The sequence below is a fragment of the Mycobacterium sp. NGS34 genome, assembly GCF_059812845.1.
Genome location: NZ_JCALDM010000009.1, coordinates 1 through 215,240, shown reverse-complemented (window position 1 = coordinate 215,240; position 215,240 = coordinate 1). Strand labels below are relative to the sequence as shown.

Genomic DNA, 215,240 nt, shown 5'->3' with positions numbered 1-215,240 from the left:
GCCCGCTTCGGCGCAACAAGTCGACGCTCGGCCGGGTTAAGTCAGTCGCACTGACCATTCCGCGTGCGGGACGGCGCGAACGGCGGTGATGTCGTTCTGTTGGCCGTCGTCGACCACCAACGTCAGCAATTGCACGACTATCCCGGTCAGCTTGCCGCGCTGCGGGTCCACCGCCGGAATGGTGACCGCGAGGCGCGAGCCCGGTCGAAACATGGTCGCGGTCGTGTTGGCAGGATCCTCATAGACCTGCAGTAGCCGCCACGGCGCCCGTGCGATGGCGTCGGGAACCGAAAGTTGCACCGGGTAATGCTCGTTGAGCGGTAGCTCGCCTTGGGTCTGCGGCGTCTGGCAGTCGTTGAGGTTGAGCACGTCGCAGTACAGGTAGGGCCCCACCCGGGTCAGGTGCCCGTGCGAGTAGGCGCTGATCTCGGGCTGCTGCGGGCCGGTGCGGCGCACCAGCAGCCACGTACCGAACCCAGCCCCGGCGCACGCCAGTACCACCACGGCCGCGACGAGCGCGACCACGCCGCGTCTCACTCCGGCACCGCCGCCGGCCTGCCCCGGCGTGTCCCCTCCTGCTCGACCATGACGGGCCGATTGCCGCCCAGGCCGGGGATCAGCGAGTCGCCGCGGAAGCTGACGAGGGTCTGGGCCAGCCCGAGGATGAGCAGGGCGCTGACCGCGGTGAAGCCGACCCACAGTTCGGTGTACACCAGGACCCCGAGCGCCCCACCCAGCACCCAGGCCAGCTGCAGGGTCGATTCCGATCGCCCGAATCCCGACGCCCGCGACTCCTCGGGCAGATCGTGCTGCAGGGAGGCGTCGAGCGAGGCCTTCGCGATGGCGCTGGAGCCGGACGTGATCAGGGTGGCGATCACCGTCACCATCAGGGTTCCCGCCACGGCGGCCGCCAGTGCGACGGCGCACACCGCCACCGCGCAGCGCACCACCAGCACGGCGGGCCGGCCCAGCTGCAGGCGCGCGCTGGCGAAGTTTCCGGCGAAGTTGCCGATCGCGGCCGCGGCCCCGATCATGCCGAGCATCGCCAACTGGGCCCATCCGTTGGCCTGATGCGCCTTGGCGACGAACGCCGGGTACAAGAACAGGAAGCCGACCATCACCTTGATGGTGCAATTGCCCCACAGCGAGGTGATGATGTTGCGGCCCAACGGTTGTCGAAGCGTTCCTCCGACCCTTTTGACCTCGTCGGGCCATCGGCGCGGTTGGTCGCTGTCGCGCCGGTAGCTCAGGGTGGCCGGGACTTCACCCGCGGTCACCTCGACCCAGCGCGGGATCCGCATCGACAGGAAAGCGCCCGCGATCGTGACCGCGACAACGACGAACAGCGCGCCGGGCAGCTTGAAGAGGTGGGTGCAGACGAACTCGACGCCGCCCGCGATGGCGCCGCCGGCGATGGTGCCGCCGAGCAGTCCGAACACGGTCAGCCGGGAATTGACCCGCACCAGGTCGATCGACGGCGGCATCACCCTGGGTGTCACCGCGCTGCGCAGCACGCTGAACGACTTCGACAGCACCATCATCGCCAGCGCGCACGGATAGAGCACCATCGACGGGAAGCTGCCGGAGGCGCCGTCGTAGTTCATGATCAACAGCACGGCCAGCAGGGTGCGCAGCGCGAACGACAGCGCCAGCGCGACGCGCCGGCCGTGCTGCAGGCGGTCCAGCGCCGGGCCGATCAGCGGCGCGATCACCGCGAACGGGGCGATCGTAATCAACAGGTACAGAGCCACTTTGGACTTGCTCTCCCCGCTGGCCGCGGCGAAGAACAGGGTGTTGGCCAGCGCGACCGCCATCGCCGAGTCGACCGCGAAGTTGGCGACCACCGGCCACGTCAGCGCGGTCAGGCCCGATTTGTCGGCGCCGTCGGCTGTGGCGGCCCGCTGCACCATCCAGTACATGCGGGACCCCATTTCGCGGCTGCGCATCGCGGCCGCGCGGGTGACGGTGATGCGTTCGCTGGCGGCGGCACCCCGTGGGGGCGGACCGCCGGTGCGGTCCGGCTCGGACTGCTCGCCCAGCGGCGGGAGGTAGCGGTTCGCGCTCGGCATCGGCGGCGGCCGACGCGACCGGCGATCGTCGGAGCCGTCGGCCGGGTAGTTGGCCATGCCGGGATGCTGGTTGGCCGACCCCTTGGCGGCGGGGCGGGGCCGGCGGCCCGGGTTAGAGGCCACCCGGCCCCGGGGTTCACGCCGCCGTCCAGACACAGGTCAATTCTGTCCTATGCCGGCAGGCAACAGGGCGTGGCTCGCCAACCTAGTATGGAGACGCACTGCAGTCCGACCGACACCAGAGAGGGGGCAGCGTGACCGGACCCACCGAAGAGTCAGTGGAGCCCGCCGCGACGACGGTGGCCGAGTGGCCCGACGAGTTGGCGGCGCTGCTCTCGGGCGCGGCTGACCAGGCCAGGGCCGCCGTCGAGGAGTTCGCCGGTCCCGAGGCCGTCGGGGACTACCTGGGCGTCAGCTTCGAGGACCCGAACGCCGCGACCCACCGCTTCCTGGCGCATTTGCCCGGCTACCAGGGCTGGCAGTGGGCGGCCGTGGTCGCCGGCTACCGGGGCGCGGACCACGCCACGATCAGCGAAGTCGCGCTGATCCCGGGTCCGACGGCGTTGCTGGCCCCGGAATGGGTGCCCTGGGAGGAGCGGGTGCGGCCGGGGGATCTGGGGCCCGGCGACCTGCTGGCGCCCGCGGCCGACGACCCCCGGTTGGTCCCGGGCTACGCCGCCAGCGGTGATCCGCAGGTCGACGAGACCGCCGCCGAGGTCGGGTTGGGCCGGCGCTGGGTGATGGGTCCCGTGGGCCGCGCCGAGGCGGCCGAGCGATGGCACACCGGCGACTACGGTCCCGATTCGGCGATGGCGCGTTCGACCAAGCGGGTGTGCCGCGACTGCGGCTTTTTCCTGCCGCTGTCCGGAGCGCTGGGTGCGATGTTCGGGGTGTGCGGCAACGAGCTGTCCGCCGACGGGCACATTGTCGACAAGCAGTACGGCTGCGGCGCCCATTCGGACACCCCGGCCCCGGCCGGTGCCGGCTCGCCGATGTACGACCCCTACGACGACGGCGTGCTCGACGTTGCGGAGAACCCGCCGCCGGCTCAGGCCGAGGCGGTGGAGTCGGTTCAGGCCGAAGCGCCGGAGTCGCCACCGGAAGCGCTGGAGTCGCCACCGGAAGCGCCGGAGTCCCCGCCCGAGCCCGCCGAACCGGAGGCCTAGCCTTTCTCGGCGGCGGCCTTGATCCTCGCCAGCGAGGTGTTCATTCCTTCGAGCAACTCGCGTTCGAAGTTCGTGGTCCCGCCCAACATCGCGTTGACCGAGAGGTTCGAGATGGCGGTGACGCCGTTCTCGGCGTGGCGGCTCTCCACCACCCGGGTGCCCTCACCGTGGGGCTCGAGTTCGTAGCTCCAGACGGTGTGGTTGGTGTTGACCCGGAACGCCAGCTTCTTCTCGGGAACCACCTCGACCACCGTGCTCGTGGTGGGCCAGAACACGCGGTTGCGGCGGTTGAGGTTGACCGTGCGGGTGCCGGGGCGAACCGGGCCGATGGGCCGCATCCAGCGACACTGCGGGCTCCACTGCGGCATCCGCCGGAAATCGGAGATCAGGGCCCAGACCTTCGAGGCCGGAGCGTCGATGTCGATTTGCGCTTGCAGTAGCGGGGCGACCATTGCTTCTCCCGTTCGGCGAATTTAATTGCGGTCCAAGTAGGTTTCGAGGCCGGTCTGCGCGCCGCGTGCGCCGCGGCGCGCGGCGGCGAGCTGCAACACGAAGATGCTGGTGCCGATCAGCCCGACGCCCAACCCGCCCAGCGTCACCGGGCGCCAACTCTGCAGGGCGGGCACGACGAACGCGAGGAAGGCGCCGATCAGCCAACCCGCGAAGCCGACCGCCACGACCGGCCACACCTCGAGCAGCGAGGCCGGCAGCGGCGGCGCCTCGCGGCCTTGGCCGGGTTCGACAGTCATTGCGATCAACATAGCCCGCGCGAGCAAAGGACCAAAGTCCGTGGTTGGCCGTTTCGTGTCCCGTGTTTCTTGCGTTGCGTGTACCCTCGCGCCATGCCTGACAGCGATGCGCGGCTGGCCAGCGACCTGTCGCTGGCGGTCATGCGGCTGGCCCGCCAACTGCGGTTCCGCAATCCGTCGTCGCCGGTGTCGCTGTCTCAGTTGTCGGCGCTGGCCACGCTGGCCAACGAGGGCGCGATGACCCCCGGCGCGTTGGCGATTCGCGAGCGCGTCCGGCCGCCGTCGATGACGCGGGTGATCGCTTCGCTGGCCGAGATGGGTCTGGTCGATCGCACCCCGCACCCCGTCGACGGCCGCCAGGTGCTGGTCTCGGTGTCCGAGGCCGGCGCCGAGCTGGTCAAGGCGAACCGTCGGGCCCGCCAGGAGTGGCTGGCAAAGCGGCTGGCGACGCTGGACGTCGAGCAACGCGACACCCTGCGCGAGGCCGCCGACATGATGTTGGCGCTTGTCGACGAAGGCCCGTGACCGACGGCCCGGACGTTCAGGACGTCACCGATCCCGACGACCCCCGGCTCGACGATTTCCGCGACCTGAACAGCGTCGATCGCCGTCCCGATCTACCGACCGGCAAGGGGCTGGTGATCGCCGAAGGCGTGCTGGTGGTGCAGCGCATGCTGGCGTCGCGATTCACCCCGCACGCCCTGCTGGGCACCGAACGCAGGCTGGCTGAACTCGAGGACGATCTGGTCGACACAGCGGCGCCGTACTACCGGGCCTCGGCCGAGGTGATGGCGAAAGTGGTCGGCTTCCACCTGAATCGCGGCGTGCTGGCGGCCGCGCGCCGGGTGCCGGAACCCAGCGTCGTGGAGGTGGTGGAGAGCGCCCGCACCGTCGCGGTGCTCGAGGGCGTCAACGACCACGAGAACCTGGGCTCGATCTTTCGCAACGCGGCGGGGCTGGGTGTGGACGCGGTGGTGTTCGGCGCCGGGTGCGCGGACCCGTTGTACCGCCGCGCCGTGCGGGTGTCCATGGGCCACGCCCTGCTGGTGCCGTATGCGCGAGCCTCCGAGTGGCCCAATGACCTTATGTTGTTGAAGGAGAGCGGATTTCGGCTGCTGGCCATGACCCCGCAGCGCGAGGCCTCCGCGCTGGCCGAGGCGATGGCCGCGATGGTCGACCAACGCGTCGCGGTGGTGGTGGGCGCCGAGGGCCCGGGCCTGACGAGAGCCGCCCTGCGGCTCAGCGACGTGTGGGTTCGCATCCCGATGTCGCGGGGTACCGACTCGCTCAACGTCGCCACGGCGGCGGCCCTGGCCTTCTACGAGCGGGCTAGGCTCACGTGGTGAGCGACGAGTCCGTCCCCTGGGCAACGGGTTTGACGGTGTCCGCGTTCGTGGCCGCGGTCACCGGGATCGCCATCGTCGTGCTGAGTCTGGGGCTGATCCGGGTGCATCCGCTGTTGGCGGTCGGCCTCAACGTCGTGGCGGCGGGGGGGTTGGCGCCGACGCTGTGGGGTTGGCGGCGCACCTTGGTGCTGCGCTGGTTTGTGCTCGGCGCGGCGATGGGTGTCGCGGGCGCCTGGGTGACGCTGCTGGCGCTGACGATTTCGGGCTAGCGGTGATCGCGAGCGCGGCGTAGCCGGGCGGAGCGGGTCACCGCCATCGGGCGCCTAGCGCTGCCCGCCTGAGCGCACACCGAGCAGCACGTCTTCCCACGCCGGGATGACCGGCTTGCCACGTCGGGTGTGCACCGGCTGTTCGGGCGGGGCGGGCGGCGCAGGCTTCGGCTCTTCTTCGCGTTCGATGGGGGCCACCCGCGCGAGCGGTCGCAGCGGACGCTCGAAGTCCGGGTCGATCAGCTCGCTGGCCGAGTCGTCGGTCGCCGTGACCGTGCCGCCGTGGGCGCCGGGGGTGAAGCAGAAGTGCGCGATGTTGTCGGTGCGGCCGGCCTTCCAGGCGAGCTGCACGGTCCAGCGGCTGTCCTCGTTGCGCCAGGCGTCCCAGCTGAGCCGGTCGGGTTCGAGGCCGCGCGCCACCAGCGCGGTGCTGATGGTCTCCAGCAGCGTCAGCACCGACGGTCCGTCGGCGAGCATCGGGTGCGCGGCCGTTGCCAGCTCCGCGGCGCGGGCGCGTTCCAGCAACACCGGGTGCGCGAACCGGCGCACGCGCACGATATCCGAGCCCGAGGTGGCGGCCACCTGCTCGACGGACGCGCCGGCGCGAATCCGGGCCTGAATTTCCTTGGGGCTCAGCATGTTGGTGAATTGCATGTCGAGCGGCGGCTGCTCGAGCGGTGGCGCCTCGCCTCGCAGGGCGGCCCGGAGTCTGTCGTCGGCCGCCAGCTTGAACCGGTCTGCGGGGTCATCACCCTCACAGATGATGTATTTGCCGTCGTCGTCGAGACCAACCACTTTGAGTACCCGCATGGCTTCTCCTCGCAGGCTCCGTCCCGTTGCGCAACGGACCCGTCAGGTGCGCACTCTAATGCAGCTAACGCCGGTAACCCGCTCTGACACGCTGGCGGGTTGCCGGCCGATGACAGTCCGGTTACAGCCGCTCGACCACCCAGTCGACGCACCGGGTCAGGGCGCTGACGTCCTCGGGGTCGACCGCGGGGAACATCGCGACCCGCAACTGGTTGCGGCCCAGCTTGCGGTACGGCTCGGTGTCGACGATGCCGTTCGCCCGCAAAGTCTTGGCGACGGCCGCGGCGTCGACGTCGTCGGCGAGGTCGATCGTGCCCACCACCTGGGAGCGCAACGCGGGATCGGCGACGAACGGCGTGGTGTAGGGCCGCTCCTCGGCCCAGGAGTACAACCGCTGCGACGAGTCCGCGGTCCGCTTGACCGCCCAGTCGAGCCCGCCGCTGCCCAGCATCCAGTCCAGCTGTTCGGCCATCAGCGCCAGGGTGCCGATTGCCGGGGTGTTGTAGGTCTGGTTCTTCAGGCTGTTCTCCACCGCGATGGGCAGCGACAAGAAGTCCGGCACCCAGCGCCCGGACGCGGCGATCGACTCGACGCGCGCCAGCGCGGCGGGGCTCATGATGGCCAGCCACAGGCCGCCGTCGCTGGCGAAGTTCTTCTGCGGCGAGAAGTAGTAGACGTCGGCCTGGGTGATGTCGACGGGCAGACCGCCGGCCCCCGAGGTCGCGTCGATGAGGACCAGCGCGTCGTCCGCGCCGGCGGGGCGGCGGACCGCAACCGCAACACCGGTCGAGGTCTCGTTGTGCGCCCACCCGATCGCGTCGACCGACGGGTCGCTCTGCGGCTCGGGGGCGCTGCCGGCGTCCGACTTGATGATGATGGGGTCGCCGACGAACGGGTTCTTGGCGACGCAGGAGGCGAACTTCGAGCTGAACTCGCCGAAGGACAGATGCAGCGAGCGCTTGTCGATCAGCCCGAACGCGGCGGCGTCCCAGAACGCCGTCGCGCCGCCGTTGCCCAGGATGACCTCGTAGCCGTCCGGCACCGAGAACAGCTCCCTGACTCCCGACCGGACCCGGCCCACCAGATCCTTGACGGGGGCCTGCCGGTGCGACGTGCCGAACAGCGGCGCGGCGGTGGTGGTCAGCGCCTTGAGTTGCTCGGGCCGGACCTTCGACGGGCCGGACCCGAAGCGGCCGTCGCGGGGTTTGATGTCAGAAGGGATCTCGAGCTGGTCAGCCATGTCAGCCAGCCTAGTGAGCCGCCGGGGGCGCCGACGTCGTGGGCCGAGCTGGCCCGGGTGGGGCTACGCGAGATGTGAGCCACGCCACACCACTCGCGTGACCACCGGTCAGGCCACAGCCGGTCGGAGCGGTCTAGAAAATACCCGGTACCTGCGGTACTGTCTGGACATTGCACGTCCGAATGTAAACCTCGTTGGGGAGGCTTGGAATGGACAGGACGCGAACGGTCCGGCGTTGGCGGCGCAACATGGAAGTCCGCGATGACGCCGAGTACGTGAACATGCTTGCCACACTGTCCGAGGGGTCGGTGCGGCGAAACTTCAACCCGTATACCGACATCGACTGGGACTCACCGGAATTCGCGGTCACCGAGAACGACCCGCGGTGGATTCTGCCGACGACCGACCCGATGGGCCGGCACCCGTGGTATCTGGCCCAGTCGGACGAACGCAAGATCGAAATCGGCATGTGGCGGCAGGCCAACGTGGCCAAGGTGGGACTGCACTTCGAGTCGATCCTGATCCGCGGGCTGATGAACTACACGTTCTGGGTGCCCAACGGTTCGCCGGAATACCGGTACTGCCTGCACGAATCGGTCGAAGAGTGCAACCACACCATGATGTTCCAGGAGATGGTCAACCGCATCGGCGCCGACGTTCCGGGCATGCCACGCAAGCTGCGTTGGATTTCACCCGTGGTGCCACTGGTGGCGGGCCCGCTGCCCATTGCGTTCTTCATCGGGGTGCTCGCGGGCGAGGAGCCCATCGACCACACGCAGAAGAATGTTCTGCGCGAAGGCAAGTCGCTGCATCCGATCATGGAGCGGGTGATGGCCATTCACGTGGCCGAGGAGGCCCGGCACATCTCGTTCGCGCACGAATTTCTGCGTAAGCGGTTGCCGCAGTTGAGCCCGATGAAGCGATTTGTGGTGTCGATTTATCTTCCGTTGACCATGTGGCGGCTGTGCCGGGCAATCGTGGTGCCGCCCAAGGAGTTCTGGGTGAAGTTCGACATCCCGCGCGAGGTCAAAAAGGAGCTGTTCTTCGGGTCCGCGGATTCGCGAAAGTGGTTGCGCGACATGTTCGGTGATGTCCGGATGCTGGCCTACGACACCGGACTGATGAACCCGATCGCCAAGCTGGTGTGGCGGATGTTCAAGATGTACGGCAAGCCGTCGCGCTACCGCAGCGAGCCGCAGCGCCAGCACCTGGCCGCCTGACCGACCGCGAGTTCAGCTATGCCGCATGTCATTACCCAGTCGTGCTGCAACGACGGGTCCTGTGTCTTCGCGTGTCCGGTGAACTGCATTCACCCCACGCCGGACGAGCCTGGTTTCGCGACCGCGGAGATGCTTTACATCGATCCGGTGGCCTGTGTGGACTGCGGTGCGTGCGTGAGCGCGTGCCCGGTCGGCGCGATCGCGCCCGACACTCGGCTGGAGCCCAAGCAGCTGCCCTTCGTCGAGATCAACGCCTCCTTTTATCCCGAGCGGCCCGCCGGGGTGAAGCTGCCGCCGACGTCGAAGCTGGCCCCGGTGATCCCGGCCGCCGAGGTGCGGGCGCGCCGCCAGCCGTTGACCGTGGCCATCGTGGGATCCGGTCCGGCGGCGATGTATGCCGCTGACGAACTGCTTACTCAGCGCGGGGTGCGGGTCAACGTCTTTGAGAAGCTGCCCACGCCATACGGATTGGTGCGCGCCGGGGTGGCGCCGGATCACCAGAACACCAAAAGAGTCACGCGGCTGTTCGACCGCGTGTCCGGCCACCGCCACTTCCGGTTCTACCTCAACATCGAGGTCGGCGAGCACCTCAGCCACGCCGATCTGTTGGCCCACCATCACGCCGTGCTGTACGCGGTGGGCGCGCCCGACGATCGCAGGCTGGACATCGACGGCATGGGCCTGCCGGGGACGGGTACCGCCACCGAGTTGGTCGCGTGGATCAACGGGCATCCCGACTTCACCGATCTGCCAGTCGATCTCGGTCACGAACGCGCGGTGATCATCGGCAACGGCAACGTCGCCCTCGATGTGGCCCGAATGCTGACGGCGGACCCCGAGGACCTCGCCCGCACCGACCTCTCCGACCATGCGCTCGCGGCGCTTCGCCGCTCGGCGGCGCGGGAGGTGGTGATCGCCGCCCGCCGCGGGCCCGCCCATTCGGCGTTCACCCTGCCCGAATTGATCGGGCTGACCGGCGCCTCCGAGGTCGTGCTCGACGCCGCGGACCACGAGCGCGTGGCGAGCGATCTGGCGAGCGCTTCGGATCCGCTGACCAAGGCCAAGCTGGAGATCCTGAGCAAGCTGGGCGACGCTTCGGCGCCGCTGACGCGGCCGCGAATCCGGCTGGCCTATCAGCTCACTCCCGAGCGGGTGCTGGGCGAGCGGCGCGCGACCGGCGTGGAGTTCTCCGTCACCGGCACCGACGAGGCGCGCCGGCTCGAGGCGGGCCTGGTGCTGACGTCGATCGGCTACCGCGGCAAGGCGATTCGCGATCTTCCGTTCGACGAGTCGGCGGCCGTGGTGCCCAATGAGGACGGCCGCGTCGTCGACCCCGGCTCCGGCCGGCCGGTGCCCGGCGCGTACGTGGCGGGCTGGATCAAGCGTGGCCCGACGGGGTTTATCGGCACCAACAAGTCGTGCTCGGTGCAAACCGTCCACGCCCTGGTGGCCGACTTCAACGCCGGCCGGCTCACCGATCCCGTCGCCAAGCCGGAGGCGCTGGGCAGGCTCGTGCGGGCGCGGCGACCCGACGTCGTCGACTCGGCCGGATGGCGCGCGATCGACGCCGCGGAGATCGAGCGCGGCGGCCACGACGGGCGGCCACGCAACAAGTTCACCGCCGTCGCCGACATGCTTGCCGCGGCGGCCACCGCACCGCCGGCGCCGCCGCTGCGACGCCGGCTGGTGGAGCGGCTGCGCGGTTAGCCGGCGCCCTGCCCGGCCATCGCGGCTGCGATCTCGTCGGGGCTGACCTCGCGCACCGGCTGCCCCAGCGACCAGTGGTGGCCGAACGGGTCGGCGACCACGCCGTAGCGGTCCCCCCAGAACTGGTCGTCCAACGGGGCCACCACGGTGGCGCCCGCGTCGAGCGCCCGCTGGAACTTGGCGTCGACGTCGGTGACCGTCAGGTGAATGGTGACCGGGGTTCCGCCCAGCGACTTGGGTGTCATCGACTTGCCGCCACAGGTTTCCGGGAAGTCGTCGTTGAGCATCACCGCGAAGCCGTTGATGCGCAGCGCGGCGTGGACCAGCCTGCCGTCGGGACCGGGCACGCGGCCCAGTTCCTCGGCGCCAAACGCCTTGACGTAGAAGTCGATCGCCGCGGCGGCGTTGTCGACGACGAGGTGCGGGATAACTGCTGGTTCGACGTTGATCGCCATGGTGTTCTCCTTGTTGTCGGTCTCGGATGCCGGCCCAGGCGGGGGCCGGCTCACGGTTACTGACTCGGCGCGCGACCCAAACTCATCGCGGCCGGGACCATTCAACCGCCGGGCACCGACAACAAACCGACCGCGCGGAATCAGGCGTGGGTGAGAACCCGGTCCCAGCCCTCGACTTCTCCCGGGCTGCGCGGGCCCGGTCCCACATAGATGGCCGACGGGCGGACCAGCTTGCCGAGCCGCTTCTGCTCGAGGATGTGGGCGCACCACCCCGCGGTGCGTCCACAGGTGAACATCGCCGGCATCATGTTGGCCGGAACGCGGGCGAAGTCCAGGATGACGGCGGCCCAGAACTCGACGTTGGTCTCGATGGCCCGGTCCGGACGCCGCTCCCGCAGTTCGGCCAGCGCGGCCTGCTCCAGCGCAACCGCGACCTCATGGCGCGGGGCGCCGAGCCGCTCCGCCGCCGCGCGCAGCACGCGGGCCCGGGGGTCCTCGGCGCGGTAAACCCGGTGGCCGAAGCCCATCAGCTTGTCGCCGCGGTCCAGGATCGACTTGACCAGGCCGCGGGCGTCGCCCGTGCGCTCGACCTCCTCGAGCATCGGCAGCACCCGAGCTGGTGCGCCACCGTGCAGCGGGCCGCTCATCGCCCCGATCGCGCCCGACAGCGACGCCGCAACGTCGGCGCCGGTCGAGGCGATCACCCGCGCGGTGAACGTCGAGGCGTTCATGCCGTGCTCGGCGGCCGACACCCAGTAGGCGTCGATGGCCTCGACGTGCCGCGGATCCGGCTCGCCCTGCCATCGGGTCATGAATCGGGCTGTGACGGTTGGGCATTCGTCGATGACCCGCTGCGGGACGGCCGGTTGGTAGATGCCGCGCGCCGACTGTGCGACGTAGGACAGGGCCATCACCGAGGCCCGGGCCAGCTGGTCGCGGGCGGTGGCTTCGTCGGTGTCGAGCAAGGGCTTGTAGCCCCAGATGGGGGCCAGCATCGCCAGGCCGGCCTGCACGTCGACCCGCACGTCGCCGGTGTGGATGGGCAGCGGGAAGGGCTCGGCGGGCGGCAGCCCGTGGCCGAACTTCCCGTCGACCAGCAACGCCCAGACGTCGCCGAAGGTGACCTGCTGAGTGACCAGATCTTCGATGTCGACGCCGCGGTAGCGCAGCGCGCCGCCGTCTTTATCCGGTTCGGCAATTTCGGTGGTGAAGGCCACCACGCCTTCCAGGCCGGGGACAAAGTTTTCGGGGACAACAGTCATGGGAGAAATTCTCGCACCCCCTGTCCCGGCGGACGCTACCGGCCGGTAGCAACCGCCGGTAGCGTGGGCGCAATGGCTGGACCAGCAGAGGAACACCTGCAGAGGATGCGCGTGGAGTACGGGTCGGTCGAGAAAGACGGCAGCCCGGACCTGGATGCGGATTGGCTGGCCGACGGCTGGCTTGCCTTGTTCCGCAAGTGGATTGAGGACGCCGAGCGCGCCGGGGTGGCCGAGCCCAACGCGTTCGTGTTGGCCACCGTCGCCGAAGGCAGGCCGGTCAGCCGATCGGTGTTGTGCAAGAGCGCCGACGAGACCGGAATCACTTTTTTCACCAACTACGACTCGGCCAAGGGCTTCGAGCTGGCGGCCACGCCCCACGCGTCGGCCACTTTCCCCTGGTACCTGCTGGGCCGGCAGGTGCACATCCGCGGCGCGGTGAGCAAGGTCGACCCGCAGGTCACGCAGGACTACTGGGCCCAGCGGCCGCGCGGTTCGCAACTGGGCGCGTGGGCGTCGCACCAATCGCGCCCGATCGCCTCGCGCGCGGCGCTGCTCGAGCAGCTGAACGAGGTCACGGAGCGCTTCGCCGACTCGGAGTCCGTCCCGGTTCCGCCCAACTGGGGTGGCTACCTCCTCGCGCCCGAGGTGGTCGAATTCTGGCAGGGCCGGGAAAACCGGGTGCACAACCGGATTCGCGTCGCCGGCGCGCGGGTCGAGCGCCTACAGCCCTGAACGCCGACGCGGGCTATGAGGCCCGTCACACCCCGAATTCACCGGCGTTTAACCGCCGGACGGGCGCACGACCAGCGGACTCGACCCCGGGCAGGCGCGCCGCCGCCGCAACGACTACCTTCAGCAGTAAGCACCTAGTCAGGGCAGCCATACCAGCCAGAGCGCAAAGGGGTTCTCGTGGCCGACACCGACGACACCGCAACTCTGAAGTACCCGGGGGGCGAGATCGACCTGGAGGTCGTTCACGCCACCGAAGGAGCTGACGGCATCGCGCTTGGCCCGCTGTTGGCCAAGACCGGCTACACGACATTCGACAACGGCTTCGTCAACACTGCCTCTTGCAAGAGCTCCATCACCTACATCGACGGCGACGCCGGGATCCTGCGGTATCGCGGCTACCCGATCGAGCAGCTCGCGGAGAAGTCGACCTTCATCGAGGTCAGCTACCTGCTCATCTACGGCGAGCTGCCGAACAAGCAGCAGCTGGACGAATTCACCAACCGGATCCAGCGGCACACCATGCTGCACGAGGACCTGAAGCGCTTCTTCGACGGCTTCCCGCCCAACGCCCACCCGATGCCGGTGCTGTCGAGCGTGGTGAACGCCCTGAGCTCGTACTACCCGGATGCGCTGGACCCGGTGGACAACGGCCAGGTCGAGCTGTCGACCACCCGCCTGCTGGCGAAGCTGCCCACGATCGCCGCCTACGCCTACAAGAAGTCGATCGGACAACCGTTCCTCTACCCGGACAACTCGCTTTCCCTGGTGGAGAACTTCCTGCGGATGACGTTCGGGCTGCCGGCGGAGCCCTACCACGCCGATCCGGAAATCGTCCGGGCGCTGGACATGCTGTTCATCCTGCACGCCGACCACGAGCAGAACTGCTCGACGTCGACGGTTCGGCTGGTCGGCTCGTCGCGGGCCAACCTGTTCACCTCGATCTCCGGCGGCATCAACGCGCTGTGGGGGCCGCTGCACGGCGGCGCCAACCAGGCGGTGCTCGAGATGCTCGAAGAGATCCGCCAGAGCGACGACGACGTCACCGAATTCGTCCGCAAGGTGAAGAACCGCGAGGCCGGTGTCAAGCTGATGGGCTTCGGGCACCGCGTCTACAAGAACTACGACCCGCGGGCGCGCATCGTCAAGGAACAGGCCGACAAGATCCTGTCCAAGCTCGGCGGCGACGACGACCTGCTCAGCATCGCCAAGGAACTCGAAGAGGCGGCGCTGACCGACGACTACTTCGTCGAGCGCAAGCTCTACCCCAACGTCGACTTCTACACCGGGCTGATCTACCGGGCCCTCGGGTTCCCGACGCGGATGTTCACCGTGCTCTTCGCGTTGGGCCGGCTGCCCGGCTGGATCGCGCACTGGCGCGAGATGCACGACGAGGGCGACAGCAAGATCGGGCGTCCGCGCCAGATCTACACCGGGTACACCGAGCGCGACTACGCGACCATCAACGACCGGTAGTTTTCGGCCACCAGACGCAAAAGCCCCCTTTTTGGCACGGAATTAGGTGCTTTTGCGTCTGCTCGCGAGGGAAGCCAGCACGGCCATCGCGGCGTTGTGGCCGCCGATGCCCGACACCGCCCCGCCGCGGCGGGCGCCCGAGCCGCACAACATGATTCGTTCGTGGTCCGTCGCCACGCCCCATTGGCACGCGGGGGTGTCCAGCGGGTCGTCGTCGTCGGCGAACGGCCACGACAGCCCGCCGTGAAAGATGTTGCCCGCGGTCATGCCCAGCGTGCGGTGCAGGTCCAGGGTGGTGGTGGTCTCGATGCAGGCGCGGCCGTGCGCGTCCCTCATCAGGACGTCCTGAATCGGTTCGGCCAGAACGGTATTCAGCGACTCCAGCACCGCGTCGGTCAGCCGGTCGCGCAGGGCGCCGTCGTAAGCGCCGTCGAACAGTGAGTGCGGGGTGTGCAGGCCGAAGACTGTCATGGTGTGCGCGCCGGAGTCCCGCAGGGCGTCCGACAGGATGCTGGGGTCCGTCAGCGAATGGCAATAGGCCTCGCACGGCAGCGGATTCGGGATCTGCCCCCCGGCCGCGCGCTCATAGGCGGCGTCCAGCTGGGTCCAGGTCTCGTTGACGTGGAACGTCCCGGCGAAGGCCTGCTCGGGTGTGACGGCGGCGTCGCGCAACCGGGGCAGGCGGCGTAGCACCATGTTGACCTTGACCTGCGCCCCCTGGCCCGGGGCCGCCGGCCGCTCGCCGAGCAGTTCGGCCAGGATCGTCGGTGTGACGCCGGCCAGAACGAACCGGCCCCGCACCGAGCGCTCGTCGTCGCCGCGGCGGTAGCGCACCAGGCCGTCCGGTTCGACGCCGAAAACTTCGGCGCCCGTGATGATTTCGGCGCCGTGACCGGTGGCCGCCGCCGCCAGTGCCGCTGTCAGTGAGCCCATCCCGCCGACTGGGACGTTCCAGTCGCCGGTGCCCCCGCCCAGCACGTGATACAGGAAGCAGACGTTTTGGCGCAGCGACGGGTCGTCGAGGCGGGCGAAGGTGCCGATGAGCGCGTCGGTCGCGATCACGCCGCGCACCAGGTCGCTGCCGACCGCCTCGGCGATTGCGTGGCCGATCGGCTCGTCGACCATGGCGTGCCACGCGGCCGCCGCGCTGGGATCGCCGGCGTCGGTGACGTGCCGACGGGCCTGCTCGCGGGTGCGCAACGGCTCGAGCAGCGTCGGCCAGAGCCGCTGGGTGACCAGCCGGCAGCGTTGGTAGAACGCGGCGAAACGGGGCTCGTCCTCGGCGGCGCCGACGGCGGCGAACTGCCCGGGGCGCCCGATCAGCAGCCCGCTGCGGCCGTCGGTGGCGGGGTCGGGGGTGTACGACGAGAATCGCCGGCCGGCCAACCGCACGCCGATCCCCAGGTCCTCGACGATGCGGGACGGCAGCAGGCTGACCAGATAGGAGTAGCGCGACAGTCGAACGTCGACGCCGTCGAAGGCCCGCACGGACACCGCGGCGCCGCCGACCTGCGCCAGCCGTTCCAGCAACCGCACCCGAAGGCCGGCCCGGGCCAGGTAGCCGGCCGCGACCAGCCCGTTGTGGCCCCCGCCGACGATGACGACGTCGACCTCCGAAGGGGGCACGCTCAGCCCAGGTAGCCCTCGACCTCGTCCGGCGGGCGCACCTGCGCCTCGCGCGGGTCGCCCCCGGTCTCGCGTAGCGCCCGGCGTTGCCGCAGCAGGTCCCAGCACTGGTCGAGTTCGACCTCGAGCCGGCGCAGGCGTTCGTGCTCGTCGTCCGTGCTGATCTCGCCGTGCTGCAGCTGCGCCCGCAGGGTCTTCTCCTCGGCGACCAGCCCGCGGATGTGTGCCAGGGTTTCGCTGTCGGTCGGTTTGTTGCCGTTGGCCATGGGTCTAGTGTGCCCGACTTGCCAGGCGTTGCCGCGCGGACTGGGTAGGCTGCATATCGCCTGGAATATGCAAACGTCGGGGGAGCGAACCGAGGGGAGACGCAAAAGTGGGGGTAGGCACGGGTTTGCGGCATCCGTCCGCAAGCACCGACTCGGCGCCGGCGCCGGAGGTTCACCGGCCTTCGGCCGGCCTTCCCTGGCTGATCGCGGCGGCGTTAATTCCGTTGCTGATAGCTGCGATCGGCTACGGCGGGTTCGATCGACCGCGGCCCGCCCACGGGCCGGGCGGCCCGGTGCCGACGAGCACGACCGCAGCCCCCAAGGTGTCCCTGGCGCCGCTGTCAATCACCCGCAGCGGCAACGACATCACGCTCGTCGGCGACTTTCCCGACGACTCCGCCAAGGCGGCCCTGCTGAAGGCGGTCGGCGCCGCCCTGCCGCCGGGCGGCAACATCGTCGACCAGACCCGCATCAACCCCAACATCGACGCGCTCGACTTCTCCAAGGCCGCACCGATATTCAAAGCCGGCGCGGAAATTCCCGATTTCAGCCTCGTGGTCGGCGGGGACACGATCACCCTGGCGGGCACCGCGGCATCCCAAGACCAAAAGAACGCCATCAGTCAGCAGGCGATGCGCACGTGGTCCACCCTGAACGTCGTTGACAAACTCGCCGTCAACGCGCCGGTCCCGCCGCCCGCTGCGGCGCAATGCGCCGACCTGCAGTCGGCGATCAATGCCCTGACGGGCGGGCCGATTGTGTTCGCGAACGACGGGTTCAGCCTGACCCCGGCCGACAACCAGATCCTGATCCAGGTGTCGGGCAGGCTCAAGGCGTGCCCGGCAGCGCACGCCACGATCAACGGCTTCAGCGACAATTCCGGCGTCGAGGCGATCAACGTCGCTTTGAGCAGCCAGCGGGCCCAACGGGTGGCCGACTTTCTGATTGCCAACGGCGTCACGGGCGCTGTGCTGGTCGTCAAGGGTCTCGGTTCGGTCAACCCCGTCGCCTCCAACGACACGGTCGACGGTCGCGCCAAGAACCGCCGAGTCGAAATCGTTGTGAGCTAAGGAGATCGCGCATGGACTTCGTGATCCAGTGGGTGTGGTACCTGCTCGCTTTCCTGGCGGGTTCGGCCGTCGCCCGCGTGATCTCCAACATCTTGAACAAGCGCGTCGTCGTCGAGGAAGTCCCCGTGGCCGCGAACCGGCATGAGACGGGCGACGAGGGATGACGCACGTGCACTGGTGGATGTTCGCCCTGGCATTCGTGATGGGGTTGGTGTTGACGCTCGCGTTGACGGTGCGCCCCGTCAAACGCCAGGTGCCAGTGGTGATGCCGATTGACCACGGGCCGGCGCCGGAGACCGAACCCGAGCGGCCCACGAGCGTGATCCCCGTCGAGCATGAGGCGATTTCGGTTGCCCAAGAGCGGCCGACGACGACGATCTCCGTCCCGCATGACCTGTTGATGACGAAGCCCCCCGCCGCGGAAGTGCCTGAGACGACGAAGGTTCCGGACGCCGAAGAGCGGCCGACGATAACGATCCATGACCTGTTGATGTCGCATCCGCCGGCCGCGAAAGAGCCTGAGAAGCCGCAGGTTCCGGCCACGGACGAGCGGCCGACCGAGATGGTTCCCGTCGAGCAGGAGGCGCCGCCGAGTCCGCCCGCGGACGAGCCGCCGACCACGGCCCCGGCCGCGGAAGAATCGCCCAAGCCCGCCCGATCGTTCCGACGGTTCATGCCGAAGCGGTCGCGGACCGCCGAAGACCCGGCGACGGAAATCATCCCGATCGATCGCCTGGCCGAGCTCGCGGAGCTTCCCGTCGAGCCGGAGTCCACGCCGACGGAGACTCCCACCGACCAAGAGCCGACCGCCATGATCCCGGTCGAGCCGGAGCCCGAGACGACGCAGATTCCCGTCGACCAAGAACCGCCGACGGCCATGATCCCCGTCGAGCCGGAACCCGAGACCACCGAGATTCCCGTCGTCCCGGAGCCGCCGGCCGCCGCGGCGGAAAAGGCACCCAAGACCGGATTTTCGTTCCTTCGCCGATTTTTTCCAAAGCGTGAACCGGCCGCTGGAAAACCGGCGGGCAAGCGACCGGCCGCGAAAAAGGCGCCGGCGAAGAAGGCCCGCCCAGCCGCCAAGGGATCGCCGACGAAGAAGATTCCGCCCGGCAAGAGGCCGCCGCCGCGCAAGGTTGCGCCGGGCAAGCGGCCACCGGGCGCCAAGCCACGCCCGGCGAAGCAGGCCCCTGTCGCCAAACACCACGAGTCGCCCACCAAGTGGATCCCGGTGCTGCCGTACGAGCCCTACGGCCCCGGATCCGCGCGCGCCACGCCGGATGGCGGCGGGCCGGCGGGCTGGCTGGTGAAGGGCCGCTCGGATACCCGGCTCTACTACACGCCCGACGACCCGGCCTACGACCCGACCGTCGCGCAGGTCTGGTTCAAGGACGAGGCGGCCGCGGCGCGGGCGTGTTTCACGCCGTGGTGCAAGAGCTCGAGGAAGTAGCCCGCGGCCGAACGTCGACTAGTTGCGCCAAAACGCGCGATTCCCCGCCACAACTCGACGTTCGACGTGAAAAGGTTAGGTCGGGGCGGGGATGCGCAGCAATAGCCGCGCGCCGCCCAGCGGGCTGTCTTCCAGCGAGGCCGTCCCACCGTGCAGGTGCGCCTGCTGGGCCACCAACGCCAGCCCCAGGCCCGACCCCGAATGCGAGGCCGTCGACCCGCGCGAGAACCGCTCGAACACCACCTGGCGCTCGGACTCCGGGACCCCGCCGCCGTTGTCGTCGACGGCGATCTCGACCCCGGCGCGCGAGCTGACCGCCGACAGTTGGACCTGGGTGGCGCCGCCGTGTTTGACGGCGTTGGCGATCGCGTTGTCGACGGCGAGGCGCAACCCGGCGGGCAGGCCCACGATGATGCAGGTCGGCGAGGGCACCAGGGAGACATCGAGGTCGGGGTAGACGCGCATGGCGTCGTGCGCCGCGCGGTCGAGCAACTCGGTGATGTCGACCGGCACCTGATCGTCCGACGTGGACAGCTCGCCCTGGGCCAACCGCTCCAGCGCGCTCAGCGTGGCCTCGATGCGCGCCTGGGTGCGGATGACGTCGCTGACCACCTCTTTGCGTTGGTCGTCGGACAGGTCGAGGGTGGTGAGCACCTCGAGGTTGGTGCGCATCGCCGTCAGGGGGGTGCGCAGCTCGTGGGAGGACACCGCCGCGAAGTCGCGGGCCGACTCGAGCGCCTCCTTGGTCCGGTTCTGCTCGTCCCAGATGCGCTGCAGCATCCCGCGCATCGCCTCGGCGATCTCGACGGCCTCGCTGGCGCCGTGCACTTCGACCCGCGGCGCCTCGTCGCCCGCGTCGATCGATCGGGTCTGCTGGGCCAGCTGTTTGAACGGCCGCACCGCGAATACCGCCAGCAGCCAGGCGAATACGGCCGCCGCGCCGATCGCGAATCCGCAGATCAGCATGACCCGCCGGTGCAGGTTGTTGGTCTCGGCGATGGTGGCGTCGTAGGTGGCGCCGACGGCGAGCGAACTCGGTCCCGGCCCGGGTATCTCCACCGTCCGGACCCGGTAGCGCACACCGTTGACGTAGGCATCGCCGTAGTCGCCGTCGAGCTTGGGCAGCGTGACGTCGGAATTCGACTTGACCAGGTTGCCGCGGCGGATCGTCATGATCGCGTCGCGGTCGTTCGGTGAGCGCGGGATTTCGTCGAGACCGCGCGGCAGGAAGGGGATCGCGAAACCGGCGGCCTCGTCGAGGCGGCGGTCCAGCCGTTCCTTGCGGTCGTTGGTGATCCCGACCCAGACGACGGCGCCGACGATCAGCACGGGAATCGCCGCGCCGATGGCCGTCGCGAGCACCACCCGGGTCCGCAGCGAGGGCGTACGGGCAAAGATCCGGGACAGGAGGTTCATGACTGTGACATCTGGCTACTGCATGGCTACTGCATTCGCAGCACGAACCCGACTCCGCGGACGGTGTGCAGCAGCCGGGGACCGCCGTTGGCTTCCAGCTTGCGACGCAGGTACCCGATGAACACGTCGACGACGTTGGTGTCGGCGGCGAAGTCGTAGCCCCACACCAGCTCCAGCAGCTGCGCGCGGGACAGCACCGCGGTCTTGTGCTCGGCCAGCACCGCGAGCAGGTCGAACTCGCGCTTGGTCAGGTCGACGTCGACGCCGTTGACCCGCGCGCGCCGCCCGGGGATGTCCACCTCCAGCGGGCCGACCGTGATGGTTTCGGAGGACGAGGTGGCGGTGGAGCCGCGGCGGCGCAGCAGCGCCTTCACCCGCGCGACCAGCTCGGCCAGCACGAACGGCTTGACCAGGTAATCGTCGGCGCCGGCCTCCAGCCCCGCCACCCGGTCGTCGACCGAGCTGCGGGCGGACAGCACGCAGACCGGCACGTCGTTGTCCATGGCCCGCAGCGCCGTGACGACGCTGACGCCGTCCAGCACCGGCATGTTGATGTCGAGCACGATCGCGTCCGGCCGCGTCTCGGTGGCGCTGCGCAACGCCTCGGCACCGTCGACCGCCGTCGATACCTCGAATCCGGACAGGCGCAGGCCACGCTCCAGCGAGGCGAGTACGTCGGAGTCGTCGTCGACGACCAATACCCGGGGCGAGGTGGGACCAGTGTCCATGCCGCCCATCTTGCCTGATTGTCGGCGGTGGCGGTGGGAGGCGCGGCTCAACAGCGGGCGGCCGCGATCAGCGGCGACTCAGGCCGCTGAGCTGGACCGCGAGCTGCCGCCGCACGGCGGGGACCTGCGCGGCCAGGCGTATCCCCGAGTTGCGGATCGGGCGCAACGGGCGCGGCAGGGTGGACATCCGGGTCAGGCGTCCGGTCAGCGTGAGCACCTGCTCGGCCCATCGCCGCTGGGTGGCGGCGTAGGTGTCCAGGGCCGTATCGGGGCCGCCGCCCAGCACTTCGGTGAGCGCGCCGGCCAGTGCGATCGCGTCGGTGATGCCGAGGTTCATGCCCTGGCCCCCGGCGGGGCTGTGCACGTGGGCGGCGTCTCCGGCCAGCAGCAGCCGGCCGGCCCGGTAGGTGTCGGCGACCCGGTGGTGGATGTGGAACCGCGTGCCCCACAGCAGTTCGGTGACCGCCAACTCGCCGCGTCCGAAGGTGCGGGAATCCAGCAGCGCCTGCACGAACTCGACCGTCGGCGTCTTCGGTGCGTCCGCGGTCGGCGCGACTATGCGGAAGATGTCGCCGGGCAGCGGGGCCACCACGGTCAGGCCTTCCTTGGCGTAGAACAGGATCACCTCGTCGCGGGGCGCCCCGCCCGCCAGGCGGACGTCGGCGAGTACGAAGGACTCGGCGAATTCGCTTCCCGTGAAACCGATTCCGGCCTGTTCGCGCACCGTGCTGTGCATGCCGTCGGCGCCGACGACGTAGCCGGCCCGAATGGTGTCGCCGTCGTCGAAGGCGGCGGTGACGCCGTTTTCGTCCGGGGTGAGCCGGCGCAGGGTCTTGGGCCTCAGGACTGCGCCGCCCAGCTCGTGCAGTCGCCCCAGCAGCAGCCGTTCGGTGTCGGCCTGGGAGAGCATCAGGCTGTACGGATACTTCGTCGGGAGCTCGCTGAAGTCGACGGGGATCAGGATTTGCCGGCCCGCGCGCATGGTGAACCGCCGCGCGATCAGCCCTTCTTTGACCATCCGCCGGGCCACGTCCAGCCCCTCGAGCACCTCGAGCGTGCGGGCGTTCACCACGGCCGCGCGGGTGGTGTTCTGGCCCTCGGCCAGCGCGTCCACCACGACCGCGTGGACCCCCTTGGCGATCAGGGAAGCGCCCAGTGCGAGGCCGGTGGGGCCCGCGCCTACCACCAGGACGTCGGTGTCGTTCATGGTTGGCTCCTCTCTTGACATAAGTCAACGCTTGTTGACCTGATTCCATGCTGGCGCGTCGGACGCCGGATGTCAACAGTTGTTGGCCTACAATCGTTGACATGAAGAGGTCTTCGGAGCGGACCAAGGCCGCGATCCTGGCGGCGGCCCGCGAGCGGTTCGGCGCGTCGGGTTTCCAGGCCGCCACCATTCGGGCGATCGCCGCGGACGCCGGGGTGGATCCCGCGATGGTGATGCGCTACTACGGCAGCAAGGACAAGCTGTTCGCGGCCGCGGCGGACTTCGACCTCCGATTCCCCGAACTCGCCGCGGGTGACCGCGCGCAGGTCGGGCGGGCGGTGGTCCGGCACTTTCTGGAACGCTGGGAGGGCGACGAGGCGCTGGTCATCCTGCTGCGATCCAGCGCCACCAATGGTGAAGCCGCGCAACGGATGCAGGAAATTTTCGGGACCCAACTGGAGCCGCTGGTCGCCACGCTGGTGCCGGCCGGGGAGTCCGGGGTGCGGGCGGGATTGATCGCCACGCAGATCTTGGGCATGGCGTTGTGCCGCTTCGTGTTACGGCTGCCGCCGGTCGTCGCGATGAGCCGCGACGAGATCGTCGACTGGCTGGGGCCGACGATCCAGCGTTACCTCGGGGTGGCGGCGGACGCCGAGACTTAAACGGCTGCGACGCGCGCCGGCGTGTCGTGTGCGCGAGTTAAGTGTCGCGTTGGCGGGCGGTGCGGGGCAGGCCGATGCGCCGGTAGCGCCCCAGCCGCGCGGCCAGCCGCTCGGCGGGCGGGACCTCGCGCAGCGCCCGCACCTCGGCCGCGATGGCGCGGGACAGCCGTTGGGAAAACTCGGTCGGTTCGTCGGCGGCGTCGGGATGCTCTGGGACGATGGCGTCGACGATTCCGGAGTCCAAGAGATCGGCCGACCGAATGCCTTGGGCCCCAGCGAGTTCCGGGGCATGGACAGTGTCGCGGTACACGATCGCGCTGGCGCCCTCCGGCGGCAGCGGCGCCAGCCAGCCGTGCAGCGCGGCCAGCACCCGGTCGGCGGGCACCATCGCCAGCGCCGGCCCCCCGCTGCCCTGGCCCAACAGCACCGACACCGTCGGCGTCTCCAGCGTGACAAGCTCGGCCAAGCACTGCGCGATCTGGCCGGCCAGCCCGCCCTCCTCGGCCTCGGTCGACAGCGCGGGTCCGGCGGCGTCGATGAGCAGCACCAGCGGCAGCCGCAGCTCGGCGGCCAACGCCATGCCGCGCCGGGCCTCACGCAGCGAGGCGGGCCCGACGAGCCCCCCGCTGACCCGCTGCTGACCCAGGACCACCGCGGGCTGGCCGTTGAAGCGGGCCAGCGCCAGCAGCGTGGTCGCCGCTTCACCGCGACCCGTGCCGGACAGCAGCACGCAGTCGGTGGCGCCGTGCCGCAGCAGGTGCCCGACGCCCGGCCGGTCCGGCCGTCGTGACGCCACGACGGAGTCCCACGCCGACACGTCGGGCGTCGGCTCGGGTGGCGACGCCTCGGGCAGCGCGCCGGGCGGATCGGCGATCACCCTCAGCGCGCGATCCAGCATCGGGCGCAGCTCGTCGAGCGCAACCACGCCGTCGATCACCCCGTGCCGCTGCAGGTTCTCCGCGGTCTGGACGCCGGCCGGGAACGGTTCGCCATAGAGCAGCTGGTAGACGCGGGGCCCGAGGAACCCGATCAGGGCGCCCGGCTCGGCGATCGTGATGTGGCCCAGCGAGCCCCACGACGCGAACACCCCGCCGGTGGTCGGGTGGCGCAGGTAGACCAAGTAGGGCAGGTGTTCTCGCTTGTGCAGCGTGACAGCAGCGGCGATCTTCACCATTTGCAGGAACGCGACCGTGCCCTCCTGCATGCGGGTGCCGCCGGAACTCGGCGAGGCCAGCAGCGGCAGCCGCTCGGCGGTCGCGCGTTCCACGGCGGCGGTGATCCGTTCGGCCGCGGCCACGCCGATCGAGCCGCCGAGGAAGTCGAACTCGCACACCACGACCGCGACGCGGCGCCCGAATATGCGGCCCTCGCCGGTCAGCACGGCTTCGTCCCGGCCGGTTGCGGCCCGGGCGTCGGCGAGCTCGCGCGCATAGGACTCGGACACCGGCACGGCCATCGGATCGCTGTCCCAGCTCACGAAGGAGCCCTCGTCTAGCACGGCATCCCGGAGTTGATCGGTCGTGATACGAGTCACCATAAGAGGCTATATAGGCTGGGTGAATGATCGGCGTCACCCAGACCGAAGCCGTTATGACCATCGAGCTGCAGCGGCCCGAGCGCCGCAATGCGCTGAATTCCCAGCTCGTCGACGAGTTGCGCGAGTCGATCCAGAAGGCCGGCGACGACGGGTCGACGCGGGTGATCGTGCTGACCGGCCAGGGCACCGTGTTCTGTGCCGGCGCGGACCTGTCCGGAGACGTATTCGCCGCCGACTATCCCGACCGGCTCATCGAGCTGCACAGGGTCATGGACGCGGTTCCCGTACCCGTGATCGGTGCCATCAACGGGCCCGCAATCGGCGCCGGCCTGCAGCTGGCCATGCGATGCGATCTGCGGGTCGCCGCACCGGACGCGTTCTTCCAGTTTCCAACCTCGAAATACGGCCTGGCCCTTGATAACTGGAGCATTCGCCGATTGTCTTCGCTGGTCGGACACGGACGGGCCCGCGCGATGCTGCTGACCGCGGAGAAGCTCAGCGCGGAGGAGGCGCTGCAGACCGGAATGGCGAACCGCATCGGGACGCTGGCCGACGCGCAGGCCTGGGCCGCCGAGGTATCGCACCTGGCGCCGCTGGCGATACAGCACGCCAAGCGGGTGCTCAACGACGACGGCGCCTACGAGGAGCAGTGGCCCGAGCACAAGGAGCTCTTCGACCGAGCCTGGGCGAGTCAGGACGTCGTCGAGGCGCAGGTTGCGCGGATCGAGAAGCGGCCACCGAAGTTCCAGGGAGCCTGACAGGTATGCCGCGGGGGGCGCTGCGACTGGCCGCCGGCACGGCCTCGCTGGCGGTCGGCAGTTGGTTGGTGCGCGCGCTGCACGGCGCCCCGGCCGCCCTGGGTGCGTCGCCCGCGTCGATCCGCGCGGTGGCCCAGGGGTCGCCGCACTATTCCGACGGCGAGTTCGTCAACCTCGACCCCGCGTCGGTCTACCAGATGGATCGCGAGGAGCTACGGCTCATCGTCTGGGAGTTCCTGGGTAACCGCGGCGGCAGCCGTCCGAAGGCGCCGATCCCGCTCGCCGCCCCGCAAATCTTCGACGGGGACGCCGCCCGGCTGGCCGTCAGCTGGTTCGGTCACTCGACGGCGCTGCTGGAAATCGACGGCTACCGCGTGCTCACCGACCCGGTGTGGAGCAATCGATGCTCGCCGTCGGACACCGTCGGGCCGCAGCGGCTGCACCCCCCGCCGGTGCAACTGGAGGGGCTGCCCGCGGTCGACGCGGTGGTGATCAGCCACGACCACTACGACCACCTCGACATCGACACCGTCATGGCGCTGGCGCACACGCAGCGCGCCCCGTTCTTCGTGCCGCTCGGGGTGGGGGCCCACCTGCGCGCGTGGGGGATTCCCGAGCACCGCATCGTCGAACTCGACTGGCATCAGGGCGCCAAGCTCGACGAGCTCACGGTGATTTGCAAGCCGGCGCGGCACTTTTCGGGCCGCTTCTTCGACCGCAACACCACGCTGTGGGCGTCCTGGGTCTTTCTCGGTCCCCGCCACCGCGCCTATTTCGGGGGCGACACCGGCTACACCAAGAGCTTCACGCAGATCGGCGCCGACCACGGCCCGTTTGACCTCACCCTGCTGCCGATCGGCGCCTACAACACCGCGTGGCCGGACATCCACATGAACCCCGAGGAGGCGGTTCGCGCGCACCTGGACGTCACCGACTCGGGTTCGGGGCTGCTGGTGCCCGTCCACTGGGGGACCTTCCGGCTGGCGCCCCACCCGTGGGCGGAGCCCGTCGAGCGCCTGCTGGCGGCGGCAACCCCCGCGAAGGTCGACGTGGCCGTGCCGCTGCCCGGCCAGCGCATCGATCCCGCCGAACCGCGCAGGTTCAACCCGTGGTGGCGGCTCTGACCCGCTCGTAGACCGTCACCCGATCGTGTTGGCCCCACCATTGGACCGGCTGGCGGGAATCGACCTCGGTCCAGTGGGTATCGAGTATCCGGTGCATGCGATCGTCTCCCGTGGGGCCGCCGTGGCCGGCGCCGACGTAAATGACACGATTTCCCTTGTAGGCCAGCAGGATTCGCGCGCCGACATCCTGGCCGTAGGGCGGCCACGAGAGGAACAGCGTCCTGTCGGGGTGCAGCGCCGCCGCTTCCGCGCAGTCCTTCGCACCGACCTCGGCGTACAGGTGTTCGTCGTGCCATCCGTTGGTGATCAGGTCGGCACCCGGGTTTAGGTCGTAGCAGACGACGCCGACGCCCGCCTGTGCGAGCAGGTAGGCCCAATAGCCCGTCCCCGCGATCGGATCCACCAGGCCGCCGTGCGCGTGGTCCACGACGAAGCTCACGGTGTCGGGATCGGGGATGGTCCAGCAGTATTTCCGGACAAGCAGCTGCCGGTTCGGCGCGCGCGCCATGCTTTCTTCCACGCTTCGGTCCAAACGAAATTCGCCGACCACGGGGTTGCCCCGGAAACTGTCGGCCTCGACGCAATCCCTGACGGACTCCCAGTAGGGATTGTCAATGTCCAAATGGTCCGTGTCGAAGACCTTTCCTAGCGCTGTCTTGGAAATAAATGTGCGGCCGCGTCGTGTCCGCGGGGGGTCCGGAATGTTAAATCGATTGTCGTTCCGGCGGGCATTGTTGTCGCGCTAAAGTGTGCGGCCATGACGAAACGCGCGGCAACTGCGGCGACGGTGGCTTTGCTCGCGTTGACGGGATGCGGCCCCGCGCAGCCGGTCTCTGGGCCGCCGCCCGCGCTGTCCGACGCGCCACCCAACGAGGTGTCGGGCCTGGCCATCCCCGCCGGCCGCGTCGACGAGGCCGTGGCAAAGGTCGACGGCCTCGTCGGCGACTTGATGAAAAGCACCGGCATCCCCGGAATGGCCGTCGCCATCGTGCACGGTGGAAAGACCATATACGCCAAGGGATTCGGTGTCAGGGACGCGAGCAAGGGCGATGCGCAGGACAACAAGGTGGGCGCGGACACCGTCTTCCAATTGGCGTCGGTGTCCAAATCCGTCGGTGCGACGGTGGTGGCGCGCGAAGTGGGCGACAACGTGGTCACCTGGGACACGCCCGTGGTGTCGAAGCTGCCGTGGTTCGCGCTGGGCGACCCCTACGTCACCGGCCACGTGACCGTCGCCGACCTGTACTCGCACCGATCCGGGCTGCCCGACCACGCCGGTGACAAGCTGGAGGACCTGGGCTACGACCGCCGGCAGGTTCTCGAACGCCTCAAGTACCTGCCCCTGGCCGCCTTCCGAAACAGCTATGCCTACACCAACTTCGGGGTGACCGCGGCCGCCGAGGCGGTCGCGGCGGCGGCGGGCAAGCCGTGGGAGGAGCTGTCCGCCGACGTGCTGTACCGCCCGCTGGGGATGACGGCCACGAGTTCGCGGTTCGCCGACTTTCTCGCGCGGCCCGACCGCGCGGTCACCCACGTCAAGGTCGGCGACAAGTGGGAGCCGCGCTTCCAGCGCGATCCGGATCCGCAGTCGGCCGCGGGCGGGGTGAGCTCATCGGTCAACGACATGGCGCACTGGCTGATCATGTTGCTGGGCAACGGTACTTACCAGGGTCAGCGCATCGCGCCCCCGGAAGCCCTGCTGCCCGCCACCACCGCGCAGGCCGTCTCGGTTCCCGCGACGACGCCGAAGGCGCGGTCCGGCTTCTACGGTTACGGCTTCAACGTGTCGGTGACCTCGTCGGGCCGCACCGAGTACAGCCATTCCGGCGCTTTCTCGCTGGGGGCGGCGACGAATTTCGTGGTTCTGCCGTCCGAGGATCTGGGCATCATCGCGCTGACGAACGCGGCGCCCATCGGCGTGCCGGAGACGCTGACCGCCGAATTCATGGATCTGGTGCAATACGGACAGATTCGCGAAAACTGGGCCGAGAAGTACAAGCAGGCGATCGGCTGGATGAACAACCCCGAAGGGTTGCTGGTCGGCAAGCAGCCCCCGGCCAACCCCGCGCCCGCCCGGCCGGCGCACGACTACGCCGGCGTCTACGCCAGCGACTACTGGGGCCCGGCCGTCGTCACCGAGCGCGACGGCGCGCTGCAGCTGTCGCTGGGACCGAAAAATCGGACCTTCCCGCTGACGCACTGGGACGGCGACACCTTCACGTTCACCGTGACCGACGAAAACGCCCCGCCCGGAACGGTTTCCAAAGCTATGTTCACCGGCAACACGCTGAACCTGGAGTACTTCGACTCCGACAAGCTGGGGACCTTCACCCGATGATCGCGGGCCTCACCGATGCCGAAGTGGCCCAGCGGGTGGCCGAGGGCAAGACCAACGCCGTCCCCGAACGCGCCACCCGCAGCGTCGCCGCCATCGTCCGCGCCAACGTCTTCACCCGGATCAACGCGATCCTCGGCGTTCTGCTGCTGATCGTGCTGGCGACGGGCTCGGTGATCAACGGGCTGTTCGGCCTGCTCATCATCGCCAACAGCGTCATCGGCATGGTGCAGGAGATCCGGGCCAAGCAGACGCTGGACAAGCTGGCGATCGTCGGGCAGGCGAAACCGTTGGTGCGCAGGCAGTCCGGGACCACCAACCTGATGCCGAGCGAGGTCGTGCTCGACGACATCATCGAGCTCGGCCCCGGCGACCAGGTGGTCGTCGACGGCGAGGTCGTCGAGGAGGAGAACCTCGAGGTCGACGAATCGCTGTTGACCGGCGAGGCCGACCCGATCACCAAGGTCCCGGGTGCGGCGGTGATGTCCGGCAGCTTCGTCGTCGCCGGCGTCGGTGCCTACCGCGCCACGAAGGTCGGGCCCGAGGCCTATGCCGTCAAGCTCGCCGAGGAGGCCAGCAAGTTCAGCCTGGTGAAATCCGAACTGCGCAACGGCATCAACCGGATCCTGCAGTTCGTCACCTACCTGCTGGTGCCGGCCGGTCTGCTGACGATCTACACGCAGTTCTTCACCACGCACGCCGGCTGGCGGCAATCGGTGCTGCGGACGGTCGGCGCGCTGGTGCCGATGGTGCCCGAGGGGCTGGTCCTGCTGACGTCGGTCGCGTTCGCGGTCGGGGTGATTCGGCTCGGCCAGCGCCAGTGCCTGGTGCAGGAACTGCCCGCCATCGAGGGATTGGCGCGCGTCGACGTGGTGTGCGCCGACAAGACCGGCACCCTGACCGAAAGCGGGATGCGGGTCGCCGAGGTAGTCGAGCTCGCGCAGTCCCAGCCGGTCGCCGACGCGCTGGCCTCCCTGGCCGCGGCCGACGCGCGCCCCAACGCCAGCATTCGCGCGATCGCCGAAACCTACGACGGGCCGCCGGGCTGGATCCCTACCGCCACCGCGCCTTTCAAATCGGCCACCAAGTGGAGCGGCGTGTCCTTCGGTGACCGCGGCGACTGGGTGATCGGCGCGCCCGACGTGCTGCTGGATCCGGAGTCGGAGGCCGCCGAACGGGCGGAGGGCATCGGAGCCCAGGGGCTGCGGGTCCTGCTGCTGGGCCGCGGCGACGTGGCCGTGGACCACCCGGACGCGCCGGGCCGGGTCACCCCCGTCGCGCTGGTGGTGCTCGAACAGAGGGTGCGACCTGACGCCCGCGAGACTCTGGCTTATTTTGCCGCCCAAGATGTTTCGGTCAAGGTGATCTCGGGCGACAACGCGGTGTCGGTCAGGGCCGTCGCCGGCAAGCTCGGGCTGCGCGGCGACACCATGGATGCCCGCCAACTTCCCACGGACCCGGCCGCGCTGGCCGACACGCTGGACAGCCACACCACCTTCGGGCGGGTGCGGCCCGACCAGAAGCGGGCCATCGTGCGGGCGCTGCAATCGCACGGCCACAGCGTCGCGATGACCGGCGACGGCGTCAACGACGTGCTGGCACTCAAGGACGCCGACATCGGCGTGGCGATGGGCGCCGGCAGTCCCGCCTCGCGGGCGGTGGCGCAGATCGTCCTGCTGGACAACAGATTTGCCACGCTGCCGTACGTCGTCGGCGAGGGCCGGCGGGTAATCGGCAACATCGAGCGGGTCGCCAGCCTGTTCTTGACCAAGACGGTGTACTCGGTGCTGCTGGCGCTGTTCGTGGGCATCGAATGCCTGCTCGCCAAGCCGCTGCACGCCGACCCGCTGCTGTACCCGTTCCAGCCGATCCACGTCACCATCGCGGCGTGGTTCACCATCGGGATCCCGTCGTTCATCCTGTCGCTGGCACCCAACAACGAACGCGCGTACCCGGGCTTCGTGCGCCGGGTGGTGTCGTCGGCGCTGCCGTCCGGGCTTGTCGTCGGCGCAGCGACGTTCGCCTCCTACCTGGTGGCCTACCACGGGCGACACGCCACGTTCCGGCAACAGGAGCAGGCGTCGACGGCGGCGCTGATCACGTTGCTGGTGACCGCGCTGTGGGTGCTCGCGGTGGCCGCGCGGCCCTACCAATGGTGGCGGGTGGCCCTGGTCGTGTTCTCCGGCCTGGCCTACGTCGTGATCTTCAGCCTCCCGCTGGCGCAGGAGAAGTTCCTGCTCGACCCGTCCAATGTGGCATTGACGTCGACCGCGCTGGGGATCGGCGTGGTGGGCGCCGCCGCGATCGAGGCGACGTGGTGGATCCGGGCCCGGCTGCTGGGGGTGCGGCCGCGGCTGTGGCGGGAGCCGGCGACGGCCGGCAAGTAAAATTCCAGGCGAATCCTCGGGGAAGGACGCGCAGATGGGATTCCTGGACAAGGCGAAGGGCCTGTTGGCGCAGAACGCCGACAAGGTCGGGACGGCGATCGACAAGGCCGGCGAAATCGTCGACGACAAGACGCAGGGCAAGTACACCGACACCATCCACAAGGTGGCCGAAGAGGCGAAGAAAGCTGCAGACGGCGCCGCTCACGGGGATCAGTAGAGCTGAACCATGGCGAAACTTTCCGGATCGATCGACGTCCCACTGCCGCCCGAGGTCGCCTGGAAGCACGCCTCCGACCTGTCCCGGTATAGGGAATGGCTGACCATCCATAAGGTGTGGCGCAGCACATTGCCCGACGACATCGATAAGGGGACGGTCGTCGAATCGATCGTCGAGGTCAAGGGCATGTACAACCGGATCAAGTGGACGGTCGTGCGGTACAAGCCGCCGGAGGGTATGACACTGAACGGCGACGGTGTCGGCGGGGTGAAGGTCAAGCTGATGGCCAAGGTGCGGCCCGCGGACGAGGGCTCGACCGTTGGCTTCGATGTGCACCTCGGTGGTCCCGCGCTGTTCGGGCCGATCGGCATGATCGTGGCCGCCGCGCTGCGCAGCGACATCAACCAATCGCTGCGGAACTTCGTTCGGGTGTTCACCGCCGCCGATCCGCACACGAACGGAGACGGTGGCGTCCGTCGCTGATCGCGCGGCCGATGAGTTTTCGGGTCGGCGGTAGTCGATAGGTGTGAACCCCGATCACGGGGCCAAGACACCTCAGGAGGAGATCATCGTGCCCATCCGTGACGGCGCGCCGCTGGGCGCTCCCTGCTGGATCGATTTGGCGACGTCGGACCTGGACCGCGCCCAGGACTTCTACGGCACGCTCTTCGGCTGGACGTTCGAATCCGCCGGGCCCGAATACGGCGGATACGTCAACGCCGCGAAGGACGGCCACCGGGTCGCCGGCCTGATGGCCAACCACCCCGAGTCTCAGCTGCCCGACGGCTGGACCACTTACTTCGACACCGCCGACATCAACGCGACGGTGTCGGCCGTGACGGCGGCGGGTGGCTCGGTGTTCATGGGACCCCACGAGGTGCCGGCCAAGGGCGTCATGGCCTTGGCGGCCGACCCGACCGGAGCGCACTTCGGTTTATGGCAGCCGCTGGAGCACCGCGGCTTCGAGGTGATCGGTGAGGCCGGCTCGCCCGTGTGGCACCAGCTGACCACGCGCGACTTCCGCGCCGCCGTGGACTTTTACCAGCAGGTTTTCGGCTGGCGCACCGACGTGGTGTCCGACACCGACGAATTCCGTTACGTCACAGCATCCTTCGATGGAGAACAGTTGCTCGGCGTGATGGACGGCGTCGGCTGCCTGCCCGAGGGCGTCCCGTCGAATTGGACGATCTTCTTCGGCGCCGAGGACGTCGACAAGACGCTGCGGGTGATCGCCGACAACGGCGGCGCCGTGGTGCAGGCCGCCGAGGACACCCCGTACGGACGGTTGGCCGCGGCGAGCGACCCGACCGGCGTCATCTTCAACCTGTCTTCGTTGCAGGGCTAGCGGGAGTTGGTCGCACCAGCGCGGCGGCGAGTCAGCTAATCTCCCAACCATGACTCGCCGCCTGCGCCCTGGTTGGCTGGTGGCATTTTTCGCCCTGCTCATCTCGGCCAGCACCTGGATGCCGTGGCTGACCACGGCGGCGGGCGGCGGGGGCTGGGCCAACGCCATCGGGGGCACCCACGGCAACCTGATACTACCGAGGGGCTTCGGCGCGGGACAGCTCATCGTGTTGCTGTCCTCGACGCTGCTGGTGGCCGGGGCGATGGTGGGCCGCGGGCTGTCGGCAAAGGCCGCTTCCGTTGCGGCGCTGGTCATTTCGCTGCTGATAGCCGCTCTCACTGTGTGGTACTACAAGCTCAACGTCAACCCGCCGGTGTCGGCGGAATACGGCCTCTACGTCGGCGCCGTGGGCGCGGCCTTCGCCGTGGCGTGCTCCCTCGTGGCGGTGATCACCGCGCTGGCCTCGGGGCGCTGAGGCGTCAGCCCGACGGGAACTCGTGCTTACCCGACGTGCCGCTGTCCTCGGGCTCGTTGACGCCGAACACGAAGGGCGCGAACACGATTTCACGCCCGTCGGGGTCGCGATACGTGACTGCGCCCGTGGCCTCCCAGTACGGGTGCTGCTGCACGGGCACCAGGCCCGCCGCCCGCAGCCGCGCGATCGCGGCCTGCTGCGCCTCGGCGTCCGGGAAGTACAGGCACAGCTGTTCGTGGGGGTCCACGGCGACGGGCTCGACCGACTCGACGATCTCCAACGTCAGGTTCCAGCTGGGCAGGCCGAAGATCGCGCCGTTGCTGCCGTAGCTGGCTTCGAACGTTTCGTAGAGCGGCAGCCCCACCAGCTCGCGGTAAAACCGCACGGTCTCTTCGAAGTTCGACGAGCGCCGGGCAAAGCGGAGGCCGCCGAGCGGCGCCAGCTGCGGGGGCCAATGCGTGTGCCGACGGCGGTGCGGCATCGTCACAGCCCGACCGCGCTTGCCGCCGAGTCCGCGGTATGCCAGCGCCGCAGCTGATCGCCCGGCGCCCACGTCGAATGCGTGCCGCTGGAAATGCGTTCGGGGAGTTGGATTTTGCACACCGGTCCGTCGCCGATGCGGGCGGCGTCGAAGACCACGCAGTAGGAGGCGTCGGCATTCATGTCGGTGGTCAGGGTGACCAGGTAGCCGTCGTCCTCACCGGTCGAGCCGACCCGCGGCGCCATCGCGGTCTCGCTTCCGTACACGCCGTCGCCGAAGGAGATACCCTCCTGGTTGCCGGTGCGCACGTCGTGCTTGACCAGGCCGTCGAACAGGAACCAGCCCGGCTTGCCGGTGGCGGCGTAGGTGTACCGGTAGCCGGTCGTGGCGTAGTCGGGGTTGATCGTCCCGAACTCGGTGATCGATTCCGACAGCGGCTCTTCGGTCACCGCGCCGGTCACCAGGTTGAACCGCCACCGGTGCAGCCGGGCCTGCAGCCGATCCAGCGCCAGGAACCGAAAGAGCTTCTCCCACTTGGTTCCCCCGGTGTCGAGCGGCTGGGGATCGCCCTCGAAGAAGCCGTCGAGCACGATCTCGTCGCCGTCCTCGTAGGCGTTGACGAAGTGCAGGACGAAGGTCGGGTCCGCCTCGAACCATCGGATGTCGCTCGTCGAGCCCCGGCGGGGGAGCACGGCGAAGCGCGACGGGATGTCGGGATAGAACCGCGGCAGGTGCACGTCGTGCTCGAGCAGCCGCGGATCCCAGAACAACGGGAAATCGTTGAGTATCACGTAGTTTTCGGTGAACGCCATGTCGTGTGGCAGCCGCGGCCCGGGCAGCGGGATGTCGACGTAGTGGACCAGTTCGTCGCTCTCGTCGACGACGCCGTAGCGCATGTACGGCTCCTGCTTGCTGTAGTTGAAGAACAGCAGCTCGCCGGTTTTGCCGTCGACCTTGGGATGCGCCGACACGCCCCAGTCGCTGGGGAAGCGCCCGTTCCAGCTCTCCTTGCCGATCGTGTTCGCCGAGTACGGGTCGACCCGGTACAGATCGCCGCACTGGTAGAAACTGGTCAGCGCGACTCCCCGGTGGACGATCACGTCGGTACTCGACGCGTCCTTCATTCGGGTGCGAGCGCCCCAGCCGTCCTCCCGCTTGGTCAGTTGCACCGCTTCGGCCAGACCGGGCCACAGCGGTTCGCCGGCCTCGTTCTCGGCCAGGAAACCGTCCGTGCGGATAAAGCGGTTGCGGTAGAAGGCTTTTCCGTCACGGAAGCCGACGACGTGCAGCATGCCGTCGCCGTCGAACGGGTGATAGGTCTTCAGCGCCGGGTGCAGCGGGTTCTCGGTGTTGCGCAGGTAGACGCCGTCCAGGTCGCGGGGGATCTCACCCGTGACGGCCGTGAGGTCGTCGGCGTCCCACTCCGTTGTCTGCGGCCGCCAGGGACCGGTCCGGTAGGGGTGGTCGTCGTCTTCGGGCAGGGTGGACAGGTACTTGCCGACGATCTCGACATCCATGATCAAATCCCTTTGCTGACAACGAAACTGACCGTGGTGGCGGTGCTGCCGCCGAAGTTGAGGGTGCCGAAGGTCTCGGCGCCCTCGACCTGGTAGTCGCCTGCCGTGCCGCTGACCTGTTTGGCGGCGTCGAGCAGCATTCGGACGCCGGACGCCCCGACGGGGTGGCCGCCGCCGATCAGCCCGCCGCTGGGGTTGATGGGCAGCCGGCCGCCGATCTCGACCTCGCCGTTTTCGATGGCCTTCCACGACTCGCCCGGCCCGGTCAGCCCGATGTGGTCGATGGCGAGGTACTCGCTGGGCGTGAAGCAGTCGTGCACCTCGTACCCGTCGACGTCGTCGAGCGTCACCCGCGCCCGGCGCAGGGCGTCGAGGACCGCCGCCCGCACGTGGGGCACGACGTAGGGGTCGTCGACCGCGCGGTCGAGCTTCTGCCGCAGACCCAGCCCGACGGTGCGGTGTCCCCAGCCGTCGATGCGGCCGATCGGGCGCGCGTCGGGGTGGTCGCGCAGGTAGGCGTCGTTGACCAGAACCACGCCGGCGCCGCCGTCGGTCATCTGGCTGCAGTCGAATCGGCGCAGCCGGCCCTCGGTGATCGGGTTGGTCGCGTCGTCGTCGGTGATCGGGTCGGGGACCGTCCACCCGCGCGTTTGGGCGTTGGGGTTGCGCCGCGCGTTGGCGAAGTTCAGCTGCGCGACCGCGCGCAGGTGCGCGTCGTCCAGGCCGTAGCGCCGGTCGTACTCGTCGGCGACCTCGGCGAACATCGACGGCCACAGGTATCGGGCGCCGGCGCCTTCGTGCCCGGTCCATGCGGCGGCGCCGAGGTGCTGGGCGGCGGTGTCACCCGGCACCGTCTTCTCCAGCTCGATGCCCAGCACCAGCGCGGTGTCGTAGGCGCCCGACCGCAAGTCCGCCATCGCCGCGAGCGCCGCCACGCTGCCCGACGCGCACGCGGCCTCGTGCCGCGAGGCCGGGGTGTCCCAGAGTTGGTCGCAAACCGTGGCCGGCATCGCCCCGAGGTGACCCTGGGCGGCGAACATCTCGCCGAAGGCGTTGCCGACGTGCACGACGCCGATATCGACGGCGTCCACTTTCGCTGCGGTGAGCGTTGCCTCGACGACCTCGGCGGTCAAGGACGCGAAGTCGCGGCCTTCCCTGGTGAGGTTGCGCGCGAAATCGCTTTGGTAGCCGCCCAGTATCCACACGCCAGTCGAGCCGTCCATATGCGGCACGCTACTCCGCCAAGCGCGTGAAAAAAGGCGGCCCCGTCGGCTCTCGGGCTGAACCGACGGGACCTAGACGAACGCGAAGGCCGGCCGACGCGCTCGCCTCTTTTGGAACATTGCCGCCAAGCGTGATCGACAAACAAATTGGCTCAACCTGACAGCCGATCGGTAGCGATCGGTTCTGACCTGGGCAGTTCGGCTTCGCGCTGCTCAGGGCGCCGCGCGGTCCCGTGCGGCCACCGTCGGTTGCGTCTGGATTGCCTGCGCGTCGGCGCGGTCGACGGCCGCCAAGTCGATGCCCTTGGTCTCGCGGGCGGCCAGCGCGGCCACGGCGCTCACCGCCGCGGTGGCCGCCAAGTACCAGGCAATGGGCACCGAGGATTTGTAGGTCTCGAGCAGGCGAACGGCGATGATCGGGGCCAGCGACCCGGCGACGATCGACGTGACCTGGTAGCCGAGCGACACCCCCGAGTAGCGCATCCGGGTCGGGAACATTTCCGCCATGGCCGCCGGCTGGACGGCGTACATGACGCCGTGGAACACCAGCCCGATGATGACGGCCGCCAGGATGATCGCGTTGCGGCGGGTGTCCATCATCGGGAAGGCGAAGAATCCCCAGGTGCACGCGCAGACCGCGCCCACGAAATAGATTGGGCGCCTGCCGAATCGGTCGCTGAGGCGTCCGGCCAGCGGGATGACCAGGAAGTGCACGGCGTGCGCGATGAGCAACCACGACAGGATGGCCTTGGTGTTGGTGTGCACGTGGACCTTGAGGTAGGTGATGGTGAAGGTGACGACGAGGTAGTACATCGTGTTCTCGCCGAAGCGCAGGCCCATGGCGGTGAAAACGCCGCGCGGGTAACGCTTCAGGACCTCGATGGCGCCCAACTGCCTGGCCTTTGTGCGGTCGACCTCCCGTTGCGCCTCGAGGAAGATGGGCGCGTCGGTCACCTTCGTGCGGATGTAGTAGCCGATCAGCACGACAACTGCGGACAGCCAGAAGGCGACGCGCCAGCCCCAGCTCAGAAACGCCGCGTCCGAGAGCGTCCATGTCAGGCACAGCAGCACGACGGTGGCGAGCATGTTGCCGCCTGGCACCGCCGCCTGGGGCCAGCTCGCCCAGAAGCCCCGGCTGTCCTTGGGGCTGTGCTCGGCGACGAGCAGAACGGCGCCGCCCCACTCGCCACCGACGGCGAAGCCCTGGATGAAGCGCAGCACCACCAACAGCGCCGGCGCCCAGTACCCGACCTGCGCGAAGGTGGGCAGGCAGCCCATCAGCACGGTCGCGGCGCCCACCAGCAGCAGGCTGAACTGCAGCAGCTTCTTGCGGCCGTACCGATCGCCCAGTTGCCCGAAGACGAGGCCGCCGAGCGGGCGGGCGGCGAAGCCCACGGCGTAGGTCACGAAGGAGGCGAGGATCGCGTCGAGCTCGTTTCCGCCGGGTGGAAAGAACACCTTGCTGAACACCAGCGTGGCCGCGGTCCCGTAGAGGAAGAATTCGTACCATTCGACGACCGTGCCGGCCATGGACGCGGCGACCACTCGGCGCAGAAACGTCCGGTCTTGGAATGGGTCTGGCTGCAACTGATTAGGGACACTCACCGGATGTCCTCCTAGGACTGCCCGCCGGGGCGCCGACCGGGTGTGCTGGCGGATGGGAGCGTACCTGGCCCGGGTTACGGATCCCATAGACCGAGAAGACGCAGAATCGCACGCACGAGGCTCGTACGGTGCGATTCTGCGTCTGCTCGGCAGAAAGCACGGTGCGCCGGCGAGAACCGATGAGTTGCGACACGGTCACGGATGCATACCTATCCGCTGCTCACTGGTCACATTGGCCCCGTGAATCACTATCGTCACATGAGCCAGCTGCGGACGTCAATTGCGACGGCCCGCTCCCGGGAAAGGTGTGACATTGACGGCGATTCCCCGGATCCTGTCGTTATCGATGGCGTCGGCGACCGCCCTCGGTTTCTTCGTCGTGGTCGGCCCCGCGCCGACGGCCAACGCCACACCTTGCGGCGCGCCCGAAGCGAACGCCGACCCCCCGGCCGCGCCCCCGCCGATGCCGGCCCCACAGCCGGTCGTCCAACCGCCGACCGGTCGTCGGCCTTCGCACACGAACGACCAGGCGCCGCTGCCCAAGTTGGGCCCGCTGATCTCCTCGTTGCTTAAGCCGGGAACCGGCGGCCAGCGCTACTCCGCGCCGATACAGCCCCAGGCCGGCGTCGTTCCGCCGCCCGGGCCCAATCCGCCCGCGCCGGGGGTCCCGCAAGTGCCCAACGCGGCCCCTGTCCAGCCGCAGCCGGCCCCCCAGCCGGCGGCGCAGCCGGCGCCCCCGCCGCCCGCCAACATCGCGGGGGCCCCGACATCGTTGGTCGACTGGGTGACCGGACCGAACGGCCCGAACAAGACCCTCGAACGATTCAGCATCTCGGGGACCGACCTCGGGATCGCCTGGGACAACGGCGATCCCACCAACCGCCAGGTCCTCATGGCCTTCGGTGACACGTTCGGCTACTGCAAGGTCCGCGGCCAGCAATGGCGTTACAACACGCTTTTCCGCAGTTCGGACCGCGATCTGTCGCACGGCATCCACATCGCCGATGGGGTCCCCAACAACCAGTACTCCGGCTCGCCGGTGTGGGCGTCCAACCTGTCCAAGCAGGTCGTCAATACGATCCACAAGGCGCCGCACGAGACGGGCATCATCCCGACCACCGCCATGTCCCTCGGGCGAACCCAGTACATGAGCTACATGTCCATCCGGCAGTGGGGCCGCGACGGGGAATGGCAGACGAACTACTCGGCCATCGCGAGATCCGTTGACAATGGCCAGAACTGGGGGATCTTCCCCAGCAGCATTCGCACGGCATCGGCGGACGCCATCCCCGGGGTCCCGTTCACGCCGGGCAATGAGAACTTCCAGATGGGCGCGTTCATGAAGGGGAACGACGGCTACATCTACCAGTTCGGTACCCCGTCGGGGCGCGGCGGCGCGGCCTTCCTGTCGCGGGTTCCGCCTAACTACCTGCCGGACCTGAGCAAGTACCAGTACTGGAACGGCGACAACGGCGGACATTGGGTCGCGGCCAATCCCGGGGCGGCGACGCCGCTGTGGCCCGGCCCGGTCGGCGAGATGTCGGCCCAGTACAACAGCTACCTCAAGCAGTACCTGGTGCTCTATACCAACGGTGGGAGCAACGACGTCGTGGCGCGCACCGCGCCGACGCCGACGGGACCGTGGAGCGGGGAGCAACCGCTGGTGTCGTCGTTCCAGATGCCCGGTGGCATTTACGCGCCGATGATCCACCCGTGGTCGTCGGGGCGGGACCTGTACTTCAACCTGTCGCTGTGGTCGGCGTACGACGTGATGCTGATGCACACCGTTCTGCCATAGTGGCGATCGCAAGCGCGGCGTAGCCGGGCGCAGCGGGTCGCCACCATGATCAAGGTGGCGATCGCAAGCGCGGCGTAGCCGGGCGCAGCGGGTCGCCACCGTCGGACCAAGCGCACGCGCGTTGTCAGCGGTCACCGGGGCTTGCCGCAACCTCGTGACACCCTCAGACTGGTTGATATGCGCGATCGGGAGGCGATCGACCAAGAGCTGAGGCTCATCGCTCTTGGGCGCCAATCCAGCCATGCGCAGGGTGGTCGCCCGTCGATCCGGGACATCGACGCCCTGCTCGACGAGCGCCTAGGCCATCCCGTCGAGGTCGTCGAAGCCGAGGCGGTTGACGAGGTACCGGTCCTCACCGAAACCCCATCGCCGCGCAACGCGCCCCACGGCCGCAAGCGTCGGCGTCGCCGCCTCGTACCCCTCGCGGCGTTGCCGCTGTCCCTGCTGGCCGTGGCAGCCGCCGCGGTGGCGGTCATGTTCGCGGCACACAGATCCGACCCGGCGCTGCCGTCGGCCGACCCGGCGCCGGCGGCCGTCCCGACGCCGCCGGCCGCTGCACCCAGCCCGGCCGCGCCGGTCGTGCACGCTCCGTCGCTGGAGATCGTCGACCGGGCGTTCATCGGTGCGCTGAAACAGGATGGCGTGCCGGTTCCGAGCAACGAATACGTGACGGCCCATGGGCACGCCGTCTGCGAGTTCTTGGCGAACCAATCCGACTTCGCCGAGGCCGTCCGCGTCCTGCAGCAATCGTCGATCTGGGATGCCAATCAAAGCGCCAGCGTCGCGGCCGGTGCCGTCGTCGCCTATTGCCCTCAGTACCAACCTTCCGGCCAGGAGCACCTCCAGACCGGGTTCCAAAATGCCTTGTCCGGACTGCAAGCCATCGAACGCGATCTGCAGGGAATCCAAGGCAATTTGCAAGATATTCGGGATGGCCTGCCACCCCTTCCGGGACAGCAGTAATCACGGACACCTCGCGTGGCGCCTGGGCGCAGCGAGGTCATACATGCAAAAAGTGCCCCCGGCAGGATTCGAACCTGCGACACCGGCTTTAGGAGAGCCTGCAAGCCCGTATGGTCGAGGCACCGAAAGGGCATTTGAAGTGGCCATTTAGTGCCAGTAAACGCTAAGCGAAACCACGGCGTGTCGCGGCTCCACCGACCAAGCACCGACCATAGGAAAGTGTTGGCGATCTCGCTTTGAGCCGCTTGGTAGCAGGTCTCTGTTAACCCGAAGGTGCCGCGCGGGCGGGCACGGTGTGAGGCGCGCCACGAATGGATGCTGCGCGCCAAGCCACGAAACATCCAACTATATCGATAATTCATTGACTCGGGCGCAATCGGGAAGCGTCGGCTCCGCGAGAAGTCAACGCGGAGTGAAGCGTTGTGCGCCGTCAAGGCGCATCACTTCACCGTTGACGTACCCGTTGGTCAGCAGGAAGACCGCAGCGTCGGCGAACTCACCAGGAGCCCCGAGGCGTTTGGGGAAGGGCACGTTCGCGGCGAACTTCGCGATTGCCTCTTCTCCGACCGACTCCATGATCGGCGTCTTCATCGTCCCCGGAGCGATTGTGTTCACCCGAATGGCGGCGGAGCTGAGGTCGCGCGCAGCGGCGATCGTCAATCCGATCACACCGGCTTTCGCTGCTGCGTAAGCGGTTTGACCGATCTGTCCCTCGTAACCAGCGATGGACGCCGTGAGCACCAACGCGCCTCGCTCGCCGTCGGCCTGCGGTTCCGCGGCCGCTATGGCCGCGGCGACGAGCCGAGCGACGTTGTAGGTCCCGTTGAGATAAAGATCGATGGTTTTAGTAAAGCCGGCCATATCGGCCGGGCTGCCGTCGCGTTGCACGATGCGTTGTGCAACGCCGAATCCACCATGCGCGACCACGGCATACCGCAGCTGGCCGAGTTGGTTGGCCTGTTCGATCGCTTCCTTGACGGAGTCTTCGCTCGTCACGTCCGTACTGACGAAGGTCGCACGGCTGCCCAACTCGTCAGCTAGCGCCTTGCCCTTGTCTGTGGCCAGGTCGGCGATCACTACGCCGAGGCCTTCGGCGTGCAATCGCCGCACCGTGGCCTCACCGAGGCCGCCCGCGCCTCCACTGACGATCGCGGACGCACCGTTGAATTTCTCGACTGTCACTGCTCTCCTTCCGAGTTGCACCGGTCAAAAATTGCCGATTACCAGGTCTCACGGCTCGGCGGCATTCAGGGCCATCCGTCCGAGCCGACGCGCGTAGCCGACGGTCGTTCCATAATCGTTGCTCCAGCCCTGTGCGCGCAGTGCCGCGGATTACAACAGATGTTTTGGCGGTGACGCCGATCGCGCCGTGAAGTTGGTGGGCGATCGTCGTGACCGGCGTGACGGCCCGTCCAACGGCTACGCGCGCGACGGCAACCGCGAACTCGGTTTCGGGACAACTGAACCCATGTTCGGCCCGCACCGGCACCGCCCGACCAATGCCTCGGCTTGCACCGGTCACCACCAGCGCGCGGTCCTGAGGATGCGAGAACCCGGCCTGTCCACCGTTTTGAGCTCCTCTCGCCCCGCGGGCCCCGAACGTTCCTTAAATGCTATAACTATATATCCCATTTAGCGGACGACCGCGGCGGTTTCGTCGCACAGGAGCGAGGCAACCATGACCGACGTCATCTCGATCGGCACGGACGCGCCGCCGTGGTGCACGGGGCGATCGGACAAGTCCGGTGCGGTGGTATTGCGACGAATGGCCACGCGGGCATCTTCGACTACGCCTGCGCGTTCTTGCCTGGCCTTAGCGAGAAGGAGTTCGGGCATGAGAAACGTCGCCATCGTAGGTGGCATGATCCCGTTCGCCGAGCATCTCGAACTCGGCATCACGGACGTGGTGCCGATGGCCTACTCCGAAGTCAAGAGGTAGCCGTCAGCGGCCTGATCTGGCGGAGGCTGTCGCATGACACGACGTCGGCTAGAACCGCAGCAGCGGCGTGAAGAGCTGCTCGACACCGCTGCCGCGATGTTCGCGGAAATGCCGTACGAAGCCGTCTTAATGGAGGACATCGCCGCGCGCGCGGGTGTCTCTAGAGCGCTGATGTATCACCATTTTCCGAGCAAGCGAGAGTTGTACGTAGAAATATTAAAGCGCGCCAGCAACCGGTTCCTGGCACGCGTGAGCCCCGATCCAAAGCTGCCGCTGATGGAACAGCTTGCGATCGGACTCGAGGCCCACATCCAATCAATTCTCGATCATCCCTTTGAGGCAGTCGCGATCAACCGCGGCGTACTTTCATATGACCCGGCAATTCAGGCGATCATCTCCGAAGAGCTCAATGTTGTGGGCCAGCGCTTGATCGATCAACTAGTCGCGCAGGGACATGCGCGCGATGCCACCGAGATTGCGGTGGAGGGTTGGTTGGCGTTTGTTCGGGCAGCCAGTGTGAAATGGGCTCAGTCGCGGCGTATCTCGCGGGCTGAGCTCACCGAGATGTGTTTGCGCGCGTTCGGCTGCGCACTCGGGTGCCCCACCACGGCGCATATCCGACCGAAGGAGTTCACTAGCAGACGCCTGCGCTGGAGTGCCTTCGGCAGCGTTGCCAAGCTCACCGCGCCGATCACCGTTGGGAGTCAGCATCGGAACCGCGACGCCTCGCCATTCGGGTGGAAGGCCACCGCCGACGACATCATCACCAAAGTTCAACGCGGCCGCGACGCCCTCAGCAAGGTCAAAGGGCAGAAGTAGCCGCTAGCGCAGGCGGTGATGCGCGCCGTCAGCGCAGGTTTGCCGTCGTCCCCGACCGCTTGTGCTCAGGGGGCGTCCGGATGCGACCACGGGGGAAGCGCCGATCGCGGTCTGCACATTCCGCTGACCGCATCGATGAGCACGCCGAGCGGGGCAATCGTCCGCGGTTGGGTGAAGGAGTTGCGCATGCCCGCGAGCGGCATCGACGTCTCAACAACGGCGGAGTCCTGATCGGCGATCAATACCTCGATCCCGAACCGACGAAGCAGGTGGACCGGGATCGCGATGTCGTTAGTCGGCGTCCCGGCTCACCTCCGTCATTCGAGAAGGTCGACCGCACTGGAAAGTTCGGAACCCGACAACGCGAATTCCCCGGCCTTCTGCAGGTGCTTTTTCCACAGCTCGCCGGCTTTCTCAGCCTCCCCAGCCTTGATCAGGTCGAGAACCATCCGATGCGTCTTGGCCGATCGACGGACCGCCTGCTCTGCGCGAGAACCTTCGGTTGCCTGCAACGAGCGATTCGCCTTCACTACGATGTGATGAAGCATGTCGCTAACGATCTGCAAGGTCTTGTTGCCCGATAGCCGTGCGATCGCGGCGTGGAACTCTGTCAGTCGGACCGCGGCATCGCTGCCTGGTGTCAACTGCTCCTCGGCTTCGACGATCTGCTCTAACTCCGCGATCACTTTCGCGTTGCGGCCTTTGGCCAGCTGCACGACCATCGGCGCCTCGAGAGCCATTCGCGCGTCGTAGACATCTTTGAGCGTCACGCCTTCGTACTCGAGGATCAGCCCCGCATAACGGGCAAGCGTCTCGCGTCGCGGTCGGGTAACCCGGGCGCCGCCACGTACCCCACGCTGGACGACGATAAGCGATTCCGATTCGAGCACACGGAACGCCTCGCGCAACGTCGGCCGGGACACACCGAACCGCTCCATGAGTTCTGATTCCGGGGGGAGCATCGTTCCTTCTGCGATTTCGCCGCGGATGAACATCCTGCGCAGCACGGTGGCCACACGATCAGCCATCTTCGGCTCGCGAAGGTTGGTAACCTCCATATCGATCCTCCACCGATAGTAGTAATCAACTAATTGTTTGTAGGATAGCTGAACGGTGGTGCGCGAAGCCGCTGCGCCCCGTACACAGTGAGCAAGCTCATCGTCGATAGCCCATTGGCCCGACCGCCAGGTCCTTCATGATTTCGGTGGTACTCGCGCAGGGCCGCCGCACACGAAAGTCGCGCCACAGCCTCGCTACCTCGCATTCGTTGATGTAGCCGTAGCCGCCATGAATCTGGGGCACCGGCCCATGATCTCCCTCTGTACTTCGGAGGTCCGCCACTTCAGGTACGAGGTGCGCTAGCTCGCGGCTACAGTCCGTCGAGTGGCTGCCGCAATCGCTGGAGACGGAGCGCCAATGACGCCTTCGCCGGTCGATGCGGCAAATGGTCGAAACCGGCGGCCGAGACCCGGTATCCATGCGGCGGCGTTACCACGCACCCTTGACCGGTGGCCGGTTGGACTCTGGCGGCTCCTAAGTATATAACTATATATCTAATTTGCGAAGGGTCGAAGCATTTGAGCATTGCACTGCTACTCGAGATGGCCGTGTCCGGCGATCCCGATCGCCTTGCCGTGGTCGACCGTCACACACGGCTGACCACGTCGGAACTGAGCCGGCTCGCGAGTGGCGGAGCCGGAGCCATCGGCGCCACCGGCGTTCAGCACGTGGCCTATGTCGGCACCGGCGGGCTCATGCTGCCATTGCTGATGTTCTCGTCCGCGCGGGCCGCGATCCCGTTCACGCCGCTGAATTACCGTCTGAGCGCTGGGGGTTTGCAGCAGTTGATCGGGCGTCTGCCGGCGCCGCTTGTGGTCGCGGACCCAGAATACGTGGAGCTGGTCGCCGGCGCGGTCACTCAAGTGATGACGTCCGAGGAGTTCATCGAAGCCGCTCGGGCGAGGGAACCGGTCGAGGAGTTCGCCGATCCTGATGACGTGGCGATCGTCTTGTTCACCTCAGGCACCACATCTGCGCCCAAGGCCGTCGAGCTGACGCACAACAATCTGACCGGTTACGTCACGGGCACGGTCGAATTTGGTTCCGCCGACGCCGAGGATGCGGCGTTGGTGTGTGTGCCGCCCTATCACATCGCCGGCGTCGGTGCGGCGCTGTCGAATCTCTACGCGGGCCGACGGACTGTCTACTTGCGCAAGTTTGACCCGCGAGAGTGGGCGCAGTTGGTGCGCGACGAGCGGGTGACTAATGCGACGGTGGTACCGACGATGCTCGACCGCATCATTACCGAACTGAAGGCCCGGCCCACGGATCTCCCGACGTTGCGCACTCTCGCGTACGGAGGATCGAAAGTGGGCCTGCCGCTGGTCCGCAGGACCATCGCGATGCTGCCTCACGTAGGCCTCGTGAACGCTTATGGACTCACCGAAACAAGCTCTACCATCGCTGTTCTCACGCCGGAGGACCACCGTACGGCACACGGCGCGGCCGAGGAGGCCGTGGCGCGCCGGCTCGGGTCGGTTGGCAGGCCGGTGCCGGGGATCGAAATTCAGATCCGTGACGAGAACGGCACAGTTCTGGCGCCCGGCCAGACTGGGGAGTTGTTCGTAAGGGGACCACAGGTGTCCGCGCGGTACACAGGATTAGGTTCGGTTCTCGACGCCGACGGGTGGTTCCCAACCAGGGACACCGCGATGCTCGACGACGACGGCTACCTATTCATCGGTGGTCGATCTGACGACACAATCATCCGTGGTGGTGAGAACATCGCCCCTGCGGAGGTGGAGGATGTGCTCGTCGAGCATCCCGACGTCCACGAGGTCGTGGTGGTCGGCTCGGACGACCCGCAGTGGGGGCAGATCATAGTCGCGGTCGTCGTACCCGAGCGGGGCGCCGAACCGGATGTCGAAGAACTGCGCGAGTTCGTACGTAAAACGCTACGGGGCTCACGCACCCCGGACCGCATCGAGATCATCGACCAACTGCCCACGACGGACACTGGCAAGGTACTGCGCCGCGAGATCATCCGACAATTGTCCGAAAACGCCAGGAGCGCAACATGATCAAGAACGGAACCCGCCTGCAGAGCCAGGTCTGCGACACCCAGGTGATCGTCGTGCGGGCCACGGACAGCATCGACGACCTGCGCTGCGGCGGTGCGCCGATGGTGCTACTCGACACCGAGAAGTCATCGCACGCGGAGCTCGATCCCGCGCTGGCCGGCGGCAGCACGATGGGTAAGCGCTATGTCGATGAGGGTGGCGCCGAGGTGTTGGTCACCAAGGCTGGGGTGGGCACGCTCAGCATCGGCGGAACCCCGCTGTCGCTCAAGGCGGCCAAACCGTTGCCGGCCAGCGACTGAGTGCGCGTCACGATGAGTGCTCGGTGTGAGCTAGTCGCACCTTGGCGCCAGCGCGACTTGCGTTGCGGTCAAGCTCCTGCCTCGATGAGCTCCCGCGTTCTTGCGCCGCGTCGGGCCATAATCAAATTTGCCGATGCCGTGCAGCCTGCCCGCCGCCCGAGCGCGGGTGAGTTCTCGCCGCTGCCAGCCATTAGTTCGGTTCATCGCCGGCGCACGTATTCCGCCGCGCCTTACCCGGGTAGCCGAAGAATTTCTCGAAGTTCGCGTCGTTGATGGGTTGCGCGGAGTTGCGTTGAGCGGCTGCGCGTAACGCATCCAGACGCGTCTGCGCCGAATCAACCTCTTGCGGAGTGCCGAGCCGCCGGCATTGTTCAAGGTGGCGTTGGGCGGAGGCAATTTCGATTCGTAGCCGTTCACCGACCTCCACGAACGTCAGCAGGTCGTGATCGTCCTCATCCAACCTGTCGCGGTCCGTCGGCATTTGCGCCGTTCTCTTGAAGGGGTCTGTCATCGTCATCTCCGTCCCTGTACGCGCGTGTAGGGCTCATCTTATAAGCGACAGGATGGGGCTACCTCCCTCTATATAACTAAATGATTATCTGGTTTGTGGAGGTGATCGATGCCTACGGTGCAATCCGCCTTGGCCGCACACAGCGGATCCTTGGACAGTTTCCACGAATCTTGTTTGTGCGGGGCCAATCCGACGGCCCGCCACACCAGCGACACCATCGCCTGTGACAGGACCAGGTGATCGGTCATCAACCGTGTCGACCAATGCGTGGCATCCGGTGGAGTGGGTGCCAGCTTCGCGGTGATCAATGCCTCGATCTGTTCATCGCCTACCAAGCGGGCCGCCCGGCCGCGGGTCGTCGAGCAGCCCTTCGCAGCGCTTGGTGGCGAAACGGTTGCGCGACTTGGAACAATTTTCGATCCAACTCCAAGCGATCGGCGACCTCGACATTGCTGCCACCGTCGGCGCACGCCGGCACGATCCTGGCCCGCAGAGCGGGCCCGGCCGCGCTGTTGCGACGCCGGACCCGACCTTCCAACTCGGTACGTTCATCATCGGTCCACGGACCCCTCGAGACAGTTGGCGGAGAGGCACGAGCATCGCATGCCGCACGTCGGCGTGGTTTGTGATCGCGGGATGCCGAATAAGAGGGAAGAGGGACGTAGGCAAATTCGACTCTCTAGTCTAATCTGTTTAGAAACCAAAAATCTGGCCGGCGGCCATGCCGACGAACTACGCGACAGCCGCATGACGGACCGCTGACGAAGCGCAGAGGATATCGGATGAGACGTCTCATTTTCAGTGCCGAGCACGAGCAACTCCGTGCGACGACTAAGAACTTCATCGAACGTGAGGTCGCCCCTTACGCCGACGAATGGGAGATGCGGCGCATCGTTGACCGATCAGCGTTCATCGCCGCAGGCAAATACGGTCTGATCGGCTTCAATATGCCTGAGGAGTATGGCGGTGGCGGCAGCGACGACTTCCGCTTCAACGCGGTGATCAACGAGGAGCTGTCGAAGTTCGGAACCCGCGTCCCCGCTCTCACGCTTCAAAACGACGTTGTTGGCCCGTATTTCAAGTCGTTGGCGACTGATGAGCAGAAGCGCCGTTGGCTGCCGGGTATCATTAGCGGACAAACCATCGTCGCGATTGCGATGACCGAGCCGGGTGCGGGTAGCGACCTTGCCGGGATCCGCACCACCGCGGTGCGGGAGGGCGACGAATGGGTCCTGAACGGGTCGAAGACCTTCATCTCCTCGGGAATCAACGCAGATCTCGTCGTCGTCGTGACGCGAACCGATCCCTCTGCCGGCCACCGGGGGTTCTCGCTCCTTGTGGTGGAGCGTGACATGCCGGGCTTCATCCGCGGTCGCAAGCTCGACAAGCTCGGTCTGCAAACACACGACACTGCCGAATTGCATTTTGAGAACGTTCGGGTGCCGGTGGCGAATGTCTTGGGCGAAGAAGGCCGCGGGTTCTACCATCTGATGCACAACCTTCCCTCTGAGCGACTGTCGATTGCTATCTCCGCGATCGCCGGCGCCCGCGAGACCTGGCGTCAGACGCTGCAATATGCGAAGGATCGCAAAGCGTTCGGTCAGTCGATCGGCAGCTTCCAGCACAACAGATTCTTGCTGGCCGAGATGGATACCGAACTCGAAGTCTCCGAGCAGTACATCGACCGATGCCTGGCTGCCGTCGTCGAGGGCGACCTATCGGCGGTCGAGGCGGCGAAGGCCAAGTGGTGGTGCACGGAAGTTGCGAAGAAGGTCGTCGACGGCTGCGTGCAGCTTCACGGCGGCTACGGCTACATGAGGGAGTATCGGGTGACCAACGACTACGCGGACATACGCATCCAGACCATCCTCGGGGGGACGACCGAGATCATGAAGGACCTGATCGGGCGTGACCTCGGGCTTTGACTTCGCAGCAGACGACATGACGTCGCTAAACATCTGCGACCAATTGATCGAGATCAAGAGGGTGTCGATATGGATAAACCACTGGCGGGCGTACGAGTCCTGGAAATAGCGCAGTTCACCTTCGTGCCGTCGGCAGGTGCCATACTCGCCGACTGGGGTGCTGACGTCATCAAGGTGGAGAATCCGCTGACGGGCGATGCTCAGCGTCAGCTTTTCATGGCGTCGCACGGCGAGTCGTCAGAGCAATCGAGCCAGTTCACACCCCACATCGAGGCACCCAATCGAGGTAAGCGGAGTATCGGGCTGGGTCTGACATCCCCGTTGGCGCGGCCAATCTTGGAGGCGCTGCTCCGGCGCAGCGACGTCGTCCTCACCAACCACCTGCCTGTTGTCCGGTCCAAGTTGCGTATCGATGTCGATGATGTTCGGAGCATCAATCCCGACATCATCTACGTGGTGGGTAGTGGATTCGGCGGTCGTGGTCCTGGCAGGGACCGGCCGGGTTATGACTCCACCGCATTTTGGGCGAGGGGAGGAAGTGCAGACGGGGCGACGCCGTGCCTCGCCGATCGGCCGACCTATATGCCGTGCGGTGCGTATGGCGACAACATCGGCGGGCTGGCTATCGCGGGCGGCGTGGCCGCCGCGCTCTACCGGCGTCGCATGTCCGGACAACCGTCGGTGATCGATGTGTCACTGCTGGGCGTCGGGGCATGGGCGACGCAGTTCGATGTCAACATGGCGCTGATGAGCGGCGGGCACCTGCCAAAGGTGGAACTCGACACGCCCATGGCAGGCAATCCGCTGGTCGCGAGCTACCGCACGCGCGACGGCCGGTTCATTCAGTTGACAATGCTCGACCCGTTGTCTTATTGGTCGGAGTTCTGCATGTGCATGGGCAGCCCGGAAGCCGCCGCGGACAAGCGCTTTGCGACAATCGACGGTATCGCCGAGAATATCCACTCCGCATGTCGGATCGTCGCGGAGTTGATCGGCCGGTATCCCCTCGACGAATGCGAGCGACGGCTCAACGGATGTAGTGGCGCGTGGACGGTGTGGCAGGACAGCTGGGACCTCGCCAACGACGAGGACCTGGTCGCCAACGGTGGGATCATCGAAGTCGTTGACGCGCAGGGTGTTCGGCGCAAGCTGGTGGCGAATCCGGTTCAGTTCGACGTTGCGACCGTTCCGTCGAAGCGGGCGCCGCAATTCGCCGAACACACCGACGCCATCCTGCGCGAGATCGGGGTTGACGATGTCACGTTCGGCGAGCTCAAGATGGAAGGCGTCATCGCTTAAGGTGGCCGCTCGCCTCTGAGAGTTCGTTGTCGCGCTGTACTAGCCTGAGTTGGAATCTACTGATACCGCGGTCACCCCGTCACGCCCAGCATCTAGATCATCCAACTATATATCTGTCTTATGGGCAACGCGCCGACCTCGTGAAAGTATTCACTCGATCTCTGGATGCGCATGGAGGCCCGCGTACGCTTGGCGGCGACAGGCTGGGTACCACCTTTGACGCTCAAACATGTTGCCGCCATCGCGAACTGCGCTATCGGCCGCTGCAGGCGATCAGTCCCGGGTGACGCGAATTCGGAAGGGTTGGATTATCTCGTCTGCGCCGGTATACCGTAATTTTCTGCTCTGTAGTAGATTCGGGCTCCGTGAAAAGGTTGCAAGGCAAGCGGGCGGACATCTCGGAGGCGTGTTGTGACTTGTACACGCGCAGCGGGCATCGCGCACGCCACTCGGAAATCCGAGCTGCGAGAGGGCAGTTAAGTGGTCGCCACTGTCGCCTCCTTGATCGACCTGCTTGACGTCCGACTCGTCGCAAGCGATTCCTACGTAGGGATCACGCCCGACATTGGTATGCCTCGGGTCTTCGGCGGACAGGCGGCAGGTCAGGCGCTATTGGCAGCGGCCAAGACCGTCGAGGAAAAACGTGTCCCGCACTCTGTTCAGACCCACTTCCTCTTCACGGGGCTAATCGGGCCGCCGATTGAATTTCACGTCGAGCGGTTGCGCGACTCCGGCTCGCTGTCCAACCGGCGGGTTGTAGCCGAGCAGCAGGGTCGACAGCTGCTTTCCCTGCAGGCCGCGTTCCACGCTCCAGAAAATGGACCAGAGCATCAACTGGCTGCCGAGGCTGTCGACGGTCCTCCGTCGGCCGGCGCGGGCCTGCGTCCATTTCCCGAGGACTGGCCGGAATTCTATCGACGATGGTCATCTCTGGAAGTCGACTGGTACCCGGATTCGCACGTGCGCGGACCTCTCACGACAACCGGCCGGGGCACGCTGTCGCGCCAATGGGTGCGGACATCGGCACCCTTCGACGCTCCCCAAGCGGTCCACAGTGCCATCGCCACATGTGTCGCTGACCTGACATTGTTGATGAGCGCCTTTACGCCCCACCAAATCAAGCCCCATCGCGATATCAAGACGTTCACCCTCGATCATTGTCTATGGTTTCATCGCCCCTTCCGCATTGATGAGTGGCTGCTCCTCGAGCAGGTGTCGCCCAGTGCCTCGGAAGGCAGGGCGTTCTGTATGGGCCGGCTCTTCGGTGGGCGGCAATCACGTGGCCTCTGTGACCCAGGTGGGTCTGGTTCGAGAGTGGTAACTCATGACTTTTAGTTCTTGCCAAGATAATTGGAGGAGCCACAGATAATAGTCGACGCAGCCGAAACAGCGAATGCAAAGACCTCCGAAGACGCCGACGGGACCGGCTACGGCGCATCCGACGCGGCGATCGACGACGCTCCTATCCGAGGATGCTCGTGCTTGAGGGATCGCTCCTAGATCCGGACGCACCCGCCATCGTCGCAGTCGGCCCGACGGACGCCGTACCACGGGCAAGGCCGAACTGCTCGATATGGCGGGCGCGGCGTGCGATTCCTCGATGCGCAAGAAGGTCCCGCGGGAGGACTCTGTTTGTATCCGCGCTTTCTTCCAGCAGCACACTTACGTCGGCCGGCGGTCGGCGGCATGAGCAGATCGTCAAGTCACCGTCGGAACCCACGCGGCGATGCGATCCCACAGCTCGTAACGGTGGCTGGCGAAGTTGTGGCAGTGACCTGACTTCGGCACGAGGTGCAGTGTCACGTCAGCAGAGCCCGTATAGTTGGCAGGTTCGGCGTACGAATTGGGCGACACGTCAATCGCTGCGCCGAATCCTAGGAACACTGGAACATTCACCTGTGGCGCGTAGCGCTCGACGAATCCCGGCGTGGCGACCTCGGCGCCCGCGCGCACCGGCACCCGACTTTGCGCGGCGGTGTCGGCGTCGATCACCTGCTGTGGTACCTCTCCGGCATAGAACAGGCCCTCAAGATATGACCGCGGAACGGTCATGTGGCTGTCCTGCGGACTGGCACCCGAGAGCTGGCAAGCCAGCGACATTGATTGCTGGACCCGGCTTTCGAGATCGGCGGCATCTGTTGTTTCTTGGTAAATGTTGGTGACTTGTACCCCGTACCCGAGCAACACCACCGCGTCGTAGATACCGGTGTTGGCCTGCACCATCGTGGTCAGGCATGCGCCCATTGAGTGGCCTACACCGACCAGAGGGCCGGCCAGCGGCGAAACGCCGTCGATGAGATCGCCATTGCGCAGGCCTTCACGGACCTGCCGGGCCACCTCCGCGTCGCCGGCAGCCAGCAACTCCAGCCCTAGCTGGCCGGATGCGATTGGGTCAGTGCTCTCGCCGACGGCGAGGTGGTCCAGGGCGAGGACGATATAGCCAGCGGCGGCCAGGTGCTCTCCGAAGCTGTAGCCGGGGTGCCCGTCAATCTGCATGTGCCAATAGCGCTTGTCGTAGAGCCCGCCGGCCAGACACAAGAGCGCCGCGACCGCACCAGCCGGCCGCGGCGGCAGGAAGGCCCATGCCGTCTGGGTCAGCCGCTCACCGGTCTCGATACTGGCCGTCACTTCGAACGTCAATGGCGTTGGCATGGCACAAATTGTTCAAACCGCAGCCACCGATGTCCAGTGCGTTTTGTGCATCCCAACGTTGCGTAAACCGCAGCGCGCGACGAGTGTCGAGTGTCAAACTGGCGCCATGGAACTGCGCCACCTGCGTTGTTTTGTCGCGGTCGCTGAAGAGCGGCACTTCGGCCGGGCAGCCCAGCGTTTGCATCTGACCCCGGCACCGGTCAGCCGCGCCGTGCGGGCGCTGGAGACCGAACTCGGGGTGGACTTGTTCATTCGCGAACACCATGACGTGCGCCTGACGGCCGCGGGTTTAGCGCTTTGCGAACGAGCTGCTGAAGTCGTGCGTCATGCTGACTCGCTGGGCGACTACGCGCGATCGTTAGGGTATGAAGCGCTCGCGATAACGGTTGGCGCATTTCATCTTTCGCCACCGACGGTCTTAGACCGCACGGTGGATGCGCTGCGCGACCTAACAACGTCGAATGTCGAGGTTCAACTCGTTGAACCGGACCAGCTGCCGCGCCGGCTTGCGGCCGGCACGCTGGATTTCGCATTGGTGAACCCGACGTCCGACTGCGCCGGGCTGCCGTACCAGCAGGTGGCCGTTTTCGACTACGTGCTCGTCATGCGCGGCGACGACCCGCTCGCCGCGCGTGACCACATCGACTGGGGGGACCTCGCCCGACGTGAAGTGACACTGCCGCCCGATACGCCGTTCCCCTCGGTGCTCAACAACCTGCACGACTTCATGGTCTGCCACAGCGTGACACGGTTCGACCGCATTGACAGCCTCGACGTGGCCGCGATGGCAAGCCGGATCCGCACTCATCGCACCGTGATTCCGTCGCTGAGCCTAGAGGCCGGCGGGCCGTGGCGGGTATTCGACGACCCAGCGTTCGCGGTGCGCCCGTTCGGCGAACCACCGCCGCCCTACGTCCTTTCGCTGGCGTGGAGCCCCCGCGCCCCGCAGCGGTGGGGCATCGATCCAGGGGACATCCTTGCCGCGATCGCCGGCCGCAATCCCGCATATAACCACGCAGACAGGTAGGCGGGTCTCTCGCCTTCCGAACCAGACTGTGAGTGCGCCGCTCCCAGACCCCGGAAGGACCCGACGAGCTAATCCCGGATCAGGACTCGACATACCTAGGCCTTCGCCCTGACATGAGCCGCTTCGCTCCTTCGTTGCACTGACCATTACGGTGCTGCACCCGAACGGATTCACCACCGAACTGATCGAACCCTGCGAACAATTCTGCTGCCACGCCTTATCCCGCACCGCGCGGGCGTTCGCTTGTCCATGTGCGGTTTCAGGACTTGCTTGACACTTGTGCTTCAGGACATTCTTGACGGATTCGGTCTGCGTATCTGTCTGTAGCGGCTAGATGCTATGGCGGCGAGGGTAAGCCTTGAAGATGGCGATGTCGGTGTCGGGATTTCTTGCGTGGGTGCAGATCTCGTTGCCGTCGATGAAGACGCGAAAGACGGTGTCCTCAATGGCGATAGCGACCGTTTGCCCTTGGTAGCTGCGTCCGACGCGTAGCCGTTGGCCGGCGACGGTGACCGTCCCATTGGCTGCCACGCGTCGCATGGCACGGTGCGGGGGCGCTGGCGGCGGCAAGGGCTCAGAGGTGGGCCGTGCTCCACGGAGAGCCGCACGCTGATCCGCCGGCAGCGGCGCGGGCAGCGTCTTGACCAATCTGCCGTTGGCCACCACGTGCATCAGAGTGCCCTCAAAGCGCACGGTGACGCGCTGGCCGACCAACATCGACTCCAACAGCACTTTGTGGCCGCCGAGCCCGATGCAGCCGTCGCGGGAGACGGTGCGCGAGACTTCGATCACCGCGCTGGTCGTCAGCATGTCGACGGTGACGGCGCCGCGCGCTGGCTCTGGTCCCGCTATGCGTGCACCGCGCCGTAGTAGATCCCGCAGGTCGTGTTCGGACAGCCGTGACGGTCGCGTGCGTATCACCGCACTGTCGAGCACGATGTGGATGCTGCGGTCACTGGCCCACACCGTGACCTCGCGTCGGGCCAGCGCAGCGGTGAACTTGAACTGCTGATCACCCGGCAGCAGGAGGCGCGCTCGTGGCGTCAGTACGGTCTCCCACTCGACGGCGTGAATGGAGCCGCCAAGCGAGAGTTCTGCCGCCGGCACGAGGGGTTGCTTGGGACGCGGCGGAACGATGACTTCGACGACGTCGGGAACCAGCGGGTCGGTAACCACCGGCATCGGAGGGACCACGTCGATGGGCGCTGGGCGAAACACCGTCGCCGGCATCGCCATCCCCAACGACTGGTGCGGGCGACTGTAGTTGTAGCCGTGCACCCAGGCATCGATCGCCTCCTGGGCCGCCTCGATGCTCGCAAACGGGCCAGCGGCATCCAGCAGCTCGCGGCGCAGCGTCTTATGGAAACGTTCGATCTTGCCAGTCGTCGTCGGCGAGCGGGGTTTGGTCAACCGCGTGGTGATGCCGTTCTCCCGGCAAATCCGTTCGAACAGCACCTCGGCCGGATACGGCTTGGTGAACCGTCCCGTGAACTGTTTACCGTTGTCTGTCAACACTTCTGACGGCACACCGTAGGCGGCCATGGCTGCGGTGAAGGCTGCGCACACTGCGCGTGCTCCAGGTTCAGCGACGACGGTAGTCATCACGACAAACCGGGCATGGTCGTCGATGCCGGTGACCAACTTGCACTCACGGCCATCGGCCAAAAACACCCCGCCCATTATGTCGATCTGCCACAGCTGCATCGGGGCATCCCGCTGCCAGCGCCGGTACTTGCGTTTGTGGTTCTGCTGCTGGGCGGCCACCAGGCAATGTCGAACCAGAATCCGATACACGCTCGACCGCGACGGTGGCGCTTCCACACCGCGCAGTGTCAGTTCGTGGGCGATGCGTTGAGCGCCCCAGCGTGGATAGGTTCGCCGCAATTCGCAAACCATCGCCACCACCGTCGGCGGAAGCTCGTTCGGCGACGTCAACGGCCGACGCGATCGATCGGCCAGGCCCGGCAAGCCCAGGGCCTCGTAGCGGACGACCCATGAGTGCACGGACTGCCGCGATGCACCAAACTCCCGTGCCACCTGGCTCTTGGAAACGCCGTCGAGTACCTGAAGGACCGCGCGATACCTGTGCTCCGTCACCCAATCGGCCGAACCGCCGGCAGTCTCATCACTCACAGAACGAGCATCAAACCAGACCGTCAACCATCTGCTGAACCCGTCAAGGATGTCTAGAACCCTTGTCGTCCAACATGTCTTGAACCTTTACATTGACATTCGCTAGTCAGTAGGACTCGGTGCCGGTCTCAATGATGTTGCTGGCGAACGTCAAACGGTCCACGATCGCCGCGCACAGCCGCAGATCGGCGAAGGTCTTGGTCCAGCTCGAGAAGGAGTTGTGCTCGCGATGGCGACGTTGGCGGTTTACTCGCGCTCGGTGAGAACCTGGAAAGGCATCTCCGTAGCGCGACGACCGTGGCGGCCCACCTCCAGGGCCGCCCGCGTGTCGGTTCCGGTCGAAAATTGAGCAGGTAGTTCCGGTCGAAAAGTGAGCACCCTTCAACGATTGGAGACTCAACCCCGTAAACCTGCTCACTTTTCCACCGGAAGAAACTGCGCAGGATTCGACCGGAGCCGACACCGCGCCAAGCCACGGTCAACTCGTCGGCGACCCGGTCAGGTCGACAGCTTCGAGCGCCGCATGATCGCGGAAGTGGTCGGCCGCTTAGTCAGCCCAGGTAACCGGGACGCCAGGCGCCGAGCACTGCCTCGAGCTCGTCTCCGGCAGGATGTTTATCAACCGACGACGTAGGAGCCGTTGACCGATTCGTTGTTGTTTGCATAGAAGCAATCCTGGACTCGTCCGCGAGGTCCTATTCCCCTTCGATGACTGCCCAAGGGCTGGAGTAGCCCTCTACCCGATGGCGCTATCGGCCTAGGTAGAGATCGACCCACGTGCTGCCGTCGCCAGGAATGTCGTTCGGCGAACCTGGCTGACCGCCGGTCGGTATCGGCCGCCCATGCGCCGGGTCCGGGCAGAGATAAGGCGTTCCCTGACCGCACATCCCATTTCTCAGATGGGAGGGGTACATCTCCCAGTTGTCGTTATCGTTTTGCAGGCCAATCCAAATGAACACGATGTTGTAGGCGAAGTACCCGATGTTGGTCACGGCGGCGACGGCCAGGATCTGCAGGGCGGCCTTGGTCTTGCTGGATACATTGAGCCGCTCCACGCCCCGCTCGACCACCGACTGACCGCGATCATCGCGGTAGAACCGCAGCACCATCAACGGCGCCCAGCCAAGGGCGCCCCACACGATCGGTTCGTAAAGAGGGAACTGATGGGTCGTGCCCTTCAACAGCGTCAACCAGCCGACGGTGTCTGGATATGCAATGACGTGCAAACTGGTGAGGGCCACCTCGTTGAGATCCATGACTGCCATGAAGGCAATCGACCACGCAATAACGCCCAGCTTGCCTGTCTGTGGCCACCGCCTCATCACAAATTTGCGCAGGAACGCGCACCCGATCATGCACAGCGCAGCGCTCCAGATGAAGCCGACCCCGATGAGGATGGTGGGCTCGGGCATGAGGTTGCCACGCGGGGACACCCACCCGGGCATGTCGGTTGTCCACGAGCCAAAGTTCACCATCAACGACGAGTATGAGAACTGCGGCAGGATGTAGTTGAGGATCGGATCCCATTGGATTAGCAGCAGATAGGCGATGATAAGGATGGCGTCAAACGTCAAGCGCCTTTCGCGAATACACTGACGTCCTACGTAAACCAGGGTGCCGACGACCGTGATCACCGTGAACACCTGGAACGCAATGCAGAATCTAAGGTCCTTACCCAGGTCGGGGTTGTGGTCACCGATCGGTGTCGGCGTCGCGCGCCCCCCCAGGATCCAGCTCGCCGCGACATAGATGGCCAGGCCGACAAACGCCGCACCGACTGTCGCCCACACAATGATCGGGGGGATGGTGCGGACCTGCGGCGCCCTCTTCGTCTTGGCGGCAACAGACCACCCACGCGACGGTTCAACTTCGACCGCAGCCATGCAACGCCTCCTTGCGTTATCGCGCATAAACGTCCGAGAGTTAGAATCTACCATTTACTAGAAACTTATCAATAGCGCCGGTGAGCGCGCGTACCGTCGGCGCGGCGCCGAGTCTGTCTGTCGTCCTTGTCTCAGGCGAGCCAAAATCGAGTGCGCGAGAGCTGCTGCCCTAGGCGAGATTTGAGGTGCCTAATACGCGTTCAGGGTGGTCTTGTTCGAGAAGTACTGCTGCAGAGCACGATTGGCGTCTTCGTTGCTGCGCTAGCTCTAAAACTGACTGAGGTTGTTGACAGTCTGAGCTCCTGATGGAAGGAGCTGCATGGCTGACCGTGTTTGGAGTGAGAGGGATCTGATCAGACGGGCGAACCGGCGCCTGGCGGTAATACAGCACGCTGACGAGGTCAGCGGGAACGTGGCGGCTACTTGCCGCTATTACGGCATCAGCCGCAATGTCTTTTACCGGTGGAAGCGTCGGTACGAGGACGAAGGTCTCGATGGACTCAAGGATCGATCTAGTGCGCCGCTGTTGTGTCCGACGATCACTCATCCCGACGTTGTCGAGAAGATCATCCACTTGCGTCAGCACTACCACTTCGGGCCAATGAAGATCCGCATGTACCTCAAGCGCTACCACGACGTGGATATCAGCGCGTCTGGGGTGTGGCGAATCCTCAAGCGGCTCGGGATGAATCGACTGCCAGCCTCACAGCGCTATAAGCGCCACACCGGGCGGTGGAAGCGCTACGAGAAGCAGCGTCCAGGCCATTATGTGCAAATCGATGTCAAGTTCATCGAGCCGATCACCACCGGAGCGGGCCGCCGCAAGCGTTACTACCAATACACCGCAATCGACGACTGCACCCGGCTGCGCCTACTTCGCGCCTACCCCCGATCAGACCAGAAGACTGCGATCCAGTTCCTCGACTACGTCCTCTCACGACTGCCTTTCCAGGTCGAGAAGATCCAGACTGACAACGGCGCCGAATTCCAATCCAGCTTCCATTGGCACGTGCTTGACCAGGGCATCGGCCATATCTACATCCGCCCGGGCACACCCCGGCTGAATGGCAAGGTGGAGCGTTCACACCGCATCGACGCCGAGGAGTTCTACCGACTACTCGACGGTGTCGTCGAGGACGACGCCGGCCTGTTTAACCAAAAACTCAAAGAGTGGGAGGACTACTACAACTACCACCGACCCCACGGAGGGCTTGGAGGCCAAACCCCGTACGAAAGACTGCTACAAAAGACCAAGGCTCAGCCTGTCACCGGCCACCGTCAGTCACACAGCTAGCCGAGCGTGAGCAACTATCATGGCCGATGTCGCCGGCTTAGCGCCTCACGCGGCAACGCAGCAAGCCCGTCGACACCTTTAACCGCATGCGATGATGCCTCGTGACCGCAGATCAGCGATCTGGTTGTCGTCGATGCCGATCTCGCTCAGAATTGCGGCCGTGTGCTGACCCACGGTGCAGCCTCCGCTGGCCTTTGTCAACGACCGGGAGAACCGGTAAAGCGGTGCCAGCCGAAGATGTTTGTCGAAGATGGGACTGTCAGCTTCCACCGAGTACCCAGCATCGCGGCACGTGTCGCTTTGCAGGACGATGCCCGAATTGCGGTCGGCGACTTCGACGCATCCGACGTCCTGTGCGGTCAGCTCGTACTCCCACTCGAGTTTGGTCTTCGTCAGGAAGACCTGTTCCAAGACGCGTGCCAAGACATCGTCGTTGCGTGCCCGTGATGCGGTATCGACGAAGCGCTCGTCGCCCAGCAGGTCGACGTAGGCCTGCATAGCCTTCGCGAAAGGTTCCCATTCTCGCGCCAGGGGAGCGGCGAGAAACACCCAACCGTCGGCGGCGCGGTACAGCCGGTAGAGGGCCGTGAGGCCGAGGAACTCCGCGTCGGCTGTCGGCACCGGCGGCTGGTCGCGATAGCTGACGTTCGACCAGATGAGGGCGTTCTGAACCGTGCCCAGCATGGTGGTTTCGGTGTGGTGCATATCGATGCCGCGCCGCTTCGCGTAAAGGCACACGAGCAACGCGGAGGCGACACCCAGCGCGGCGATACCGTCGGCCTGCACCGCAGAAATCGTTCCGCCGGAGAACAGCGTGGCGGCCGTGCGGTGCAGGTCATCCAAGTCGGTCGGCGGGTGCATTGCGTCGCCGCTGTCGAGAACGGCCAGACCGGACGCCGCGGCGATGGACGGTGCGTACGCGGGTCGATGTCCGAATGGCCCATCGAGGCCGTAGCCGGAGGTGCTCAGGACTACCAAATCGGGGTTTATCGCCTTGAGCGTAGCTTCGTCGATCTTGGCTCGTTCAGCTGCTTGCCCGCGGAAGCACTGAACGACGATGTCGCAACGCTTTACCAGCTCGTATATCAGGCTGAGCCCCTCTGGTTTGGTGAAGTCGACCGCGCAGCTTTCCTTGCCTTGCAGCACCTTTGCACCACCAGCCTCCGGGAACGGAAGCATGTTTCGGATGTTGTCGCCGTCGAGCGGTTCGACTTTGATTACCCGCGCACCGAGGTCGGTGAGCAGCGTGGCGCCGTAGGGCCCGGCGAACATCGAACCGAATTCGAGGATCGTCGTCCCATGTAGAGGAAGTCCCGCAGCGACCTCACCGGCCGCAGGGAGGTTGGGCGGCTCCCGGCGCAACCCCCACACCGACGCATTGTGCTGTCCTACGCCCGGAGCTGGATGCAACGCCGTGAGTGGCTGGCCATCGGAGTGGATCAACGTCGACGGCTGGTGCACCGGGCCAAGCTCGGGGTCGTCCACAGTCACAGCTCGGCCTTGATGAAGAGTCTGGGGATGGTTCAGTGACTCGCTGGGTGTGCGGAAAATCTCGGCACTTAGATTTTCGTTTGCATCGAATGCCTGCTGCCATTCCGCGAGAGTGCGCGCCCTGACCCGCTCGATCATCAGGTCCCAGAATTCCGTGCGCAGTTCTTGCGTGGGTAGCGTGGGAAAACCCTCCCATTTTGGGTTCGCAAGTTCGGTCAACAAGTCGAGCTCTGTTAGCCAGGCATGCATCAATCGCGGCGATACCTGGGCGAACTGCAACCAGCGACCGTCTTTGGTGGGGGCCGCCAAGACCGAATACACCAGGGGGATCAGCGGGCGGCTCTGTTCGTCGTACACCGCGCCCGCTGGTTCGAAGGCGCCCGGATACCGGTCGAGCACTAATTCGTGGAACCAGTTCCAGGTATCGTTCGCCCCCACGCCCGTTACGAGATTGGATTCGACGACTTGACCGCGACCGCTCGAATCCCGCTCGATCAATGCTGCCAGGATTCCTTGCACGGCGGCGTGGGCCGCGCCCCAAGACGCATAGGGGGCCGAGACGTAGGCAGGCCCGCTTCGTGGGGTGACGCCACGCTTCTCGTGCATGATGCCGATCTTGGCCAGGACCAACGCTTCCCAGCCCTTGTAGTTTCGCCACGGGCCTTTCGACCCCCACCCGGTAATCGACGCGTGCACAAGTCTGGGGCAGCGCTGTGTCACCAATTCGGGCGTGAGTCCGAGGCGGCTCCCGTCCGCCGGCCGCGCGGTCGTCACGAGCACATCGGCGTTTTCTAGCAGCTGCCAGAGTCGTTGACGGTCGTCAGGTTCGTGGACATCGAGGGTGACCGAACGTCTGCCGCGTAGCAGCGCGGGCCATCCCGGGAGCTGTCGGAGGGAGCTGCCGTCGGGCGGTTCAACCAGGATCACGTTGGCGCCGCAATCGGCGAGGAACTGCGAGGTGTATGCGCCCGCCAGGGTGGTGGACATATCGACAACCAGCAAATCAGCGAGGGGCGGCCGGCCCGGTGCCGGAGTTACTGCTGCCATAAACGCTCCTCATGGGGAAAGACGCATGGTGTGACGTGTGTAACGCCAGGATGACACCCGAAACGGTTAAATGTCAAAACATTTGATGAACTGTCAAGACATTACTAGCGAGCCTCTCCGGCGCCCGAGGCAGCGCCATCGACCCAACCCAGATGCGCGGCGAGGGTGCGCACGTCGAAGACATCGCTGTCGGGGACCTGTTGGCGGACCGTCTTCGACTTATCTTGTGGTGCAACCACTATCGGGCACGAGGACGCCTGGCGACAATCTAATGGATCAGTGGCTGCTCGGTGAGTTCGGCGACGACCCGAACCGCTACACGGACGCCAAGTCTCGCAGAAACTACACCGGCACTTCACCATTGGACGTCGGGTGTGACCGGGAATCTCCATGTGTCAGTAGTGCTTGTCGTACAACCCTCCCGCCAGACGTGCCCGGATCGCCGGTGCCTCCAGTGGTTGGGCCGGGAGGAAGGCTCACGCCGCTTGTGTGAGCCGTTCGCTGCCGATGACGTCGGAGACGTCGAAATTCAAGGTAGGGGCATTGATGGTCCATTCGCCGGTTGTTCTCAGGGGGTGCTCAGCAGCGGGATCAGCGCCGCGGTATCGGCGACGCTGCGCAGCAGATCGTTCAGGTGCGTGCACGTCGACGTGCCGGCCAGCTCCTGGCGGACCCGGAAGTGCAGCTCGTCCAGCCTCATTCCGGTGATGCGAGTTGCGCTCGCAACGGCGCCTGGACATTCCTGCCAAGGCAGAACTCTGGGTATCGCCTGCGAGTGCAGTATGACCCCCGTGTCTGCATCTACCGATGCATCGAGCGTGTATTCGTGGATGATGGTCTCGGTGCTGTCGGCGCGGACATAGCTGTCGCGAAACATCGCACTGATCGACACCTTTGAACTATCCGAGCAGGGTTGAACGTCAAGTCGGCGCCGTCGTCGCATGCCGTGAACAGGCAGCGGGGCCATGGCGTGCCAGGCGAGTGGATCGGCCGGGTCCTCGAGCGCAGGGGCCGGCGGGCCGGTCACGACGGCGGGGTCACCGCCCTCGAACGAGGTCATCAGCAGACCGCCGGTGACGAAGCCGGCGCACCGGTCGGCGATCGGCAGATAACCTGACTTCGCTGCGACTCCGAGCACTCCCGACGCCGACAGCGCATGACCGGAGATGAGTGTGGCGACGGGGACATCATCGAGCAACGTATAGCGCAAGTCGCGGCGTCGCCGCAGATCGGGCGCGGCCTTGTCAACCGCAGCGCGAAAGCCGCTCATCGCCGGCGCCCCACTGAGATTCATGTTGGCAACGATCGGTTCGACCTCGAGGTGCTGAACGACCCGAGCGAAAGTCTCGACCGTCGCTTCCAGGCGGGCGTGGCCCACCTCCGTCGTGGTGCCGTCGCACGCCGTCTTGACGTCGCGTGCTCGGCCCGACAAGTAGACCGGATCTATGGAGCCGGTTTTGCGCGTCATATCGATGGAGCTGGTTCGCCGCACTGAGCCAGGCAGTAGTCGCGGCGTCCCTTGGGTCGGCTCGTGAATTCCATGCAACGGGTGCAGGCCGAAACGTGGCGTGCCTAAGTCGTCTCCGCTCATACTTGGGCTAGTTAAGTTAGGCGATACTCACGCTCTTGGTCCACAGGAACTCGTCCAGCCCTTGCCGACCGCCTTCCTTGCCCATACCGCTGATGCCGATACCCCCGAAGGGTCGGTGCACCCCCAGGTTAATGGCGCCGTTGATCAGGACTTCTCCAGTCTCGAGCGCTTCAACGACACGGTGGGCGCGTTTGAGATTGTTCGTGAACAGGCACCCGGACAGCCCGTAGGGGGTGCTGTTCGCGATCTCGATGGCTTCGTCTTCGGTGTCGAACTGCATGATCGACAGCACCGGTCCGAAGACCTCTTTTTGCGCCAGTTCGGAATTGGGGTCGACGTCTGCGAACACCGTGGGCTGCAGGAAGTATCCGTCCGCGAGGTCACCGCCGATGCGCTCACCGCCCGTGATCAATCGTGCGCCGTCCTGTTTGGCGCGGTCGATCATGCCCACGATCCGCTCCAGTGCTGCTTCATTCACGACAGGACCGCTCAGGGTGTCCAGATCGAACGGGTCACCCACTTTGATCATCGACGCGATCGCCGAGACTCGCGCGATGACGTCGTCATAGAGCGGTCTTGCCACGATCATTCGGGTCGGAAGGGCGCAGCCCTGGCCGCTCATCAAGCCCACCGACATCATCGTTCCGTAGCCGCAGGCGAGGTCAAGATCAGCGTCCTCGAAGATGATGTTGCCGGATTTGCCGCCGAGCTCCATGACCGCCGGCTTGATCTGCTCGGCACAGGTCGAGAGGATCTTGCGCGCCGTATCCGGGCCGCCGGTAAAGGTGACTTTTTTGACGAGCGGATGGGCGACCAGCCTCGCCCCGGCTTCAGCGGATCCGGGAACCACGTTGATGACGCCGGCGGGAATACCGGCCTCTGCAGCGAGATCGGCGTACAGATTGGCGCTGAAAGGGGTGAGCTCGGACGGCTTGATCACCACGGTGTTGCCCGCGGCAAGTGCCGCAGGCACTTTCATCGCCAAGGAGATGAGGGGGCCGTTCCAGGTGATGATCACGCCGATCACCCCGTAAGGCTGACTGAGTGTATAGCTGAACTCACCGTGGGTTCGGAACGAGGACGCGATGTCACTGCTGATCTTGTCGGCCCAACCCGCGTAGTAACGCGTCCACTCGACCGACATCGCGACGAGCCCGCCCACCAACCCCGACGGCGTGCCGTTGTCAAAGGTACCGAGGCGGGTGAAGTCGTCGGTGTTTTGCTCGATCAGGTCTGCAAAGCGCATCAGAATACGCCTGCGCTCGGCCGGATTGGTCTGCCGCCAACCAAGAAACGCGCCGTGGGCGGCCTCGACAGCCTCGTCGATCTCGGCGGCGCCTGCCATGGGGATCTCGGCGTCGGGTGTCCCATCGCACGGGTTGATGTGTTGGTGGGTGCCTCCAGAGGCGGTATACCGTTTGTCGCCGCCGATCCTCAGCGAGACTTCCGGGCGCTGCGTTGCAAGTGTCGACGTAATCATTGGCTCTCCCGTTGTGTGTTATCGAACCGCGAAGCCGGCGTCGAGGGGCCAAGCGGTGCCTGTGATGAATTTGGCCGCGTCGGAAACCAGCCATGCGACAGCTTCCGCGATGTCCTCCGGTTGCAGGATCTGTATCGGAAGGACGTTCTGCATGGCTGCCAGCGCCGCGTCGTTGCCTTCGAATAGCTTGGCCATCGTCTCGTTCATCACCATGCCGGTCGCCACCCCAGTTGGGTGGATGGTGTTGACCCGGATCGAATGCGGGCCAAGATGATTAGCCCACACCTGCATCAAACCTACGAGACCGCGTTTGGCGGCGGCGTAGGCCTGGCCACCGGCACGGTCGGTGCCGGTAGCCTTCAAACCAGCGCTCGAACTGGTGATCACGATCGACCCGCCGCGGCCGCCGTCGATCAGAGCGGGGATGGCCGCCTCGACGGTGTTCCACACACCGACCAAGTTCACGTCGATGATGTCCCGGAAGATCTCGCGTCGCTTCGAGCCTTCACTGAGTCGCACGATTCCGGCGTTGGCCACCACGATGTCCAGGCGGCCGAATTCGGCGACACCTTCGCGGACAACAGCGTTGACGGCGTCGGCGTCGCGAACGTCGGCTTGGCGGGCCACAATTCGTCGGCCACGATCCTCCACGAGCTTGACCGTCTCTTCGAGGTCGGCGGGGGTCGCGTTGGGATAGTCCATCGAGTCGATGTCGGCACATATGTCCAGGCCGACGATGTCGGTGCCTTCACTAGCCAGGCGGACGGCGTGCGCGCGACCTTGCCCTCGAGCTGCGCCGGTGATGAAAGCGACTCTGCCTTCGAGGTTTCCCATGAATTGTCTCTCCTGTCAGTCCGACGGGCTGCCGGTGTGGATGCGTGCCAATCTCAAACCCTCTTGGGAGTCGTCGACCTCGACGCTCCAGTTGCCGCACGAGCACCAGGCTCGGAAGTGTCCGTTCTCGGGCAGGATCGCCTGCCCGTCACAGTCACCGCCGGTGTTGGCGATACTGGCGAAAAATTCGAGCGGTTTCTCGTGCAGGGCGTTCTCGTCGTCAGCCATCACTGGCTCCGGTGTACGGCCGGAAAATTGGAAGCATCCAGCCATCGGCAATGGGCGAAAAGTCCACGCGCAGCGCCATTCCGATCGTCACGTCGGTCGGCGCGATGTCGACGACGTTGCTCACCAGTCGCGCACCCGGTGCGTCGGGCAGGTCGATGACCGCTGGTACCAACGTCAATTCGGGCATGCCGGGAATGCCGTGCACGACCGCGAAGCTGTAGACGGTCGCATCGCCACTCAGTTGAACCCAGTTGACGGACGTGGACTGGCATCCCGGGCAGAACGGTGTGGGTGGCAGCCGGAAGGTTCCGCAGTCGGCGCACTGCGGCGCGACAAGCCGCCCTGCTTTGGCTGCTTGCCAGAACGGTTCGGTGTGTTTGTTGACCGCGATCCGGACGTGCTCGCCGGGAAGGGTTGTCGCCAGCGTGGCGGGGGGCGCGCTCATGCGGCGCGCCCCAGGATCAGCCCGCTGACCGGCAGACTGGCCGGCCCCCCGGTGATCAACGCGAGTTCGGCGTCGGTCACCTGGTTGATGGCGGTGCCGCGCATCTGCTCGACTCCTTCCATGATCTGGGTCATGCCGACGATGTAGGCCTCCGATAGTTGACCGCCGTGCGGGTTGAGCGGGATCGAGCCGCCGTCATAGCGAATCGCCCCGCTCTCCACGAACTCGCCACCCTCACCCTTCTCGCAGAATCCGTAGTCCTCGAGTTGCATCAGCACCATCGGGGTGAAGTGGTCGTAGAGCAGCGCCACATCGATGTCGTCGGCGGTGATCCCGGCTTGGCGGTAGAGCCGCTCGGCGATCGGCTTGTTACCCGAGGAAGCGAAGTACTCGTCGGGCATACCCATCCACGCGAACGCGCGACCCCACTCCTTGACTCCACCATGGGCGGCGGCGACCACCGGGACCGGTGGCTGGCGCAGATCGCGGGCACGGTCGGCGCTCGTCGTGATCACCGCGACGGCACCGTCAGTCTCCTGACAGAAGTCGTAGAGGCACAACGGTTCTGCGATCATCCGCGCGTTGAAATAGTCGTCGAGCGTCAGTGGCTCCCGGTGAATCGCCTTGGGCCGGTTCAGCGCATTGGCCCGCGTCGAGATCGCGATCTCGGCGAAAGCCTCGCGCCGCGTGCCGTACAGATGCATATGCCGACGCGCCAACACCGACATCAGCTGACCCGGACCGAACAGCCCCGACGGCTGCAGGAACGAGTTGATCGCGTCGGGCTCCATCGCCGAGAACACCGCTCCCAGACGCTGTTTGGACTGCTGCAACGCCATCACAGTGACGACCACGGAAGCATCGCCGGCGACAATCGCCGCACGCGCCAGCCCGATCGCCCCGGCCGAACCACCGCCGCCCGAGGTCAGCGCCGCGGTGAACCGGACCTCCGGTATGCCGAGAGTTTCCACGAAATCGCCGGTGTCCATCTTCTCGGCGTACCCGGCACTGGCACCTGAGTAATAGGCGAAACCGTCGATGTCGCGCACCGACAATCCGGCGTCGGCGCACGCGGCGAGGATCGCCTCACCGGCGAGTTCGGTGACGGTCTTCGGCAACGACCCGCCCCGCTTGTAGTAGGGCGTCGCACCGATTCCGACGATGGCGACGTCACGCAGGCCGTCCGAATTGCCCACCAGCTCAGATGCTTTCGGCTGGTACGGGCGGGACGTCGGGGAACAGCTCGAAGAACGCGCCCTGGGTGATGCGCAGCCGTGTCTCGTCGCTGATCCCGTCGAACAGCGTCTTAAGCGTGTCCTGGGTGTGGCCGAACGTGCCCTCCATGTGCGGATAGTCGCTACCGAACATCACGTTGCGATATCCCATGTGGTCGAAGGCCGCCACCGCGGTCTCGTCGTGCTGGAACGACGCGTAAACCTGGCTGTAGAGGATCTCCTTCGGGCTGCGGCTCAGCTTGGGCCGCACCGCCATATGATGCTGGCGATACCCCTCCAGCAGCCGGTCACCCAAAAACGGAACCCACGTCGCGCCGCCCTCAGAGATCAACACCTTCAAGTTCGGATGCCGGTCCAGTGCACCGCAAGCCACCAGCTTCATGGTGGCCCGCTGCCCGGAGAACGTCGTCTCGGCGTAGTTCATGATGGCCCCACCCGGGCCGCGATATACCTGACCCGCGCCGCCGGTCACACTGTTGCCGGCCTCCACGGGCACCGGATCGGTGCCGATATGGAACGCGAGCACCATCCCGGCCTCCTCCGCAGCCGCCCACAAGGGCTCCCAGTCGTCGCGGTGCCAGTCCGGGGCACTCGGGTGCGGCGACGTCGGCAGGAACACCGCCTTGAACCCCTTGCCGGCCGCCCACTGCAGTTCCTCCACCGCATCGTTGACCACGAGCGTGGAGACCTGCGCGGTGACCACATAGCGCGGTGACACCGCACAGATCTCCGCAAGCGCCCACTCGTTGCTCGCGCGCATGCACGCCTTCAGTAGCTCCGGCGTCCGGAACGATGAGGCCCACATACCCAGCGACGGAAAGATCACCTCACCCCACACGCCCTCCTGATCCAAGTCGCCGAGCCGCGCCCGGGCATCTCGCACACCCTGGGGCCTCGAGGCCAACTCAACGAAGGCCACCATCGCCGACGACGGCAACTTCCGCCGAAAGATCTGACCGTCGACGTAAACCGTCTCGTACTCACCGTCGGGATCCTTCTCCGAACGCGGACACAACTCGGCCAACCGCTTCGGCAGCCGGGATTGCCACAGATCGTCGGGTTCCAGAAAGTGTGAATCACCAGAATTCGTCCAGATCTTGGTCATGCCTGCCTCCAACCGGGTACTGGCTTTGAAAAAGCATTTTTCACTAGGCTAGGAGGCTGGGTACCACATGTCAACGGCGATTCCACCGATCGATGGATTGAATCCCCAGCTCGGGCAAGTTAGTGTGCGACACAAGCCACATGCGTTGTGCAGAATGCGATGCAGGGTTGAAAAACGACATTTCAAAGGAGTCGCGTCAAATGCCCTCTCCCTCCGACGCCCTTGCCGCCCCCGAACCGACGACAACGCTGGCTGGCATCCGCGTCGTCGACCTGTCCACCACGCCGCCCGGCGCGTTCTGCACGCAGTTCCTGGCGGACCGCGGGGCAGAGGTTTTGACGCTCGAGGCGCCCCCGCGGTTTTCGTCGCGGGTCGGGCCGGGTCGGTCGGAGATCAGGGCGCCCGGCGGATGTCTGGCCGGGCAGACACTGCCTCGGTACTGCGGGAGTTCGGCTACGATGACGCGACCATCGCGAAATGGCAGGACGCCGGTGTAATCCATTGTGGCTGAGACTCGGACGATCAATCGCTCATCGGAGCGACAGCACATCATCGACGCTGCCTACCGGTGCTTGGATCGCGGTGGCGAGTCGCTGACTTCCATCACCGAGATACTCGATGAAGCCGGTCTCGGCACGCGGGCCTTCTACCGGAACTTCAGCACCAAACACGATCTTCTGTTGGAGATGTTTCGGAGGGATCGCAAGGCGGTGCAGGAGCAACTGCGCGAGGTAGTGGCGCGCGCGGAAACCCCGGTGGAGGCCCTGCGGTCGTGGATGACGCACATGTTCGAGCTGGTGTCGAATCCGCGCAAGCGCAAGAGGGTGGCGATTTTCTACTCCGAGGAACTGCGGCGCACTCCAGGTTATGCGCGCGAACTCGAAATCGGGATGGCGGCCGATCAGGCATCGATCGCCGCCATACTTCACCGAGGCAAAGCAGAAGGAATCTTCACCGCGTGCAGTCCGGAGGTGGATGCTCGGTCGATTCGGGCGGCTTTCGAGGCCGCACTTCTCGACCGGTTTCACCAGAAGTCGACGACAGACGTCACCGACGAGGTCGACTATCTGCTGGGTTTCGTGCTGCGCGGTCTGGGCGCCGCTTAGTCTTTCAGCAAGGAAGCGAGCTTTGTGCCGATCGTCTGAACATGTCTCAGCGCCCACTCTTTCGGCATCCCACCCAGCGACGCCCAGAAGAACACGGTCTCGGTAGTGTCGCTCGCCTGAGAGTTCGTTGTCGCTACGCACCAGCCTAAGCTAGAATCTACTGATATATAGAAAGTATGGTCACGACCGATCTCTCCGATGCGTGTCTCGCGATACCGATCGCCCAGCGTTCACGCACGGTGCCAGCAAAGGACGGTGTCAGCACATGGGCTCGAGTGAATCATTGAGGGGCAAAGTCGCCGTCATCACCGGCGGCGCCAGCGGGATCGGTGTGGCTACGGCACGAAGTCTGGCGGATCGGGGTTGCAAGCTCGTGCTGGCCGACATCGAACAGGCGGCTTTGAACTCAGCTGCAGCGGAACTGCCTGCCGGCACCGAGGTGTTGCCAGTCCGTACTGACGTCTCCAAGCGTGCGGACGTCGAGAGCCTTGCAGCGCGCACAAGTCAGCACTTCGGCCCCGTCGACATCTTGTTCCTCAACGCCGGCGTGGGAGCCACGGGGCCGCTGGTCGACGCAACGCACGAGGACTGGGAGTGGATGATCGGCGTCAATCTCTGGGGTCCCATTCATGGTGTCGAGGTGTTTCTCCCATCGATCGTGCGGGCCGCCCGGAGTGCGCACATCATCTTCACGGCATCGTTCGCGGGCCTCGTCGCCAATGCAGGACTGGGTCCCTACTCGGTCACCAAGTACGGTGTTGTGGCGCTCGCCGAGACGCTGCATCGTGAACTGCGCGAATCGCTGGTAAAGGTCAGCGTGCTCTGCCCGATGAAGGTCGGGACGAACATCGAGCACTCGCATCGCAATCGCCCGGCTCACCTCGGCGGTCCGAATGCCGCCTCCGATGTTGACTTCGACGACCCTGGATTTGCGGGCCGCATCGTGTCGCCCCACGACGCCGCGAAGATCGTCGTCGACGCAATCGGTTCCAACGAGCTGTACTTGTTCACTCACCAGGAGTGCCGCGAGCCGATCGCGCGCCGATTCCGAAAGATCGACGCCGCGTTCGAGACGTCCCCGAGTCGAGCGTGATGGCCGACGGCACGCATGCGCGTTCTGCCCTCATCACCGGCGCCTCTCGCGGGATCGGATTGGCTATCGCACGGCGCCTGGCCGAGCGGAACATGGCGCTTACCATCACCGCTCGCAACGAAGAAGCCCTGGTGGCGGTGCGCGACGAACTCCGCGAATTAGGCGCGCCTGCAGTACTTTCCGTCGCCGCGGACATCGCTGATCCGGATGCCCCGGTCGGTCTGATCCGGCGGCACCGTGACGAATACGGCGACATGTCGGCATTGATACTCAATGCCGGCGTCGGTACGGCAGGGTTGATCGCCGACTACCCGCTGAAGCGACTCGACAAGACCATGGCGGTCAACTTCCGGAACCCCTTCGTCCTGATCCAGGAAGCCTTGCCGATGCTCCGCGCGGCGGTCGCTCGGCATTCGTCTGAGGGGGCCAAGATCATCGTGCTTTCCTCGATCACCGCCATCTACGCCGAGGCCCAACTGGCTGCGTACGGCGCCTCGAAGGCCGCGATTGCCTCGCTGGTGGACACGCTGAACGCCGAAGAGTCGGGCACCGGCATATCTGCTACCGCGATCGCGCCTGCCTACGTCGACACCGACATGTCGGAGTGGGTACGTGGCCGCATCGCGCCCGAGGAAATGATCCCGGCCGAAGACGTGGCGACCTTGGTCGAGTTCCTGCTGAGGATGTCGGCGCGCTCGGTCATCGGTCGGGTCGTGATAGCGCGGGCAGGCACCGACGGCTACGAGGCGTAACGCCCGAGAGGGCCGCCGCGTCGGACCCGTGGTGGCCCTCTCGGGCGTCCAGCTAGAGCGCGTCGACGTCGAAGGTGGCCAGCTTGGCGGCTGAGACGTCAGTGATCTCGTCCCACTTCGCCGCAACATCGTCGATGCTCGGCGCCGCCCCGGAGAAGGTCACGCCGTCGGTCTGGAACAACACGGCGCGCTGCACCTTGCCGCCGCCAACGATGAATACCGAAGCGCTGTCGGAGTTCTCCTCCGTCATCAGGTAGCCCACCACGGGCGCGACATACTCGGGCGTCAAGCGCTCGAAGATCTCCGGTGTCATGATGTCCTGCGTCATGCGCGTCGCGGCGATGGGCGCCACCGCGTTGGCCATGATGTCGTATTTTGCGCCCTCCTGCGCAAGCGTATTGATCAGTCCGACAAGTCCGAGTTTGGCCGCGCCGTAGTTGGCCTGGCCGAAGTTGCCGAACAGCCCGCTGGTCGAGGTGGCGACGACGACGCGGCCGAAGTGCTGCCCGCGAAAGTGCGGCCACGCGGCGCGGATGACGTTGTACCCGCCGTAGAGATGCACCTTCTGCACCGCGTCCCAGTTCTCGAACGTCATCTTGTGGAAAGTGCCGTCACGCAGAATGCCCGCGTTGCTGACGACGCCGTCGATCTTGCCGAATTCATCGAGCGCGGTCTTGATGATGTTTTCGGCACCCGCTGGCTCGGCCACGCTGTCGTAGTTGGCCACTGCGCGGCCGCCGGCGTCCAGGATCTCCTTGACCACATCGTCGGCCATGTTCTGCCCGGCGCCCGTGCCGTCGCGCGCCCCGCCGAGATCATTGACCACCACGCTGGCACCCTCTCGCGCAAGCGTCAATGCATACTCGCGTCCCAAGCCGCCCCCGGCTCCGGTGACGACGATGACCCGGTCCTGCACTCCTGACATGAATGTTCCTTCCTGCTGATGCCGAACGGCGGATTTGATGGTGGTTCACACTTCGACGACGGCCAGCGCATGGCACCGGCTGCGATAGAAAACGACTGGTTGTACATCGGCATGTCGAGTGATGTCGGTGATTTGCAATATGACGATGCTGTGATCCCCGGCTTCGACGACCTGGAAAAGGCCGGCCTCGATCCACACACTGCATCCGCCAAGGAAAACGGCGCCACTCGGAGAGGAGACGGCCGTGACGCCGGAAAAGCGGTTGCCGGTCTTCGCTGACAGCGACGGGACGGCGCCGCTGTGACCGTAGCTCAGCACGCTGATGCCAAGGTGGCCGCACGTGTGAAGGCGAGGCCAGGTCGACGAACTGTTCTGCACGCACACCGAAACCAAGGGTGGGGCAAGCGATACGGGCACAAACGTACTGAGAGCCATTCCGCACGGAGCGGAATCGACCATGGCGCCGACGAACACGATTCCCGTGGGATGACAGGCGAATACGTCTCGCAGCAGTGTGTGGTCGAACGACGGAGCAGTCACGGCAGCCTTCGGCAATATTCGGTACGGCAACAGAATCTAGCACAGGGTAGAATAGTGAGGCTGGCGTGTTCGGTCGTGATGGGTCGCTTACCGGGCTCCGGCAGCCGCTCGAATGCATGCGGCGGCAGTAGGCCGCGACCCACGGCCAAGGACCCTGAAGCGAGGCTGCTCGGCCGGGATCGACGGCAGCGTCGGATGCTTGTTGCGCTTGGTCTTCTCAAAATGCTACTTTCGACTAGATAGTAGAAAGTCGTCTGGCTGCTGCAGTTGGCCTTGCCTGAAGAGGAGGTTGCTCAATTGAGCGCCCCAGTGGTCCCGATCATCGATACCGATACACATCTGAGCGAACCGCCCGATCTGTGGACATCGCGGCTGCCCTCGAAGTGGAGCGAGCTTGCTCCCAAGGTGGTCTTCGACGAGCGTCGGGGGGAAGATATCTGGATCATCGGAGGGCGCCGACTGTCCGGGGTGTCCGGCTATGCGATGGCGGGGTGGCATGAGTATCCGCCCAAGCACCCGCCGTCCGCGGAGACGGCGGACCCCGCCGCGTTCGATGCCAAAGAGCGGGTGAAGCGGATGGACTCACTCAAGATCGCTGCCGAGATCCCATACCCCAACCTGCTGGCGTTTTCCATGGACGCCTTCATGGGTTACAACGAGCCCGAACTCGTCTTGGATTGCATCCGCGCCTACAACGACTTCCTGACCGAGTTCGCTTCCATTGCTCCGGAGCGGTTCGTTTGCCTTACGACGCTGCCCTTCTGGGACCTGGACGAGGCGGTCAAGGAGATGAACCGGTGCCACGACAATGGGCACCGCGGAATCAACTTCATAGCCAAGCCCTACAAGTTGGGCCTGCCGCGCCTGCGGGAAGACCACTGGGCCCCGATCCTGAAGGCGGCCGAGGAACGTCAGCTCTCCGTTAACTTCCATGTCGGATACCAGTCTCAGACCGAAGAGGACTGGGTTCGCATGATCAAGGACGTGCAGGGCCCGGCCGACTACGCGCAGGAGACCACGATGTCCTTGATGGGACTGTGCGAGAACGTGTCCGAGCTGTTGCTGTCCGGAGTGTGTCACAAATACCCCGGCCTGAACTTTGTCAATGTCGAAAGCGGCTTCGGGTGGATCCCCTATCTGGTCGAGAGTGCCGACTGGAACTGGAAGAACTCCGGTGCTGCGAAGGCTTATCCGGACCGCGAACTTCCCAGCCACTACTTCCGCAACCAGATCTACACCACTTACTGGTTCGAACGCGAAACCGTGCGCTACATGGGGGCGGCGTACGCCGACAACCTGATGTTCGAGACGGACTTCCCCCATCCGACGAGCCTGTCTCCCGGGCCGGCCTCGACCGCGATGTCTCCGCGGGAAGTGGTCGACGAGACGCTCAACGAATTACCCATGGACGCGTGCCGCAAGATCTTCTACGAAAATGCCGCCCGCCTGTATCACATCGACGTAGAAGCCTGTCTTCAGAATTAGCGACTTGCCTCGGTCTGGTCCGAAATGGGCCAGACCGAGGTTCCAAGGGAGTGATTAGGTGGCCGTCGCAACAAATCACGACATCGAGCCCGCCGCTCCGGGCGCCAAGGAGGTGTGTGACGCGCTATTCGCCTTCATCGACAGAGAAGTCGCGAAAATTCAGCAACCCATCGAGGCGGCTCTGCATGATCCGCGACTGTACTGGCGCGAGGACGGGCGCATCGCCGACGAGGTAGTTCAGGCCCGTAGGGCTGCACGGATGGCTTCGGCCGAGGCCGGCTTCTACACGATGTTCTGCCCTACCGAACTCGGCGGCGGCGGGCTGAGTGCCGAACTGTACTTCGAAGTATTCGAGGCTCTCTGTCACCGGTATGGCTCACCCCAGACGCAGCTGGCCTTCCAGGTCCTCGCACACGCGAGCACAGGTCCGACGGCGTTGTGGACCTACGCATCCGACGCTCTTAAGGCTGATCTGGTGCCCAAGCTCCTGCGCGGCGAGGTACAGGGATCATTTGCGATGTCGGAGCCCGACGCAGGCTCCGACGCCTGGATGATGACCACCACCGCTGTCCGTGACGGAGGCCACTGGGTGCTCAACGGCACCAAGCAATGGGCCTCGTGGGCGCCGACCGCTGACTTCTTGATCACGTTCGCCATCACCGACCGCGAGCGCTTTGCGGCGCGAAAGGGAGGGTTGACGGGCTTCTACGTGCCCACCGATGTTCCGGGATACGACCTGTACTCGATCGTCAAGGTGTTCGACGAAATCGGCGGCGAAGAAGCAATTCTCACCTTCAACGACGTCCGTATCCCGGATGAGTACAGGCTCGGTGAAGTTGGCGAGGGCTTCCGTGTCGCGATGGAGGGCTCTGGCCTGCTGAAGATGACGAAGCTCGCGCGGCTGATCGGTTTGGGCCGGTGGGCGAACGATAAGGCGGTCGACTATGCGAAGGTACGCAAGACATTCGGCAAGACCCTGAGTGAGCATCAGTCGATCCAAAACATGCTTGCCGACAACTGCATTGACATTTACACCTCGCGTTTGGCGTCGCTCGACGTGGCGCGCAAGCACGACGCCGGGGATCAGGCACGATTTGAGTCCGCGATGAGCCACGCGCTCGTCGCCGAGGCGATGTACCGCGTGTACGACCGGTCAATGCAGATCCTGGGCGGGATCGGCCTGAGCAACGAAGCGGCGATGATCCATGGCTGGCACACGACACGCGTGTCGAGAATCAGCGAGGGTCCGCCAGAAGTTCAGCGGCGCACCATCGCCAAGTATCTCCTGTCGGGCGCCTATAAGTTCTGACTCCCTGTCACGTCGAGTTGCCAGTGCTCTCGGGCACTGGCCTCACTCAAAGCAACTGTGACGCAATGGCGTTCGCAGAAACATCGAATCGGCGCGTCCTCAACGCAAAGCAAGAAGGGAACACATTCCATGGTCGACGCATACATCGTAGAGGCTGTTCGATCGCCCGTCGGTAAGCGCAACGGCGGGCTGGCCGACGTCCACCCCGCGGAGCTATCCGCCCAAGTACTCGCCGCGCTGGTGGACCGAGCCGGCGTCGATCCCGCCGTCGTCGACGACGTGATCTGGGGTTGTGTTGGCCAGATCGGCGAACAGTCCAGTGACATCGCACGCACCGCGGCGCTGACTGCCGGATGGCCGGACACGGTCACCGGCGTGACGGTCGATCGGCAATGCGGATCGAGTCAGCAGAGTTTGCACTTCGCCGCCGCCGGCGTGATCGCCGGGCAGTACGACGTCGTGGTCGCCGGGGGAGTGGAGTCGATGTCCCAGGTGACCATCGGTTCTGCGGCCGAATTCGGCGCCGGCCCTTTCCCCGAGCGGTTTCAAGCACGCTACGGAATCCCAAATCAAGGTGTGGGAGCGGAGCTGGTCGCCGAGCGTTGGGGACTGAGCCGAACACAACTCGACGAGTTCTCCGCCCAATCCCACCAGAAGGCCGCGGCCGCACAGGATTCGCACGTTTTCGATGACCAGATTGTGCCCATTCGACGCGCCGACGGTTCCGTCGTGACAGCCGATGAAGGTATTCGGCGCGGAACTTCGGTAGAAACGCTCGCTGGTCTCAAGCCGGCCTTCAAGGAGGACGGCGTCATTCACGCGGGCAACGCCTCACAAATCTCGGATGGCTCGGCGGCGCTGCTGATCATGTCGGGGGAGAAGGCCCGGGAGCTCGGCTGCACGCCGATCGCTCGCGTGCACACCGCCGTGCTCGCGGGCGCCGATCCGGTCCTGATGCTCACCGCACCTATTCCTGCCACCCAGAAGGCGCTGCGCAAGTCTGGACTTAACGTCGGCGACATCGGGGTGTTCGAGATCAACGAGGCGTTTGCACCGGTGCCGATGGCATGGCAGCTCGAGATCGGCGCGGACGAGAAGCTGTTGAACCCGAACGGCGGCGCGATCGCGCTCGGCCATCCCCTCGGGGGCTCAGGTGCCCGACTGCTGACGACCATGATCCATCACATGAGGGCGAACAACATCAGGTATGGGCTGCAATCGATGTGCGAAGGTGGCGGGCAGGCCAACGCGACCATCGTGGAGCTGGTGTGACAACGTCGGAGGCCGTGACCACGAATGCGGCACTCATCCGGAGGTCCGGACGGGTCCTCGTCATCACCATCAACAGACCCGACGCCCGCAATGCGGTGAACCAAGCGGTTAGTACGGCCGTCGGTGATGCGCTCGAGGCGGCGCAGCAGGATCCGACAGTCTGGGCGGTCGTGGTGACCGGTGCCGGTGACAAGTCGTTCTGCGCAGGGGCCGACCTCAAGGCGTTGTCGCGCGGCGAGAGCGTGTTGCATCCGGACCATCCAGAATGGGGGTTCGCCGGACTCGTCCATCACTTCATCGACAAGCCGGTCATCGCCGCCGTCAACGGGTCAGCGCTCGGCGGCGGCACAGAGCTGGCGCTTGCGAGCGACCTGGTCGTGGCGGAGGAGCGGGCCGTATTCGGCCTGCCGGAGGTGAAGCGCGGTTTGATTGCCGGTGCGGGTGGCGTCTTCCGTATCGTCGAGCAGCTGCCGCGCAAGGTCGCACTCGAACTGCTGTATACGGGCAACCCGATTTCGGCTGCCGAGGCGGCACGTTGGGGATTGGTGAACAGGGTCGTGCCCGACGGCACGGTGGTGGAGTATGCGCTGCAGCTCGCCGAGCAGATCGCCGTGAATGCACCGCTATCCGTACAGGCGAGCAAGCGCGTGGCCTACGGAGCCGATGACCGCATCATCGAAGCCGAGGAACCAAAGTGGGCGAGAGTCGCACGGGAGGGCGAGGCACTACTTGCCAGCGAGGACGCGAAGGAGGGGCCGCGCGCGTTCGCCGAGAAGCGTGCACCCGTATGGGAAGCACGCTAAGCGATGAGGATCCGCGCTGATGTCGCGCATGTCATGGTGCGCGCGATCGACGTGGCCGGCATTGTCCTCGCCGATGTCTGCCGCTACACCGTTATGAGGGATCGGAAGTCTCCCGATCGGCAGGTCCGCGCCTTCTTCGCCGCGCTTCGGCACCGTGCTGTTTTAGAACTAGCTACTAAGACCTGAAAAAGTCGGCGCGTTGATCCGACGTCGCATCCTGCTGAGCAGGGAAGATGGCCTCGAACCCTTGGGAAGAAGGGATCGAGGCCATCGTGTTCAGAACTGTAAATGATCAGCCGACGTTGTGGGATGCGATATTGCCGCCGGAGCTGCTTGTGTTGCCCGCCGAGTTGGCCCGGGTGGATGCGCTGCTTGATGATGCGGTGTTCTTTGCGCCGTTCGCGGCGTATTTCGATGCTCGGATCGGTCGCCCGTCGATCCCGATGGAGACCTATCTGCGGTTGATGTTTTTGAAGTTCCGCTACCGGCTGGGCTATGAGCCGCTGTGTCGTGAAGTGGCCGATTCGATTTCCTGGCAGCGTTTTTGCCGCATCCCGTTGGGCATGCGGGTGCCGCATCCGACCACGTTAATGAAGATCACCAGTCGGTGCGGGGAGGCTGCGGTGGCCGGGCTCAACGAGGCGCTTTTGCTCAAGGCGGGGGCCGGCAAGCTGTTGCGCACCGATCGGGTGCGCGCTGACACGACGGTGGTGTGCGCTGATGTTGGGTATCCGACCGATTCGGGTCTGCTGGCTAAAGGTATTGGCGCCATAACGCGTACGGTGACGCGGATCAAAGCCGCTGGCGGGGCTACTCGCACCCGGGTGCGTGATCGGCGACGTTCGGCGGGTCGGCGCGCACGCTCTATTGCCTCCAAGCTGCGGCTGCGTGGCGCCCAGCAGGGCGATGACGCCCAGAACGCAGTGCGCCGCATTACCGGGGAACTGGCTGACATCGCTGAAGCTGCGATCCGCGAGACTGACGTGGTGCTGCGTAATGCTCGCCGCGCCCTGCGCAGCGCCACGGGGATGCGCAGAGGCCAACTGGCTCAGGCGATCAACCACCTAGCCACGGTAGTGGGCCGCACCCGACAGGTGATGACCCAGACCCGCAGTCGGCTGGCCGGGGTGATGCCCGAATCAGCGCACCGGGTGGTCAGCCTGCATGATGCCGACGCGCGACCCATCCGCAAGGGACGGCTGGGCAAGCCGGTGGAGTTCGGTTACAAAGCTCAAATCGTCGACAACGCCGACGGCGTCATCCTCGACCACACCGTCGAAATCGGAAACCCTGCCGACGCACCGCAATTGGCGCCGGCGATCGAGCGGATCACCCGCCGCGTTGGCCGCCCACCACGAGCGGTGACCGCTGACCGCGGCTACGGCTATGCCTCAGTCGAACATGACCTCCACGAACTTGGCGTACGCAACGTCGCGATCCCACGTGCAGCCAAACCCGGCGCGGCCCGCCGCGAGTTTGAGCACCGGCGCGCCTTCCGCGACAAGATCAAATGGCGAACCGGATCCGAAGGACGGATCAACAACCTCAAGCGAAGCTACGGCTGGACCGGACCGAACTGACCGGCATCGCGGGCGCCCGGACCTGGTGTGGACACGGGGTCTTCGCCCACAACCTGGTCAAGATCAGCACCCTGGCCGCATGAAATCGACACCACAGCCAACCGAGCATCCCGAAATCAGGACGTGACCAACCACCACTACCCCGGCAAACCGTTTTTCAGGTCTTAGTAGCTAGGCCCCGACTACAACGCTGCGCATCACGAACACCTGCACGTCGACGCAGATATCTGCCGCGAGGTGGCGGCAGGCTTAACGGCGAACCGGCAGCCGACTGCCGGGGTTCAGTTCATCAGTAGCTCGCGCAGGTTGTCACGCATGATCCGGTGCACGCAACCCGGGTCCAGGTCGGTGAGCCCCTCCGCGAATTCGGCTGGCTGGGCCAGCCCCTCCGCGTGGGGATAATCCGAGCCCATCAACACGCGGTTCGCGCCGATGCGCTTGACCAGTTCGGGCGTGTTGTCCTCGTGAAAGGGAACGACATAGACATTGCGCTTGAACATCTCCGATGGGCGATCAGGGAGCGTGCCGCCCGGCCAATCGCCAAAACGTCCCCACCACGCTGCCTTGTTGAGCGTCTTCAACAGATAGGGGACCCATCCACAGCCATGCTCGACGCTGATGACCCGCAGTCCCGGGAAGCGGCCGAACAGATTGTGCAGGACCATCGCCGCGAGCGTGGTCATGATGGGAATCTCGACGTGGAACATCGCGAACTGCAACGCCGAGGTGTCGCGCGTTCCCGGCCGGGGCTTCTCGCCCCACACGGTCGACGCGTCGAAGAAACCGGCTGACACGTGGAACCCAACCGGCACTTTCGCCTCCTCGAGGCGCGCCCAGAACGGGTCGAACTTGGGATCGGCAATCGAACAGGGCTGTGCTCCGCCACCCGGGGCCGGTCGCAGATAGACGACTTTCACGCCCGCCTTGAGCAGGCGGTCCAGTTCTTCCACGGCCAGGTCCGCGTCGGCCAGCGACAGACACCCCGTGCCGAAAATGCGGCCATTGCTGCCGAAGCCCCAGTCTTCCTCGACCCAGCGGTTATACGACCTCAGGTTGGCATACAGCACCTCGGGGTTGTCGAGCAGATCCTGCTCGATCCCATTCGCCATCGACGGGAATAGGATCGTGCCCTCGACGTTCTGGCTGTCCATCAGCTCAAGCCGCGCCTGCTGGTCATGGAAAGCCGGCAACATCGACGATTCGTCCCGCGCATCGTCGAAACCGCCCAGCTCGGGATTATTCAGGATTTCCTTGAACGAACCCGGAGCCTCGGTCTTGTCGAACTTGACGTTGCAGAAGGTCAGAACCTTGTCACCGCAATGCCAGTATTCCTTGCCATCGGGGTGCATCCGGGCCTGGATCGCGACATCCTTGTACTTGGACTCGATATGACGGCTGAAGCAGTCCCGGACCTCATAGAAGTGATTGTCTGCATCCCACAGACCATAAGGCTCGCTGGTCACGTCACACACTCTCCATTCCATTTCGTTTGATCTTGTTCCCAGCGCTCGCGCCGACGGGCGAGAGGGCCAGAGCACGTCGAGTATTCATATAGTTAGCCTATAGAACATCATATCGGTAGCCTATGGAACGATCAGGCGCGCGTCAATGGCTTTCTAGCGAGGCACAGATTCTTGTACTAAGTAGATTACTCCGCCGGTGGGGCGCACAGATGACCCTCGACAGGGTCGTCGAACAGCTTGAATCTGGTGCGCCGAGAAGCGTTCACCCGTATGGAAAGCGCTTAAGGGGTGGATGGATTGACAAATAAATTCTACTATATGGTAGAATCTAGCCGTCAATCGGACTTCAGATAGGTCAAGCACATGCATGTTGGCAAGAGTGTCTTCTTTCAGAATCCCGACGAGGATCGTTCCGACTCGGCGCTTTACAAGCATGAGATAGCGCTGGCAGAACAGGCCGAGCCGCTGGGCTTCGAGTCTTTGTGGATCGCCGAGCACCACTTCGGTGGCTACGACGTGTCGCCAAACACGTTGCAGCTGTTGACTTATCTGGCGGCCAAGACTAAGCACGTCCGGCTGGGACCTTCGGTGGTGGTGCTTCCGTGGCATGAGCCGCTGCGGGTCGCTGAGGAGCTCTCGGTGCTTGACCACCTGTCGAACGGTCGTCTGTTGCTCGGCATCGGCCGCGGCCTGGGCCGTCACGAATTCGAGGGCTTCCGGCTGAACATGGGGGAGTCGCGCCAGCGCTTCCAGGAGTATGCACAGGGCATCCTCAACGCCTTCGACACGGGAGTCATCGAGTCGGACGGTGAACTCTGGAAGCAGCCGCCCGTGCAACTTCGACCCCAGCCGCTGGCTCCGCTGCGCAACCGCACATACGCATCTTCGGTGTCGCCTGAATCGATGGACATCGTCGCTGAACTCGGTGCGGGTATCATGGTGATCGCCCAAAAGCCGTGGGATGTAACGGTTGCCGACGTCAAGAAGTACAACGAGCGGTTCGTCGAGTTGAATGGTTACGAGCCGCCTAAACCGCTGCTGATGTCCTTTGTGATCGTGCACGAGTCCTCGTCCGCGGCACAGGAGCTGCACGAGCAATATCACTATCGGTACGCGAAATCGACGTTCGATTGGTACGAGTTCAGCAATCCCGGCCTAGCGAAGGTTCCCGGTTACGAGTATTACGGCAAGTTCGCCGCCAACATCGAAAAGCACGGGGCGGATAGCTTCGTGAAATTCCTCGCCGAATTGCAGGTCTATGGCACTCCGGACGAGGTGGTGGAACAGTTGACCGACCATGTTCGTCGCATCGACGGCGTCGGGATGACTTCGGTACTGTCCTTCGCGGGAATGAGCCCCGAAATCGGTGCGGCCAATCAGAAATTGTTTGCAGAGCAGGTGCTGCCGCGCCTGAAGGGCATCGACACGGAGCGTGCGTTCCCACCCGTTGCCGTCTCGGCGCATGCCTGAGGGCGTGGCGTCGGCCGGAGAGGTCCACTCCGAACTGCGCATCGCGCCGCTCCCGATCGAAGAGCGCGATAACGTGACTAACGAGCTGCTCGATAAAGTCGGGCCGGGTCGTGACCTCAATCTGTTCACAACCCTTGTGCGACACCAGCGGCTGTTTCGGCGCTGGCTGCCGCTGTGCGGTGGCCTGCTCAGCGGGAAGTTGTCGGCCCGTGACCGGGAATTGCTCATCCTGCGGACCGCCGATCGCTGCGGGGCCGCCTACGAATGGGCGCATCACCTGGTGTTTGCCGCGGACGCCGGGTTGACCTCCGAGGAGGTCAACCGGGTCCACGCCGGTGCCGGCGCCGAGGGCTGGACGGAACTGGAGTCGGCGCTGGTGAGAAGCGCCGACGAACTCCATGATGAGTGCGAGATCTCAGCGTCGACGTGGTCGGTTCTGGCGGCGCACTACGACCAGGAGCAGCTGATCGAGGTGCCGATGGTGGTTGGGCACTACCACATGCTGGCCTTCGCGGCGCGCTCGTTCGGCGTGGCGATCGAGCCCGCCTACCGGCCCGTCTCAGCGTCGCGCGCCGTCGAATGACCCAGGAGCGAGTGCCCTCATACCGGTGACGCGCGCCCAGGCCAGCTTTCGCCGGCGAAATGTCGACCGGACGCGTTTTAAAACCATTCCGCCTTCATGTCGACGGTCGTGCTGTCGAGGGTTTCGAGCAGATTGAGCTGGGGATCGACGCGGGGCAGTTCGTAACGGAAGAAGAACCTGCCGGCCTGCACCTTGCCAGCGTGAAAGTCAGTGTTCTTCGGCGCGCTGGTGATCAACAGCTCGAGCCACATCCACGCAATCACCAAGTGGCCGAACGCCTCGAGATAGATCGCGCTGTTTGCCAGCGCCAGTTCCCGATCGGATTCGCCGACCAGTTTCGTCGTTATTCCGACGAGACGGACCCACCGTTGAGCCAGCTGATCGGCGAGGTGCCCGAGTTCCCCATCCAGGGCGGTCGCACCGTCAATCGCCTTGCCGATGCGGTCGGACACCAAGGCCAGGCTTGCGCCGTCGTGCTGAGTCACTTTGCGGCCGAGCAGGTCGAGGCTCTGAATGCCGTGTGTACCTTCATGTATTGGATTCAAGCGGTTATCGCGGTAGTGCTGCTCCACGTCGTAGTCGCGGGTATATCCGTAACCTCCGTGTACCTGGATCGCAAGATCGTTGGCCGCTACGCACCATTGCGAGGGCCAGCTCTTGGCAATCGGGGTCAGCACGTCCAGCAGCAGCGCCGCTTCTTCAGCCTCTTTGCTGTCCTCACTGCTGGCACGGGTGTCGATCAAGTATCCGCAATACAGCGCGAAGGCCAAAGCGCCTTCGACATAGGCTTTTTGAGCTAGCAGCATTCGCCGGACGTCGGCATGCTCGATGATCGGCACGGGCTTGTCTGGCGCGGATTTGCGGCCCGGAACGCGGCCCTGCAACCGCTCATTCGCGTATCGCACGGACTTGAGGTAGCCGGTGTACCCCAGTGCAACGGCGCCGATGCCGACGCCAAGCCGAGCCTCGTTCATCATGTGGAACATGTAAGAGATACCGGCGTTGGGTCGGCCAACCAGGTACCCCACCGCACCTGCTGAACCCAACGGGCGATGGGCACCCTCACCGAAGTTCAGGACGGTGTTCGTTGTGCCGCGGTATCCCATCTTGTGATTGAGTCCACCAAGGGAGACGTCGTTTCGTTCTCCGATCGCGGCGTCGTCGTCGACCAGGAACTTGGGCACGATGAACAAGGAAAGCCCTTTGACCCCCGCCGGCGACCCGGCGATGCGCGCGAGGACCAGATGCACGATGTTCTCGGTCATCTCGTGCTCACCGCCCGAAATCCACATTTTGCTGCCGAAAAGTCGGTAGTGGCCATCATCGGTGGGTTCGGCGCGGGTGCTGACGTCGGCGAGCGACGACCCGGCTTGCGGCTCGGAGAGACACATGGTGCCCGAAAACCGGCCGGCGAGCATAGGTTTGACGAAGAGCTCGTGGTCGCGCGTGCTCCCATATGTGGCCAGCAAGTTCGCATTGGCCATGGTGAGCATTAGATAGGCTGCGGTACTGACATTGGCGGCGTGAAACCAGGCGAAGCCGGCGCTTGCCACGGTGACGGGTAGCTGCGCGCCGCCGAGTTCGTAATCCATGCTCATCCCGATGAGGTCGGCGGCCGCGAATGCATCGAGCGCTCGCTTCACCTCGGGGTTGACGTGGACGTGACGTCCATCAAAGGTCGGTTCCCTGGTGTCGTTGAGCTTGTTGTGCGGCGCGAAGTACTTCTCGGCGAGTTGCTCGCAGAGGTCGAGGACCCCGTCGAATGTCTCCCTGCTGTGGTCGGAGTAGCGCTCACGCTTCGGCAGCTCGTCCACACCCAGCCACTCGTAGAGCAGGAAATCGACGTCGCGCCGTGAGATGAGGTCGTTGGGCATGGACGCTCCCTACTTTTCGATCGTGGCGGCACAGCACATGGCGCCGGTGACGAGCCCGACGGTGCCGGTAGCCAATTAGACTGTTAAATCGGGCGACTGCAGCTTCTGACGCCACTGTTCTCGCAGTGCGAATTTCTGCACCTTGCCGGTGCCAGTCTTCGGCAGCGCCTCGAACACTATTCGCTTGGGCACCTTGAACCCACCGAGTTGCTCCCGGACGTGTCTTTCGATGTCGGCCTGGTCGGCGGTTGCTCCCGGATGCAGGGTGATGTGTGCAACCGGAACCTCGCCCCAACGATCGTCGGGCACGGCGACGACGGCAACCTCGAGCACCGACTCGTGCGAGGCGATAGCGTTTTCCACTTCGATCGAGGAGATGTTCTCGCCGCCGGAAATGATGATGTCCTTGCTGCGATCGCGGAGTTCGAGATAACCGTCTTCGTGGAGTACGCCGAGATCACCGGTGCGGAACCACCCGTCGGGCACGGCAGCTTCAGTTGCCTCAGGGTCTTTGAAATAGCCGGCCATCACATTGTTTCCGCGGATCGCGACCTCGCCCATGGTTCGCCCGTCCCTCGGTACGTCATCACCATTCGCATCAAGGACCCGGACGGGTTGCGAGACGATGTTGCACACCCCCTGCCGGGCTTTGAGTCGCGCGCGCCGCGGTGCGTCGTATGAATCCCACGATCGCTGCCACTCGCAGATAACCACCGGCCCATAGGTTTCAGTGAGACCGTAAAGGTGTACGACGTCTATGTTGAGCTCGGCGAGACGCGCCAGGATGGTGGGCGTCGGGGGTGCTCCACCGGTACCGATGAGTAGATTGCGCGGAGGGACGAGCCCATGGGCCGCATCGCCGTACGCGATTGAGTTCAGGACCACGGGCGCGCCATTGAGATGAGTGACCCCCTCGTCGTCGATCAGGCGCCAAATCTCCGTGTGATCGACCGATCGCAAGCAGATGTGGGCCCCGCCCGCAGCGGTGACGGCCCATGTGAAGCACCACCCATGGCAGTGGAACATCGGCAATGTCCACAACATCTTCGAGTTGTTCTCCAGGTGCATCTGCGTGGCCATCGCGACAGACTGCAGGTATGCCCCGCGGTGGTGATACATGACGCCCTTGGGCTTGCCAGTTGTGCCACTGGTGTAGTTGAGCGAGAGCAAGGCGTTCTCGTCCGTGATCGGCTGGATTCGAGGCTCCGCCTCGACGAGCAGCTGTTCGTATTCGTCATTCTCCCCGCCGCAACACACCAGTTTCATCCGCGAGTCGACGATGTCCGATACTGCGTGGGCCAGTGTCGAAAGTGAACTGTCGTAGATGAGGACGGTCGCTTCAGCATGGTCGATGATCCAGGCGAGCTCATGCGCAGACAGCCGGATGTTGAGCGTGAGCAAAGGTGAGCCGGACCACGGCACGCCGTAGTGCGCTTCGAGCAACACGTGGCTGTTCGGCGCAAGAATCGCCACGGCTTTTCCGCCGGCGAGGTCGATGAGCGCCCCGGCCAGCCGCGTACTGCGGTCGAGCAGCTCGCGATAACTGAACGTGCGTTCACCGTCGATGACGGCCGTATTGTCGCCGTAAATGGTGGCGGCGCGACGCAAGAAGCTGACCGGCGTCAGCGGCTCGAACCAGAATTCACTTTGCACAAGGCTTCGGCAATCTGTTCGTGGAAATGGATCAACCCCAGTTCGTTCTGGCCGAACACCAGCGAATCGACACTACCGCTGTCCAACCCCGACTGGATCTTCTTACACATCGGAAAGTCTTCCTGACCGGTGACTTGCATCAGGATGTCGAGATTGAGAATCCACTTCTTGATCGTTTCGTCGTTGGGCGGTTCCGGTGCATAGATGCTCGTTTCCACCACCGAGCTGCCCGGCGTGTCGTGAGGGAAGATCCGCCATACCTCGAAATGGTCGAGCTGATGCACGACGAGAGTATTGGGGAAGACGACGTAGTGAATCGTGGCGTGCGGCGGAAACTGCCAGGTGCTCGGGTCCTGGCCGATGTCATCAATCGATTTTCGGACGCCGATGCTGCGGCAGTGCTGATCAAAGGCGTCGAACAGCTGGGGGTGCGAGTGGTAGAGCCGCGAAATCGAAGAGTTGTGCAGCGAAAAGACGTGATATGTCTCGAGGAAGGTGTCGACGATCATCTTCCAGTTGGCGTGTTGAATTGCCTTGCGTGTTTCCACGTGGTGGAAGTTGGCCAGCCCAAAACTGTCCAGATCCTCGCTCAACCGACCGAGGTAGGCATCGGCGTCCACGGGGCCGCCGTCGAGCCGGGCCAGGATGAGACCGTGCGATTCGTCAGACGACACTTCCTTCAGGTCGAACGACTCGCCCTCCACGCCGAAGTAGTCCTTGGCAACCGGCTTACGTATGTTCTTGCCGTCCAGCGAGTACAACCACGCATGGAACGGGCAGCTCAGGTTTCGCGCACCCTTTCTGCGGCAGTCGGGTTCGACGAGGGGTGCACCGCGATGCCGGCACGCGTTGATGAATACCCTGGCGCGTCCGTCTTTGGCCCGAGTCACCAGCAGCGGCACCCCGTCGATGTGCGTCGCCAGTACTGTGCCCGGATCCGGTACATCGGCCGTCAGACCCACGACGATGGGGTGACTGCGGAATAGTTGTTGGCGTTCCCGCTCCAGCTGTTCGCGTGACGTGTACTCGCCGGCGGGCATCATCTGCGGGCCATCGCTCAGTTGTGTGGACTTCGCCTCAGCGAGCTTGCGGAAGCGCTCGATGAGCTCGTGTTGGACAGCGACCTGCATTGTTTCGATCCTCGACGTCTGTTGAAGGCTGCCATTGAAAAACTTTCTATATCCGAGTAGATTCTAACCGTAGCAAGGTGATGAGGCAAGCGCACTGGATCTCGAAGCTGCGTTGGCCCTGAACTTCGTCGAAGGGCGCATCCGATGACTTCGTCAATCGCGAGTTCGGCGGACAGCTCCACCATCGTGCATGCTGCTCGTCGCTTCCGTGTGGCGCTAATGGTCTCTGAGGCCGAGCGTGCCGCAATTGCGAACTCGGCGAAGAGCCGGAGAAGTTCGCTGCCCGGCTCTGGGGGCCGGATTTTCCTGCGTCCAGCCACAATCGTGGCGGCCACCGACCTTCGGCAAGCCCAGAAGCGGGTTCGTGAGGAGCGCGCGGTGCGGCACAAACGCGGACGTCTGCCTCGTCCGATCTTGTTGGCCGTCAACGCATGTGTCGAGGTCGACAACACCACGGCGTGCCGTCGGATGCGTAACGGGACTGATGCGACGGGAGACGGGCTGTCCTACGCGGGTACGGCGCGTGGGTTGGCCGGTTTGGTCTTCGACATCCATCACCTCGATCTCGCGGACGGTGTCGTGTTACGTTCGCCGGCGGGGTGGACCGCCGCGACCTACGCCGAGATCGCCAAGGAGTTGGGCAAGCGTGGTTACCAGCCGCTGGTGATGGTCGCCGATCCCGAGATGCCCTGGGCGTCATAACGAAAGGCTGCTTAAGTGATGGCCATTCGACCGTAAGCCTCGGGTACGCGGGGTACCGCGGAAGGCAAGCGAGTCTACGGGGCATCCGCGGGCGGCCACGTGCGGGCGATATGACGGATCCCTTTCGCGCCTACCCGCAATGAGAACCATTTGGTGTCACGGTCTGCCGCCCGAATGAAGCCTCACGATGGGCTAGAATCTGTTTCTGATTCGATAACTCAGGGGTGGCAAGATATCGACCGCATAACTTGTGCCACCGGTGGTCAGCCGACCGTTTCGAAGGGGCGATGATGGAACTGGAAACGCTGCTCTACGAGTTCGACTGTCATGTTGCGACCATCACGCTCAATCGACCCGACCGGCTAAACGCCTTCAATCAGCGTATGTGCGAGGATTTCTCGCAAGTCTGGCGGCATGTCCGGCTCGATGACGAGGTGCACGCCGTCGTGGTGCGAGCGGCTGGTGAGCGCGCTTTCTGCACGGGCGTAGACACGGACGACACGCTGGAGATGGTGTCACGGCCCAATCTGTGGAGCCGCGAGGATCCCAGCAGTTATCTGTCCCCCAAGGCTAATCAGGTGTGGAAGCCGGTTATCTGCGCAGTCCATGGAATGGCGGCGGGTGGCGCGTTCTATTTGCTCAATGAGGCGGACATCATCATCAGCTCCCACGATGCGACGTTCTTCGATCCGCATGTGACTTACGGGCTTGCTGCCGTGCTCGAGCCTGTGGGGCTCGCCGCCCGGATGCCGCTGGGTGAAGTGCTGCGGATCGCGCTCATGGGTCTAAACGAGCGAATGTCGGCCAGCCGTGCCATGCAAATGGGCTTGGTATCGGAGGTCACCGAGCGTGAGGAGCTTTGGCCACGTGCCGACGAGATCGCTCACCAAATCGCGGCCAACGAGCCCCTGGCGGTGCAGGGAACGGTCAAGGCGATCTGGGACTCACTCGACGTCGGACGTACCGATGCCATCCGCAATGGTGTGCACTACACGCAGCTAGCCAACGGCGTGGAGACCGTGAAGGTGACTCGCGGTGGAGCCGGCAAGCCGCAATGGAGGTTGCGGTAGTCCTGCTACTCAGCGAAAGTCCGAGCCGCCATCCACGTTGAGATCCGCCCCTGTGGTGAAAGAGTTGAGTCGCGAGCCCAGCAGCGCGATCATCGGTGCGATCTCCTCGGGGCGCCCGGCGCGGCCGACGTATCCGAGAGCATCGCCGAACACTTTGTGTAGAAGCGCGCCGACTTCCTCGGCAGTGCGCAGCCCGAACGAAGGCCCTAGGCGCCGGCCTGCACCTGGACCGCATGATCCCGGATGGTGATCCCGTCGAACAGTGCTGAGATGAGAAGGCCGGCAACCTTTTCAGGGGATCGCTTGGCGCGGTCGGGCCATTCGACGGTCCAGTTCAGCGATCCCATAATGAGGAGCCTCAGGGTCTGCAGGTCGAGGTCGTCTCGAATTTCGCCAGCGTCGCGCGCGTCGCTGAGGAGTCCGTCCCAGAGCTTGCCGTAGGGCCGTTGGTCGACGCGGATGTGACGCTTGCGCAGCTCGTCGGGAAGCTGGCCGAGGATGCGTGCATTGGCTGCCGTGTAGTCGACGGCCTCGATCACGGCCTCGGCGTGCGCATGAATCGCGGCGCCAAGACGCGCGGTCGCCGAGGCTTCGGGGCCCAGGGCTTCGACGGCCGAGACGACGTGTTCGTGCGTCTTCTCGAGTCCGACGCGCAGCATCTCTGCGACTAGCGTGTCCTTCGAGTCGAAGTAGTAGTACAGGCTGCCTTGTTTGACATCGGCGGCCTCCGCGATGTCGGTGAGGCGCGTGCCGGCGTACCCGTTCTGGCTGAACACCCGTGCGGCGGAATCGAGGATCCGTGCGCGCGTTCGTGCTGACTTCGCGAATGGCACCCTGGTCCGGCTCTTCGTTGTCACCGCCCGAGTATACGAGAAACGGCGCATTTCTCGGGTCGTCGTCGACGCGTGCGGTGGGTCCGAGCCGCTTCCGTGTCGCTCGGCATCGGGACGTCGTGCACGATCGCGTAAGTAGCAGGGTGGGCCTGTATTCTATTCGCTAGTCGAAAGTAGGCGTTGTTCGGGAAGGGGTAAGCGGTGCGGATGGATGATTCCGTAGCGTTGGTCACCGGGGCCGCTTCCGGCCTGGGGCTTGCAGCCGCCGCAGCGTTGCGAGACAGTGGCGCGACAGTCGTCATCGCCGATCTGCCGTCTTCGGCCGGTCGAGCGGTTGCGGCCGACCTCGGCGATGACGTTCTGTTCGCGCCAACGGATGTATGCGACGAATCCACTGTCGAAGCGGCACTCGACCTTGCGCAGTCGGCCGGCGACTTGCGGATAGTCGTGAATTGCGCCGGGGTCGGTATCTCTCGTCGCGTGCTCGGCAGAGAAGGCGCACACCCGACGGCGGATTTCGCCAGGGTGATCGGCGTCAACTTGATCGGCACGTTCAATGTCATCCGGTCTGCGGTCGCCCGGATGACGACCACCCCGCTCGACGCCGAAGAGCGGGGTGTCATCGTGAATACCGCATCGATCGCCGCCTACGACGGGCAGATTGGCCAGGTCGCCTATTCTGCCTCGAAGGGAGGCGTCGCGGCGATGACGCTGCCGTTGGCCCGTGATCTGGCGAGTCATGCCATTCGCGTGATGGCTATCGCGCCGGGACTCTTCGAAACGCCATTACTCGGCGTCCTGCCCGACGAGGCACTCGGCGCGATGACCCGGGTAATACCCCATCCCAAACGTTTCGGAAGGCCGAGCGAATTCGGCCAGCTCGTCGTGCATATCACGCAGAACCCGATGCTCAACGGTGAAGTGGTGCGGCTCGACGCGGGCCTGCGAATGCCAGCCCGCTAGCGGTGACGAACCCGCGGGCCGCGCCCGGTTCGCCAACCCGTCGCCTGGACGCCGACCGTGGCGAAACATGGCTACCCTCGTTCGGTTGCAGGCCGGGCCGTCGGACCAACAGCCAAGGCGTCGAAGGCAATTGAGTCAGACGCATTTCGGAAGTCCAAGATGACGCTCCGCCACGATGTTGCGGTTGATCTCGGTAGTGCCCCCGCGGATCGTGCAAAGTGGTGCATGGCGGCCCTCGTACTCGATCCAACCATCCGCGGCTGCGCCAGCCTCGCCAAACCGAAGCAGACCCGCCGCTCCGGCGCGCTGTTGGAACCAATGGGCAGCCTTTTGATATGCCGTGGTCGCAAAGAGCTTGGTCATCGCACCTTCGACTACGGGCAACTCACCGCTCGCCGCCAGCCACGCCGACCGCTGTGTCAGCAGCTTCGCGACTTCATTGTCCATAGCGGTCTGGGCCATCTGCTGTCGTATCGCGGGGTCGCGCACCGCACCGGTGTCTTCGGCCCACTGCCGAAAATGCCGCAACAGCGCAACACCGCCGTTCGTCTCGCCGACGACACCGCGCTCGAACGACAACCCGACGCCCATCGCCGCCCAACCCTCGTTAACGCCTCCAAGGACCCATTCATCGCCCACGCGGACATCGTCGAAGAACGTCGCGTTGGTGCGCTCGGATCCGATCGTCCACACCGGTTCCACGGAAATGCCGGGAGTGTTCATGGGAAGCACGAACATGGTGAGACCGCGGTGCTTCGACACGGTCGGGTCCGTGCGCGTCAGAAGCAGGATCCAATCGGCTTCGTGGGCCATCGTCGTCCACATCTTGGATCCGTTGATCACCCACTGGCCGCCATCGCGTACTGCGCGCGTGGACACCGAGGCTACGTCACTTCCGCTGCCGGGCTCGCTGTAGCCAAGGCAGGCATAGGATTTCGCGGAAAGCAACGAGGAGAGGATGCGTTCTCGTTGGAAGTCGGACCCTAGCCGGTTGACCATCGCGGCAACAATCAGCATCACAGAAAGCGCGTCGTAGGGCACCGACGCCTTCTCCAGCTCGTTGACAAGGATCCAGAGTTCCATCGGATCACCCTTGCCCAGCCCCGGCACGGTACGTTCGAGCAGCCCTCGCCGTGCGAGCTCCTGATACAAGGCTGGGCAGGCGAACGTGCCGGTGCGGTGGTGTTCACCCCGGCGATCTGGTGTGTAAGTGAGGGCGATGACGTCCTTGATCTCCTGACGGAATGCCGCCGCCTCAGTGGAGAGATTGAAGTCCATTGGCGCTACCTCTCGCTCGACCTGTCGTCGATAGAAACTGCCCCGAACAACCGGTCCGCCAAGCGCCGGTACTGAGCAGCGGGGTCGCCGAGAACGAGCGGCCAGCCGCGCGCCCTCCGGTAGTACAAACCGATGTCGTACTCCTCGGCAAACCCGTACCCGCCGTGGTAGTGCAGCACACGGTCGGTGACCTGGGCCGCTACTTCGGTCGCGAACAGGTAGGCCATCAAAGCAAGCGATGTCGGATCGTTGACCTCGTTGTCGTCGACGTTGGTGATCCCCGGTGCGGTGGGATCCGAAGTGTCCATGGCCCACGCCGCCTTGAACGTGAGCAGCCGGGCGCCATCGATAAGCCCCGGCAAATCGGCCAATCCATGTTGCACCGCCTGGAACGTGCCGATCGGCCGGCCGAACTGCTCGCGCGACTTGACGTACTCGGCTCCGGTGTCGAGGCTCTTCGCGGCGATGCCGACGAGCGACGCGGCGGTGAGTATCTGCCACTCCGACAGCGCGCCTGACCACACTGACTTGTCGCCTAGGGTCGTTGCGGTGTCGTGGTCGAAGGTCCGGAAGGCCACGGGCATGCATGCGTGGTTTGCCGGCGCCACTCCGGGGGGCTCTGTGGACACGGCTACCGTGGCCTCGCCGCACGGGCCGACAACGGTGCGGGCGACCGCTCCGGCGGGAATGAGGCCCCAGTCGAGGCCGCGGGTTGGAAACTGCAGCGCGATCGTCGCAACCTCGTCTCCGGCGAGCAGCTCGGCGGACGGCTCCGGCAGGGCGCGCAAGGCGACCGTGTGTTCGATGATGGGAACGGGTGCCAGCGAACGCCCTACGCATTCGCCCACGACCACGAGGTCGGCGAGGGCGGCTCCGCCGCCCCCCTTCTCCGCCGCGACCCCCATGGCCGGGGCGTCCAGAGCGCACAGCTTCGACCACAGCTCCGAGTCGAAGCCGAGCGGCTCCGCTCGTCTGACGACCATCGATTCCGAAGTCTTTGCGAAGAACTCGGAAAACAGCTCTTCGACTGCCCGCTGATCGTCGCTGAGGTTGACCTTCAACGCGCCGAACCGCTCGCGGCGACAGCGGTGGTCGAGCTCCTCAGCGATCGCGTGCGGGGCAGAGCAGTGATCGTCGAGCGGTCGAAGGAGGAGGATCCTTCGATGACCATGGCCCGACGGAGTTGGAGTATCGGGAGAGAAGCCAAGGCTGACATTGCGCGTGCCCCGTTCGGAGCATCCTTCCACGAGGGTGAGGCCAACTCGAGTTCGGCCTCACCCACCTGCACGGAAGTGATCTGCGAACGCATCTGGCAACGAGTCACCTCGTCGACACCGGGGCTGTTCACGATAGGTGGGATGTAGCGAGAACAAAAGGCGTACCCGATGCTGCCCGCCTGCGCGATCTTGTCCAGCGCGACGTCGTCGACTGGCTTCGCGTTGCGTATTGTGCCGCGCGCCAACACCGTTCCGTACTCCGACATTTCCCACGATAGGTCGCCGGACTCGTCTCGTATCGGGCTGAAGTCTGCGCCCAGCTTGGCGAAGCCCGTGAACTCGCGGCCGACGGTGACCGGCCGAATCTGGTCGACCCACATCACGGGCCAGAAGTTCCCTCTGGTCGTCCCCTCCTCGCCGTTGTGGGTCACGCTGATACCGACGCACAGCTCTTCGTAGCCGTGACCTGCGAGGTAGTCCACCTGGTCGAATGAGCGCCTGCTGATGACGACCGTCGGCTGCTCCGGGAGGTCGAGCTCCGCCGGTACCAGTGGACGCACCGCGACCGGATCGGTGACGAAGGTGATGTCTAGCGCTCGGAGATATCCCCACTGTGATACCTGCGGAAGCTCCGTCGGCCCGAACACGATGGGCATCTCATAACGCTCGCCCGGGTGACACGTGAACCCCTGATCGGCTGACGACATCTCGAGTATTCCTTCCCTAGGTGGATCAAAATCTACCGAAAGTTCGATAATGCGACAAGAGGCGGTGGGAGTCCATTTCACCCTAGAATCTGTCGACAACTAGAATCTGCCAGTGCGGCGCTGGAAGCATCCCGCCGGTAACACCACCCCGCGATCAAGGAGAGTCATGGACGTCGACCTGGTTGCTCCGAATGACGTCGGTGCCCTGACCGCCGCGAAGAAAGCGGAAGCAGCCGGATATCGCGGAGTGTGGATGCCCGAGATGAAGCACGATCCGTTTCCGCTGCTGGCGATGTGCGCGCAGGACACAAGCACGGTTGCTCTGGGCACCAATATCGCCGTCGCGTTCGCTCGCAACCCTATGACCACAGCGCTGCTCGCGAACGACTTGCAGCTCTACTCCCGAGGTCGATTCATGCTGGGGCTGGGCTCGCAAGTGAAGGCTCATATCAGCCGCCGGTTCTGCATGCCCTGGTCAGCTCCGGCCGACCGGATGCGCGACTACGTCCTGGCCATCCGGGCGATCTGGGGGAGCTGGCGAACCGGCGAGCGACTTGACCATGAGGGGAAGTTCTACCGACATACGCTCATGACCTCGTTCTTCGATCCGGGGCCCAACCCACACGGCAATCCGCCGGTGCTTCTGGCAGGCGTTGGCCCCAAAATGTCGCGTGTTGCGGGGGAGGTCGCCGATGGCTTTCTCCTGCACAGCTTTACAACCGAGCGGTACCTCAGGTCCGTGACGTTGCCTGCGCTTATCGAGGGCCGGGCAGCCACGGGTCGAGACGATCTGGATGGTTTTCAGATCAGTGGAGCGGTGTTCGTCGTAACGGGTGAAACCGCGGCCGCTCGGGCTGCCGCCGATGCGGCGATGCGCAGCCGCATTGCTTTCTACGCGTCCACCCCCGCGTACCTTCCCGTCCTGCAGACCCACGGCTGGGAAGTGATCGGTGATGAGCTGCGGGCCATGATCAAGGCTGATCGCTGGAGCCAATTAGGCGAGGTTATCGATGACGAGATGCTCGACGCCTTCGCCGTTGTCGCCGATCCGCCGGATGTGGCGCGGGCGTTGACGGACAGATTCGGTTCCGTTTTGAGCCGGGTTGCCCTCGCTGCGCCATATGACACCTCGGAAGGGCTCTGGCAGCCGATTGTCGAGGAGTTGCGCGACTGGCGGCGTTCATGACTTGAAGCCCCTGACAGGGCTACAGGGAATTCTTTGAGCCCGCGTGTGCTTCAGGAACCTCAGTCATCGGCTCGCCGGCCGTTTCCTGCGGCCTCGTCCCTGGCATTGCTCAGCCGTCCCGATCAGTTCGTCTCCGAGCTGAGTGGTCTCTGCGAGCGTGGTCCGGGCGCGCAGACCGAGGTAGCCGTAGGCGATCTCGACGGCCCGCTCCCTGGCCGCTTCTCGTGACGGAAGTGCAGTGATCACGGGGGAGAGGTACCAGTCGATGTGCCGGGTGCCCATGAGTGCATTCGTGGCCGATTGCCAATGCTGGTCGCCGCCGTCGCAGGCAGTGCCGTCACATCCTCGCCGTATTCGCCTCGTCAGCGTGCAGTGTCGAACAGCTTGAGCCGCGAGCGCACCCGGCGCTCGAGGAAGTCGTCGAGCACGTTCTCGAAGACCGCGTTGTCGTCACCGGCCACCATGTGGTGCGCACCGGCAACCGACGCGAACTCGGCGTGCGGCACCAACTCTAGGAAGCGCACTGCGTCGCCGACGCTGAGCACATCGGACTCGCCGCCGCGCACCAGCAGAGTCGGCAGCCGCAGGTCCCGCGCCGCCGCACCCAGCCGGGCTGGGTCAATGAGCTGATCGCGCTGCACGGCCTGATCGTTCGGCGACGCCATAAACGCAGGGTCCCAATGCCAGTACCACCGGCCGTCCCGAAAGCGCAGGTTCTTTTTCAGGCCGTCGAGGTTGCGCGGCCGCGGTCGGTGAGGAACGTAGGCCGCGACGGCATCGGCGGCCTCCTCCAGCGTGCCGAAGCCGGCCTCGGCGTGCGACACCATGAATTCGCGGATCCGGCTCGTCCCCGCTGGTTGCAGGAACGGCGACACATCCACCAGGACCAAGCCGAGCGCGAGATCGGGCCGGACCCCGATCGCCGCCAACGAGGAATTGCCGCCTAGCGAGGCACCCACATAGACCGGTGGGCGGCCGAGGAAGTCGCCCACCCGGGTCACATCGTTGGCGAACCGGTCCAGCCCGTAGTAGCCGTCCGGGGACCAGCTGCTGTCGCCATGCCCACGCAGGTCGACCGTGATGGCATACCAGTTCTTGGCGCCAAGATCGGCAGCGGTCGAACCCCAGGAATGCCTGGTCTGGCCACCACCGTGCAGCAACACCACTGGCGGATCCGACGGATCACCATAGGCATCCCCGACCATGGTGACGTCACCCGCCGGAATCTTCAGCGCCGCGTGTGGTGGCCGGCGGCCGGTGTTGGTCATGTCGCTCCTCAACTAGTCGCTGGGTGTGAAGCCACCGCGTAAACCGTGCCAGGTTCTCGCAATACGCTCACACTGGGCACTCATCGTCATACGAGCTCACTCGCCTGGCCCCGAGCACGCCGACTCCGCCCTGGCTAGAGATGGCCGGTGCGACGGTCACCTGGCTGTTGCGGACTGGCTCTGCAGGTGGCTCCTGTTCCTAATCATGTTGCACTCCTGATGTTTTCGCCCAGGTCTCGGACATCTCGCGCCGCAGCACCTTGCCGGTCTCGGTGGCCGCAGATGATCGACGATTTCGATGCGATCCGGGATGGGCGACCCGGCCCGAGACTGCCATCTCGAGCAGCAGCGCAGTGCTCAGCTCCTAACCCTTCGCTAATCCGGCATATAGTTATATCCGTATCAAGGGCCACGAGTCCACTTCCGCTAAGGAGGCACGGAAACAGGCGTCGAGTCGCTCGGCATGGCCCATGGGGAGCAGCTCGTCCTGGCAATACGTGGACCCCTGGGTGCAGCCGCTCTGTTATCCGCAGTTGTCGACGAAATCTTGGGCGCTCTGGCCAAATTGAGCACTGGGATCTCCTCGATGACCGCGTGCTGCTGTCCAATAGTCAACATGACCAGGTGGTAGGGCACCGAGAACTGTCGATTGTCGAGTGCCGGATGGGTTCGAATGGAGTACATCCGGGCCGGCCGCTCCTCCGGGCTCAGCGGGACTGTCCGTTGACAGCGGCCACGGGTTCACCCCAAGGGTCGCGGCAGATGACTGTCAGATGGTGATTCACCGATCGGTATATCCCTGGAATTGAGCAGCTTCTACTGCGCAAGTGCAGGCCTTTTTGGCTGCTAATATGACAGTCCTATGTCATCAATCGCAGAAGAACGGTCCATGACGAAGGAAATCAGCGCAGGTGAGGCTCGACCGCCGGACGGCGACTGGCTGGGCACACCGTACCTGCGGTTCGAGCGCGAGGGTGCGCTAGCGATAGTCACACTGGATCGTCCGCACGCGCGCAACGCCATGACAGCGGCGATGTACTTCGGTATTCGCTACGCAGTCTCGCGAGTGGCTGCAGACGACAACTTGGCCGGTCTGCTGATAACGGGCACCGGCGACGTGTTCGCCCCCGGCGGCGATCTCGGGCACCGCGCCGAGGACAACTGGATGGAATTGGCTTTTGCCCTGGGAATGGACGTCACGCCTTTCGAGGCCTTGCGTCAGTCGCCCAAGCCGGTGGTATCCGCGGTCAACGGCCTGGCGCAGGGCGGCGGATTGCAGATTGCGATGTGCAGTGACATGGCGGTGGTGAGCGAGCGTGCGACTTTTCGCGTACCGGAGTTGTACCGCGGCATTGCTGATACCTACTACAGTCAGATGCTCGCACGGATCATTGGACCGGTTCGCACGCGGGACCTGATGTTCACCGGCCGGGTACTGTCGGCCGAGGAGGCGCTCGAATGGGGGATGATTTCCCGCGTCGTTCCTCACGCCGACTTGCTGACCACCGCGCGCGAGATACTCGCTCAATGCTGCCGAACCGCACCGCAGGCGCGCGCAGTGGTCAAGGGCAATCTCGACAACTACATGGGGCTGTACGACCGGATCAACATGTACCAAAGCGTCCTGGGGCCCGAGGCGCGAGAGGGCTTCACGGCGTTCAAGGAGAAACGGTCGCCGGAATGGGTCCATCCCGCGCTTCGCGTCGAAGGGCGGCTGTGACGACGATGGCGACGCACCACGGCGCCGCATCCCGCCTCAGGTGTTGGCCTCGGCCGTCACGCACCGGATCGAAATCACGCGGTGTATTCGATGGGCCTGAGTATGGCAGTTAACTGGCATCAGTCAATACGCTGCGATGCGATGGGCGTGATGGCATCGCGAGTGCAGGCGGTTGAGGAGTCCGCGATGAACGCGGCAGTTGCGTTAATCGCCAAGGACACCCACGACGTCTTCTCCCTCACCAAGCTGAATTGTCGGAATGCACCTACGTCGAGCGGTCTGGTCTGACGCGCTTCAGTGGGCGTTGACACTGTGACATGGGGCTGCCATAGTGCGTGAGGTGTCCACCTCGGAGCTGCCAAGGGGGAATCTCTTCCTCGTGATGACCAATCCCGTTGAAGGCCAAGACGACGCCTTCAACGAGTGGTACGACACTCGCCATGTGCCCGAGGTGCTCGCGCTGCCCGGAGTGGTAGCCGCACAGCGTTACGTCCTCTCGGAGGTGAAGGTGCGCGAGGAAGACTTGCCGGCTCCTTTGCCGCCGCCTGCGCACCGATATCTTGTGATATACGAGTTGGATCGCGAGCCCGACCAGGTCATGGCCGAGTGGCTCAAGGCCACCGCGGCCGGAACGCTGACGCTGGGAGAAACGCTGGACCTCAATACGGTGTCGGTGACGGGCTGGACTCCGCGCGGTGAGCGCAGGGAGGCTGACAGCTGATGCCGGATCTGGCGTCGACATCATAGGCGCAGCGCGTTTGCAGCCGATTCGATCCCGACCGCACCATCCCGCATGAGGACATCGACCAGATGCTGACCGCCGCGGCTCACGCGCCCAGCGCCGAGAACGCGCAACCGCGGACGTTCGACTAGGGCATGTCTGACAATTGCCAGGTCCAGGCGATGACGGCGTTGAGGACGGCTGCTGCGCGGTAGACAATGGCGAGTTTGTCGTAGCGGGTGGCCAGGCCTCGCCATTGTTTGACGTCGCAAAAGCGGCGCTCCACGACGTTGCGAGCCTTGTAGTCCTCGGCGTTAAAGGCCGGTGGGCGCCCACCGGCTGAGCCTCGTCGTTTGCGATGGCCCTGTTGATCGCGAGGCTCAGGAATCACTGCACCAATGCGACGGCGCCGCAACAGCATTCGGTTGTGCCGTGACGAGTAGGCCTTGTCGGCGCGGACCCGGTCAGGTCGGGTGCGCGCAACTCCACCGGTGCTGCGAGCGACTTTTAGATGGTTCAGCAAATGCTCGAATACCGGGTTGTCACCCGCTTGGCCCGCACCGACCAGGATCACCAGAGGCAGACCGGCGCCGTCGACGAGGTGGTGGATTTTGGTGCTCAGACCACCGCGGGAACGTCCAATGCCGTGGTCAGGCGGCTCGACGAGGAGATTGTTGTAATTCGACCCAGCCCCCTGTGTGGCGCGTGACGTTGGTGGCGTGCTGATGAGCGCGCGCGATCGTGGAATCCACCGCCACCGCCCAATCAATCATCCCGGCGTCGTGGGCAGCGGCCAGCAACCGCGACAACACCTCATCCCAGATACCCTCGGCGGCCATCCGACGATGCCACGTCCAGATCGTCTGCCACGGCCCGAACACCTCGGGTACATCCCGCCAAGCGATCCCACACCGGTACCGATAGATGATCCCCTCGACCATCTGACGGGCATCACGAAAAGGCCTGCCCTTCTTGCACGTCCGCACCGGCAACAAATCAGCGATCAAGTCCCACTGGGCATCAGAAAGCAACTGGAAACGCGACATCCCCTAAGCCTCAGGCACAACACCCGAAACTATTGTCAGACACGCCCTAGCCGCGATGAGCGAATCCGCGGTTTCTCACCGGATGGATGACTGAGTTCGGTGCAGCGATTGCTCCGATAGTGGTCCCTTTTTACGACTACCTCGGTGACGGGTCCGCGCCGCGTGTCCGCAGGCGTCGCCGGAGGTCTGTTCTTAGTTTCGATCACAATTTAGATTTTGCTTTCCAAGCGTGCCGAACTCGTTATACATTTCACAGTAAGGTTTCATTGTTGAACTCGTCACGAGGAGGCGTGCGCATGGCGACGTTGGAAAGAGGGCCGCTGGCGAGTGCTGGCACTGACAAGCTGAAGCAGACGCCGCGGGTGCGGACCACGGTTCCGATCGTCGCTTGGGCGACGGTCGGTGCGGCGTTCATCGCCCTGGCGATCTACGTCGCGTCGAGTTGGATCCTCGGTGGTCGAGCAACGCCGACGCCGATCGGCGCCAACAACCCGACCCTGGGCAGGGATCTGGCCTGGAACATCGGCGCCCAGGTGCTGACGATCATTGCCGTCATCGGAACTCTGATCTACGTCGGCAGGCGATGCATACGGGAGCGGCGGGTCACCTTCGACGCCATCCTCGTAGTCGCCTACCTGCTGCTGATCCAATGGGATCCGATTCTGAACTACGTCACGCCGCAGTTCTCGTACTCGTCGCTGATGATGAACTTCGGGTCGTGGACGACCGACATGCCCGGCTGGGTGTCACCTCATGGCAACCTCATGCCCGAGCCGACCATCCTGATCGGCATCGGGTTCATCTGGAGCGCGTCGCTATGCATGATCGGTTGCGGTTTCCTGCGCAAGGTCGTCATGAGGCGCTGGCCACAGACGGGCAAGCTGGGCATCATTCTGTGGTCCTTGGGTTTTATGATGCTCGCCGACTTGGTCATCGAGACCGTGCTGTGCTACGGGCACATCATCTCCTATCCGAACACCGTGAGCTGGCTGACCCTCTTCGAAGGCACGTCGCACCAGTTCCCCCTCTATGAGGCGCTGGTGTGGGGGGGACTTGGCTGGGCGCCGCTGATGGTGCTCCGCTTCTATCTAGACGACCGTGGCCATTCCGTCGTCGAGCGCGGGGTCGACCGCGTCAATGTGTCCAACAAAGCGAAGGTCGGCCTGCAGGTCTTGGCGGTCGCCGCAGTCACCAACATCTGCTACCTGAGCTACAACATCGTGATGATCGGGATCGGCCTGCAGATCGACAACGACAGCCACGCGGTCTATCCGTCGCATCTGATCAATGGAATCTGCGGGCATGAAACATCCTATCCGTGCCCCGATCCCTCTGGGGGACGGCCCATTTCGACTGGCGGGCAACCCGGCTCGCCTAGTGATATCCCCGGTGACGGGCGCACTTGGGTCGATGTTTACCTCGGGCGCTGAGGAAACCTACGAAGCGGCCGAACGACGATTCAACTGCCCTACTTAACCTGAGCAAGGACGTATGACGATTCACTCCTCCCAACGTGGTCCCGTGATCAACAATCACAACCTCACACTCGGCGTCGTCGACGACTACCATCCCGTCGGGGATGAACTGGACATCCTGCTGGGAGCCTGGCGAGCGCGTCTGCCGGTGCTGCTGAAGGGTCCGACGGGCTGCGGTAAGACGAAGTTGGTGGAAAGTGCGGCACGTCGACTCGGACTGGACCTCGTCACGGTGTCGTGCCATGAGGACATGCTCGCCGCAGATCTGGTGGGGCGTTATCTGCTCGAGGGCGCGGACACCGTCTGGCAGGACGGACCGCTCACCACGGCGGTTCGTGGTGGTGCCATCTGTTATCTCGACGAGATCGTCGAAGCCCGCGTCGACGCAACGGTGGTGATTCACTCCCTTGCAGACCATCGGCGACAGTTGTTCATTGATCGACTCAATGAAACACTCGATGCCCCTGAATCATTCATGCTGATCGTGTCCTACAACCCTGGATATCAGACGTTGCTCAAGGACCTCAAGCCCTCAACGCGTCAACGCTTTGTGGCCGTGGAACTCGACTTCGCACCACCGGAACTCGAACACCAAATAGTGAAGGAGCAGTCGGGCGCCTCGGACGAGGCCGTCGCCACACTAGTGCGACTAGGTCAAGCAGTGCGACATCTGAACGAGCCGAGCATGTCGGAGATGGTGTCGACTCGGGCCTTGATCGCGGCGGCACGGCTGCACGCCAACGGACTTTCGCTCAATCGCGCGGCACGCAGCGCGATCGCGGCCATGCTGACCGACGACGCGACGGTCACGAGGTCGATCGCTGAACTGATCGATGCCTACATCGACTGATCAACCGACCGTCGCCGGCTTGCAAATGCTGGCCCGTGCGGTATCGGGACGCCTGGTGTGTGTCAAGGCCACGACCGGGCAAGACGAAGGCGTCCATATGTCGGGAAACACGATCGCAGTCGACGGCGGGCGACTCACCACGCTGACCCGGGCTCAAGTAGTCGTACAAGCCGCGATGTACGGTGCCGGATCATTTGATCCGCGGGTCCTGCGTCACCTCATCGGGCGGTCTGGCGCGTGCACGCGGTACTCCGCCATGGAAGGTCTGCGTGCGCTCTCGCTGACCTCGGATCGATTGCCGCCCTTTGTAGCAGCATTAGCGGCTGGGCTGACGGACATCCCCAGGACCAGTTCAGCCGAAGAGTCGATGCGGATAGCATTGGCGCGAACCCAGATTCCTCCTGCACCCGAATTCTTCGGTCAGCTCAGACCCGCGCGTGCGGTATTGGCGGCGACAGCGCGCACAGGCCGGGAGCACGACGGCGACGTGAAGATACGCAATGACTCAAACGCCGATGAGGCGGACGATCCCGACACCAACAGCGACGAGGCCAAGTCCCTTGATCTGCTGAGTAATCCGCTGACGCCGAACCACCCGATGGCCAAGCTGATCCAGAGTCTGTTCAAGCACTCTGGTGGCAAATCTGCAGATGCGGCATCCCAAGCCGGCGGCGGAAAGCCGGTGGCCAAACCGAGCAGGCGGCCCAGCGGGGGACGCCGAGTCAACATCGGCCGCCGCATCGCCTCGGCCGCTCACAGATTCATCGGCGGCAATTACAGCGGCGACGCCCGCTATCCGGAGTGGGACGAGAGTTCGAAGCAGTATCGCAAGGAATGGGTAACCGTGCACGAACTTGAGCCATGGAATCCAGATGGTTTCCGTGACCACACGGCACTCGCTCGCATCGACGTAATGCAGGCACCGACGGCCTTAACGCGCAGCCTCGCTCGTAGCGTGCTGGAAATTGCGCCACACGGGCGCAGCGAATTTGGTGAACAACTGCACACCGACGGCGTGGTCGACCTGGCATACTGGCGCCGAAACAGATCCGGCTCTGCGCCGCTGCCGTTCATCGGGAAGAAGCGACAACGACCGTGCGTCGCGGCGTTGGTACTTTTGGACGTCAGCAGTTCGACGCTGGACACGACGACGCGTGTGGACGGGGATACCGGATCGGTGTTCGACCAACACCTCAAGCTGTCCTATCGCATCACAACCGCGCTTGATGCGCTCGGGGTGCCTGTTGGCTTGTACGCGTTCCGTAGTTGGGGTCGCGAAGCCGTCCACGTAATGCCGATCAAGGGTCTACGAGAACGTTTGTCGGCCTTGACTATCGAGCGAATCGGCCACCTGAGTCCGGCGGGCTTCACGCGAATCGGCGGTGCCGTTCGTCATTGCATCGCCATCTTGGAACGTCAAACCGAGGGAATGAAGCGGGTGGTCATCCTCGTCTCGGACGGGCATCCCTACGATGACGGTTACGACGGCGCCCAGGCCTCGGGCGACACCCGCCACGCCATGAGCGAGGCTCGCTTGCGGGGCGTGGGCTTCGTATGTGTCGGGGTTACGGCGCCGAACAGCAATGAGTCTCACGCTCAACGCGACGTGCTTGATTCGGCCTCGGCTCTGCACATCGCTGACATCAGCGGGATCGAACGCCAGCTCGGAAAGCTCATAGGCCAAGCGCTGGCCGATACGCGTCGCCGTGGCGACCATAGTTCGTTCACCGTGCCGGCGTGACGTTTCTTCGGCTGAGCAGTGCACGGCCCTGAGCCCGACTGACGGTAAGCCGGACACTGCGATTGGGTGGATGTTCACAAGTGAGCTGCCTTGTCACACTTTCGACTGTGAGTTAGATTCTACAAGACACCCAGAGTGATGTACGGCACACTTCGACGGCAGATGAGGGACCATGACGACCGCAGACGCAATCCCCCAGATCGACACGGACGGCCTCCCCATGGACGTCGCACGCGACCAGGCGTGGAATGATACCCAGGTGGCCCCGCTGATCGCCATTGCCGATGGATATGCGGTGACCACCCGCCGCGGCGCTGAAGAAGTGCTGAAACACCCCGACCCGTTCTCGTCGGCGAAGGCGTTCGACATCCTGCAAAGCCCGGTGCCGCTCGTGCCGATCGCCTATGACCCGCCGACGCAGACGCGCTACCGTCATATCCTGCAGCCGTTCTTCAGTCCACGCGTCATCAAGCCGATGGAGGCCGAGCTGCGAAGTCAGTTCATCGCGCTCATCGAACCCATCGCGCGGCGCGGCCACTGCGATTTCGTCAGCGAGGTCGCCCAGGTCTTCCCAATCCAGGCATTCCTCACGTTCTTCGGATTGCCGCTCGAGATGCGCGACCAGTTTTGGGAATGGAAGAACGCAGTAATCGGCCTCACTGGCGCAGGTTTCGCCGCCGAGGGCGACGCGGCTCAAGAGGGCATCAGGAAGGCCCTCGAGATGTACACGTACTTCACTGAACTGATTCCCCAGCGCCGTGGTGCGGGCGGTGATGACGTCTTGAGTCAAATATTGGCCAAACAACCACCCGACGACCTTACCGACGCCGAAGCCGTCGGACTCTGCTTTTTATTCGTGCTCGCCGGGCTGGACACCGTGACCGACACGTTGGGGTGTGCGATGCAACGACTTGCGGAGAATGCCGACAAGCGGCAGGAGATCATCGACGACCCCGCTCTGATTCCCGCAGCGGTTGAAGAGCTACTTCGTCTGGACCCCCCAGCCCCGTTCATCCCGAGGGTGACCTCCGCCGATGCTCACATCGAGTCGGCGCGGCTCTCCGCCGAAACACGCGTGTCGACGTATCTCGGTGCCGTTAACCGGGATCCAGCCGTATTCGAAAACCCGAACGATATCGACTTCCACCGGCCGGAGAACCCGCACATCAGCTTCGGGATGGGACCGCACCGCTGTCTAGGTTCACATCTCGCCAGACTGGAATTGGGCATCGCGTATGAGGAATGGCACAAGCAGATTCCGCACTACCGGATCAAGCCCGGCACGACACCCAAAGTGCACTGGCCTCACGGCACCATCGGGCTCGAATCGCTTCATTTGGAGTTCGACAAGGCGGAGGGATGAAGCTCAACCTCGACAGCGCCGCCTGCACCGGCCACGGACTCTGCTACTCCTTGGCTCCGCATCTCTTCGAGGATGACGACCAAGGCTACGGACATGTCGTCGGCGACGGAGGCGTCCCTGACACTCAGCTCGCCGAGGCGCGTTCGGCGGTGGCGAACTGCCCGGAACGGGCCATCAGCTTCGTAGACGATTGATCGGCGGTCGAGTTGCTTGGTTCGATTACTGCGCGCCCTTCTGGCGGCCGAGATTTCTGGTGTTTGCCTCTGTGTTGACCGACCCGGTGAAAAGGGCTGATGGTCGTGTCGGTGCCGTCAGCTGCTGACGCCGCGAGGCCTTCGCCCGCTCAACGTGGTGGCGGCGTTCTGAGGCTCGGCCTGCAGATCCCCAATTTTTCCTACGGCACGCCTATTTCCGAGCTTTATCCAGCCGTCGTAGCCCAGGCGCAGGAGGCCGAAGCCGCTGGCTTCGACGCGGTGCTGCTGATGGATCACTTCTACCAACTTCCGCATCTGGGTGCGCTCGACGACCCGATGCTGGAGGCGTACACCGCGCTCGGGGGGCTGGCCACGACGACGCGGCGCGTGCGGTTGGGCACGCTCGTCACCGGGAACACCTACCGGAACCCCGCGCTGCTCGCGAAGGCGGTGACCACCCTTGACGTGATGAGTGGCGGCCGGGGAGTCTTGGGCATCGGCGCCGGCTGGTTCGAGCTTGAGCATAGGCAGCTTGGTTTCGAATTCGGTACCTTCGCCGACCGGTTCGAACGCCTCGAGGAAGCGTTGCAGATCATCACACCGATGCTCCGTGGAGAACGCCCCACCTTCAACGGCCGCTGGTATCAGGCTGAATCAGTGTTAAACAACCCTCGCGTTCGGGACGACATGCCTCTTCTGATCGGCGGCAGCGGTGAGCGAAAGACATTCGCATTGGCTGCGCGCTACGCCGACCACCTCAATGTCATTGCCCCGTTCAATCGGCTGCCGGGCAAGGTCGAAGCCGTCATGCGACGGTGCCATGAACAGGATCGCGATCCGACCACCCTTGAGACGAGTGCTCTGATACAGCTGGTCGTTACAGACGCCGCTGGCGCTTCCGACGCATTTGCGCTGAATTCTCGCGTCGCCGTGGGAACTCTCAACGACATCGCGGAGCAGGTTAAGCGATACGTGATCGACGCCGGCATTTCCGGAGTGGTCGTTAACCTTCCGTCACACGGCTATACCCCGGGACTGATCAGAAATGTGGGGGAAACACTTGCGCGTGTAGTCGGAATATGAGTAGCGCAAAAGTATCGCCGCTCGCTCGAGCAGCAACATGCGCATAGCCAGCGGCGGCAACAAGCTCATCGCAATCGCTCAGCTGCTTGGACTTCTCGCCGGCGCACCGAGGGTCGCGTTCGACGAGCTCGTGCCTCCATCCCGGGGGGCACCGTTTAGCGGCGGATGTCCATGCCTGCGTCGACTTTGAGGAGGCTGCCGGTGAACGTTCGTCCGAGGTCAGACAGTAGGAACAGGATGGCGTTGCTGACGTCTTTGGGCTCGATCAACGGGAAATCCGGTAACGCCGTTTGCATCGCCGTGGCCATGTGTGGCGTCTGCTCGATGACCTTGAACAGTGCCGGATTTTCCAGGACCATCGCCGTCGCGCAGTTTGTAGGCGCCACAGCATTTACCCGGATACGGTGCGCGGCAAGCAAATTAGCGTACGCTCGGACGAGTCCAATGATGGCAACCTTCGCCATCAGATAGGCGTCGGAGCCTCCACCGCCGTCGGTCATGTCCAATAGCGCAGCCATTGAGCTGGTGGCGATCAAGTGTCCGCCTTCGCCCCGGTCCTTCAGGTGGGGGATCGCCACCTGGAATGCGTTCCACACACCGATTTGCATGACGTCGATACCCAGCCGCAATGACTCCGAGGCGTCGTTCTCGTCGGGGTTGGTGAGGATGATCCCGGCATTGGCCAACACCGTGTCGATATGCCCGAACTGCCGCACACCTGCGTCAAAGGCGGCCTGCAGGGCGGCCTTATCGCGTACATCGGCCGACTGGAAGTGCATTCCTTGGCCCGTCTTCTCGACGAGCCGAGCTGTCTCTTCAAGGTCCTCCCACGTGCCTAACTTGTACGGCACCGCGTCGACGTCATGGCAGATATCGACCCCGACGATGTTGGCGCCTTCTTCTGCGAGAGTCACTGCATGCGAACGGCCCTGACCGCGCGCCGCGCCGGTAATGAAGACAACCCGCCCGTCGAGCAAACCCATGATCGGCGTTCCTTCCTGCTGGATGCGCATCGAGGCGCATGCCTCCCTCTGATGCACCAGCGCCGAAGCCTTACGACGCATGAGAAGCCTACCCCGAATATAAAGAAATGTTTATCTGTTTCTTCCCCGACGCCTATGAACCGGCACATCAGCACACGACGTCCTCGCTCTCGGACGAGTAGCAGGGAGTGCCTTGATGGCTGACAGCGACAAGATTTCTCAGTTCGATGGGACGCCGTTATCACTGAGGTGCGCACCAGGACACGGTGAGCACACCGCTGATGAACTGCCCCGAACTCGGCTACGACGAAGACGAGATCATCGATCTCAAGATCAAGCCGGTCGGCCTTTGAATTCCTGCTGGCGTCGTGCCGAAATTGCCTGCCATCGGCGATTCAATCACCTTGCCGTTCAGTTGCCTGATAGTCAGGGGAACATCGAGACCCGCCTTCTATTCGCCTACAGGGCCCGAGACGCCCGCTCCGAGTGAAGAAACCGTTGGGCGGCATCGGGGTTGCGGTCGGTCATGGCCCGCGCGCTTGGCGTGCCAACCGCACGTTACGCATCCAGTAGCGGGGTACGTCCAGCGGCCGCTTGCGGATGAAGAAGCTGTCCGATGATCCGCTCTTTGAGAACCAGAGTGGCCGAAATGCATGGCCCGCGATGGCTGTTTTGCTCTCTGAGAAGTTCAAGACTCGCAGTCGGGATGAGTGGATGAGTTTGTTCGAAGACCCGACACGACCGGATGTGTGCGTGCCTGCGCGAGCGGGTGGTTCGCCCCGATCCGCCACCACGGCGGTTTCGCCTAGCGTTGGAGTTTTCCGAAATCGAAACCCCAACGTCGCTCGATGCCGACACGAACGCTTCTGTCGACGAAGATCGGCTTGCCGTGCACTGTTACACCGCGAATCTCGTAATAGCTCGGATGCTCATCGGCGACACAGCACAGCTGTTGACTTGCAACGGCACCTAAGGCGACGGGATCAGTTGGATCCAACCGCAGCAGCAGTGCTCCGTTGCGGAACTCACAATGACTTAGGGTGGCCATCGGCCAGCCATCAGCGTCGACGGTGCCGACTGCCATCACTTTGCAGCGCGACAGCAAGTCGTCGATCTCCTTCGCGCCCATGCGGATATCACGCTTCGGCATCGGCGGCGGCCACCCTCCGCGGCGGTCGAGACCGGTCGACTTCGATTCGGAAAACTAACCGCTTACCGCTGTCCAATCGCTCGCGAACGGTGTCGATTATGCCATCGGGTGCGGCAATCGGGCCCGCGCCTGGGGTTGGGGGAATGAACCCGGCTGCATCGACAGGGCGACTGCGGCCCCACAAGGCAACGCCCGAGGCGGAATCGTCGTACTCGACGATGACAACGCAGACGCGATCGTCTTCGGCCAGGTAGCGCGCCTTCGCGGCCTTGCGGTAGGTCGTGAACTCGATGGCTCCGTCACGTGGAATGCCGGTCATGGGGTATCCGACCACCGTGTCATCGGGTCGCTTCAGGAAAAGAAACATCGACACTGGCCGGCCATTCACCCACCCGTCCGTGTCACCGAGAGTCATTTGGTCTCCTCAACGTTCTCCTCGTTGATCGGGAGCGCCGAATTACGGTGCGTTGCGATGCAGTCCGCTTTCGCGTGCGCTCGAGTCGTGATCCGCGGATATGAGCGGATTCGAAGGTATTCCGGGACTGGGAACGCAAATTCGCTGACGATGCGATCCTGTGCCACGAGTGTCGCTCACCGCATGCGCCGCTTTGTCCCTGACGTGACCGGTTCACAGCTTGCCGGTTCGAACCACTGTGCAGTTGCGTCGTCATCCTGCAGTGTTGCGATCGTTCGGGCGCTGGGCATCGGTTCGGGTGCCAGTGGTGTGCCGGCGCTGGACACCGTTGCTGCGCTGCGTGGCTCGTTCGCAGGCAGTGAAACGCGTGGGCGGTCGCCACACGACGCTATCCAGCAGGCGCTGTCTCGCCACACCATAGTCACGGGGGACGCCACCGGCCACCCCGCGTGGTTCAACTAGGCGACGATGCAATCGTGTGCCCCAGAGCTCGAATCGACAGTAGGATATGAATCCATTACAGGCGCAGCTTTCACGAATCGGTTATTGTGTGGATGTCAATCTTCAGGAGCGGCCGACCGACTGCTGCCAGGTCCAGCGCAGCTTCGATATAACTATTTGTTTATCTGATTATAGTAGAAGGCCCTTCCCGATCTCCGCAAGCACGGTGGATCGCGACGCTCATGCGCCACGCCAGCGCGCCGTGTATTCCCGGCTTCGCTTCGCGGCAATCGGGCAAGGAGCCGCACCGCATTGGGCACCTGAGGCGGCCAGTCGTTCCCGGCAGACGCTGCGCAGCAGCTCAGGTGAGGCGCTTTGAGCCTGTCGGCGGCCACGGCGATGGCGTGTACGCGTTTTGCTGAGTTCGCTGGCGCCGTGCTCGCCGACTGGGGCCCCGACGTCATCAAGATGCACACCCCGAGACCGTTCCGTTGTGCTGGAGCATGCGATACCTGTTTGACGCGCTGGACGGCATCGACGAGCTTTCCGACCAATTTAACGGGATCACAACCGATTTCGACTATCTGGATCTGTTGATGCCTCAGTTGCTCGCCGATTTACCAAAGACCATCGGTTCGATGAAGTCGATTCGTAACTTCATGCTGTCCACCCACACCTCCATGGCAGGCATTCAGCGCCGCATACAAGAGGGCGCCGCAGGCTCGACGATGATGGGGAACTATGTCGACGAGGCCAAAAACGACGACAGCTTCTATCTGCCGCCGGAAGTGTTCCAAAACCACGACTTCATACGCGGCCTGGAAATGTTCGTATCGCCCGACGGTCAGGCGGTCCGGTTCATCATCACCCAATCGGGGTACCCTTGACGGCCTCGGCGACGGCCTGCTTGATGCCGTGGACGTGCTCGATTCCCTCCACTGAGGCGGGGTCGCGCTGGTTGGAGTCCGTGAAGGCGTCGCTGGCCGGCACCGTCTCGATTTACAGCGACATGACACCGGCAGCACGTCCGACGACATCGAAGCCCTCATCGAGCGCGCGGAACGCAATGACAACAAGTTGATCACAAGCGACCTGGTGCTTCGCGTGGCCCTGGATGCGAGCCGCAACCGGCAGCCGGCCGCAGCTCTGGGGGAACTGATGATCCCAAAATCGTTGATCTGGTTGCGATTTCGCTACGAAGCGATGCGCGAAGATACCTCGTGCTGATCTGGCCGGTGAGCGTTGCGAATCGCGATCGGCTACTTGAGGATGCTAGGCAGCGCCGCGAATTCCTGGCGGATAAGGTCCTCGACGGCCTGTCCGCGCGTCTCCAGCCACCGGTTGATGGCCCGGGAGAGCAGCAGCATGCCCACCGACGCGAGTAGCTCGCATTCTTCGTCCGGCGCCGGAAGGCCACGACGCTGGGCGACGATTTTCGCGACCACGTCAACGTTGGCGGCGTGATTCTGTTGTTCGCGGCCCATCAGAACAGCCGATGATGCTATGGCGTCGTAGTACTGGCTGATTCGCCTCCGGATGCGTTTCAGTGCTGGGGCCAGGAGCGCGAACGAGTGCTCCATTGCTTCGAAGTCGGAGATCGAGTCTGGTTGGGCGAGATAGACACCGCCGAACGCGCGGATGAAGTCAAACTCTCCCGAGAAAAGCACCGATTCCTTGGTAGGGAAGTAGCGAAAGAAGGTCCGGGGGGATACACCTGCGGCCTCAGCGATCTCATCGGTACTCGTGGCGTCATATCCATACGCACCGAAGAGCTGCAATGCCGCGTCAAGCAGTGCGCTGCGCACGCGCTCCGCGTGCTCATCGCGCGGCGAGCGATCCCCACGGGGCAACTGTCATCCTCCTGCCATCAATATCAACTCAATGAAACTACAGCCACAGCGCTAACACAAAGCGGCCGCCACGGTAATATCCGTGAGGGCCCGCAGCGATATTGCGGCGCGCAGTCAGCAGACCCGAAGACTCGATGCGCTCTATGACACGCTGGAGCGACAGCAGGCAGAGCGGCTGCGCACATTGCGGGCCAGCAGCATCGACCGTTCGACGGTCGATACCGTCACACGCGCCGCGGCCACACTGCTGGGCACCGTGTCATCGGACCTGTCACCCGATGCTCACTTTGTCGATCTCGGTGGAGATTCGCTGTCCGCGTTGACATTTGCCAACCTGCTGCAAGCGATCTTCTCCATCACCGTTCCCGTCGGTGTGATTACCAGCCCGGCTACCGACTTGCAGGCGATCGCCAATTACATTGATTTAGAGCAGGCCGCGGGAGGTCAACAGCTAACTCCAACTCCGGCAGCGGTTCACGGTGTAGCAGCGACGGAAATTCGAGCAGACCAGCTCGCGCTCGATAAGTTCATCGACGAGGCCACCTTGCTGGCTGCCTCACGACTACCCAGATCGTCGTCGCATCCCCGGGCGGTTCTGATCACCGGCGCAACCGGGTTTCTCGGCCGCTATCTCATGCTTGACTGGTTGGAAAGGATGAGCTTCATCGGCGGCCAGGTAATCTGCCTGGCCCGGGCCAATAACGACGCTGAGGCGCGAATTCGACTCGACCGGATTCTCGCGGACGGCGATTCGGCGTTGGGTGCCAAGTTTCGAAGACTGGCCGCACGCCATCTCTATACCGTTGCCGCCGACAAGGCGGAGCCGAATCTAGGCCTGGACAACGATACGTGGCGCAGGCTGGCGGATACGGTCGATCTGATCGTCGACGCCGGTGCGCTTCGTCAATCATCTGCGGACACTGCACACCAACTATGCCAACGGTTACACTTACACAAACAGTAAATGGGCCGCGGAGATCCTGCTGCGCGAAGCGCATGAGCAGTGCGACTTGCCGGCATCGATCTTCCGTTGCGGGATGATTTTGGCCGAGCCGCGATATGCCGGTCAGCTCAACCTGCCCGACATGTTCACGCGGCTGATCTTGTCTGTCCTGTGCACCGGGATAGCGCCAAAGTCATTCTACGAGAACGATATCAATGGTAATCGACAACGCGCTCACTACGATGGACTGCCTGTCGATTTCGTCGCTGAGGCTATTTCGTCCTTGGGCTATAACGTGGCATTGAACCCCGAACCTACCTTTGAGACCTACCATGTCACCAACCCGCACGACGACGGCATCGGCCTCGACCAGTACATCGACTGGCTGATCGCCGCGGGTCACCGGATCACGTTGATCGACAGCTATTTAGACTGGTTGGCGCGCTTTGAAACCGCGCTGCGAGCACTGCCTGAGCAGCAACGCCAATCTTCGCTTCTACCAATGCTGGACTTCTACTCACAGCCTAGGCATCAACTGCAAAGTCCAGGACATGGCGTTGTCCCTCGAGGTTTGTGCGGAAAAGTGGCGTGGTGTCACGTAACCATGCACGTGCGTCGACGACGTAATAGAAGATATCCTCAACACCTTCCATGGCGGTGCGTAGCGCTGCATCGTCGAAAGAATCTCCATAGCAATGGTCGACGTTGAGGTGGGCGATGGCTTTCGTCAAACTGGTGCGTCGCAACATGACTCGGACTCTGTCGCCGCGCTCGTCTAACTGTCGTGTCACGTGCGAACCAAGGAATCCGTTGCGCCAATCACCAGTCTTCCCGAATCTGTCACGACACGAACCGTAGAGCAGGATTCTGCTGGTCAACCGAAAATTGCGGAGGAAAGGAGAGGTGCGGTCGTGGCCCTGGGGATGCGTGGATTCACATGCCCAAGAACCTTGATCGCACCCGCGGTCACTGGTAAAATTCGAAGTTGGTACAGAATCTGGCTGATAACAGATTTACAGATGGAGCCAACCGATCACAGTCACCTCGGCCAGGGGCGCAAAGGAGCGACGGATGCCGTTACAAGACACCCATCAGATCGTGTCGGTCGATGATCACCTCATCGAGCACCCGCGGGTTTGGCAAGACCGTCTGCCGGAGAAGTATCGGGAGGCCGGACCCAAGATCGTCGAGGTTGACGGCCAGCATCTGTGGTCCTACGACAACACGCTGTATCCGACGATCGGGCTGAACGCGGTAGCGGGGAAGCCGCCTAAAGAGTGGGGCACCGATCCGGTGCGCTACGAGGAGATGATTCCAGGCTGCTACGACCCCGCGGCCCGGGTCAAGGACATGGACCTGGACGGGGTGCAGGCGGCGTTGTGCTTTCCCTCGTTCCCGGGATTCGCGGCGGGTACGTTTCACCGCGGCAATGATCGCGAGCTGGCCTTGCTGTGCGTGAAGGCGTGGAACGACTTTTACATCGACGAGTGGTGCGCGACGGCGCCGGACCGGTTCATTCCCCTTGGTTTGCTGCCGATCTGGGATGTCGATGCCTGCGTGGTCGAGGCCCAGCGGTTGGCCTCGAAGGGGGCGCGTACCGTGTCATTCCCCGACAGCCCGGTGCCGCTAGGCCTGCCGTCGTTCCACTCGGACCATTGGGACAATCTGTGGCAGGTCTGTTCGGACGCAGGAATGCCCTTGTCACTGCATTTCGGGTCGGGCGGATACGTACCTGGATTCTCGTTCTCGGGGATCAGCGCCTCGCAGGCCGATTTGGCCAAACAGGAGGTCACGGCGCCCTTCGCGGTGGCTATTGCGCTGTTTGCGACCAATCTCATGTGGTCGACCGTCGACCTGCTGTTCTCCGGCAAGCTGCAGAAGTTTCCGAACCTTCAGATCTCGTTATCCGAGGGTGGTATCGGTTGGTTGCCTTACATTTTGGAGCGCACGGACTATGTGTGGGAGCGTCACCGCTACTATCAGCCGATCGATTTTGACGCACGACCTTCTGATCTCTTCCGTTCCCACTTCTGGGGCTGCTTTATCGATGATGAGCACGGATTGGCCAACCGCCATGCGATCGGCGTTGACCGCATCACCTTGGAGATCGACTTCCCGCACTCGGATTCGAACTGGCCCAACTCGCGCAAGCGTGCGGCCGAAGTGCTCGCCACGGTGCCCGATGACGAATGTGCGCTCATCGTCGAGGACAACGCGCGGCGCATGCTCAACTTCCCGAGGACGGCCCAGCAACAATGAGGGTCGAGGTGGACCCGCAGCGATGTCGAGGACATGCACGCTGCTTGACGATAGCGCCCAACGCCTTCGAATTCCTCGACCTCGAGGACCGAGCGGTCACAAGCCACGACGGAATCGCCGTAGAGAACGAAGATTTGATCCGAAGAGCCGAACAGGAATGTCCCGAGCGGGCGATCAAGATCGACGACCTCAAGGACGTGTGATGACGACTATCGACTCAGGCACCGAGAAGTCCTCGACCCACCTCGACCACCATTCGGAGTACTTCCGGGAGAACAATTTCGCGATCTACTCTGAGTTTCGCGATCGTTGCCCGGTTTTGCACTCGACCGCATGGGATGGGTTCTGGCTGTTTCTCGGGTACGACGCGATCGTCGACGCCGCGCAGGACGCCGAGTTGTTCGGCAACGGCGTGGAGAAAGCCGTCCCGCCGCTGTCCCCGGATCCGTTGATTCCCATCGACATTGATCCGCCGCTGCACGGCGCATGCCGCCGTATCGTCTTGTCGCGCTTCTCCCCGGGCGCTGCCCAGCATTGGAGGCCGCGAATTCGCCAGTTAGCGGTGGAGTTGGTCGACGACTTCATCGAGACCGGCCGAGCCGACATCGTCCAACAGCTGACCACCCCACTGCCAGCGCGCTGGATCCTGCAGATGTTGGGTTTGGACGACAGCCGTTGGCCGGAATGGGTGCACTGGATCCATTCCACCATTCACGACCGCTCGCACGACCCCGAGCGGGCCAGCAGCGGCGTCATGAATATTTACGGCGCCATCGTGACCGCGATGGAGGATCGGCGGACCAACGGTTTCTGCGACGACTTGATCAGTGTCATCCTGCAAGCCGAAGTCGACGGCGCGCCGCTCACCGAGGAGCAGCTGATCGGGTACATCTTCCTCCTGCTGCTTGCCGGCATGGACACGACGAGCGGACTGACCGGAAATGCGCTGGTTCGGCTCGACGAAGATCCGGCATTGCGTCAGCAGTTGATTGACGATCCCGAGCTTCTCGATGCTGCGACCGAGGAGTTCCTCCGGCACGACACTCCCACGCAGGGGCTCTATCGAATCGTCAAACGGGACTGCGAATTTCACGGTCAGAAGCTGCGTGCTGGAGACCGGGTCATGTTGATGTTCGCCTCGGGAAACCGCGATCCGAAGGTGTTCGACCACCCCGAGGAAATCGATCTGACCCGATCACCGAACCGCCACCTCGCGTTCAGCCTCGGCGTTCACCGTTGTCTGGGCTCCAACTTCGCCCGGGTGATGTTCCAGGAGATGATCTCCGAAATCCTCACCCGTCTACCCGATTTCGCGGTCGACGGCGAGATCGTGCGGTTCGAGGACGCTGGTGAGGTCTACGCTGTCCGCCATTTGCCCATCCGTTTCACGCCGGGTCGTCGTCTCGAATCCAATTCGGGGCCATGAGATGTCACGAGTCGGTTTCTTCGGCGTCGGCCAAATGGGTGCGCCGATGGTGTCGCGGCTGCTCGATCGCGGTCAGCACGAAGTCGTTCTCTTCGCGCGCCGACCCGAGGTGTGTGAACCCCATGTCGCGCGTGGGGCCCGTTTGGCCGGTTCCCTCAAGGAGCTCGCGCGAGCCAGTGACGTGTTGATTCTGTGTCTGTTTTCTGACCTGCAGCTGCGTGAAACGGCTTTTGGCGAGGAAGGTTTCCTTGCTCATCTGCCCGAGGGTGCGATCGTCGTTTCGCATACGACGGGTAGTCCGGCGCTCGTCGCCGACATCGCTCGGTCCGCACCGCAGCTTGGGGTGGTCGACGGGCCGATCAGCGGAGACTCGGAAGACATTCTCCAAGGTAGGCTAACTGTCCTCCTGGGCGGGGAGGACGGCGCGGTCGACACGGCGCGTGACGTGTTGAGCGCTTACGCCGACCCAATTATCCCGACCGGTGCGTTGGGAAGCGCGTTGCTGGTCAAGCTGCTCAATAACCTTTTGTTCGCTGCAAATTCGCAATTGCTGGCGGGTACTGCTGCGGCCGGGACAGCGCTGGGCTTGAACGAGCAGTCGTTACTCGCCGCGTTGAGCGCGTGTAGCGGTAGTAGCGCGGCCCTTCAGCGAGTGCGGCAGGTCGGCGGCGTTGCTCCTTTCGAGGGCCGCGTGACGCCATACCTACGCAAGGACGTCGCGACAGCGATCGCGCTGGCCGAAGAGATGGGTGTGTCGATCGACTTCGTGCGTGGCGTCGCGGAAGAAGGACCACTGGCCGTGACGTGATGTCGCTTCGGGTGTCGGCCCTTCACGTCGTCAGCTGCTTAGCAAGTTCACGCTTCGCCACCTTGCCCAAACCGGTGAGTGGAAACGCATCGAGTATGTACAACCGCTCGGGCCACTTCTGCTTCATCAAGCCCCGTTCATCAAGGAAACGGCATATCTCTTCGAGCGTGACATCGCGATGCCCGGGCGACCGTTGGACGACCGCGCAGACCAGCTCGCCACGTGCCTCGTCGGGAAGGCCGAGTACGGCGACGGTGTCGATGCGCGGATGCGCGAGCAGTTCGTTCTCGATCTCGGCGGGAGCAATGTTCTCACCCTTGCGAATGATCAGATCCTTCATCCGACCGGTGACCACCAGCCGGCCGTCGGTCCGCAGGTATCCCGTGTCCCCGGTTCGGAGCCAGCCGTCGGGCGTGAGAGATGCGGCCCATTCCCCATCGTCGACGTAGCCGGGTGTCAGGACATCGCCGCGCACTTCGACCTCTCCCGACTCCGCGATACGGACTTCGGCACCGGGAACCGCGCGGCCCGCGCTGTGCGACCGCTGCTCAAAGGTGTCCGACGCCGGGCTGGCGGTAACGGCGGGGGCCTCCGTCATGCCGTATCCATGCAGCACCGGCACCCCGAGTACGCGCCGGACCTTTTCGTGCAGCTCTGGCGGGCAGGGCGCACCGCCGCCGATCAGCATGCGAAGCGTTGGAATGACGGGTGCATCACTGCCCGAGGAGAGTTGTGCGGAGAGCAGCATCTGGTAAAACGCCGTACTCGAGCCAGTGAACGTCACTCGATTGGCTGCGAGCACTGCGGCGATGTCCGGTCCGATCCGCGGCAGCAACAGCACCGAGAACTTCCCGATAAGGGCGCACGAGACATAGAAGATGCCGCCGACGTGTGCGATGGGAAAGTTGATGGTGCCAACATCGTCGGGCGCGGATCCCAGCCCGAGATACCTCACGTAGCCGCGCGCCGCGGTCAAAATCGACTTGTCGCTGTGTCGCACCCCTTTCGGGCGCCCGCTCGTTCCGGACGTGAAGAAGACCCATCGCGGGCAGTCCGAACGGAAGTTCACTGCAGTCTCTGATGGCTGGTCATCGGGCATGGCCCGAAGGACGTCGAGGAAATTGGAGGGCAGGCAAATCACGGGTGTGTCCGGTGGTGCGTTGTGCTGCGTGGTCTCGTCAACGATCAGCACGTCGGCGCCGGCAATTTCGAGGGCGGCAGCTACCTCACGCTGTCGGAACAAATGCAGCACTGGGACCTGGACGGACACGCTTCGCGAGAGCGCCAGCATCAGAACTGCGGCAGCGCAGTGACTGGGTAGCTGCCAAGCGACGGTCATGGTGCTATTGATGCCGTGTACGGCCAGCCAGCGTGCGGCCGCAGCGGACAGGTAGGACACCTCAGCGATGGTCAGTGCTGCGCCGGTGGGTTCGAGCAGAAGGGGGCTGTCTGGGCGCTCCAGTGCACCAGATTCAAGCTGTTCGACGACCGTGCCTGGGGCCACGTGCGTCCCTCCGTAGGGCAAATCAACTTAGTGACAGAATCGGTACGTAGCTAGAATAGTAAGCCGGCATTCCCTACGAGACGATCCGGTGGCCGCAAATTAGCTAAACAGTTAGCTATTATGACGTACACTGATGCAGGATACCCCGGCCCCGCGAGAGGACATTCCATGACGACTTCGTCGGTTGCCACTCCGACCGTTCCGTTCAATGCCGAAACCCGCTTGTACATCGACGGCACGTTGCGGGACTCGTTGACCGGAAGGACTGCCGACAACATCAATCCAGCCACCGAAGAGGTGCTGGGCGTGGCGACCGACGCCGGCGCAGAGGATATGCAGTTGGCAATCGCTGCAGCGCGGCGTGCGCTCGGCACAACCGACTGGTCGACCAATCACGAGTTCCGTCAGCACTGCCTGATGCAACTCCACGAAGCCCTTCAGCAGGAAAAAGAGGACATCCGCGCCGAGCTCGTCGCCGAGGTGGGTGCGCCGCTGTCTTCAACATATATTCCGCAGCTGGAGTGGCCGATCGCTGACGCCGTTCGGTGGCCGGCCCAGTACATCTCGGAGTTTCCCTGGGAGCGGGCACTTCCCGACGGTGCACTGCTGGGCGCGCCGTATCACCGAAAGGTCGTCAAAGAAGCTGTCGGCGTCGTCGGGGCTATCACGCCGTGGAACTTTCCGTTCGAGATCATCAGCAACAAGGTGGCGCAGATCCTCGCGACCGGCAACACCATGGTGCTCAAACCGGCGATCGAGACGCCATGGAGCGGGCTGCGCTGGGGCCGCATCGTCGCGGAGAAGACCGACATCCCAGCGGGTGTGTTCAATGTCGTTCCAACGTCCGACAACGACGTCGCGCAGCTGCTCGCCACCGACCCGCGCGTGGACATGGTTTCCTTCACCGGCTCGACGGCGGTCGGCAAGTTGATTCAAAGACTGTCCGCCGAGACCATGAAGCGCACTCTGCTCGAACTAGGAGGCAAGTCGGCATACATGGTGCTCGACGACGCCGACATGGATACCGTCTTGCCGGGATGCATGGGTGCGCTAATCCATTCGGGTCAGGGCTGTGGGTTGACTACCAGAATGCTCGTTCCCCGCCGGGTGTACGACCAGGCCGTGGAAGTTGCCACTGCGACCTATGCGGCGGTTCCGGTCGGCGACCCTACCGATCCTGCCACCTTCTGCGGTCCGTTGGTGTCGGCCAAGCAACGTGACCGCGTGTTGAATTACATCGAGATCGGCAGGCAGCAAGGGGGGCGGGTGACAGTCGGCGGCGGCAAGCCGCAGGAACTCGATCGCGGCTACTTCGTAGCGCCGACCGTTTTCGCCGATGTGGACCCAAATCATCGTCTGTTCCAGGAGGAGATCTTTGGGCCGGTTATCACGATTACGCCTTATGACAATGGTGACGATGGCCTGGTCGAGCTGGCGAACAATTCGACCTACGGTCTGTCGGGGGCGGTAATGGGATCGCCCGACCGCGCCATGGCGGTGGCCCGCCGAATCCGCACCGGCACTTTGAATCTCAACGGCGCCATGTTCTACGGCGCCGACGCACCGTTCGGCGGCTACAAGATGAGCGGACTCGGCAGGCAAAACGGTCACGAAGGCTTCGAGCAGCATCTTCAAACCAAGACGATTGGATACACCAGCGCATGACCGATGTACTCAACGGTATTCGCATCGTCGAACTCGCCGCATGGACCTTCGTTCCGGCTGCTGGTGCCGTGCTGGCCGACTGGGGTGCCGACGTCATCAAGATCGAACACCCCGAAACCGGAGATCCGCAACGCGGACTAGTCAATTCGGGAGTTGTCGCCGGCGCGGGCGGCGTCAACCACTTCATCGAACAGCCGAACCGCGGCAAACGCAGCATCGGTCTGGACACCTCCAGTCCAGACGGCCTGGAGGTGTTGATGAAGTTGATCGAAACGGCCGACGTGTTCCTCACCAACCTGCTGCCGGATTCTCGGCAGCGCATGGGAATCGACGTCGGCCAGGTGCGTGCGCGGAACCCCAAGATCATTTATGCCCGCGGCCACGGCTACGGCACCAGGGGAGAAGCAGCAACGCATGGTGGCTTCGACCTTGCGGCGTATTGGGCTCGCGGAGGGATTGGCATGGGGTTCGCGGCCGGCGACGGATCCTATCCACCGCTTCAGCTGCCCGCGTTCGGTGACGTATATGGCGGCCTGTCAATCGCCGCAGGCATCGCCGGGGCCTTGGTGAAGCGCGAGCGAACAGGTGAACCGTCCATTGTCGACGTCTCGCTGCTCAGCGCCGCCGTGTGGCAACTCGGACCCGACATCGTCGGCGCGGGCATCACCGGTCAGGACCGTCCCAATTTCCAGCCAGATGAGATGCCCAACCCGGCTGTCAACATCTACAAGACGCGCGACGGCCGGTTCATCGCTTTTGTACTTCTTCAGGCTGATCGGTTCTGGTCTGATTTCTGTACACGCCTGGGTCGCCCGGACTTGATTTCAGACGAGCGATTCGCCACTGCGCCCGTGCGTTTCGAGAATCGCAAGGAGTGCATCGCCGAGTTACGGGCGGTCTTCGCAGCGCAAGATCTCGCGCATTGGGAAAAGTCATTCGCCGGGTTCGAGGGCGTGTGGGACGTGATGCGTACCGCGCGCGAGATCCACGACGACCCTCAGGTGATCGCAAACGGATACCTGCCCCGCACTACTGACACCAACGGCAACGAATTCGCCTTGGCCGGCAGTCCAGTTCAGTTCGACGAGACGCCGTTATCACTGAGGTGCGCACCAGGACACGGTGAGCACACCGATGAAGTAATGTCCGAACTCGGCTATGACGAAGACCAGGTTATCGATCTCAAGGTCAAGTCGGTCTTGCTGTAGGCGCCTACTCCGCGTCGCTGCCTCATCGACGGTATCGCGCCCAGCGCGGGGCCCTCCCAAGAAGGTGGATGTGTTCGGTAACGGTCGAAGCGAAGGGCGCGAACAAGGACTTGACGAAAGCCGTTCGCGTGCTTGGCGATTGTGCCAGGCCCGTGGTGCTGCGTGTGAAGTGTCACAGCAGCCTGCAGTGCCTCGGTCCTTGATTTAGAGCGCGCCGGCGTACTCGAATTTCTGCTCTATAGTAGATTTGTATCGCGAAATGGTCACCGGGAAGCGGACGGAAATTCTCGGGCAGTCACGGCCCAGAAGAATGGCCTAGATAGACAGGGATTGCCATGGCAGCTCTGCGTACCCAGACACGAGGCACGCCCAGCAAAAGCGCGGTCGCGTCCGTTCGCCGGGTCAAGAAGACACCGCTGTCGAACCTTTGCGGGGTCCTCGCCCTCATCCCAGCCGAACAAGCCGCCGCGGTATTGCGACTTGCACACGAGCGCCGGACATCGCGGACGCCGGTCGGAAGTCGCAGCCCGCTCCAAGAGGGCTGTTGATGGTCGCCAGTGTCGCATCCTTGATCGACCTGCTCGACGTCCGATTCGTCGCAAGCGACTTCTACCGAGGGACCACGCCCGATATCGGTATGCCCCGGGTCTTCGGCGGGCAGCTGGCAGGCCAGGCGCTGATGGCAGCGGCCAAGACCGTCGAGGAAAAACGCCTCCCACACTCTGTTCAGTCGCACTTTCTCTCCGCGGGGCTGATCGGGCCGCCGATCGACTTCCGCGTCGAACGCTTGCGCGACTCACGCTCGTTCTCCGACCGGCACGTCATAGCCGAGCAGCAGGGTCAGCAGCTCCTTTCCATGCAGGCCTCGTTCCACGCTCCGGAAACTGGGCCCGAGCATCAACTGGCTGCCGAAGCGGTCGACGGCCCGCCAAAGGCCGGCGCGGCCATGCGTCCCTTTCCCGATGATTGGGCGGAATTCTATCGACGATGGTCTTCTCTGGACGTCGACTGGTGCCCGGATTCGAAGGGGCGCAAGCCGCTTACGACAACGGGCAAGGGTACGCTGCCGCGCCTCTGGGTGCGAACGTCGACACCTTTCGAAGGTCCTCAAGCGGTCCACAGTGCCATCGCCATATGTGTCGCTGACCTGACTTTGTTGAGGAGCTCCTTCAGCCCCCACGAGATCGGGCCCCACAACGACGTTCAGACGTTCACCCTCGATCACTCTGTGTGGTTTCACCGCCCCTTCCGCATTGATCAGTGGTTGCGCTTCGATCATTTGTCGCCGAGTGCCTCGGAAGGCAGGGCGTTCTGCGTCGGCGGATTCTTCGACGAGCGCGGCAACCACGTTGCCTCTGCGACGCAAGTGGGTCTCATTCGAGAATGGTCAGGTCAACACAATTGGAGGAACAACAGATGATCATCGACGCAGACGGTCATCTGTGTGAGCCGCGGGATAATTGGACCTCGCGGATGCCGCCGAAGTGGGGTGAGCTTATTCCGCGGTACGTTACGTCGACGATCTGGAAATGGATGTCTGGTGTATCGGTGACGAGATCGTCAAGCCGTCTGACCCAAAGTGGCATTCATACGCTGAAGGGCCGTCGGCTGTCTCCTACATTCCGCGTCAGGCGTCGGGACTGCGCGCTGCGGTTCAACCTGAGGGCTGTGGCCTGCTCCATTGATGCAAATCGTCCCCGCGGAACGAAGTACGTCGGGTGGGGCAGGTCAACCGCGGCCGCCAGCACGAGTCAAAAGTCGGTGCTGCCAAGCCTGCGGGGCTCGATCTGAAGTACACGCGTTCACCCGACCGAGGCATCGTATCGGCGGCAGCGGTCGAGAAGGACCTGCGCTGTGCGATTCGGATGGCTGATCATCATGTCATGGCATGAGTCGACCTCGACGATGGTGTGGACCCCGCCCAGGGCGTCGATACTTCGCCGTTGGGACGCGATGGAAAGCGCGCGATCGCGGGTAGTGAGGATCCAGGTGCGGGATACGTTCGCCGGAAAGTCACTACGGTCCACCGGTTCAGTCGCGATCGATATCGTTTCGGGGTAGAGCCGTGCCATCATGAACCGGCGTTGCTTCTCGGTCATCTCATTGCAGAACGCATAGCGCGCAAGGAAAGCCGGTATTTTCATCGCTTTTCGCTTCCCCACGCCGCGTCGAGCGAACCATGCCATTGGACCGTCGAGCGTGTCCGTGATCGCTTCGCCCTGACGCGGCACGAACGCCGCCGCCAGAACCATCTCACGGACGCGCGCAGAGCCCAGCCTGGCCACCACCCCGGGTACCGTCACCCCCGCCATCGAGTGGCCAGCGATGACGATTTCGCCAAAACCCGCATCATCGATATCGGCGACCACGGAGTCCACCCAGGCGCCGATGGTGGCTGCGGTCAGGTCACCTGGCTTCGAGCCGCGACCGGGAAGGTCCACCGCGAGGATGCGGAGTTTTGGTTCCTGGCGGCGCAATTCCGAGACCGTCAGATCCCAGCAGTCGCCAGCATGCGCTCCACCATGGACGAGAACCAGATCGGGTAGCGGCATCTGAAGTCCTCAGCGGAACCGCATAGCGCGCCCGTTGGCGTCGAGCAGGCGCAGCACGACGGGCTCACCCGTCTGACCCGCTCCAATGAAGCCGACTGTGTTGATCATTACGTGTGAGCCTTGCTTATTGCGGTGGATTTCCAGGCGGCGGGTACACGCCCCTGAGAATCCAGGGGAACCAGTTGAAGCCAAATTCGAGCTCGTCGCTGGCGTCATAGTCGGGGCTGGGATCGGGCGGAATGTTCTCGCCTTCGGTGTTGACTGGCTGCGCTGGCTTGCCGTAAACGGCGACGACAACGGTACGACCTGGATTGTTTAGCGACCAAACTCCCATTTGGCTGTTGGCGCAGTTGGACATGATGGCCAGATCATCTGGGTTGTAATACCACCGGTTGATCAGATCGACGCCGCTGATTGCTATGGACTGATTGATGGCCACCGTTTCGCTCACCTGACCTTGGTAGCCGGCCGTATTGGCGCGATCTTGTGGGTTTGATCCGTCCGAGCCGGTATCACCATCGAGGGCGCGGTTGTTCAGCAGATCCTCGGCGTGACGCTGCGCTGCGAGTTGCAGTTGCTTGTTGGGCCTGACGTCATTGGTGCAGCCTGCATGGTGCTGCACTGTGAAAACGTTGGCGAGGACACCGTCGTTGAATCGTTTGTTGTTCGGTATGAGCGTGTTGTTGTCATTGTCGGCGTGCGCGGTGGGGCTGGCCAGCAGGGTGGCGGCGATCAGAAGGACGGGCAAAGGCAACGGCCGATAGCGCGTGTACAGGCTCCTGCTTGTCTGAGCCGTCATCGCAGAACCCCCAGCTGAGCGCAACGCCGTGTACACGTCGCGGTTTGGAATGGTACTAGGAGAAATTAGATAGATATATTACGCTTTGACGGTCATGAAGCAAGGGAAAACTAGGGCTAAGCTCGCCGTCGCTACGTTCGTTGCTTCAAGCGTTGTCGCGGTGGCAACAGCCCCAGCTGCAGACGCGGACGCGGTCGCGTACCTGCTAAACGTAACTGTTCGGCCTGGGTACGGCTTCGCCAACGCCGATGCGGCCCTGGCCTACGGTCACGGAATCTGCGACAAGATCACCCGAGGTGACAGCTACGCCAGCATCGCGCGTGACGTCAAAGCCGACTTCAACAACTCCGGCGAGTATCAGGCGACGTATCTGATAGGCCAGGCCGCCCAGGAACTGTGCCCCAGCCTCATTTGGTCGCTGCGGAATTCCGCTGGGAACTACCTGCCACCGCCAGGCTGATGCCCGGTGTGCATCGCGGCACCTGCCGGACAAAACGGCGCCGCCCCCGAAACGTTGTGGCGGAAGGCATGTCTCGCAGGTACCAACGGGGTTTCAGATAGCCGCTAACAGGCGACTCTGATCGTGAAGGTGCCGGTTGTCCTCTGGCCGGGGTTATCTGTGTTGAACCCGTCCGCACTGCCACGGATCGTGTACGTCTGATCGTTCATGGTCACGTCGGCCCTGCCGCCGAGGCCGGCCTCATAACTGCCAGTGAATCCGCCCAAGTCGTTGATGCTGACGGAGTTAGCAGCGAGCGCATCCTTGTTGGAAACGAATGCGTTAACGCCCACGGCCGGGTTGCCGGTGGCGATCGTCGTTAGCGAACCGAGCAGAATGCACTGGACTGAGCGGGTCTCGGGGAGAGTCCGATTGTTGATCGTCACCTGCGCGGTTCCTGCCGGTAGTCGCCCTGACGAAGATGGATTGACGGGCGTCGACGAGCACGCCGCGAGGCCTGCCGCGATCACACCGGCAGCGGACGCGTGGATGAACGACTTCAACACAAGCCCACCTCAGTAGGTTTCGATCGGCAATGCCGCGTACCTCGCGCCAAACGACATGTGCCACCGTCACGGCCGCCCGACGGCCACTTGCTCGACAAACCGCGGTGATGGCTAAGCGAGACAAGGTTATCCGTACTCTGATGTTTTCGCCATAGCATCGCCGTCCTGTTTCCGACGGAGCTAGTGATCAGTCGACGATCTGGCTCCTTCGTCAACGGCGACAGCGGACGAGCATTCGGTGGGGCGTCCTCCCGTTCGGAGCGGCGAAACACGAGGGCACGAATCCCGCAGTGTCCTAGCCGATTTCGGCCCGGCACGAGCCGCGGAGAAAGGTCGGGACGATGGTGGCGAACGCTGACTGCCCAGCCGGCATAACACCGTTGGCCGCCTGACGGGGCTAGGGCCGAGGCTTCAACGAAGCACCAAGTAGATTCCGCAGCACGCCCTCATCACCACCGTCTTCAGGGTCGGCCGGTTCGGCAACAAGACTGAAGCTGACCCGGACAATCCAGCGGGCCAGGGTTTCCGCCGGAAGATCACGGCGAATCTCGCCAGCAACGGCGGCATCCTCGAGGCGCCGCACCAGCGCGTCAGCAAGCTTGGCTCGCCACAACTCAGAACCCTCGGCCGCGTGATAGGCAGCGCCGAGGGCTTGGTGGTCGTCGACCAGCGATCGCATTATCGGTGAGCTGCGAGCGATCTCTTGGCCCACCAGGCATGCCGCGACCAGCTGAGCCAAGAAGGGTTCGTCCGTTTGCCAGCATCGGTAAACGCGCTCCACCGTGACGCCAAGCACTCGCACAAACGAGGCTGCCAGCAGTGCGTCCTTGTTCGGGAAGTAGTAGTACACAGTAGAGCGGTGCACGCCGGCGCGCTGCGCAACGTCGCTCATCCGCGTGCGAACCGGGCCTTTCTCGGCGTAGCAAGCTTCCGCTGCGGCCAGCAACCGTTCGCGCGCCTCCTCCTCGTCTGCAGGAGTGTCGGCACGCCACGAACGTGCGCGGGATGCGTGGCCCTGAGCGGTCACAAGTGCACACTACGACGCCCGGCGCACCAGTGAGGCGATCAGGCCAAGACGGGGCAGTGGCGCGCGAAACCGGCCTTATCTCATGCGCTGGCCGAAGCCTTCTAGGGAGCACTTGACGGCGGCGTTGCCCGCCGCAGTAGAACGGACCTGCTGCGGATCAGGGATCGCTCCAGCTGCTATCCGGGGGGGTGGAAGTTGATTCCATACCGAGCTAACCGGGTAGCAACCGTTGGGCAGCAACCGTAATCCCGATGAGGTTGGGCGCCCGACAGATTGCTTCAGATTCGACGGCAATGCGTCTAGTCGTGCAAATTAGAAAACCAGATAAATAGATAGATATTTTGATGTCATAACGCAGCCGCAGGCGTCTTATGTTCGCATGTGGTCGTCGACCCGACGTGGCCAGCAATGATCCCCCGGTGGTTGGGAGCGATTAGTTACTGGTGTTGCACTTGGGGGATATTGGGACGGCATACGCGATGACGTTGATGACCGCGGATGCACCGCGGCCGTGCCCATCAACCATGATGGCGTCGTCGTCGTCTCGCGTAATTGCAGGTCATGGCCTCATTTGGAGCACGGGCTCCAGTCGGCTTCCTCTAGTCCCCGGCCGTTGGTCGTCCGATGTAACCGACGCGGCAATCGACCTCGCCACACGAGCGCTGCTTTTCGGCGGCGATGTGGAAGCATTTATCGCGATCTATTTGTCATGGTGGCGTTCTATTGTTGGACCGCTCTGCCGGCATTGTAAGACAGAATTGTCGACGCTCTCTAAAGTGTATGTCCGCCCAGATTAACCAAGGGCGCTCTAGTGGAAAATTCTGTATGGCAACGTTCGTTCAAAAAGTCTTCCGAATATGCGGAATATTTACCGGATAGCAAATTGTTCAGTCATAGTGACGGGTCGCCTTTAACTTCCGCCGAACCCTTCCAATCCGCTTGGAGGGCGGGGCGCCTCCGCGCTGGCCCGGGCCGCGAGACCTTGGCCTAGTGGGCGGCTCACATGCAAGAACGGCTAGCTGGGAGTCTTCGACCGGGGGGCGCTGGCCGACTATTTCGATAACGGTTGCCACATTCGGACTAAATTTGTCGGAACCGTCGCAGCAAATCGGCGGTTGTTTAACAGGCGTCGACCAATCCGGCATGGGCGCGAATAAGAGAGGTGTATGTTGCCCTCCGTGAAAGCCATGGTGTACCGTCCCGCTGTGCTACCTGTCACACTATTGGAAGGGGGCGGTTTGACTTTCCGCTGGGTGAGCATTGATCGGTCCAATGTCGGTGGCGATTAGATACCGACGAGGGCACTAATGGTTGTGAGAGACACGGCGAACACAGAGCCTTTGGCGGCGCCGGATCCGGCTCCCGTCAGATCTCCGATGGCGGTGTTGGCGTCCCTGGGGGTGCGGCCCACCTGGGACGTTGAAGCGAAGCCGCTGCGCGAGGTCGGCGCCTTCTTCGCGTTGTCGCTCGACATCCTCGTGCAGCTCGTGCGGCCGCCCTTCGCGTGGCGTGAGTTCATCCATCAGTCTTGGTTCGTGGCGCGGGTGTCGATGTTTCCCGCCGTCTTCTTGGCGATCCCGCTCAGCACGCTGCCGATCTTCATCATCAACGTCCTGCTGGTCGAGATCGGCGCCGCCGACGCATCCGGGACCGGGGCCGCGCTGGCCAGCGTCGTGTTCATCGGACCGATTGCGACGGTGCTGGTGATCGCCGGTACCGGCGCTACTGCGATGTGCGCCGAGCTGGGCGCTCGCACCATCCGCGAAGAAATTGACGCCATGCGGGTGATGGGGATTAGCCCGGTCCAACGTTTGCTGGTGCCAAGGGTTTTGGCGCTCGGGCTTAACGGGTTGGTGTTGAACAGTGTTGTGACCATCGTCAGCCTGGTCGCTGACTATCTGTTCTCCGTCTACTTCCAACACGTCAACCCTGGTACCTTCGCGGCCAGCCTCACGCTGCTTGTCGGGCTTACCGAGACGATCACGGCCTACGCAAAGGCGGCATTATTCGGGGTGGTGGCGGGCCTCATTGCGTGTTACAAGGGCATGACCGTTGGCGGCGGTCCGCAAGGTGTCGGCAATGCGGTGAACGAAACCGTGGTGTACACGTTCCTGGCACTGTTCATCATCAACGGGATCTTGCTCGCGATCACGACGAAGGCGACGATGTGACGGCCGCGCCAGCAGCACGTCGGCTGCCGCGGCTGAGCAACGCCGCGCGCGCCTTCGCCAACAGGTGGAACGAGCTCGGAAGCCAGACCGCGTTCTACGTCAGGGCTCTGGGCTCGGTCTGGGAAGCCATCGCCCGATACAAAGTGGAGATGATGCGCCTGATCGCCAGCATGAGCATGGGCATCGGCGCGCTGGCCGTCATCGGCGGCACCGTGGTGATCGTCGTCATCTTGACGATGGCCACCGGTTCGTATGTAGCCATCCAGCTCTTCCGATCGTTATCCGATGTCGGCGTGCAGGCGTTGTGCGGCTTCGCATCCGCCTACATCAATACGCGCATCGCCTCGCCGATCATCGCCGACATCGGCCTGGCGGCCACCGTCGGCGCCGGCGCCACCGCGCAGCTGGGCGCCATGCGGATCAACGAGGAGATTGATGCGCTCGAGACGATGAGCATCCGCGTCGTTCCCTACCTGGTCTCCACCCGGGTGGTCGCGGGCGTGCTCGTCGCGATTCCGCTGTGGTGTATGGCGGCGATGGCGGGATACTTTGCCACCCGCAGCCTCATCATCTTCGGGTACGGCCAGGCTCCCGGTGTCTACCAGCACTACTTCCACTCTTATCTGCAGCCACTCGACTTGATCTGGTCCTTGCTCCAGGTCATCGCCTCGGCCACAGCGATCATGCTGGTGCACACCTACTACGGTTTCTACGCTTCGGGCGGTCCGGCCGGCGTCGGTGAGGCGGTCGGTCGCGCGGTGCGCGCCTCACTGACCGTGGCGATGGCGGTGACGCTGGCGGTGGCGCTCGCCGCCTATGGAGTGTCCGGCAACTTCCACCTGTCCGGGTAGCGGCTATGGAAAAGAATAAGAAGCGCCGCGAAGCCGGCCTGCACCCCGCGATCTGGACCTTCGTTCTCCTCGGCGTCATCATCGGATCGGTCGCGCTGACCATCGCGCAGTTCAACAGGGACTTGCGGCCCTATAGCCGAGTGACCTTGATGTCGGATCGTGCGGGCCTGGTGATGGAACCTGGCGCGGCGGTGAAATTGCGCGGCGTCCAGGTTGGCCGGGTCTCGTCGATTCAGCCAGGTGATCCGGTGAGACTTCAGCTGGAGCTCTACCCGGAGCAGCTCAAGTACATCCCGGCCAACGTGGGCGCCAAAATCACCGCCACCACAGCCTTCGGTGCCAAGTATGTCGACCTGACCACGCCCGCCCACCCGACCTCCAAACGGCTCGCATCCGGCGCGGTGGTCGAAGCAAGCAACGTGACCGTCGAGGTGAACACCGTCTTTCAGAACCTCGTGGGCGTACTCAACCAGGTCGACGTCCCCAAACTGAACGCCGTGCTCACCGCGGTGGCCGACGGATTTCGCGGGAAGGGCGAGGCGATTGGCGAAGCCACCACCGGCCTCAACCAGGTCCTGCTGACGATCAATCCGCGCAGCGAGACCATCCGGGCCGACTACCGCGCCCTGAAGGGATTCAGCGACGCCTACAGCGCGGCCGCACACGACATCCTCACGACGCTGGACGCTGCCAGCACGACCGGCACCACGGTCACCAAGAACGCCAAGGAACTTGACGCACTGTTGCTCAACGTCAGCGGACTCTCCCGCGCGGGCACCAACCTGATCGGCCCGAACAAGGACAACCTCGTGCACGGCATCAACCTGCTGGAGTCCACAACGCGGCTGCTGATGAAGTACAACCCAGAGCTCACCTGCACGCTGGTTGGCGGGAAGACCGCCGTCGACAGGTTCATCGGGCCGACCGGCGGCGACAACGGATATTCGGTGATCCTGGACGCCGGTTTACTCTTCGGGGAAGACGCATACAAGTTCCCCGACAACCTGCCGATCAACGGCGCCAAGGGTGGCCCCGGTGGCCAGCCCGGGTGCGGATCGTTGCCCGACGTCGCCAAGAATTTCCCGCAGCGCTACCTCGTCACCAACACCGGGTGGGGCACCGGACTAGACATGCGGCCCAACCCCGGCATCGGCTTCCCGGGGTATGTCGACTATCTCCCCGTCACTCGGGGGACACCGCAACCGCCTAGCATTCGGCACCCCGGCGGCCCGGCGCCCGGCCCCGTCCAAGGAACGGATGGATACGACAGTCCGGCACCCTATGGGGCGCCGCGATACGCCCCGGACGGCACCCCGCTGTATCCCGGTCTGCCGCCGGCTCCGCCGCCGGGCAGGCCACGCGAACCTGGTCCCCCGCCGGCGGGTTCGGAACCGTTCGTGCCGCCGGTGCGCTCCGGGCAGCAACAAACCTGCGGCCTGGTCAACAACGACTGCGCACCGTTGCCACCGCCGCCTTACAGCCCGGCGCCGTGACCACCGAATGAGACACCAGCAGCGATAGAGGAAGGCAGACATGCGAGAGAATTTGGTCGGTGCCCTGTGGCGCCTGTCCATCTACTTGGTCGTGTGCATGCTCGGCGCGTTTGCGCTCATCGCGGTCTTCGCCCAGTTGCGCTTCCAGTCGGAGAAGACCTACAAGGCCCAGTTCGCGAACGTGTCCGGCCTGCAGGAGGGAAACTTCATCCGCGTCGCCGGGGTCGAGGTCGGCAAGGTCAAAAGCATCACCGTCCAGCCCGACTCCACCGTGCTCGTCGAGTTCGCCACGGCCGACTCGGTTGTGCTCACCGAGGGCACCAGGGCCGCCATCCGCTTCGCGGACCTTATCGGCGGCAGGTACATGGCCCTGGAGGAGGGCGCCGGGGGAGTCAAGCGGCTTAATCCGGGCACGACCATCCCGCTGGCGCGGACCGAGCCGGCGCTGGACCTCGACGCATTGATCGGCGGCTTCCGGCCGCTGTTCCGCGCGCTGGACCCGGACCAGGTCAACAAGCTCACCGGCCAACTCGTCGCGGCGTTCCAGGGACAGGGAGGCACGATCGGCTCGTTTCTCACCCAGGCCGCGGCCCTGACCAACACCCTGGCCGACCGCGATCAACTGATCGGTCAGGTCATCACCAACCTGAATACCCTGCTCGGTTCACTGAGCGGCCAGAGCAAGCAGTTCGCCACGGCGGTCGACTCTCTGGCCGAACTGGTGCAAGGGCTCAAGGGCCGCAAGCAAGACATCAGCAACGGGGTTGCGTACGCCAACGCGGCCGCCGGGTCAATCGCCGATCTCTTGTCACAGGCCCGTCCGCCGGCCAGGAAGGTGGTCCACGAACTCGACCGGACCGCCGCAAACGTGCTGGCCGACCACGACTATTTCGACAACTTCCTCAACACGTGGCCCGACGCGACGCAAATACTCAACAGGCAGGGCATGTACGGAGACTTCTTCAGCTTCTATCTGTGCGACATTCTGATCAAGGTCAACGGCAAGGGCGGCCAGCCGGTGTACATCAAGCTGGCCGGCCAGGCCACCGGCAGGTGCACGCCGCGATGAAACCCTTCTCCGAACGCAATCCGTTGATCGTCGGCCTCATCGGCATCGGCGTCACCCTGGCTCTCGTGTTGATCTCCCTGAACTATGACAAGCTGCCGTTCTTCAGCAGGGGCAAGACCTATTCGGCGTACTTCGCCGAGGCCGGCGGCTTGGTACCGGGTGACCACGTCCAGGTGTCGGGTTACCGCGTCGGGCAGGTCTTGGGCGTTGACCTGGACGGACCGCGGGTGCTGGTCAAGTTCAGCGTCGCCAACGACGTCCGCCTCGGTGAGCGCACCGAGGCGGCGATCAAGCTGAAGAGCCTTCTCGGCAGCAAACTCTTGGAGGTAACCCCGCGCGGCGATGGGCAGCTGAGCCGCCCGATACCGCTCGACCGAACCAGGCCGGCCTATCAACTGCCAGACGCGCTGAGCGATCTCAGCAATACCATCAGCGGGTTGGACACCCAGCAGTTGTCCACCTCGCTGGCCGTGCTGTCCGACACCTTCGCCGACACACCGCCCGACTTGAAGCAGGCGGTGCAGGGGGTCGCGCGCTTCTCTCAGACACTGAACGAGCGCGATGCGCAGCTGCGAAACCTGTTGAGCAGCGCCAACAAAGCAACCAAGGTGTTGGCCGACCGCAGCGACGAAGTGGTCAAGCTCGTCGCCAATACCAACGCGCTACTGGTTCAACTGAGAAGCCAAAGCAGTGCGCTGAGCCAGATCTCGAACAACCTGTCCGCCGTGGCGCAGCAGATCAAGGGCTTCATCGCCGAGAACCGCAACACGCTCAAGCCGGCACTGGACAAGCTCAACGGGGTGTTGGCCATCCTGGACAACCGCAAGGAACGCGTCCAGAAAGCGATCGTCGGCCTAGGCAGATACGCCTTAGGGCTCGGTGAATCCGTCGGCTCGGGACCGTTCTACAAAGCGTATCTGGTCAACCTACTGCCCGGGCAGTTCGTGCAGCCCTTCATCGACGCGGCCTTCTCCGACTTGGGCCTGGACCCCAATGTGCTGCTGCCCTCACAGCGCACCGACCCGCAGCGCGGGCAGCCGGGCACGCCGCCGCTGCCGATACCGTTCCCGCGCACCGGCCAAGGCGGGGAACCACGCATGACCATCCCGGATGCCATCACCGGCAACCCGAGCGACCATCCATGCGGTGTGCCCGGCGTGGCGTTGCCCGGCCCCGGCTGCTATCCGTATCGGCAGCCGCTGCCCGCGCCGCCACCCGGCGGCCCCCCGCCGGGACCTCCCGCGCCGCCGGGTCCGGGCGAAGGACAGTCCATCCCGCCAGGGGGGCCCGTCGAACTACCAGCACCTGGTCAGATACCGCCGAGCCAACCGCCCGTGCTGAACGGACCCGGACCCATCGGCCCATCCCAGCCGGCTGGAGGTGGTGGCCAGTGAGGAACTGTTACGTCAAGCTCGGCGTGGCCATCGCACTTGCGGTCGTCCTTGTCGGCGGCATTGTCACCGTCGTCGGATTGGCGACCGGCATCGGCCATACGCAAGTCGTCGGCTATTTTGCGGACAGCACCGGCCTCTACGCCGGGGACGACGTCGTCATCCTCGGCGTGCGCGTGGGCAGGGTCGAGAAGATCGAACCGCAACCCAGCCGCGTCAAGATCACCTTCTGGTATGACGACAAATACAAGGTGCCCGCCGACGCCAAAGCCGTGATCATCGCGCCGTCACTGGTGACACCGCGAGCCATCCAGCTGACGCCCGCCTACACGGGCGGCCCGACGATGGCCGATCACGCGACAATCCCGCAGGACCGCACCGCCGTTCCGGTCGAATACGACGATTTTCGCCAGCAGCTACAAAAACTGACTGAGACACTCCAGCCCGCCAAGCCAGGCGGAACCAGCACCTTGGGGGCGTTCGTCAACACCGCAGCCGACAACCTGCGCGGCCAGGGGCCGGATATCCGTAGCACGCTCATCAAGCTGTCGCAGGCGATTTCCGCGCTCGGCGATCACAGCGACGACCTGTTCAGCACCTTCAAAAACCTGTCCATCCTGGTCTCCGCCCTGCACGACAGCAGCGACCTGCTGCGGCAACTGAACCAAAACCTGGCCGCGGTGACCGGCTTGTTGGCCAGCGACCCCGATGCCGTCGGCAACGCGGTCCGCGACCTCAACGACGTGGCCGGCGACGTCAGAGACTTCGTCGCCGACAACCGAGAGACGCTGGGCACCACGTCGGACAAGCTGGCGTCGGTGACCACGGCGGTGAACCAGAGTCTCGACGACATCAAACAGGTGTTGCATGTCGCCCCGACCGCGTTCCAGAACTTCCTGAACATCTACAACCCCGCGCAGGGCTCGTTGACCGGCATCCTGGGCGTCAACCAATTCGCCAACACGATCCAATTCCTGTGCGCCGCGGTCGAAGCCGCGTCGCGCAAAAACTCCAAGGAGTCGGCCAAGCTGTGCGTGCAGTACCTGGCGCCCATCATCAAAAACCGCCAGATCAACTTCCTCCCGCTGGGGGAAAACCTCTTCGTCGGCGCAACCGCGCGGCCGAACGAAATCACCTACAGCGAGGACTGGCTGCGGCCCGACTACGTTCCCCCGCCACCTCCGGGAGCGCCCGCACCGGCCGCCGCGCCGCCGCAGGAAAGCGCGACGGCGCCAGACGCGCCGGCCGCGCCACCGCCGGCCGCGCCGGTGCAGACCCCAGATCCGGCCGCCGGCTTGCGCGGAATGATGGTGCCGTCCGGGGGTGGACAATGAGCCGGGCACCACGCTGGTATCGCATGGCCGCGGGCCTGGTGACGGCACTTGCGCTGGTGCTATCGGGCTGCGGCTTCCACGGGGCGAACTCGTTCAAGCTGCCGGGAACCAAGGGCGGCGGGCCCGGTTCGTACACCGTTAAAGCAGAGATGTCCGACATTCAAAACCTGCAGCGGAACTCCCGCGTCCGGGTCAATGACGTCACCGTCGGCACCGTGACCGACATCGAACTGCAGGGCTGGCACGCGTTGGTCACGATGAGCATCGAAGGCGGCGTGGACCTCCCGGCCAACGCGACGGCCACGATCGGCCAGACCAGCCTGCTGGGCTCGGTACACCTCGAATTGGCGCCACCCAGTGGGGTGCCGCCCCTGGGCAAGCTCAAAAATGGGTCGTTTATACCGCTGTCCTCGGCGGGCGGATATCCGTCAACCGAACGCACGCTGGCGGCGCTTTCCCTGGTGCTCAACGGCGGCGGCCTAGGGCAGGTCCAGGACATCACCAAGGCGCTGAGCACCGCGTTCACCGGTCGTGAGCAGGACCTGAGAAGCCTGCTCGGCCAGCTCGACAAGTTCGTCGGCTACCTCAACGACCAAAAGGACGATATCATCGCCGCGACGGACAGCCTGAACAACCTGGCCGGTCAATTCGCCGACGAAAAACCGGTGATCGACAAGGCGCTGAAGACGATCCCGGACGCGTTGACGGCGCTGAAGGACGATCGGGAGGACCTTGCCAACGCGCTGGGTGACCTGAGCCGATTCGGTGCGCTTGCCGCCGACTCGGTCAACAAGACCAAGCAAAGCCTCGTGCAGGAACTTAACGACCTCGGCCCGGTGCTGCAGTCACTGGGCGACGCGGGGGTGTCCTTGACCCGTTCGCTGGGCCTCTTCGGCACCTTCCCGTTCCCCAAGGACACGCTGAGCAAATGGCTGCGCGGTGACTACGCAAACCTGACCGGCATCTTCGACTTGACCCTGAGCCGGTTGGACTCGGGGTTGTTCACCGGCACCCGGTTTGAGTGCAACCTGAGCGAGCTGGAGCTTCAGTGGGGCCGCACCATCGGCCAGCTGCCCAGCCCCTGCATGGCGGGAAGCCAGTACAACCCCGGTAACCCGTTGGTCGTGCCTTACCACTTCAACCAGGGGCCGTGACATCATGCTGAACCGACTCCCCCGACGCGTCAAACTCCAGCTGGCGGTTTTCGCGACGGTCAGCACCGCCGCGGCCGCCATCATGTTTTTCGCCTACATGCAGATACCGACCTTCTTTTTCGGGATCGATCGGTATGAGGTCACGGTCAAACTGCCGCAGGCGGGTGGCCTGTATGCCGGCGGGAATGTCACCTACCACGGGGTCGAAGTCGGTCGGGTGCAGGCCGTGCGCCTGACCGATAGCGGCGCCGAGGCGGTGCTGCGGATGGACTCGGATTTCCATATCCCGGCCGATTCCGGCGCCCAGGTGCATAGCGTGTCGGCGATCGGCGAGCAGTACGTCGAACTGCTGCCCCGCAGCACGGCCGGGCCGCCACTGAAAGACGGTGACGTGATACCGGTCGACCGCACGTATGTCCCGCCGGACATCAATTCGCTGTTGGCGGCCACCAACCGCGGACTGACCGCGATCCCACGGGACAACCTGAAAACGGTGGTCGACGAGTCGTATGTCGCAGTCGGCGGGCTCGGGCCGGAACTTTCCCGGCTGGTGAAAGGGACGACTGCGCTGTCGATCGACGCCCGAAAGAACCTGGACGCACTGGTCAACCTGATCGACAACTCCAAGCCGCTGCTCGACAGTCAGATCGACTCATCGGACGGAATCCAGGCGTGGGCCTCACACCTGGCGGCGATCACCTCGCAGTTGCGCAACAACGACTCCTCGGTTGCGGGCCTGCTGCATAAGGGTGGCCCAGCCGCCGCCGAGGCACGCGATTTGTTCGACCGGCTGAACCCCACCTTGCCGATCGTCCTGGCCAACCTGGTCAGTGTCGGGCAGGTAGGCGTCACCTACCGCGACAATCTGGAATCCCTTCTGGTGGAGCTGCCACAGGGGACCGCCGACATCCAAGCAATCGGCGTGGCCAACAAAGACACCAAACAGCCCTACCACGCCCCCTACCTGAGCTTCAAGCTAAACCAAAACTGGCCGCCGCCGTGCACGACGGGATTCCTGCCGGCCCAGCAGCAGCGGGCCCCCAGCTACGAGGACTACCCGGATGTTCCGAAGGGGGACTTCTACTGCCGGGTGCCACAAGACTCGCAGCTCAACGTGCGCGGCGCGCACAATCTGCCGTGTGAGACCCGCCCCGGCAAGCGGGCGCCGACCGTCAAGATGTGCGAGAGCGACGAGACGTACGTTCCGCTGAACGACGGCTGGAACTGGAAGGGCGATCCGAACGCAACATTATCCGGTCAAGGTGTCCCGCAGTTCAGGCCGGGGGAGGAGCCAGCGGGGCAGGTCCCCGCACCGTCGCCGCCCGGTCCGGAACCACCGCCGATCGCGGCCGTCCAGTACGACCCAGCCACGGGCATGTATGTGGGTCCCGACGGGCGTATGTACACACAACGAGACCTGGCCCGTGGTGCCACAAAGGAGCAAACATGGCAAAGCATGCTGATGCCGCCCAAGACGAACTGAGCGCGGCAGGCCGTCCGTCTACGTCCGCGGCGGCGCCGGGGCAGAGCGACGGCGATTCAACGCAATTGCCCAACAGGATCACCTCGAAAGACGAGAACGCCGAGGCGGTACCCGCGGACGAGTCCGATGCGGCCGACGACTATGACACTGCCGTCGATGAAGACGCCGACGACGCTTCCAAAGACGCCGCGCCGCCCAAAAAGAGGGTCACGCCGGTGCGGCTGGCAGCGGCGTTGGGTTTGGTGACGGTCGTTGCCTTGGCCGCGGTCGCCGGATGGTTCGGGTACCGGGGATATCAGTCACGCCAGGCCCAACAGCAACGCGAGCTGCTGGTTCAGGTCGGGCGGCAAGGCGCGCTGAACCTGACCACAATCGACTGGCACCACGCCGACGCTGACGTCCAGCGCATCCTGGACTCCGCGACGGGTCAGTTCTACGACGATTTCTCCCAGCGATCAAAACCTTTCGTTGATGTGGTCAAGAAGGCGCAGTCCACGTCGGTGGGGACAATCACCGACGCGGGTCTCGAGTCGCAATCGGGCGACGAAGCCCAGGTTCTGGTGGCTGTATCCGTTAAGACCTCGAATGCCGGTGCGGCCGAACAGGATCCGCGGCATTGGCGAATGCGGATAACGGTGCAGAAGGTCGGCGGTGGCGCAAAAGTCTCCAATGTCGGATTTGTACCGTGAGCAGGCCGTTGTCCGGCAACCGCCGACACCGGGCTCTGCCAACCAGAAAAGGAACTATCGCAGTGCGGCTCAATACCGATCGCAAGACCGATCCGGACGCAACCGAGGTCTCCGAGGAGAAGGCTGGGCAGGTCGCCAGCCAGACGAGCGAACCCGAGGCGATCGGCGACGCGGAGACCATCACCAATGACGCCGAAGACCGGGCCGAACCTGCCGAGGACACGAGCGACGGGGACGCGGAAGACGTTGCCGAATCGGGCGACACGTCCTCTGATGATGCTGAAGCCGATGATGTTGAAACCGAAGAAGATGTCAAAGACGTTGAGCCGCCGGAACGTAAACGCCGAATCAGCCGGATCAAATGGTCGCGGGTGCTTGTCTTCTGGATGCTTCCAGCGGTCGCAATGATGATCGCGGCGGCCGCGGGTTATTTGAAGTGGCAAGACGCGTGGGTCCGGGATTCGGCGGTCGCCGGTATCGAGTCGGTCGCGGCCGCTAAGGATTCCACCGTGGCAATACTGTCTTACCAGCCCGACACCGTCGATAAAGACCTAACTGCCGCGCGGGACCGGTTGACCGGCAAGTTCAAGGACTCCTACACACAGTTGGTCCATGACGTCGTGATGCCTGGCGCCAGAAAGGACCACATTTCGGCGATCGCCACCGTTCCCGCGGCGGCGTCGGTGTCGGCGACTCCCAACCACGCGGTTGTCCTGGTGTTCGTCAACCAGACCGTGACTGTTGGCAATGATGCGCCCACTGACACCGCATCCACTGTCCGGGTGACGTTGGACAAGAGCGGCAGCCGTTGGCTGATCTCCTCTTTCGACCCCATCTAGTCGGAAAGCGCGGTGGCCCAAGGGATATGCGCGGCAGCATTACAGGGTCGTCTGTGTCGGGCCGAAATTCTGGCACAACGTGTACGGCGGCGTGATGGAGTCTGCACATCCTTGGGCCTTCACCACGTATGTCGCCCCAGGCCGGTAGAAGTAGTACATGCGCACCGTCTCCTGACCGGACTTATATGCGCAATGCCCAGGCGAACCGTCGCCCGCTATAGATACACACACCACCTGCGAGTTGGGGACGGCAGCTGTGGTGCACGGCCCCGGATGCATCGTGACCAACACCTTGCTCTCTCCGGATACCTGTACAACTTCAGGCTGTGTGAGCACAAAGGAGCACTGTCCGGATGCATCTTCCCCCGACGGCGATGCGTGCGAGACGCCGGCCGATCCGACGGGAACGAGCGCCATCCCGATAACTAGTCGAAAAGCCGTGAGACAGCGAGACATCTTTGAATAATACAAGTCAGCGCCCCGGCTAGGTAGGGTTTGAAGCGCACGCTTGCGAGTCGAACTACGCTGGCCCCACAACAGATTTCGAGCCCAGCGCGGTATCAATACCCCGTGGAGACTCGGTGAGCTTCCCATTTTGCTGGCACGGCCACAGATCATTCACACGTGAGTGTTCTCGTATAGCGAGGTCATGGTCGCTGGACCAACCAGATAGATGTTCTCGGCCGCTTATGCTCACGGTTTATCGCTAGGGTTGATGAATTCGGGGCGGCCATCGGCAAGGTTCGGCAATGAATTTTGGCGAGGCGTTTGACTATATCTCGGCGAGATGCGCCAGGGGCTTTTGGCGCAAGCCGCTACGCCACCGGCCAGCTCGCTCGTCCTGTGAGAACCTCCAAGCGGACGAGTCCCGCGGGTGTCGGCTCCGGTCGAATCCTGCGCAGTTTCTTCCGGTGGAAAAGTGAGCAGGTTTACGGGGTTGAGTCTCCAATCGTTGAAGGGTGCTCACTTTTCGACCGGAACTACCTGCTCAATTTTCGACCGGAACCGACACGCGGGGTCGAAGCGCCTCTGGCCCCGCCATATTGGGCCATCTGACGCTACATCGCGCCACGGCGTGTCCCAGATTCACCGACCAAACACCGACCACGGATCAGCGTTGACGGAGGGTCGGCAGGACCAGAGCCGCCCTTGGCAGAGAAGCCGACTTGTCTCACGGTGATTGCCGCGACGCATTAGCACCTCTAACGTCGTCCCGAGCGACGTAGGGCGACATATCGGCGCCCCATCCGGTTGGCACGTCTGCGAGCGGCGGGCGAACGTGTAGCCGGAACCTGATGGATCAATAGCGGTTATCCATAATGTGGCAGTACTCGGAAGAAGTGCCTCGCGGCGAAGTGACATCCTTTCCCAATCCTGGCCAATCCCAACGCCGCGGCTGCGGTTCGCGAGCTACTCAACACTGTTTGTGCGGTGAGCGAGCCAGGCGGCTGCGCGTTGGGAGGCTCTCCCAAAGCGTTCGGGTACGGTCGCGAGGCGCGTTGCGATCACTTGCGGGTCAACAAGATCAGCAGTGATCAGTGCGTCGACGAAGTTCAAGTCCTTCTCTCGGAGAGCACACAATTTCGCAACACACAGGTCTTCCTTGTCGAGGCACCATCCGATGAATTGAGGTTCGCCCGATGGGGCGGCGGTGTTCTCGTTCTGGACCTTGACCAGTCGATCGCGCCATCCGCCGGGCAGTGTCGAGGTCTGCAGGTCTACGGCGTCGATACTGAAGCCGTGAAGCTGCTCAAATGGGGAGAATTCGCCCGCTGCTCCTTCGATTTCGTCTGCGAGACGGGTGATTTCACCGGTGTTGTCGGCGATCGGGAGAACGTCGATTTCCGCCGATCTGGTGGCGTAGAAGGGCAGCTGATCTTCGGTGTAGGTGCCGAGGATCGCTTGGGAGCCGACGATGATCACTTCAGTCAGGCCCGCGATTTGGCAGGCAGTCCGGATAGCGTGCTCAAGCTGGTCGCGCCGCATCAGCGCACCGTGCGCAAAACGCGGATGCGCTCCTCATCGCGGAGCAGTCCACCCATCGGTGAGACTTCGCGCATCTCGATGCAATCGCGGCTGAGTCCAGTAAGGACGCGATGAAGGCCGGGTACGTCGCCGCTTCTCATGAGTGATTCCCAGCGGTCGAGGTTTCTCATGTGTGGCTGGCCGGTGACGCCGGACCGCAATCGTCGCAGGTTGTGCTCGATCGCGGGTTGCCATTGTGTGAGAGTCGACCGCCTCAGGTGTCTGGCCAGCTCGCGGTGCAGTTTCCACGAGCGGCGTTCGGAACGTGTCAGCTTGGGAGTGACCGGCTGGCGGGTGATTTCGAGTCGGTACCCCATACAGGACAGCAGTCGGTCGAGCTGCTCATCGCTGAGTTCAACCTTGTCGGAGAGGAACTGGCTGATGCTCGGCTGGTGCACACCGCTGAGCCGAGACAACTCGGACTGGGTGGTGCCTGTTTCGTGCATCACCGTCCGCAATACGTCACTCCGACCGCTCATGCCCAACTATAGCATTTTCTACTATAGATAGCGGGGGCCGTTTTGTGCGCGTGCCGCACGATGAGGTCCGCACGTTCTACGCCAACTTCGAGTTTTGGGCGTCTTCGACCGATCCGCTGCATTTGATGCTGTTGATGAAGGACGCCCGCGCGCTCATCGTCGGCTGATGCAACGCGATTGACTATCGCGGGCCAGGCTGCGCCAGCTGACGCCAACCAATCACCGACCACAGCACCGACCAGAACCAGCCGAGGCCAGTCGGCAGACATCTGAAAACCATCGCTGAACTGCGCAAACACCAAGTGCCCCCGGCAGGATTCGAACCTGCGACACCGGCTTTAGGAGAGCCGTGCTCTATCCCCTGAGCTACGAGGGCGGACGGGCTGAGCTTACCGGGGACAGCACGCAAGACGCCGTCACCGCAGTTCGGCGATGACCTTCGCGAAGGTGTCGAGGCGGTTGTCCTGCACGGTGAAGGATGTCAGCCCGTACTTTTCGCGCAGGCCGCGCAGGGTGTCGGCCATCTCGCGGGGTGACCCGCTGAGCACCGACGGCATGGACAGCAACTGCTCATCGGACAGCTCGGGTGCGTACTGGCGGGTCATCCTCAGGTCGGGTGCGCTCTCGCCCTCGGGCGGCATCGCCGTGATCACCATGTTCAGTTCCAGCGCGTCGAACCGCTCACCCGCGGCGTTGCGCACGAACTCAATGCGTTCGGCCAGAGGGTCGTCGACCTCGCGCACCCGGGCGCCGGTCAGCCCGATGATGTCGGCGTGCCGGGCGGCTATCGTCAGCACCCGGTCGCCGTTGCCGGCGATCAGGATGGGCGTCGTCGGCTGATGTTCCTTGAGGTAGGTCGTCATGTGTTCGAGGTAGTCGACGCGGGCCCCGGCGCTCGGGTATGGCAGCTCGGCGGCCTCGAATTCCTCCCGGACATAGCCGGTTCCGAGCCCGATCTCGAGCCGGCCCTCGCTCAGCATGTCGAGGGCCTGCAGGTCCCTGCTGAGCAGGGCCGGCTTGTAGAACGCGGCGTTGAGCACATACATGCTGAGCTTGATCTTGGTCGTCACCATCGCGACCGCGGTCAGCGTCGGCGACGGTGCCGCAGCGCCGAGATGGTCGGGCACGCACAAGATGTCGTAGCCGAGATCTTCCGCGCGCTTCACCTTGTCGACCAACGCGGAGCGCGACTTGAAGAAGCGCATGCTCAGTCCGAAGCGAAAATCCTTGCCCACCAACAACCTCCGTTCAGCGACCAAAAACACTTACCAGGAACGCGCGGCGGCCGCCAGCCCCCGCACCAGGGCGGAGGTCACCGGCGACAAGCCGTCGGCGCCCGGCAGCGGGCTGCGTGGGCTGAGACCCCGCACCCGGACCGATAGTTCCAGCTGCGTCCCGCCGTCGCGCACACGGTTCACCGGGTTGTCGGGATGCAGGCCCCGCAGCTCGCGCGGGATGTCGTCGATGTCGGTGACGACCTGATACCCGGGCAGCCGGATGTGCCGCGCCAGGTGGGCCGCCAGCGCGCGGTTGTGTCCCCCGGCGAGCAGCTGGGTGCCACGCCCGATGCGCCCGTAGCCGTGCAGCGAGACGGCGACGTCGACGTGATCGAGAAACTCGGCCAGTCGCGGCGATTCGTCCGGGTCGTAGCGGGCCGACGGCAGGTGGTGCGGGTAGCGGTCGGGATGGCGCACCACGTACACCGAGGCGTCGGCCGCCTCGGCGGCGCGTTCGGCGATGACGTCGGTCATCTCTTCCAGGCCGCCGCCGTGGATCGCCAGAAAACCGAAACGCGACCGCAGCCGGCTCTCCTCGGTCACCCCGGGCTCGCTCAACAGCGCCGAAAGTGATTGCGGCGCAGGGGTTTTTGCGATGACAGGTCGAGGCCAGCGGGACGGATCCCAGCGGCGCAGGAAGTCGATCCATCGTTGCGGCAGCCCGTGCTGCGCGGCGCCGTCGATGATCCTGGGCAGATAACCCGGGCGGGGCGGGCCCGGGATCACCCGGTGATCGATGTAGACCCAGGCCGGTGTCGGCCCGTCCCCGGTGTGGACGGTAAGCCGGTCGCGCCGGTACCGCACCGGCACGCCCTCGGCGCTGTCCAACGTCGCCAGGTCGTCGTCGGAGACTTGCCACAGCACCCCATGGACCTCGTTGCCGGCGAACGGTTCGACGGTGGCCACGCCGCGCTTGTTGATCAGCCAGTCGTGGTCGGCCAGCACCGCCGGTCGCGGGTCCGCGGCGTCGGGGCAACGCAGCGCCATCTGCCTGACGCACAGATTCGACCCGTATGCGAAATAGGGGTGCCGGCGGGCCGGCATCTAGGCAGTCACCGTCTGGGCGCTGAGATGTTGGACCAAGCGAACTCCCGCGAGCCTCTCCACGGACGACGACGTTCTCATAGTGCCGTACCGGGTGACCCGCGCGCTACGTGCCGGTCACCTGAGGATCGGGCCGGACGGACTCGACGGCGGTGGTGGGGGCGGCGGGTTCGGCTTAGGCGGAGGGAGCGGCCGAGGTGGGGCCGGTGTCCCGGACGGGGGCGGCGCCTTCGGCGGCGACGGCGGCGGAAACCTCGGCGGCGGCGGGAGCGTTCCCGACGGCGGCGGCGGCAACACGATCGGCGGCGGCAGTATCACCGGCGGTGGCAGCACCACGACGGGCGGGGGCAGCACTACCGGCGGGGGCGGCGCGACCGGCGGCGGCGGGGGCGCCACCGGCGGCGGTTCGACCGGCGGTGCGACCACCGGCGGGGCCGGGGCGACCGGCGCCTGGACCGGTGGCGGCGAAAAAATAGGCGCGGGAGGATTCGCGGGCGGAGCGGGTGGGACCTGGTTGGCGGCGGGCGGTGGGGCCGGTTTCATCATCGGCGCGGGCGCGGTCCCACTTAGCTCGGTCGGGGTGATGGCCGTCTTGTGGTGGTACAGCAAGCTGTACATCAACCCCAGCGCGAGGAGGAAGGTACCCGCGAACAGCGCGATCCACGGGATCAACCGGCGTGCCCGCTGCGGTTGGGCGGCGTCGAGGTAGCCCCCGTCATGCTCGTCCGCGCCGCCGGCGGTCGGTGGGTAAGCGTCGTCCGACCAGGCGTGGCCGTCTCCGCTGCCGTCGGTGGTGAGGTCGCTGTCGGCCGAAGTCAGCCGGATCTGTCCCAGTGTTTGATCCCGCAGCCAGCCGGGCGCGGGGATCAGCACCGGCGCCGCACCCAGCAGCGCGACCGGGTTGACCATGCGGCGACGTTCCTCGTCGCAAATGGAACATGACTCGATGTGGCGGGTGATGCGCTTGCGCATGAGCACGCTGAAGCGCCCGTCCCAGCCCGCCAAGATCGTGCCCAGCTCGGCGCATTTGTCGGCGGTGTGCTGGGCGCGGCGGGCCACCAGCAGCGCACCCAACGACGATTCGATGGTGTTGCGCAGCCGCGACACCATCTTGTTGGCGGTGCCGGGGCTGACTTCCAACGCGTTGGCCAGCTCGGGCCCGTCCAGCCCGTGGCGGTAGGCCAGCTCCAGCACCGCGCGGTCTCGGTCGCCGAGCCCGCCGGCGGCCTCGGCGACGAGCGCGGCCAGCTCGTTGCGCGCGGCCAGGGTGTCGGGTCCCGCGTCGTGCGAGGCGGCCTCGGGCAGCTCGTCGGAGACCTGTTCGCGGCGGCGGTCGCGGATGCAGCGCAGCGCCTCGTTGCGGGCGATGGCATAGAGCCAGGGGCGCAGCCGCTCGGGGTCGCGCAGCTTGGGCAGTTGAGTCGCGGCGGAGCAGAAGACGTCCTGCACGCAGTCGGCCGCGGTGTCGCGATCGCGGACCATGCCGATGCAGAAGTCGTGCAACCGGTCGGCGTAACGGTCGTAAATCATGGCAAAGGCGCGACGGTCACCCGTCGCCGCCGCGCGGGCCAGCTCCCCGTCGCTGACGATGTCAAAGTTCGATAGTGCGGTCGTCACATCGTCTCCCCAGCCGATGAGGCGTCGGTGCCCCTCGTGCGAGAACCGACGCTGCGAATAAGTGTGCGCGCACAGCGGTGAAATAGCACGAGAAATTCCAGCTCCGTGGTGGGCGCATGGGAGGTCAGGAGCAATATCAGCCTGGCCGGGACCCGCGTGCTCACTTGCAGACGCCCTGCACGAGGTGGTGCGGCGGCAGGCACAGCACCGGCGGTGGCGGGGGCGGCGGCAGCTTCGGCGGCGCGGGCAGCGGGGGCAGCTTGGGCGGCACGGGCAGCGGCGGCAGCGAAGGCGGCGGCGGTAGCTGCGGCGGGGGAGCCGGGACCCAGACAGGTACTGGCGGAGGCGCATTCACCACGACCACCGGGCCTTCGGGAGCGGCGGCGGGCGGGGCGCCCGGGTCGGGTGCCGGCGCGGGGTTATCCGGCGGGGGCGCGACCACCGCGACGGGGGCCGGGGCACTGGGCGTGGCGTCGACCGGGGCCTGCGCTGGGCCGTTGTCCGGCGGGGGCACGACCGCGGCGGCGGGCGCCGGTGCCGCCGAGGCGGGAAGGGCCGCGGGCACGGCTGTTGAGCCCGAAGTCACGGCCACGGACCGGGGTTGGGGCGAGCTGCTGAGGAAGGTTATGCCCAGCGCGACGCCCGCACCGATCAGGCCGACGACGCCCGCGGTGACCCACAGCTTGTCGATGGACCTCGGCTTGGCCGGGGGGAGGGGGTTCGGCGGAAACTCGTGGCCGGACGGCCGATCGCCGGACTCGTCGGTCGGCTCGCCGAGCGGACTCGATGCCCAGGCCCAGGCCTCGGTGACGTCGTCGACGCGCGGTGCGAGGGCGGTTCGATCCATGTCGTCCCAGGTGCTCATCAGGTGCTTCTTTCGGTGCGGGTCGCGGCCCCGGTTGGGCCGCCGTCACAGGTAAGAGGACGCACCCGGCGTGAGTCGGACATTTTTTGAAGACTTTTTTCTGGCGGTGCCGCGGCGGGCATCATTAGGCTGGCCCGCGCCGCTTGCCAGGTCTTGGTGAAGTTCTTGCGATTTCCTTGCGACCGCTCTTCGTCGAGATCGACGTTGGCGCGAAGAAGTGCGAGTGAGCTGCACGCCACCGTCGATCTCGGATCAGCCCGCCACGGTCAGATAGATGAGCACCACGTTGAGCACGCTGACCATGACGGCGACGCCCCAGCCGATGACAGTGGTGACGGGATGGTTGGCGTCGGTACCCATGAGGTCGCGGTTGCTGGTGAGCCTGACCAGCGGAAGCACGGCGAACGGGATGCCGAAGGACAGCACGACCTGCGAGATGACCAGCGCGCGCGTCGGGTCCCAGCCGAGTGCCAGGATCGCGACGGCCGGGCACAGCGTCGCCAGCCGGCGCACCAGCATGGGGACCGACAGGTGGAGCAAACCCTGCATGATCATGGCGCCGGCGTACGCGCCCACCGACGACGACGCCAGGCCGGACGCGAGCAGCCCGATCGCGAACAGCACGGCGATCGTCGGGCCCAAGGTGTTGTGAATCGCGGTGTAGGCGCCGTCGATGGTCGCGCTTTCCCGGTGGCCCTGCAGGTTGATCGCGGCGACGAGCAGCATCGCCGCGTTGACCAACCCGGCGACGGCCATCGCCAGCACGACGTCGACCCGGGTGACGCGCAGCAGCCAGCGCCGGTCGTGGCCGGGCGCGGGATGCCCATGCCGGTCCAGGACGAGGCCCGAGTGCAGATACACCGCGTGCGGCATCACGGTGGCGCCGAGGATGGCGGCGGCCAGCAACACGCTTTCGGTGCCGTGGAACCGGGGGAGCAATCCCGCCATCACGGCCTCGGGCGGTGGTGTGGCGACGAAGAAGCTCGCCGCGAAGCCGACGGCGATGACGAGCAGCAGGCCCGTGATGACGCGCTCGAAAAGGAGTTGCCCGCGGCGGTCCCGGATCGTCAGCACCAGCATCGAGACCGCCCCGGTGATGATCCCGCCGACCGGCAGCGGCAGGCCGAACAGGATGCGCAGCGCGATCGCCCCGCCGATGACTTCGGCGACATCGGTTGCCATGGCGACGATTTCGGCCTGCGCCCAAAACGTCAGCCGGAGCGGCCGGCCCATCCGTTTGCCGATCGCCGCGGGCAGCGACCGTCCGGTCACCAACCCGAGTTTCGCGGACAGGTACTGCACCAGGCCCGCCGCCACGTTGGCCGCGACGATGACCCACAGCAGCAAATAGCCGTACTGCGAGCCGGCGCTGACGTTGGCCGCGACGTTCCCCGGGTCGACGTAGGCGATCGCGGCGACGAACGCCGGGCCGAGCAGATACCAGCTCGTCTTGAGCGAGGCCTCGGTGCCCTGCGCCAACGTATCGGCCCTCGATCCACATTCTCGAATAAAAAAGTTAGGTTAACCGAATACACCATCGGGTGGTGCACGCCGGGACAACCCGCCTTGCGAGAACCGAGGTAGTGGGCGTTTCCGAGTCGTCAGCTCGGAACGTAGAGCCCCCGTCCGGTGACGAGGGGCAGGTCGAGGGTCGTCACGATGCCCGGCGGGGCGGCCACCACCGCGGGGATCGCGTTGACGACCCGCATCGCGGTGGCGACCAGTCCGGCGTGGTTGTGATCGCCGTTGGGGCTGCTCAGGCAGACGTCCATCGCGTACGACGGTTCGCCGGTGATCTCGATGCGGTAGGAGCCGCCTTCCTGGGCGGGCTGCGGCCAATCGGGACGCAGGTCCTCGCGCAACCGGGTGACGTGTTCCAGGACGACGACGGGGTCGCCGTTGACCATTCCGAAGACCTCGAACCGCAGCCCGGCGGCGGTGCCCTTGGCGATGTGCCCCGAGGCGATGTCGAAGTCCTCGGGCGCGGGCTCGCGGATGTATTCCTCGGCGATGCTGTCGAGCGTGATGCCCAGGCCCGCAGCCAATTGCCGCACCACCGATCCCCACGCCAGGCTCAGCACGCCGGTCTGCAGCAGCATCGGGATCTCGTCGAGGGGCTTGCCGAATCCCATCACGTCGAACATGACGGCGGCGCTGTCGTAGGTGGCGTAGTCGACGATCTCCATGCACCGGATCTGCTGGATGCTCTGACAGGTGCCGGCCAGTGCCAGCGGCAGCAGGTCGTTGGCGAAGCCCGGGTCGATGCCGTTGACGTACAGACTCGAATTGCCTTCGCGCGCGGCATCTTCCAGCGGCTTGATGAGCTCCTCGGGGATCACTTCCCAGGGGTACTGGAGAAAGACCGGCCCGCTGCCGACGACGTTGATTCCGGCGGCGAGGACCCGGCGGTAATCCTCGAGAGCCTCGGGCAGGCGATTGTCGGCCAGGGCGTTGTACACGGCGCACTGCGGACCCGTGGCGAGCACGGCGTCCAGGTCGGTGCTGGCCAGCACGCCGGTCGAATCCGCAAGTCCGGCAAGCTCCGCCGCGTCCTTGCCGGCCTTGGCATCCGACGACACCCACACGCCTCTGAGCTCGAACTCGGGATTGGTGATCAGCGCCTTGAGCGCGTGGACGCCGACGTTGCCGGTGCCCAATTGAACGACAGGTATGGCCATGGCGGGCTCCTTAGTGGGTCTTTAGCGGCCTTCAGCTCACAGGTCCGGGACGGGGATGTCGAGGTTGGGGAAGGTGAGGCCGCCGTCGACCTCCAGCGTCTTGCCGGTGAGGAAGCTGCCGGCCGGGGACGCCAAATAGACTGCGGCGGCGGCGATGTCGACGGGGTCGCCGAGGCGGCGCATCGGGGTGACCTTCTCCATCGGGGCGCGCAGCTCCTCGTTGGAGGCCACCACGTCCAGCGCCGACGTCAGGATCGACCCCGGCGCGATTGCGTTGACGCGGATGCGCGGGCACAGGTCCAGCGCGGCCAGCCGGGTGTAGTGAGACAGCGCGGCCTTGGCGGTGCCGTACGCGGCGAACCCCCGTCCGGCCAGCCTGCCCATGGTCGACGTGATGTTGATGATGCTGCCGCCGCCGGAGTGCTCCAGCATCAACGGCACCGCCGCGACGGTCAGCGCGTGCGCCGTGGCGACGTTGAAGGTGAACGCTTCCTTGAGGTCCTTGGTCGAGGTGGTCAGCAAGGTGTTGGGCATGGTCCCGCCGACGTTGTTCACGACGATGTCTAGTTTGCCGAAGGCCTCGACGGCCAGATCGGCCAATTCCGCGGTCGACTCGGGATGGGCCAGGTCGGCGGCGACGGCGTGGGCGCGGCGGCCGGTGGCGCGGACCTGCTCGGCGACGGCATCTAGTTGAGATTGCGTGCGCGACGCGATCAGCACATCGGCGCCCGCCTCGGCGAAAGCCAGCGCGATGGCCGCACCGAGGCCGCGCCCGCCACCTGTGATGACGGCGACTTTGTCGTCCAGACGGAACCTGTCAAGGATCATTGCGGCCTCTCTATTCGAGTTGTCCGGCGACACGGTAACAGACCTCGCCGACTCCGATAACGGCATTTCTGAAACAGGTTCTAGTTTGTCATAACGGCGCCGGGATGCAATGCCCCCGAGGCCCCAATTGCCTGCTCGTTGGCGCGGTGACGAACGCCGGACAGAATTCTCCGACCGTTAACCTTGTTACTGTTAGCTACATGGCTGCGAGTGATGGCTGGATTGCCGCGCCGCAGCCTCCGGCGGCGGCGACGTTTCATACCTACTGTTAGGAAGCGAATTGAAACTGAACCGATTTGGCGCCGCGCTGGGTGTCGTGGCTAGCGCCGCGTTGGTGTTATCCGGGTGTGGCAACGACAACAACAATGCAAGCGGGGGGAGTGCGACTTCCGGCGCGTCCGCGGAGAAAGTGAGCTGCGGCGGGAAGAAGACCCTCAAGGCCAGTGGCTCGACGGCCCAGGCCAACGCGATGACCCGCTTCGTCAACGCCTTCGAGCAGGCGTGCCCGGGTCAGACCCTGAACTACACGGCCAATGGTTCGGGAGCCGGGATCAGCGAATTCAACGGCAACCAAACCGATTTCGGCGGCTCCGACTCGCCGCTGGCCCAAAAAGAGTACGACGCGGCCCAGCAGCGCTGCGGCTCGCCGGCGTGGAACTTGCCGGTGGTGTTCGGCCCGATCGCGATCACCTACAACGTCAAGGGCGTCAGTTCGCTGAATCTGGACGGCCCGACCGCGGCGAAGATCTTCAACGGCGCCATCACCACCTGGAACGATCCGGCGATCGCGGGCCTCAACAGCGGAACCGCCCTGCCGGCCGAGCCCATCCACGTCGTCTTCCGTAACGACCAGTCCGGGACCACGGACAACTTCCAGAAGTACCTCGACGCGGCCTCCAACGGCGCATGGGGCAAGGGCGCAGGCAAGACGTTCAACGGCGGAGTCGGTGAGGGCGCCAAGGGCAACGACGGCACCTCGGCCGCGATCAAGGCCACCGAGGGATCGATCACTTACAACGAGTGGTCGTTCGCCAAGGCCCAGAACCTGAACATGGCCAAGATCGTCACCGCGCCCGGGACCGACGCGGTCGCGATCAGCGCCGACTCGGTGGGCAAGACGATCTCCGGTGCCACGGTCAAGGGACAGGGCAACGACCTGGTGCTCGACACCAACTCGTTCTACAAGCCGACGCAGGCCGGTTCGTACCCGATCGTGCTGGCGACCTACGAGATCGTTTGCTCGAAGTATCCCGATTCCCAGGTCGGCCCGGCCGTGAGGGCGTTCCTGCAGAGCACCATCGGCGCGGGCCAAAACGGCTTGGCGGACAACGGATACATTCCCATTCCGGACTCGTTCAAGTCGAAGTTGTCGACTGCGGTCAACGCGATCGCGTGATCCGTGATGCCATGACCCGCGGAGCGATTGCCAGTCCCTCGACTGGGATTCAGCCTGCGCTGAAGGCAACCGATCCCCGCAAGGCGCACCGCGGCGACCGACTGTTCAAGTTGGTCGCCGCGGCGGCCGGGTCGACGATTGTCATCGCGATCGCGCTGATCGCGGTATTCCTGTTGGTTCGCGCGATCCCGTCATTGCGCGCGGATCACGCGAACTTCTTCACCAGCGCCGAGTTCAACACCACCAAGGCGGACCACCTGGCGTTCGGCATCCGCGACCTGTTCATGGTCACGGTGCTCAGTTCGGTTAGCGCCCTGGTGCTGGCGGTGCCCGTCGCCGTCGGGATCGCGGTATTCCTCACCCAATACGCGCCGAAGCGGCTGGCGCGACCGTTCGGCGCGATGGTCGACCTGCTGGCCGCGGTGCCGTCGATCGTCTTCGGGTTGTGGGGAATCTTCGTGCTGGCGCCCAAGATCGAGCCCCTCGCGGAATTTCTCAACCGCAACCTGGGCTGGTTGTTCCTGTTCAAGCAGGGCAACGTGTCCTTGGCCGGCGGCGGCACCATCTTCACGGCGAGCATCGTGCTGTCGGTGATGATCCTGCCGATCATCACCTCGGTGTCGCGCGAAGTGTTCCGCCAGACCCCGCCCATCCAGATGGAAGCGGCGCAAGCTCTGGGCGCCACCAAATGGGAGGTGGTGCGGATGACCGTGCTGCCGTTCGGACGCAGCGGTGTCATCGCGGCCTCGATGCTGGGGCTGGGCCGGGCCCTTGGCGAGACCGTGGCGGTGCTGATCATCCTGCGGTCCGCCGCCCGCGCCGGCAGCTGGTCGCTGTTCGACGGCGGCTACACGTTCGCTTCCAAGATCGCTTCCGCGGCAGCCGAATTCAGCGAGCCCCTGCCGACCGGGGCCTACATCTCCGCCGGGTTCGCGCTGTTCGTCCTGACCTTCATCGTGAATGCGAGCGCGCGTGCGATCGCCGGCGGGAAGGTCAACGGATGACGCGCGCCGGCGACGATTTTGTCCGTAGCGATGGGGTGGGGGCACCGCCCGCTTGCGGGGGAGAGTGGCGCGAATGACGATCGACGCGCTCGACCTGCCGGTCAAACCGGACGTCTTCAGCCCGCTGAGCCTGCGGCGGCGGATCACCAACAACGCCGCGACGACGTTCTTCGTCGCCTCGTTCCTCGTCGCCCTGGTGCCGCTGGTGTGGGTGCTGGGCGTGGTTCTCGCGCGCGGCTGGTACGCCGTCACCCGCTCGGGTTGGTGGACCCACTCGCTGCGCGGCGTGCTGCCCGAGGAGTTTGCCGGCGGGGTGTACCACGCGCTGTACGGGACGTTGGTGCAGGCCGGCGTGGCCGCCGTGCTGTCCGTGCCGCTGGGCCTGATGACCGCGGTGTTCTTGGTGGAATACGGGACCGGACGGCTGGTCCGGCTGACGACGTTCATGGTCGACGTGCTGGCCGGGGTGCCCTCGATCGTCGCCGCGCTGTTCATCTTCAGCCTCTGGATCGCCACCCTGGGCTTCCAGCAGAGCTCCTTTGCCGTCTCGTTGGCGCTGGTCTTGCTGATGTTGCCCGTGGTGGTGCGGTCCACCGAGGAGATGCTCAGGCTGGTGCCGGACGATCTCCGCGAAGCCAGCTATGCCCTGGGCGTTCCCAAATGGAAGACGATCGTGCGGATCGTGATCCCGATCGCGATGCCGGGCATCGTCTCGGGTGTGCTGCTCTCCGTTGCGCGCGTCATCGGGGAAACCGCGCCGGTGCTGGTCCTGGTCGGCTACAGCCGCTCCATCAACCTCGACATGTTCCACGGCAACATGGCCTCGCTGCCGCTGCTGATCTACACCGAGCTCACCAACCCCGAGCACGCCGGGTTCCTGCGCATCTGGGGTGCGGCGCTGAGCCTGATCATCATCGTCGCGGTGATCAACCTGGTGGCCGCCGGGTTCCGCTTCGTGTCTTCTCGGCGGCGCTGACCACCCAGCGCGGTCAGGACTTCGATGCGGCCTTCTTGGCCGGCGCCTTTTTGGCCGGCGTCTTCTTTGCCGGCGCTTTCTTCGCCGCCGCCTTCTTGGCCCCCGAACCGGCCCCGGCCTTGCCGTCGCCGGAGCGGGCCTTGACGCTGGCCTCCAGCTTGGCCAGCAGGTCGGAGACGTCCTCGGTCTCGTCCAGTTCTTTGGGCTGCTCCTCGGAGGTAAACGCTTCGCCGCCTTCGAGTTTCGCCTCGATCAGCTCCTGCAGCTGCTCCTGGTAGGTGTCGTGGTAGCGGTCGGGGTTGAAGTCCTCGGCCATCGATTCCACCACCTGCCCGGCCATCTTGAGCTCCGCGGGCTTGATGTCGACCTTCTTGTCCAGCACGGGGAAGTCGGGATCGCGGATCTCGTCGGGCCACAACAACGTGTGCACCACCATCACGTCGCGCTTGCCGAAGTCCTTGACGCGCAACGCCGCCAGCCTCGTCTTGTTGCGCAGCGTGAAGTGCACGATCGCCATCCGGTCGGCCTCGGCGAGCGTCTTGGCAAGCAGCACATAGGATTTCGATGACTTCGAATCCGGCTCGAGGAAGTAGCTGCGGTCGAACAGCATCGGGTCGACCTCGCTGGCCGGGACGAACTCGAGCACCTCGATCTCGCGGCTGCGTTCCTCGGGCAGGGTGGCGATGTCGTCGTCGGTGATGATCACCGATTGGCCGTCGGGCGACTCGAAGGCCCGGGCGATGTCACGGTATTCGACGACCTCGCCGTCTTTCTCACAGATGCGTTGGTAGCGGATGCGGCCGTTGTCCTTGGCGTGCACCTGATGAAACTTGATGTCGTGGTCCTCGGTGGCGCTGTACACCTTGACCGGGACGTTCACCAGTCCGAACGCGATCGAACCCTTCCAGATGGAACGCATGTAAGTCAGTATGCCCATACCGCCCCCAGCAAAACAGCGCAGCACGCCCGCACCGCGGACTTTCGGGCACAGCTAATTTCTCGACTACGGCAGAAGGGCCCGCAGGCCGTCCCGGTCGGGCAGGGCGGCGCCGGCGCGTCCGACGGTCCAAGCCGAGGCCAGGCTGGCGGACTGCAGCGCGACGGTGAGCGCGTCGAGCCCGATCCGGCCCAGGGCGGCCCGCTGGGCGGCGCCCAACATACCCATTTCCCAGAGCGCGTCCAGCAGGCCGACCATGAACGCGTCACCCGCGCCGACCGTGTCCACCACGTCGACCGGCCTGGCGGTCACCCGGGCCTCGCCGGCCGGGCAGAACGCCACCGCGCCCCGAGCGCCCATCGTCACCACGACGATCCACGGGCCCGACGCCAGCCACGCTCGGGCCGTGGACTCGGGGTCGCGGTCGGGATCGAACCAACTCAGGTCCTCGTCGCTCGCCTTGACGATGTCGCTGCGCTCGACGAGGCGGGCGATGCGGTCGCGGGCCTGAAACCGGTCGGCGATGAGCGAGGGGCGCACGTTCGGGTCGAAACTGACGGTGGCCGATACCCGGTACGCGTCGAGCAGGGCCGCGACCGCCAGGCACCCCGGCTCGCGCACGGCGGCGATCGATCCGGTGTGCACCAACAGCGGCGGCGCCACTGCGGGGTGCGCCGGACAGCCGCCAATCCAGGTCGAACGCGTAGGCCACCGACCCGTCGTCCGCGAGCGTCGCGACCGCGGTCGGTGTCCGGCCCGCCGAGGCGCTCCCCGAAACAAGCTGCGCGCCAGCGGCTTTCACATAGCCGGCGATTCGGCGGCCGCGTTCGTCGTCGCCGATGTGCGTCACGAAATCGACATCGCGACCCAGCCTGGCGAGCCCGACGGCGACGTTGAGCGGGCTTCCGCCCACATGCTCCGCGGCGCCGACGATGTCGATCAGCGCTTCGCCGATGACCAGCGCGCGGGTCACGGCCCGACACCGTTCAGCAACGAGTCCAGGGTCGCCCGCGCCCCGCGGGCGTGCAACGAATCCAGCGCCCAGCGATACGCCTCGACGAAGCGCGGTTCCTGCGCCAGATCGCCGAAAAGCTCGGCGTTTTCGATGAACGCGGTCGGATGCTCGCGTTGCGACCGTGCGACGGGCACCAGCGAGTCGGCGAGGTTGTCGACGACGTCGATCGGTTGGCCCCGTTCGTCGACCGCCTCGGCGTAACGTGCCCAGCTCGCCACGGTGGCCGCCGCGAGCCGCACGGGCCCGCCGGCGCGCAGGTTGTCGCGGATCACCGGAAGCAGCCATTTCGGGATTCGGTCGGAGGAATAGGCGCACAACCGTGCCACGGTGTCGCGCACCCCCGGGTTGGCGAAGCGTTCGATCAGCCCACGGGTGTAGGCGTGCAGGTCGATGCCGGGGACGGCCCGCAGCGTCGGCACCGCCTCGGAATCGAAGTAAGCCAAGAGGAATTCGGCCAACAGCGGGTCCCGCGCCGCGTCGTGCACCATGCGGTACCCGCACAGCGCGGCGAAGTAGCACAGGCATTGGTGGCCGGCGTTGAGCAGCCGCAGCTTCATCGCCTCGTATGGGCCGACGTCGTCGACCAACAGGACGCCCGCCTCCTCCAGCGGCGGGCGGCCGTCGGCGAAATCGTCTTCGAGCACCCACGCGGCAAACGCCTCAGCCACCACCGGCCACTCGTCGGCGACGCCGAAGTCGCGCTCCACGCCGGCCGCGATCTCCGGCGTGGTGACCGGGGTGATGCGGTCCACCATCGAACACGGGAACCGGGCGTGCTCGCCGATCCAGTCGGCCAGCGCCGGGCGCACCAGGTCGGCATGCGCGATGACGGCCCGGCGCGCGATCTCGCCGTTGTGCTCGATGTTGTCGCACGACAGGATCGTGGGGGCGGCGATGCCGCGGTCGCGGCGCCGGGCAAGGGCCTCGGCGATCAGGCCGAAAACCGAGCCGGCGTCCCGGATCTGGTAGCCGCCCTCGGTGATGGTCATCGAGATGATGCGCGTCGCCGGCGCGGCGAGCAGCTCAATGGTGGCCGACGGGTCGTCCGGCGCATACCGGCAGTCGAGGATCGAGCCGATCACCCGCGCCTCGCGGCTGCCGTCCGGATGCTCCAAAACCAGCGTGTACAGGCCGTCCTGGGCGCGCAGGACGTCGCGCATCCGGCGATCGGCCGGCATCACCCCGATGCCGCAGATGCCCCACTCCCGCGCCCGGCCCCGCTCGAGCAGCCCGTCGAGGTAGGCAGCCTGATGGGCGCGGTGAAAGCCGCCGACCCCGAAATGCGCGATGCCGGCCGCGACGCCGTCCCGGTCATAGCCCGGTGTCGCGATCGGCAGCCGTCCCAGGGCGGCGCTGCTCAGCCGAACCACGGCTTCGACGGTACCGGCGGCCGCGCGGAAACAACTAGGTTGACGTTATGGCTTCCACAGCACGGGCGCGGGTCACGCTGACCAACGCCGACAAGGTGCTGTATCCGGCCACCGGGACCACCAAGGGCGACATCTTCGACTACTACACCCGCATCGCCGAGGTGATGCTGCCGCACATCGCCGGGCGCGCGGCCACCCGCAAGCGCTGGCCCAACGGCGTCGAGCAGGAGTCGTTCTTCGAAAAGCAGCTGGCGTCCTCCGCGCCCGACTGGCTGCCGCGGGCCAGCGTCACCCACCGCTCTGGAACGACGACCTACCCGATCATCGACAGCGTCGACGGGCTGGCCTGGATCGCGCAGCAGGCGGCGCTGGAGGTGCACGTGCCGCAGTGGCGCTTCGTCGCCGAGTGGACCCGCAGCCGGGCCGAAGAGCTCAAGGCTGGACCCGCAACGCGATTGGTGTTCGACCTGGACCCCGGCGAGGGCGTGACGATGCCGCAGCTGTGCGAGGTCGCCCACGCCGTGCGGGGGCTGATGAGCGACATCGGCCTGACCACTTTTCCGCTGACCAGCGGCAGCAAGGGGGTGCACCTCTACGCGCCGCTGGACAACCCGGTGAGCAGCAAGGGTGCGACCGTATTGGCCAAACGCGTTGCCCAGCAACTGGAAACGGCGATGCCGAAGCTGGTCACCTCGACCATGACCAAGAGCCTGCGGGCGGGCAAGGTATTCCTCGACTGGAGCCAGAACAACGGCTCGAAGACCACCATCGCGCCGTATTCGCTGCGCGGGCGGGAACAGCCGACGGTCGCCGCGCCGCGCACCTGGGACGAACTCGAAGACCCTTCGGTGGGCCAATTGCGGTACGACGAAGTGCTGGAACGGGTTTCCCGCGACGGCGATCTGCTGGCGGAGCTGGACGCCGACGCGCCAGTCAGCGACCGGCTCAGCAAGTACCGCAGCATGCGGGACGCGTCGAAAACCCCCGAGCCCGTGCCGGCCGGAAAACCCATTACCGGCCAGGGCAATTCGTTCGTCATCCAGGAACACCACGCCCGGCGGCTGCACTACGACTTCCGGCTGGAGCGCGACGGCGTGCTGGTGTCATGGGCGGTACCCAAGAACCTGCCCGAGACCACATCCGTCAACCACCTGGCCGTCCACACCGAGGACCACCCGCTGGAATACGGTGCGTTCGAGGGAAACATCCCCAAAGGGGAGTACGGCGCCGGCAAGGTGGTCATCTGGGATGCCGGCACCTACGAGGCCGAGAAGTTCCTCGATGACGAGGTCATCGTCAACCTGCACGGCAACCGGATCTCCGGGCGGTACGCGCTGATTCAGACCAACGGCGACCAGTGGCTGGCGCACCGGATGAAGGACCAGAAGGTCTTCGACTTCGGCAACATCACCCCAATGCTCGCCTCGGAGGGTTCGGTGACCGGCCTCAAGGCCGGGCAGTGGGCCTTCGAGGGCAAGTGGGACGGCTACCGGCTCCTGGTGGAGGTCGACCACGGCTCGTTGCGGATCCGGTCGCGACGCGGCCGCGAAGTCACCAAGGAGTATCCCGACTTGCGTTCCCTCGCAGCGGATCTGGCCGAGCATCACGTGGTGCTCGACGGGGAGGCCGTCATCCGGGACGAGAACGGTGTGCCCAGCTTCCACGAGATGCAGAACCGCGGACGCGGTTCCCGCGTCGAGTACTGGGCGTTCGACCTGCTCTACCTGGACGGCCGCTCGCTGCTGCGCGCGCGCTACTCCGACCGGCGCAAGCTGCTCGAAATCCTTGGCGGCGGCGGCAATCTGATCGTCCCCGACCTGCTGCCCGGTGACGGCGCCCAGGCACTCGAGCACTCCCGCCGCTACGGATGGGAGGGCGTGGTCGGGAAGAAGCGTGACTCCACGTATCAGCCGGGCCGGCGTTCGGCGTCGTGGATCAAGGACAAGAACTGGAACACCCAGGAGGTCGTCATTGGCGGCTGGAAGGCGGGCGAGGGCGGACGCACCAGCGGAATCGGCTCGCTGCTGATGGGGATCCCCGGCCCCGACGGGCTGCACTTCGCCGGACGCGTCGGCACCGGCTTCACCGAACGCGACCTGGCGAACCTGAAAACGACGTTGGCGCCGTTGCGGACCGACCAATCCCCATTTGACCCCCCGCTGTCCCGGCTGGACGCCAGGGGCGTGACGTTCGTCGAGCCGGTCCTGGTCGGCGAGGTGCGCTACAGCGAATGGACGCCGGATGATCGGTTGCGCCAATCGAGTTGGCGCGGGCTGCGGCCGGACAAGGAACCAAGTGAGGTGGTACGCGAGTGAAGTGGTTGACCTTTCTCGGCAATGACGGCGAACGCGCCGGGGTGCTGTCCGGCGACACCATCTACGCGATGCCGCCGGGCGTGACGCTGCTCGAGCTGATCGGCCGCGGCGCCGACGGACTGCGCCAGGCCGGCGAAGACGCGTTGCGTTCCCCGGCGGCGGTGGCGCGGCTCGACGAAGTCACGTTGCTCGCGCCGATCCCGCGCCCGCCGTCAATCCGGGACTCCCTGTGCTTCTTGGATCACATGCGCAACTGCCAGGCCGCGATGGGCGGCGGCCGCGAGCTCGCCGACACCTGGTACCGCATCCCCGCGTTCTATTTCGCCTGCCCGGCAACCGTTTTGGGACCCTACGAAGACGTGCCGGCGGCGCCCGGAAGCGCGTGGCAGGACTTCGAATTGGAGATCGCCGCCGTCATCGGCGTCGGCGGCAGTGACCTGACCGTCGAGCAAGCCGAACGCGCCATCATTGGCTACACCATCTTCAACGACTGGTCCGCCCGAGACTTGCAGCAGCGGGAAGGCCAGCTCGCGATCGGGCAGGGCAAGGGCAAGGACAGCGGGGTCACGCTGGGCCCCTGCCTGGTCACGCCCGACGAGCTCGAGCCGCACCTCCGTGAAGGCAGGCTCGACCTGCAGGTGACCGCATTGGTCAACGACACCGTGATCGGCTCGGGGTCGACCGCCCAGATGGACTGGACCTTCGGCGAGGTCATCTCCTACGTCTCGCGCGGCGTGACCCTCACGCCCGGCGACGTCATCGGCTCCGGGACCGTGCCCACGTGCACGCTCGTCGAGCACCTCAATCCCGCCGCGCCGGAATCGTTTCCGGGCTGGCTGCACGACGGCGACGTCGTCACCCTGCGGGTCGAGGGATTGGGGGAGACCCGGCAAACCGTGCGCGCCAGCGCTCCGCCGCACCCCCTGACCGCCCGGCCCAACCCGGACGCGGCGCCCGCCCCGGCCCGGGTCAACCGGGCGCCGGCGAAGGTGCCCTACACCCGCGGCCTGCACGAGGTCGCCGACCGGGTGTGGGCGTGGACACTCCCGGATGGCGGCTACGGGTGGAGCAACGCCGGGCTGGTCGCCGGCGACGGCGCCTCGCTGCTCGTCGACACGCTGTTCGACCTGGCGCTGACCCGCGAAATGCTCACCGCGATGCGGCCGATGACCGAACGCGCGCCCATCACCGACGCCCTGATCACCCACTCCAACGGTGACCACACCCACGGCAACCAGCTGCTCGACGCGTCGGTGCGTATCCTCGCCGCGCAGGGCACGGCCGACGAGATCGCGCACGGCATGGCGCCCGAGATGCTGGCCATGACGCAGACCGCCAACCTCGGCCCGGTCGCCACCCCGTACGTGCGAGATCGCTTCGGGCCCTTCGACTTCAGCGGCATCAAACTGCGCAACGCCGACCAGACGTTCGATTACGAGCTGACGATCGACGTCGGCGGACGCCGGATCGACCTGCTGAACCTGGGCCCCGCCCACACCGCCGCCGACTCGGTGGTGCACGTGCCCGATGCCGGGGTGCTCTTCGGCGGCGACCTGCTGTTCATCGGCTGCACCCCGATCGTGTGGGCCGGCCCCATCGCCAACTGGATCAGGGCATGCGATGTGATGATCGCGTTCGACGCCCCGATCGTGGTGCCCGGCCACGGTCCGGTCACCGACCCGGACGGGATCCGCGCGGTCCGTGGGTATCTCGCGCACGTCGCCGAACAGGCCGAGGCCGCCTACCGCAAGGGCCTGTCCTGGTCCGAGGCCGCCGACACCATCGACCTCGGCGAGTACGCGACCTGGCTGGACGCCGAGCGCGTCGTCGTCAACGTCTATCAGCGCTACCGCGAACTGGACTCGGAAACACCACAATTGGAGGCGATGGCCCTGCTCGCGATGCAGGCCGACTGGCTCGCCAAGCGGACCGGTTAGGACTTGATCGCCCGCACGAACCTGATCGTGGCCGCCGGGCCGTGCTCGGACTCGAGCAGTTCCGGCAGGCCCGCCGCGGTGAACAGGTCGCCGAGCGAAAACGTCGTCGTGTCCCAACCGTCGGCGCCCAGGTGCGCGGCGACGTCGGTGTGCTTGCCGGGGTAGGTCAGGGCGGCGATGTCCATGTCGAGCCCGTGGCGGCGCCAGCCCTCGGTCGTGCGCAACGCCTGCTCCTTCGATTGCTGCGAAGCGTCGTTGAGCGACCCGTAGTCGGCCGCGAAGCGACTGCCCTCCGCCGACAACGGGGTGATCGAGTCAAGCAGGCGGACCTCGGCGTCCGGCGGCAACCAACCGATGAGCACGCCCTCGGCCAGCCATGCGGTGGGTTGGGCGGGGTCGAAGCCGGCGTCTTGGAGCGCCGCCGGCCAATCCTCGCGGAGGTCGATGCCGATGGCGCGCAGTTCGGCCGTGGGGGCCGCGCCGATCTGCGACAGCGTCGCGGTCTTGAACGCGATCACCTCGGGCTGATCGATCTCGTAGACGGTGGTCCCGGCCGGCCAGGAAAGCCGGTACGGCCGCGCGTCGAGGCCCGACGCCACGATGACGACCTGGCGCACCCCCGCCTTGCCGGCCGCGGCGAAGTAGTCGTCGTAAAACCGGGCGCGGGCGGCGAACGTGTCGACCATGCGGGGGAACGGGACGTCCCTCTCGAGATCGTCGGAGTCGAGCTCGCCGCTGGCCAGCTTGGTGAACACGTCCAGGCCGACGGCGCGGACCAGTGGCTCGGCGTACTCGTCGGTGATGACCGGCTGCGGACGTCGGGTCGCGGCCGCGCGCGCGGCGGCGACCATGGTGGCGGTGGCGCCCACGCTGTTGGCCAGGTCCCAGGAATCACCCTCGCTTCGTGTCATGGTTTGCATGCTAGGCCGGGGTCCTGAACGTCAGCTGAGTCGCTTACGGTTCACCTATGCCCGCAGTGGAATTCGAAACCCTCGAGGACAACATCGCCCGCATCACGCTGAACCGGCCGGAGCGCCTGAACGCGATCGACGGAGCGTTGATCGGCGGTGTGGAGGAGGCCCTCGACGCACTCGGCGAGGGCGAGCACCGCGTCGCGATCCTGACCGGGGCCGGGCGGGGCTTCTGCGCCGGCGCCGATCTGAGCGGTACCGGCGAGGCGTGGACCAAGCCCCGACCGGCCAGCCCGGCGTTCAAGGTCAACTACGACTCGCAGGTTCGGCTGGCCGAGCTGTTCACGCGGATCTACGAACTGCCCATCCCGGTGATCGCCGCGGTCAACGGCGTCGCCGTCGGTGGTGGGCTGGCGTTCACCTTGGTCAGCGACATCCGCATCGCGTCCGAAACCGCCCGGTTCGGATCGGTGTTCATCAAGGCCGGCTTCTCGTCGATGGACATGGGCACCAGCTACCTGCTGCCCAAGATCGTCGGCGCCGGGGTTGCTCGCGAATTGATGCTGACCGGCCGCATCATCGACGCGGCCGAGGCCTATCGCATCAACCTGGTGCACGAGGTGGTGGCGCCCGACGACCTGATGGCCGCGGCGCTGCACAAAGCGCGCGAGATCGCCGGGAACAACGCGTATGGCGTGTGGCAGACCAAGATTGGACTCAACGCCGCGCTGGACGCGCCGAGCCTGCGCCACGCCATTGAGCTGGAGAACCGCACCCAGATACTCAGCGGCTTCACCAACAACCCGGCCGAAGCGGCCCGGGCGCACATGGAGAAGCGGCCCCCCAAGTGGGATCCGCTGTGATGTTTGGCGGCGGCCCCCTTCGCCCGGCTTCGCCGCGCTCGCGACCGCCGCTGTAAGGGCTAAACTTTCGCGATCACGTTCTCCGCGAACATTTCCAGGTTGCGGATCTTGTTGTCCAGCGGCTCGTCGTCCTTGCCCATGATGTAAGGAATTCGGAAGCCGACGATCACGTCGGTGACGCCCTTGTCCTCGAGCCGCTTGACGCCGTCCACCGTAAAGCCGTCCACCGAAATGACGTGGATCTGGAACGGCCCGGTCTTGCCCGCTTCTTCGCGGTACCGCTGCAGCTTGGCGAGCAGCCCGTCGAGTTCCTCCGGGTCGCCGCCGCCGTGCATCCAGCCGTCCAGGCGCGCGGCGCGCTTGAGCGCCGCGTCGGCGTGACCGCCGATCAGGATCGGGATGGGCTTGGTGGGAGCGGGTGTCATCTTCGTCTTGGGGATTTCGTAGAACTCGCCGTGGAATTCGAAGTACTCACCGGTGGTGAGGCCCTGGATGATTTCGATGCATTCATCCATCCGCTTGCCGCGCTTGGCGAACGGCACGCCCAACAGCTCGTAGTCCTCGGGCCACGGGCTGGTACCGACGCCGAAACCCACCCGGTTGTCGGTCATCGCGGCCAGCGATCCGATCTGCTTGGCCACCAGCGCCGGCGGCCGGATGGGCAGCTTGAGGACGAAGAAGTTGAAGTGCAGCTTCGTCGTCACCGCGCCCAAAGCCGATGTGAGCACGAAGGTTTCGATGAACTCCTTGCCGTCCAAGAACTCGCGGTTGCCGTCGGGGGTGTACGGATACTTCGAGTCGGACTCGAAGGGATAGGCGATGCTGTCGGCGATCGTCATGGCGTGGTAGCCGGCCGCCTCGGCCGCCTTGGCCAGCGGGATGTAGTAGCGATAGTCCGTCATCGCCTCTGCGTAGGTGAACCGCACGTCGTCCGCCTTCCTTGGGGGGCCGTCACACGAGATTAGAACGTGTTCTACTTTTACCCGCGCGCGGGTCCCCGAACAAGGTGCCAGCCGGTCAGAGCTGATTCTCGGGACCGATGATCGCCCAGACCGTCTTGCCCGACGACGTCGGCGTGCTGCCCCAGGCGCGCGACAACGCGTCGACGATCGCCAGGCCGGACACGTCGATGCCCTTGTCCGGCGACGGCAGCCGCAGCGCCGGTGTGCTGCTGGCGTCGGACACCGCGATGGTCGCCGTCGCGCCGTCGGTCTCGACCCGCATCATCGGCACGCTTCCGGTGTGCTCGAGCACGTTCTCCACGAATACGTTGACGACCACCAACGCGACCGGGATGAGCGCGGACTGCGACCACGCGGTCAGCCACTCCCGGACCAGCCGGCGTGACTCGCGAAGACTGGTCAGGTTGGCGGGCAGTTGGGCGTCGGCGTGCCGCACGGTGCGGCTCGTGAGCCGGTCGAGCGCCTTGAGCGCGGACTTCTCGGTGGCGTACACCGACATGAAGCGGGCCACCTCGCTGCGGGTGATCGCCTCGCGGGCGGCGCGATCCGCGCACACCAGCACTATCGGAACACCGGGCCGGATGTGCGCCTGCCAGCGCACGCCGATGAAGCTCGACCAGGCCGATTCCGCGGGCACCTTCAGCTTGGAGACGTTGACGACGACGGCGGACGGCTCGTCGAGCGTCGCCTTCGTGATGATGTCGCGCAGCGCCGCGGAGCTGCTGCTGTCGAGCACGCCCTCGACCGTGAGCACCACGACCGACTGCTCCGTGCGCGTCGAAACGGCCAGCGAGCTTGGTGACTCAGCTACCGCGCTCACCGCAGCCACCCCTTTCCCGTCAGGGCTTTATCCTCGCCGACCGCGACCCGGCAAGCCGTGTCATCCGGGTCCGCGTGTCTCAATAGCAATTTAGGCCCCCGCATTCCCAACGTGAAAGAAGGCGGATGCGATTTTCCTTATCCGGCCGTCCGCTGCCATATCCCCCGCTCCTGGAATTCGGCCGTTTATCCCGCCCCCACGAGATGGAAATAAGATTAACGCGATTACCCGAACGCCACGATCGGCAAACCTGCGGATTATCGCGCCGTGCGCGTCAGCTCAGCGCGTACGGCGGAGCGCCGACCCCCGCGACCGTGTGCGTGCCCCACGGCGTCTGTTCGACGATGCGGGCCGGCGCGCTGCGCTCGCCGACCGTCAGTGTCGCGGTGCGCGCCTGCTTGAGCGACTCGCCCGGCAGCGTCGCGGAACCGAAGACCGTGCCCTGCCAGTGGTAGTGGCCGTCGATCGGGTCCAGGTGGCCGGCCAGGCGCACGCGTACCGGATGGTCGGATCCGGCGATCGTCAGCGTCGCCGTGCCCTCGTAGGTCGCGTCGGGCCGGCTGGCGCCGGACGCCAGATCGAAGGCGGAAGCCACCGGCTGGGGCTGGGCGGGCCGCAAATAGAGGCGTTCGTTGAACACCCGCTGGCTGCTGCGGCGAACTTCGATGCGGGTGCTGCCGGTGCGTTCCATCAGCGCGACGCAGTCGGCGATGTAGCGCGCCTGCGCGCCGGTGTCGGGCCCGCCGATGAAGAAGTAACTGGGGCAGCCGCGAAGGGCGACGCCGAAGTAGGGCTCCGTGCCGTCGCGCCAGCCCGCCTCGCCCGGCATTGCGAATCCGGTGCCGTAGACGATGGCGTCGGCGTCGTGCTCGACGCCGTCAGCGGTGCGGATGCGCGACGCGGTGATGGCGACGACGGCGGATCTCACCAGCGTGGGGCGCGCCTGGGCGTGGGCGGTCGGCCGGACGCGGCGGCGCAGCCAGCGCTTGGCGCGGGTGGCGGGCAGCGGCAGCTCGTCGACGACCCGTCGTGGCGGGTGCGCGAAGACGGTGATGGCGGCCGCCGATCTGATCAGCCCCGGGATGTAGTGGCCGGCGGTGGAATCGGCGCCGACGACGGCGACGCGCTTGCCGGCCGGGTCGAAACCCGTGCGCCACTGCGCCGCGTGAAAGGACTCGCCCCGGAAGTCGTCGCGTCCGGCGATGTCCGGTAGGTACGGCACCCGCGCCGGCGGGTGGGCGGCCACCACTACGCGGGCCCGGACCGTCTCGCCGCCGTCCGTCGTCAGCAGCCAGGTGTGGGTGGCGTCGTCGAATCGTGAGCCGACCACTTCGCCTTCGAGCGTCACGACGTCGGTGACGCCGGCCCTTTGGAGGGCCGCCCGCGCGCTGTCTCCCGCTCCAAGGACGAGCACCCGATGGCAGCGCGCGGGCGGCTGGGTCACAGGAATCTGCTGCGCTTCCAGCCGCGGCGGGCGATCGGGCCCAGCAGGCCCACCTCGGTCAGAAACGCCGCCAGGGGAGCGAAGCCGGCAACTTGCATCTCGCGGCGGTGCTGGCTGGTGCGCGCGGTCTTTCGCGCCCTCTTCGCGTCCAGGCCCACCCGCGCGTAGGGGATCGGATTGCTGAACAAGTAGTTGAAGAAGTATCCGCCGAGCCCGTTGATGTTGGCCATGAACCAGCGGTTGAGCCGCGGCATCTCCGCTGCCCGCTTGCGGGCGCCGTCGCGGGCGAACTGGATGTGGCGGGCCTCTTCGGTGACGTGAATCCGCATGAGCCGCTGGATGATTGGCTGCAGTTCGGGATCGTCCATCATCTGCCGTTGCAGCGAGTCGAAGATTTCCTCGCCGATGAGGGCGGCCACCCACAGCATCGAGCCACGCTGGAACGCCAGTGGCAGCGCGTTGATGATCCACCGGTGAAACAACCTGGGGCGCACCGGCTTTGCGCCGATGCGTTCGATGGCCTTGCCGAACATGACCATGTGGCGGGTCTCGTCACCCAGCTCGGTCAGCTTGTAATGCGTCGAGGAGCTGGTGGGGTCCTCGTGCAAGATGGTGCGCAGCAACGACTGGTTGAGCATGTTCTCGAACCAGATACCCGCCGAGAGCGTGTTGACCAGTTCCTGGCGGGACAGGTCGATCTGCTGCTCGCGCGTCATCTCGTCCCACATCGGGGTGTTGTACAGCGACACCAGCCGCGGCGGCAGGTAGAACTTGTCGGGGTCCAGCGGCGCGTCCCAGTCGATGTCGACCACCGGCTCGTAGGACTTCTTGACCGAGCCCTTCAGCAATCGGTCCGAGAACTCTTCACGACTCGGCCCGCCCGGCTTCACCGCGGTGGTCATGGCGCGCGTCCCTTCGTTGGGTGCTGCAGACGGTACCCATGGTATCGGGTACCTGGGGTCCCGGCTAGGCCTTCGGGGTCTCGATTCGGCAATCTGATTTAAGCAGTGAGGAGGGCTTCTTGGCTCGGCATATCCACGTGATCGGTATCGGAGCCGGCGACCCGGGCTATGTGACCGTCCAGGCGATCGAGGCGCTCAACGACACGCAGGTGTTCTTCGCGATGGACAAGGGCGAGGCGAAAAGCGATCTGGTCGCGCTGCGGCGCGAGATTTGCGCGCGGTTCATCCGCGAGCCCGGCTACCGCTTCGTCGAGCTGCCCGATCCCAAGCGGTCCGCCGAAGCCGACTATCGCGAGGCCGTCGCGGAGTGGCACGCCGCGCGGGCGCGCGTCTGGGCGGACGCCATCTCCGCCGAGCTCGGTCCCGACGGCGTCGGCGCCTTCCTGGCCTGGGGCGACCCCTCGCTCTACGACAGCACGCTGCGCATCCTGGACGCCATCAAGGCCGAGCTCGATTTCAGCTACGACGTCGTTCCGGGCATCACCGCGATCCAGGCGCTGACGGCACGGCACCGCATCCCACTCAACGAGGTCGGCGAACCGGTGCTGATCACCACGGGCAGGCAGCTGCGCGAAAACGGGTTGGCCGGATCGGCGGTAGTGATGCTCGACGCCGACTGCTCGTTTCAAACGTGCCCGCCCGACACGAAGATCTGGTGGGGCGCCTACCTGGGCACCGGCGACGAGCTGCTGGTGGCCGGCACCGTCGGCGACGTCGCGGCGCGCATCGTGGCGCTGCGCGCCGACGCCCGAGCGCGGCACGGCTGGATCATGGACACCTATTTACTCCGACCGGCAGACTGAAAGGCGTGCCCGAACTCCCCGAGATCGAAGCGCTCGTCGACCATTTGCGCCGCCACGCCGTCGGATCGACGATCGGCCGCGTCGACGTCGTAGCGTTTTCGGTGCTGAAAACCTTTGACCCGCCGATCAGCGTGCTGCACGGTCAGGCCGTGACGGGGGCCCAGCGGTGGGGCAAGTATCTGGGACTGCAGGCCGGGGAGCTGTTCCTGATCGCCCACCTGTCGCGGGCGGGCTGGCTGCGCTGGTCGGACAAGCTGACCGCGGCGCCGCTGCGCCCCGGCAAGGGCCCGATCGCGTTGCGGGTGCACTTGGGCACGCCCGGCCAGGCGCCCGGCTTCGACCTCACCGAGGCCGGCACCCAGAAGCGGCTGGCGGTGTGGCTGGTCGACGACCCGAAGCTGGTGCCGGGCATCGCCGCATTGGGCCCCGACGCGCTGGAGCTCAGCCCAGAGGACCTGGCCGGGGTGCTGTCGGGCAACACCGGCAGGATCAAGACCGTCATCACCGACCAGAAGGTGATCGCCGGCATCGGCAACGCCTACAGCGACGAGATCCTGCACGTCGCGAAGATGTCGCCGTTCGCCACCGCGGGAAAGCTGTCCGACGAACAGCTGACCGCTCTGCACGACGCGATGATCTCGGTGCTGACCGACGCGGTCAGTCGCTCCGTCGGGCAGGGCGCCGCCATGCTCAAGGGGGAGAAGCGCTCCGGCCTGCGCGTGCACGCCCGCACCGGGCTGCCGTGCCCCGTGTGCGGGGACACCGTGCGCGAAGTGTCGTTCGCGGACAAGTCTTTTCAGTACTGCCCGACGTGCCAGACCGGCGGCAAGGTGCTCGCCGACCGCCGGTTGTCGCGGCTGCTCAAGTAGCCGCCGGCAGCGGTCGATATGCTGCCCGGGTGACTCGCCAGAAGATCCTGATCACCGGTGCCAGTTCCGGCCTGGGCGCCGGCATGGCGCGCTCCTTCGCCGCCAAGGGGCGCGACCTGGGGCTGTGCGCCCGCCGCACCGACCGGCTCGACGAGCTGAAAGCCGAACTGACACAACGATATCCGGGAATCAAGATCGCCGTCGCCGCGCTGGACGTGAACGACCACGAGCAGGTTCCGAAGGTGTTCGCCGAAATCAGCGACGAGCTCGGTGGCGTCGACCGCATCATCGTCAACGCCGGAATCGGCCATGGCGCGAAGCTGGGTTCGGGCAAGCCATGGGCGAACAGGAAAACCCTCCAGACCAACCTGGTGGCCGGTCTGATCCAGATCGAGGCCGCGCTGGAGATGTTCGCCAAGAGCGGCTCGGGCCACCTGGTGCTCATCTCGTCGGTGCTCGGCAACAAGGGCGTGCCGGGCGTCAAGGCCGCTTACGCCGCAAGCAAAGCCGGGATGCGCTCGCTGGGTGAGTCGCTGCGCGCCGAATACCGCGGCGGTCCGATCAAGGTTTCGCTGATCGAGCCGGGCTACATCGAGTCGGAGATGACCGCCAAGTCGGAGAGCACAATGTTCATGGTGGACAACGAAACTGGCGTCAAGGCGTTGGTCGACGCGATCGAACGCGAACCCGGCCGCGCCGTGGTGCCATGGTGGCCGTGGGGCCCGCTGGTGCAGCTGATGCGGGTGTTGCCGCCCCCGCTGACGAAGGTCTTCGCCTAATTCCTCTGGCGGTGTTCGCCGGGCCCTGCCCGGCCACCAGACGCAAAAGCCCCCGACACGCCGAGCGCGCGGGGGCTTTTGCGTCTGCTCGCGGGGTCAGGCAGTGCGTCCCCGCTCGGTGCGGTAGCGGCGGACCAGCGCGTCGGTCGAGCTGTCGGTTTGCGGCGCGGGTGAGGCGTCGGCGGTGATCACCGGAAGCAGCGCCTTGGCCTGCGTCTTGCCCAGCTCCACACCCCACTGATCGAAGGAGTCGATGCCCCAGATCACCCCCTCGGTGAAGACCTGGTGCTCGTAGAGCGCGATCAGCTGGCCCAGCACCGACGGGGTGAGCCGGTCGGCCAAAATCGAAGTGGACGGCCGGTTTCCGGGCATCACCTTGTGCGGCACGACCTCGGCGGGGGTGCCCTCGGCGGCGATCTCCTCGGCGGTCTTGCCGAACGCCAGCACTTGCGTCTGGGCGAAGAAGTTGCTCATCAACAGGTCGTGCATGCTGCCCGTGCCGTCTGCGGTGGCCAGGTCGTCGACGGGTTGGCTGAAGCCGATGAAGTCGGCCGGCACCAGCCGGGTGCCCTGATGCAGCAACTGATAGAACGCGTGCTGGCCGTTGGTTCCCGGTTCGCCCCAGAAGATTTCGCCGGTGTCGGTGGTAACCGGCGTGCCGTCGGCCCGGGTCGACTTGCCGTTGGATTCCATGGTCAGCTGCTGCAGGTAGGCGGCGAAACGCGAAAGGTCGTTGGAGTAGGGCAGCACGGCGCGCGATTGCGCGCCCATGAAGTTGGAGTACCACAGCCCGATCAGGCCGAGCAGGACGGGCGCGCTCGACTCCAGCGGGGCGGTCTTGAAATGCCGGTCGACGATGTGGAATCCGGACAGGAAATCGGCGAACGCTTCCTTGCCGATGGCGGCCATCAGCGACAGCCCGATCGCCGAATCGACCGAATAACGCCCGCCGACCCAGTCCCAGAACCCGAACATGTTGTCGGTGTTGATGCCGAAGTCGTCGACCAGGCGTTTGTTGGTAGAGACCGCAACGAAGTGCTTGGACACCGCGGCGTCGCCGAGCGTGTCGGTCAGCCAGCGGCGCGCGGCGGTCGCGTTGGTCAGCGTCTCCAGCGTGGAGAAGGTCTTCGATGCGACGATGAAAAGCGTTGTGGCAGGGTCCAAGTCGGCCAGCTTCGCGACCAGGTCGGCCGGGTCGACGTTGGAGACGAAGCGTGCCGAAATCCCGGCATCGGCGTAGTGGCGCAGCGCCTGGTAGACCATCACCGGACCCAGGTCCGACCCGCCGATGCCGATGTTGACCACCGTGCTGATCTTTTTCCCGGTGGCCCCGGTCCATTCACCGCTGCGTAACCGGTCGGTGAAGTCGCCCATGGCGTCCAGCACGGCGTGCACGTCCTCGACGACGTTCTGGCCGTCGACGATCAGCTCGGCGTCGCGGGGCAGCCGCAGCGCGGTGTGCAGCACGGCCCGGTCCTCGGAGGTGTTGATGTGCACGCCGGAGAACATCTGGTCGCGGCGCTCTTCGAGATTAGCCGTGCGCGCGAGGTCCACCAGCAGCGCCAGCGTCTCTCGGGTGACGCGGTGTTTGCTGTAGTCGATGTAGAGGTCGCCGACCGTGACGGTGAGTTCGCGGCCGCGATCGGGATCCTCGGCGAAGAACTGCCGCAGATGGGTCTGGCCGATTTGTTCGTGATGCCTGCGCAGGGCGTCCCACGCCGGGGTGGCGGTGATGTCGGGAATGGTGTGCACGGATGTCATGGGCGCCGCTCCTCCTCATCGCAAAGCTCTGCATGGTCGCCGACGCGGGTCATGGTTCGACCCTAATGCCGCCCGACGGGACGGAGCCAGGTGTGACGGACGGCCTCAGTGGCCGAGCCGGCCCCTGCCCAGCCGCAGCAACAGCATCGCCAGGTCCTTACCCTCGGGCCCGAGCTCGCTGTAGCGCTCGATGACCTTCATCTCTCGGCTGTGCACCAGCCGGGTGCCGCCGGAGGCCATCCGCACCTTGCCGATCGCCTGGGAGACTTCGGCCCGCCGCTTCACCGCGGCCAGGATCTCGGCGTCCAGCCGGTCGATCTCCTGGCGCAACGCGTCAATGTCGGTGGCCTCTTGGGCCTCGACCATCTCGATGTTCATCTCTGCTAACTCCGCATTCTCTTGATGTGGGGGTTCTGGTCTCATCCGATATCGGGCCTCACAAAAGAGACGAGCCCCGAATCCGGAAGCGGACCACGGGGCTCTGCGAAAGCAGCTACACCACGGGCACCGCTGGCCGGTACCCGTAGAAAAATCGGCGCTGCCTGTTGAGCATTCACCGAGTGTGCCACTAACGGCCGTAACCACGCAAAAACGGTCACGCCGCGCCGGAGGGCCTGGCCAGCGAAGTAGTCGGAGGGCGGCGGTAAATTTGGACCGACATGAGTGTGCACGCGACCAGTAATCCTGATGCCAAGTCCGCCCCCGAAGCAGAGCAGCTGCTCGACGGGCTCAACCCGCAACAGCGCCAGGCGGTGGTGCACGAGGGTTCGCCCCTGTTGATCGTCGCGGGCGCGGGATCGGGCAAGACTGCCGTCCTGACGCGGCGCATCGCCTACCTGATCGCCGCGCGGGGCGTCGGCGTCGGCCAGGTCCTGGCGATCACCTTCACCAACAAGGCCGCCGCGGAGATGCGCGAACGGGTGGTGCGGCTGGTGGGCCCCAGGGCCCGCGCGATGTGGGTGTCCACCTTCCACTCGACCTGCGTGCGCATCCTGCGCAACCAGGCGTCGCTGATCAAGGGCCTCAACTCCAACTTCTCGATCTACGACGCCGACGACTCGCGGCGGCTGCTGCAGATGATCGGCCGCGACATGGGCCTGGACATCAAGCGCTACTCGCCGCGGCTACTGGCCAACGCCATCTCCAACCTGAAGAACGAGTTGGTCTACCCCGACGAGGCCGTGACCAACCTGACCGAGGATTCCGACGAGTTGAGCCGCACGGTGGCCTCCGTCTACGGCGAGTACCAGCGGCGCCTGCGGGCGGCCAACGCGCTGGACTTCGACGACCTGATCGGCGAGACCGTCGCGGTGCTGCAGACGTTCCCCGAAATCGCGCAGTATTACCGGCGCCGCTTCCGCCACGTCCTGGTCGACGAATACCAGGACACCAACCACGCGCAGTACGTGCTGGTTCGTGAATTGGTGGGCACCGAGACCGTCGACGACGTGCCGCCCGGCGAGCTGTGCGTGGTGGGCGACGCCGATCAGTCGATCTACGCGTTCCGCGGCGCCACCATCCGCAACATCGAGGACTTCGAGCGCGACTACCCCGACGCGAGAACCATTCTGCTGGAACAGAATTACCGCTCCACACAGAACATCCTGTCGGCCGCCAACTCGGTGATCGCCCGCAACTCCGGGCGCCGCGAGAAGCGACTGTGGACCGACGCCGGCGCTGGCGAGCTGATCGTCGGCTACGTCGCCGACAACGAGCACGACGAGGCCAGGTTCGTGGCCGAGGAGATCGATGCGCTCGCCGAGCGCGGCGAGATCACCTACAACGACGTGGCGGTGTTCTATCGCACCAACAACTCGTCGCGGTCGTTGGAGGAGGTCTTCATCCGCGCCGGGATTCCGTACAAAGTTGTTGGGGGAGTGCGTTTTTACGAGCGCAAGGAGATCCGCGACATCGTCGCCTACCTGCGGGTGCTGGACAACCCCGGCGACGCGGTCAGCATGCGGCGCATCCTCAACACGCCGCGCCGCGGCATCGGGGATCGCGCCGAGGCGTGCGTGACCGTGTACGCCGAGAACACCGGCGCCAGCTTCGCCGACGCGCTGGTGGCCGCGGCCGAAGGCAAAGTGCCGATGCTGAATACGCGCGCCGAGAAGGCGATTGCGGGATTCGTCGAGCTGCTGGACGACCTGCGGAGCCACCTCGACGACGACCTCGGCGACCTGGTCGAGTTGGTGCTCGAGCGCTCCGGATACCGCAACGAGCTGGAGTCCTCCACCGATCCGCAGGAGCTGGCCCGGCTGGACAACCTCAACGAATTAGTCAGCGTCGCACACGAATTCAGCACCGACCAGGCCAACGCGGCCGCGCTGGACGAGTCGGCGCCCGAGGACGAAGACGTGCCGGACACCGGTGTGCTGGCGGCGTTTCTGGAACGCGTCTCGCTGGTCGCCGACGCCGACGACATCCCCGAGCACGGCGCCGGCGTGGTCACGCTGATGACGCTGCACACCGCGAAGGGGCTGGAGTTTCCGGTTGTGTTCGTCACCGGCTGGGAGGACGGGATGTTCCCCCACATGCGCTCGCTGGACGATCCGATCGAGCTGTCCGAGGAGCGCCGGCTCGCCTACGTCGGCATCACCCGGGCGCGCCAGCGGCTGTACGTGAGCCGGGCCATCGTCCGGTCCTCGTGGGGGCAGCCGATGCTCAACCCGGAATCGCGCTTCCTGCGCGAGATTCCGCAGGAGCTCATCGACTGGCGGCGCAGCGCGCCCGCGCCGTCGTTCAGTGCGCCGGTGAGCGGCGCCGGACGGTTCGGCGCGCCGCGCCCGTCGCCGACCCGCTCGGGGGCGAGCAAGCGGCCGCCGCTGGTGCTGCAACCCGGCGATCGGGTGACCCACGACAAGTACGGGCTCGGCCGGGTCGAGGAGGTTTCCGGCGTCGGCGAATCGGCGATGTCACTGATCGACTTCGGCAGCGCGGGACGCGTGAAGCTGATGCACAACCACGCCCCGGTCAGCAAGCTTTAGGCCTGCAGCCAGCGTTTGGTTTGCGGGTGAAACGCCAGCGCCACGCTGGCGACCGGCAGCAGCCACAGGGTGTAGACGATCCACGCCACCCGCGCACCCGCGATGAACACGCCGCCGTAGGTCAACACCGCGACCACCGCGCCGGCCGCGATGAGGTAGCGCCCCACGGGCCGATGCTGCAGCAACAAGATGACACCCGAAACGGTGGTGATCGCGAACACCAGCGCGAGAAAGGCCACCGCGATGCAGAACAGGCGGTCCGTGCGCCACCATCCGGCGATCAGGTCGGTGGCCACCACGGACGTGGCCCAGCCGCTGACAATGCTGACCGCGGCGGCGGCGGCGACGGCGGTCCGGCCGCTCGGTTCACTGCGTGGCAAACCCGCGTGCCGGGCGGGGGGCTCGTACGACGGCGGTTGCCGCGGGATCTGGCTGGTCGGCGATTCCGGCACGACGGGCATCGGCCCGGTCGGTGCCCGCCGGATGATCCGAGTCTGCGATTCCGAGGGGGGTGCTGCGGTCTCGGGCGGCGGAGCAGGGGGATCGTTGGGCGAACTCACCCTAGCCAGCGTAATTGCCGACGTTAAGTCCCCGCTTTGCGAGCCACGGCACGGGGTCGATCCGCTCCGTGCCGCCCTGCAGCACCTCGAAGTGCAGGTGCGGGCCGGTGGAATTGCCGCGGTTGCCCATGGTGGCGATCTGGTCGCCGGCCATGACGCGCTGGCCGACGCTGACCAGCGTCGTGTTGACGTGGCCGTAGAGGGTGACCGTCCCGTCGGCGTGGCGGAGCTTGACCAACGCCCCGTAGCCGGCGGCCGGCCCGGAGTCGATGACGACGCCGTCGGACACCGCGTAAATCGGGGTGCCGATCGAGTTGGCCAGGTCGATTCCGGCGTGCAGCACGCCCCAGCGGTACCCGAAGTTGGAGGTGAAGATCCCCTTCGTCGGCATCACAAAGAGCGGCTGCTGCAACCGGGCCTCGCGCTGCGCCCGATCGTTGGCGTAGGCCACGCCCCTGGCGAATTCCTCGTTGTGCACCGCGGCGTTGGCCGCGGGCTGGACCGCGATCACCTGGGCGCCGCGGATGGTGCTCGGCCCCGAACCGCCGCTGAGCGCCGACGCGTTGGCCGTCAGCACCGCCTCCGTCTTGGGGGTGTCGGCGTGGCTGGTCGCCGTGTGGGCCGCTGCGGCGGCCGCTCCGGCCGCCATCGCGGAGATCAGCAGGCGGCCCCTGGCCGCGCTGGTCGGCTGCTTACGGTGCGCCCCGCCGCGCCGGATCGCCGGGATGACGTCGGTGATGTCCGAGTGGTTGGGCCGGCGCCCTTCGGTATCCGGGACTTCGGGCTGGAACCTCGCCGGGACCGCCACGGCGGCGGGCGCGGCCAGCAACAGCGGGCCCAGGTCGTCGACGTCGTGTAGGTCGTCGAGCTCGGGAGCCAGCAATACGCGAGCCTCGTTGTCGAAGGTCGAGTCGTTGCTGAAGTCCAGGTCGTCGAGATCACCCGACTCGTCGGCGAATTCCAGGTCGTCGAAGTCGAATCCGTCGAGCGGAAGGATCTCGGTGACTTCGTTTCGGTTCGCCTCGGTCCACCGGCCCCCGGCCGCGCGACCGACCCTCACGACGCCGTTCGACACGGCAGAAGGGCGGCTTAAACGGTGCTGCGACAAGCTGAATTGTCCTCGTATCGTGACCATAACGTTATCTGGACCCTAGGAAGGTATCCGCTAACCGACCGGGCTGGCAACCTCGGGCCAAGAGCCCAACCAATATTGTGATTCGCATCACTTTTGAGGCTCGCCGGTATGCCGTGAGCTGTGCCACATCGGTGGACGCGACGGTAGCAGGCGTTCGGCGGGTGGATACAGTGCCACCGTGCGAGTTGCCGATTCCGGCGCCGCCACCCACGTACAGGCCTAGCAGCAAGCCGACCGAAGACAGTGAGCCCATGGACCTTTTCGAGTATCAAGCAAAAGAATTGTTCGCCAAGCACAACGTACCGAGCACGCCCGGCCGGGTGACGGACACCGCTGAGGGCGCCCGCGTGATCGCCGAGGAGATCGGTCGCCCGGTGATGGTCAAGGCGCAGGTCAAGATCGGGGGCCGCGGCAAGGCCGGCGGCGTCAAGTACGCCGCGACGCCCGACGACGCGTACGAACACGCCCAGAACATCCTCGGGCTGGACATCAAGGGCCACATCGTGAAGAAGCTGCTGGTCGCCGAGGCCAGCGACATCGCCGAGGAGTACTACATCTCCTTCCTGCTCGATCGCGCCAACCGCACCTACCTGGCGATGTGCTCGGTCGAGGGCGGCATGGAGATCGAAGAGGTGGCCGCCACCAAGCCCGACCGGCTGGCCAAGGTTCCCGTCAGCGCCGTCAAGGGCGTCGACGAGGCGACCGCGCGGTCGATCGCCGAGCAGGGCCACCTGCCCGCCGAGGTGCTCGACGCCGCCGCGGTCACCATCTCCAAGCTGTGGGAGCTTTTCGTCGCCGAGGACGCGACGCTGGTTGAGGTCAACCCGCTGGTGCGCGATCCGCAAGACCGGATCCTGGCGCTCGACGGCAAGGTCACCCTCGACGCCAACGCCGACTTCCGCCACCCGGACCACGCCGAGTACGAGGACCGCGACGCCACCGACCCGCTGGAGCTCAAGGCCAAGGAGCACCACCTCAACTACGTCAAGCTCGACGGCGCCGTCGGCATCATCGGCAACGGCGCGGGCCTGGTGATGTCGACCCTCGACGTCGTCGCCTACGCCGGCGAGAAGCACGGGGGCGTCAAGCCGGCCAACTTCCTCGACATCGGCGGCGGCGCGTCGGCGGAGGTGATGGCCGCCGGGCTGGACGTGGTCCTGGGTGACCAACAGGTCAAGAGCGTGTTCGTGAACGTCTTCGGCGGCATCACGTCGTGCGACGCGGTCGCCACCGGCATCGTCAAGGCGCTGGAAATCCTCGGCGGCGAGGCCAACAAGCCGCTGGTGGTGCGCCTCGACGGCAACAACGTCGAGGAGGGCCGCCGCATCCTGACCGAGGCCAACCACCCGCTGGTGACGCTGGTGGCCACCATGGACGAGGCCGCCGACAAGGCCGCCGAGCTGGCGAGCGCCTGAGACGTGGCTATCGCAAGAGCGGCGCAGCCGGTCGCAGCGGGTCGACACTAGAAAGGACTTTGGAACCATGTCGATCTTCCTGAACAAGGACAACAAGGTCATCGTCCAGGGCATCACGGGCAGCGAGGCCACCGTGCACACCGCCCGAATGCTCAAGGCGGGCACCCAGATTGTGGGCGGCGTCAACGCCCGCAAGGCGGGCACCACCGTCACGCACGAGGACAAGGGCGGCCGGATCACCAAGCTGCCGGTGTTCGGCAGCGTCGCCGAGGCGATGGAGAAGACCGGCGCCGACGTGTCGATCATCTTCGTGCCGCCGAAGTTCGCCAAGGACGCCATCATCGAGGCCGTCGACGCCGAGATCCCGCTGCTGGTCGTCATCACCGAGGGAATTCCGGTGCAGGACACGGCTTTTGCGTGGGCCTACAACGTGGAGAAGGGCGGCAAGACCCGCATCATCGGGCCGAACTGCCCCGGCATCATCACGCCGGGCGAGGCGCTGGTGGGCATCACCCCGGCCAACATCACCGGGTCGGGCCCCGTCGGGCTGGTGTCCAAGTCCGGCACGCTGACCTACCAAATGATGTACGAGCTGCGCGATTTCGGGTTCTCGACGTCCATCGGCATCGGCGGGGACCCGGTGATCGGGACCACCCACATCGACGCCATCGAGGCGTTCGAGAAGGACCCCGACACCAAGGTCATCGTGATGATCGGTGAGATCGGCGGCGACGCCGAGGAGCGCGCGGCCGACTACATCAAGGCCCACGTCTCCAAGCCCGTCGTCGGCTACGTCGCGGGATTCACCGCGCCGGAGGGCAAGACGATGGGCCACGCGGGCGCGATCGTGTCCGGCTCGTCGGGCACCGCGGCCGCCAAAAAGGAGGCCCTGGAGGCGGCCGGCGTCAAGGTCGGCAAGACCCCGTCGGAGACGGCCGCGCTGGCCCGGGAGATCCTCGCCAGCCTGTAGAGCTCTTCGGCGAGCAGACGCAGAATCGCACGCCGCCACGCGGATTTGTGCGATTCTGCGTCTGCTCGCGCTAAACCTGACGCGTCATTCCGCGACACTTACACCACGCACACGACACGCCGCGGACGATCGCAGCAGCTTAAGTCTCGCGAACGCGGGGGCCGGGCACTCAAACGGCGGCGGCCAGCTTGCCGGCCAGCCGCTCCACGTAGGCGGCGATCTCGTCTTCGGGGCGGTCCGGCAACCCGAACAGCACCTCTGTCACCCCCAGCTCGGCCCATCGCGCCAGCTTCTCGGGGATCGGCTTGAAGTCCAGCGCGACGATCTGGGGGGCGCCGTCACGTCCCGCGGCCGCCCAGGTGTCCTGCAGCAGCTTCACGGGCTCGTCGATGTCGAAGTCGCGCGGCGTGGTGATCCAGCCGTCGGCGCTGCGCGCGATCCACTTGAAGTTCTTCTCGTTGCCGGCCGCGCCGACCAAGACCGGAATGTGTGGCTGCACCGGCTTGGGCCAGGCCCAGCTGGGACCGAACTTGACGAATTCGCCGTCGTAGGCGGCCTCTTCTTCCGTCCACAACGCGCGCATGGCCTCGATGTACTCGCGCAGCATGGTGCGGCGGCGCCCCGGCGGCACCCCGTGGTCGGCGAGCTCGTCGGTGTTCCACCCGAACCCGACGCCGAGGCTGACGCGGCCGCCCGACAGATGGTCAAGGGTGGCGATGCTTTTCGCCAAGGTGATCGGGTCGTGCTCGACGGGCAGCGCGACCGCGGTCGACAGGCGCACCCGCGACGTGACGGCGCACGCGGCGCCCAGGCTCACCCATGGGTCCAGCGTGCGCATGTAGCGGTCGTCCGGCAGCGACGCGTCGCCCGTCGTGGGATGCGCCGCCTCGCGCTTGACCGGAATGTGGGTGTGTTCCGGCACATAGAACGTGTGGAAGCCGTTGTCGTCGGCAAGCTTGGCGGCCGCCGCGGGGGAGATGCCACGATCGCTGGTGAAAAGCACGAGCCCGTAATCCATGCCCTGGATTAGAACGTGTTCTACCGATGCGGGGCAAGCTGCGCGGGCGCGGCGTCCCGGCACGGCCGCCCGGACGTGCGCTAGCGTGGGGGATCGATCGTGCCGCTACGCAACATGGGGAAGGTGTTTCGAAGCGGCGCGCCCAGCGGCGCCGCGTCGCGCTTGAATGTGACGCCGCCGAGACACTTCAAGACCACGGGAAGCAACAGGAGGAGTCATGACCTACTCGCCCGGTAGCCCCGGATACCAATCCCCGCAGCCCGCCGGCTCCTACGCGGGCACCACGCCGTCGTTCGCCAAGACCGACGACGGCGAAAGCAAGCTTCCGCTGATCCTGAGCGTCGCCGTGGTGGTGCTCGGCATCGCGGTGTATCTGCTGAACTTCGGCCCGACGTTCACCATCGGCGCCGACCTGGGTCCCGGCGGTGGACGCGCCGGCGATGCGGGCACCGCGGTCATCGTCGCGGTGCTGGCGTCCCTGCTGGCCGGAGTCAGCTTGTTGCCCAAGGCGAAGAGCTATGTGGCGATCGTCGCGGTGGTCGCGGTGCTGGGTGCGCTGCTGGCCATCACCGAGACCGTCAACACGCCCGCCGGTTTCGCGATCGGCTGGGCGATGTGGCCCCTGGTGGCCTGCAGCATTTTCCAGGCGATCGCCGCCGTCGGCGCGTTGCTGCTGGACGCCGGCGTCATCACCGCGCCCGCCCCGCGCCCCAAGTACGACCCGTACGCGCAGTATGGCCAGTACGGGCAATACGGCCAGTACGGGCAGTACGGACAGCAGCCGTCGTATTACGGCCAGCAGCACCCGGGACACCAGGAGCCGCCCCGGCCGTCCGGGTACGGCGCCCAGTACGGGGGCTACCCGTCGAGCCAGGACGTGACGCAGCAGGCGATCCCCACGTCGACCGGCGGCTTCGCTGCACAGCCCTCGCCGCAATCCGGGCCCCAGCCGGCGGCGCATCAGCAGGGGCCGTCCACGCCACCCACCGGCTTCCCCAGCTTCGGTCCGCCGCCCTCGTCCAACGAGTCGCAGACGGGTTCGGCCCCGGCCGACCAATCCAGCCCAACCGGCGGCCAGGAGCAGCAACAGTCGCCGTCATCCGGGCCGGCGGCACCGGCCTAAGCCTGCGCCCTCGCGCGTAGTCGGGCACGTGCGCCAAGAGTGACAAGGGTGTCGGAAAGCGCGGACAGCCAGGCGGCGGGCGCGCGCCAGGCGCGCGACCTTGTCCGGGTGGCGTTCGCCCCGGCCGTCGTGGCGTTGGGCATCATCGCCGCGGTCACGTTGCTGCAGTTGCTGATCGCCAACAGCGACATGACCGGCGCGCCGGGAGCCATCGCCAGCATGTGGCTCGCGGTGCACCAGGTGCCGATCTCGATCGGCGGCCGCGAGCTCGGCGTGCTGCCGCTGCTGCCGGCCCTGTTGATGGTGTGGGGCACCGCGCGCACCAGCGCGCGGGCGACGTCGCCCTCGTCGTCGTGGCTGGTGGTCCGCTGGGTGATCGCCTCCGCGCTGGGTGGGCCGCTGCTGATGGCGGCGATCGCGCTGGCGGTCATCCACGATGCGTCGTCGGTGATCACCGAGCTGCAGACGCCCAGCGCCCTGCGGGCTTTCACCAGCGTGCTGGTGGTGCACGCGATCGGCGCGGCGATCGGCGTGTGGTCGCGGGTGGGCCGGCGCGCGTTGGCGGCGTCGCCGCTGCCCAATTGGCTCGCTGATTCGCTGCGCGCCGCGGTCGCCGGAGTGCTGGCGTTGCTCGGGCTTTCCGGCCTGGTGACCGCGGGCTCGCTGGTTGTGCACTGGTCGACGATGCAGGAGCTCTACGGGATCACCGATTCGATATTCGGCGAGTTCAGCCTCACGGTGTTGTCGGTGCTGTACGCGCCCAACGTCATCGTCGGCGCCGCGGCGGTGGCCGTCGGGTCCAGCGCCCACCTCGGCTTCGCGACGTTCAGTCCGTTCACCGTGTTCGGCGGCGACATGCCCGCGCTGCCGATCCTGGCCGCGGCCCCCACGCCGCCGCTGGGCCCGGTCTGGGTCGCGCTGCTCATCGTGGGCGCCTCGTCCGGCGTGGCGGTGGGACAGCAGTGCGCCCGGCACGCGCTGCCGCTTTTGCCGGCGCTGGCCAAATTGCTGGTGGCCTCGGTCGCCGGGGCGCTGGCGATGTCGTTGCTGGCCTACGGCGGCAGCGGCCGGCTGGGCAACTTCGGTCACGTCGGCGTCGACCAGGGGGCGCTGCTGATCGGCGTGTTCTTCTGGTTCGCGGTGGTCGGCTGGATAACCGTGGTGATGGCGGGCGGCATCTTGCCCGTCCGGCTCAGGCGGCCCAGGCGAGCAAAGCCCGCCCCCGTCGCGCCGGCCGAGGAGGAGCCGGCCGACGAGGACGACGTGCCCGCCGACGAGCCCCCGGACGAGCCCGAGGACGAGCCGCCGCCGGCGTGATCGAGTCTGCGCTCAGCGCGCCGACACGCCGGGCGATGCAGCGCTGGACGCAGAGTCGGCGCGGCGTGGCCTCCGACTAGGCTCCCCGTTGTGCCCCAACCGCTTCACGTGCCCCCGAGCGCACCGGCGCGGGTGGTGGTGCTGGCGTCGGGCACCGGTTCGCTGCTGGGCTCGCTCATCGAAGCCGCCACGGGCGACTTCCCGGCGCGAATCGTCGCCATCGGCGTGGACCGCGAATGCCGGGCCACCGAGGTCGCGGCGGCGGCGTCGCTGCCGGCGTTCACGGTCCGCCTCGGCGACTACCCGGACCGTGCGGCCTGGGACGCCGCCATCACCGAGGCCACCGCCGCGCACTCGCCCGACCTCATCGTCTCGGCGGGCTTCATGAAAATCCTTGGACCGCAATTCCTTTCGCGCTTCTGCGGCCGAACGCTCAACACGCATCCGGCGCTGCTGCCCGCATTCGCGGGAGCGCATGCCGTGCCCGACGCGCTGGCTTACGGTGTGAAGGTCACCGGCTGTACGGTGCACCTGGTAGACGCCGGCATGGACACCGGGCCGATATTGGCGCAGGAGCCCGTCCCGGTGCTCGACGGCGACGACGAAGAGACACTGCATGAGCGCATCAAGGTCATCGAACGGCGACTGTTGGTGGATGTGGTGGCCGCGATGGCGACTCGCGGCGTGACCTGGACCGGACGAAAGGCGACCTTGGGATGAGCCCAGCATGAGCGACGAGTCAAGAAGGGCGATTCGCCGCGCGTTGATCAGCGTGTACGACAAGACGGGGCTGATCGGACTCGCCGAGGGTCTTGCCGCGGCGGGCGTGGAGATCGTCTCGACCGGCTCCACCGCGAAAACCATTGCCGACAAAGGGATTCCGGTCACCCGGGTGGAGGAGCTGACCGGCTTCCCCGAAGTGCTCGACGGGCGGGTCAAGACGCTGCACCCGCGGGTGCACGCCGGGCTGCTGGCCGACCTGCGCAAGCCCGAGCATGCCGCCGCGCTCGAGGAGCTCGGGATCGCGGCGTTCGAACTGGTCGTCGTCAACCTCTATCCGTTCAGCGAGACCGTCGCCTCCGGCGCGAGCATCGACGACTGCGTCGAACAGATCGACATCGGCGGCCCGTCGATGGTCCGGGCGGCCGCCAAGAACCATCCCAGCGTGGCGGTGGTGGTCGACCCGCTCGGGTATGACGGGGTGCTCGCCGCGGTGCGCAACGGCGGATTTACCCTCTCCGAGCGCAAAAGGCTGGCGTCACTGGCGTTTCAGCACACCGCGGAGTACGACGTCGCCGTCGCCGGCTGGATGGAGTCGACGCTGGCGCCCGAGCATCCGCCCACGGCGTTCCCGCAGTGGCTCGCCGGCAGCTGGCGGCGCACGGCGATGCTGCGCTACGGGGAGAACCCGCACCAGCAGGCTGCGCTGTACAGCGACGCGGGCGCCTGGCCGGGGCTGGCGCAGGCCGAGCAGCTGCACGGAAAAGAGATGTCCTACAACAACTTCACCGACGCCGACGCGGCGTGGCGGGCGGCCTTCGACCACGAAGAGATCTGCGTGGCAATCATCAAGCACGCCAACCCTTGTGGGATCGCGATCTCGTCGGTGTCGGTGGCCGAGGCGCATCGCAAGGCCCACGAATGCGATCCGCTGAGCGCCTTCGGCGGGGTGATCGCGTCGAACACCGAAGTCAGCGTCGAGATGGCCGAGTACGTCAGCACCATCTTCACCGAGGTGATCGTGGCGCCGGCCTACGCGCCGGGCGCCGTCGACGCGTTGACGCGCAAGAAGAACATCCGGGTGCTGGTGGCCTCCGAGCCGCTGGCCGGCGGCACCGAGCTGCGGCCGGTTAGCGGGGGACTGCTGGTGCAGCAACGCGACCAGCTCGACGCGCACGGCGACAACCCGGCGAACTGGACCCTGGCCACCGGATCGCCGGCCGACCCGAACACCTTGACCGACCTGGTCTTTGCGTGGCGGTCCTGCCGCGCGGTCAAGTCGAACGCGATCGTCATCGCGGCCGACGGCGCCACCATCGGCGTCGGCATGGGACAGGTCAACCGGGTCGACGCCGCCCGGCTGGCCGTCGAGCGCGGCGGCGACCGGGTCCGCGGCGCGGTCGCCGCCTCGGACGCGTTCTTCCCGTTCCCCGACGGCCTCGAGACGCTGACCGCCGCCGGGGTGAAGGCCGTCGTGCACCCGGGCGGGTCGGTGCGCGACGACGAGGTGACCGCGGCCGCCGCAAACGCCGGCGTCACCCTGTACCTCACCGGGGCCCGTCACTTCGCGCACTAGCACGCTTACCGAGTGGGAGCTGCGCCCTACGCGTAGCGTGGAGTGGTGCCATCACCGAGCAACATGCCCCGCACGGTCGGCGAACTGCGCGCCGCCGGCCACCGCGAACGGGGAGTCAAACAGGAAATCCGCGAAAACCTGCTGACCGCGCTGGCCGAGGGTGAAGCGGTCTGGCCGGGCATCCTGGGCTTCGACGACACCGTGCTGCCTCAGCTGGAGCGCGCGCTCATCGCCGGCCACGACTTCGTGCTGCTGGGCGAACGCGGCCAGGGCAAGACCCGGCTGCTGCGGGCCCTGGTCGGGCTGCTCGACGAGTGGACACCCGTGATCGACGGGGCCGAGCTGGGCGAGCACCCCTATCGGCCGATCACGCCGGAGTCGATCCGGCGGGCCGCGACCCTGGGCGACGACCTCCCCGTGGCGTGGAAGCACCGCAGCGAGCGCTACACCGAGAAGCTGGCCACGCCGGACACCAGCGTCGCCGACCTGGTCGGTGACATCGACCCGATCAAGGTCGCCGAGGGCCGCAGCCTCGGGGACCCCGAGACCATCGCCTACGGGCTGATCCCGCGCGCACACCGCGGCATCGTCGCGGTCAACGAGCTGCCCGACCTCGCGGAGCGCATTCAGGTGTCGATGCTCAACGTCATGGAGGAGCGCGACATCCAGGTCCGCGGCTACACGCTGCGCCTGCCGCTGGACGTGTTGGTGGTCGCCAGTGCCAACCCCGAGGACTACACCAACCGGGGCCGCATCATCACCCCGCTGAAGGACCGGTTCGGCGCCGAGATCCGCACCCACTACCCGCTGGAGCTGGAGGCCGAGGTGGGCGTGATTGTCCAGGAAGCCCATCTGAGCGCCCAGGTCCCCGGCTACCTGATGCAGGTGATGGCGCGGTTCGCCCGGTACCTGCGCGAGTCCAACTCGGTCGACCAGCGGTCCGGGGTGTCGGCGCGGTTCGCGATCGCGGCGGCCGAGACCGTCGCGGCAGCCGCCCGGCACCGCGGCGCGGTACTGGGGGAGACCGACCCGGTGGCCCGGGTGGTCGACCTGGGCACGATCATCGACGTGCTGCGCGGCAAGCTGGAATTCGAGTCCGGCGAGGAGGGCCGCGAACAGGCCGTGCTGGAGCACCTGTTGCGCCGCGCGACCGCCGACACCGCGGCCCGGGTGCTGGGCGGCATCGACGTCGGCGCGCTGGTGGCGGCGGTCGAGGGCGGCTCGGCGGTCACGACGGGCGAGCGGGTGTCGGCCAAGGACGTGCTGGCCGCCGTGCCCAACCTGCCTGTCGTGGACAAGATCGCGGCCAAGCTGCACGCCGAATCCGAAGGTGAGCGGGCGGCGGCATTGGAATTGGCGCTCGAGGCGTTGTATCTGGCCAAGCGGATCGACAAGGTGTCCGGGGAGGGCCAAACCGTCTATGGCTAGAGGGCATTCGTCCCGATACTCGGCGTACACCGGCGGGCCCGACCCGCTGGCACCGCCGGTGGATCTGCGCGAGGCGCTCGAACAGATCGGCCAGGACGTGATGGCCGGCACCTCGCCGCGGCGCGCGCTCTCGGAGTTGCTGCGCCGCGGCACCAAGAACATGCCCGGCGCCGACCGGCTGGCCGCCGAGGCGAACAAGCGCCGACGGGATCTGTTGCGCCGCAACAACTTGGACGGCACCCTGCAGGAGATCAAGAAGCTGCTCGACGAGGCGGTGCTGGCCGAACGCAAGGAGCTGGCCCGCGCGCTGGACGACGACGCCCGCTTCGGCGAGCTGCAGCTGGACGCGCTCCCGGCGTCACCCGCCAAGGCCGTCCAGGAGCTTTCCAACTACGACTGGCGCAGCCCCGAGGCCCGCCAAAAGTACGAGCAGATCAAGGATTTGCTCGGCCGCGAGATGCTGGACCAGCGTTTCGCGGGGATGAAGCAGGCCCTGGAGGGCGCCACCGACGAGGATCGCCAGCGCGTCAACGAGATGCTGGACGACCTGAACGGGCTGCTGGACAAGCACGCCAAGGGCCAGGACACCCAGCAGGACTTCGAAGACTTCATGGACAAGCACGGTGAATTCTTCCCGGAGAACCCGCGCAACGTCGACGAGCTGCTGGACTCGCTGGCCAAGCGCGCCGCCGCGGCGCAGCGCTTCCGCAACAGCCTGAGCCCCGACCAGCGCGCCGAGCTGGATGCGCTGGCGCAGCAGGCATTTGGTTCTCCGGCGTTGATGGAGGCGCTGGGCCGGCTAGACGCGCACCTGCAGGCCGCGCGGCCCGGCGAGGACTGGACCGGATCCGAGCAGTTCTCCGGCGACAACCCGTTCGGCATGGGCGAAGGCACGCAGGCGATCTCGGACATCGCCGAACTCGAGCAGCTGGCCGAGCAGCTGTCGCAGAGTTACCCGGGCGCCACCATGGATGACGTCGACCTGGACGCGCTGGCCCGCCAGCTCGGCGACGAGGCGGCCATCGACGCGCGCACCCTCGCCGAATTGGAACGTGCCCTGGTCAATCAGGGCTTCCTGGACCGTGGTTCGGACGGCCAGTGGCGGCTCTCGCCCAAGGCGATGCGCCGGCTCGGGGAGACGGCGCTGCGCGATGTGGCGCAACAACTTTCGGGCCGGCGCGGTGAGCGCGATCATCGCCGCGCGGGCGCCGCCGGCGAATTGACCGGAGCGACGCGACCCTGGCAATTCGGTGACACCGAGCCGTGGAACATTCCCCGCACCATGACCAACGCGGTGCTGCGGCGGGCCGGGACCACGACGACGGCCCGCTCGGACGGGGAGGGCGTTTCGCTGCGGATCACGGTCGACGACGTCGAGGTCTCCGAGACCGAGACCCGCACCCAGGCCGCCGTGGCGCTACTGGTCGACACGTCGTTTTCGATGGTGATGGAGAATCGCTGGCTGCCGATGAAGCAGACGGCGCTCGCGCTCAATCACCTGGTGTGCACGCGTTTTCGCTCGGACGCCCTGCAGATCATCGCCTTCGGCCGGTACGCCCGCACGGTGACGGCCGCCGAGCTGACCGGCCTGGAGGGCGTCTACGAGCAGGGCACCAACCTGCATCACGCGCTCGCGCTGGCGGGTCGGCACCTGCGCCGGCACCCCAACGCGCAACCCGTCGTGCTGGTGGTGACCGACGGCGAGCCGACCGCTCACCTGGAGGACTTCAACGGCGACGGGTCGGCGGTGTTTTTTGATTACCCGCCGCATCCGCGGACCATCGCCCACACCGTGCGCGGATTCGACGACATGGCAAGGCTCGGCGCGCAGGTGACGATTTTCCGGCTCGGCGACGACCCGGGGCTGGCGCGGTTCATCGACCAGGTCGCGCGGCGCGTCGAGGGCCGTGTCGTGGTGCCCGACCTCGACGGCCTGGGGGCCGCCGTGGTGGGCGACTACCTGCGCTCGCGGCGGCGACGATAATCCCGCAGTGGGAATAGATCCTTCCCCGACCGGGTAGTAGGGCGGAGAAGGAGGAGACGCATGAGCAACGTTCCAACGATCGAACTCAACGACGGTGTGCGCATCCCGCAGCTTGGTTTCGGCGTGTTCCAGATCAAGCCGGACGAGACGGCCGCGGCCGTCAAGGGCGCCCTTGACATCGGATACCGGCACATCGACACCGCGGAAATGTATGGCAACGAAACGGAAGTCGGTCAAGGCATCCGCGACGCCGGCCTGGACCGCGCCGATGTTTTCATCACCAGCAAGCTCAACAACGGCTTCCACAAGCCCGACGATGCGCGGCGCGCATTCGACAAGACGCTGGAGGCCCTGGCCTCCGACTACGTCGACCTGTTCCTCATTCACTGGCCGCTGCCCACCCTCTACGGCGGGGACTTCGTCTCCACCTGGAAGGTCCTCGAAGAGTTCGCCAAGGACGGCCGCGCCCGCAGCGTCGGTGTGTCGAACTTCCAGACCGCGCATCTGGAGCGCCTCGCCGCGGAAACCGAAACGGTGCCGTCGGTCAACCAGATCGAGGTTCATCCGTACTTCACCAACGAGCAGGTCCGCGCCTACGGGCGCGACCACGGCATCGTCACCGAGGCGTGGTCGCCGATCGCCCAGGGCAAGGTGCTCGGCGACCCGGTGATCAACCGCATCGCCGAGGCGCGTGGCAAGTCGCCGGCGCAGGTGGTGTTGCGCTGGCACGTTCAGCGCGGCGACATCGTCTTCCCCAAATCGGTGACGCCGGAACGGATCAGGGAGAACTTCGAGCTGTTCGACTTCGACCTGGACGCCGCCGACATGGAGGCGATCTCGGCGCTGGACAAGGGCGAGTCGGGCAGGAGGGGCCCCAACCCCGACACGTTCGACTACATTCCGGGCTAGCGACGCTCGGAGAGCTTGGGGCACAACGCTATCGGGGCCGGCGGGCCTTACGCTTGACGCCCACCCCGCCCCACAGCGAGAAGCCGCGGATCTTAACCTTAGGCGCGCCCGGCGTGCCCTGGCCTAGCACCGCGTGGTCGAAGCCGCCCATTACGGCGCGGCCGTGGATCTCGACGTTGACCTCGGGCGGCAGCAAGATGTTCTGCGCGCCCATGATCGAGATCGCGTGGATCTCGACCTCGGTGGAGGTGAAGTCGGCGTAACGCAGATCCACCACCCCGGTGCCCCAGAAGGTGAAGGTGGTCAGCTTCTTCGGCACGTTCCACCGGCCGCGCCGCTCGAAATTGCTCATCAACGCCAGCAGCAAGGTCGACGGTGCGGGGTTGGGCTTGCCGCCCCGGCGCGGGCTCAGCATCGCGCCGGGCAGGTCGGCCCGCAGCTCGTCGAGCTCCTCGTACGTGGTGGCCGCGTAGGCCTTCGTCAGCCGGTCTTCGTAGTCCTTCATCTGCAGGCGGCCCTGCTCGGCCGCGTACGCGAGCAACTGCGCGACCTGGATGCGATCCGTGTCGGCCGCGCGGGACGGTACGTCGCGCGCGGCCTGCGTCTCGCCGGCATCGCGCTGCGCTGAGTTGCTCATCATCCACGAGCGTACGACGTAGAAGTTTTGCTGCAAGGGGGTTGGCTAAACTGCAACGTTCTTCCCAGGTCGAGGCCTTGCCCCGGTGCCTTTTGCGCAGGTCGCGCGGGCCCCGTTAGACGTTTGCCCAACTGGGCGGGCGCTTCTGCAGGAACGCCATCATGCCTTCGCGGGCTTCCTCGGATACGAACAGCCGGGCCGATTCCTCGGTAAGCCGTTCGGCGTCGCGGTCGAAACCCGCCAGCACCGCGGCGGTGGTTAGCGCCTTCGACGCGGCGAGGCCTTGCGGCGAGCCGCGGCCCACGTCCGCGACGACCTTCGCCACCGCGGCGTCGACGTCGTCGGCCGCGATCGTGACGAGTCCGATCTCCGCGGCCACCGCCGCATCGAACGTCTCGCCGGTCAGGTAGTAGCGCGCCGCGGCGCGCGGCGACATCTTTGGCAGCAGCGTCAGCGAAATGATCGCCGGCGCGACGCCGATCCGGGCCTCGGTGAGCGCGAAGGTGCTGCGGGGTCCGGCGATCGCGATGTCGCAGGCGCCGACCAAACCGAACCCGCCGGCGCGGACGTGCCCGTCGACGGCGGCGATGACCGGCAGCGGCGAGGAGACGATGGCGCGCAGCAGTGCGGTCATTTCGCGGGCCCGGGCCACGGCCGCATCAAAGGGGTCGCCGCCACTGGCCTCGCTCAGGTCCGCCCCGGCGCAGAAGGTGCCACCGGTGTGGCCCAGCACGACCACCCGCACCTGCGGGTCCGTGGCGGCCTCGCGGAGTCCCCGATGCAACTGCTCGACCAGAGCAGTCGACAGTGCGTTGCGGTTATGCGGCGAATTCAGGGTGAGCCGGGCGACATGCCCGTCTACCGAATAGTCGACGACGGCGTCCATCAGTACGACCGGGGCAGGCCCAACGACGTCTGCGCGACGAAGTTCAGCACCATCTCGCGGCTGATCGGGGCGATCCGGCCGAGCCGGGCCGAGGCGAGCATCGCCGCCACACCGTACTCCTTCGTCAACCCGTTGCCGCCCATCGACTGCACCGCCTGGTCGACGGAACGGGTGGCCGCCTCGGCCGCGGCGTACTTGGCCATGTTGGCGGCCTCGGCGGCGCCCCCGTCGTCGCCGCTGTCGTACAGCGTCGCGGCCTTCTGCATCATTAGCTTGGCGAGCTCGACCTCAATGTGGCACTGCGCCAACGGATGTGACAGGCCCTGGTGTGCACCGATGGGGGTGGACCAGACCTGGCGGGTCTTGACGTAGTCGACGGCCTTGTTCAGCGCGCACCGCGCCATGCCCACCGAGCTGGCCGCGCCCATGATGCGCTCGGGGTTCAGGCCGGCGAAAAGCTGCGCGATGGCGGCGTCTTGGGCTCCGACGAGCGCATCGTCGGGCAGCCGGACGTCGTCGAGGAAGACCTGGAATTGGCGCTCGGGGCTGATCAATTCCATCTCGATCGGGGTGTAGGTGAAACCCGGCGCGTCGGTGGGCACCACGAACAGCGCCGGGCGGAGCTTGCCCGTCTTTGCTTCCTCCGTGCGGGCCACCACCAGCACCGCCTGCGCCTGATCGATGCCGGAGATGTAAACCTTCTGGCCCTTGAGGATCCAGTCGCCGCCGTCGCGCCGGGCGGTGGTGGTGATCTTGTGCGAGTTGGAGCCGGCGTCGGGCTCGGTGATCGCGAACGCCATCGTCAGGGAGCCGTCGGCGATTCCGGGGATCCAGCGCTTTTTCTGCTCCTCGGTGCCGAACTTGCTGATGATGGTGCCGTTGATGGCCGGTGACACCACCATCAGCAGCAGCGCGCTGCCCGCGGCCGCCATCTCCTCCATCACCAGCGACAGCTCGTACATCCCGGCGCCGCCGCCGCCGTACTCCTCGGGAAGGTTCACCCCCAGGAAGCCGAGTTTGCCCGCCTCGGCCCACAATTCGGTGGTGTGTTCGTGTGCGCGGGCCTTCTGCAGGTAGTACTCGGCGCCGTAGTTGGATGCCCACTCGGACACCGCCTTGCGCAGCGCCCGGCGCTCCTCGTTCTCGATGAAGCTGCTGTCGGTCACTGTGAATCTCCTTCTGCTTCGGGCGCTTCCACTCGTGCCAGGACGGCGCCCACCTCGACTTGCTGACCGGTTTCGACGTTGAGCTCGGCGAGCACGCCATCCGACGGGGCGGTGATGGTGTGCTCCATCTTCATCGCCTCCAGCCAGATCAGGGGCTGGCCGATTGCGACGGTGTCGCCGACCGCGGCGCCGACGCGGATGACGTTGCCGGGCATGGGCGCCACCAGGGAACCCTTCTCGACGGTCGAACCGGGCTCCGGGAAGCGCGGCAGCGCGACCAGGTGCACGGGCCCGCGCACCGAATCGACGTAGACGTCTTGAAGGTTGGGGCCGTAGCGCCGCACCGCGAAGGTGAGCTCCACCCCGTCGTCGGCGAGGATGACCCGATCCGGCGCGGCGGAGACCAGGCGCACGGACGGGTGGCCGGGCAGCGTCAATCCGGTTCGGGTGAAACGGTATTCGACGCCGTGCTCGGTGTCGGCGTCATCACGATAGGTCTTGACCTGATACCCCGACGGCAGGTTGCGCCAGCCGCTGGGCATCGAGCCGAACACGCTAGCGGTCGCGCGGTTGCGTGCGGCGTCGGCGAGGGCGGCGGCGACGGCGGACAACCGGATCGCCGCGTCGTCGGCCAGCGGTGCGGACAGTTCCGCCAGGCCGTGGGTGTCGAAAAACGCGGTGTCGGTGGCGCCGTCGAGGAACGCCGGGTAGCGCAGCACGTTCACCAGCAGTTCGCGGTTGGTGCGCACGCCGTGCAGGCGGGCGCGGGCCAGCGCGTCGGCGAGCACCAGCGCGGCCTGCCGCCGCGTCGGGGCGTAGGAGATGACCTTGGCGAGCATCGGGTCGTAGTGGATCGACACCACCGATCCGGCGACGATCCCGGAGTCCAGCCGGATCCCCGTGCGGTGCCCCAGCGGGCCGAACTCGGCCCGCACGCCCGGCACGTCGATCGTGTGCACCGGGCCGGCCTGCGGCTGCCAGCCGTGCGCGGGGTCCTCGGCGTAGAGCCGGGCCTCGATCGAATATCCCTGGGCGGTGGGCGGTTCGGCGTCGAGCCGGCCGCCGGCGGCGACGTCGAGCTGCAGTTCGACCAGGTCCAGCCCGGTGGTCTCCTCGGTGACCGGGTGCTCGACCTGCAGCCTCGTGTTCATCTCCAGGAAGTAGAACTCGCCGTCATCATCGGCGAGGAACTCGACGGTGCCGGCGCCGGTGTAGCCGATCGCCCCGGCGGCCAGGCGTGCCGCGTCGAAAAGCTTGGCTCGCATGCCCGGCGTGCGCTCCACCAGGGGTGAGGGGGCCTCCTCGATGATCTTCTGGTGGCGGCGCTGAATCGAGCATTCGCGCTCCCCAACGGCCCACACCGTGCCGTGGGCGTCGGCGAGGACCTGGACCTCGACGTGGTGCCCAGTGGGCAGGTAGCGCTCGCAGAACACCGTCGGGTCCCCGAACGCCGACTGCGCCTCGCGCCGCGCCGCCTCGACTTCGCCGGCCAGCGCGGACAATTCGCGCACCACCCGCATGCCGCGGCCGCCGCCGCCCGCGGAGGCCTTGACCAGCACCGGCAGTTGGTCGTCCGTGACCGTGTCGGGGTCCAGCTCGTCGAGCACCGGAACTCCCGCGGCGGCCATCAGTTTCTTGGACTCGATCTTGGAGCCCATCGCGCGCACCGCGTCCACCGGCGGGCCGACCCAGGTCAGGCCCGCGCCCTGCACGGCGGCGGCGAATTCGGCGTTCTCCGAGAGGAATCCGTAGCCGGGGTGGACGGCGTCGGCGCCGGCGGCGCGGGCCGCGGCGATGATCGCCTCGGCGTTCAGATAATCGTTGGTCTGGGGCAGCCGCACCCGGGCGTCGGCCTCGGCGACGTGCGGCGATGCGGCATCGGGGTCGGTGTAGACGGCGACGGTGCCCAGACCCAGCCGACGGCAGGTGGCGAACACCCGTCGGGCGATCTCGCCCCGGTTGGCGACCAGCACTCGAGTGACCATGGGGCTCACATCCGGAAGACGCCGAAGTTCGACGTCCCCTTGATCGGGCCATTGGCGATGGCGGACAAACACATTCCCAGCACGGTGCGGGTGTCGCGGGGGTCGATCACACCGTCGTCGTAGAGCATGCCGGACAGCACCAGCGGCAGCGACTCCGCCTCGATCTGCCCCTCGACGGCGGCCCGCATGGCGGCGTCGGCCTCCTCGTCGACCTGCTGCCCGCGGGCCTGCGCGGCCGCCCGGGCCACGATCGACAGGACGCCGGCGAGCTGCGCGCCGCCCATCACCGCGGATTTGGCGCTGGGCCAGGAGAACAGGAATCGAGGATCATAGGCGCGCCCGCACATGCCGTAGTGGCCCGCACCGTACGACGCCCCGATCAGCAGCGAGATGTGCGGCACGGCCGAGTTGGACACGGCGTTGATCATCATCGAGCCGTGCTTGATCATCCCGCCCTCTTCGTAGTCCTTGCCGACCATGTAGCCGGTGGTGTTGTGCAGGAACAACAATGGCGTATCCGAGCGGTTCGCCAGCTGAATGAACTGGGTGGCCTTCTGGGATTCCTCGCTGAACAGCACCCCGCGCGCGTTGGCCAGAATTCCCAGCGGGTACCCGTGCAGCCTGGCCCACCCGGTCACCAGCGACGAGCCGTACATGGGCTTGAACTCGTCGAAGTCCGAACCGTCGACGATGCGGGCGATCACCTCGCGGGGGTCGAAGGGGATGCGCAGGTCGGCGGGCACGATGCCGATCAGTTCCTCGGCGTCGAACAGCGGCTCGGTGATCGGGCCGGGAGCGGGTCCCTGCTTGACCCAGTTCAGCCGCGACACGATGCGCCGCCCGATCCGGATCGCGTCCAGCTCGTCGACGGCGTAATAGTCCGCCAACCCCGAAGTGCGGGCGTGCATTTCGGCGCCGCCGAGCGACTCGTCGTCGGACTCTTCGCCCGTGGCCATCTTGACCAGCGGGGGACCGGCGAGGAACACCTTCGAGCGCTCCTTGATCATCACGACGTGGTCGGACATGCCCGGGATGTACGCGCCGCCCGCGGTGGAGTTGCCGAACACCAGGGCGATGGTCGGGATGCCGGCCGCCGAGAGCCGGGTCAGGTCCCGGAACATCTGCCCGCCGGGGATGAAGATCTCTTTCTGGGTGGGCAGGTCCGCCCCACCGGACTCCACCAGCGAAATCACCGGCAGCCGGTTCTGGAAGGCGATCTGGTTGGCGCGCAAGATCTTTCGCAGCGTCCACGGGTTGCTGGTGCCGCCCTTGACCGTCGGGTCGTTGGCCACGATCAGGCATTCCACGCCCGACACCACGCCGATGCCGGTGACGGTGCTGGCGCCGATCTGGAAGGCGCTGCCGTATGCGGCCAGCGGGCTGAGCTCCAGGAACGGCGAGTCCGGGTCGATGAGCAGTTCGATGCGCTCCCGTGCGGTCAGCTTGCCGCGGGCGTGGTGACGCTCGACGTACTTTTCGCCCCCGCCGGCCAGGGCCTTGGCGAGTTCGGCGTCGATCTCGTCGAGCCGCTCGGCCGTCGTCGACGCCGCGTCGGTGTAGGCGGCGGAGCTCGGATCGAGCGTGGACTTCAGTGTCGTCACGATTGGTATCCCAGGGTTTTCGCGGCCAGTGCGGTCAGGATCTCGGTGGTGCCGCCGCCGATGCCCAGGATCCGCATGTCCCGGTATTGGCGTTCGACTTCGGATTCGGCCATGTAGCCCATGCCGCCGAACAGCTGCACGGCCTGGTTGGCCACCCATTCGCCGGCCTCGACGGCGGTGTTCTTGGCGAAGCACACCGGCGCGATCAGGTTCGTCTCGCCGGCGAGCTCGCGCTCGACCACGTTGCGTGCATACACCCGCGCCACGTCGATGCGCCGCGCCATCTCGGCCAGCGTGTTCTGCACCGACTGCCGCGAGATCAGCGGCCGGCCGAACGTCTCCCGGTCGCGGCACCACGCAACGGTGATGTCCAGGCACCGCTGCGCGCTCGAATACGCCTGCGCGGCAAGGCCGATCCGCTCCGACACGAAGGCCTGGGCGATCTGGGCGAATCCCGTGTTCGGGGTGCCGACCAGGTTGGCCGCCGGCACGCGCACGTCGGTGTAGGACAGTTCGGCGGTGTCGGAGGAGCGCCAGCCCATCTTGTCCAGCTTGCGGGTCACCTCGAAGCCGGGCGTTCCCTTCTCGACCACCAGCAGCGAAACCCCGGCCGCGCCTGGGCCTCCCGTGCGCACCGCGGTGACGACGTAGTCGGCGCGGACCCCGGAGGTGATGTAGGTTTTCGCGCCGTTGACCACGTAGTGGTCGCCGTCGTCCGCGCGGACAAACTCAGCGCTGGTCCGCAGGTGCCCGACGTCCGAACCGCCGCCCGGCTCGGTGATGGCCAGCGAACCGATCTTCTCGCCGGCCAGCGTGGGCCGGACAAAGGTGTCGATCAGCCGCGCGTCGCCCGAGGCGATCATGTGCGGCACCGCGATGCCCGAGGTGAACAGCGACGCGAACACGCCGCCCGGGGCGCCGGCCTGGTGCACCTCCTCGCAGATGACCACCGCGTCGGCGCCATCGCCCCCACCGCCGCCGACCGACTCGGGAAAGCTCGCCCCCAGCAGCCCGGCCGACCCGGCCCGGCGGTGCAGGTCGCGCGGCAGGTCGCCGGTGCGTTCCCACTCGTCGGCGTTGGGCAGGATCTCGCGTTCGGTGAAGGAGCGCACCGTCTTTCGCAGCTGTTCACGCTCGGGGGTGGTCCAGATGCTCATAGGAGGGTCTCCGGGATGTCGAGGTAACGGCCGCGCAGCCATTCGCCCAGCCCCTTGGCCTGCGGATCGAACCGCGCGTTGTAGGCGACGCCCTGCCCCAGGATGCCGTCGATGACAAAGTTCACCGCGCGCAGGTTGGGCAGCACGTGGCGGGTGACCTCGAAGTCGGCCGCCTCGGGCAGCAGCTCCTTGAGCCGCTCGACGGTCAGGGTGTGGGCCAGCCAACGCCATTGGTCGTCGGTGCGCACCCACACGCCCACGTTGGCCGACCCGCCCTTGTCGCCGCTGCGGGCCCCGGCGATGCGGCCCAGCGGCACCCTGCGCGTCGGGCCGGTCGGCAGCGGCTCGGGCAACGGCGGCGGGTCGGCGGGCGCCAGCTCCAAAGTATCCGTCGCGCAAGGGATGTCAACGCGGGTGCCGTCGGCGTGCACGGCGGTGTGCGGCACCTCCTTGGCGTCGACGTAGCCCGGGGTGAAGACGCCGTAGACCTGACCGTCCCCGGGCGGGGCCGTCACGTGGAAGCCGGGGTAACTGGCGAGCGCCAATTCCACCGCCGCGGAGGAGAACTGGCGCCCCACGTTGGACGGGTCGGGGTCGCGGACGACGCAGTGCAACAACGCGCTGGCCGCCTCTTCGGTGTCGGCGTCGGGCTGGTCGGTGCGGGCCAGCGACCACTGGAGTTCCGCGGGCTTCACCGTCAACGCGGCCTCGAGCTGGCGGCGCATCAGGTCGGCCTTGGCCTCGATGTCCAGGCCGGTCAGCACGAACGTCATCGCGTTGCGGAACCCGCCGATGCTGTTCAGCGACACCTTGTACGTGGGTGGCGGCGGTTCGCCGCGCACCCCGTCGATGCGCACCCGGTCGGGGCCGTCCGCGGTCAGCTCGACGGTGTCCATCCTGGCGGTCACGTCGGGGTTGGCGTATCGCGCGCCGGTGATCTCGTAGAGCAGCTGCGCGGTGACGGTGTCGACGCTGACCAAGCCGCCGGTGCCCGGATGCTTGGTGATGACCGAGGAGCCGTCGGCGTGGACCTCGGCCAGTGGGAAGCCGGCGTGGGTCAGATCCGGGATTTCGGTGAAGAATGAGTAGTTGCCGCCGGTGGCCTGCACGCCGCATTCGATGACGTGGCCCGCGACGACCGCGCCGGCCAGCCGGTCGTAGTCGGTGGGGCCCCAGCCGAAGTGCGCCGCCGCCGCCCCGACGATCACCGAGGCGTCGGTGACCCGGCCGGTCACGACGACGTCGGCGCCGTCGTTCAGGCAGTCGACGATTCCCCACGCGCCCAGGTAGGCGTTGGCGGTCAGCGGCGTGCCCAGCCCCAGCTCGGCCGCGCGGGACAACAGGTCGTCGCCCTCGACGTGGGCGACCCGCGCCGGCACGCCGAGGCGTTCGGCGAGCGCGCGGATCGCGTCGGCCAGCCCGGCGGGGTTGAGGCCGCCCGCGTTGGCGACGATGCGCACCCCGCGGTCGCGGGCCTCACCCAGGCAGCCCTCGAGCTGCGTGAGGAAGGTCTTGGCGTAGCCGCGCTCGGGATGCTTCATCTTGTCGCGGCCCAGGATCAGCATGGTCAGTTCGGCCAGGTAGTCGCCGGTGAGGTAGTCGACGTCGCCGCCGGTGAGCATCTCGCGCATGGCCGAAAGCCGGTCGCCGTAGAAGCCCGAACAATTCGCGATCCGGACGGGGTCGCGGCCAGCAGCAGAGGCCATGCAGTCCTCCAATCTGCGATTCACCGGCGAGCGCAAACCAACCAACCAACCGGTAGGTTAGCGGGTACCCGCGGTGTCGCGTCAAGGTGCCCGCCCACCCCTCCGGCCGCGACACTTACATGACGCACACGACACGCCGGCGCGGACCGCACTGGCTTCAGTCTCGCGGCGGGCCAGCCTTCCCGGGCGCCGTTTTGGCGCCCGGCAGGCCACCCACTATCCTGATAGGCAATCGTCGCACGTTCGGCCCGACCGGCCACGCCCCGCGACATGCCCCATCAAGCCCGAACGAGGAGTTAGGCCCGACCATGGCCACACCCAAGCGCAGGATGTCGCGCTCCAATACCCGCAGCCGGCGCTCGCAGTGGAAGGCCACGAAGACCGAACTCGTCGGCGTGAACGTCGCAGGCCAGAAGCACAAGGTGCCCCGCCGGCTGCTCAAGGCGGCCCGGCTCGGGCTCATCGATCTGGACAAGCGCTAGCCGGATCGCCCGACTTCTCCTCGGGCCGTGCCGGCCCGCATCGTCGTCGAGCGGACATCTCGGCAAATACCCGGCGCGCCTCTCAGCCCGCTCTCAGGCGCTAGGACGAAACTAGTGGCCGTGCGCATACTTGTCGTCGACGACGATCGCGCGGTGCGCGAGTCGCTGCGCAGGTCGCTTTCGTTCAATGGCTATTCGGTCGAGCTCGCCCACGACGGGGTCGAGGCCCTCGACAGGATCGCCAGCGACCGGCCCGACGCGCTCGTCCTGGATGTGATGATGCCGCGGCTGGACGGCCTCGAGGTGTGCCGTCAGCTCCGCAGCACCGGCGACGACCTGCCGATCCTGGTGCTCACCGCCCGCGATTCGGTTTCCGAGCGGGTCGCGGGCCTGGACGCCGGCGCCGACGACTACCTGCCGAAACCGTTCGCGCTCGAGGAACTGCTGGCCCGCATGCGGGCGCTGCTGCGGCGCACCAAGCCGGACGACGCCGCCGAGTCGGTGGCCATGACGTTCTCGGACCTCAGCCTGGACCCGGTGACCCGCGAGGTCACCCGCGGGCAGCGCTGCATCAGCTTGACCCGCACCGAGTTCGCGCTGCTGGAAATGTTGATCGCCAACCCGCGCCGGGTGCTCACCCGCAGCCGCATCCTCGAGGAGGTCTGGGGATTCGACTTCCCCACCTCGGGCAACGCGCTGGAGGTCTACGTCGGCTACCTGCGCCGCAAGACCGAGGCCGACGGTGAGCCGCGACTGATCCACACGGTCCGAGGGGTGGGATACGTCCTGCGGGAGACGCCGCCGTGATGAGCCCGCACCAACGATGATCCGGCTCCGTCGGCGCCGGCGTGCACCGCTGCGGCCCACCAGCTCGTTGTCGCTGCGGTGGCGGGTGATGCTGCTGGCGATGTCGATGGTGGCGATGGTCGTGGTGCTGATGTCGTTCGCCGTGTACGCGGTGATCTCGGCCGCGCTCTACAACGACATCGACAACCAGTTGCAGAGCCGCGCGCAGCTGTTGATCGCCAGCGGTTCGCTGGCCGCCGACCCGGGCAAGGCCATCGAGGGCACCGCGTATTCGGACGTCAACGCCATGCTGGTGAATCCGGGCCGCTCCATCTACACCGCCAATCAGCCGGGCCAGATCCTGCCCGTCGGCACCGCCGAAAAGGCCGTGATCAACGGCGAGCTGTTCATGTCCCGCCGCACCGCGTCCGACCAGCGAATCCTGGCCATCCACCTGCCCAACGGCAGTTCGCTGCTGATCTCCAAGAGCCTCAAGCCCACCGAGGCGGTGATGACCAAGCTGCGCTGGGTGCTGCTGATGGTCGGCGGCGTCGGCGTCGCGGTCGCGGCGGTGGCCGGGGGCATGGTCACCCGGGCGGGGTTGCGCCCGGTGGGCCGGCTAACCGAAGCCGCCGAGCGGGTGGCTCGCACCGACGACCTGCGGCCCATCCCGGTGTTCGGCAGCGACGAATTGGCAAGGCTCACCGAGGCTTTCAACTTGATGCTGCGGGCCCTGGCCGAGTCGCGGGAGCGGCAGGCGCGGCTGGTGACCGACGCCGGGCACGAGCTGCGCACCCCGCTGACCTCGCTGCGCACCAACGTCGAGCTGCTGATGGCCTCGATGGAACCGGGGGCCCCGCGGCTGCCCGATCAGGAGATGGTCGACCTGCGCGCCGACGTGCTCGCGCAGATCGAGGAATTGTCCACCCTGGTCGGCGATTTGGTCGACCTCACCCGCGACGACGCCAGTCAGGTCGTGCACGAGGCCGTCGACATGTCCGAGGTGATCGATCGCAGCCTCGAGCGAGTCAGGCGGCGGCGCAACGACATTCACTTCGATGTCGAGGTGATCGGCTGGCAGGTCTACGGCGACGCCGCCGGGCTCTCGCGCGCGGTGCTGAACCTGATGGACAACGCGGCCAAATGGAGCCCGTCCGGTGGGCGGGTCGGTATCAGGCTGCGCCAACTCGACCCGACGCACGCCGAGCTGGTGGTCTCCGACGAGGGCCCGGGCATCCCGGTGCACGAGCGGCGCCTGGTGTTCGAGCGTTTCTACCGGTCGACGACGGCGCGGGCGATGCCAGGCTCGGGGCTGGGGTTGGCGATCGTCAAAAAGGTGGTGCAGAGCCACGGCGGCCTGATCCGTGTCGAGGACACCGTGCCGGGCGGCCAGCCCCCGGGCACGTCCATCTATGTGCTGCTTCCCGGCCGTCCGGTGCCGGTTTCGGGATACTTGGCGGCCGATGACGACACTAAGATTTTTAGCGCAGAAGCCGAGACGGACCCGGTCGTGCCCGTCGCGGGCGGCGTGGAGAACTCTCGGGATTCGGCGAGCGTTATCTCAGTGGACTCTCAGTCCGCGCGGGCAAGGTAGGTCTGCAGTTAGGGTTGAAATCGAGCCGCGTCGAGCCGACGAGACCGAATAGCCCGAAGTAGCCGATTAGAGGAAGAGCGACGTAGCGACATGACGAATGACCCGAGGTATTCGCCACCGCCGCAGCAGCCGGGATACCGTACGGGGCCTAATCAGCCTGTGCCCCCCGCCTATGCGCAGGGGCACCAGCCGTACAACCAGCCGTTCGACTGGCGCTATCAGCCGTCCCAGCCTGCCCAGCCGTCGCAGCCGACCGCGCAGTACCGCCGGCCCTACGAGCCGTTCAGCGGCACCGGGCCGGGCCGGATCCCCGGTGGCACCGGGCCGGTCTCGCTGCCCGGGGGCACCGGACCGGGTCCGATACCCGGGGGCACGGGGGTGGGTCCCATTCCGGCGGGCACGGGGACGGGACCGGTCCACATGCTGCCGCCGATGCCTCCCGGGCCGGCGCCGGTTCCCCAGAAGCGTTCTCGCGCAGGACTTTTGACCGCGGGCGCGTTGGCGATCGCGGTGGTGTCGGCCGGCATCGGCGGTGCCGCGGCAACGGCCGTCGAGCTGGGCACGCACTCCGCCGGGGGCAACGGCCGCGGGATCATCCCGGGGGCGGCGCCCAGCGTGCCGGCCGCGAACATGCCGCCGGGCACCGTCGAACAGGTCGCCGCCAAGGTGGTGCCCAGCGTCGTCATGTTGGAGACCGACATGGGTCGCCAGTCCGAGGAGGGCTCCGGCGTCGTGCTGTCGTCCGACGGGCTGATCCTGACCAACAACCACGTGGTCGCGGCCGCGGTCAAGCCGGGCGGCGGTCCGCCCGCCCCGGGTGGCCCGCCGGGCGGCCCGCCGGGTGGTCCGCCACCCAAGACGACCGTGACGTTCTCCGACGGCCGCACCGCGCCGTTCTCCGTGGTCGGTGCCGACCCCACCAGCGACATCGCCGTGATCCGGGTACAGGGCGTTTCGAACCTCACGCCGATCACGATGGGTTCCTCGTCGGACCTGCGGGTCGGCCAGCCGGTGGTGGCGATCGGGTCGCCGCTGGGCCTGTCGGGCACCGTGACCACAGGCATCATCAGCGCGATGAACCGGCCGGTGTCCACCACCGGTGAGTCGGGCAACCAGAACACCGTGCTGGACGCGATTCAGACCGACGCCGCGATCAACCCGGGTAACTCCGGGGGCGCTCTGGTCAACATGCAGGGTCAGCTGGTCGGCATCAACTCGGCGATCGCCACCCTGGGCGCCGACTCGCCCGATTCCCAGAGCGGGTCGATCGGCCTCGGCTTCGCGATCCCGGTCGACCAGGCCAAGCGCATCGCCGACGAGTTGATCTCGTCCGGCAAGGCGACGCACGCGTCGCTGGGCGTGCAGGTGACCAGCGACAAGGGCACCCCGGGCGCCAAGGTCGTCGACGTCATCGCGAACGGCGCGGCCGCGACGGCCGGCGTGCCCAAGGGTGTGGTGGTCACCAAGGTCGACGACCGCCCGATCAACAGCGCCGACGCGTTGGTCGCCGCGGTGCGCTCAAAAGCGCCCGGCGACAAGGTATCGCTGACATTTCAGGATCCCGGCGGCGGGAGCCGCACCGTGCAGGTCACCCTCGGCAAGGCGGATCAGTGATGAGAGTCGATGAGCCCTCGGCGGCCGGGTTGTCGGACATCGGATATACGGTTGCACCCATGGAAACGGGTGCGGAGTTGGTAGTCGGCCGGGCGCTGGTCGTGGTCGTCGACGATCGCACCGCGCACGGCGACGAGGATCACAGCGGGCCGCTGGTCACCGAGCTGCTGACCGAGGCGGGGTTCGTCGTCGACGGGGTGGTGGCGGTCGCGGCCGACGAGGTCGAGATCCGCAACGCGCTGAACACCGCGGTGATCGGCGGGGTGGACCTGGTGGTCTCGGTCGGCGGGACCGGCGTCACACCACGCGACGTCACGCCCGAGGCCACCCGGGAGATCCTGGACCGCGAGATCCTGGGCATCGCCGAGGCGATCCGCGGATCGGGGCTGTCGGCGGGGATCATCGACGCCGGGTTGTCCCGGGGCCTGGCCGGGGTGTCGGGCAGCACGCTGGTGGTCAACCTCGCCGGTTCGCGCTACGCGGTGCGTGACGGAATGGCGACGCTGAATCCGCTGGCCGCCCAGATCATCGGCCAGCTGTCGAGCCTCGAGATCTAAGCGCGCCTCACAGCGATTCGGCGTCCGCGCGCGGTCCGTGGGCCGGCGGCGGTGTCGTGGCCGCCGCGCCCCCATGCTTCCCGGACGCTGAGTCCCCGTTGGTTTGTGCCAGCAGGTCGCGGATCTCGGTGAGCAGGACCACCTGCGCGTCGTCCGCCTGCTCGACCTCGCCGCGCCTGCGCAGCGTGTTGTAGGGGAGCACGACGAAGAAGTACACGACGGCCGCGATCAGGACGAAGTTGATCGCGGCGGACAGCAGGATGTTCAGGTCGATGGTCTGGCCGCCGCCGATCCCGATCTTCAGGGCGCCGACATTCGACTGCTGATTGACCCCGATCCGGTTGATCAGCGGCGTGATGATGCTGTCGGTGAACTTGGTGACCAACCCGGTGAACGCAGTACCGATGACGACCGCGACGGCCAGGTCGACGATGTTGCCCCGCGCGAGAAACTCCTTGAACCCCTTGAGCATTGGCAGGCCCTTTCTGGTCTGGACAGAGTTTGCTATCGGTCACGTGCCCAACAGCGGCCAGATACTCAATGCAGGGTCAGGGTTACCGTCTGACCCAGCGCCGAGCCTGCCACCGTGTTCGCCACGCGAGCCGGCAGCGCAACCAACACTACGCGGTCGGCGTCGGCGGCCTGGGCCTTCTGCTTGGCCGACACGAGGACGACGACGGCGTCGGTGGCGACCACCCGGCTGGTCGTCGGGCCCGCCGTCGGCGCATCGGTGGCCGGGGCGGCCAGCACGTCCACGACGTCGCCGGCCCGAACCAGGTCGAGCAGGGCGCCGTCCGCCAGGTGCAGCGGCACGATGCGGGCGCCGGGCCCGGCCGTCAACTCGGCGAGCCGGCTGCCGAGCAGCCGGACGTCGGTGAGCACCTCGCCGCGGCGGGTGGGCCCGGCCAGCGTCGAGCCGACGACCGCGGCGAGGTCCGCTTTCGACCCGTCGGGAATCGTTGTGGTCAAACGCTTTTCGAGCCGGACGTCGTCGGCGCTCAACGCGGCGCCCGGGCGCAGGTCGCGCGACGCCACCACCACCTCGGTGAAGTCGCCGTCGGGATTGGAGCGCAGCGTGGCGATGCCGGCCAGCACGACCAGCCCGCCCGCCGCCACCCGCCGGGCCAGCACGGTACGCGTCCAGTCGGGGCGCAGGGACGCCGACAGGCGCCTGAACACGCTTGGGTTCAGCGATGATTCGCCCACGCCGCAACGGTAGGCGCGGCCGAGCGCCGACGATGCCGGTCGGCGATGGCGCTGTGGATAACCGGTTAGCTCGAGGCGGCCGCAGCGGCCGGGGCGGCGCTGGTCGACTTCTCGCTCGACCCGCCCTTGTCCCCCGACCCGCTCTTCTCGCTCGATCCGCCCTTGTCGCCGGACCCCGAACTCGAGGCGGACTCACTGGAGCCGTTCGACGAACTCTTTGACTTCTTGCGGTCCTCGCGGCTGTCGGTGCGGTAAAAGCCGCTGCCCTTGAACACGACGCCGACCGAGTTGAACAACTTGCGCAGCCGGCCGTCGCACTTCTCGCACGTGGTCAGCGCGTCGTCGGTGAAGGCCTGCACGACGTCGAAGCGGTCGTCGCACTCGGTGCACGCGTAGCTGTAAGTCGGCACGAAAACCTCCGAATGATTACGGGCTTGAATTAGCACTCTACCGTGTCAAGTGCTAGAACCGCCACGTGATCGCGATCATTCCCGGTCGGGAAGCGCGATCAGGCCCCGCTTCGGCGTCAGCGCGTGGGTCATCTCCACGTCGTGCGGCTCGGCGGGCAGTTCGTCGACGAACTCGGCGTCGCGCACCACCGCGATCAGCCGCGCTTGCGGGTTTCGGCCGCGCAGCGAGCGGTCGTAAAAGCCCCGGCCCCGGCCCAGCCGCACGCCCCGACGGTCGACGGCCAGCGCCGGCACGATCACCAGGGCGGCCTCGCCCAGGGCCGACTCGGGTAGCTCCGGCCCGGGCGGTTCCAGCAGCCCCCACGGTCCGGGGACGAGCGCGCCCGGCCGGTACTCACCCCACCGCAGCGGCAACGGCGCGTTGTCGGCGCCCGTGCGCGCGACCGGCAACAACACCCGTCCGGCCCGGCGCAGCAACACCTCGAGCAGCTCGACCGAGCCCGGCTCGGCGCCGACCGGCACGTACGCGCAGACGGTGGTCCCACCCTCGACCACCGGCTCCACGTGCTCGCGCAGCGCGCGCGCCTCGGCGGCGCGAACGTCGTCGGCGACGCGACGCCGGGCGGCCAGCAGGCGGTCGCGCAACGCGGCCTTGCTCGCGGTCGGCATGCCCTCAACCATGACAGGCCGGGGTTTCGCGCCGCCACACCGCGGTGGCGTGCCTCATGGGGGTTATGGTTTGAACAATGTCACGCCCGGATGTTCCGATCCCCTTCACGGCGATCGTCCCTGCGGCCGGCCTGGGTACGCGATTTTTGCCTGCGACAAAGACGGTGCCCAAGGAGCTGCTGCCCGTCGTCGACACCCCCGGCATCGAGCTGGTCGCCGCGGAGGCGGCCGCGGCCGGTGCGGAACGCCTGGTGATCATCACCTCCGAGGGCAAGGACGGCGTCGTCGCGCACTTCGTCGAGGACCTGGTGCTGGAGGGCACCCTCGAGGCCCGCGGCAAGAAAGCCATGCTCGACAAGGTGCGCCGGGCGCCGCAGCTGATCAAGGTCGAGTCCGTGGTGCAGGCCGAGCCGCTCGGGCTCGGACACGCCATCAGCTGTGTGGAGCCAACGCTGGCGGCGGACGAGGACGCCGTCATGGTGCTGCTGCCCGACGACCTGGTGCTGCCGACGGGCGTCTTGGAGACGATGGCCAAGGTGCGGGCCGACCACGGCGGCACGGTGCTGTGCGCCATCGAGGTCCCCCCCGAGGAGATCAGCGCCTACGGCGTATTCGACGTCGAACCCGTTGAAGGCGGCGACAATCCGGACGTCCTGCGGGTCATGGGTATGGTCGAAAAGCCCAAGGCCGAGGACGCGCCGTCGATGTACGCCGCGGCCGGCCGGTACGTGCTCGACCGGGCCGTCTTCGACGCGCTGCACCGGATCGACCGCGGCGCGGGGAACGAGGTACAGCTCACCGACGCGATCGCGCTGCTGATCAAAGAGGGCCACCCGGTGCATGTCGTCGTGCATCGCGGATCCCGACACGACTTGGGAAATCCCGGCGGCTACCTGAAGGCTGCGGTTGACTTTGCATTGGATCGTGACGACTATGGCCCGGATTTGCGGCGATGGTTGGTGGCGCGGTTGGGCCTGATCGAGCAGTAGCCGGGCGCCCCGCCAAGTTAGAGAGGCGCGCTTGTGCGTTCGGTTGAGGAGCAGCAGGCCCGGATAACGGCAGCCGCGGTCGCACCGCGGCCGATACGCGTCGCCATTGCCGAGGCGCAGGGATTGATGTGCGCCGAGGAAGTGGTGACCGAGCGGCCCATGCCCGGATTCGACCAGGCCGCCATCGACGGCTACGCGGTGCGCAGCGTCGACGTGCTGGGCGTCGGCGAGGTGGGCGCCGAAGGCCTCGACGGGCCGCCCGACGAAGACCTCCGCGACGGGCTGGTGCTGCCGGTGATGGGAACCATCGAGGCCGGCTCGCGCACGCCCAGCCGGCTGCAGCCCCGGCAGGCGGTCCGGGTGCAGACCGGGGCCCCGCTGCCCACCCTGGCCGACGCCGTCCTGCCGGTGCGATGGACCGACGGCGGCACGTCGCGCGTGCGGATCCTGCGGGGCGCCCCGTCGGGCGCCTACGTGCGCCGTGCCGGCGACGACGTCCAGCCCGGCGACGTGGCGGTGCGCGCCGGCACCATCGTCGGGGCCGCGCAGGTCGGCCTGCTCGCGGCGGTGGGCCGCGAACGGGTGCTGGTGCATCCGCGCCCGCGCCTGTCGGTCCTCGCCGTCGGCGGCGAGCTGGTCGACATCTCGCGCACCCCGGGGAACGGGCAGGTCTACGACGTCAACTCCTACGCGTTGGCGGCGGCGGCCCGCGACGCCGGGGCCGAGGTCAACCGCGTCGGCATCGTCAGCAACGACCCCAAGGAGCTGCGCGAGGTCATCGAAGGCCAACTCAATCGCGCCGAGGTCGTGGTGATCGCCGGCGCCGTCGGCGGCGCGGCCAACGAGCCGGTGCGGTCGGTGCTGTCCGAGCTCGGCGAGATGGAGGTGGTCCGGGTCGCCATGCATCCCGGGTCCGTCCAGGGCTTCGGGCAGCTGGGCCGCGAGGGTGTTCCGACGTTCCTGCTGCCGGCCAACCCCGTCAGCGCGCTGGTGGTCTTCGAGGTGATGGTCCGGCCGCTGATCCGGCTGTCGCTGGGCAAGCGCCAGCCGATGCGCCGCATCGTGCAGGCCCGCGCCCTGTCGCCGATCACGTCGGTCGCCGGGCGCAAGGGCTACCTGCGCGGGCAGCTGATGCGTGACCAGGACAGCGGTGAGTATCTGGTGCAGGCTCTGGGCGGGGCGCCGGGGTCGTCGTCGCACCTGTTGGCCACCCTCGCCGAGGCGAACTGTCTGGTCGTGGTTCCCAGCGGCGCCGAGCAGATCCGCACCGGCGAGATCGTCGACGTGGCGTTCCTGGCCCAGCGCGGCTAGGCGAAGCTACTGCACATGCTCGTGAACCTGTTGCGCTCGAATCCCCGTCACCCGGGTTGGCCGGCGGAGGTGGGGCCGCTGCGGGTCCCCGGCGGCGTCGTCCGGTTGCGTGCGGTGCGGATGCGCGACGGCGCGCAGTGGAGCCGCATCCGGTTGGCCGATCGCGCGCACCTGGAGCCGTGGGAGCCCAGCACGGACGGCGATTGGACGATCCGGCACACCGTGGCGGCGTGGCCGGCGCTGTGTTCCGGGCTGCGTTCGGAGGCCCGCAAGGGCCGCATGCTGCCCTACGTGATCGAGGTCGACGGGCGGTTCTGCGGCCAGCTGACCATCGGCAACGTGACCCATGGGGCGCTGCGGTCGGCGTGGATCGGCTACTGGGTGCCCCGGTCGGCCACCGGCGGCGGGGTGGCGACGGCCGCGCTGGCGCTGGGACTGGATCACTGCTTCGGCCCGGTCATGCTGCATCGCGTGGAGGCGACCGTGCGTCCGGAGAACGCCGCCAGCCGGGCCGTGCTGGCAAAGGTGGGGTTCCGGGAGGAGGGGCTGTTGCGCCGCTACCTCGAGGTCGACCGGGCCTGGCGCGACCACCTGCTGATGGCGATCACCGTCGAAGAGGTGCAGGGATCGGTGGCGGCGACCCTGGTCCGGTCCGGTCACGCCAGCTGGGCGTGACGACCCGCCGTCTTGTGGCTATCGCGACACGAGTGACATTTGGTGCTTGTGAGAGGCAAATTACAGGTGTGTAATTGTGCTGGTCACCTCGGTCCAGCCGCATCGGCCACAGATGAGCCTCGCGGGGGTCGGGTCCAGTAAGGAGCAAGTCATCATGCCAAGCATCCCGCAGTCGCTGTTGTGGATCTCGCTCGTGGTGCTCTGGCTGTTCGTTCTTGTTCCCATGCTGATCAGCAAACGCGACGCCGTGCGTCGCACCAGCGACGTCGCCTTGGCCACCCGGGTGCTCAACGGCGCCGGCTCCCGGCTGCTGCGGCGCAGTGGGCCCGCCGCGGGCCATCGCAGCGACCCCGACTGGACGCCGGAGGAAGATGCGGCCGACGACGAGCTCGCCGAGACCGAGCACGACGACGACGCCGAAACCGAGGAGGTGGCGGGCCCGGTCGTGGTGCGGGCCGCGGCGACCGAACCGGCCGAGCCCGAGTACCTGGATGTCGACGTCATCGAGGATTCCGGCGCGCTCCCGCCGGGCGCCGCCGAGGACGAAGACGCCGACGAGACCGAGCCCCAGACCGTCGCCGAGCGCGCCGAGACCGCCGAGTCCGATGAAGACGCGGACGACCGCTACGAATACGTCGAGGACTCTTCGGGTTTGGAGCCCGAGGCCGAGCGCGAGGAGGACGAGGACCAGCGGGCGTTCGTGGCGGCGGGCGCCTCGCGGCGGCGCCGTTTCGACCCGAAGGCCGCCGCGGCGGTCAGCGCGCGCAAGTACGCGTTCCGCAAGCGGGTGCTGATGGTGATGGCCGTCGTCCTGATCGGCTCGGCCACCGCCGCGTTCGAGGTGTCGCCGGCGGCCTGGTGGGTGTGCGGCGCCGCCACCGTGGTGACCCTGCTGTACCTGGCCTACCTGCGTCGGCAGACCCGGATCGAGGAGAGGGTGCGCCGCCGCCGGATGCAGCGCATGGCGCGGGCCCGGCTCGGCGTGGAGAACGCCTACGACCGCGAATACGACCTGGTGCCCTCGCGGCTGCGCCGGCCCGGCGCGGTGGTGCTGGAGATCGACGACGAGGACCCCATCTTCGAGCACCTGGACTACGCGATGCCGATGCGGACGTTCGGCTGGCCCAGGGACCTGCCGCGCGCGGTCGGCGAGTAGCGCCGGCGGTTCGGCGGTTCGCCGCGCGGCTGGTAGCCTGCTAGCGGTCAGGGGCTATGGCGCAGTTGGTAGCGCGACTCGTTCGCATCGAGTAGGTCAGGGGTTCGAATCCCCTTAGCTCCACCACATTCAGTGAGGTAAGCGGGGGTCCAACAATTAGTTGCGTCACCGTCGGCGAAGCCGGGTGCGCAGCGGTTACACGGGAGGGTTGAAGAGCATGGCTGTTGATCCGGAAAGATTGCGCGAATGGCGTGATGCCGCCCAAAAGTATGCCGACATGGCGGTCAAGCTCGTCGGCGCATTGCCGGAGGAACCGACCGAACGCGATTACTCGAGGGTTTCTATGATCGCGTCGATATCCACGCTGTATTACGCGACGGCGATGGACGCCGATCACTTCGGTGACGCGCCGGAGGATGTCGGACTGACCAAATGAGGTCATAGCCTCACGATTTCCTGGCCAGACGGTGTAGGCGATCAAAGATGCGCGGGTTCGACGGTTGTTGTCCCTTTGGCTCCACAGAGTTTCCCCAGGTCGGACGCCGTCGGATTTGTGATTTTTCCAACCTTCGTCAGGAACTCGACGCACTTCAAGGCCTGGCGCCCCATGATCCGCCCCATCTCCGTGTAGGCCGCGAACTGCCCCTCGTTGAACCATTGGTCGGACGTGGGGTCGTGAGGGAACACGCCGTTCGCGGCGGCATAGGTCAAGAGCCACTCGGGGAACTCCCGGCACAGCACCGCTTTGGTGAAGATCAGCACGCCGCGACGTTCGTCTCCTTGAGTGAGGCCGGAGGCCGCCGGGTAGGTGATCAGGCCGACGGCGACGGTTCTCTTGGCTAGCCGGCCGTTCAAGCCGTAAAACGCGTCGCCCTTTTTGAACGGCTCACCGGAGCCGGGCGTGAGGTCGCGCAAGGAGTATCCGGGGAAATCGTCGAACGTGATCGTCACGCCCAGTTCGTATTCGGCCAGCCGCAGAGCGTCGGCCAGCCCGCTGGCCAAGGGCGGGGCATCCCCTCCGCCGTCGACGCAGAAGATCAATCGGCTGCGGCGGCGCAGCGCCTCGACCAGCCCGAGGTTCTCGTAGTGGCCGCCGTCGGTGACCTGCACCAGCCGACCGTCACTGTAGTTGAAACCCAAGAGCTCGCGGTAGTAATAGCCGGCGCCGCGAACGGCGGGCAGCGACCTCGGCCAGGGCCTCTTGTTGTCCTCGGGGTCGAGGCATTCGTCGTTCTCGGCGCCTGCGAGATTGGCGACGAATTTCGGGTTGGGCAGCCAGGTGCCCAGGCGCGCGCCCGAAATGGCCAGCAGCTTTTCGAAGCCTTTCTGATGGCGGCCCATGGCCGAGGCGAATGCTGCGCCGCTCACCGCGACCGCCGTCAAGACGGTGAGATCACGCTTGATTCTCGGCAGCGATTGCCGAAACAGCTCCGGGGTCTTCAGCCATCCCAGGTCGGGGCCGCCGATGTAATCGTGGCTCAGCACATAGGACACCGCGTTCAGTCCCGGGGCGGGCTTATCCTTGCCGGTGATGGTGGCCGCGGCCGCGAAGACGAAGGTGGGGCCGCCGGCAGGCACCGTTCCAAACTCGTTGAACCAGGTGAATTTGTTGCGGTCGTAGGCTTCCGCGTGCCAATGGCCGGCGTGGTTGACGCGCCGGACGGCGAACGCCTGGCCCAATCGGTACCGATAAAACGGATTCAGGCTGATCGAGGCGACATCGACCGAGCTCATCCACAGCATGGTCAACAGCAGCAGCCCGGGCAGCCACCACGAGGAGAACGGCATCTGGAAAAAGGTGTTCTCCTTTCCGTCGGCGGTCGCATGCTGAAATACGCTCGCGGCGAAGCAGCCCAGGGTGATCAGCCACGCGACCAGCAGGACGGCCAGGGTCGCCATCACCAGCATCATTGCCACGACGCTCGGCGGTAACAGCCGTTTCAACGACGAAAGTTTCGTCGCTTCCTTCGACAACTTGTCGCGGTCCTTCCATACCATCGCCGCAATCGCCGCCAGATAGTTCAGGCCGACCAACCCGGAGATTGCCGCGGCAGCGCCGCCCTGGTTTCCGGGCGTGCGCTCACCCAGCCACCAACAGAGCCGCATCAACGCGGGCAATCCAACGACCACCGCCAGCACCAGCAGCGCGAATACCGCGCTGCCCAGCGCGAGACCCTGCAGCCGAAGTTTCAGCCTCTCACTCCGTCTCTCCCACGATACGAACTCGACGAACATCGCCGCGCTCGTGCACAACACGGCGAGAGCCGCGAACGCGGCGACGGCGTACCACGAGGCGGAATGCCCGGTCAGGCAAAGGAGGGAGCGCGAGTGATCAAGTTTTTGATCCGGCACCGGAACGATCACGGCAAAGGAGAAGACGGAACGGGAAAGCAGATATCCGAGCACCGAGCCCAGCACCGCTGGCAGCGTGAAGAGGATCGCCATCGATGCGATCAAGTTCTTCAATACCCCGGTCAGCGCCAGGAGCAATTCTCCGGGAGAGTCCGCGATATAGCTCGAGTGCCGTCGGAAGTGATCGAACTCGGGCGATCCCTCCGCGAAACGCTGTGATACCAAAGGGCTTTCATCGTCGTGTACGGCGAGCAGCCGTGCCCCGGCGGTGTAACCGCCGCCGGATACCGATATCACGTAGTCGACGGCGTCGATGAGCTTGGGTGCTGCCGTTCCGCTACGGAACCGCTTGCTGATTTCCGCGGTCAACTTGATCGGACGCGCCTTCGAGAACTCTTGCGTCACACCCATGCCAATGCAGGCCGACCGCACCCCGCCACCGGACAGGCAAATGGCCTGGACCGGGTCACCTTCCCGAGACTTCCTGACGTCCTCGGCGCCGGGCACGTAATATGCTTTGGCCCAGCTCAATTCGTCCGTTTTCGTCCGCTGGGCGGGGGGTTCTGGTTGCAGATTGTTCCACCATGCGCCGCTAGTCTTTCCCGGGGCGCGGGTTCGCAGCCGCCGCCACGGCCACGTCAGCACGGACGAGCAGGCCCCCAGAAATCGCGGCGCCACTGCGCGCAGAATGACTCCTACCGTGGCGAGGAAGCCGCCGAGGGCTAGCAGCGACGCGCACCACATGACGATCGACGCCGCGGCAGCCGCAGTGATCAAGTCCGTCGAATTGTGGTGGCGGATGGCGTAATCGAGCAGCACATGCTTGGCGACGCCGGCGCTTAGGGCCAGCCCCGCCGCCGCCGCGACGTATTTCGCCGACAGCTGGCCAAACGCGGAGATCGCCCACAGCCAGAAGATCCAAGCAAACCCGATCAGCGCCAAGCCGTAACCGATGCTGAACCAGAGGTCACTGGATAACGCGGCTCGAACCCGATCGATCACAGCCGAATCCGTTGACCCGTCGCCGTAGACGTACCTTGCGATGGCGGACGGCGAACCCGGTGCCGGCCAGGAAAGCGCCGCGATTGCCACTCCGGCCGTGACAACGATAGCTGCCGCCGCCGTTTGGGCTAGTCGGCGTGCACGCCATTTGGCTGACTCAGTGCCGGACATGGGAATCCCCTTCGATCGAGTCGGTGTTCAACGCGCGTAGCTGCTCGTTTACCAAACCGCCGCTGCGCGGGGCGGAATAGCGTAAGCGACTACCCCAACTGGTTGTAGCGTTGTCACCAGCTCGGAAAGGGGGATCGCGATGCATATCGCCGCAGATTCCCCGTGCACGGGACGGGCAGTGCGGTGCAGCTGCGCTACATAAGCGTCCCGGCGCTGATCGCCGAGGCGGGCGGCGATCCGTGGTTGATCAACCAGAGTCTTCAGGTTGGTCGCCCGGCGCAGATCTCGGAATTGGCGGAGGCCTTCCACGCCGCGGGCCGGTGCACCGCCGAGTCCAGCGCCTCGTTCGAGCAAGCGCGGCGCCGCTTCGAGGCGGCCTGGAACCACGAGAACGGCGACCACCCGATCAACGATTCCGACGAGGTGCAGCGGGTGACCAAGGCGCTGGGCGCGCAGTCCCTGCAGCTGCCTAAGATCGGCGCCGATTTGGAAAACATCGCCGCGGCCTTGGCCGAGGCGCAGCGAACCGGCGCGGCGCTGATCTCCACTTTGGAGGGTCAGCTGCAGCAGCTCGACAACGAAATCGGCGAGGCGGTGGAAGCGGAGAAGGACGTCCACCTCACCGCGGGTGAGCGGAAACTGCTGGATCTGCACATCGCCGATCTCGAAAACGAGGCCATCGCCGACACCAAATCCGCTCTGGCCCAGATCGTATCGGTGCGCGACGGCTATTCGACTTACCTGCGGGGCGCGCTGGCCACCCTGCGTGCCGAGGGTTATGACCCCGAGGTTCTGCAGGCGGTGGACGCCAAACCCGAGATTCCGCCGCCGGGCACGAGTCCGGAGGACGTCAACAGGTGGTGGACATCGTTGACCCCGGGGGAGCGCCAGCAGCTCCTCGCCGAGCATCCGGATCAGATCGGCAATGTCAACGGCGTCCCGGTCCTCGCGCGCAGCGACGCCAACATGGCGGTGCTCACCCAGGACCTCAACCGGGTCCGCGACATCGCCGCCCGCTACGGCGTCTCCCCGGACGACGTGCTGCGCGACCCGGCCAAGTACGGCCTGTCGGCCACCGACATCACCCGCTACCAGAACGCCGATCAGACCAAGCAGGGTCTCGATCGCGACGCCGACAACGGCCACAACCCGGTGTTTCTATTCGCTTATGACCCACTGGCTTTCGGCGGCAAGGGCCGCGCGGCGATCGCGATCGGCAACCCCGACCTGGCCAAGAACACCGCGGTGATCGTGCCGGGCACCAGCAGCAGCGTGAAGGGCGGTTGGCTGTACGACGGGCACAACGATGCGCTCAACCTCTTCGGCCAGGCCAACGCCGCCGACCCGAAAAACCCCACGGCGGTGATCGCGTGGATGGGGTACGACGCCCCCAACGACTTCAAGGACGTCCAGCGGATCTCCACCCCGGCGCTGGCCCGGGCGGGCGGTCAGGCCCTGGCGCAAGACGTCAACGGGTTGTGGGCCACGCACCTCGGCGCGGGCCAGCACGTCACCGTGCTGGGTCACTCGTACGGCTCGACGACGGTGGCCGACGCGTTCGCGCTGGGCCACATGCACGCCAACGACGCGGTGCTCATCGGCTGCCCGGGCACCGACCTGGCGCCCAACGCCGCGAGCTTTCATCTCGACGGCGGGCACGTGTACGTGGGCGACGCGTCGACGGACCCGGTCGGCATGCTGGGGGAGCTGAATGGCCTGAGCCACTACGTGAATCGGGACAACATCGGCGGTCAGGTGCTCGGTCTGACCCCCGGCCTGGGCACCGACCCCGCGGCCGACGGATTCGGATCGGTGCGGTTCCGCGCCGAGGTCCCCGGCTCCGACGGCGTCAATCCGCACGACCATTCGTACTACTACCATCCCGGCAGCGAGGCGCTGCACAGCATGGCCGACATCACCTCGGGCCACGGCGACGCGCTGGAATCCGACGGCTTGACGGCCCAACACCGTTATCAGCCGGGCAAGGTCAACATCCCGGGCCTGGGTCCAGTCGGGCCCGGGATACCCGGTGTCGTCATTGACCCCGAATGGGACCGTGCGCCCGCATCTGTTACCGATG

Annotated in this window: 189 protein-coding genes, 2 tRNA genes and 13 pseudogenes; 108 read left to right on the top strand and 96 right to left on the bottom strand. The window is 65.8% G+C overall.

Annotated elements, in window-relative coordinates; all coding sequences use genetic code 11:
- Positions 1 to 36: 36 nt before the first annotated feature.
- Entirely contained in the window at positions 37 to 537 is a 501-nt protein-coding gene (locus tag AC5Y7V_RS22390) for a DUF2771 domain-containing protein (RefSeq protein WP_499882200.1), read from the bottom strand.
- Positions 534 to 2,192, bottom strand: coding sequence for an MFS transporter (locus tag AC5Y7V_RS22385; RefSeq protein WP_499882217.1), 1,659 nt, complete (start codon positions 2,190 to 2,192; stop codon positions 534 to 536). Before AC5Y7V_RS22385 ends, AC5Y7V_RS22390 begins: the two co-directional genes overlap by 4 nt.
- Before the next feature lie 131 nt (positions 2,193 to 2,323).
- Here AC5Y7V_RS22385 and AC5Y7V_RS22380 point away from each other — a divergent pair, with 131 nt between their 5' ends.
- Positions 2,324 to 3,235 carry a DUF3027 domain-containing protein gene (locus tag AC5Y7V_RS22380; protein ID WP_499882199.1) on the top strand — a complete coding sequence of 304 codons (912 nt, stop codon included), beginning with the start codon at positions 2,324 to 2,326 and terminating at the stop codon, positions 3,233 to 3,235.
- On the opposite strand, the gene AC5Y7V_RS22375 is transcribed toward AC5Y7V_RS22380, so the two are convergent.
- A complete protein-coding gene (locus AC5Y7V_RS22375) occupies positions 3,232 to 3,687 on the bottom strand; it encodes an SRPBCC family protein (RefSeq protein ID WP_499882198.1) in 456 nt (151 codons plus the stop codon). The genes AC5Y7V_RS22380 and AC5Y7V_RS22375 overlap by 4 nt on opposite strands.
- 21 nt (positions 3,688 to 3,708) lie before the next feature.
- Positions 3,709 to 3,984, bottom strand: a complete 276-nt coding sequence (locus tag AC5Y7V_RS22370) for a DUF2530 domain-containing protein (RefSeq protein ID WP_499882197.1) — start codon at positions 3,982 to 3,984, stop codon at positions 3,709 to 3,711.
- Positions 3,985 to 4,077: 93 nt separating this feature from the next.
- Here AC5Y7V_RS22370 and AC5Y7V_RS22365 point away from each other — a divergent pair, with 93 nt between their 5' ends.
- From AC5Y7V_RS22365 to AC5Y7V_RS22355, 3 genes are read left to right on the top strand one after another with little or no spacing between them, the layout of a single operon-like run.
- Complete coding sequence (locus AC5Y7V_RS22365) at positions 4,078 to 4,509, top strand: Rv0880 family HTH-type transcriptional regulator (RefSeq protein WP_499882196.1); 432 nt, start codon at positions 4,078 to 4,080, stop codon at positions 4,507 to 4,509.
- Complete coding sequence (locus AC5Y7V_RS22360) at positions 4,506 to 5,330, top strand: TrmH family RNA methyltransferase (RefSeq protein ID WP_499882195.1); 825 nt, start codon at positions 4,506 to 4,508, stop codon at positions 5,328 to 5,330. Before AC5Y7V_RS22365 ends, AC5Y7V_RS22360 begins: the two co-directional genes overlap by 4 nt.
- Positions 5,327 to 5,599: a DUF2537 domain-containing protein gene (locus AC5Y7V_RS22355; RefSeq protein WP_499882194.1), complete on the top strand. Its 273-nt coding sequence runs from the start codon at positions 5,327 to 5,329 to the stop codon at positions 5,597 to 5,599. Before AC5Y7V_RS22360 ends, AC5Y7V_RS22355 begins: the two co-directional genes overlap by 4 nt.
- A gap of 54 nt (positions 5,600 to 5,653) precedes the next feature.
- Here the strand turns inward: AC5Y7V_RS22355 and sepH are convergent, their stop codons facing one another.
- The gene (gene sepH / locus AC5Y7V_RS22350; protein WP_499882193.1) at positions 5,654 to 6,409 is read right to left on the bottom strand and encodes a septation protein SepH; all 756 of its coding nucleotides are present in this window, start codon (positions 6,407 to 6,409) and stop codon (positions 5,654 to 5,656) included.
- Between the two features lie 121 nt (positions 6,410 to 6,530).
- Positions 6,531 to 7,649, bottom strand: coding sequence for a phosphoserine transaminase (serC, locus tag AC5Y7V_RS22345; protein WP_499882192.1), 1,119 nt, complete (start codon positions 7,647 to 7,649; stop codon positions 6,531 to 6,533).
- Positions 7,650 to 7,858: 209 nt separating this feature from the next.
- On the opposite strand from serC, the gene AC5Y7V_RS22340 reads away from it, so the two are divergent.
- Together AC5Y7V_RS22340 and AC5Y7V_RS22335 are read left to right on the top strand one after the other, a co-directional pair.
- Positions 7,859 to 8,869: an AurF N-oxygenase family protein gene (locus tag AC5Y7V_RS22340; protein ID WP_499882191.1), complete on the top strand. Its 1,011-nt coding sequence runs from the start codon at positions 7,859 to 7,861 to the stop codon at positions 8,867 to 8,869.
- Positions 8,870 to 8,887: 18 nt separating this feature from the next.
- The gene (locus tag AC5Y7V_RS22335) at positions 8,888 to 10,576 is read left to right on the top strand and encodes an FAD-dependent oxidoreductase (RefSeq protein WP_499882190.1); all 1,689 of its coding nucleotides are present in this window, start codon (positions 8,888 to 8,890) and stop codon (positions 10,574 to 10,576) included.
- On the opposite strand, the gene AC5Y7V_RS22330 is transcribed toward AC5Y7V_RS22335, so the two are convergent.
- On the bottom strand, positions 10,573 to 11,031 hold the full coding sequence (locus AC5Y7V_RS22330; protein ID WP_499882189.1) for a VOC family protein: 459 nt from the start codon (positions 11,029 to 11,031) through the stop codon (positions 10,573 to 10,575). The two genes, AC5Y7V_RS22335 and AC5Y7V_RS22330, sit on opposite strands and share 4 nt — an antisense overlap.
- A gap of 140 nt (positions 11,032 to 11,171) precedes the next feature.
- Positions 11,172 to 12,293 carry a citrate synthase 2 gene (locus AC5Y7V_RS22325; RefSeq protein ID WP_499882188.1) on the bottom strand — a complete coding sequence of 374 codons (1,122 nt, stop codon included), beginning with the start codon at positions 12,291 to 12,293 and terminating at the stop codon, positions 11,172 to 11,174.
- Positions 12,294 to 12,365: 72 nt separating this feature from the next.
- On the opposite strand from AC5Y7V_RS22325, the gene pdxH reads away from it, so the two are divergent.
- Together pdxH and AC5Y7V_RS22315 are read left to right on the top strand one after the other, a co-directional pair.
- Entirely contained in the window at positions 12,366 to 13,025 is a 660-nt protein-coding gene (pdxH, locus tag AC5Y7V_RS22320) for a pyridoxamine 5'-phosphate oxidase (RefSeq protein ID WP_499882187.1), read from the top strand.
- 177 nt (positions 13,026 to 13,202) lie between these two features.
- Positions 13,203 to 14,498: a citrate synthase gene (locus AC5Y7V_RS22315; RefSeq protein ID WP_499882186.1), complete on the top strand. Its 1,296-nt coding sequence runs from the start codon at positions 13,203 to 13,205 to the stop codon at positions 14,496 to 14,498.
- Positions 14,499 to 14,540: 42 nt separating this feature from the next.
- Here AC5Y7V_RS22315 and AC5Y7V_RS22310 read toward each other — a convergent pair whose 3' ends face one another.
- Positions 14,541 to 16,124 carry a phytoene desaturase family protein gene (locus tag AC5Y7V_RS22310; protein ID WP_499882185.1) on the bottom strand — a complete coding sequence of 528 codons (1,584 nt, stop codon included), beginning with the start codon at positions 16,122 to 16,124 and terminating at the stop codon, positions 14,541 to 14,543.
- Positions 16,125 to 16,126: 2 nt separating this feature from the next.
- Positions 16,127 to 16,390 (bottom strand): DUF2630 family protein, encoded by a 264-nt coding sequence (locus tag AC5Y7V_RS22305; RefSeq protein WP_499882184.1) that lies wholly within the window; start codon positions 16,388 to 16,390, stop codon positions 16,127 to 16,129.
- A 107-nt stretch (positions 16,391 to 16,497) separates the two neighbouring features.
- Here AC5Y7V_RS22305 and arfA point away from each other — a divergent pair, with 107 nt between their 5' ends.
- The 4 genes and pseudogenes from arfA (at position 16,498) to arfC (AC5Y7V_RS22285) (ending at position 18,910) form a co-directional block, all read left to right on the top strand.
- Positions 16,498 to 17,460 carry a channel-forming protein ArfA/OmpATb gene (gene arfA / locus AC5Y7V_RS22300; RefSeq protein WP_499882183.1) on the top strand — a complete coding sequence of 321 codons (963 nt, stop codon included), beginning with the start codon at positions 16,498 to 16,500 and terminating at the stop codon, positions 17,458 to 17,460.
- 11 nt (positions 17,461 to 17,471) lie between these two features.
- Entirely contained in the window at positions 17,472 to 17,624 is a 153-nt protein-coding gene (arfB, locus tag AC5Y7V_RS22295; protein ID WP_499882182.1) for a channel accessory protein ArfB, read from the top strand.
- Positions 17,621 to 17,710 (top strand): annotated as a pseudogene (gene arfC, locus AC5Y7V_RS22290) (channel accessory protein ArfC); the annotation flags it as partial. The gene arfB and the pseudogene arfC (AC5Y7V_RS22290), both read left to right, overlap by 4 nt.
- Positions 17,711 to 17,725: 15 nt before the next feature.
- Complete coding sequence (gene arfC / locus AC5Y7V_RS22285) at positions 17,726 to 18,910, top strand: channel accessory protein ArfC, sunset domain variant (RefSeq protein ID WP_499882216.1); 1,185 nt, start codon at positions 17,726 to 17,728, stop codon at positions 18,908 to 18,910.
- 75 nt (positions 18,911 to 18,985) lie between these two features.
- On the opposite strand, the gene AC5Y7V_RS22280 is transcribed toward arfC (AC5Y7V_RS22285), so the two are convergent.
- Genes AC5Y7V_RS22280 through AC5Y7V_RS22270 form a run of 3 tightly spaced genes read right to left on the bottom strand, consistent with a single transcriptional unit; the run spans position 18,986 to position 22,261 of the window.
- Positions 18,986 to 20,326: a HAMP domain-containing sensor histidine kinase gene (locus AC5Y7V_RS22280; RefSeq protein WP_499882181.1), complete on the bottom strand. Its 1,341-nt coding sequence runs from the start codon at positions 20,324 to 20,326 to the stop codon at positions 18,986 to 18,988.
- A 26-nt stretch (positions 20,327 to 20,352) separates the two neighbouring features.
- Positions 20,353 to 21,063, bottom strand: a complete 711-nt coding sequence (prrA, locus tag AC5Y7V_RS22275) for a two-component system response regulator PrrA (protein WP_142276448.1) — start codon at positions 21,061 to 21,063, stop codon at positions 20,353 to 20,355.
- 58 nt (positions 21,064 to 21,121) lie between these two features.
- Positions 21,122 to 22,261 carry an FAD-dependent monooxygenase gene (locus AC5Y7V_RS22270; RefSeq protein WP_499882180.1) on the bottom strand — a complete coding sequence of 380 codons (1,140 nt, stop codon included), beginning with the start codon at positions 22,259 to 22,261 and terminating at the stop codon, positions 21,122 to 21,124.
- A 101-nt stretch (positions 22,262 to 22,362) separates the two neighbouring features.
- Here AC5Y7V_RS22270 and AC5Y7V_RS22265 point away from each other — a divergent pair, with 101 nt between their 5' ends.
- Positions 22,363 to 22,923 carry a TetR/AcrR family transcriptional regulator gene (locus AC5Y7V_RS22265; protein WP_499882179.1) on the top strand — a complete coding sequence of 187 codons (561 nt, stop codon included), beginning with the start codon at positions 22,363 to 22,365 and terminating at the stop codon, positions 22,921 to 22,923.
- Positions 22,924 to 22,960: 37 nt separating this feature from the next.
- Here the strand turns inward: AC5Y7V_RS22265 and AC5Y7V_RS22260 are convergent, their stop codons facing one another.
- Positions 22,961 to 24,457, bottom strand: coding sequence for a carboxyl transferase domain-containing protein (locus AC5Y7V_RS22260; RefSeq protein ID WP_499882178.1), 1,497 nt, complete (start codon positions 24,455 to 24,457; stop codon positions 22,961 to 22,963).
- Between the two features lie 26 nt (positions 24,458 to 24,483).
- Here AC5Y7V_RS22260 and AC5Y7V_RS22255 point away from each other — a divergent pair, with 26 nt between their 5' ends.
- Positions 24,484 to 25,218, top strand: a complete 735-nt coding sequence (locus tag AC5Y7V_RS22255; RefSeq protein WP_499882177.1) for an enoyl-CoA hydratase — start codon at positions 24,484 to 24,486, stop codon at positions 25,216 to 25,218.
- Positions 25,219 to 25,223: 5 nt separating this feature from the next.
- On the top strand, positions 25,224 to 26,342 hold the full coding sequence (locus tag AC5Y7V_RS22250; RefSeq protein WP_499882176.1) for an MBL fold metallo-hydrolase: 1,119 nt from the start codon (positions 25,224 to 25,226) through the stop codon (positions 26,340 to 26,342).
- On the opposite strand, the gene AC5Y7V_RS22245 is transcribed toward AC5Y7V_RS22250, so the two are convergent.
- Positions 26,320 to 26,850: a hypothetical protein gene (locus AC5Y7V_RS22245; protein ID WP_499882175.1), complete on the bottom strand. Its 531-nt coding sequence runs from the start codon at positions 26,848 to 26,850 to the stop codon at positions 26,320 to 26,322. The two genes, AC5Y7V_RS22250 and AC5Y7V_RS22245, sit on opposite strands and share 23 nt — an antisense overlap.
- A gap of 249 nt (positions 26,851 to 27,099) precedes the next feature.
- On the opposite strand from AC5Y7V_RS22245, the gene AC5Y7V_RS22240 reads away from it, so the two are divergent.
- From AC5Y7V_RS22240 to AC5Y7V_RS22215, 6 genes are all read left to right on the top strand, one after another.
- On the top strand, positions 27,100 to 28,680 hold the full coding sequence (locus AC5Y7V_RS22240) for a serine hydrolase (protein WP_499882174.1): 1,581 nt from the start codon (positions 27,100 to 27,102) through the stop codon (positions 28,678 to 28,680).
- Positions 28,677 to 31,064 (top strand): HAD-IC family P-type ATPase, encoded by a 2,388-nt coding sequence (locus AC5Y7V_RS22235; protein WP_499882173.1) that lies wholly within the window; start codon positions 28,677 to 28,679, stop codon positions 31,062 to 31,064. Before AC5Y7V_RS22240 ends, AC5Y7V_RS22235 begins: the two co-directional genes overlap by 4 nt.
- 34 nt (positions 31,065 to 31,098) lie before the next feature.
- Complete coding sequence (locus tag AC5Y7V_RS22230; protein ID WP_499882172.1) at positions 31,099 to 31,281, top strand: antitoxin; 183 nt, start codon at positions 31,099 to 31,101, stop codon at positions 31,279 to 31,281.
- Positions 31,282 to 31,290: 9 nt separating this feature from the next.
- A complete protein-coding gene (locus AC5Y7V_RS22225) occupies positions 31,291 to 31,764 on the top strand; it encodes a type II toxin-antitoxin system Rv0910 family toxin (protein ID WP_499882171.1) in 474 nt (157 codons plus the stop codon).
- An 88-nt stretch (positions 31,765 to 31,852) separates the two neighbouring features.
- Positions 31,853 to 32,626 carry a VOC family protein gene (locus AC5Y7V_RS22220; protein ID WP_499882170.1) on the top strand — a complete coding sequence of 258 codons (774 nt, stop codon included), beginning with the start codon at positions 31,853 to 31,855 and terminating at the stop codon, positions 32,624 to 32,626.
- A gap of 49 nt (positions 32,627 to 32,675) precedes the next feature.
- Positions 32,676 to 33,101 (top strand): hypothetical protein, encoded by a 426-nt coding sequence (locus tag AC5Y7V_RS22215; protein WP_499882169.1) that lies wholly within the window; start codon positions 32,676 to 32,678, stop codon positions 33,099 to 33,101.
- Positions 33,102 to 33,105: 4 nt separating this feature from the next.
- Here the strand turns inward: AC5Y7V_RS22215 and AC5Y7V_RS22210 are convergent, their stop codons facing one another.
- The 4 genes from AC5Y7V_RS22210 to AC5Y7V_RS22195 form a co-directional block, all read right to left on the bottom strand.
- Entirely contained in the window at positions 33,106 to 33,582 is a 477-nt protein-coding gene (locus AC5Y7V_RS22210) for a VOC family protein (RefSeq protein WP_499882215.1), read from the bottom strand.
- A gap of 2 nt (positions 33,583 to 33,584) precedes the next feature.
- On the bottom strand, positions 33,585 to 35,099 hold the full coding sequence (locus AC5Y7V_RS22205) for a carotenoid oxygenase family protein (protein ID WP_499882168.1): 1,515 nt from the start codon (positions 35,097 to 35,099) through the stop codon (positions 33,585 to 33,587).
- A gap of 2 nt (positions 35,100 to 35,101) precedes the next feature.
- Positions 35,102 to 36,322, bottom strand: coding sequence for an acetyl-CoA acetyltransferase (locus AC5Y7V_RS22200; protein ID WP_499882167.1), 1,221 nt, complete (start codon positions 36,320 to 36,322; stop codon positions 35,102 to 35,104).
- 213 nt (positions 36,323 to 36,535) lie between these two features.
- Complete coding sequence (locus tag AC5Y7V_RS22195; RefSeq protein WP_499882166.1) at positions 36,536 to 37,927, bottom strand: MFS transporter; 1,392 nt, start codon at positions 37,925 to 37,927, stop codon at positions 36,536 to 36,538.
- A 346-nt stretch (positions 37,928 to 38,273) separates the two neighbouring features.
- Here AC5Y7V_RS22195 and AC5Y7V_RS22190 point away from each other — a divergent pair, with 346 nt between their 5' ends.
- Both AC5Y7V_RS22190 and AC5Y7V_RS22185 read left to right on the top strand, forming a co-directional pair.
- Complete coding sequence (locus AC5Y7V_RS22190) at positions 38,274 to 39,725, top strand: glycoside hydrolase family 183 protein (RefSeq protein ID WP_499882214.1); 1,452 nt, start codon at positions 38,274 to 38,276, stop codon at positions 39,723 to 39,725.
- A gap of 177 nt (positions 39,726 to 39,902) precedes the next feature.
- A complete protein-coding gene (locus AC5Y7V_RS22185) occupies positions 39,903 to 40,688 on the top strand; it encodes a DUF732 domain-containing protein (RefSeq protein ID WP_499882165.1) in 786 nt (261 codons plus the stop codon).
- A 402-nt stretch (positions 40,689 to 41,090) separates the two neighbouring features.
- On the opposite strand, the gene AC5Y7V_RS22180 is transcribed toward AC5Y7V_RS22185, so the two are convergent.
- Positions 41,091 to 41,870, bottom strand: a complete 780-nt coding sequence (locus AC5Y7V_RS22180; RefSeq protein ID WP_499882164.1) for an SDR family oxidoreductase — start codon at positions 41,868 to 41,870, stop codon at positions 41,091 to 41,093.
- Between the two features lie 450 nt (positions 41,871 to 42,320).
- Positions 42,321 to 42,524: a hypothetical protein gene (locus AC5Y7V_RS22175; RefSeq protein ID WP_499882163.1), complete on the bottom strand. Its 204-nt coding sequence runs from the start codon at positions 42,522 to 42,524 to the stop codon at positions 42,321 to 42,323.
- Between the two features lie 136 nt (positions 42,525 to 42,660).
- Between AC5Y7V_RS22175 and AC5Y7V_RS22170 the strand changes: the two genes are divergently transcribed.
- Positions 42,661 to 43,446, top strand: coding sequence for a TetR/AcrR family transcriptional regulator (locus tag AC5Y7V_RS22170; protein ID WP_499882162.1), 786 nt, complete (start codon positions 42,661 to 42,663; stop codon positions 43,444 to 43,446).
- A gap of 317 nt (positions 43,447 to 43,763) precedes the next feature.
- Here AC5Y7V_RS22170 and AC5Y7V_RS22165 read toward each other — a convergent pair whose 3' ends face one another.
- Both AC5Y7V_RS22165 and AC5Y7V_RS22160 read right to left on the bottom strand, forming a co-directional pair.
- The gene (locus AC5Y7V_RS22165) at positions 43,764 to 44,504 is read right to left on the bottom strand and encodes a FadR/GntR family transcriptional regulator (RefSeq protein ID WP_499882161.1); all 741 of its coding nucleotides are present in this window, start codon (positions 44,502 to 44,504) and stop codon (positions 43,764 to 43,766) included.
- Positions 44,505 to 44,601: 97 nt separating this feature from the next.
- The gene (locus AC5Y7V_RS22160; protein ID WP_499882160.1) at positions 44,602 to 44,925 is read right to left on the bottom strand and encodes an acyl-CoA dehydrogenase family protein; all 324 of its coding nucleotides are present in this window, start codon (positions 44,923 to 44,925) and stop codon (positions 44,602 to 44,604) included.
- A 122-nt stretch (positions 44,926 to 45,047) separates the two neighbouring features.
- On the opposite strand from AC5Y7V_RS22160, the gene AC5Y7V_RS22155 reads away from it, so the two are divergent.
- Complete coding sequence (locus tag AC5Y7V_RS22155) at positions 45,048 to 46,526, top strand: class I adenylate-forming enzyme family protein (protein WP_499882213.1); 1,479 nt, start codon at positions 45,048 to 45,050, stop codon at positions 46,524 to 46,526.
- On the top strand, positions 46,523 to 46,825 hold the full coding sequence (locus AC5Y7V_RS22150) for a hypothetical protein (protein ID WP_499882159.1): 303 nt from the start codon (positions 46,523 to 46,525) through the stop codon (positions 46,823 to 46,825). The genes AC5Y7V_RS22155 and AC5Y7V_RS22150 overlap by 4 nt, the downstream gene beginning before the upstream one ends.
- Before the next feature lie 190 nt (positions 46,826 to 47,015).
- On the opposite strand, the gene AC5Y7V_RS22145 is transcribed toward AC5Y7V_RS22150, so the two are convergent.
- Positions 47,016 to 47,336, bottom strand: a complete 321-nt coding sequence (locus tag AC5Y7V_RS22145; protein ID WP_499882158.1) for an acyl-CoA synthetase — start codon at positions 47,334 to 47,336, stop codon at positions 47,016 to 47,018.
- Between the two features lie 71 nt (positions 47,337 to 47,407).
- Positions 47,408 to 47,874 (bottom strand): annotated as a pseudogene (locus AC5Y7V_RS22140) (helix-turn-helix domain-containing protein); the annotation flags it as partial.
- A gap of 244 nt (positions 47,875 to 48,118) precedes the next feature.
- On the opposite strand from AC5Y7V_RS22140, the gene AC5Y7V_RS22135 reads away from it, so the two are divergent.
- From AC5Y7V_RS22135 to AC5Y7V_RS22125, 3 genes are all read left to right on the top strand, one after another.
- Positions 48,119 to 49,261, top strand: a complete 1,143-nt coding sequence (locus AC5Y7V_RS22135; protein ID WP_499882157.1) for an acyl-CoA dehydrogenase family protein — start codon at positions 48,119 to 48,121, stop codon at positions 49,259 to 49,261.
- A gap of 69 nt (positions 49,262 to 49,330) precedes the next feature.
- A complete protein-coding gene (locus AC5Y7V_RS22130; RefSeq protein ID WP_499882156.1) occupies positions 49,331 to 50,560 on the top strand; it encodes a CaiB/BaiF CoA transferase family protein in 1,230 nt (409 codons plus the stop codon).
- 501 nt (positions 50,561 to 51,061) lie between these two features.
- A complete protein-coding gene (locus AC5Y7V_RS22125) occupies positions 51,062 to 51,895 on the top strand; it encodes an acyl-CoA thioesterase (RefSeq protein WP_499882155.1) in 834 nt (277 codons plus the stop codon).
- Positions 51,896 to 52,258: 363 nt separating this feature from the next.
- Here AC5Y7V_RS22125 and AC5Y7V_RS22120 read toward each other — a convergent pair whose 3' ends face one another.
- Complete coding sequence (locus AC5Y7V_RS22120; RefSeq protein ID WP_067923768.1) at positions 52,259 to 53,212, bottom strand: alpha/beta hydrolase; 954 nt, start codon at positions 53,210 to 53,212, stop codon at positions 52,259 to 52,261.
- 106 nt (positions 53,213 to 53,318) lie between these two features.
- Between AC5Y7V_RS22120 and AC5Y7V_RS22115 the strand changes: the two genes are divergently transcribed.
- Positions 53,319 to 54,239, top strand: coding sequence for a LysR family transcriptional regulator (locus AC5Y7V_RS22115; RefSeq protein ID WP_499882154.1), 921 nt, complete (start codon positions 53,319 to 53,321; stop codon positions 54,237 to 54,239).
- Between the two features lie 330 nt (positions 54,240 to 54,569).
- Here the strand turns inward: AC5Y7V_RS22115 and AC5Y7V_RS22110 are convergent, their stop codons facing one another.
- The 3 genes and pseudogenes from AC5Y7V_RS22110 to AC5Y7V_RS22100 form a co-directional block, all read right to left on the bottom strand.
- On the bottom strand, positions 54,570 to 56,372 hold the full coding sequence (locus tag AC5Y7V_RS22110) for an IS481 family transposase (protein ID WP_499882153.1): 1,803 nt from the start codon (positions 56,370 to 56,372) through the stop codon (positions 54,570 to 54,572).
- Between the two features lie 106 nt (positions 56,373 to 56,478).
- A pseudogene (locus tag AC5Y7V_RS22105) lies at positions 56,479 to 56,666 on the bottom strand (ATP-binding protein); the annotation flags it as partial.
- 455 nt (positions 56,667 to 57,121) lie between these two features.
- Positions 57,122 to 58,255, bottom strand: coding sequence for a spirocyclase AveC family protein (locus tag AC5Y7V_RS22100; RefSeq protein ID WP_499882152.1), 1,134 nt, complete (start codon positions 58,253 to 58,255; stop codon positions 57,122 to 57,124).
- Between the two features lie 319 nt (positions 58,256 to 58,574).
- Here AC5Y7V_RS22100 and AC5Y7V_RS22095 point away from each other — a divergent pair, with 319 nt between their 5' ends.
- Positions 58,575 to 59,549: an IS481 family transposase gene (locus AC5Y7V_RS22095; protein WP_499882151.1), complete on the top strand. Its 975-nt coding sequence runs from the start codon at positions 58,575 to 58,577 to the stop codon at positions 59,547 to 59,549.
- Between the two features lie 78 nt (positions 59,550 to 59,627).
- Here AC5Y7V_RS22095 and AC5Y7V_RS22090 read toward each other — a convergent pair whose 3' ends face one another.
- The 8 genes from AC5Y7V_RS22090 to AC5Y7V_RS22055 all read right to left on the bottom strand — a co-directional run bounded on the left by AC5Y7V_RS22090 (position 59,628) and on the right by AC5Y7V_RS22055 (position 69,005).
- On the bottom strand, positions 59,628 to 62,087 hold the full coding sequence (locus tag AC5Y7V_RS22090) for a CaiB/BaiF CoA transferase family protein (RefSeq protein ID WP_499882150.1): 2,460 nt from the start codon (positions 62,085 to 62,087) through the stop codon (positions 59,628 to 59,630).
- Between the two features lie 568 nt (positions 62,088 to 62,655).
- Positions 62,656 to 63,678, bottom strand: coding sequence for a DUF2889 domain-containing protein (locus AC5Y7V_RS22085; protein ID WP_174813837.1), 1,023 nt, complete (start codon positions 63,676 to 63,678; stop codon positions 62,656 to 62,658).
- A gap of 16 nt (positions 63,679 to 63,694) precedes the next feature.
- Positions 63,695 to 65,155, bottom strand: a complete 1,461-nt coding sequence (locus AC5Y7V_RS22080) for an aldehyde dehydrogenase family protein (RefSeq protein ID WP_499882212.1) — start codon at positions 65,153 to 65,155, stop codon at positions 63,695 to 63,697.
- A gap of 21 nt (positions 65,156 to 65,176) precedes the next feature.
- A complete protein-coding gene (locus AC5Y7V_RS22075; protein WP_499882149.1) occupies positions 65,177 to 65,992 on the bottom strand; it encodes a mycofactocin-coupled SDR family oxidoreductase in 816 nt (271 codons plus the stop codon).
- Positions 65,993 to 66,007: 15 nt separating this feature from the next.
- Positions 66,008 to 66,220, bottom strand: coding sequence for a hypothetical protein (locus AC5Y7V_RS22070; RefSeq protein WP_499882148.1), 213 nt, complete (start codon positions 66,218 to 66,220; stop codon positions 66,008 to 66,010).
- On the bottom strand, positions 66,213 to 66,665 hold the full coding sequence (locus tag AC5Y7V_RS22065; RefSeq protein ID WP_499882147.1) for a Zn-ribbon domain-containing OB-fold protein: 453 nt from the start codon (positions 66,663 to 66,665) through the stop codon (positions 66,213 to 66,215). The genes AC5Y7V_RS22070 and AC5Y7V_RS22065 overlap by 8 nt, the downstream gene beginning before the upstream one ends.
- Positions 66,662 to 67,861: a thiolase C-terminal domain-containing protein gene (locus AC5Y7V_RS22060; RefSeq protein ID WP_499882146.1), complete on the bottom strand. Its 1,200-nt coding sequence runs from the start codon at positions 67,859 to 67,861 to the stop codon at positions 66,662 to 66,664. The genes AC5Y7V_RS22065 and AC5Y7V_RS22060 overlap by 4 nt, the downstream gene beginning before the upstream one ends.
- Positions 67,862 to 67,865: 4 nt before the next feature.
- On the bottom strand, positions 67,866 to 69,005 hold the full coding sequence (locus AC5Y7V_RS22055) for an amidohydrolase family protein (RefSeq protein WP_499882145.1): 1,140 nt from the start codon (positions 69,003 to 69,005) through the stop codon (positions 67,866 to 67,868).
- A gap of 200 nt (positions 69,006 to 69,205) precedes the next feature.
- Between AC5Y7V_RS22055 and AC5Y7V_RS22050 the strand changes: the two genes are divergently transcribed.
- The 4 genes from AC5Y7V_RS22050 (at position 69,206) to AC5Y7V_RS22035 (ending at position 71,956) form a co-directional block, all read left to right on the top strand.
- Positions 69,206 to 69,502 (top strand): CoA transferase, encoded by a 297-nt coding sequence (locus AC5Y7V_RS22050; protein WP_499882144.1) that lies wholly within the window; start codon positions 69,206 to 69,208, stop codon positions 69,500 to 69,502.
- A gap of 6 nt (positions 69,503 to 69,508) precedes the next feature.
- On the top strand, positions 69,509 to 70,111 hold the full coding sequence (locus AC5Y7V_RS22045; protein ID WP_499882143.1) for a TetR/AcrR family transcriptional regulator: 603 nt from the start codon (positions 69,509 to 69,511) through the stop codon (positions 70,109 to 70,111).
- Between the two features lie 265 nt (positions 70,112 to 70,376).
- Positions 70,377 to 71,204, top strand: a complete 828-nt coding sequence (locus tag AC5Y7V_RS22040) for an SDR family NAD(P)-dependent oxidoreductase (protein WP_499882142.1) — start codon at positions 70,377 to 70,379, stop codon at positions 71,202 to 71,204.
- Positions 71,204 to 71,956, top strand: a complete 753-nt coding sequence (locus tag AC5Y7V_RS22035) for an SDR family oxidoreductase (protein WP_499882141.1) — start codon at positions 71,204 to 71,206, stop codon at positions 71,954 to 71,956. The genes AC5Y7V_RS22040 and AC5Y7V_RS22035 overlap by 1 nt, the downstream gene beginning before the upstream one ends.
- A 52-nt stretch (positions 71,957 to 72,008) precedes the next feature.
- On the opposite strand, the gene AC5Y7V_RS22030 is transcribed toward AC5Y7V_RS22035, so the two are convergent.
- Both AC5Y7V_RS22030 and AC5Y7V_RS22025 read right to left on the bottom strand, forming a co-directional pair.
- Complete coding sequence (locus AC5Y7V_RS22030) at positions 72,009 to 72,881, bottom strand: SDR family oxidoreductase (RefSeq protein ID WP_499882140.1); 873 nt, start codon at positions 72,879 to 72,881, stop codon at positions 72,009 to 72,011.
- 45 nt (positions 72,882 to 72,926) lie between these two features.
- Entirely contained in the window at positions 72,927 to 73,316 is a 390-nt protein-coding gene (locus tag AC5Y7V_RS22025; RefSeq protein WP_499882211.1) for a flavin reductase family protein, read from the bottom strand.
- A gap of 402 nt (positions 73,317 to 73,718) precedes the next feature.
- Between AC5Y7V_RS22025 and AC5Y7V_RS22020 the strand changes: the two genes are divergently transcribed.
- The 5 genes and pseudogenes from AC5Y7V_RS22020 to AC5Y7V_RS22000 all read left to right on the top strand — a co-directional run.
- The gene (locus tag AC5Y7V_RS22020; protein WP_499882139.1) at positions 73,719 to 74,906 is read left to right on the top strand and encodes an amidohydrolase family protein; all 1,188 of its coding nucleotides are present in this window, start codon (positions 73,719 to 73,721) and stop codon (positions 74,904 to 74,906) included.
- A 58-nt stretch (positions 74,907 to 74,964) separates the two neighbouring features.
- The gene (locus AC5Y7V_RS22015) at positions 74,965 to 76,215 is read left to right on the top strand and encodes an acyl-CoA dehydrogenase family protein (RefSeq protein ID WP_499882138.1); all 1,251 of its coding nucleotides are present in this window, start codon (positions 74,965 to 74,967) and stop codon (positions 76,213 to 76,215) included.
- Positions 76,216 to 76,344: 129 nt separating this feature from the next.
- Entirely contained in the window at positions 76,345 to 77,487 is a 1,143-nt protein-coding gene (locus tag AC5Y7V_RS22010) for a thiolase family protein (RefSeq protein WP_068052715.1), read from the top strand.
- A 14-nt stretch (positions 77,488 to 77,501) separates the two neighbouring features.
- Entirely contained in the window at positions 77,502 to 78,290 is a 789-nt protein-coding gene (locus tag AC5Y7V_RS22005; RefSeq protein WP_102420101.1) for a crotonase/enoyl-CoA hydratase family protein, read from the top strand.
- Positions 78,291 to 78,562: 272 nt separating this feature from the next.
- A pseudogene (locus AC5Y7V_RS22000) lies at positions 78,563 to 79,801 on the top strand (ISNCY family transposase); the annotation flags it as partial.
- Positions 79,802 to 80,151: 350 nt separating this feature from the next.
- Here the strand turns inward: AC5Y7V_RS22000 and AC5Y7V_RS21995 are convergent.
- Complete coding sequence (locus AC5Y7V_RS21995) at positions 80,152 to 81,333, bottom strand: amidohydrolase family protein (protein ID WP_499882137.1); 1,182 nt, start codon at positions 81,331 to 81,333, stop codon at positions 80,152 to 80,154.
- 363 nt (positions 81,334 to 81,696) lie between these two features.
- On the opposite strand from AC5Y7V_RS21995, the gene AC5Y7V_RS21990 reads away from it, so the two are divergent.
- Complete coding sequence (locus AC5Y7V_RS21990) at positions 81,697 to 82,803, top strand: LLM class flavin-dependent oxidoreductase (RefSeq protein ID WP_499882136.1); 1,107 nt, start codon at positions 81,697 to 81,699, stop codon at positions 82,801 to 82,803.
- The gene (locus tag AC5Y7V_RS21985) at positions 82,796 to 83,386 is read left to right on the top strand and encodes a carboxymuconolactone decarboxylase family protein (RefSeq protein WP_499882135.1); all 591 of its coding nucleotides are present in this window, start codon (positions 82,796 to 82,798) and stop codon (positions 83,384 to 83,386) included. Before AC5Y7V_RS21990 ends, AC5Y7V_RS21985 begins: the two co-directional genes overlap by 8 nt.
- Positions 83,387 to 83,463: 77 nt before the next feature.
- Here AC5Y7V_RS21985 and AC5Y7V_RS21980 read toward each other — a convergent pair whose 3' ends face one another.
- The 3 genes from AC5Y7V_RS21980 to AC5Y7V_RS21970 form a co-directional block, all read right to left on the bottom strand.
- Positions 83,464 to 85,260 carry an acyl-CoA dehydrogenase gene (locus AC5Y7V_RS21980; RefSeq protein ID WP_499882134.1) on the bottom strand — a complete coding sequence of 599 codons (1,797 nt, stop codon included), beginning with the start codon at positions 85,258 to 85,260 and terminating at the stop codon, positions 83,464 to 83,466.
- A 75-nt stretch (positions 85,261 to 85,335) separates the two neighbouring features.
- Positions 85,336 to 86,913, bottom strand: a complete 1,578-nt coding sequence (locus AC5Y7V_RS21975) for an AMP-binding protein (RefSeq protein ID WP_499882133.1) — start codon at positions 86,911 to 86,913, stop codon at positions 85,336 to 85,338.
- Entirely contained in the window at positions 86,883 to 88,043 is a 1,161-nt protein-coding gene (locus AC5Y7V_RS21970; protein ID WP_499882132.1) for an aromatic ring-hydroxylating oxygenase subunit alpha, read from the bottom strand. Before AC5Y7V_RS21970 ends, AC5Y7V_RS21975 begins: the two co-directional genes overlap by 31 nt.
- 378 nt (positions 88,044 to 88,421) lie before the next feature.
- Between AC5Y7V_RS21970 and AC5Y7V_RS21965 the strand changes: the two genes are divergently transcribed.
- Together AC5Y7V_RS21965 and AC5Y7V_RS21960 are read left to right on the top strand one after the other, a co-directional pair.
- Positions 88,422 to 88,745: a hypothetical protein gene (locus AC5Y7V_RS21965; protein ID WP_499882131.1), complete on the top strand. Its 324-nt coding sequence runs from the start codon at positions 88,422 to 88,424 to the stop codon at positions 88,743 to 88,745.
- A 290-nt stretch (positions 88,746 to 89,035) separates the two neighbouring features.
- A complete protein-coding gene (locus AC5Y7V_RS21960; RefSeq protein WP_499882130.1) occupies positions 89,036 to 89,815 on the top strand; it encodes an enoyl-CoA hydratase/isomerase family protein in 780 nt (259 codons plus the stop codon).
- A gap of 9 nt (positions 89,816 to 89,824) precedes the next feature.
- Here AC5Y7V_RS21960 and AC5Y7V_RS21955 read toward each other — a convergent pair.
- Positions 89,825 to 89,944: pseudogene (locus AC5Y7V_RS21955) on the bottom strand (SDR family oxidoreductase); the annotation flags it as partial.
- 77 nt (positions 89,945 to 90,021) lie between these two features.
- The gene (locus AC5Y7V_RS21950; RefSeq protein WP_067923963.1) at positions 90,022 to 90,672 is read right to left on the bottom strand and encodes a TetR/AcrR family transcriptional regulator; all 651 of its coding nucleotides are present in this window, start codon (positions 90,670 to 90,672) and stop codon (positions 90,022 to 90,024) included.
- A gap of 177 nt (positions 90,673 to 90,849) precedes the next feature.
- Between AC5Y7V_RS21950 and AC5Y7V_RS21945 the strand changes: the two genes are divergently transcribed.
- On the top strand, positions 90,850 to 91,611 hold the full coding sequence (locus AC5Y7V_RS21945) for an SDR family NAD(P)-dependent oxidoreductase (protein WP_067923837.1): 762 nt from the start codon (positions 90,850 to 90,852) through the stop codon (positions 91,609 to 91,611).
- A 135-nt stretch (positions 91,612 to 91,746) separates the two neighbouring features.
- Here the strand turns inward: AC5Y7V_RS21945 and AC5Y7V_RS21940 are convergent, their stop codons facing one another.
- From AC5Y7V_RS21940 to AC5Y7V_RS21930, 3 genes are read right to left on the bottom strand one after another with little or no spacing between them, the layout of a single operon-like run.
- Entirely contained in the window at positions 91,747 to 92,889 is a 1,143-nt protein-coding gene (locus tag AC5Y7V_RS21940; RefSeq protein WP_499882129.1) for an acyl-CoA dehydrogenase family protein, read from the bottom strand.
- Positions 92,890 to 92,894: 5 nt separating this feature from the next.
- Positions 92,895 to 93,950, bottom strand: a complete 1,056-nt coding sequence (locus AC5Y7V_RS21935) for an acyl-CoA dehydrogenase family protein (protein ID WP_499882128.1) — start codon at positions 93,948 to 93,950, stop codon at positions 92,895 to 92,897.
- Positions 93,947 to 94,762, bottom strand: a complete 816-nt coding sequence (locus AC5Y7V_RS21930; RefSeq protein ID WP_499882127.1) for an acetoacetate decarboxylase family protein — start codon at positions 94,760 to 94,762, stop codon at positions 93,947 to 93,949. The genes AC5Y7V_RS21935 and AC5Y7V_RS21930 overlap by 4 nt, the downstream gene beginning before the upstream one ends.
- Positions 94,763 to 94,979: 217 nt before the next feature.
- Between AC5Y7V_RS21930 and AC5Y7V_RS21925 the strand changes: the two genes are divergently transcribed.
- A complete protein-coding gene (locus AC5Y7V_RS21925; protein ID WP_499882126.1) occupies positions 94,980 to 95,999 on the top strand; it encodes a TIGR03617 family F420-dependent LLM class oxidoreductase in 1,020 nt (339 codons plus the stop codon).
- 362 nt (positions 96,000 to 96,361) lie between these two features.
- On the opposite strand, the gene AC5Y7V_RS21920 is transcribed toward AC5Y7V_RS21925, so the two are convergent.
- Complete coding sequence (locus tag AC5Y7V_RS21920; RefSeq protein ID WP_499882125.1) at positions 96,362 to 97,267, bottom strand: alpha/beta fold hydrolase; 906 nt, start codon at positions 97,265 to 97,267, stop codon at positions 96,362 to 96,364.
- 889 nt (positions 97,268 to 98,156) lie between these two features.
- Here AC5Y7V_RS21920 and AC5Y7V_RS21915 point away from each other — a divergent pair.
- The 3 genes and pseudogenes from AC5Y7V_RS21915 to AC5Y7V_RS21905 form a co-directional block, all read left to right on the top strand.
- Positions 98,157 to 98,987 carry an enoyl-CoA hydratase/isomerase family protein gene (locus tag AC5Y7V_RS21915; RefSeq protein WP_197514468.1) on the top strand — a complete coding sequence of 277 codons (831 nt, stop codon included), beginning with the start codon at positions 98,157 to 98,159 and terminating at the stop codon, positions 98,985 to 98,987.
- A 340-nt stretch (positions 98,988 to 99,327) separates the two neighbouring features.
- Entirely contained in the window at positions 99,328 to 99,708 is a 381-nt protein-coding gene (locus AC5Y7V_RS21910; RefSeq protein ID WP_499882124.1) for a hypothetical protein, read from the top strand.
- 47 nt (positions 99,709 to 99,755) lie between these two features.
- Positions 99,756 to 99,860, top strand: a pseudogene (locus AC5Y7V_RS21905) (nitroreductase family protein); the annotation flags it as partial.
- Here AC5Y7V_RS21905 and AC5Y7V_RS21900 read toward each other — a convergent pair.
- Together AC5Y7V_RS21900 and AC5Y7V_RS21895 are read right to left on the bottom strand one after the other, a co-directional pair.
- On the bottom strand, positions 99,857 to 100,477 hold the full coding sequence (locus tag AC5Y7V_RS21900; RefSeq protein WP_499882123.1) for an IS5 family transposase: 621 nt from the start codon (positions 100,475 to 100,477) through the stop codon (positions 99,857 to 99,859). The pseudogene AC5Y7V_RS21905 and the gene AC5Y7V_RS21900 sit on opposite strands and share 4 nt — an antisense overlap.
- Positions 100,359 to 100,754 (bottom strand): transposase, encoded by a 396-nt coding sequence (locus tag AC5Y7V_RS21895; RefSeq protein WP_499882122.1) that lies wholly within the window; start codon positions 100,752 to 100,754, stop codon positions 100,359 to 100,361. Before AC5Y7V_RS21895 ends, AC5Y7V_RS21900 begins: the two co-directional genes overlap by 119 nt.
- 86 nt (positions 100,755 to 100,840) lie before the next feature.
- Between AC5Y7V_RS21895 and AC5Y7V_RS21890 the strand changes: the two genes are divergently transcribed.
- The 6 genes from AC5Y7V_RS21890 (at position 100,841) to AC5Y7V_RS21865 (ending at position 107,460) form a co-directional block, all read left to right on the top strand.
- Positions 100,841 to 102,184 carry a spirocyclase AveC family protein gene (locus AC5Y7V_RS21890; RefSeq protein ID WP_499882121.1) on the top strand — a complete coding sequence of 448 codons (1,344 nt, stop codon included), beginning with the start codon at positions 100,841 to 100,843 and terminating at the stop codon, positions 102,182 to 102,184.
- Between the two features lie 94 nt (positions 102,185 to 102,278).
- Positions 102,279 to 103,079 carry a CbbQ/NirQ/NorQ/GpvN family protein gene (locus AC5Y7V_RS21885; protein WP_067923969.1) on the top strand — a complete coding sequence of 267 codons (801 nt, stop codon included), beginning with the start codon at positions 102,279 to 102,281 and terminating at the stop codon, positions 103,077 to 103,079.
- Between the two features lie 25 nt (positions 103,080 to 103,104).
- Positions 103,105 to 104,820, top strand: a complete 1,716-nt coding sequence (locus AC5Y7V_RS21880) for a VWA domain-containing protein (protein ID WP_499882210.1) — start codon at positions 103,105 to 103,107, stop codon at positions 104,818 to 104,820.
- A gap of 172 nt (positions 104,821 to 104,992) precedes the next feature.
- On the top strand, positions 104,993 to 106,183 hold the full coding sequence (locus AC5Y7V_RS21875) for a cytochrome P450 (protein ID WP_499882120.1): 1,191 nt from the start codon (positions 104,993 to 104,995) through the stop codon (positions 106,181 to 106,183).
- The gene (locus tag AC5Y7V_RS21870; RefSeq protein ID WP_499882119.1) at positions 106,180 to 106,377 is read left to right on the top strand and encodes a ferredoxin; all 198 of its coding nucleotides are present in this window, start codon (positions 106,180 to 106,182) and stop codon (positions 106,375 to 106,377) included. Before AC5Y7V_RS21875 ends, AC5Y7V_RS21870 begins: the two co-directional genes overlap by 4 nt.
- Before the next feature lie 99 nt (positions 106,378 to 106,476).
- The gene (locus AC5Y7V_RS21865) at positions 106,477 to 107,460 is read left to right on the top strand and encodes an LLM class F420-dependent oxidoreductase (protein ID WP_499882118.1); all 984 of its coding nucleotides are present in this window, start codon (positions 106,477 to 106,479) and stop codon (positions 107,458 to 107,460) included.
- A gap of 155 nt (positions 107,461 to 107,615) precedes the next feature.
- On the opposite strand, the gene AC5Y7V_RS21860 is transcribed toward AC5Y7V_RS21865, so the two are convergent.
- From AC5Y7V_RS21860 to AC5Y7V_RS21850, 3 genes are all read right to left on the bottom strand, one after another.
- A complete protein-coding gene (locus tag AC5Y7V_RS21860; protein WP_499882209.1) occupies positions 107,616 to 108,443 on the bottom strand; it encodes a mycofactocin-coupled SDR family oxidoreductase in 828 nt (275 codons plus the stop codon).
- Between the two features lie 805 nt (positions 108,444 to 109,248).
- Positions 109,249 to 109,593 carry a pyridoxamine 5'-phosphate oxidase family protein gene (locus AC5Y7V_RS21855; protein WP_499882117.1) on the bottom strand — a complete coding sequence of 115 codons (345 nt, stop codon included), beginning with the start codon at positions 109,591 to 109,593 and terminating at the stop codon, positions 109,249 to 109,251.
- Positions 109,580 to 110,008 (bottom strand): hypothetical protein, encoded by a 429-nt coding sequence (locus AC5Y7V_RS21850; protein WP_499882116.1) that lies wholly within the window; start codon positions 110,006 to 110,008, stop codon positions 109,580 to 109,582. The genes AC5Y7V_RS21855 and AC5Y7V_RS21850 overlap by 14 nt, the downstream gene beginning before the upstream one ends.
- Before the next feature lie 929 nt (positions 110,009 to 110,937).
- On the opposite strand from AC5Y7V_RS21850, the pseudogene AC5Y7V_RS21845 reads away from it, so the two are divergent.
- Positions 110,938 to 111,327: pseudogene (locus AC5Y7V_RS21845) on the top strand (MMPL family transporter); the annotation flags it as partial.
- Positions 111,328 to 111,708: 381 nt separating this feature from the next.
- Here the strand turns inward: AC5Y7V_RS21845 and AC5Y7V_RS21840 are convergent.
- Entirely contained in the window at positions 111,709 to 112,299 is a 591-nt protein-coding gene (locus AC5Y7V_RS21840) for a TetR family transcriptional regulator (protein WP_499882115.1), read from the bottom strand.
- A 127-nt stretch (positions 112,300 to 112,426) separates the two neighbouring features.
- On the opposite strand from AC5Y7V_RS21840, the pseudogene AC5Y7V_RS21835 reads away from it, so the two are divergent.
- A pseudogene (locus tag AC5Y7V_RS21835) lies at positions 112,427 to 113,768 on the top strand (SDR family oxidoreductase); the annotation flags it as partial.
- 1 nt (position 113,769) lies between these two features.
- Here AC5Y7V_RS21835 and AC5Y7V_RS21830 read toward each other — a convergent pair.
- A pseudogene (locus tag AC5Y7V_RS21830) lies at positions 113,770 to 114,086 on the bottom strand (NAD-dependent epimerase/dehydratase family protein); the annotation flags it as partial.
- 227 nt (positions 114,087 to 114,313) lie between these two features.
- Between AC5Y7V_RS21830 and AC5Y7V_RS21825 the strand changes: the two are divergent.
- The 4 genes from AC5Y7V_RS21825 to AC5Y7V_RS21810 are packed head-to-tail and all read left to right on the top strand — an operon-like array spanning position 114,314 to position 117,735.
- Positions 114,314 to 115,501, top strand: a complete 1,188-nt coding sequence (locus AC5Y7V_RS21825; RefSeq protein ID WP_499882114.1) for an amidohydrolase family protein — start codon at positions 114,314 to 114,316, stop codon at positions 115,499 to 115,501.
- A complete protein-coding gene (locus tag AC5Y7V_RS21820; RefSeq protein WP_499882113.1) occupies positions 115,432 to 115,704 on the top strand; it encodes a ferredoxin in 273 nt (90 codons plus the stop codon). The genes AC5Y7V_RS21825 and AC5Y7V_RS21820 overlap by 70 nt, the downstream gene beginning before the upstream one ends.
- Entirely contained in the window at positions 115,704 to 116,927 is a 1,224-nt protein-coding gene (locus AC5Y7V_RS21815; RefSeq protein ID WP_499882112.1) for a cytochrome P450, read from the top strand. The genes AC5Y7V_RS21820 and AC5Y7V_RS21815 overlap by 1 nt, the downstream gene beginning before the upstream one ends.
- Before the next feature lies 1 nt (position 116,928).
- Positions 116,929 to 117,735 carry an NAD(P)-dependent oxidoreductase gene (locus AC5Y7V_RS21810; RefSeq protein ID WP_499882111.1) on the top strand — a complete coding sequence of 269 codons (807 nt, stop codon included), beginning with the start codon at positions 116,929 to 116,931 and terminating at the stop codon, positions 117,733 to 117,735.
- Between the two features lie 22 nt (positions 117,736 to 117,757).
- On the opposite strand, the gene AC5Y7V_RS21805 is transcribed toward AC5Y7V_RS21810, so the two are convergent.
- Entirely contained in the window at positions 117,758 to 119,239 is a 1,482-nt protein-coding gene (locus AC5Y7V_RS21805) for a class I adenylate-forming enzyme family protein (protein WP_499882110.1), read from the bottom strand.
- Positions 119,240 to 119,407: 168 nt separating this feature from the next.
- Between AC5Y7V_RS21805 and AC5Y7V_RS21800 the strand changes: the two genes are divergently transcribed.
- The 3 genes from AC5Y7V_RS21800 (at position 119,408) to AC5Y7V_RS21790 (ending at position 123,532) form a co-directional block, all read left to right on the top strand.
- Positions 119,408 to 120,904, top strand: a complete 1,497-nt coding sequence (locus tag AC5Y7V_RS21800) for an aldehyde dehydrogenase family protein (protein ID WP_499882109.1) — start codon at positions 119,408 to 119,410, stop codon at positions 120,902 to 120,904.
- Positions 120,901 to 122,112: a CaiB/BaiF CoA transferase family protein gene (locus AC5Y7V_RS21795; RefSeq protein WP_499882108.1), complete on the top strand. Its 1,212-nt coding sequence runs from the start codon at positions 120,901 to 120,903 to the stop codon at positions 122,110 to 122,112. Before AC5Y7V_RS21800 ends, AC5Y7V_RS21795 begins: the two co-directional genes overlap by 4 nt.
- A 568-nt stretch (positions 122,113 to 122,680) precedes the next feature.
- The gene (locus tag AC5Y7V_RS21790; RefSeq protein ID WP_499882107.1) at positions 122,681 to 123,532 is read left to right on the top strand and encodes an acyl-CoA thioesterase; all 852 of its coding nucleotides are present in this window, start codon (positions 122,681 to 122,683) and stop codon (positions 123,530 to 123,532) included.
- A 382-nt stretch (positions 123,533 to 123,914) separates the two neighbouring features.
- On the opposite strand, the gene AC5Y7V_RS21785 is transcribed toward AC5Y7V_RS21790, so the two are convergent.
- Entirely contained in the window at positions 123,915 to 124,664 is a 750-nt protein-coding gene (locus tag AC5Y7V_RS21785) for an alpha/beta fold hydrolase (RefSeq protein WP_067919772.1), read from the bottom strand.
- Between the two features lie 124 nt (positions 124,665 to 124,788).
- On the bottom strand, positions 124,789 to 125,382 hold the full coding sequence (locus AC5Y7V_RS21780) for a CAP domain-containing protein (protein ID WP_499882208.1): 594 nt from the start codon (positions 125,380 to 125,382) through the stop codon (positions 124,789 to 124,791).
- A gap of 175 nt (positions 125,383 to 125,557) precedes the next feature.
- Between AC5Y7V_RS21780 and AC5Y7V_RS21775 the strand changes: the two genes are divergently transcribed.
- Entirely contained in the window at positions 125,558 to 125,923 is a 366-nt protein-coding gene (locus AC5Y7V_RS21775; protein WP_499882106.1) for a DUF732 domain-containing protein, read from the top strand.
- A 104-nt stretch (positions 125,924 to 126,027) separates the two neighbouring features.
- Here AC5Y7V_RS21775 and AC5Y7V_RS21770 read toward each other — a convergent pair whose 3' ends face one another.
- Both AC5Y7V_RS21770 and AC5Y7V_RS21765 read right to left on the bottom strand, forming a co-directional pair.
- The gene (locus AC5Y7V_RS21770) at positions 126,028 to 126,465 is read right to left on the bottom strand and encodes a lipoprotein LpqH (protein WP_499882105.1); all 438 of its coding nucleotides are present in this window, start codon (positions 126,463 to 126,465) and stop codon (positions 126,028 to 126,030) included.
- Between the two features lie 400 nt (positions 126,466 to 126,865).
- Positions 126,866 to 127,495, bottom strand: coding sequence for a TetR/AcrR family transcriptional regulator (locus AC5Y7V_RS21765; RefSeq protein WP_499882104.1), 630 nt, complete (start codon positions 127,493 to 127,495; stop codon positions 126,866 to 126,868).
- Between the two features lie 1,376 nt (positions 127,496 to 128,871).
- Between AC5Y7V_RS21765 and AC5Y7V_RS21760 the strand changes: the two genes are divergently transcribed.
- From AC5Y7V_RS21760 to AC5Y7V_RS21715, 10 genes are all read left to right on the top strand, one after another.
- Positions 128,872 to 129,666 (top strand): MlaE family ABC transporter permease, encoded by a 795-nt coding sequence (locus AC5Y7V_RS21760; RefSeq protein ID WP_067919768.1) that lies wholly within the window; start codon positions 128,872 to 128,874, stop codon positions 129,664 to 129,666.
- On the top strand, positions 129,663 to 130,517 hold the full coding sequence (locus AC5Y7V_RS21755) for an ABC transporter permease (protein WP_499882103.1): 855 nt from the start codon (positions 129,663 to 129,665) through the stop codon (positions 130,515 to 130,517). Before AC5Y7V_RS21760 ends, AC5Y7V_RS21755 begins: the two co-directional genes overlap by 4 nt.
- A gap of 5 nt (positions 130,518 to 130,522) precedes the next feature.
- A complete protein-coding gene (locus tag AC5Y7V_RS21750) occupies positions 130,523 to 132,010 on the top strand; it encodes an MCE family protein (protein ID WP_499882102.1) in 1,488 nt (495 codons plus the stop codon).
- A 40-nt stretch (positions 132,011 to 132,050) separates the two neighbouring features.
- Complete coding sequence (locus tag AC5Y7V_RS21745) at positions 132,051 to 133,079, top strand: MCE family protein (protein WP_499882101.1); 1,029 nt, start codon at positions 132,051 to 132,053, stop codon at positions 133,077 to 133,079.
- Entirely contained in the window at positions 133,076 to 134,473 is a 1,398-nt protein-coding gene (locus AC5Y7V_RS21740; RefSeq protein ID WP_499882100.1) for an MCE family protein, read from the top strand. The genes AC5Y7V_RS21745 and AC5Y7V_RS21740 overlap by 4 nt, the downstream gene beginning before the upstream one ends.
- Positions 134,470 to 135,804, top strand: coding sequence for a virulence factor Mce family protein (locus AC5Y7V_RS21735; protein WP_499882099.1), 1,335 nt, complete (start codon positions 134,470 to 134,472; stop codon positions 135,802 to 135,804). The genes AC5Y7V_RS21740 and AC5Y7V_RS21735 overlap by 4 nt, the downstream gene beginning before the upstream one ends.
- Positions 135,801 to 136,958 carry a virulence factor Mce family protein gene (locus tag AC5Y7V_RS21730; protein WP_499882098.1) on the top strand — a complete coding sequence of 386 codons (1,158 nt, stop codon included), beginning with the start codon at positions 135,801 to 135,803 and terminating at the stop codon, positions 136,956 to 136,958. Before AC5Y7V_RS21735 ends, AC5Y7V_RS21730 begins: the two co-directional genes overlap by 4 nt.
- 4 nt (positions 136,959 to 136,962) lie before the next feature.
- Complete coding sequence (locus tag AC5Y7V_RS21725; RefSeq protein WP_499882097.1) at positions 136,963 to 138,441, top strand: MCE family protein; 1,479 nt, start codon at positions 136,963 to 136,965, stop codon at positions 138,439 to 138,441.
- The gene (locus AC5Y7V_RS21720) at positions 138,405 to 139,130 is read left to right on the top strand and encodes an Rv1363c family protein (protein WP_499882096.1); all 726 of its coding nucleotides are present in this window, start codon (positions 138,405 to 138,407) and stop codon (positions 139,128 to 139,130) included. The genes AC5Y7V_RS21725 and AC5Y7V_RS21720 overlap by 37 nt, the downstream gene beginning before the upstream one ends.
- Before the next feature lie 62 nt (positions 139,131 to 139,192).
- On the top strand, positions 139,193 to 139,969 hold the full coding sequence (locus tag AC5Y7V_RS21715; protein ID WP_499882095.1) for an Rv1363c family protein: 777 nt from the start codon (positions 139,193 to 139,195) through the stop codon (positions 139,967 to 139,969).
- A gap of 1,410 nt (positions 139,970 to 141,379) precedes the next feature.
- On the opposite strand, the gene AC5Y7V_RS21710 is transcribed toward AC5Y7V_RS21715, so the two are convergent.
- Entirely contained in the window at positions 141,380 to 141,955 is a 576-nt protein-coding gene (locus AC5Y7V_RS21710; protein ID WP_102419696.1) for a DUF6036 family nucleotidyltransferase, read from the bottom strand.
- Complete coding sequence (locus AC5Y7V_RS21705; RefSeq protein ID WP_232075540.1) at positions 141,955 to 142,473, bottom strand: helix-turn-helix domain-containing protein; 519 nt, start codon at positions 142,471 to 142,473, stop codon at positions 141,955 to 141,957. The genes AC5Y7V_RS21710 and AC5Y7V_RS21705 overlap by 1 nt, the downstream gene beginning before the upstream one ends.
- 44 nt (positions 142,474 to 142,517) lie before the next feature.
- Between AC5Y7V_RS21705 and AC5Y7V_RS21700 the strand changes: the two are divergent.
- Positions 142,518 to 142,640 (top strand): annotated as a pseudogene (locus AC5Y7V_RS21700) (GNAT family N-acetyltransferase); the annotation flags it as partial.
- A 136-nt stretch (positions 142,641 to 142,776) separates the two neighbouring features.
- Here the strand turns inward: AC5Y7V_RS21700 and AC5Y7V_RS21695 are convergent.
- From AC5Y7V_RS21695 to AC5Y7V_RS21660, 8 genes are all read right to left on the bottom strand, one after another.
- A tRNA-Arg gene (locus AC5Y7V_RS21695) sits at positions 142,777 to 142,849 on the bottom strand.
- Positions 142,850 to 142,889: 40 nt separating this feature from the next.
- Positions 142,890 to 143,714, bottom strand: a complete 825-nt coding sequence (locus AC5Y7V_RS21690; RefSeq protein WP_499882207.1) for an LLM class F420-dependent oxidoreductase — start codon at positions 143,712 to 143,714, stop codon at positions 142,890 to 142,892.
- Between the two features lie 24 nt (positions 143,715 to 143,738).
- The gene (locus AC5Y7V_RS21685) at positions 143,739 to 144,794 is read right to left on the bottom strand and encodes a poly-gamma-glutamate hydrolase family protein (RefSeq protein ID WP_499882094.1); all 1,056 of its coding nucleotides are present in this window, start codon (positions 144,792 to 144,794) and stop codon (positions 143,739 to 143,741) included.
- 117 nt (positions 144,795 to 144,911) lie between these two features.
- On the bottom strand, positions 144,912 to 146,411 hold the full coding sequence (locus tag AC5Y7V_RS21680; protein ID WP_499882093.1) for an RNA polymerase sigma factor: 1,500 nt from the start codon (positions 146,409 to 146,411) through the stop codon (positions 144,912 to 144,914).
- A gap of 160 nt (positions 146,412 to 146,571) precedes the next feature.
- Positions 146,572 to 147,276 carry a hypothetical protein gene (locus tag AC5Y7V_RS21675; protein WP_499882092.1) on the bottom strand — a complete coding sequence of 235 codons (705 nt, stop codon included), beginning with the start codon at positions 147,274 to 147,276 and terminating at the stop codon, positions 146,572 to 146,574.
- Positions 147,277 to 147,528: 252 nt separating this feature from the next.
- Positions 147,529 to 148,785 (bottom strand): Nramp family divalent metal transporter, encoded by a 1,257-nt coding sequence (locus AC5Y7V_RS21670; RefSeq protein WP_499882206.1) that lies wholly within the window; start codon positions 148,783 to 148,785, stop codon positions 147,529 to 147,531.
- 92 nt (positions 148,786 to 148,877) lie between these two features.
- The gene (locus AC5Y7V_RS21665) at positions 148,878 to 149,954 is read right to left on the bottom strand and encodes an NAD(P)H-dependent amine dehydrogenase family protein (RefSeq protein WP_499882091.1); all 1,077 of its coding nucleotides are present in this window, start codon (positions 149,952 to 149,954) and stop codon (positions 148,878 to 148,880) included.
- A gap of 36 nt (positions 149,955 to 149,990) precedes the next feature.
- Positions 149,991 to 150,782 (bottom strand): SDR family oxidoreductase, encoded by a 792-nt coding sequence (locus tag AC5Y7V_RS21660; protein ID WP_499882090.1) that lies wholly within the window; start codon positions 150,780 to 150,782, stop codon positions 149,991 to 149,993.
- 280 nt (positions 150,783 to 151,062) lie between these two features.
- Here AC5Y7V_RS21660 and pstS point away from each other — a divergent pair, with 280 nt between their 5' ends.
- From pstS to pstA, 3 genes are all read left to right on the top strand, one after another.
- Positions 151,063 to 152,178, top strand: a complete 1,116-nt coding sequence (gene pstS / locus AC5Y7V_RS21655) for a phosphate ABC transporter substrate-binding protein PstS (protein ID WP_499882089.1) — start codon at positions 151,063 to 151,065, stop codon at positions 152,176 to 152,178.
- Positions 152,179 to 152,189: 11 nt separating this feature from the next.
- Positions 152,190 to 153,182, top strand: a complete 993-nt coding sequence (pstC, locus tag AC5Y7V_RS21650; RefSeq protein ID WP_499882088.1) for a phosphate ABC transporter permease subunit PstC — start codon at positions 152,190 to 152,192, stop codon at positions 153,180 to 153,182.
- 73 nt (positions 153,183 to 153,255) lie between these two features.
- Positions 153,256 to 154,158 carry a phosphate ABC transporter permease PstA gene (gene pstA, locus AC5Y7V_RS21645; RefSeq protein ID WP_499882087.1) on the top strand — a complete coding sequence of 301 codons (903 nt, stop codon included), beginning with the start codon at positions 153,256 to 153,258 and terminating at the stop codon, positions 154,156 to 154,158.
- 13 nt (positions 154,159 to 154,171) lie between these two features.
- On the opposite strand, the gene ku is transcribed toward pstA, so the two are convergent.
- The 3 genes and pseudogenes from ku to AC5Y7V_RS21630 form a co-directional block, all read right to left on the bottom strand.
- Positions 154,172 to 155,077, bottom strand: coding sequence for a non-homologous end joining protein Ku (gene ku, locus AC5Y7V_RS21640; RefSeq protein WP_499882086.1), 906 nt, complete (start codon positions 155,075 to 155,077; stop codon positions 154,172 to 154,174).
- 84 nt (positions 155,078 to 155,161) lie between these two features.
- Positions 155,162 to 156,068 (bottom strand): annotated as a pseudogene (locus AC5Y7V_RS21635) (carbohydrate kinase family protein).
- Positions 156,065 to 157,480: a mannitol dehydrogenase family protein gene (locus AC5Y7V_RS21630; protein WP_499882085.1), complete on the bottom strand. Its 1,416-nt coding sequence runs from the start codon at positions 157,478 to 157,480 to the stop codon at positions 156,065 to 156,067. Before AC5Y7V_RS21630 ends, AC5Y7V_RS21635 begins: the two are co-directional and overlap by 4 nt.
- 47 nt (positions 157,481 to 157,527) lie before the next feature.
- On the opposite strand from AC5Y7V_RS21630, the gene AC5Y7V_RS21625 reads away from it, so the two are divergent.
- Both AC5Y7V_RS21625 and AC5Y7V_RS21620 read left to right on the top strand, forming a co-directional pair.
- Positions 157,528 to 159,795, top strand: a complete 2,268-nt coding sequence (locus tag AC5Y7V_RS21625) for an ATP-dependent DNA ligase (RefSeq protein WP_499882084.1) — start codon at positions 157,528 to 157,530, stop codon at positions 159,793 to 159,795.
- Complete coding sequence (locus AC5Y7V_RS21620; protein ID WP_499882083.1) at positions 159,792 to 161,732, top strand: fumarylacetoacetate hydrolase family protein; 1,941 nt, start codon at positions 159,792 to 159,794, stop codon at positions 161,730 to 161,732. Before AC5Y7V_RS21625 ends, AC5Y7V_RS21620 begins: the two co-directional genes overlap by 4 nt.
- On the opposite strand, the gene AC5Y7V_RS21615 is transcribed toward AC5Y7V_RS21620, so the two are convergent.
- A complete protein-coding gene (locus AC5Y7V_RS21615) occupies positions 161,729 to 162,643 on the bottom strand; it encodes an SAM-dependent methyltransferase (RefSeq protein WP_499882082.1) in 915 nt (304 codons plus the stop codon). The two genes, AC5Y7V_RS21620 and AC5Y7V_RS21615, sit on opposite strands and share 4 nt — an antisense overlap.
- A gap of 65 nt (positions 162,644 to 162,708) precedes the next feature.
- On the opposite strand from AC5Y7V_RS21615, the gene AC5Y7V_RS21610 reads away from it, so the two are divergent.
- Positions 162,709 to 163,506, top strand: coding sequence for an enoyl-CoA hydratase/isomerase family protein (locus tag AC5Y7V_RS21610; protein ID WP_499882205.1), 798 nt, complete (start codon positions 162,709 to 162,711; stop codon positions 163,504 to 163,506).
- Positions 163,507 to 163,565: 59 nt separating this feature from the next.
- On the opposite strand, the gene AC5Y7V_RS21605 is transcribed toward AC5Y7V_RS21610, so the two are convergent.
- The 4 genes from AC5Y7V_RS21605 to AC5Y7V_RS21590 all read right to left on the bottom strand — a co-directional run bounded on the left by AC5Y7V_RS21605 (position 163,566) and on the right by AC5Y7V_RS21590 (position 167,634).
- A complete protein-coding gene (locus AC5Y7V_RS21605; protein WP_499882081.1) occupies positions 163,566 to 164,432 on the bottom strand; it encodes an LLM class flavin-dependent oxidoreductase in 867 nt (288 codons plus the stop codon).
- Positions 164,433 to 164,523: 91 nt separating this feature from the next.
- Entirely contained in the window at positions 164,524 to 165,297 is a 774-nt protein-coding gene (locus AC5Y7V_RS21600) for an STAS domain-containing protein (protein ID WP_499882080.1), read from the bottom strand.
- A gap of 265 nt (positions 165,298 to 165,562) precedes the next feature.
- Positions 165,563 to 166,510, bottom strand: a complete 948-nt coding sequence (locus AC5Y7V_RS21595) for a DUF4873 domain-containing protein (RefSeq protein ID WP_499882204.1) — start codon at positions 166,508 to 166,510, stop codon at positions 165,563 to 165,565.
- Between the two features lie 218 nt (positions 166,511 to 166,728).
- Positions 166,729 to 167,634, bottom strand: a complete 906-nt coding sequence (locus tag AC5Y7V_RS21590; protein WP_499882079.1) for an AurF N-oxygenase family protein — start codon at positions 167,632 to 167,634, stop codon at positions 166,729 to 166,731.
- 119 nt (positions 167,635 to 167,753) lie between these two features.
- Here AC5Y7V_RS21590 and cobF point away from each other — a divergent pair, with 119 nt between their 5' ends.
- The 4 genes and pseudogenes from cobF (at position 167,754) to AC5Y7V_RS21570 (ending at position 170,145) form a co-directional block, all read left to right on the top strand.
- Positions 167,754 to 168,497, top strand: a complete 744-nt coding sequence (gene cobF / locus AC5Y7V_RS21585; RefSeq protein ID WP_499882078.1) for a precorrin-6A synthase (deacetylating) — start codon at positions 167,754 to 167,756, stop codon at positions 168,495 to 168,497.
- A 5-nt stretch (positions 168,498 to 168,502) separates the two neighbouring features.
- Positions 168,503 to 168,745 (top strand): annotated as a pseudogene (locus AC5Y7V_RS21580) (DNA-formamidopyrimidine glycosylase family protein); the annotation flags it as partial.
- A 150-nt stretch (positions 168,746 to 168,895) separates the two neighbouring features.
- Positions 168,896 to 169,366: a zinc finger domain-containing protein gene (locus tag AC5Y7V_RS21575; RefSeq protein WP_499882203.1), complete on the top strand. Its 471-nt coding sequence runs from the start codon at positions 168,896 to 168,898 to the stop codon at positions 169,364 to 169,366.
- Positions 169,367 to 169,395: 29 nt separating this feature from the next.
- Positions 169,396 to 170,145: an SDR family oxidoreductase gene (locus AC5Y7V_RS21570; RefSeq protein WP_499882077.1), complete on the top strand. Its 750-nt coding sequence runs from the start codon at positions 169,396 to 169,398 to the stop codon at positions 170,143 to 170,145.
- Between the two features lie 96 nt (positions 170,146 to 170,241).
- On the opposite strand, the gene pgi is transcribed toward AC5Y7V_RS21570, so the two are convergent.
- Positions 170,242 to 171,906: a glucose-6-phosphate isomerase gene (pgi, locus tag AC5Y7V_RS21565; RefSeq protein ID WP_499882076.1), complete on the bottom strand. Its 1,665-nt coding sequence runs from the start codon at positions 171,904 to 171,906 to the stop codon at positions 170,242 to 170,244.
- A 105-nt stretch (positions 171,907 to 172,011) separates the two neighbouring features.
- Positions 172,012 to 172,329, bottom strand: a complete 318-nt coding sequence (locus AC5Y7V_RS21560; protein WP_499882075.1) for a chorismate mutase — start codon at positions 172,327 to 172,329, stop codon at positions 172,012 to 172,014.
- A 236-nt stretch (positions 172,330 to 172,565) separates the two neighbouring features.
- Here AC5Y7V_RS21560 and pcrA point away from each other — a divergent pair, with 236 nt between their 5' ends.
- Positions 172,566 to 174,893 carry a DNA helicase PcrA gene (gene pcrA, locus AC5Y7V_RS21555; protein WP_499882074.1) on the top strand — a complete coding sequence of 776 codons (2,328 nt, stop codon included), beginning with the start codon at positions 172,566 to 172,568 and terminating at the stop codon, positions 174,891 to 174,893.
- Here the strand turns inward: pcrA and AC5Y7V_RS21550 are convergent.
- Together AC5Y7V_RS21550 and AC5Y7V_RS21545 are read right to left on the bottom strand one after the other, a co-directional pair.
- On the bottom strand, positions 174,890 to 175,453 hold the full coding sequence (locus AC5Y7V_RS21550) for a hypothetical protein (RefSeq protein ID WP_499882073.1): 564 nt from the start codon (positions 175,451 to 175,453) through the stop codon (positions 174,890 to 174,892). The two genes, pcrA and AC5Y7V_RS21550, sit on opposite strands and share 4 nt — an antisense overlap.
- Before the next feature lies 1 nt (position 175,454).
- Positions 175,455 to 176,561: a M23 family metallopeptidase gene (locus AC5Y7V_RS21545; RefSeq protein ID WP_499882072.1), complete on the bottom strand. Its 1,107-nt coding sequence runs from the start codon at positions 176,559 to 176,561 to the stop codon at positions 175,455 to 175,457.
- Between the two features lie 278 nt (positions 176,562 to 176,839).
- On the opposite strand from AC5Y7V_RS21545, the gene sucC reads away from it, so the two are divergent.
- Positions 176,840 to 178,003 carry an ADP-forming succinate--CoA ligase subunit beta gene (sucC, locus tag AC5Y7V_RS21540; protein ID WP_499882071.1) on the top strand — a complete coding sequence of 388 codons (1,164 nt, stop codon included), beginning with the start codon at positions 176,840 to 176,842 and terminating at the stop codon, positions 178,001 to 178,003.
- Between the two features lie 67 nt (positions 178,004 to 178,070).
- A complete protein-coding gene (gene sucD, locus AC5Y7V_RS21535; protein ID WP_499882070.1) occupies positions 178,071 to 178,973 on the top strand; it encodes a succinate--CoA ligase subunit alpha in 903 nt (300 codons plus the stop codon).
- Positions 178,974 to 179,142: 169 nt separating this feature from the next.
- Here sucD and AC5Y7V_RS21530 read toward each other — a convergent pair whose 3' ends face one another.
- The gene (locus tag AC5Y7V_RS21530; RefSeq protein ID WP_499882069.1) at positions 179,143 to 179,991 is read right to left on the bottom strand and encodes an LLM class F420-dependent oxidoreductase; all 849 of its coding nucleotides are present in this window, start codon (positions 179,989 to 179,991) and stop codon (positions 179,143 to 179,145) included.
- 217 nt (positions 179,992 to 180,208) lie between these two features.
- Between AC5Y7V_RS21530 and AC5Y7V_RS21525 the strand changes: the two genes are divergently transcribed.
- The 7 genes and pseudogenes from AC5Y7V_RS21525 (at position 180,209) to AC5Y7V_RS21495 (ending at position 189,048) form a co-directional block, all read left to right on the top strand.
- Positions 180,209 to 181,114, top strand: coding sequence for a DUF5336 domain-containing protein (locus AC5Y7V_RS21525; RefSeq protein WP_499882068.1), 906 nt, complete (start codon positions 180,209 to 180,211; stop codon positions 181,112 to 181,114).
- A gap of 39 nt (positions 181,115 to 181,153) precedes the next feature.
- Positions 181,154 to 182,428, top strand: a pseudogene (locus AC5Y7V_RS21520) (cell division protein PerM); the annotation flags it as partial.
- A gap of 93 nt (positions 182,429 to 182,521) precedes the next feature.
- Complete coding sequence (purN, locus tag AC5Y7V_RS21515) at positions 182,522 to 183,151, top strand: phosphoribosylglycinamide formyltransferase (protein ID WP_499882067.1); 630 nt, start codon at positions 182,522 to 182,524, stop codon at positions 183,149 to 183,151.
- 7 nt (positions 183,152 to 183,158) lie between these two features.
- On the top strand, positions 183,159 to 184,727 hold the full coding sequence (gene purH / locus AC5Y7V_RS21510; protein ID WP_499882066.1) for a bifunctional phosphoribosylaminoimidazolecarboxamide formyltransferase/IMP cyclohydrolase: 1,569 nt from the start codon (positions 183,159 to 183,161) through the stop codon (positions 184,725 to 184,727).
- A 63-nt stretch (positions 184,728 to 184,790) separates the two neighbouring features.
- The gene (locus tag AC5Y7V_RS21505) at positions 184,791 to 186,155 is read left to right on the top strand and encodes a sigma 54-interacting transcriptional regulator (protein ID WP_499882202.1); all 1,365 of its coding nucleotides are present in this window, start codon (positions 184,791 to 184,793) and stop codon (positions 186,153 to 186,155) included.
- Positions 186,148 to 188,139 carry a vWA domain-containing protein gene (locus AC5Y7V_RS21500; RefSeq protein WP_499882065.1) on the top strand — a complete coding sequence of 664 codons (1,992 nt, stop codon included), beginning with the start codon at positions 186,148 to 186,150 and terminating at the stop codon, positions 188,137 to 188,139. Before AC5Y7V_RS21505 ends, AC5Y7V_RS21500 begins: the two co-directional genes overlap by 8 nt.
- A gap of 60 nt (positions 188,140 to 188,199) precedes the next feature.
- Positions 188,200 to 189,048 carry an aldo/keto reductase gene (locus AC5Y7V_RS21495; RefSeq protein ID WP_499882064.1) on the top strand — a complete coding sequence of 283 codons (849 nt, stop codon included), beginning with the start codon at positions 188,200 to 188,202 and terminating at the stop codon, positions 189,046 to 189,048.
- A gap of 28 nt (positions 189,049 to 189,076) precedes the next feature.
- Here AC5Y7V_RS21495 and AC5Y7V_RS21490 read toward each other — a convergent pair whose 3' ends face one another.
- The 7 genes from AC5Y7V_RS21490 to AC5Y7V_RS21460 all read right to left on the bottom strand — a co-directional run bounded on the left by AC5Y7V_RS21490 (position 189,077) and on the right by AC5Y7V_RS21460 (position 198,186).
- Positions 189,077 to 189,685, bottom strand: coding sequence for a DUF1707 SHOCT-like domain-containing protein (locus AC5Y7V_RS21490; RefSeq protein WP_499882063.1), 609 nt, complete (start codon positions 189,683 to 189,685; stop codon positions 189,077 to 189,079).
- Between the two features lie 115 nt (positions 189,686 to 189,800).
- Positions 189,801 to 190,571, bottom strand: coding sequence for an enoyl-CoA hydratase family protein (locus AC5Y7V_RS21485; RefSeq protein WP_499882062.1), 771 nt, complete (start codon positions 190,569 to 190,571; stop codon positions 189,801 to 189,803).
- Entirely contained in the window at positions 190,571 to 191,737 is a 1,167-nt protein-coding gene (locus tag AC5Y7V_RS21480; protein WP_499882061.1) for an acyl-CoA dehydrogenase family protein, read from the bottom strand. Before AC5Y7V_RS21480 ends, AC5Y7V_RS21485 begins: the two co-directional genes overlap by 1 nt.
- Positions 191,734 to 193,722 carry an acetyl/propionyl/methylcrotonyl-CoA carboxylase subunit alpha gene (locus tag AC5Y7V_RS21475; RefSeq protein WP_499882060.1) on the bottom strand — a complete coding sequence of 663 codons (1,989 nt, stop codon included), beginning with the start codon at positions 193,720 to 193,722 and terminating at the stop codon, positions 191,734 to 191,736. The genes AC5Y7V_RS21480 and AC5Y7V_RS21475 overlap by 4 nt, the downstream gene beginning before the upstream one ends.
- 5 nt (positions 193,723 to 193,727) lie before the next feature.
- Positions 193,728 to 195,323, bottom strand: a complete 1,596-nt coding sequence (locus tag AC5Y7V_RS21470) for an acyl-CoA carboxylase subunit beta (RefSeq protein ID WP_499882059.1) — start codon at positions 195,321 to 195,323, stop codon at positions 193,728 to 193,730.
- On the bottom strand, positions 195,320 to 196,480 hold the full coding sequence (locus AC5Y7V_RS21465) for an acyl-CoA dehydrogenase family protein (protein ID WP_499882058.1): 1,161 nt from the start codon (positions 196,478 to 196,480) through the stop codon (positions 195,320 to 195,322). The genes AC5Y7V_RS21470 and AC5Y7V_RS21465 overlap by 4 nt, the downstream gene beginning before the upstream one ends.
- A complete protein-coding gene (locus AC5Y7V_RS21460) occupies positions 196,477 to 198,186 on the bottom strand; it encodes an acyclic terpene utilization AtuA family protein (protein WP_499882057.1) in 1,710 nt (569 codons plus the stop codon). The genes AC5Y7V_RS21465 and AC5Y7V_RS21460 overlap by 4 nt, the downstream gene beginning before the upstream one ends.
- Positions 198,187 to 198,494: 308 nt before the next feature.
- Between AC5Y7V_RS21460 and rpmF the strand changes: the two genes are divergently transcribed.
- The 5 genes from rpmF (at position 198,495) to AC5Y7V_RS21435 (ending at position 203,219) form a co-directional block, all read left to right on the top strand.
- Positions 198,495 to 198,668, top strand: a complete 174-nt coding sequence (gene rpmF / locus AC5Y7V_RS21455; RefSeq protein WP_499882056.1) for a 50S ribosomal protein L32 — start codon at positions 198,495 to 198,497, stop codon at positions 198,666 to 198,668.
- Between the two features lie 120 nt (positions 198,669 to 198,788).
- On the top strand, positions 198,789 to 199,475 hold the full coding sequence (gene mprA / locus AC5Y7V_RS21450) for a two-component system response regulator MprA (RefSeq protein ID WP_499882055.1): 687 nt from the start codon (positions 198,789 to 198,791) through the stop codon (positions 199,473 to 199,475).
- Positions 199,476 to 199,491: 16 nt separating this feature from the next.
- On the top strand, positions 199,492 to 201,048 hold the full coding sequence (locus AC5Y7V_RS21445) for a HAMP domain-containing sensor histidine kinase (RefSeq protein ID WP_499882054.1): 1,557 nt from the start codon (positions 199,492 to 199,494) through the stop codon (positions 201,046 to 201,048).
- Positions 201,049 to 201,138: 90 nt separating this feature from the next.
- A complete protein-coding gene (locus AC5Y7V_RS21440) occupies positions 201,139 to 202,662 on the top strand; it encodes a S1C family serine protease (protein WP_499882053.1) in 1,524 nt (507 codons plus the stop codon).
- A complete protein-coding gene (locus AC5Y7V_RS21435; protein ID WP_499882052.1) occupies positions 202,662 to 203,219 on the top strand; it encodes a MogA/MoaB family molybdenum cofactor biosynthesis protein in 558 nt (185 codons plus the stop codon). Before AC5Y7V_RS21440 ends, AC5Y7V_RS21435 begins: the two co-directional genes overlap by 1 nt.
- A gap of 7 nt (positions 203,220 to 203,226) precedes the next feature.
- Here the strand turns inward: AC5Y7V_RS21435 and mscL are convergent, their stop codons facing one another.
- The 4 genes from mscL to AC5Y7V_RS21415 all read right to left on the bottom strand — a co-directional run bounded on the left by mscL (position 203,227) and on the right by AC5Y7V_RS21415 (position 205,504).
- Positions 203,227 to 203,691 carry a large-conductance mechanosensitive channel protein MscL gene (mscL, locus tag AC5Y7V_RS21430; RefSeq protein WP_499882051.1) on the bottom strand — a complete coding sequence of 155 codons (465 nt, stop codon included), beginning with the start codon at positions 203,689 to 203,691 and terminating at the stop codon, positions 203,227 to 203,229.
- A 65-nt stretch (positions 203,692 to 203,756) separates the two neighbouring features.
- Positions 203,757 to 204,425, bottom strand: coding sequence for an SAF domain-containing protein (locus tag AC5Y7V_RS21425; protein WP_499882050.1), 669 nt, complete (start codon positions 204,423 to 204,425; stop codon positions 203,757 to 203,759).
- Positions 204,426 to 204,490: 65 nt separating this feature from the next.
- The gene (locus AC5Y7V_RS21420) at positions 204,491 to 204,835 is read right to left on the bottom strand and encodes an FmdB family zinc ribbon protein (RefSeq protein WP_499882049.1); all 345 of its coding nucleotides are present in this window, start codon (positions 204,833 to 204,835) and stop codon (positions 204,491 to 204,493) included.
- A 75-nt stretch (positions 204,836 to 204,910) separates the two neighbouring features.
- Positions 204,911 to 205,504 (bottom strand): 5-formyltetrahydrofolate cyclo-ligase, encoded by a 594-nt coding sequence (locus AC5Y7V_RS21415; protein ID WP_499882048.1) that lies wholly within the window; start codon positions 205,502 to 205,504, stop codon positions 204,911 to 204,913.
- A gap of 77 nt (positions 205,505 to 205,581) precedes the next feature.
- Between AC5Y7V_RS21415 and AC5Y7V_RS21410 the strand changes: the two genes are divergently transcribed.
- From AC5Y7V_RS21410 to AC5Y7V_RS21385, 6 genes are all read left to right on the top strand, one after another.
- Positions 205,582 to 206,493: a UTP--glucose-1-phosphate uridylyltransferase gene (locus AC5Y7V_RS21410; protein WP_499882047.1), complete on the top strand. Its 912-nt coding sequence runs from the start codon at positions 205,582 to 205,584 to the stop codon at positions 206,491 to 206,493.
- A 33-nt stretch (positions 206,494 to 206,526) separates the two neighbouring features.
- Positions 206,527 to 207,804, top strand: a complete 1,278-nt coding sequence (glp, locus tag AC5Y7V_RS21405; RefSeq protein ID WP_499882046.1) for a molybdotransferase-like divisome protein Glp — start codon at positions 206,527 to 206,529, stop codon at positions 207,802 to 207,804.
- Between the two features lie 21 nt (positions 207,805 to 207,825).
- Positions 207,826 to 208,479, top strand: coding sequence for a GNAT family N-acetyltransferase (locus AC5Y7V_RS21400; RefSeq protein WP_499882201.1), 654 nt, complete (start codon positions 207,826 to 207,828; stop codon positions 208,477 to 208,479).
- Positions 208,480 to 208,633: 154 nt separating this feature from the next.
- A complete protein-coding gene (gene sepX / locus AC5Y7V_RS21395) occupies positions 208,634 to 209,635 on the top strand; it encodes a divisome protein SepX/GlpR (RefSeq protein WP_499882045.1) in 1,002 nt (333 codons plus the stop codon).
- 50 nt (positions 209,636 to 209,685) lie between these two features.
- Positions 209,686 to 209,761 (top strand) — tRNA-Ala (locus AC5Y7V_RS21390).
- Between the two features lie 91 nt (positions 209,762 to 209,852).
- Positions 209,853 to 210,071, top strand: coding sequence for a hypothetical protein (locus tag AC5Y7V_RS21385; RefSeq protein WP_499882044.1), 219 nt, complete (start codon positions 209,853 to 209,855; stop codon positions 210,069 to 210,071).
- 41 nt (positions 210,072 to 210,112) lie between these two features.
- Here the strand turns inward: AC5Y7V_RS21385 and AC5Y7V_RS21380 are convergent, their stop codons facing one another.
- A complete protein-coding gene (locus tag AC5Y7V_RS21380; protein ID WP_499882042.1) occupies positions 210,113 to 213,160 on the bottom strand; it encodes a hypothetical protein in 3,048 nt (1,015 codons plus the stop codon).
- Between the two features lie 183 nt (positions 213,161 to 213,343).
- On the opposite strand from AC5Y7V_RS21380, the gene AC5Y7V_RS21375 reads away from it, so the two are divergent.
- Positions 213,344 to 215,240, top strand: a 1,897-nt coding sequence (locus AC5Y7V_RS21375; protein ID WP_499882041.1) for a putative alpha/beta hydrolase, incomplete at its 3' end; no start/stop codon positions are given.

What these genes read in the sequence shown, in the direction of transcription:
- AC5Y7V_RS22375 (WP_499882198.1), bottom strand. Translation starts at nt 3,687, where the DNA reads ATGGTCGCCCCGCTACTGCAAGCGCAAATCGACATCGACGCTCCGGCC.
- AC5Y7V_RS22370 (WP_499882197.1), bottom strand. Translation starts at nt 3,984, where the DNA reads ATGACTGTCGAACCCGGCCAAGGCCGCGAGGCGCCGCCGCTGCCGGCC.
- AC5Y7V_RS22365 (WP_499882196.1), top strand. Translation starts at nt 4,078, where the DNA reads ATGCCTGACAGCGATGCGCGGCTGGCCAGCGACCTGTCGCTGGCGGTC.
- sepH (WP_499882193.1), bottom strand. Translation starts at nt 6,409, where the DNA reads ATGCGGGTACTCAAAGTGGTTGGTCTCGACGACGACGGCAAATACATC.
- serC (WP_499882192.1), bottom strand. Translation starts at nt 7,649, where the DNA reads ATGGCTGACCAGCTCGAGATCCCTTCTGACATCAAACCCCGCGACGGC.
- AC5Y7V_RS22340 (WP_499882191.1), top strand. Translation starts at nt 7,859, where the DNA reads ATGGACAGGACGCGAACGGTCCGGCGTTGGCGGCGCAACATGGAAGTC.
- AC5Y7V_RS22335 (WP_499882190.1), top strand. Translation starts at nt 8,888, where the DNA reads ATGCCGCATGTCATTACCCAGTCGTGCTGCAACGACGGGTCCTGTGTC.
- AC5Y7V_RS22330 (WP_499882189.1), bottom strand. Translation starts at nt 11,031, where the DNA reads ATGGCGATCAACGTCGAACCAGCAGTTATCCCGCACCTCGTCGTCGAC.
- AC5Y7V_RS22325 (WP_499882188.1), bottom strand. Translation starts at nt 12,293, where the DNA reads ATGACTGTTGTCCCCGAAAACTTTGTCCCCGGCCTGGAAGGCGTGGTG.
- pdxH (WP_499882187.1), top strand. Translation starts at nt 12,366, where the DNA reads ATGGCTGGACCAGCAGAGGAACACCTGCAGAGGATGCGCGTGGAGTAC.
- AC5Y7V_RS22305 (WP_499882184.1), bottom strand. Translation starts at nt 16,390, where the DNA reads ATGGCCAACGGCAACAAACCGACCGACAGCGAAACCCTGGCACACATC.
- arfB (WP_499882182.1), top strand. Translation starts at nt 17,472, where the DNA reads ATGGACTTCGTGATCCAGTGGGTGTGGTACCTGCTCGCTTTCCTGGCG.
- arfC (WP_499882216.1), top strand. Translation starts at nt 17,726, where the DNA reads ATGCCGATTGACCACGGGCCGGCGCCGGAGACCGAACCCGAGCGGCCC.
- AC5Y7V_RS22280 (WP_499882181.1), bottom strand. Translation starts at nt 20,326, where the DNA reads ATGAACCTCCTGTCCCGGATCTTTGCCCGTACGCCCTCGCTGCGGACC.
- prrA (WP_142276448.1), bottom strand. Translation starts at nt 21,063, where the DNA reads ATGGGCGGCATGGACACTGGTCCCACCTCGCCCCGGGTATTGGTCGTC.
- AC5Y7V_RS22270 (WP_499882180.1), bottom strand. Translation starts at nt 22,261, where the DNA reads ATGAACGACACCGACGTCCTGGTGGTAGGCGCGGGCCCCACCGGCCTC.
- AC5Y7V_RS22265 (WP_499882179.1), top strand. Translation starts at nt 22,363, where the DNA reads ATGAAGAGGTCTTCGGAGCGGACCAAGGCCGCGATCCTGGCGGCGGCC.
- AC5Y7V_RS22255 (WP_499882177.1), top strand. Translation starts at nt 24,484, where the DNA reads ATGATCGGCGTCACCCAGACCGAAGCCGTTATGACCATCGAGCTGCAG.
- AC5Y7V_RS22250 (WP_499882176.1), top strand. Translation starts at nt 25,224, where the DNA reads ATGCCGCGGGGGGCGCTGCGACTGGCCGCCGGCACGGCCTCGCTGGCG.
- AC5Y7V_RS22245 (WP_499882175.1), bottom strand. Translation starts at nt 26,850, where the DNA reads ATGGCGCGCGCGCCGAACCGGCAGCTGCTTGTCCGGAAATACTGCTGG.
- AC5Y7V_RS22240 (WP_499882174.1), top strand. Translation starts at nt 27,100, where the DNA reads ATGACGAAACGCGCGGCAACTGCGGCGACGGTGGCTTTGCTCGCGTTG.
- AC5Y7V_RS22235 (WP_499882173.1), top strand. Translation starts at nt 28,677, where the DNA reads ATGATCGCGGGCCTCACCGATGCCGAAGTGGCCCAGCGGGTGGCCGAG.
- AC5Y7V_RS22230 (WP_499882172.1), top strand. Translation starts at nt 31,099, where the DNA reads ATGGGATTCCTGGACAAGGCGAAGGGCCTGTTGGCGCAGAACGCCGAC.
- AC5Y7V_RS22225 (WP_499882171.1), top strand. Translation starts at nt 31,291, where the DNA reads ATGGCGAAACTTTCCGGATCGATCGACGTCCCACTGCCGCCCGAGGTC.
- AC5Y7V_RS22215 (WP_499882169.1), top strand. Translation starts at nt 32,676, where the DNA reads ATGACTCGCCGCCTGCGCCCTGGTTGGCTGGTGGCATTTTTCGCCCTG.
- AC5Y7V_RS22210 (WP_499882215.1), bottom strand. Translation starts at nt 33,582, where the DNA reads ATGCCGCACCGCCGTCGGCACACGCATTGGCCCCCGCAGCTGGCGCCG.
- AC5Y7V_RS22205 (WP_499882168.1), bottom strand. Translation starts at nt 35,099, where the DNA reads ATGGATGTCGAGATCGTCGGCAAGTACCTGTCCACCCTGCCCGAAGAC.
- AC5Y7V_RS22200 (WP_499882167.1), bottom strand. Translation starts at nt 36,322, where the DNA reads ATGGACGGCTCGACTGGCGTGTGGATACTGGGCGGCTACCAAAGCGAT.
- AC5Y7V_RS22190 (WP_499882214.1), top strand. Translation starts at nt 38,274, where the DNA reads ATGGCGTCGGCGACCGCCCTCGGTTTCTTCGTCGTGGTCGGCCCCGCG.
- AC5Y7V_RS22185 (WP_499882165.1), top strand. Translation starts at nt 39,903, where the DNA reads ATGCGCGATCGGGAGGCGATCGACCAAGAGCTGAGGCTCATCGCTCTT.
- AC5Y7V_RS22175 (WP_499882163.1), bottom strand. Translation starts at nt 42,524, where the DNA reads ATGCCCGAACTCCTTCTCGCTAAGGCCAGGCAAGAACGCGCAGGCGTA.
- AC5Y7V_RS22170 (WP_499882162.1), top strand. Translation starts at nt 42,661, where the DNA reads ATGACACGACGTCGGCTAGAACCGCAGCAGCGGCGTGAAGAGCTGCTC.
- AC5Y7V_RS22165 (WP_499882161.1), bottom strand. Translation starts at nt 44,504, where the DNA reads ATGGAGGTTACCAACCTTCGCGAGCCGAAGATGGCTGATCGTGTGGCC.
- AC5Y7V_RS22160 (WP_499882160.1), bottom strand. Translation starts at nt 44,925, where the DNA reads ATGGATACCGGGTCTCGGCCGCCGGTTTCGACCATTTGCCGCATCGAC.
- AC5Y7V_RS22155 (WP_499882213.1), top strand. Translation starts at nt 45,048, where the DNA reads ATGGCCGTGTCCGGCGATCCCGATCGCCTTGCCGTGGTCGACCGTCAC.
- AC5Y7V_RS22150 (WP_499882159.1), top strand. Translation starts at nt 46,523, where the DNA reads ATGATCAAGAACGGAACCCGCCTGCAGAGCCAGGTCTGCGACACCCAG.
- AC5Y7V_RS22145 (WP_499882158.1), bottom strand. Translation starts at nt 47,336, where the DNA reads ATGACAGACCCCTTCAAGAGAACGGCGCAAATGCCGACGGACCGCGAC.
- AC5Y7V_RS22135 (WP_499882157.1), top strand. Translation starts at nt 48,119, where the DNA reads ATGAGACGTCTCATTTTCAGTGCCGAGCACGAGCAACTCCGTGCGACG.
- AC5Y7V_RS22130 (WP_499882156.1), top strand. Translation starts at nt 49,331, where the DNA reads ATGGATAAACCACTGGCGGGCGTACGAGTCCTGGAAATAGCGCAGTTC.
- AC5Y7V_RS22120 (WP_067923768.1), bottom strand. Translation starts at nt 53,212, where the DNA reads ATGCCAACGCCATTGACGTTCGAAGTGACGGCCAGTATCGAGACCGGT.
- AC5Y7V_RS22115 (WP_499882154.1), top strand. Translation starts at nt 53,319, where the DNA reads ATGGAACTGCGCCACCTGCGTTGTTTTGTCGCGGTCGCTGAAGAGCGG.
- AC5Y7V_RS22100 (WP_499882152.1), bottom strand. Translation starts at nt 58,255, where the DNA reads ATGGCTGCGGTCGAAGTTGAACCGTCGCGTGGGTGGTCTGTTGCCGCC.
- AC5Y7V_RS22095 (WP_499882151.1), top strand. Translation starts at nt 58,575, where the DNA reads ATGGCTGACCGTGTTTGGAGTGAGAGGGATCTGATCAGACGGGCGAAC.
- AC5Y7V_RS22090 (WP_499882150.1), bottom strand. Translation starts at nt 62,087, where the DNA reads ATGGCAGCAGTAACTCCGGCACCGGGCCGGCCGCCCCTCGCTGATTTG.
- AC5Y7V_RS22085 (WP_174813837.1), bottom strand. Translation starts at nt 63,678, where the DNA reads ATGAGCGGAGACGACTTAGGCACGCCACGTTTCGGCCTGCACCCGTTG.
- AC5Y7V_RS22075 (WP_499882149.1), bottom strand. Translation starts at nt 65,992, where the DNA reads ATGGGAAACCTCGAAGGCAGAGTCGCTTTCATCACCGGCGCAGCTCGA.
- AC5Y7V_RS22070 (WP_499882148.1), bottom strand. Translation starts at nt 66,220, where the DNA reads ATGGCTGACGACGAGAACGCCCTGCACGAGAAACCGCTCGAATTTTTC.
- AC5Y7V_RS22065 (WP_499882147.1), bottom strand. Translation starts at nt 66,665, where the DNA reads ATGAGCGCGCCCCCCGCCACGCTGGCGACAACCCTTCCCGGCGAGCAC.
- AC5Y7V_RS22055 (WP_499882145.1), bottom strand. Translation starts at nt 69,005, where the DNA reads ATGACCAAGATCTGGACGAATTCTGGTGATTCACACTTTCTGGAACCC.
- AC5Y7V_RS22050 (WP_499882144.1), top strand. Translation starts at nt 69,206, where the DNA reads ATGCCCTCTCCCTCCGACGCCCTTGCCGCCCCCGAACCGACGACAACG.
- AC5Y7V_RS22040 (WP_499882142.1), top strand. Translation starts at nt 70,377, where the DNA reads ATGGGCTCGAGTGAATCATTGAGGGGCAAAGTCGCCGTCATCACCGGC.
- AC5Y7V_RS22035 (WP_499882141.1), top strand. Translation starts at nt 71,204, where the DNA reads ATGGCCGACGGCACGCATGCGCGTTCTGCCCTCATCACCGGCGCCTCT.
- AC5Y7V_RS22030 (WP_499882140.1), bottom strand. Translation starts at nt 72,881, where the DNA reads ATGTCAGGAGTGCAGGACCGGGTCATCGTCGTCACCGGAGCCGGGGGC.
- AC5Y7V_RS22025 (WP_499882211.1), bottom strand. Translation starts at nt 73,316, where the DNA reads ATGGCTCTCAGTACGTTTGTGCCCGTATCGCTTGCCCCACCCTTGGTT.
- AC5Y7V_RS22010 (WP_068052715.1), top strand. Translation starts at nt 76,345, where the DNA reads ATGGTCGACGCATACATCGTAGAGGCTGTTCGATCGCCCGTCGGTAAG.
- AC5Y7V_RS21990 (WP_499882136.1), top strand. Translation starts at nt 81,697, where the DNA reads ATGCATGTTGGCAAGAGTGTCTTCTTTCAGAATCCCGACGAGGATCGT.
- AC5Y7V_RS21985 (WP_499882135.1), top strand. Translation starts at nt 82,796, where the DNA reads ATGCCTGAGGGCGTGGCGTCGGCCGGAGAGGTCCACTCCGAACTGCGC.
- AC5Y7V_RS21980 (WP_499882134.1), bottom strand. Translation starts at nt 85,260, where the DNA reads ATGCCCAACGACCTCATCTCACGGCGCGACGTCGATTTCCTGCTCTAC.
- AC5Y7V_RS21970 (WP_499882132.1), bottom strand. Translation starts at nt 88,043, where the DNA reads ATGCAGGTCGCTGTCCAACACGAGCTCATCGAGCGCTTCCGCAAGCTC.
- AC5Y7V_RS21960 (WP_499882130.1), top strand. Translation starts at nt 89,036, where the DNA reads ATGGAACTGGAAACGCTGCTCTACGAGTTCGACTGTCATGTTGCGACC.
- AC5Y7V_RS21940 (WP_499882129.1), bottom strand. Translation starts at nt 92,889, where the DNA reads ATGGACTTCAATCTCTCCACTGAGGCGGCGGCATTCCGTCAGGAGATC.
- AC5Y7V_RS21930 (WP_499882127.1), bottom strand. Translation starts at nt 94,762, where the DNA reads ATGCCCATCGTGTTCGGGCCGACGGAGCTTCCGCAGGTATCACAGTGG.
- AC5Y7V_RS21925 (WP_499882126.1), top strand. Translation starts at nt 94,980, where the DNA reads ATGGACGTCGACCTGGTTGCTCCGAATGACGTCGGTGCCCTGACCGCC.
- AC5Y7V_RS21920 (WP_499882125.1), bottom strand. Translation starts at nt 97,267, where the DNA reads ATGACCAACACCGGCCGCCGGCCACCACACGCGGCGCTGAAGATTCCG.
- AC5Y7V_RS21915 (WP_197514468.1), top strand. Translation starts at nt 98,157, where the DNA reads ATGACGAAGGAAATCAGCGCAGGTGAGGCTCGACCGCCGGACGGCGAC.
- AC5Y7V_RS21895 (WP_499882122.1), bottom strand. Translation starts at nt 100,754, where the DNA reads ATGTCGCGTTTCCAGTTGCTTTCTGATGCCCAGTGGGACTTGATCGCT.
- AC5Y7V_RS21890 (WP_499882121.1), top strand. Translation starts at nt 100,841, where the DNA reads ATGACTGAGTTCGGTGCAGCGATTGCTCCGATAGTGGTCCCTTTTTAC.
- AC5Y7V_RS21880 (WP_499882210.1), top strand. Translation starts at nt 103,105, where the DNA reads ATGCTGGCCCGTGCGGTATCGGGACGCCTGGTGTGTGTCAAGGCCACG.
- AC5Y7V_RS21875 (WP_499882120.1), top strand. Translation starts at nt 104,993, where the DNA reads ATGACGACCGCAGACGCAATCCCCCAGATCGACACGGACGGCCTCCCC.
- AC5Y7V_RS21870 (WP_499882119.1), top strand. Translation starts at nt 106,180, where the DNA reads ATGAAGCTCAACCTCGACAGCGCCGCCTGCACCGGCCACGGACTCTGC.
- AC5Y7V_RS21865 (WP_499882118.1), top strand. Translation starts at nt 106,477, where the DNA reads ATGGTCGTGTCGGTGCCGTCAGCTGCTGACGCCGCGAGGCCTTCGCCC.
- AC5Y7V_RS21860 (WP_499882209.1), bottom strand. Translation starts at nt 108,443, where the DNA reads ATGGGTTTGCTCGACGGGCGGGTTGTCTTCATTACCGGCGCGGCGCGC.
- AC5Y7V_RS21855 (WP_499882117.1), bottom strand. Translation starts at nt 109,593, where the DNA reads ATGCCGAAGCGTGATATCCGCATGGGCGCGAAGGAGATCGACGACTTG.
- AC5Y7V_RS21850 (WP_499882116.1), bottom strand. Translation starts at nt 110,008, where the DNA reads ATGACTCTCGGTGACACGGACGGGTGGGTGAATGGCCGGCCAGTGTCG.
- AC5Y7V_RS21825 (WP_499882114.1), top strand. Translation starts at nt 114,314, where the DNA reads ATGCCGTTACAAGACACCCATCAGATCGTGTCGGTCGATGATCACCTC.
- AC5Y7V_RS21820 (WP_499882113.1), top strand. Translation starts at nt 115,432, where the DNA reads ATGTGCGCTCATCGTCGAGGACAACGCGCGGCGCATGCTCAACTTCCC.
- AC5Y7V_RS21815 (WP_499882112.1), top strand. Translation starts at nt 115,704, where the DNA reads ATGACGACTATCGACTCAGGCACCGAGAAGTCCTCGACCCACCTCGAC.
- AC5Y7V_RS21810 (WP_499882111.1), top strand. Translation starts at nt 116,929, where the DNA reads ATGTCACGAGTCGGTTTCTTCGGCGTCGGCCAAATGGGTGCGCCGATG.
- AC5Y7V_RS21800 (WP_499882109.1), top strand. Translation starts at nt 119,408, where the DNA reads ATGACGACTTCGTCGGTTGCCACTCCGACCGTTCCGTTCAATGCCGAA.
- AC5Y7V_RS21795 (WP_499882108.1), top strand. Translation starts at nt 120,901, where the DNA reads ATGACCGATGTACTCAACGGTATTCGCATCGTCGAACTCGCCGCATGG.
- AC5Y7V_RS21785 (WP_067919772.1), bottom strand. Translation starts at nt 124,664, where the DNA reads ATGCCGCTACCCGATCTGGTTCTCGTCCATGGTGGAGCGCATGCTGGC.
- AC5Y7V_RS21775 (WP_499882106.1), top strand. Translation starts at nt 125,558, where the DNA reads ATGAAGCAAGGGAAAACTAGGGCTAAGCTCGCCGTCGCTACGTTCGTT.
- AC5Y7V_RS21760 (WP_067919768.1), top strand. Translation starts at nt 128,872, where the DNA reads ATGGCGGTGTTGGCGTCCCTGGGGGTGCGGCCCACCTGGGACGTTGAA.
- AC5Y7V_RS21750 (WP_499882102.1), top strand. Translation starts at nt 130,523, where the DNA reads ATGGAAAAGAATAAGAAGCGCCGCGAAGCCGGCCTGCACCCCGCGATC.
- AC5Y7V_RS21745 (WP_499882101.1), top strand. Translation starts at nt 132,051, where the DNA reads ATGCGAGAGAATTTGGTCGGTGCCCTGTGGCGCCTGTCCATCTACTTG.
- AC5Y7V_RS21740 (WP_499882100.1), top strand. Translation starts at nt 133,076, where the DNA reads ATGAAACCCTTCTCCGAACGCAATCCGTTGATCGTCGGCCTCATCGGC.
- AC5Y7V_RS21730 (WP_499882098.1), top strand. Translation starts at nt 135,801, where the DNA reads ATGAGCCGGGCACCACGCTGGTATCGCATGGCCGCGGGCCTGGTGACG.
- AC5Y7V_RS21725 (WP_499882097.1), top strand. Translation starts at nt 136,963, where the DNA reads ATGCTGAACCGACTCCCCCGACGCGTCAAACTCCAGCTGGCGGTTTTC.
- AC5Y7V_RS21720 (WP_499882096.1), top strand. Translation starts at nt 138,405, where the DNA reads ATGGCAAAGCATGCTGATGCCGCCCAAGACGAACTGAGCGCGGCAGGC.
- AC5Y7V_RS21710 (WP_102419696.1), bottom strand. Translation starts at nt 141,955, where the DNA reads ATGCGGCGCGACCAGCTTGAGCACGCTATCCGGACTGCCTGCCAAATC.
- AC5Y7V_RS21705 (WP_232075540.1), bottom strand. Translation starts at nt 142,473, where the DNA reads ATGAGCGGTCGGAGTGACGTATTGCGGACGGTGATGCACGAAACAGGC.
- AC5Y7V_RS21685 (WP_499882094.1), bottom strand. Translation starts at nt 144,794, where the DNA reads ATGCCGGCCCGCCGGCACCCCTATTTCGCATACGGGTCGAATCTGTGC.
- AC5Y7V_RS21675 (WP_499882092.1), bottom strand. Translation starts at nt 147,276, where the DNA reads ATGAGCACCTGGGACGACATGGATCGAACCGCCCTCGCACCGCGCGTC.
- AC5Y7V_RS21665 (WP_499882091.1), bottom strand. Translation starts at nt 149,954, where the DNA reads ATGGCCATACCTGTCGTTCAATTGGGCACCGGCAACGTCGGCGTCCAC.
- AC5Y7V_RS21660 (WP_499882090.1), bottom strand. Translation starts at nt 150,782, where the DNA reads ATGATCCTTGACAGGTTCCGTCTGGACGACAAAGTCGCCGTCATCACA.
- pstC (WP_499882088.1), top strand. Translation starts at nt 152,190, where the DNA reads ATGACCCGCGGAGCGATTGCCAGTCCCTCGACTGGGATTCAGCCTGCG.
- pstA (WP_499882087.1), top strand. Translation starts at nt 153,256, where the DNA reads ATGACGATCGACGCGCTCGACCTGCCGGTCAAACCGGACGTCTTCAGC.
- ku (WP_499882086.1), bottom strand. Translation starts at nt 155,077, where the DNA reads ATGCGTTCCATCTGGAAGGGTTCGATCGCGTTCGGACTGGTGAACGTC.
- AC5Y7V_RS21625 (WP_499882084.1), top strand. Translation starts at nt 157,528, where the DNA reads ATGGCTTCCACAGCACGGGCGCGGGTCACGCTGACCAACGCCGACAAG.
- AC5Y7V_RS21615 (WP_499882082.1), bottom strand. Translation starts at nt 162,643, where the DNA reads ATGACACGAAGCGAGGGTGATTCCTGGGACCTGGCCAACAGCGTGGGC.
- AC5Y7V_RS21590 (WP_499882079.1), bottom strand. Translation starts at nt 167,634, where the DNA reads ATGACCACCGCGGTGAAGCCGGGCGGGCCGAGTCGTGAAGAGTTCTCG.
- pgi (WP_499882076.1), bottom strand. Translation starts at nt 171,906, where the DNA reads ATGACATCCGTGCACACCATTCCCGACATCACCGCCACCCCGGCGTGG.
- AC5Y7V_RS21560 (WP_499882075.1), bottom strand. Translation starts at nt 172,329, where the DNA reads ATGAGACCAGAACCCCCACATCAAGAGAATGCGGAGTTAGCAGAGATG.
- pcrA (WP_499882074.1), top strand. Translation starts at nt 172,566, where the DNA reads ATGAGTGTGCACGCGACCAGTAATCCTGATGCCAAGTCCGCCCCCGAA.
- sucC (WP_499882071.1), top strand. Translation starts at nt 176,840, where the DNA reads ATGGACCTTTTCGAGTATCAAGCAAAAGAATTGTTCGCCAAGCACAAC.
- sucD (WP_499882070.1), top strand. Translation starts at nt 178,071, where the DNA reads ATGTCGATCTTCCTGAACAAGGACAACAAGGTCATCGTCCAGGGCATC.
- AC5Y7V_RS21530 (WP_499882069.1), bottom strand. Translation starts at nt 179,991, where the DNA reads ATGGATTACGGGCTCGTGCTTTTCACCAGCGATCGTGGCATCTCCCCC.
- AC5Y7V_RS21525 (WP_499882068.1), top strand. Translation starts at nt 180,209, where the DNA reads ATGACCTACTCGCCCGGTAGCCCCGGATACCAATCCCCGCAGCCCGCC.
- purH (WP_499882066.1), top strand. Translation starts at nt 183,159, where the DNA reads ATGAGCGACGAGTCAAGAAGGGCGATTCGCCGCGCGTTGATCAGCGTG.
- AC5Y7V_RS21505 (WP_499882202.1), top strand. Translation starts at nt 184,791, where the DNA reads ATGCCCCGCACGGTCGGCGAACTGCGCGCCGCCGGCCACCGCGAACGG.
- AC5Y7V_RS21500 (WP_499882065.1), top strand. Translation starts at nt 186,148, where the DNA reads ATGGCTAGAGGGCATTCGTCCCGATACTCGGCGTACACCGGCGGGCCC.
- AC5Y7V_RS21495 (WP_499882064.1), top strand. Translation starts at nt 188,200, where the DNA reads ATGAGCAACGTTCCAACGATCGAACTCAACGACGGTGTGCGCATCCCG.
- AC5Y7V_RS21490 (WP_499882063.1), bottom strand. Translation starts at nt 189,685, where the DNA reads ATGAGCAACTCAGCGCAGCGCGATGCCGGCGAGACGCAGGCCGCGCGC.
- AC5Y7V_RS21485 (WP_499882062.1), bottom strand. Translation starts at nt 190,571, where the DNA reads ATGGACGCCGTCGTCGACTATTCGGTAGACGGGCATGTCGCCCGGCTC.
- AC5Y7V_RS21475 (WP_499882060.1), bottom strand. Translation starts at nt 193,722, where the DNA reads ATGGTCACTCGAGTGCTGGTCGCCAACCGGGGCGAGATCGCCCGACGG.
- AC5Y7V_RS21465 (WP_499882058.1), bottom strand. Translation starts at nt 196,480, where the DNA reads ATGAGCATCTGGACCACCCCCGAGCGTGAACAGCTGCGAAAGACGGTG.
- AC5Y7V_RS21460 (WP_499882057.1), bottom strand. Translation starts at nt 198,186, where the DNA reads ATGGCCTCTGCTGCTGGCCGCGACCCCGTCCGGATCGCGAATTGTTCG.
- rpmF (WP_499882056.1), top strand. Translation starts at nt 198,495, where the DNA reads ATGGCCACACCCAAGCGCAGGATGTCGCGCTCCAATACCCGCAGCCGG.
- AC5Y7V_RS21445 (WP_499882054.1), top strand. Translation starts at nt 199,492, where the DNA reads ATGATCCGGCTCCGTCGGCGCCGGCGTGCACCGCTGCGGCCCACCAGC.
- AC5Y7V_RS21440 (WP_499882053.1), top strand. Translation starts at nt 201,139, where the DNA reads ATGACGAATGACCCGAGGTATTCGCCACCGCCGCAGCAGCCGGGATAC.
- AC5Y7V_RS21435 (WP_499882052.1), top strand. Translation starts at nt 202,662, where the DNA reads ATGAGAGTCGATGAGCCCTCGGCGGCCGGGTTGTCGGACATCGGATAT.
- mscL (WP_499882051.1), bottom strand. Translation starts at nt 203,691, where the DNA reads ATGCTCAAGGGGTTCAAGGAGTTTCTCGCGCGGGGCAACATCGTCGAC.
- AC5Y7V_RS21415 (WP_499882048.1), bottom strand. Translation starts at nt 205,504, where the DNA reads ATGCCGACCGCGAGCAAGGCCGCGTTGCGCGACCGCCTGCTGGCCGCC.
- AC5Y7V_RS21410 (WP_499882047.1), top strand. Translation starts at nt 205,582, where the DNA reads ATGTCACGCCCGGATGTTCCGATCCCCTTCACGGCGATCGTCCCTGCG.
- sepX (WP_499882045.1), top strand. Translation starts at nt 208,634, where the DNA reads ATGCCAAGCATCCCGCAGTCGCTGTTGTGGATCTCGCTCGTGGTGCTC.
- AC5Y7V_RS21385 (WP_499882044.1), top strand. Translation starts at nt 209,853, where the DNA reads ATGGCTGTTGATCCGGAAAGATTGCGCGAATGGCGTGATGCCGCCCAA.
- AC5Y7V_RS21380 (WP_499882042.1), bottom strand. Translation starts at nt 213,160, where the DNA reads ATGTCCGGCACTGAGTCAGCCAAATGGCGTGCACGCCGACTAGCCCAA.